Origin of the sequence: Zobellia uliginosa, assembly GCF_018860745.1 — a bacterium.
In the GTDB taxonomy this organism is placed as follows: Bacteria; Bacteroidota; Bacteroidia; order Flavobacteriales; family Flavobacteriaceae; genus Zobellia; species Zobellia uliginosa_B.
Genome location: NZ_JAHKPY010000012.1, coordinates 1 through 230,686 on the forward strand (window position 1 = coordinate 1; position 230,686 = coordinate 230,686).

190 protein-coding genes and 1 other RNA gene are annotated in these 230,686 nt (G+C 37.3%); 109 read left to right on the forward strand and 82 right to left on the reverse strand.

Annotated features, from left to right (window positions below; all coding sequences use genetic code 11):
- Positions 1–89 precede the first annotated feature (89 nt).
- The 4 genes from KO521_RS11390 to KO521_RS11405 all read left to right on the forward strand — a co-directional run bounded on the left by KO521_RS11390 (position 90) and on the right by KO521_RS11405 (position 7,536).
- Positions 90–677, forward strand: a complete 588-nt coding sequence (locus KO521_RS11390; protein ID WP_215940046.1) for a PKD domain-containing protein — start codon at positions 90–92, stop codon at positions 675–677.
- 1,659 nt (positions 678–2,336) lie between these two features.
- A complete protein-coding gene (locus KO521_RS11395; RefSeq protein ID WP_215940047.1) occupies positions 2,337–5,591 on the forward strand; it encodes an Ig-like domain-containing protein in 3,255 nt (1,084 codons plus the stop codon).
- Positions 5,592–5,655: 64 nt separating this feature from the next.
- Positions 5,656–6,897 carry an ATP-binding cassette domain-containing protein gene (locus tag KO521_RS11400; protein WP_215940048.1) on the forward strand — a complete coding sequence of 414 codons (1,242 nt, stop codon included), beginning with the start codon at positions 5,656–5,658 and terminating at the stop codon, positions 6,895–6,897.
- 42 nt (positions 6,898–6,939) lie between these two features.
- The gene (locus tag KO521_RS11405; RefSeq protein WP_215940049.1) at positions 6,940–7,536 is read left to right on the forward strand and encodes a GNAT family N-acetyltransferase; all 597 of its coding nucleotides are present in this window, start codon (positions 6,940–6,942) and stop codon (positions 7,534–7,536) included.
- A gap of 101 nt (positions 7,537–7,637) precedes the next feature.
- Here KO521_RS11405 and secDF read toward each other — a convergent pair whose 3' ends face one another.
- Both secDF and KO521_RS11415 read right to left on the reverse strand, forming a co-directional pair.
- Positions 7,638–10,631, reverse strand: coding sequence for a protein translocase subunit SecDF (gene secDF / locus KO521_RS11410; RefSeq protein ID WP_215940050.1), 2,994 nt, complete (start codon positions 10,629–10,631; stop codon positions 7,638–7,640).
- Between the two features lie 157 nt (positions 10,632–10,788).
- On the reverse strand, positions 10,789–11,715 hold the full coding sequence (locus tag KO521_RS11415; RefSeq protein WP_215940051.1) for a malate dehydrogenase: 927 nt from the start codon (positions 11,713–11,715) through the stop codon (positions 10,789–10,791).
- Between the two features lie 293 nt (positions 11,716–12,008).
- On the opposite strand from KO521_RS11415, the gene KO521_RS11420 reads away from it, so the two are divergent.
- Positions 12,009–12,383 carry a hypothetical protein gene (locus KO521_RS11420; protein WP_215940052.1) on the forward strand — a complete coding sequence of 125 codons (375 nt, stop codon included), beginning with the start codon at positions 12,009–12,011 and terminating at the stop codon, positions 12,381–12,383.
- Positions 12,384–12,503: 120 nt separating this feature from the next.
- Here the strand turns inward: KO521_RS11420 and KO521_RS11425 are convergent, their stop codons facing one another.
- The 6 genes from KO521_RS11425 to asnB all read right to left on the reverse strand — a co-directional run bounded on the left by KO521_RS11425 (position 12,504) and on the right by asnB (position 20,452).
- Positions 12,504–13,346: a universal stress protein gene (locus tag KO521_RS11425; RefSeq protein ID WP_215940053.1), complete on the reverse strand. Its 843-nt coding sequence runs from the start codon at positions 13,344–13,346 to the stop codon at positions 12,504–12,506.
- Between the two features lie 10 nt (positions 13,347–13,356).
- On the reverse strand, positions 13,357–14,496 hold the full coding sequence (locus KO521_RS11430) for a hypothetical protein (protein ID WP_215940054.1): 1,140 nt from the start codon (positions 14,494–14,496) through the stop codon (positions 13,357–13,359).
- An 11-nt stretch (positions 14,497–14,507) separates the two neighbouring features.
- Complete coding sequence (locus tag KO521_RS11435) at positions 14,508–15,470, reverse strand: hypothetical protein (RefSeq protein WP_252730052.1); 963 nt, start codon at positions 15,468–15,470, stop codon at positions 14,508–14,510.
- Positions 15,471–15,636: 166 nt separating this feature from the next.
- Entirely contained in the window at positions 15,637–16,389 is a 753-nt protein-coding gene (locus tag KO521_RS11440) for a hypothetical protein (protein ID WP_215940055.1), read from the reverse strand.
- Between the two features lie 86 nt (positions 16,390–16,475).
- A complete protein-coding gene (gene gyrB, locus KO521_RS11445; protein ID WP_215940056.1) occupies positions 16,476–18,428 on the reverse strand; it encodes a DNA topoisomerase (ATP-hydrolyzing) subunit B in 1,953 nt (650 codons plus the stop codon).
- A gap of 359 nt (positions 18,429–18,787) precedes the next feature.
- On the reverse strand, positions 18,788–20,452 hold the full coding sequence (gene asnB, locus KO521_RS11450; protein WP_215940057.1) for an asparagine synthase B: 1,665 nt from the start codon (positions 20,450–20,452) through the stop codon (positions 18,788–18,790).
- 239 nt (positions 20,453–20,691) lie between these two features.
- Here asnB and KO521_RS11455 point away from each other — a divergent pair, with 239 nt between their 5' ends.
- Positions 20,692–21,240, forward strand: coding sequence for a DUF2911 domain-containing protein (locus KO521_RS11455; RefSeq protein ID WP_215940058.1), 549 nt, complete (start codon positions 20,692–20,694; stop codon positions 21,238–21,240).
- 74 nt (positions 21,241–21,314) lie between these two features.
- Here the strand turns inward: KO521_RS11455 and KO521_RS11460 are convergent, their stop codons facing one another.
- From KO521_RS11460 to KO521_RS11470, 3 genes are all read right to left on the reverse strand, one after another.
- Entirely contained in the window at positions 21,315–22,931 is a 1,617-nt protein-coding gene (locus tag KO521_RS11460) for an amidohydrolase (protein ID WP_215940059.1), read from the reverse strand.
- A 98-nt stretch (positions 22,932–23,029) separates the two neighbouring features.
- The gene (locus KO521_RS11465) at positions 23,030–23,458 is read right to left on the reverse strand and encodes a hypothetical protein (protein WP_215940060.1); all 429 of its coding nucleotides are present in this window, start codon (positions 23,456–23,458) and stop codon (positions 23,030–23,032) included.
- 86 nt (positions 23,459–23,544) lie between these two features.
- Positions 23,545–24,309, reverse strand: a complete 765-nt coding sequence (locus KO521_RS11470) for an NYN domain-containing protein (RefSeq protein ID WP_215940061.1) — start codon at positions 24,307–24,309, stop codon at positions 23,545–23,547.
- Positions 24,310–24,472: 163 nt separating this feature from the next.
- Here KO521_RS11470 and KO521_RS11475 point away from each other — a divergent pair, with 163 nt between their 5' ends.
- A complete protein-coding gene (locus KO521_RS11475) occupies positions 24,473–25,261 on the forward strand; it encodes an NIPSNAP family protein (protein WP_215940062.1) in 789 nt (262 codons plus the stop codon).
- A 10-nt stretch (positions 25,262–25,271) separates the two neighbouring features.
- Here the strand turns inward: KO521_RS11475 and KO521_RS11480 are convergent, their stop codons facing one another.
- The 4 genes from KO521_RS11480 to KO521_RS11495 form a co-directional block, all read right to left on the reverse strand.
- Positions 25,272–26,393, reverse strand: coding sequence for an OmpA family protein (locus KO521_RS11480; RefSeq protein ID WP_252730053.1), 1,122 nt, complete (start codon positions 26,391–26,393; stop codon positions 25,272–25,274).
- 105 nt (positions 26,394–26,498) lie between these two features.
- Positions 26,499–27,971, reverse strand: coding sequence for a hypothetical protein (locus tag KO521_RS11485; RefSeq protein ID WP_215940063.1), 1,473 nt, complete (start codon positions 27,969–27,971; stop codon positions 26,499–26,501).
- A gap of 120 nt (positions 27,972–28,091) precedes the next feature.
- On the reverse strand, positions 28,092–29,849 hold the full coding sequence (locus KO521_RS11490) for a TonB-dependent receptor (protein WP_215940064.1): 1,758 nt from the start codon (positions 29,847–29,849) through the stop codon (positions 28,092–28,094).
- A 93-nt stretch (positions 29,850–29,942) separates the two neighbouring features.
- A complete protein-coding gene (locus tag KO521_RS11495) occupies positions 29,943–32,960 on the reverse strand; it encodes a tetratricopeptide repeat protein (protein WP_215940065.1) in 3,018 nt (1,005 codons plus the stop codon).
- A 289-nt stretch (positions 32,961–33,249) separates the two neighbouring features.
- Here KO521_RS11495 and KO521_RS11500 point away from each other — a divergent pair, with 289 nt between their 5' ends.
- From KO521_RS11500 to ppgK, 3 genes are all read left to right on the forward strand, one after another.
- Positions 33,250–33,933 carry a cell division ATP-binding protein FtsE gene (locus KO521_RS11500; RefSeq protein ID WP_215940066.1) on the forward strand — a complete coding sequence of 228 codons (684 nt, stop codon included), beginning with the start codon at positions 33,250–33,252 and terminating at the stop codon, positions 33,931–33,933.
- A gap of 136 nt (positions 33,934–34,069) precedes the next feature.
- Positions 34,070–35,155, forward strand: a complete 1,086-nt coding sequence (locus tag KO521_RS11505; RefSeq protein ID WP_215940067.1) for a hypothetical protein — start codon at positions 34,070–34,072, stop codon at positions 35,153–35,155.
- Between the two features lie 316 nt (positions 35,156–35,471).
- On the forward strand, positions 35,472–36,221 hold the full coding sequence (ppgK, locus tag KO521_RS11510) for a polyphosphate--glucose phosphotransferase (protein ID WP_215940068.1): 750 nt from the start codon (positions 35,472–35,474) through the stop codon (positions 36,219–36,221).
- Between the two features lie 56 nt (positions 36,222–36,277).
- On the opposite strand, the gene KO521_RS11515 is transcribed toward ppgK, so the two are convergent.
- The 4 genes from KO521_RS11515 to KO521_RS11530 all read right to left on the reverse strand — a co-directional run bounded on the left by KO521_RS11515 (position 36,278) and on the right by KO521_RS11530 (position 40,413).
- A complete protein-coding gene (locus KO521_RS11515) occupies positions 36,278–37,177 on the reverse strand; it encodes an outer membrane lipoprotein-sorting protein (RefSeq protein ID WP_215940069.1) in 900 nt (299 codons plus the stop codon).
- A 101-nt stretch (positions 37,178–37,278) separates the two neighbouring features.
- Entirely contained in the window at positions 37,279–39,084 is a 1,806-nt protein-coding gene (gene typA / locus KO521_RS11520) for a translational GTPase TypA (RefSeq protein ID WP_215940070.1), read from the reverse strand.
- Between the two features lie 193 nt (positions 39,085–39,277).
- Positions 39,278–39,817 (reverse strand): hypothetical protein, encoded by a 540-nt coding sequence (locus KO521_RS11525; RefSeq protein WP_215940071.1) that lies wholly within the window; start codon positions 39,815–39,817, stop codon positions 39,278–39,280.
- A gap of 122 nt (positions 39,818–39,939) precedes the next feature.
- The gene (locus KO521_RS11530; RefSeq protein ID WP_215940072.1) at positions 39,940–40,413 is read right to left on the reverse strand and encodes a hypothetical protein; all 474 of its coding nucleotides are present in this window, start codon (positions 40,411–40,413) and stop codon (positions 39,940–39,942) included.
- A 175-nt stretch (positions 40,414–40,588) separates the two neighbouring features.
- Here KO521_RS11530 and kdsA point away from each other — a divergent pair, with 175 nt between their 5' ends.
- Together kdsA and KO521_RS11540 are read left to right on the forward strand one after the other, a co-directional pair.
- On the forward strand, positions 40,589–41,410 hold the full coding sequence (gene kdsA, locus KO521_RS11535; RefSeq protein ID WP_215940073.1) for a 3-deoxy-8-phosphooctulonate synthase: 822 nt from the start codon (positions 40,589–40,591) through the stop codon (positions 41,408–41,410).
- A 99-nt stretch (positions 41,411–41,509) separates the two neighbouring features.
- The gene (locus KO521_RS11540) at positions 41,510–43,477 is read left to right on the forward strand and encodes a DUF3857 domain-containing protein (RefSeq protein ID WP_215940074.1); all 1,968 of its coding nucleotides are present in this window, start codon (positions 41,510–41,512) and stop codon (positions 43,475–43,477) included.
- A gap of 15 nt (positions 43,478–43,492) precedes the next feature.
- Here KO521_RS11540 and KO521_RS11545 read toward each other — a convergent pair whose 3' ends face one another.
- Positions 43,493–43,852 (reverse strand): DUF1801 domain-containing protein, encoded by a 360-nt coding sequence (locus tag KO521_RS11545; protein WP_215940075.1) that lies wholly within the window; start codon positions 43,850–43,852, stop codon positions 43,493–43,495.
- A 125-nt stretch (positions 43,853–43,977) separates the two neighbouring features.
- Between KO521_RS11545 and KO521_RS11550 the strand changes: the two genes are divergently transcribed.
- On the forward strand, positions 43,978–44,601 hold the full coding sequence (locus tag KO521_RS11550; RefSeq protein WP_215940076.1) for a DUF1361 domain-containing protein: 624 nt from the start codon (positions 43,978–43,980) through the stop codon (positions 44,599–44,601).
- Between the two features lie 106 nt (positions 44,602–44,707).
- On the opposite strand, the gene KO521_RS11555 is transcribed toward KO521_RS11550, so the two are convergent.
- Positions 44,708–44,977, reverse strand: a complete 270-nt coding sequence (locus tag KO521_RS11555) for a hypothetical protein (protein ID WP_215940077.1) — start codon at positions 44,975–44,977, stop codon at positions 44,708–44,710.
- A gap of 81 nt (positions 44,978–45,058) precedes the next feature.
- Positions 45,059–46,258 (reverse strand): NAD(P)-dependent oxidoreductase, encoded by a 1,200-nt coding sequence (locus KO521_RS11560; RefSeq protein ID WP_215940078.1) that lies wholly within the window; start codon positions 46,256–46,258, stop codon positions 45,059–45,061.
- A gap of 142 nt (positions 46,259–46,400) precedes the next feature.
- Here KO521_RS11560 and ssrA point away from each other — a divergent pair.
- The 18 genes from ssrA (at position 46,401) to KO521_RS11650 (ending at position 66,622) form a co-directional block, all read left to right on the forward strand.
- Positions 46,401–46,800, forward strand: a transfer-messenger RNA (tmRNA) gene (gene ssrA, locus KO521_RS11565).
- 143 nt (positions 46,801–46,943) lie between these two features.
- Complete coding sequence (locus KO521_RS11570; protein ID WP_215940079.1) at positions 46,944–47,816, forward strand: hypothetical protein; 873 nt, start codon at positions 46,944–46,946, stop codon at positions 47,814–47,816.
- Positions 47,817–47,889: 73 nt separating this feature from the next.
- Positions 47,890–48,180 carry a hypothetical protein gene (locus KO521_RS11575; protein WP_013994057.1) on the forward strand — a complete coding sequence of 97 codons (291 nt, stop codon included), beginning with the start codon at positions 47,890–47,892 and terminating at the stop codon, positions 48,178–48,180.
- Positions 48,181–48,262: 82 nt separating this feature from the next.
- The gene (locus KO521_RS11580) at positions 48,263–49,354 is read left to right on the forward strand and encodes a replication initiation protein (protein WP_215940080.1); all 1,092 of its coding nucleotides are present in this window, start codon (positions 48,263–48,265) and stop codon (positions 49,352–49,354) included.
- A 398-nt stretch (positions 49,355–49,752) separates the two neighbouring features.
- On the forward strand, positions 49,753–50,586 hold the full coding sequence (locus tag KO521_RS11585) for a toprim domain-containing protein (protein WP_215940081.1): 834 nt from the start codon (positions 49,753–49,755) through the stop codon (positions 50,584–50,586).
- Between the two features lie 91 nt (positions 50,587–50,677).
- A complete protein-coding gene (mbpA, locus tag KO521_RS11590; RefSeq protein WP_215940082.1) occupies positions 50,678–50,983 on the forward strand; it encodes a mobilization protein MbpA in 306 nt (101 codons plus the stop codon).
- A complete protein-coding gene (locus KO521_RS11595; protein WP_215940083.1) occupies positions 50,980–51,831 on the forward strand; it encodes a relaxase/mobilization nuclease domain-containing protein in 852 nt (283 codons plus the stop codon). Before mbpA ends, KO521_RS11595 begins: the two co-directional genes overlap by 4 nt.
- 2 nt (positions 51,832–51,833) lie before the next feature.
- Positions 51,834–52,283: a DUF6730 family protein gene (locus KO521_RS11600; RefSeq protein WP_215940084.1), complete on the forward strand. Its 450-nt coding sequence runs from the start codon at positions 51,834–51,836 to the stop codon at positions 52,281–52,283.
- Positions 52,262–52,870 carry a ParA family protein gene (locus tag KO521_RS11605; protein WP_252730054.1) on the forward strand — a complete coding sequence of 203 codons (609 nt, stop codon included), beginning with the start codon at positions 52,262–52,264 and terminating at the stop codon, positions 52,868–52,870. The genes KO521_RS11600 and KO521_RS11605 overlap by 22 nt, the downstream gene beginning before the upstream one ends.
- 49 nt (positions 52,871–52,919) lie before the next feature.
- Positions 52,920–53,153 carry a hypothetical protein gene (locus KO521_RS11610; protein WP_215940085.1) on the forward strand — a complete coding sequence of 78 codons (234 nt, stop codon included), beginning with the start codon at positions 52,920–52,922 and terminating at the stop codon, positions 53,151–53,153.
- A gap of 238 nt (positions 53,154–53,391) precedes the next feature.
- A complete protein-coding gene (locus tag KO521_RS11615) occupies positions 53,392–54,273 on the forward strand; it encodes a hypothetical protein (RefSeq protein ID WP_215940086.1) in 882 nt (293 codons plus the stop codon).
- A gap of 349 nt (positions 54,274–54,622) precedes the next feature.
- A complete protein-coding gene (locus KO521_RS11620; protein WP_215940087.1) occupies positions 54,623–54,853 on the forward strand; it encodes a hypothetical protein in 231 nt (76 codons plus the stop codon).
- A 531-nt stretch (positions 54,854–55,384) separates the two neighbouring features.
- Entirely contained in the window at positions 55,385–55,948 is a 564-nt protein-coding gene (locus tag KO521_RS11625) for an RNA polymerase sigma-70 factor (RefSeq protein ID WP_215940088.1), read from the forward strand.
- Between the two features lie 319 nt (positions 55,949–56,267).
- The gene (locus KO521_RS11630; RefSeq protein WP_215940089.1) at positions 56,268–57,524 is read left to right on the forward strand and encodes a hypothetical protein; all 1,257 of its coding nucleotides are present in this window, start codon (positions 56,268–56,270) and stop codon (positions 57,522–57,524) included.
- Between the two features lie 186 nt (positions 57,525–57,710).
- Positions 57,711–58,859 carry a FecR family protein gene (locus tag KO521_RS11635; RefSeq protein WP_215940090.1) on the forward strand — a complete coding sequence of 383 codons (1,149 nt, stop codon included), beginning with the start codon at positions 57,711–57,713 and terminating at the stop codon, positions 58,857–58,859.
- A 210-nt stretch (positions 58,860–59,069) separates the two neighbouring features.
- Positions 59,070–62,387 (forward strand): TonB-dependent receptor, encoded by a 3,318-nt coding sequence (locus tag KO521_RS11640; RefSeq protein ID WP_215940091.1) that lies wholly within the window; start codon positions 59,070–59,072, stop codon positions 62,385–62,387.
- A 28-nt stretch (positions 62,388–62,415) separates the two neighbouring features.
- Positions 62,416–64,059 carry a RagB/SusD family nutrient uptake outer membrane protein gene (locus KO521_RS11645; RefSeq protein WP_215940092.1) on the forward strand — a complete coding sequence of 548 codons (1,644 nt, stop codon included), beginning with the start codon at positions 62,416–62,418 and terminating at the stop codon, positions 64,057–64,059.
- A gap of 352 nt (positions 64,060–64,411) precedes the next feature.
- Entirely contained in the window at positions 64,412–66,622 is a 2,211-nt protein-coding gene (locus KO521_RS11650; RefSeq protein ID WP_215940093.1) for a sulfatase-like hydrolase/transferase, read from the forward strand.
- A 264-nt stretch (positions 66,623–66,886) separates the two neighbouring features.
- On the opposite strand, the gene KO521_RS11655 is transcribed toward KO521_RS11650, so the two are convergent.
- On the reverse strand, positions 66,887–67,477 hold the full coding sequence (locus KO521_RS11655; protein ID WP_215940094.1) for a hypothetical protein: 591 nt from the start codon (positions 67,475–67,477) through the stop codon (positions 66,887–66,889).
- A gap of 58 nt (positions 67,478–67,535) precedes the next feature.
- Between KO521_RS11655 and KO521_RS11660 the strand changes: the two genes are divergently transcribed.
- Positions 67,536–68,258: an SOS response-associated peptidase gene (locus KO521_RS11660; protein ID WP_215940095.1), complete on the forward strand. Its 723-nt coding sequence runs from the start codon at positions 67,536–67,538 to the stop codon at positions 68,256–68,258.
- 35 nt (positions 68,259–68,293) lie between these two features.
- Here KO521_RS11660 and KO521_RS11665 read toward each other — a convergent pair whose 3' ends face one another.
- Genes KO521_RS11665 through KO521_RS11675 form a run of 3 tightly spaced genes read right to left on the reverse strand, consistent with a single transcriptional unit; the run spans position 68,294 to position 72,796 of the window.
- On the reverse strand, positions 68,294–71,350 hold the full coding sequence (locus KO521_RS11665) for a DNA polymerase III subunit alpha (RefSeq protein ID WP_215940096.1): 3,057 nt from the start codon (positions 71,348–71,350) through the stop codon (positions 68,294–68,296).
- On the reverse strand, positions 71,347–72,504 hold the full coding sequence (locus KO521_RS11670) for a DNA polymerase Y family protein (RefSeq protein ID WP_215940097.1): 1,158 nt from the start codon (positions 72,502–72,504) through the stop codon (positions 71,347–71,349). Before KO521_RS11670 ends, KO521_RS11665 begins: the two co-directional genes overlap by 4 nt.
- Before the next feature lie 4 nt (positions 72,505–72,508).
- Positions 72,509–72,796, reverse strand: a complete 288-nt coding sequence (locus tag KO521_RS11675; RefSeq protein ID WP_215940098.1) for a hypothetical protein — start codon at positions 72,794–72,796, stop codon at positions 72,509–72,511.
- A 90-nt stretch (positions 72,797–72,886) separates the two neighbouring features.
- On the opposite strand from KO521_RS11675, the gene KO521_RS11680 reads away from it, so the two are divergent.
- The 3 genes from KO521_RS11680 to KO521_RS11690 all read left to right on the forward strand — a co-directional run bounded on the left by KO521_RS11680 (position 72,887) and on the right by KO521_RS11690 (position 78,664).
- A complete protein-coding gene (locus KO521_RS11680; protein WP_215940099.1) occupies positions 72,887–73,249 on the forward strand; it encodes a 3'-5' exonuclease in 363 nt (120 codons plus the stop codon).
- Positions 73,250–73,741: 492 nt separating this feature from the next.
- Positions 73,742–74,752, forward strand: coding sequence for an RICIN domain-containing protein (locus KO521_RS11685; protein ID WP_215940100.1), 1,011 nt, complete (start codon positions 73,742–73,744; stop codon positions 74,750–74,752).
- Between the two features lie 597 nt (positions 74,753–75,349).
- Positions 75,350–78,664: a LamG-like jellyroll fold domain-containing protein gene (locus KO521_RS11690; RefSeq protein ID WP_215940101.1), complete on the forward strand. Its 3,315-nt coding sequence runs from the start codon at positions 75,350–75,352 to the stop codon at positions 78,662–78,664.
- A 1,102-nt stretch (positions 78,665–79,766) separates the two neighbouring features.
- On the opposite strand, the gene KO521_RS11695 is transcribed toward KO521_RS11690, so the two are convergent.
- Both KO521_RS11695 and KO521_RS11700 read right to left on the reverse strand, forming a co-directional pair.
- On the reverse strand, positions 79,767–80,000 hold the full coding sequence (locus tag KO521_RS11695; protein WP_215940102.1) for a ribbon-helix-helix domain-containing protein: 234 nt from the start codon (positions 79,998–80,000) through the stop codon (positions 79,767–79,769).
- Positions 80,001–80,298: 298 nt separating this feature from the next.
- Positions 80,299–81,183, reverse strand: coding sequence for a hypothetical protein (locus tag KO521_RS11700; RefSeq protein WP_215940103.1), 885 nt, complete (start codon positions 81,181–81,183; stop codon positions 80,299–80,301).
- Between the two features lie 291 nt (positions 81,184–81,474).
- On the opposite strand from KO521_RS11700, the gene KO521_RS11705 reads away from it, so the two are divergent.
- The 3 genes from KO521_RS11705 (at position 81,475) to KO521_RS11715 (ending at position 87,461) form a co-directional block, all read left to right on the forward strand.
- Entirely contained in the window at positions 81,475–84,777 is a 3,303-nt protein-coding gene (locus KO521_RS11705) for an Eco57I restriction-modification methylase domain-containing protein (RefSeq protein ID WP_215940104.1), read from the forward strand.
- 37 nt (positions 84,778–84,814) lie between these two features.
- Complete coding sequence (locus KO521_RS11710; RefSeq protein WP_215940105.1) at positions 84,815–85,531, forward strand: hypothetical protein; 717 nt, start codon at positions 84,815–84,817, stop codon at positions 85,529–85,531.
- Positions 85,532–85,946: 415 nt separating this feature from the next.
- Positions 85,947–87,461 (forward strand): reverse transcriptase domain-containing protein, encoded by a 1,515-nt coding sequence (locus KO521_RS11715; protein WP_215940106.1) that lies wholly within the window; start codon positions 85,947–85,949, stop codon positions 87,459–87,461.
- A gap of 41 nt (positions 87,462–87,502) precedes the next feature.
- Here the strand turns inward: KO521_RS11715 and KO521_RS11720 are convergent, their stop codons facing one another.
- Complete coding sequence (locus KO521_RS11720; RefSeq protein ID WP_215940107.1) at positions 87,503–87,691, reverse strand: transposase; 189 nt, start codon at positions 87,689–87,691, stop codon at positions 87,503–87,505.
- A gap of 112 nt (positions 87,692–87,803) precedes the next feature.
- Entirely contained in the window at positions 87,804–89,036 is a 1,233-nt protein-coding gene (locus tag KO521_RS11725; RefSeq protein WP_215940108.1) for a tyrosine-type recombinase/integrase, read from the reverse strand.
- Positions 89,037–89,440: 404 nt separating this feature from the next.
- On the opposite strand from KO521_RS11725, the gene ggt reads away from it, so the two are divergent.
- Positions 89,441–91,180, forward strand: a complete 1,740-nt coding sequence (ggt, locus tag KO521_RS11730) for a gamma-glutamyltransferase (RefSeq protein ID WP_252730055.1) — start codon at positions 89,441–89,443, stop codon at positions 91,178–91,180.
- A 12-nt stretch (positions 91,181–91,192) separates the two neighbouring features.
- On the opposite strand, the gene KO521_RS11735 is transcribed toward ggt, so the two are convergent.
- Positions 91,193–91,933, reverse strand: a complete 741-nt coding sequence (locus KO521_RS11735; RefSeq protein ID WP_215940109.1) for an arylesterase — start codon at positions 91,931–91,933, stop codon at positions 91,193–91,195.
- A gap of 22 nt (positions 91,934–91,955) precedes the next feature.
- Here KO521_RS11735 and KO521_RS11740 point away from each other — a divergent pair, with 22 nt between their 5' ends.
- Positions 91,956–92,645 (forward strand): ABC transporter ATP-binding protein, encoded by a 690-nt coding sequence (locus KO521_RS11740; protein WP_215940110.1) that lies wholly within the window; start codon positions 91,956–91,958, stop codon positions 92,643–92,645.
- A 47-nt stretch (positions 92,646–92,692) separates the two neighbouring features.
- Complete coding sequence (locus KO521_RS11745; protein WP_215940696.1) at positions 92,693–95,188, forward strand: ABC transporter permease; 2,496 nt, start codon at positions 92,693–92,695, stop codon at positions 95,186–95,188.
- A 159-nt stretch (positions 95,189–95,347) separates the two neighbouring features.
- Here KO521_RS11745 and KO521_RS11750 read toward each other — a convergent pair whose 3' ends face one another.
- From KO521_RS11750 to KO521_RS11775, 6 genes are all read right to left on the reverse strand, one after another.
- Entirely contained in the window at positions 95,348–96,280 is a 933-nt protein-coding gene (locus tag KO521_RS11750; RefSeq protein WP_215940111.1) for a HipA domain-containing protein, read from the reverse strand.
- Complete coding sequence (locus tag KO521_RS11755; protein ID WP_215940112.1) at positions 96,270–96,602, reverse strand: HipA N-terminal domain-containing protein; 333 nt, start codon at positions 96,600–96,602, stop codon at positions 96,270–96,272. The genes KO521_RS11750 and KO521_RS11755 overlap by 11 nt, the downstream gene beginning before the upstream one ends.
- A 1-nt stretch (position 96,603) precedes the next feature.
- Positions 96,604–96,810: a type II toxin-antitoxin system Y4mF family antitoxin gene (locus KO521_RS11760; protein WP_215940113.1), complete on the reverse strand. Its 207-nt coding sequence runs from the start codon at positions 96,808–96,810 to the stop codon at positions 96,604–96,606.
- A 176-nt stretch (positions 96,811–96,986) separates the two neighbouring features.
- The gene (locus KO521_RS11765) at positions 96,987–97,832 is read right to left on the reverse strand and encodes an MORN repeat-containing protein (protein ID WP_215940114.1); all 846 of its coding nucleotides are present in this window, start codon (positions 97,830–97,832) and stop codon (positions 96,987–96,989) included.
- Between the two features lie 30 nt (positions 97,833–97,862).
- Positions 97,863–98,693: a DUF2490 domain-containing protein gene (locus KO521_RS11770; protein ID WP_215940115.1), complete on the reverse strand. Its 831-nt coding sequence runs from the start codon at positions 98,691–98,693 to the stop codon at positions 97,863–97,865.
- Positions 98,694–98,695: 2 nt separating this feature from the next.
- The gene (locus tag KO521_RS11775) at positions 98,696–100,630 is read right to left on the reverse strand and encodes a hypothetical protein (protein WP_215940116.1); all 1,935 of its coding nucleotides are present in this window, start codon (positions 100,628–100,630) and stop codon (positions 98,696–98,698) included.
- A gap of 657 nt (positions 100,631–101,287) precedes the next feature.
- Between KO521_RS11775 and KO521_RS11780 the strand changes: the two genes are divergently transcribed.
- The 9 genes from KO521_RS11780 to KO521_RS11820 all read left to right on the forward strand — a co-directional run bounded on the left by KO521_RS11780 (position 101,288) and on the right by KO521_RS11820 (position 113,168).
- A complete protein-coding gene (locus KO521_RS11780) occupies positions 101,288–101,650 on the forward strand; it encodes a hypothetical protein (RefSeq protein ID WP_215940117.1) in 363 nt (120 codons plus the stop codon).
- Between the two features lie 4 nt (positions 101,651–101,654).
- A complete protein-coding gene (locus tag KO521_RS11785) occupies positions 101,655–103,292 on the forward strand; it encodes an FAD-binding protein (protein ID WP_215940118.1) in 1,638 nt (545 codons plus the stop codon).
- A 410-nt stretch (positions 103,293–103,702) separates the two neighbouring features.
- Entirely contained in the window at positions 103,703–103,945 is a 243-nt protein-coding gene (locus tag KO521_RS11790; protein ID WP_215940119.1) for a hypothetical protein, read from the forward strand.
- A gap of 119 nt (positions 103,946–104,064) precedes the next feature.
- A complete protein-coding gene (locus KO521_RS11795; RefSeq protein ID WP_215940120.1) occupies positions 104,065–105,816 on the forward strand; it encodes a S8 family peptidase in 1,752 nt (583 codons plus the stop codon).
- A 60-nt stretch (positions 105,817–105,876) separates the two neighbouring features.
- A complete protein-coding gene (locus tag KO521_RS11800) occupies positions 105,877–106,137 on the forward strand; it encodes a hypothetical protein (RefSeq protein ID WP_194532368.1) in 261 nt (86 codons plus the stop codon).
- A gap of 32 nt (positions 106,138–106,169) precedes the next feature.
- Complete coding sequence (locus tag KO521_RS11805; protein WP_215940121.1) at positions 106,170–106,481, forward strand: hypothetical protein; 312 nt, start codon at positions 106,170–106,172, stop codon at positions 106,479–106,481.
- A 354-nt stretch (positions 106,482–106,835) separates the two neighbouring features.
- Positions 106,836–111,014, forward strand: coding sequence for a hypothetical protein (locus KO521_RS11810; protein WP_215940122.1), 4,179 nt, complete (start codon positions 106,836–106,838; stop codon positions 111,012–111,014).
- A gap of 18 nt (positions 111,015–111,032) precedes the next feature.
- Positions 111,033–111,809, forward strand: a complete 777-nt coding sequence (locus KO521_RS11815) for a matrixin family metalloprotease (protein ID WP_215940123.1) — start codon at positions 111,033–111,035, stop codon at positions 111,807–111,809.
- Between the two features lie 30 nt (positions 111,810–111,839).
- Complete coding sequence (locus KO521_RS11820) at positions 111,840–113,168, forward strand: hypothetical protein (RefSeq protein ID WP_215940124.1); 1,329 nt, start codon at positions 111,840–111,842, stop codon at positions 113,166–113,168.
- Positions 113,169–113,171: 3 nt separating this feature from the next.
- Here KO521_RS11820 and KO521_RS11825 read toward each other — a convergent pair whose 3' ends face one another.
- The 5 genes from KO521_RS11825 to KO521_RS11845 are packed head-to-tail and all read right to left on the reverse strand — an operon-like array spanning position 113,172 to position 120,058.
- Positions 113,172–113,660, reverse strand: a complete 489-nt coding sequence (locus KO521_RS11825) for a hypothetical protein (protein ID WP_215940125.1) — start codon at positions 113,658–113,660, stop codon at positions 113,172–113,174.
- 12 nt (positions 113,661–113,672) lie between these two features.
- Positions 113,673–115,460, reverse strand: coding sequence for a hypothetical protein (locus KO521_RS11830; protein ID WP_215940126.1), 1,788 nt, complete (start codon positions 115,458–115,460; stop codon positions 113,673–113,675).
- A gap of 11 nt (positions 115,461–115,471) precedes the next feature.
- Positions 115,472–118,216: a S8 family serine peptidase gene (locus tag KO521_RS11835; protein ID WP_215940127.1), complete on the reverse strand. Its 2,745-nt coding sequence runs from the start codon at positions 118,214–118,216 to the stop codon at positions 115,472–115,474.
- A 28-nt stretch (positions 118,217–118,244) separates the two neighbouring features.
- The gene (locus tag KO521_RS11840; protein ID WP_215940128.1) at positions 118,245–119,261 is read right to left on the reverse strand and encodes a peptidoglycan-binding domain-containing protein; all 1,017 of its coding nucleotides are present in this window, start codon (positions 119,259–119,261) and stop codon (positions 118,245–118,247) included.
- 41 nt (positions 119,262–119,302) lie between these two features.
- Complete coding sequence (locus tag KO521_RS11845) at positions 119,303–120,058, reverse strand: trypsin-like serine peptidase (RefSeq protein ID WP_215940129.1); 756 nt, start codon at positions 120,056–120,058, stop codon at positions 119,303–119,305.
- 479 nt (positions 120,059–120,537) lie between these two features.
- Between KO521_RS11845 and KO521_RS11850 the strand changes: the two genes are divergently transcribed.
- The 3 genes from KO521_RS11850 to KO521_RS11860 all read left to right on the forward strand — a co-directional run bounded on the left by KO521_RS11850 (position 120,538) and on the right by KO521_RS11860 (position 122,209).
- The gene (locus KO521_RS11850) at positions 120,538–120,723 is read left to right on the forward strand and encodes a hypothetical protein (protein ID WP_194532377.1); all 186 of its coding nucleotides are present in this window, start codon (positions 120,538–120,540) and stop codon (positions 120,721–120,723) included.
- A gap of 24 nt (positions 120,724–120,747) precedes the next feature.
- Positions 120,748–121,560 (forward strand): helix-turn-helix domain-containing protein, encoded by an 813-nt coding sequence (locus tag KO521_RS11855; protein WP_215940130.1) that lies wholly within the window; start codon positions 120,748–120,750, stop codon positions 121,558–121,560.
- 73 nt (positions 121,561–121,633) lie between these two features.
- Complete coding sequence (locus KO521_RS11860) at positions 121,634–122,209, forward strand: NAD(P)H-dependent oxidoreductase (protein WP_215940131.1); 576 nt, start codon at positions 121,634–121,636, stop codon at positions 122,207–122,209.
- A gap of 266 nt (positions 122,210–122,475) precedes the next feature.
- Here KO521_RS11860 and KO521_RS11865 read toward each other — a convergent pair whose 3' ends face one another.
- Genes KO521_RS11865 through KO521_RS11880 form a run of 4 tightly spaced genes read right to left on the reverse strand, consistent with a single transcriptional unit; the run spans position 122,476 to position 127,584 of the window.
- Positions 122,476–123,882 (reverse strand): TolC family protein, encoded by a 1,407-nt coding sequence (locus tag KO521_RS11865; RefSeq protein ID WP_354668203.1) that lies wholly within the window; start codon positions 123,880–123,882, stop codon positions 122,476–122,478.
- On the reverse strand, positions 123,879–125,234 hold the full coding sequence (locus tag KO521_RS11870; RefSeq protein WP_215940132.1) for an HlyD family secretion protein: 1,356 nt from the start codon (positions 125,232–125,234) through the stop codon (positions 123,879–123,881). Before KO521_RS11870 ends, KO521_RS11865 begins: the two co-directional genes overlap by 4 nt.
- A gap of 6 nt (positions 125,235–125,240) precedes the next feature.
- Positions 125,241–126,905 (reverse strand): peptidase domain-containing ABC transporter, encoded by a 1,665-nt coding sequence (locus tag KO521_RS11875; RefSeq protein WP_215940133.1) that lies wholly within the window; start codon positions 126,903–126,905, stop codon positions 125,241–125,243.
- Positions 126,898–127,584, reverse strand: coding sequence for a TetR/AcrR family transcriptional regulator (locus tag KO521_RS11880; protein WP_194532384.1), 687 nt, complete (start codon positions 127,582–127,584; stop codon positions 126,898–126,900). The genes KO521_RS11875 and KO521_RS11880 overlap by 8 nt, the downstream gene beginning before the upstream one ends.
- Positions 127,585–128,043: 459 nt before the next feature.
- Between KO521_RS11880 and KO521_RS11885 the strand changes: the two genes are divergently transcribed.
- The 18 genes from KO521_RS11885 (at position 128,044) to KO521_RS11970 (ending at position 140,711) form a co-directional block, all read left to right on the forward strand.
- Positions 128,044–128,616: a hypothetical protein gene (locus KO521_RS11885; protein WP_215940134.1), complete on the forward strand. Its 573-nt coding sequence runs from the start codon at positions 128,044–128,046 to the stop codon at positions 128,614–128,616.
- Positions 128,617–128,620: 4 nt separating this feature from the next.
- Positions 128,621–129,439: a hypothetical protein gene (locus KO521_RS11890; RefSeq protein ID WP_215940135.1), complete on the forward strand. Its 819-nt coding sequence runs from the start codon at positions 128,621–128,623 to the stop codon at positions 129,437–129,439.
- 155 nt (positions 129,440–129,594) lie between these two features.
- Positions 129,595–130,086 carry a hypothetical protein gene (locus KO521_RS11895; protein ID WP_215940136.1) on the forward strand — a complete coding sequence of 164 codons (492 nt, stop codon included), beginning with the start codon at positions 129,595–129,597 and terminating at the stop codon, positions 130,084–130,086.
- A gap of 58 nt (positions 130,087–130,144) precedes the next feature.
- Complete coding sequence (locus KO521_RS11900) at positions 130,145–131,077, forward strand: HTH domain-containing protein (protein WP_215940137.1); 933 nt, start codon at positions 130,145–130,147, stop codon at positions 131,075–131,077.
- A 79-nt stretch (positions 131,078–131,156) separates the two neighbouring features.
- On the forward strand, positions 131,157–131,774 hold the full coding sequence (locus KO521_RS11905; RefSeq protein ID WP_215940138.1) for a hypothetical protein: 618 nt from the start codon (positions 131,157–131,159) through the stop codon (positions 131,772–131,774).
- An 88-nt stretch (positions 131,775–131,862) separates the two neighbouring features.
- Complete coding sequence (locus KO521_RS11910; RefSeq protein WP_215940139.1) at positions 131,863–132,342, forward strand: hypothetical protein; 480 nt, start codon at positions 131,863–131,865, stop codon at positions 132,340–132,342.
- A 55-nt stretch (positions 132,343–132,397) separates the two neighbouring features.
- Positions 132,398–132,862 carry a hypothetical protein gene (locus tag KO521_RS11915; RefSeq protein WP_215940140.1) on the forward strand — a complete coding sequence of 155 codons (465 nt, stop codon included), beginning with the start codon at positions 132,398–132,400 and terminating at the stop codon, positions 132,860–132,862.
- A 263-nt stretch (positions 132,863–133,125) separates the two neighbouring features.
- The gene (locus KO521_RS11920; protein WP_194552378.1) at positions 133,126–133,380 is read left to right on the forward strand and encodes an autorepressor SdpR family transcription factor; all 255 of its coding nucleotides are present in this window, start codon (positions 133,126–133,128) and stop codon (positions 133,378–133,380) included.
- Positions 133,381–133,383: 3 nt separating this feature from the next.
- A complete protein-coding gene (locus tag KO521_RS11925; protein WP_215940141.1) occupies positions 133,384–134,037 on the forward strand; it encodes an SdpI family protein in 654 nt (217 codons plus the stop codon).
- Between the two features lie 183 nt (positions 134,038–134,220).
- Entirely contained in the window at positions 134,221–135,189 is a 969-nt protein-coding gene (locus tag KO521_RS11930; protein ID WP_215940142.1) for a YHYH protein, read from the forward strand.
- Positions 135,190–135,756 carry a DUF6702 family protein gene (locus tag KO521_RS11935; RefSeq protein ID WP_215940143.1) on the forward strand — a complete coding sequence of 189 codons (567 nt, stop codon included), beginning with the start codon at positions 135,190–135,192 and terminating at the stop codon, positions 135,754–135,756. It begins immediately after the preceding gene.
- 207 nt (positions 135,757–135,963) lie between these two features.
- The gene (locus tag KO521_RS11940) at positions 135,964–136,635 is read left to right on the forward strand and encodes a hypothetical protein (protein ID WP_215940144.1); all 672 of its coding nucleotides are present in this window, start codon (positions 135,964–135,966) and stop codon (positions 136,633–136,635) included.
- Between the two features lie 52 nt (positions 136,636–136,687).
- The gene (locus tag KO521_RS11945) at positions 136,688–137,053 is read left to right on the forward strand and encodes a hypothetical protein (RefSeq protein ID WP_215940145.1); all 366 of its coding nucleotides are present in this window, start codon (positions 136,688–136,690) and stop codon (positions 137,051–137,053) included.
- Positions 137,054–137,287: 234 nt separating this feature from the next.
- A complete protein-coding gene (locus tag KO521_RS11950; RefSeq protein WP_215940146.1) occupies positions 137,288–137,926 on the forward strand; it encodes an energy transducer TonB in 639 nt (212 codons plus the stop codon).
- A gap of 214 nt (positions 137,927–138,140) precedes the next feature.
- Positions 138,141–138,644 (forward strand): GbsR/MarR family transcriptional regulator, encoded by a 504-nt coding sequence (locus tag KO521_RS11955; RefSeq protein ID WP_215940147.1) that lies wholly within the window; start codon positions 138,141–138,143, stop codon positions 138,642–138,644.
- Between the two features lie 52 nt (positions 138,645–138,696).
- Positions 138,697–139,041, forward strand: coding sequence for a hypothetical protein (locus KO521_RS11960; RefSeq protein WP_215940148.1), 345 nt, complete (start codon positions 138,697–138,699; stop codon positions 139,039–139,041).
- Between the two features lie 17 nt (positions 139,042–139,058).
- Positions 139,059–139,442, forward strand: coding sequence for a hypothetical protein (locus KO521_RS11965; RefSeq protein WP_215940149.1), 384 nt, complete (start codon positions 139,059–139,061; stop codon positions 139,440–139,442).
- A gap of 189 nt (positions 139,443–139,631) precedes the next feature.
- On the forward strand, positions 139,632–140,711 hold the full coding sequence (locus KO521_RS11970) for a polysaccharide lyase family 7 protein (protein ID WP_215940150.1): 1,080 nt from the start codon (positions 139,632–139,634) through the stop codon (positions 140,709–140,711).
- Positions 140,712–141,059: 348 nt separating this feature from the next.
- Here KO521_RS11970 and KO521_RS20545 read toward each other — a convergent pair whose 3' ends face one another.
- The 5 genes from KO521_RS20545 to KO521_RS11990 form a co-directional block, all read right to left on the reverse strand.
- Positions 141,060–141,191, reverse strand: a complete 132-nt coding sequence (locus KO521_RS20545; protein ID WP_289846420.1) for a hypothetical protein — start codon at positions 141,189–141,191, stop codon at positions 141,060–141,062.
- Positions 141,192–141,376: 185 nt separating this feature from the next.
- The gene (locus KO521_RS11975) at positions 141,377–142,300 is read right to left on the reverse strand and encodes a PorP/SprF family type IX secretion system membrane protein (RefSeq protein ID WP_215940151.1); all 924 of its coding nucleotides are present in this window, start codon (positions 142,298–142,300) and stop codon (positions 141,377–141,379) included.
- A gap of 9 nt (positions 142,301–142,309) precedes the next feature.
- Positions 142,310–151,456: a gliding motility-associated C-terminal domain-containing protein gene (locus tag KO521_RS11980; protein ID WP_215940152.1), complete on the reverse strand. Its 9,147-nt coding sequence runs from the start codon at positions 151,454–151,456 to the stop codon at positions 142,310–142,312.
- 317 nt (positions 151,457–151,773) lie between these two features.
- On the reverse strand, positions 151,774–152,487 hold the full coding sequence (locus KO521_RS11985; RefSeq protein WP_215940153.1) for a ribonuclease activity regulator RraA: 714 nt from the start codon (positions 152,485–152,487) through the stop codon (positions 151,774–151,776).
- Between the two features lie 22 nt (positions 152,488–152,509).
- Positions 152,510–153,478 (reverse strand): sugar phosphate isomerase/epimerase family protein, encoded by a 969-nt coding sequence (locus tag KO521_RS11990; RefSeq protein WP_215940154.1) that lies wholly within the window; start codon positions 153,476–153,478, stop codon positions 152,510–152,512.
- A 100-nt stretch (positions 153,479–153,578) separates the two neighbouring features.
- On the opposite strand from KO521_RS11990, the gene KO521_RS11995 reads away from it, so the two are divergent.
- Complete coding sequence (locus KO521_RS11995) at positions 153,579–154,073, forward strand: shikimate kinase (protein ID WP_215940155.1); 495 nt, start codon at positions 153,579–153,581, stop codon at positions 154,071–154,073.
- Positions 154,074–154,467: 394 nt separating this feature from the next.
- On the forward strand, positions 154,468–156,723 hold the full coding sequence (locus KO521_RS12000; protein ID WP_215940156.1) for an alginate lyase family protein: 2,256 nt from the start codon (positions 154,468–154,470) through the stop codon (positions 156,721–156,723).
- A gap of 323 nt (positions 156,724–157,046) precedes the next feature.
- Here KO521_RS12000 and KO521_RS12005 read toward each other — a convergent pair whose 3' ends face one another.
- A complete protein-coding gene (locus KO521_RS12005) occupies positions 157,047–157,421 on the reverse strand; it encodes a cupin domain-containing protein (RefSeq protein ID WP_215940157.1) in 375 nt (124 codons plus the stop codon).
- A gap of 1,227 nt (positions 157,422–158,648) precedes the next feature.
- On the opposite strand from KO521_RS12005, the gene KO521_RS12010 reads away from it, so the two are divergent.
- The 8 genes from KO521_RS12010 to KO521_RS12045 all read left to right on the forward strand — a co-directional run bounded on the left by KO521_RS12010 (position 158,649) and on the right by KO521_RS12045 (position 171,959).
- Positions 158,649–161,852: a SusC/RagA family TonB-linked outer membrane protein gene (locus KO521_RS12010; RefSeq protein WP_215940158.1), complete on the forward strand. Its 3,204-nt coding sequence runs from the start codon at positions 158,649–158,651 to the stop codon at positions 161,850–161,852.
- A 49-nt stretch (positions 161,853–161,901) separates the two neighbouring features.
- Entirely contained in the window at positions 161,902–163,212 is a 1,311-nt protein-coding gene (locus tag KO521_RS12015; protein ID WP_252730056.1) for a RagB/SusD family nutrient uptake outer membrane protein, read from the forward strand.
- A gap of 554 nt (positions 163,213–163,766) precedes the next feature.
- Entirely contained in the window at positions 163,767–164,495 is a 729-nt protein-coding gene (locus KO521_RS12020; RefSeq protein WP_194524548.1) for a FadR/GntR family transcriptional regulator, read from the forward strand.
- Positions 164,496–164,591: 96 nt separating this feature from the next.
- Positions 164,592–166,910 (forward strand): chondroitinase-B domain-containing protein, encoded by a 2,319-nt coding sequence (locus KO521_RS12025; RefSeq protein WP_215940160.1) that lies wholly within the window; start codon positions 164,592–164,594, stop codon positions 166,908–166,910.
- 79 nt (positions 166,911–166,989) lie between these two features.
- The gene (locus tag KO521_RS12030) at positions 166,990–168,264 is read left to right on the forward strand and encodes an Nramp family divalent metal transporter (protein WP_215940161.1); all 1,275 of its coding nucleotides are present in this window, start codon (positions 166,990–166,992) and stop codon (positions 168,262–168,264) included.
- Between the two features lie 638 nt (positions 168,265–168,902).
- Positions 168,903–169,631, forward strand: coding sequence for a FadR/GntR family transcriptional regulator (locus tag KO521_RS12035; protein ID WP_215940162.1), 729 nt, complete (start codon positions 168,903–168,905; stop codon positions 169,629–169,631).
- Positions 169,632–169,859: 228 nt separating this feature from the next.
- Positions 169,860–171,161: an MFS transporter gene (locus KO521_RS12040; RefSeq protein WP_215940163.1), complete on the forward strand. Its 1,302-nt coding sequence runs from the start codon at positions 169,860–169,862 to the stop codon at positions 171,159–171,161.
- Positions 171,162–171,203: 42 nt separating this feature from the next.
- Positions 171,204–171,959 (forward strand): SDR family NAD(P)-dependent oxidoreductase, encoded by a 756-nt coding sequence (locus KO521_RS12045; RefSeq protein WP_215940164.1) that lies wholly within the window; start codon positions 171,204–171,206, stop codon positions 171,957–171,959.
- A 31-nt stretch (positions 171,960–171,990) separates the two neighbouring features.
- Here KO521_RS12045 and KO521_RS12050 read toward each other — a convergent pair whose 3' ends face one another.
- Positions 171,991–173,025 carry a LacI family DNA-binding transcriptional regulator gene (locus KO521_RS12050; protein ID WP_215940698.1) on the reverse strand — a complete coding sequence of 345 codons (1,035 nt, stop codon included), beginning with the start codon at positions 173,023–173,025 and terminating at the stop codon, positions 171,991–171,993.
- A gap of 149 nt (positions 173,026–173,174) precedes the next feature.
- Between KO521_RS12050 and KO521_RS12055 the strand changes: the two genes are divergently transcribed.
- From KO521_RS12055 to KO521_RS12075, 5 genes are all read left to right on the forward strand, one after another.
- Positions 173,175–174,215 carry a sugar kinase gene (locus KO521_RS12055; protein WP_215940165.1) on the forward strand — a complete coding sequence of 347 codons (1,041 nt, stop codon included), beginning with the start codon at positions 173,175–173,177 and terminating at the stop codon, positions 174,213–174,215.
- Positions 174,216–174,232: 17 nt separating this feature from the next.
- The gene (locus KO521_RS12060) at positions 174,233–175,456 is read left to right on the forward strand and encodes a 6-phosphofructokinase (RefSeq protein WP_215940166.1); all 1,224 of its coding nucleotides are present in this window, start codon (positions 174,233–174,235) and stop codon (positions 175,454–175,456) included.
- Between the two features lie 7 nt (positions 175,457–175,463).
- On the forward strand, positions 175,464–176,132 hold the full coding sequence (locus KO521_RS12065) for a bifunctional 4-hydroxy-2-oxoglutarate aldolase/2-dehydro-3-deoxy-phosphogluconate aldolase (RefSeq protein ID WP_215940699.1): 669 nt from the start codon (positions 175,464–175,466) through the stop codon (positions 176,130–176,132).
- A gap of 329 nt (positions 176,133–176,461) precedes the next feature.
- A complete protein-coding gene (locus KO521_RS12070; protein WP_215940167.1) occupies positions 176,462–176,623 on the forward strand; it encodes a DUF1328 family protein in 162 nt (53 codons plus the stop codon).
- Between the two features lie 81 nt (positions 176,624–176,704).
- Positions 176,705–177,025 (forward strand): hypothetical protein, encoded by a 321-nt coding sequence (locus tag KO521_RS12075; RefSeq protein WP_215940168.1) that lies wholly within the window; start codon positions 176,705–176,707, stop codon positions 177,023–177,025.
- Between the two features lie 62 nt (positions 177,026–177,087).
- Here KO521_RS12075 and KO521_RS12080 read toward each other — a convergent pair whose 3' ends face one another.
- The 3 genes from KO521_RS12080 to KO521_RS12090 all read right to left on the reverse strand — a co-directional run bounded on the left by KO521_RS12080 (position 177,088) and on the right by KO521_RS12090 (position 179,445).
- Entirely contained in the window at positions 177,088–177,273 is a 186-nt protein-coding gene (locus tag KO521_RS12080) for a CsbD family protein (RefSeq protein WP_155594599.1), read from the reverse strand.
- A 103-nt stretch (positions 177,274–177,376) separates the two neighbouring features.
- A complete protein-coding gene (locus KO521_RS12085) occupies positions 177,377–177,787 on the reverse strand; it encodes an arsenate reductase family protein (protein WP_215940169.1) in 411 nt (136 codons plus the stop codon).
- 74 nt (positions 177,788–177,861) lie between these two features.
- Positions 177,862–179,445, reverse strand: a complete 1,584-nt coding sequence (locus KO521_RS12090; RefSeq protein ID WP_215940170.1) for a hypothetical protein — start codon at positions 179,443–179,445, stop codon at positions 177,862–177,864.
- Positions 179,446–179,662: 217 nt separating this feature from the next.
- Here KO521_RS12090 and KO521_RS12095 point away from each other — a divergent pair, with 217 nt between their 5' ends.
- Positions 179,663–180,241 carry a hypothetical protein gene (locus KO521_RS12095; protein WP_215940171.1) on the forward strand — a complete coding sequence of 193 codons (579 nt, stop codon included), beginning with the start codon at positions 179,663–179,665 and terminating at the stop codon, positions 180,239–180,241.
- A gap of 6 nt (positions 180,242–180,247) precedes the next feature.
- Here KO521_RS12095 and KO521_RS12100 read toward each other — a convergent pair whose 3' ends face one another.
- Positions 180,248–181,765: a GH3 family domain-containing protein gene (locus KO521_RS12100; protein WP_215940172.1), complete on the reverse strand. Its 1,518-nt coding sequence runs from the start codon at positions 181,763–181,765 to the stop codon at positions 180,248–180,250.
- 193 nt (positions 181,766–181,958) lie between these two features.
- Between KO521_RS12100 and KO521_RS12105 the strand changes: the two genes are divergently transcribed.
- The 3 genes from KO521_RS12105 (at position 181,959) to KO521_RS12115 (ending at position 185,408) form a co-directional block, all read left to right on the forward strand.
- The gene (locus KO521_RS12105; protein WP_215940173.1) at positions 181,959–183,335 is read left to right on the forward strand and encodes an exonuclease domain-containing protein; all 1,377 of its coding nucleotides are present in this window, start codon (positions 181,959–181,961) and stop codon (positions 183,333–183,335) included.
- A gap of 1,032 nt (positions 183,336–184,367) precedes the next feature.
- On the forward strand, positions 184,368–184,844 hold the full coding sequence (locus tag KO521_RS12110; RefSeq protein WP_252730058.1) for a hypothetical protein: 477 nt from the start codon (positions 184,368–184,370) through the stop codon (positions 184,842–184,844).
- An 18-nt stretch (positions 184,845–184,862) separates the two neighbouring features.
- Complete coding sequence (locus KO521_RS12115) at positions 184,863–185,408, forward strand: ASCH domain-containing protein (RefSeq protein ID WP_215940174.1); 546 nt, start codon at positions 184,863–184,865, stop codon at positions 185,406–185,408.
- Between the two features lie 68 nt (positions 185,409–185,476).
- Here the strand turns inward: KO521_RS12115 and KO521_RS12120 are convergent, their stop codons facing one another.
- From KO521_RS12120 to KO521_RS12160, 9 genes are all read right to left on the reverse strand, one after another.
- The gene (locus tag KO521_RS12120; protein ID WP_215940175.1) at positions 185,477–186,886 is read right to left on the reverse strand and encodes an MBL fold metallo-hydrolase; all 1,410 of its coding nucleotides are present in this window, start codon (positions 186,884–186,886) and stop codon (positions 185,477–185,479) included.
- A gap of 121 nt (positions 186,887–187,007) precedes the next feature.
- Entirely contained in the window at positions 187,008–188,738 is a 1,731-nt protein-coding gene (locus KO521_RS12125) for a SulP family inorganic anion transporter (protein ID WP_215940176.1), read from the reverse strand.
- 84 nt (positions 188,739–188,822) lie between these two features.
- Positions 188,823–190,004, reverse strand: a complete 1,182-nt coding sequence (locus tag KO521_RS12130; protein ID WP_215940177.1) for a cytochrome-c peroxidase — start codon at positions 190,002–190,004, stop codon at positions 188,823–188,825.
- Positions 190,005–190,110: 106 nt separating this feature from the next.
- Positions 190,111–190,971: an SDR family oxidoreductase gene (locus KO521_RS12135; protein ID WP_215940178.1), complete on the reverse strand. Its 861-nt coding sequence runs from the start codon at positions 190,969–190,971 to the stop codon at positions 190,111–190,113.
- A gap of 65 nt (positions 190,972–191,036) precedes the next feature.
- Complete coding sequence (locus tag KO521_RS12140; RefSeq protein ID WP_215940179.1) at positions 191,037–191,588, reverse strand: TetR/AcrR family transcriptional regulator; 552 nt, start codon at positions 191,586–191,588, stop codon at positions 191,037–191,039.
- A 95-nt stretch (positions 191,589–191,683) separates the two neighbouring features.
- Entirely contained in the window at positions 191,684–192,316 is a 633-nt protein-coding gene (locus KO521_RS12145) for a Crp/Fnr family transcriptional regulator (RefSeq protein ID WP_215940180.1), read from the reverse strand.
- 9 nt (positions 192,317–192,325) lie between these two features.
- Complete coding sequence (locus tag KO521_RS12150; RefSeq protein WP_215940181.1) at positions 192,326–193,105, reverse strand: aldose 1-epimerase; 780 nt, start codon at positions 193,103–193,105, stop codon at positions 192,326–192,328.
- Between the two features lie 55 nt (positions 193,106–193,160).
- The gene (locus KO521_RS12155) at positions 193,161–194,141 is read right to left on the reverse strand and encodes a PLP-dependent cysteine synthase family protein (RefSeq protein ID WP_215940182.1); all 981 of its coding nucleotides are present in this window, start codon (positions 194,139–194,141) and stop codon (positions 193,161–193,163) included.
- A 78-nt stretch (positions 194,142–194,219) separates the two neighbouring features.
- The gene (locus KO521_RS12160) at positions 194,220–195,461 is read right to left on the reverse strand and encodes an ABC transporter permease (protein ID WP_215940183.1); all 1,242 of its coding nucleotides are present in this window, start codon (positions 195,459–195,461) and stop codon (positions 194,220–194,222) included.
- A gap of 3 nt (positions 195,462–195,464) precedes the next feature.
- Between KO521_RS12160 and KO521_RS12165 the strand changes: the two genes are divergently transcribed.
- Positions 195,465–196,727, forward strand: coding sequence for an exo-beta-N-acetylmuramidase NamZ family protein (locus tag KO521_RS12165; protein ID WP_215940184.1), 1,263 nt, complete (start codon positions 195,465–195,467; stop codon positions 196,725–196,727).
- Between the two features lie 17 nt (positions 196,728–196,744).
- On the opposite strand, the gene KO521_RS12170 is transcribed toward KO521_RS12165, so the two are convergent.
- From KO521_RS12170 to KO521_RS12180, 3 genes are read right to left on the reverse strand one after another with little or no spacing between them, the layout of a single operon-like run.
- Positions 196,745–197,593 (reverse strand): sterol desaturase family protein, encoded by an 849-nt coding sequence (locus tag KO521_RS12170; RefSeq protein WP_215940185.1) that lies wholly within the window; start codon positions 197,591–197,593, stop codon positions 196,745–196,747.
- A gap of 54 nt (positions 197,594–197,647) precedes the next feature.
- A complete protein-coding gene (locus KO521_RS12175; protein WP_215940186.1) occupies positions 197,648–198,127 on the reverse strand; it encodes a GyrI-like domain-containing protein in 480 nt (159 codons plus the stop codon).
- 30 nt (positions 198,128–198,157) lie between these two features.
- Positions 198,158–198,652 carry a YkgJ family cysteine cluster protein gene (locus KO521_RS12180; protein ID WP_215940187.1) on the reverse strand — a complete coding sequence of 165 codons (495 nt, stop codon included), beginning with the start codon at positions 198,650–198,652 and terminating at the stop codon, positions 198,158–198,160.
- Between the two features lie 75 nt (positions 198,653–198,727).
- Here KO521_RS12180 and KO521_RS12185 point away from each other — a divergent pair, with 75 nt between their 5' ends.
- Both KO521_RS12185 and KO521_RS12190 read left to right on the forward strand, forming a co-directional pair.
- On the forward strand, positions 198,728–199,435 hold the full coding sequence (locus KO521_RS12185; RefSeq protein WP_215940188.1) for a class I SAM-dependent methyltransferase: 708 nt from the start codon (positions 198,728–198,730) through the stop codon (positions 199,433–199,435).
- Between the two features lie 44 nt (positions 199,436–199,479).
- Complete coding sequence (locus KO521_RS12190; RefSeq protein ID WP_215940189.1) at positions 199,480–200,412, forward strand: hypothetical protein; 933 nt, start codon at positions 199,480–199,482, stop codon at positions 200,410–200,412.
- A gap of 12 nt (positions 200,413–200,424) precedes the next feature.
- Here KO521_RS12190 and KO521_RS12195 read toward each other — a convergent pair whose 3' ends face one another.
- Positions 200,425–201,057 carry a 7-carboxy-7-deazaguanine synthase QueE gene (locus KO521_RS12195; protein ID WP_215940190.1) on the reverse strand — a complete coding sequence of 211 codons (633 nt, stop codon included), beginning with the start codon at positions 201,055–201,057 and terminating at the stop codon, positions 200,425–200,427.
- 202 nt (positions 201,058–201,259) lie between these two features.
- Here KO521_RS12195 and KO521_RS12200 point away from each other — a divergent pair, with 202 nt between their 5' ends.
- From KO521_RS12200 to KO521_RS12225, 6 genes are read left to right on the forward strand one after another with little or no spacing between them, the layout of a single operon-like run.
- Positions 201,260–202,765: a helicase HerA-like domain-containing protein gene (locus tag KO521_RS12200; protein ID WP_215940191.1), complete on the forward strand. Its 1,506-nt coding sequence runs from the start codon at positions 201,260–201,262 to the stop codon at positions 202,763–202,765.
- 47 nt (positions 202,766–202,812) lie between these two features.
- Positions 202,813–203,361 (forward strand): hypothetical protein, encoded by a 549-nt coding sequence (locus KO521_RS12205; RefSeq protein ID WP_215940192.1) that lies wholly within the window; start codon positions 202,813–202,815, stop codon positions 203,359–203,361.
- A gap of 42 nt (positions 203,362–203,403) precedes the next feature.
- Positions 203,404–203,787: a YitT family protein gene (locus KO521_RS12210; protein WP_215940193.1), complete on the forward strand. Its 384-nt coding sequence runs from the start codon at positions 203,404–203,406 to the stop codon at positions 203,785–203,787.
- A gap of 59 nt (positions 203,788–203,846) precedes the next feature.
- A complete protein-coding gene (locus KO521_RS20620; protein WP_354668212.1) occupies positions 203,847–203,978 on the forward strand; it encodes a DUF2179 domain-containing protein in 132 nt (43 codons plus the stop codon).
- An 11-nt stretch (positions 203,979–203,989) separates the two neighbouring features.
- Positions 203,990–204,829 carry an alpha/beta fold hydrolase gene (locus KO521_RS12220; RefSeq protein WP_215940195.1) on the forward strand — a complete coding sequence of 280 codons (840 nt, stop codon included), beginning with the start codon at positions 203,990–203,992 and terminating at the stop codon, positions 204,827–204,829.
- 10 nt (positions 204,830–204,839) lie between these two features.
- Complete coding sequence (locus KO521_RS12225) at positions 204,840–205,265, forward strand: VOC family protein (RefSeq protein WP_215940196.1); 426 nt, start codon at positions 204,840–204,842, stop codon at positions 205,263–205,265.
- A 52-nt stretch (positions 205,266–205,317) separates the two neighbouring features.
- Here the strand turns inward: KO521_RS12225 and KO521_RS12230 are convergent, their stop codons facing one another.
- The 8 genes from KO521_RS12230 to KO521_RS12265 form a co-directional block, all read right to left on the reverse strand.
- Positions 205,318–206,289: an aldo/keto reductase gene (locus KO521_RS12230; RefSeq protein ID WP_215940197.1), complete on the reverse strand. Its 972-nt coding sequence runs from the start codon at positions 206,287–206,289 to the stop codon at positions 205,318–205,320.
- A gap of 49 nt (positions 206,290–206,338) precedes the next feature.
- Complete coding sequence (locus KO521_RS12235; RefSeq protein ID WP_215940198.1) at positions 206,339–207,670, reverse strand: Gfo/Idh/MocA family protein; 1,332 nt, start codon at positions 207,668–207,670, stop codon at positions 206,339–206,341.
- Positions 207,671–207,706: 36 nt separating this feature from the next.
- Positions 207,707–208,468 (reverse strand): 3-keto-disaccharide hydrolase, encoded by a 762-nt coding sequence (locus KO521_RS12240; protein ID WP_215940199.1) that lies wholly within the window; start codon positions 208,466–208,468, stop codon positions 207,707–207,709.
- Between the two features lie 207 nt (positions 208,469–208,675).
- On the reverse strand, positions 208,676–209,983 hold the full coding sequence (locus tag KO521_RS12245; RefSeq protein ID WP_215940200.1) for an MFS transporter: 1,308 nt from the start codon (positions 209,981–209,983) through the stop codon (positions 208,676–208,678).
- Positions 209,984–210,283: 300 nt separating this feature from the next.
- Positions 210,284–211,378: a PAS domain-containing sensor histidine kinase gene (locus KO521_RS12250; RefSeq protein ID WP_215940201.1), complete on the reverse strand. Its 1,095-nt coding sequence runs from the start codon at positions 211,376–211,378 to the stop codon at positions 210,284–210,286.
- A gap of 289 nt (positions 211,379–211,667) precedes the next feature.
- A complete protein-coding gene (gene folD / locus KO521_RS12255; protein WP_215940202.1) occupies positions 211,668–212,552 on the reverse strand; it encodes a bifunctional methylenetetrahydrofolate dehydrogenase/methenyltetrahydrofolate cyclohydrolase FolD in 885 nt (294 codons plus the stop codon).
- Between the two features lie 54 nt (positions 212,553–212,606).
- Positions 212,607–213,944 (reverse strand): signal recognition particle protein, encoded by a 1,338-nt coding sequence (gene ffh / locus KO521_RS12260; RefSeq protein WP_215940203.1) that lies wholly within the window; start codon positions 213,942–213,944, stop codon positions 212,607–212,609.
- A gap of 173 nt (positions 213,945–214,117) precedes the next feature.
- Positions 214,118–215,488, reverse strand: coding sequence for a hypothetical protein (locus tag KO521_RS12265; protein WP_215940204.1), 1,371 nt, complete (start codon positions 215,486–215,488; stop codon positions 214,118–214,120).
- Positions 215,489–215,596: 108 nt separating this feature from the next.
- Between KO521_RS12265 and KO521_RS12270 the strand changes: the two genes are divergently transcribed.
- The 4 genes from KO521_RS12270 to KO521_RS12285 all read left to right on the forward strand — a co-directional run bounded on the left by KO521_RS12270 (position 215,597) and on the right by KO521_RS12285 (position 220,705).
- Positions 215,597–216,109 carry an RNA polymerase sigma factor gene (locus KO521_RS12270; RefSeq protein WP_215940205.1) on the forward strand — a complete coding sequence of 171 codons (513 nt, stop codon included), beginning with the start codon at positions 215,597–215,599 and terminating at the stop codon, positions 216,107–216,109.
- Between the two features lie 108 nt (positions 216,110–216,217).
- On the forward strand, positions 216,218–217,129 hold the full coding sequence (locus tag KO521_RS12275; RefSeq protein ID WP_215940206.1) for a FecR family protein: 912 nt from the start codon (positions 216,218–216,220) through the stop codon (positions 217,127–217,129).
- On the forward strand, positions 217,110–219,629 hold the full coding sequence (locus KO521_RS12280) for a TonB-dependent receptor (protein WP_215940207.1): 2,520 nt from the start codon (positions 217,110–217,112) through the stop codon (positions 219,627–219,629). Before KO521_RS12275 ends, KO521_RS12280 begins: the two co-directional genes overlap by 20 nt.
- Before the next feature lie 86 nt (positions 219,630–219,715).
- Complete coding sequence (locus tag KO521_RS12285; protein WP_252730059.1) at positions 219,716–220,705, forward strand: serine/threonine dehydratase; 990 nt, start codon at positions 219,716–219,718, stop codon at positions 220,703–220,705.
- Positions 220,706–220,731: 26 nt separating this feature from the next.
- Here the strand turns inward: KO521_RS12285 and KO521_RS12290 are convergent, their stop codons facing one another.
- Together KO521_RS12290 and argS are read right to left on the reverse strand one after the other, a co-directional pair.
- Positions 220,732–221,418: a zinc-dependent peptidase gene (locus tag KO521_RS12290; protein WP_215940208.1), complete on the reverse strand. Its 687-nt coding sequence runs from the start codon at positions 221,416–221,418 to the stop codon at positions 220,732–220,734.
- 169 nt (positions 221,419–221,587) lie between these two features.
- Positions 221,588–223,372: an arginine--tRNA ligase gene (argS, locus tag KO521_RS12295; protein WP_215940209.1), complete on the reverse strand. Its 1,785-nt coding sequence runs from the start codon at positions 223,370–223,372 to the stop codon at positions 221,588–221,590.
- A 140-nt stretch (positions 223,373–223,512) separates the two neighbouring features.
- On the opposite strand from argS, the gene KO521_RS12300 reads away from it, so the two are divergent.
- The 5 genes from KO521_RS12300 (at position 223,513) to KO521_RS12320 (ending at position 228,236) form a co-directional block, all read left to right on the forward strand.
- Positions 223,513–223,938, forward strand: a complete 426-nt coding sequence (locus KO521_RS12300; RefSeq protein WP_215940210.1) for a hypothetical protein — start codon at positions 223,513–223,515, stop codon at positions 223,936–223,938.
- 13 nt (positions 223,939–223,951) lie between these two features.
- Entirely contained in the window at positions 223,952–225,379 is a 1,428-nt protein-coding gene (locus tag KO521_RS12305) for an SDR family oxidoreductase (RefSeq protein WP_215940211.1), read from the forward strand.
- 59 nt (positions 225,380–225,438) lie between these two features.
- Positions 225,439–226,293 (forward strand): hypothetical protein, encoded by an 855-nt coding sequence (locus KO521_RS12310; protein WP_215940212.1) that lies wholly within the window; start codon positions 225,439–225,441, stop codon positions 226,291–226,293.
- Between the two features lie 54 nt (positions 226,294–226,347).
- A complete protein-coding gene (locus KO521_RS12315) occupies positions 226,348–227,844 on the forward strand; it encodes a BCCT family transporter (protein ID WP_215940213.1) in 1,497 nt (498 codons plus the stop codon).
- Between the two features lie 242 nt (positions 227,845–228,086).
- Positions 228,087–228,236, forward strand: coding sequence for a hypothetical protein (locus KO521_RS12320; protein ID WP_215940214.1), 150 nt, complete (start codon positions 228,087–228,089; stop codon positions 228,234–228,236).
- A gap of 124 nt (positions 228,237–228,360) precedes the next feature.
- Here the strand turns inward: KO521_RS12320 and KO521_RS12325 are convergent, their stop codons facing one another.
- The gene (locus KO521_RS12325) at positions 228,361–229,056 is read right to left on the reverse strand and encodes a LytR/AlgR family response regulator transcription factor (RefSeq protein ID WP_215940215.1); all 696 of its coding nucleotides are present in this window, start codon (positions 229,054–229,056) and stop codon (positions 228,361–228,363) included.
- Positions 229,043–230,083: a sensor histidine kinase gene (locus tag KO521_RS12330; RefSeq protein ID WP_215940216.1), complete on the reverse strand. Its 1,041-nt coding sequence runs from the start codon at positions 230,081–230,083 to the stop codon at positions 229,043–229,045. The genes KO521_RS12325 and KO521_RS12330 overlap by 14 nt, the downstream gene beginning before the upstream one ends.
- A 193-nt stretch (positions 230,084–230,276) precedes the next feature.
- On the opposite strand from KO521_RS12330, the gene KO521_RS12335 reads away from it, so the two are divergent.
- Entirely contained in the window at positions 230,277–230,552 is a 276-nt protein-coding gene (locus KO521_RS12335; protein ID WP_215940217.1) for an EF-hand domain-containing protein, read from the forward strand.
- Positions 230,553–230,686: the final 134 nt, after the last annotated feature.

A 230,686-nucleotide genomic window follows, 5' to 3' on the forward strand; every position in this document is an offset into this window, starting at 1 on the left:
ATACCTTTAGGCTTACCGTGATCGACGATGGCGCACAGGCACTTAGCCATACGGATGATATCATTATCACGGTGAGCGCTTTGCCGAACGTGGCCCCCGTAGCAAGAGCGGGTCTCGACCAAGTTATCACCTTGCCTACCAGTACCGTTACACTGGACGGCTCCGGAAGTAGCGATACGGCCCCCGGTACTATCGACACCTACGCCTGGACACAAGTCAATGGACCAGCCACGGCGAACATCGTTTCCCCGAGCAATGAAAATACAAGTGTTAATGGCTTAATTCAAGGGATTTATACATTTGAACTTACCGTGACCGATAATGGAAGTCCCGCACTTAGTGATACAGCTACGATAACCGTGAATGTCAACAACCCAGTACCAACGGCAGTGTTTAGTGGACCTCGTAATGTTAGTAGCCCTTCACAACTTTCAGTCAATGGGACAGTTACAATTTCAAATGGCCCAATGACTTTTACCTTTGGGATGAGTGCTTTTATGAGGTCAGGATCTATAACATTCACCATAGATGGTACCCCTTACTCTTTAACCGTACCTGCAAGTGAAAGTGATAATAAATTAGTGCCACGCATTTTTACCCCAGGCACATATAACTACACATTAACATTAAGTGGGTCAGGAACTTATAACGGAGGTGTTAGTGCTCAACAACTGTAATACCTTATCATATAAACTGTGATTCTGAAAACCTTATGAACTAGAGCAGACTTAGTATTAGGTACTATTTTAATTGAATTCAAACCACGCAGTTGAAAAAATAGATGACAACTATTTTCTTAAAAATTGATATTTACAAGGTTCATTGAAAGTTTAGTCCAAAAAAATACAATGGTATGTATAGTTCGCTCTGACTGGTCATCTTGTTGGACTTTATTTCAGAACTTTCATAAATTTGTATTGTCTTCCAATGCAATATGTCGGTCATATAAATGAACTTAAAACTGGATATTCAATACTTTCCAAATATTACCTCCAAGGTCATAGATGCTGAATAAAAATTGCCATCAAGAACACTTACTTATCGGTTAAATAATTTCTATATTTCACATCAACAAATTACCTTCTCAAAAAATAGTCAATTAACAATGGTATGCATTTAGAGAAAACTACAACATATCACAATAATTCCGTATCTATTTCATAAAATGCAATTCTGAAACAGAAACACTGGTCTACATTTGTAGCTAATACATCTCACAAATAATCATTTGATATAAAATATGAACATTCTATTTTCTTATAAAGCCTTAAAAACTCGATGCAAGAATGTTTTCTTTTAAAAATAGAATTTATAGTTATTTTATTTAAAGTGACTCCAAACCGTATGGACTAAAATTGTACAGCTTCAATAAATCCAATATTCCCTTTCATCCATCTTACCTCATAATTATACGTTTCATCGATAGTTCGGTTCAAATTGTGTGTAAAGGTCTATATAATTTAAACGTATTGCATATCTTGTAGGACTTTCTTGATAAGGAAGGTTTTACCGAGTACGTATTTTAAAAGGAATATTTAGTCCCCTGTTGCGAAATGAAAAAGTATCCCAAGATTCTTATTTCCTGTTGTTGTCTATTTTTGATAGTATTGGCCTGTACCAAAGAGGTGGGACTTATTACCGAGGTAGAGTTCGATCTCTTGGAGCAGCACACGGCTGAAGGTTTCGTAAACCAGGGACTTCCCACCACTTTTACGATCTTACCTGAAGAGATTTTAGAGAACTACGAGTATAATCTCACGTACGAGATATTGGAAGGCGAGGGCCATTTTGAGGATATGGACGGTAACCCCTTGAAAGCAGGGGAAGGTCAGTCCGTGCCTACGGACCTGACCAGTTCCCTGATGTACAAAGGCTCCGAAACGGGAGCGCACAGGGTGAAGATAACGGGAGCCGATAACTTCGGCCTGTCGCAGGAGATCGAGGTCACATACGACCTCAGCGATGTCCCGGTGGTCTGGGAAGCCTCGAGCGAGCTCTCCGAACTGGAACTGGCAAAGCCGGTGGACCTGTCCCTTTTGTTCGGTACCATAGACGGTGCAGAGGATATCGGCTATGAGGCCCTATACGGTTTAGGTACGGGATCGGGAAGCCTTGAGGCGTCCGAGGAGAACGGCTACGCGCCGACCGGTGAGTACGATTCCATCGTCCCAGGTACATATCCCCTTGTTTTCACACCTTCGGAAGTAGGCCCGCAACAGCTGGTCTTCACCCTTCGTGACAGTAACGGTCAGGAAATAGAGGCAGGACTGGACTTCAACGTAGTCGAGTTCATCGATGTGATTTCCATTACCCTTGTAAGCCAGGATACGATCAAGATGAAACTGGGGGACGAGATACCCCCGGCCTTCACTTTCGACCCGCCCAATGCCACCGATCAGGGAGTAACGGTGGTCTCCAGTGACCCTGATATCGTGTTCATTGACGAGAACAATGTCTGTATCGCCGTAGGATTGGGCACGGCGGAAGTAACCGTTACCTCCGTCTCCAACCCCGAAGCGAGCGATACGGTCACGGTAGTGGTCATAGAGGCCGATAGGATACCTGTAACGGGCATCACCGTTTCACAGGAGGACCCCGGGGCCACGGGCACGGAGCGCCAATTGTTGGCCACCGTCCTTCCCGAGGAGGCGACGGACCCCAGTGTGACCTGGTCCTCCAGTGACGATACGATAGCCTCCATAGACGATAACGGTCTTCTGACCGGTCTTTCGGCGGGAACGGCCACGATAACGGCCACCTCGGTCTCAGACCCGGAGATCAGTGGCAGTATACAAATAGAGATTACGGGCGTTTCGCTGTTGTCAGCGAACAATATAGAGACCTTCGCCCTGAAGGACCAGATCGAGACCGCAACGATAGATCCGGTTACACATACCGTTTCGATTACCGTTCTGGAGGGTACGCCCCTGAACGTGGCACCTATCATGTTGACGGTATCGGAAGGGGCAACTATTGCGCCAGGACTTTTACAGGCACGTGATTTCAGTTCCCCGGTTGAATATACGGTGACTTCGGGCAATGGTACCGAGCAGGTATGGACGGTAAACGCCAAGGTACTGACCATTCCGGTGGCAGGGGAAACCAATATTACGGGCTTCGAGCTTGCAGGTCAAAATAGCTCCACGATAAATACTACGGACCGAACGGTAACTGTGAACGTTCCCGACGGAACGGACTTAAACGTAGCACCACAGGTGCTGGAGGTCTCCCCCGACGCAACTGTGGCTCCGGCGATAGGTCAGGTCCAAGATTTTTCCGAGGCCGTTACCTATACGGTGACCCCCGAGACCGGGACGCCGCAGGTATGGACGGTGAACGTGACCGTATCACAACCGGCGGGAAGTGGGGACAACGCAATAACGGGCTTTGAACTGCCCAACCAGACCGAAGTGGATATAGATGAAGCCTCTTTCCTGGTTACGGTCACGGTTCCCGATGGTACCGCCCTGAATAGTGCTCCTTCGGTATTGAACGTCTCCGCCAATGCCACGGTGAACCCTGCAAGAAGCGTCGTACAGGATTTTTCCGGTGCCGTTACCTATACGGTCACCGCGGAAAACGGGACACCTCAAGAGTGGACGGTCAATGTTACGGTATTACCACCTACAGGGAGCGGGGCCAATGCTATAACAGCTTTTTCGCTTCCTGAACAGAATAGTTCGGTCATAGATACGGACAATCATACGGTAACGGTAAACGTGGCCGATGGAACATACTTGTTTGGACAGCCAGCCGAATTAGAAATTTCCCAAGGTGCGACAATTGATCCTTTGCCTACTGCCGAAAGGGATTTTACTGACCCTACACCATATATGGTGACCTCGGAAAATGGAACGGAACAAGAATGGATTGTTAATGTAAACGTTTTACCGCCTACGGGGAGCGGGGACAATGCCATAACGGGCTTTGCACTCCCTGTTCAGAACAGTGCGGATATCGATGCCGGTAACAATACGATAACTGTCAATGTTGCGGACGGTACCGACCTGAACGTTGCACCACAAAACCTTACATTGTCACCGAATGCGACTATTCTACCGGCAATCGATGCGGTACAGGATTTCAATACGGAGGTAATTTACACGGTAACCGCAGAAAACGGTACAGCACGCGAATGGACCGTAAACGTGACGGTCTCGGCTCCTACGGGAAGCGATGAGAATACAATAACACGCTTCGAACTGGATGGTCAGACCGATGTTATTGTTGACGATACGACCAGCACAATAACGGTTACGGTTCCCAATGGCACCGACTTGAATACGGCCCCATCGGTATTGGATCTTTCTGACAATGCCACGGTAAATCCTGCAATAGGGGATATACAGGACTTTTCAAGCCCCGTTACTTATAACGTTACCGCTGAAAATGGCGATACCCAGGAGTGGATGGTCAATGTTACCGTTACTGAAAACCAAGCCCCTGTCGTCAATGACGATACAACCGCAGTAGAATTGGGAGAAACCGTACGTATCAATGTCATCGATAACGATTCAGATGTTGATAATCCGAATTCCGAGCTTGTTATATCCGGTGTTCTTGGGGTACAACCTGAAAATGCAGGTTCGTTTACGATTGAAGGCCAGGAAATCGTATTCACCAGTTCCGGTGATTATACCGGGGATGCCACGTTCGGTTATACCATTAACGACGGTAATGTGGGCAATGACGCTTCCGCAACCGTTACGGTAACGATCTTTGAAACGGAAGTTAAGGTTACGGGAGTAAGTGTCACTCCAAATACCGCCACGATAACCGTAGGGAACAATACAGCCCTAACGGCCAATGTATTGCCGACCAATGCATCCAACAAGAACGTCACCTGGTCGTCATCAAATACGGCTTTTGCAACGGTTAGTGCTACGGGAGCGGTAACTGCGGTTTCCCCGGGTACCGCAACCATTACGGTAACCACAGAAGATGGCAGTTTTACGGCAACAAGTGCTATAACGGTCGAGGCCCCTACCGTACCTGTTACGGGAGTAAGTGTCACTCCAAATACCGCCACGATAACCGTAGGGAACAATACAGCCCTAACGGCCAATGTATTGCCGGCAAACGCATCCAACAAGAACGTCACCTGGTCCTCATCAAATACGGCTTTTGCAACGGTCAGCGCAACGGGACAGGTAACGGGGGTTTCACCGGGTACCGCAATTATTACGGTAACCACGCAGGACGGTAATTTTACGGCAACAAGCACCATAACGGTGAACGGGATTATTACTTTTGCTCGTTCTACAGGTCGTTATACAGCTCCAGCAGGTTCTGCAGTTGAAGTTGGGATGTTAACATATATTGATGGTAAAGGGGTTGCAAGTTTAAGGGTTAATACAGAAAGTGGAAATCAAGGGGTCAGTCTATTAAATTTAGGATATTCATTTAACTTGTCTAGTGTTAACCCTATTGATAATGGTTTTTTCACAATGCCTGCAAATGGAGAGGTTTATTTTTCAGGATTACACAGTGATATTGATCAAGATAGATTCTCTACAACAGAAATTACCATCTTTAATAATCAAGGGAGAACAGAAGTTATAAATATGGATGCTTCAACTCCCATCCAATAATTTTTATTATTCTTTTAGACACCACATTATACAACAATTTCATACACATTTTCAGAGTCCTATTATGACAAAAAAACACTGGGCTATATTTATTGCCAATACATCTCACACTGGTGATTTTATAAATAATCTACTAGAAGGTCATCTACCTGAAGGCTTTGACGAGTTAAAGGATAAAAAAGGCCAACTGTTATCCAAATTAGCGGTTGCGCGTTTTATTGATATAGAAGACCGCCATGGGGCTGAAATTATTACTTCGGATTCCGATCAAAATTTAAAATCCATGTCTAGCGGTGAACAGAAAAAAGCGCTGTTGAAACATATTTTGAGTTCAGAACCTGATTTCATCATATTAGACAATCCTTTTGACAACTTGGATACAACTTCTCAAGAGGAGCTTAAAATAACGCTTCAGAAAGTTTCTGAACATACTCCTATGGTGCAATTATTAAGTCGTAAAACGGATCTCTTGCCTTTTGCCAATACGTTTGCCAGACTAGAAGGCAACAATTTAGTTTTTGCGGATTCTGTGGATGCTTTTTCTAATCAACAAAAAAAAGAACTTTTAAAAAATGATGTTCCAGAACCCATCAGTTTATATGAAATTGAGGGCGACACTTTAATTGAGCTAAAAGGCGTTGGAGTTAAATATAGTGAAAAACCTATTTTAAAAGATATTAATTGGCATATTAAGAAAGGTGAATTCTGGGAGTTAAAGGGAAGGAACGGTAGCGGAAAGACAACCATTCTATCCATGATTACTGGTGAAAACCCCAAGGGTTACGGTCAAGAACTTTACATATTTGGATGTAAGAAAGGTACAGGAGAAAGCGTTTGGGAGATTAAAAAGAAAATAGGCTATTTCACGCCCTCTATGACCGACAAATTTACTGGCTATCATTCTGTAAGCCATATGATAATTTCAGGTTTTTATGATTCTGTTGGTCTATATATAAACCCTACCGAAGTTCAACTAAGACTGGCTAAAGAGTGGCTAACACTTATTGGGTTATGGGATATGAAAGATGCGCTCTTTCATGACCTCTCTATGGGTCAAAAAAGATTGATTATGTGCGCAAGGGCCATGATTAAACATCCACCACTACTTATTCTTGATGAACCCACAGCGGGACTGGATGATGACAGCGCTGCCCTATTCGTGACACTGGTCAACAAATTTGCTACGCAAAGTAACACGACAGTCATTTTTGTATCTCACAGAAAAGAACCAGGGCTTAAAGCCCAATTTACTTATCAATTAGAAAAATCCGATACTGGTTCTACTGGAAAAATACTAGCTACATAAATCAAAGAGTAATAAAATCTTTTTATTTAGCAATCCATAGGAATGAATCATAAAATTCTTAATAGCAATATTAAACTAGAAAACGCTAGGGTACTCTTATTACCTTTTGGCAATGAGAGATACCATGAGCTGAAACAAATCATTTTCAATGATAGAATCTGGAAATATATGGGTATGTCCATGCATACCGAAATGGATTTTGAACTCTATGTAAAAAACACAATAACCGATCAAAAGAAGGAAATTTGTTATCCTTTTCTAATCGTTGACAAACAGAGTAACAGAATTGCCGGAAGCACTAGATTTGGAAATCTGAATACAACTAGCGAGAAATGCGAAATTGGCTGGACGTGGTATGGACTTGATTTTCAAGGCACCGGTCTAAATAAAGCCTGTAAATACGAATTATTAAAATTTGGATTTGAAACAATCGGTTTCAGGCGTATTCAATTTAGTGCAGATCAAGAAAACTTACGCTCTCAACGTGCCATTGAAAAACTAGGTGCCCAACAAGAAGGCATTTTTAGAAACAATTATATCGCCCCTAGCGGGGAAAGTAGAAATGATGTTTACTATAGCATCATTAAAGAAGATTGGGCAACGATTAAACAAACCCATTTTTCAGAATATATCAGCTAACAAGGTAGCACTGAAACAAACAAAAAAGCCGTTTGCATATGCAAACGGCTTTTGTAATTAATTGAGTTAGTTAGTTCTTAACTCATCAAATATAGAGAAAATTATTTTATAGTCTCTGTTTCCTGCTCAACCGTATTTTTCTTGAGCCCTCCTGCTGTCGCAGACTTGCTTAACGTATCGAACATTACGGGCGTTGCAATGAACAAAGATGAATACGTACCTACAATAACACCAATTATCATAGCGAACATAAATCCTCTTAATGATTCTCCACCGAAAATAAATATGGCCAATAATACTACAAGTGTAGTTAAAGAGGTATTTAACGTACGGCTTAATGTACTGTTCAACGCTAAGTTGATATTGTCGCCACCGCGCCATCCTCTCTCGCCAATAATTTCACGAATACGGTCAAACACAACCACGGTATCATTTAGCGAATAACCAATAACCGTCAATATCGCAGCAATGAAAGCTTGGTCTATTTCCATGTTAAAAGGCATTATTGTCGCAAATAAAGAGAAAATACCTAACACAATCATAACATCATGGAAAACGGCTGCTACAGCTCCCAAAGAGAATTGCCACTTACGGAAACGAAATAATATATATAAGAACACTACCGCAAGCGATCCCAAGATAGCCAAGAAAGCATTGTTCTTAATATCATCTGCAATTGTAGGTCCTACTTTTACAGATTGTAATATTCCTATTGATTTATCTCCAGAGCCAACTTTAAAGTTTTGCTCACTAATACCATCCGGAAGATATTTCTGTAATGAAGTATACAGTTTATTTTGAATTTCATTATCAACCTCAATACCCTCTACATCTACCTTATAAGGTGTTGTAATTTTAATCTGATTTCCTTCACCAAACCTTTTTACATTGGTACCACTACCAAATACCTCGTTTAATTCAGAAGCAATTTCTGACGGATTAACAGGTTGCTCAAAACGTACTTGATACGAACGTCCTCCAATAAAATCAACACCTTGTTGCAACCCATTAGTTGCTAAAGAGAACACACTAACACCTACTAAAATAGCAGAGAAAATATAAGCGATCTTTCTTTTTGAAAGAAAATTTATATCGATATTCTTGAACAATCCTTTTGTAACAGCAGTTGAAAAATCCAATGAACGGCCTTTTCCATCAATATACCAATCTACTAATAGACGTGTAATAAATATTGCCGTGAACAATGATGTTACAATACCAATAAGCAAGGTAGTGGCAAAACCTTTAATTGGGCCTGACCCAAATATAAATAGGATAATTGCCGTAAGACCTGTTGTGATGTTCGCATCAAGGATAGAAGAAAGTGCATTACTAAAACCATCTGCTACAGCCAATGATTTTCCTTTTCCTTTAGCCAGTTCTTCTTTAATCCGTTCAAAAATAAGTACGTTTGCATCCACGGACATACCAATGGTAAGAACGATACCCGCAATTCCGGGTAAGGTCAATACCGCACTTAAGCTAGTAAGAACCCCAAATATCAATAAGATGTTCAACAGTAAGGCGATATCCGCAAAACCACCCGCTTTACCGTAGTAAAAAACCATCCAAACCAATACAATTGCCATAGCAATCATAAAGGACATAAAACCACTGTCAATAGCCTCTTGACCTAAGGATGGCCCTACAACTTCCGATTGAATGATTTCTGCAGATGCCGGTAATTTACCTGCACGCAATACATTAGAAATATCTTTTGTTTCGTTTACCGTAAATGTTCCTGTAATTTCAGAACGACCACCAGAAATAGGTCCTGATGAAACTCCCGGAGCAGTATATACCTTGTTATCCAACACAATTGCAATACCTGTTCTATTGGTATATGCATCTCCTGTTAGCTTTTCCCATTCTTTAGCTCCTTTGGTATTCATGCTCATAGTAACGGCAGGTTTACCATTAACAAACTCATCACGAGCATCACTAACTACATCACCACTAATTCTTGGGGTATTATCACGGTTAGATTTCAATGCATATAGCTCAGCTATTTCCGAACCTTCAGACGGTCTCTCCCATAAGAATTTTACGAACTGTAAGTTTGCAGGAAGCAACCTTCTCACTTCTTTCATTCTAAGGTATGCACCAATTTCAGCAGTATCCTGAATGGCTGCAACACCAACAGCATAGCTAGGTGATCCTAATTGAAATTTATCAAATAATGGATTTACCTGACCTGCAATATCCAATGAATCTTGAGAAACATCAGAAAGAAGAGAATCTAATTCTGACTCTTTCTTTATTGGTTCCTTTACTTCATCAATATCAACTATTGACTTTAATTTTTCATTTGCCTGAAAAAAGAAGCCTTGTAGTTCTGTATTGTTAGGTTCATATGTTTCCCAGAACTCTAACTGAGCTGTACTTGATAACAGGCCTTGAGCACGAGCAATATCCCTTGCTCCAGGAAGCTCCACTAAAATACGGCCTGAGTTACCTTCACGCTGAATATTTGGTTGTGTTACACCAAACCCATCAATACGCTCACGAAGTACCTCAAAAGCAGAAATAATAGATTCATCGATTTTTCTTCTGATGATAGGCTTAACCTCATCATCCGACATTTGAAAATTGACTTCACCACTAAGCCCTTTGTTCGCAAAAATATCTGGAGAAGCTAATTTGGTATCCCCTCTAATTTTATCGAAAGCAGCAAAGAAAAGCTCTATATACGTGTCATCACTATCCTTTGAAGCAGCATCTGCATCTGCCAAAGCTTTGTTGAAAATAGGATTTTTGGTGTTGTTCGCCAATCCTTTCAGGATATCCTTTACGGAAATCTGTAGGGTAACGTTGATACCACCTTTAAGGTCAAGACCTTTGTTCAACTCTTTCTTTTTGGCTTCATTATAATTAGTGAAACCAAGAATGGAATTATCTCCAATCGAGTCTAAATACCTAGTTTCTAGCTCTTCGCGCTTAGAAACATAATTCTCTTCAGTATCTGAAATACGGCTTTCCGCATATGATTTTGCTTCGTTTTCTACCTTACCACCTATAAAAGTGTATGATAATTGGTAGATACTTACTAGCCCGAAGAGTAGGGCAAAAAGCTTAATAAGTCCTTTATTCTGCATTGGTTATGTGAATTAATTGCGTGCTTTTTATAACAGCGTGCAAATATATGATTTTCCCATAGGAATTGACAATATATTTGGAGTTATTGTAAAACAGAAACATCTGCCCCAAAAATATTTCCAGGACAGATGTTCAAATTTAATATTGTCTTAACGACTATAATTCTAGTAGACCGTTGGTCTTTTTAACACCGGCTGCACTTTCTTGCATTTTTGCTTTTTCAGCATCGCTAAGTGGAATGTTTACTATTTTTTCGATACCGTTTTTACCCAAAATTACGGGTACACCAATACAGATATCGTTAAGATCATATTCCCCTTCCAATAAGGTAGAACATGGAAATATTTTTTTCTGGTCACAAGCAATAGCCTGAACCAAACCTGAAACAGCAGCACCTGGTGCGTACCAAGCACTTGTTCCTAATAATTTTGTCAATGTTGCACCTCCTACTTTGGTGTTTGCAGCAACCTGCTCTAAACGGTCTTCAGATAAGAATTCAGAGACACGAATACTGTTTCTCGTAGCATGTGATGTTAATGGTACCATTCCGGTATCGCTATGACCACCTATAACCATGCCATCTACATCAGAAATTGGAGCCTCTAGTGCTTCTGCCAAACGGTACTTAAAACGCGCACTGTCCAAAGCACCGCCCATACCTATAATTTTGTGCTTAGGCAAACTTGTTGTCTTATGCACTAAATAGGTCATTGTGTCCATTGGGTTACTCACTATAATCAATGTTACGTTAGGCGAATGTTCAACAAGGTTAGCCGATACCGTTTTTACAATACCTGCGTTAATACCTATTAACTCCTCGCGAGTCATACCTGGTTTTCTTGGAATACCAGAAGTAATTACTGCTATATCACTATTAGCCGTTTTAGAGTAATCATTAGTTACCCCTGTTATTTTGGTGTCGAAACCATTTAAAGATGCTGTTTGCATCAAATCCATAGCTTTACCTTCGGCATAACCTTCTTTTATATCAAGAAGCACTACCTCAGATGCAAAATTCTTTATGGCAATATACTCGGCACAGCTTGCTCCTACTGCTCCTGCCCCTACTACGGTAACTTTCATTTGTTATTATTTATATGTTATTAATGATTTTCCCTTCAAACACACCTTTTTTTTCAAAAAATTAAAAGGTTATCAAAAATAAACAATCTAAAAGGAAAAATACCGTCAAAATCGGGTTTAATGCTAGAAACATTGCCGATGAAATGCTCGGTGAAATACACTCCTGTTAAAAAAAAATGCGCTTTAACGAAGATAAAAGGGATTTGTTGCCATACATCGAATTATAGCAATAGTACTTTAAGATTGGCCGTTCTTAATGTAACAAAACCCCCAAATAATTAAAACCTACAACAATGAAAAAAGTCTTTTCATTTTTAGCAATATTAGGAATCATACTTGTCAGTAACTGTACGCAAATACCGGAGAATGACAACCCGGTTATAGGTATATGGTCAGACGTGGAAGTGGCACCCGCCAGCAAAACGTCCAAAGCAGAAACCATACGTAAAGAATGGATATTCAACGATGCCTATTTGGGGAGATATCACAAAAAGAGTAATGGAAGCATCACTTTTAAGACAGACTTTAAATGGAGTTATGAAGATGACACCTATACCATATCATATCCTGGAACGGACATGCCGGACCAAGTGGTCTCCATGAGAACTTCTACGGATGGAAGCACATTAGCAGACTCAGAAGGACATACAATGGCCTTAAGAGAATAAAAATATTACTAGGTTTCAAATACGCTAAAACCCATATTCTTTATTGAATATGGGTTTTTAAATTAAATAGATTTCTATCTACTTAGTGTCCTCTACAGACTTATCTTAAATTTCTTTTTGTTAATCTCTATATATAGCCATTACAGGCGTATTGACATTTCTTATTAAATCTTCAGTAAGGCTGTATGTAAACAAACGCTGATAGAAATTTCTTTTATGATTGATAAGACAAACCATATCTATCTCATTTTCCATACAATACTCCAATAAAGATTTTTTGATATCTATAGAATCTATGGTCTTAAAAGTCACATTATTAACATCATGATTCTTTAAAGATTTTTTAAACCTATCCATCATTGGAACGATAGAATCTCCATGAGCCAAATCAAAATGTACTACGTGTAATCTGGCTTTAAAACTTTTGGATTCACTAATTAAATCTTCTAAAGGCTCTTTTTCATCTTCTTGATAATCTACCAAAAATAGAATATTATCTAAATCCCCATCAAAACGGGCATGTCCCGGCACCACTACAACAGGCTTATGTATTTCATCTAAAATCTTCAGGGTACTTGTTTCTGTAAAAAGCTGAAAAAGACCACTTTTACTAATCTGGGTACCCATTACAACAACATCAATCTTATCCTCCCTCTTTCCTATATATTGCGTAAAAGTTTCTATAAAATCGCCTTCACGAACTACATATTTAACCTTAAGGCTATCTACTTTTGATTTTTTAAGTATTTTCTCAAAAGGCGGAAATGTCTCTTTTTTATTCCTGAAATTTTGAATATCAAGCTTTTCATACAGTTTTTGTTCCACTTCAGAAGTTTCCGTTTCCAAATTGTAGGCGTGAAAGACGATAATTTTTTTCTCGGTTTTTTTTGCATACTCTACAGCATATAAAAAAGCGTTCATTGAAACCTCCGAAAAGTCTGTTGGAAAAAGTATACTGTCCATAGTTATTGTTTTAGAATGATATTTCTAGGTTAAGCTCGTAAGTATCTTCTGTATTATCGTCTACTGTGGTATGTTCGGTATTTAAAATAAGACGTATCATCTTGTTTGCTCGGTAGGTAAGCCCTCCAATAACCCTTTGTGTTCGTTCTTCTATTTCCTCAACCTTAAATTCATCAAAACGTCCCCATAAAGAAAATGGACTATTCCCAAACTTGTATTCCCCAAAAAAGCTATACCCATGATTATCCAAAGCTCTTGACGGATCAACAGGATCAACATATCTAGCCCTAAAATCTCCTACACCATCATGCAATTGAGCAGTAATTTTAAATTGTTTTTCCGTATAAGCCAAAAATCCCAAAACCTGATTGAAATCTGGAGAAAACTCACTATTGCCCTTACCTCTATTAAAATAACCACTTATTTGCAATTGCGGTAAAGTATTTGCAAATGGACGTAAAGTTAACCGACCAGCAATTACCTTGTTATTATTGTTTTCAATTCCCGAATAACCACCTCCGTTATAGATCCCCAAAGAATAACTGGCATATTTTCCTTTCATTACACCATTTACGCTCTTTAAAAACTCTTCATCCATTTTAGGACCTATGTTCCCAGTTACCGTAAGCCCAAAATCTGCCGAATTGAATATTCTATTTCGTTCGATGAACATATTATCCTGAACTCTGTAGGTATTCATTTTTTGCTCATAGTCTAACCACGGCCTGTGCACCATACCTACTTCAATAGCTGTACCGGTAAGCACTTTACTATTCAATTTTGGCTTAGTCATTAAGTATAGATATTTTAACCGAGTTTCTACATTACCGGCATCATCGCCTTCCGTATCTATAGTTAGATCCATTGTATACCTAACCGAAAAAATAGCATTCAAGTCCTTTTTTAAAGTAAAATAACTTCGCTTTAATACAAAACTACTGGTATGCTCATTTATAACAGGTACGTTCTCATCTGCCTGAATCTGTTTTATACCATCACGATACGCTATAAACCAATCTCCGGACATTTCAACCAAATCTGCAATATTTATACCTTTCTTTTCATCGTCATAGCTATTAGAATTAGCTACTTGCGCCATGCCAATACCACTTTGCAAGAAAACGAATACGGACAGCAGTCTGAGTTTCATTCTATTTACGATTAAATGGACATTGCCAAATATTTTACAGCGAATACCAGCATAATGCTTACCACAAGACCAATAACCACTTTTACGAGATCCATGCCCAACGATTTAAACATTTGATATCTTGGTTCATTTTTCCTAAGCACATAGTTCAGGGCAATTTCCCTACCCGCCAAGATGCCTATAAAAACCCATGTTGTGCTCATTGGCACGTTGTTCATTTCCTTGAAATAAAAGAGAACTACGCCATAAACAAAATCTATAATGGTTGCCGACCGGATGTCTATGGTATTTGTTTTTGATTTTATTATATTTTGAATGGCACCTCCTTTTGATGCTATAATATAAGCTAGTAACCCTAGAATAACCACCAAAGAAAATATCATTGAATAGATATCCAATTGCCGTGGCAAGTAGACATAGATATTGGCAAAATCCTGAATCAACCACTGAGACCATAAAAATCCGGTAGAACACCATTGTAGAATAGTCCAAAGTTTTTCCTCTTTATCAGTTGTCGGTTTTTCAATGAACTTCTTTTCAACAGCTCGTGAGATTGCCAAATAAAGCACAATCGCAGTAACAAATGCAACTCCATATCCTGAGAGTGATTTAGTCACCATGCTACTCAAATTTTTCTCATTGAAAAAAGTAAGAATTAGAAAAGAGGTACTTACCGGAATACCAGTGCGCGTTAAAAGCATTAAAATAACAGGCGGTAATAAGTAATACCATGAAAAAGGTTCCGGTATTGGATATTTTGCCAATCTACCATAAGAAACGTCTCCATCATGAGTCATGTAACCGTAAAGTAAAGTTGCAGCAAGTATGCCTCCGGCAAACAACCATAATACCCACCATTTTTTCCTTTCGTTGGAACTTAAGAAAGTACCCAAGGTTTGTATGGTATCATTCCCTACAACGGAATAGGCAGCCAAAATGAAGCCCAAATACATGACTATTACTGAAAAATCCAATACGTTCAGGTTTTAAATTACGAAGCAAATAAAAACCATTACTCAAAAGCGTATCCACCTTTTAGATTATCAAATATTTAAATAATTGATAACATAAAAAGAAAAGGCCGCGATCATAATTGATCGCGGCCTTTTAAACTATATTACCAGTTATATATTCTATTGACTATTTACTGTCTTCCAGAAGAAACTCCGTATAGTCTAATATATACACACCCAACAAGCTCCATTTAAATTTTTCACCACCATATTTGGCTTTGAATTTATCGTTATCCATAAACAAAGATTCAAAATGCTCATCAAAATCTTTCTTGGTCAACCACAATACCTTTTCATCACCTTTTTTAATGTAATATGATTTAGCAATACCTCCAGCTAATTTCATTCCTCCAATACCAATACTAGCTGTCTGCTTAGCCCATGGGTCTGAATATACTTGAATAAACTGACTGTACTTAGGGTTAACAACCTGCATTAAATATTCGGCTTCTTTCTTTTTATTTTTCAAGGAAACCATTTGGTTCGTATACATCGTATAACCCTTGTTCATATACTTAGAAGCATCTGATTTACCCCATTTTGTAGCATCGTTCATGAAGTTAGTTTGGTTATTCAATTTCTCCAATCCAGAAGGAGCCATATACAGATCTACTATTTCATCTGCCTTAACACGAACCTTTTTACCATCTGGCTTAATAAACTTAATTTCATTGATCTGACCTTTTTTACGATCCACATCTTTGATGTCCGCTTCTAATTTAGTGCCATCTTTAAGAGTAACATAAGCTGGTTTTTTTCGAGAATAAGATGAATACGCCGGGTCAAATGCCGCTTGCTTTTCACGTTCTTTTAATTCCTCTTGTCCAAAACAAACAATGCTGGACATAAATAATACCATTGATACTAATTGTAATTTCATAATAGGGGTTTAAGGTTATTGTACTGCCCCTAAAATAGTTCGTCCGCCAGGTGGCGGACGAATAATTGTTGTGAAAGTGCTAATTATTATGCGTCAATGTTCGCATAAACGGCATTTTTCTCTATAAATTCCCTTCTTGGAGGTACCTCATCGCCCATAAGCATAGAAAATACACGATCCGTTTCGGTAGCATTATCTATTTGAATTAGACGCAATGTTCTAAATTCCGGGTTCATGGTCGTATCCCACAGTTGCTCTGCGTTCATTTCACCAAGACCTTTATAACGCTGAATACTAACACCACCACTATAACTGTTTGCGATATCATCTCGTTCCTGATCAGACCACGCATAACGTTTTTTAGCGCCTTTCTTCACCAAATATAAAGGTGGAGTTGCAATATAAACGTGACCGCTTTCAATAAGCTCGCGCATGTATCTAAAGAAGAATGTTAGAATTAGTGTTTCAATGTGACTACCATCAACATCGGCATCACACATGATGACTACTTTGTGGTAACGCAACTTTTCCAAATTCAATGCCTTGCTATCTTCTTCGGTACCAATGGTAACTCCCAAAGCGGTATAAATATTCTTGATTTCCTCGTTTTCAAAAACCTTATGTTGCATGGCTTTTTCCACATTTAAAATCTTACCACGTAAAGGAAGAATTGCCTGAAACTTACGGTCACGACCCATCTTGGCCGTACCACCTGCAGAATCACCCTCTACAAGGAACACTTCACATTGTGCCGGGTCTTGCTCGGAACAATCCGATAGTTTTCCAGGAAGACCACCAATACTCATAACCGTTTTACGCTGTACCATTTCACGAGCTTTGGTAGCTGCATGACGTGCTTGAGCGGCAAGGATAACTTTCTGTACGATTATCTTGGCATCATCCGGGTGTTCTTCCAAATAGTTGGTTAACATTTCTGAAACCGCCTGCGAAACCGCAGATGAAACTTCTCTGTTACCTAATTTAGTCTTAGTTTGACCCTCAAATTGCGGTTCCGCAACTTTTACCGAAACAATAGCCGTAAGACCTTCTCTAAAGTCATCTCCCTGAACCTCGAATTTTAACTTTTCGAGCATACCAGATGCATCTGCATATTTTTTAAGAGTACTTGTAAGACCTCTTCTAAAACCTGAAAGGTGTGTACCACCTTCGTGTGTATTAATATTGTTTACATACGAATGCAGATTTTCCGTGTAGCTCGTATTATAAATCATGGCAACCTCAACTGGAATATTATTTTTCTCGCCTTCCATGGAGATTACACTCTTGATCAACTGCTCACGGTTACCATCAAGAAACTTAACAAATTCCTTAAGTCCTTCATTAGAGAAAAAAGTTTCGGAAACAAACTCTCCGTCATCACCTTTCTGTCTTCTATCCGTAATACTGATAGTTACCCCTTTGTTCAGGAACGAAAGCTCACGCATTCTGTTCGCTAAAGTTTCATAACTATATTCTATGGTCTGCTGAAAAATCTGGTCATCTGGGTGAAAAGTAACCATGGTACCCCTCTCTTCCGTCTCACCAATACTCTTCACAGGATACATTGCCTTACCCCGCTCGTATTCTTGCTCCCAAATTTTACCGTCTCTATAAACGGTTGCCTTAAGATTATCCGAAAGTGCATTCACTACCGAAACACCCACACCGTGAAGTCCCCCAGAAACCTTATAGGAATCTTTATCAAACTTACCACCGGCACCAATTTTGGTCATTACCACCTCCAAAGCGGAAATACCTTCTTTTTTGTGTAAATCTACAGGTATACCCCTACCGTTATCACGAGTGGTGATGGAGTTGTCTTCATTTATGACAACACTGATGGTATCACAGTGGCCACCCATAGCTTCATCAATAGAGTTATCAACCACCTCATAAACCAAGTGGTGAAGACCTCTAACGCCAACATCCCCAATGTACATGGATGGACGCATACGCACATGTTCCATACCTTCTAGGGCCTGAATACTGTCTGCTGAATACTGTTTCTTGTTTTCTTCTTTATTTGCTTCTTCGCTCATAAAATTAACTAGTTATTAAACTTAATTTTTGGCAATCTCACAAATATACGCAAAACCCCATAAAATATAGGGTTTTCAGAATAGTCACACCTCTAAGTTATCAACAAAAATTGTGGAAAATTACAAACTCAAAGTAAGGTCCCTAAGCTTTGATATTTTCAACCTAAGTTTCTCTAATTCAAGGATTAAAGAAGCACCTCATAAAAACCTCCCTCATAAAAAATATAACGACGATACAGATCTCACTACCGGAACCAACCCATACAAACGGCTCTGATGACAAATGAAAAGACCTGCTGACGTTTAACGCGCAACAGGTCAATTCCTAGCTAATTCTACAAAAAACCGCCCAAATGGTACTAATAAGCATCATCGTGCACGTTCGCCACTGCTCTACCGGACGGATCGTTCATGTTTTTGAATGCTTCATCCCATTCCAAGGCTATTTGCGTGCTACACGCTACAGAAGCTTCTTGTGGTACACATAACGCCGCTGCATCTGAAGGAAAATGAGATTCAAATATGGAACGATAGTAAAATTCTTCTTTGGATGTTGGTGTTTGTAATGGGAACCTAAACTTGGCATTTGCCAGTTGTTCATCAGACACCTCTGTATTTACAACTTCTTTTAATGTATCGATCCAGCTATATCCTACACCATCAGAAAACTGTTCTTTCTGTCTCCATGCCACACTTTCCGGCAACATATCTTCAAAAGCTTTACGAACCACCCATTTCTCCATGCGCTCCCCATTGATCATTTTATCCTGTGGGTTGATACGCATAGCTACATCCATAAATTCTTTATCCAAGAACGGTACACGACCTTCAATTCCCCATGATGCCAATGATTTGTTTGCACGTAAGCAATCGTACATGTGTAGTTTACTTAATTTACGTACCGTCTCTTCATGAAATTCTTGAGCATTCGGTGCTTTGTGAAAGTAAAGGTAGCCGCCAAAAAGCTCATCCGCTCCTTCTCCTGAAAGGACCATTTTTATACCCATAGATTTGATTACCCGCGCCATAAGATACATAGGAGTAGAAGCTCTAATGGTAGTTATATCATAGGTCTCCAAGTTATAAACCACATCTTTAATAGCATCTAGACCTTCTTGTATTGTAAATTTAATTTCATGGTGAACCGTACCGATATGGTCAGCTACTTTCTGAGCGGCAGCTAAATCCGGAGAACCTTCAAGACCCACTGAGAAAGAGTGCAACTGAGGCCACCAAGCATCTGTAGTATCCCCGGACTCTACACGTTTTTGAGCATATTTCTTTGCTATCGCGGATGTAACGGAAGAATCAAGACCACCTGAAAGTAGAACACCATAAGGTACATCTGACATTAATTGACGGTGTACGGCAGCTTCTAAAGCTTCCTTGATTTCTTGAATGCTCGTTTCGTTTTCCTTAACGGCATCATACTCCATCCAATCCCTAGTATACCATTTTTTGAATTCACCATCTTCACTGCTCAAATAATGTCCCGGAGGAAAAAGTTGGATTTTAGAACATGTTCCTTCTAAGGCCTTCAATTCTGAAGCCACATAAAAAGTACCGTTTTGGTCCCATCCAATATAAAGTGGAATTATACCCATATGGTCACGTGCCACAAAATAAGAGTCGTTTTCCGTATCATAAATAGCGAAGCCGAAAATACCGTTCATCTCATCTAAGAAATCGGCACCTTTTTCTTGATAAAGGGCTAAAATCACCTCGCAATCAGATTCGGTTTGGAAATTATACTTCCCATTAAATTGCTTACGCAATTCTCTATGATTATAGATTTCGCCATTTGCGGCCAAAACCAATTTTTTATCTTCACTATATAACGGCTGTGTACCGGAAGCTGGATCAACAATAGCCAAACGCTCATGCGCTAAAATGGCTTTTTCATCAGCATAAATACCACTCCAATCCGGACCACGGTGACGTATTTTCTTAGACATCTCCAATAACTGGGGTCTTAAAACATCTGAACTTTCTTTTAAATCAAATGCACATACAATTCCACACATAACTCTTTGTTTATTTCTAATTTGAAATCAAAAATGCAACTAAACTTTCAATTACAAAACATAAATATACATAATGATTATATATTGAAACATAAAAACAAAATATAACATCAATGCATCACTTTTTATATTTTTTTGCATTAAAAATCAAACGTTCTGTAAGTAGCGTAAAAATTAACGACTTTTTAATAGAATTAAAATTCAATACTAACTAGTTTTAGCGCAAAACAAACACAATTATGAAAAAAGTACTTATTATTGCTTTGATGGCATTTGCCATGACCTTCTCAACCGATGCATTAGCTCAAAAATTTAGCGGATTGGATAAAAGCCCTATGGATATGGCCGCTTACCCAACCGATTACAAAGTATCTGCCAAAACCGCACGTGTTATCTACAGTCGCCCACAATTAAAAGGACGTTCGCTTTCTGAACTTGCTCCTGCTGGAAAAGTATGGCGTACCGGTGCCAATGAGGCTGCAGAAGTTACTTTCTATTCGGATGTTAATTTTGGCGGAAAAGAGATTAAAGCGGGAACCTATTCTATATTTACTATTCCTGGACAAGGAGAATGGACCGTTGTTCTTAACAACAACCTTAACCAATGGGGCGCCTACTCTTACGATGAAGGTGCAGATGTTGCTCGTGTAAGCGTACCGAGTGCAGAAGATTCCAACTCTTTAGAAGAGTTTTCTATTGCCTTTAAAGAAGCTGGAGATAGTTTTGAAATGGTAATGGGATGGGACAAAACAAGAATTTCAGTTCCTATTACAGCTTCTAAAATGTAAAATTTCCTGAAACCTATAATTAAAAAAACCGAAGCTTTTAGCTTCGGTTTTTTTATGTGCTATCCTTTGACAAATTATCTTGTTTTTCCGTTTACAAAGGTTTGTTCTGCCATAATTCCAGGAATCTCGGCAACGGGAACCGTCATCATATCTTTATCGTATATTACAAAATCCGCAAACTTTCCAGATTCTATACTTCCTTTTTCCTCTTCCTCAAAATTAGAATAGGCCGCCCAAATGGTCATCCCACGCAATGCTTCTTCTCGCGTTAGCACATCTTGCATTTGGAATCCTCCTTCTGGATAACCCTCTACATCTTTTCTAGTCACTGCAGCATAAAAAGTTAGAAACGGACTCACCTGCTCTACCGGGAAATCTGTACCTAAAGCTAGAATTCCTGCTTTATCTAAAAGTTTCTTGTAAGCATAAGCTCCTTTCATACGCTCTTCGCCCAAACGGTCTTCTGCCCAATACATATCACTTGTAGCATGTGTAGGCTGTACGGAAGGTATCACTCCATTTCCAAAATAATCAAAATCCAATGAGTCAATAATCTGTGCGTGCTCTACTCTCCAACGGCGATTTGGTTTGTCTTTCAAAACTTCTTGATATGTTCTAAGCACCACTGCATTTGCAGAATCGCCAATGGCATGTGTATTCATTTGATATTCCGAAATTGCCAAACGCCGCGCCAAATCCTCTATTTCATCTACGGGTGTAACCATGGCACCATAATGACCCCACTTATCCGAATATGGTTTTTTCAATACTGCACCGCGGGAACCGAGAGCCCCATCTCCATATACTTTTATGGAACGCACATTTAGCCTATCTGTTTTTACGGGTCCTTTATAAATAAAATAATCTACGTCTTCAGGAATATTACTAACCATAGCATACACCCTAATTGAAAGCTCGCCTGTTTGCTGTAAACTATCTATAAGCTCTATAGTTGAGCGGTCTAGACCTGCGTCATCAACCGTAGTTAGACCATTATTCAAACAAATACTTTCCGCATCTTTCAATGCTTTTACTCTAGCATCCAAGTCTGGCATCGGGATTTTAGAATATACCAAATCCATTGGGTTGTCTACCAGTACTCCGGTAATACCCATTGCACCTTTTACGATTTCTCCTCCCTCTACTTTTGTTCGCCAATCAATACCTGCTAAATCCAATGCAGCCTTATTGACCAACAAAGCATGACCGTCTATACGACTTAAAGCCACAGGGGTATCAGGAAAAATTTTATCCAATTCTTTCCGGGTTGGATATTCTTTAACTTCCCAATCATTTTGATCCCAACCTTCCCCGAGCACAAAATCTTTGGGATTTTCATTTTGAAAAGCCTGAACACGTTCCAGAACCTCTTCAAAACTTTTGGTTCCGACAAGATCAACCACTTGCTGTTTTAGACCTAAACCAAAAAAATGGCAATGGGCATCTATAAGACCTGGCGTAATGGTACGGCCATCTGCGTCCACTAATTGGTCTGAAGTATATTTGTCTCTGATTTCCTCGGTAGTGCCTACCGCTATAAATTTCCCATCTTGAACAGCAAAGGCTTCTGCTTTGGAAAACTCATCATCAACGGTATACACATTGGCGTTTACAATTACCAAGTCTACTTTCTCTTTCAGGTATTCACAACCCGTAAGAATCAACAATAATAAGGGAAGTATTTTTTTCATAGTAAGAAATTTTGGAGGTTTCCAAAAGTACATAAATAATGTACTATTTTCTTACTACTTAGTACTGTAGAAATAAAGTCTTTTCCACATTCTTATAACTACATGATTTTTACTCTTGCGCCTTTTATTTTAAAAGTACCGTTCACAGAAGTATAAGTGCCCGATAAAACTTCTCCTTTTGCGGTTAATTTTACTTGGAACAGTGTGCCTTCCAACTTTACTTCAAAACTAATTGTATTACCAACCAGACTAACTTTTTTACCAAATATTTCTTTTTCATCCAGTTGAACGAATACGTTGTTTTCTCCGTTCTCATAAAAAATGGAAATCGCTCCTAACTTGTATTGTTCGGGTGCATTATCTGCTGAGTACTCCCAACTTCCAAATAGTTCGCTTTCCCAAGGCTCTGCTTCTTTGCAATCTTTAAAATCAACGTTACAAACGTTTGCACTTACAGCACTACCGAACGTTAAACAAATCATTAAAGCAGACCATACAGCGATTGTATTCTTCTTGAAAGTTTTCATTTCTTAAACTTATTAATTCGTACTATTTTCAGGCACATTCTCAATTAAAATGTAACCGTTTATATAAAACGATCATAAGCCACTAATTATTTTGTTGAACGGGATTTAGGTTTGTCGGCCATTTTAACGTAAATAAGTTTTTTACGTCCTTTTGAATCTTCACGACGGTCTACTTCTATTGACTTTATGGAACTTATAAGCGGAGTCAATTTTTGAAAGCCATAGTTTCTAGAGTCAAAATTAGGTTGTTTTTTTTGTAAAAGACTTCCTACATCCCCCAAAAATGCCCAGCCATCATCATCTGCCACATCATCTATAGTAGAAGCAATCAATCGGATTACCTTTGATGTTATCCTATCTACACTATTTTTGGTTTTTTTGGTGGTTTTTGGACTTACCGAATTATCTTCCTCCTCATCTTCCTTTTTCAGAATTTCTATGTATATGAACTTATCACATGCCACTATGAAAGGATTAGGGGTCTTTTTTTCACCAATCCCAAATACCTGCATACCTGCTTCACGCAAACGTGTGGCCAAACGGGTAAAATCACTATCGCTACTTACCAAACAGAAACCATTTACCTTACCGGAATACAGAATATCCATGGCATCTATAATCATAGCCGAATCCGTTGCGTTCTTCCCTTGGGTATACCCGTATTGTTGTATTGGGGTAATGGCATTTTCCAAAAGAACATTTTTCCACTTACCAAGACGTGGGTTGGTCCAATCTCCATAAATTCGTTTAATGGTAGGATTACCATATTTGGCAATTTCTTCCATCATTTCCTTTACGTAAGCCGAAGGAATGTTATCACCATCTATAAGCACCGCTAGATTTAAGTCCATCTGTAAAATATTTTCTTTCTTGCAAGTTACGTTGATTCTTCCAAAAATAAGATGTGATTTTAATACAAATAATTACCAAAACGTTCATTCTTTACCTAACCGTATTTTATTAGGTTTGTAGAGGGTTCTTTGTTAAGTTTGGTTTTACAAACTATATACTTCTATGAAAACTCCTGTCCGTAACTACCTAACAACAATCATTTTATTTTTTGCACTTATTTTCTCTGCGAACGCTCAAAACCAAGACTTGGAGTTCTACCAACTAAAGACCTACTTTCTTAAAAACGATAATCAAGAAAAAACGGTAGATAGTTATTTAAAGGATGCATATTTACCTGCCTTAAAGCGAGCTGGAATAGAAAATGTGGGTGTATTTAAAACGATATCAAACGATAATAGTGACAGTCTTAAAATTTATATATTGATTCCGTTTAAATCACTTGAGCAATTTTTGACCTTAGATAGTATGATTGCTCAAGATAAAAGTTATGTCTCCGCTGGTGCCAATTACATTAATGCCAAGCATGACAAAGCGCCCTATGAGCGCATTAGTTCTACATTAATGAAGGCCTTTACCGAAATGCCGGTAATGCAAACATCAAAAGTAAAAGGCCCAAGGAAGAATAGGGTTTACGAACTTAGAAGTTATGAGTCTGCTACCGAAGCTATTTACCAAAATAAGGTAGACATGTTCAATGCAGGAGGTGAAGTTGAACTTTTTGAATCTTTAGGGTTTAATGCTGTTTTTTATGCCGAAGTAATATCTGGTGACCGTATGCCCAACCTTATGTACATGACCACTTTTGAGAATATGGAGTCAAGAGATACACATTGGGATGCTTTTAGAACCGCCCCAAAATGGCTGAAATTAAAAGTGGAACCCAAATACCAAAACAATGTAAGTAAAGCAGATATTATATTACTATACCCAACTGAATATTCTGATTATTGAAAAGTAAGTATTATGGGGTTGGTTTACTTATTACAAATTCAACCCTTCTATTTTGTTTTCTACCCTCTGATGTAGCATTGTCCGCTATGGGATTGTGACCTCCATGACCTTGCCAAGTGACCCGATTTTTATCTAAACCCAATTCAATAAGGTATTCGGCAACGGCTTTTGCTCGTTTCTTGGACAATGAACTATTATATTTTTCACCGCCAATAGCATCCGTATACCCGTTTATTGAAATTTGTAGCGTTTTATTTTTTAATAGATAAGTGTAGATTTCTACAATTTCTTTCTTAGCCGTTTTTAGTAACAAAGATTTATCAAAAGCAAAATGAACATCTTCAAATACATTGTTTTTATCTAGTTCAAAAGTGCGCTGCTTTTCTCCGGCAGCATACTTCTCTGGTTTGGAGCTATTTTCTCCTGCCTTGGAAACCTCAACCATATCCACATAGTAATAAGCTCCTTGTTTTGCATTGCGCTTGGTCTTAAAAAGACGGGTCCTGGCGTTACTTTTAAAATTACCTAACATTAAATAACGCTCTGAGCCTTTGGCTACAAATTCAGTATGCACCAATATCCAATCCTGTGTATCCGAATAGAAGTTAGAATACCCGATTTCCATATAATTATAAACGTTACTTTTCTGCTGATAAAGGTGTTTTCTAGACAACTCCTTTTTTATTGGAATGTGCAACTTATCCTTAGAAAACAGGACTCCAAATTCCTTAATGGCAAAGTCCGAACGTTCTGCTAGACTTACATAAAAAGAAACTTTATATTTAACTCCCTCCTTTAAAGGGCGAAGTAATTTGGTTTGAAAATACTCTCTATAATCATCGGGAGCGAACAAATACAGACCTGCATAGCCTTTACCAAAATCTGCTGGTTGAGAACCATTAAAATTTTTAGGTGTACCCATTTCGGTACTACATCCATTAAAATAATCTGTAGACCCTTCAGTTGGTGTTGTCCAACCTTTAACATCCGTACTAAAATTACCCAAATGTTCAGGGCAATTCAAATACGCTTCAAAACTGGGGTTATTGACCAAGTTTTGCGATTGAACAGGATATAAAAAGCACATTCCTATGAATAGAAATGTAATCTTCCCCGTAGAAAATTTAGTCATTATTGAGCGTTTTGGTCGGCTCTAAAATAGAAAAATAAAGGGAATGGTAAATTTTAACCCTTGCCAACAGTACATTTTTACTAAGGATTTACAACTTATAATCGATTAATTTAAAGAATCTATGTAAGCTTGAATCAAGTCTACTCCTTCCGTGTGGAGTTCTGTAATGCCAATAAGCGGCATGGAAGGTCCATAAGCCGGGTCTGTCTCAACCCTTGCTCTAATATCTGCTTTAAACTCCTCTACATTGCTATTAGCATACAAGGTTTCATATCTAAAATCTGGACGAACACCTTCGTTGGAATTATGTAGAGCACCAGGTTGGTGACAATGCGCACAATTCACATCCATATAAGCTTTAGCGCGTTCCGCAAGGGTAAACGAATTATCTAACCAATCTGGAAGCACTTCAATTTCAGCAACGGACGGCGCACCTGAAAGCAACCCTAAATCTATAAAATTCTGAAGTTGATTTTTACCGTTATACACAAAGTTTAAGTTTCGTGCTTTAGGACCAATAGGAATCGTTGTATTGTTCACATTATGACACTGCGTACAATTTACGGTAAATGGGACTTTATAGCCTACAGTATTACTACTGCCTAAGCTATCTATCCAAGTTACCTGAACCGTTGGTGCGTCATTACTCAAATTAGCTTCGGTTTGGGCTTCGTTCCAAAGGTAATTGCCCATACTCCACGCACCATTGGTTTTAATCATCACTCGGGTTTCTATTAATTTTGTGCCAAGGGATGGATTTCTTTCGTCATTATAATAAAAGAACGTTTTTGTGATTACCGTGTTATCGGGAAACTCAAGAAGACCCTCTCCGTTATAGGTCATCTGTGTACCTTCAGGAAGCGAAATCGTTCTGAATTTCTGAGCATAATCACTATACAAAGGTGTAGTTAAACTATACTCATAAGAAGTAGTATTGGGAACCAAGTCTCCAGGATTTCCCCTGAATATTTTTAAGTCGGATAATTTTGGCAGAAACTCGGCCACTGCATAAACTGTATCATCTTTAAACGGATTGCTGCCTGCCGCAACCTCATCGCCATTGCTGACGCCATCTGCATCACAATCGGCATTTTTCCAAACATTGTTTTCAGCATTATACCCTGTATAATTTTCATCTTGCACAGGATCACACGGATTGTCTATATCGGTTCCATCTGCCTCTTCTTGAAAATCAGGAATACCATCCCCATCAGAATCTTTAGTTTCGTTTACGTACGGGTCCGTTGCATTGGCAAGTTCTTCTGAATTGGTAACACCATCCGTATCACAATCTGCACCTAGCCAAACTGCATTTTCCGCATCGTATCCCGTATAACCCGAATTTGGTTTAGGGTCACAAGGGTTAGTTTTACTTGTACCGTCTAAAACCTCTTTGGAATCAAAAATACCATCACCATCCGTATCTATCTCTACAACCATAGGTGTTTCCGAATCATCCGAACCACATGCAGCAAATAGAACCATTGATGCCAAAAAGAGGGTACCTACGATTTTTTTTCCTGAAGAGAGCATAAAACTTATATGACTTACCCTAGGTTTTTTATTCTTTTGAAGCATGATATATTTTCTTTATAGCAATAGAAACAAAAATAAGTATTCTACCACAAACCCTACCACTGTATAGACAAGACCATATAAAAATCGGACGAATACACACTACATAAATTCACAAAGAATCTATAGATCGAATTTATAGGTTAAACCACCCATAACTTGCAGACCCTGAACAGGGTAGTTAGACCAGCGCTGATAATTATTATTTGCAATATTAGCCACTTTCACAAAGAAAGAAAGTTGATCGTTCCAACGGTATCCTACATGAAAATTGGCATCAAAATAACCATCTAGGGTTATGCGAGTCACAAAAAAATCGGCGGGATTTCCGCTGGTATCAGCAATAGTCGCTATATCATCTCTTTCACCTACATAAAACAGGTTTGCACCTGTATACCATTTTTCCCCTATTTGATAATCCATAAATAAAGAACTTGTTAGATTTGGCAAGTTCCATGCAGAGTTATCAGTTTCTGTATTATAGTTGAAATATTCAACATTTACCCCAAGGCTAAAGTTACGGTTCACATCTACATTCAATTCACCAAAAGCGCCAATTGTTTTTAAATCGTCATAGAACACTTCAAAAGAATTCCCATAATAATATCCCTTCTCATCCGTCCTTGCATCATTTCTAGGATTGAGTTTATAAAGGGCTTTTCTATTTTCCGTAGTATAACTCACTTTTGCGTTATAGCTTAAGTTGGGCAAGATCTGTCCCTTTAAACCAATATAGGCATCATATTGCTTATCCGTTGGAACAATAGTTAAGGTTGGCGACACATAAGGGTTCTCATTTACAAAACCATAGTAAGAGTTCTGGACTAAATCCCCCTCTACTCCAGCATAAACTATAGCCATATCATCTAGTAACCTATAAGATGCGGTAACATCAGGATAGATATAGAAATTACTATCACTATTTTCCGAATCAAGTCCATACACTAAATTTACTCCCAAATTAAGGGACAAATTATCTCTGTTCAGTGCAAGGCTAGGATTAATTCCTACTTGTAAATTACTGTAATTAATCTCTGGTGTATTTGTTGGATTATTAAGGCTAGAGTTTTTAAAACTACCGTTTACATAATCTACGTTTGCTTTTACGTTCAAATTTTCGTCGGCTATAGGGAACGAAAAACCTGTTTTAAAAACAGCTCTGTTTTCACCTGACTTAACTGCATCCCAGAATCTTCTATACTCCAATTTCGCATTTTCAAAATACGAACCTTTCATATTTATATGACCTGAAGCCTCTGCCATGTAATAATTCTGGCGCTCATCAATACCATCTACCTCTTCCTCCGTAAAAGTAGCATCGGGAATACCGTACCAATTGTACAGTTGGTGCTGCGCACCCACATCTACTCCCCAATCAAAATCACTATCTCGTTTTGTATAGCTGGCATCAAATTTTGAGTTGGAATAAATATTGTCCAGAGCAACCCCATCTATATCACCACGAGAGGAGTTGTGCTCCAACCCCAAGGTATACCCAGATTCGCGATCAATAGTTCTACTGGTATAGAACTTACCCATTAAGTTAGCAGGGTTACCTATTCCCGCCGAAGCATATGAGTTGTAGAGAACTGGTGGTGGCGTTTTCTTTACGCTAGAAGCCTTACCCTTTGCAGGTGTAAAGGTTGATGCTACAGGCACAGAAAAAATACTGTAGTTTATCTTTTTCTTTTGCAAAACAATAGAATCGTTGAGATTTGGCATTGTTTTGATTTTAAAAGCATCGTTGATAGTTGGTGTATACGCTTTGGTAACCGTTACGGTTTCCGTACCTATATCATCTTTTTCTTCGTCTTCTTGCGCTACAGCTAACTGAAATATTCCAGTAAGAAAAATAAGTGTAAGCTTTATATGTTTGTGCATTCTGTGTTCTTTTTTGAATTTACACTTAAAGCGAAGTCAGTTCTGAAAGACCTCGATTAAATTCAATTTTTCAATCTTGTTAAACTATATTTTTTAGTCGGTTCTTACAGATGAATTACTCTGCGCTTCTTTGGCCTTTATAATTGACAATTCTCCTTTGGCCTCAGACACAATATCATCATACTGACTAAAATTACTTATCACACTATCTAAAATATAAGTAGCTTGATACGCATCTCCCAAAGCATAGAAGTTCTTGGCCATTATAATCAGACCCTTTCCTCCCCATTCTTTATATCCTGAATAGTCTTTTGCCAATTTCTGCACGGCAATATTAGAATTCTCGTAGTCTTGAGATTTACTTTTAAAGTAGGCATCATAATACAATGCTTCGGCAGCTGTTGCTCCAGATGCTATTTTTAAAACATCTGCATAGGCGCTTTCTGCTTTTGCCTCATCACCGGTTGCAATGGCGGAACGTGCTATCATTATCTGCGCATCACTTTTAATACGGTTATCTATTATTGGGGTAGCCAATACTTTTTCGGCGTAAGCCAAAGTCTGCCCGTAATCCTTTTGCTCATAATAGCCTTTCATTAAATTAGACTGAGCAAAAGTTCTGTTCTGCTGAATATCCGCTTGATTTTCTAAACGTTTTAAATAAGGTAAAGCCGATGTGTAATCTTGCTTACCAATGTATATCTCACAAACTCTAGTTAACGCCTGTTCTGCATATTCGCTTCCCATTTTATCAGCAACGAACTTATAATTAGGCAAAGCCTGTTGCTTTTTACCTTTGGCAAAATAAAGTTGTGCTAAGTTAAAGTTGGCCTTAACCGCGTTTAATCCGCTTGGGAATTGTTTGATGTAATTTTCATACCCTTTAATAGCAGCATCTTTATTGCCTTCCATATTCTGCTTATCGGCAGATTCAAAAGTGGCATTATCCAGCTCACTATCGGTAACCTCAACAAAATCTAGTTTCTGAACCCACTCTGCATACTCGTCAACTCTACCTAAATCAACATAAATCAATTTTGCCGTAGACACCGCTTGGATTGCCTCTTGCGTATTCGGAAAATTATGAACAACCGCTTTAAACTCCGTCAAAGCTTGCTCGTTTCTATTGGCATTGTAATGCACCAAGCCTTGGCGCATCATTGCCTGTGGCACTAACGAACTAGCCCCGTATTCCGTGATCATACGTTGGTACGTCTGTAGTCCTTGTTGTTCTTGGCCAGCAGCGATTAAAGTGTTTGCCAATTCAAAAAGAGCATCGTCCTTTAAAGTAGACTTCGGATAAGCGGAAACAAAGGTTGTTAACTCTTCGATTTTTGTATCTCGTCTATCTACAAAACCATAACTAATTGCTTTTTGATATGCCGCATAATCTTTTTCTGTTCCAGTAAGAGAAAGTGCTTTGTTGTACGTCTCTATAGCCGGCCAGTATTTACTGGTCACAAAATAACTATCGCCCAAACGAAGGTAACCGTCATACAATTTCTGTGTATCGGTAGAACCTGCAGTCGTAAAATTGTTAAAATACGAAATAGCATTACTATAGTCTTTCAACTTAAAATACGTGTAAGCCAAATTGTAATCCAACTCTTTATATTCTTCAGTAGATTTTGCTGATGGATTTTGCTGAAACTGAATATAATCAACCAAGGCATCTCCAAAATTGTTAAGCGCATACTCCGCTTCTGCCTTCCAATAATTGGCTTTGGCCTTGAATGTACCGTCTTCTGCACTTCCTAGAGATTTGCCTAAATTTTCTGCGGCAGCTGCATATTCACCATTCATGAATAATTCAATACCGCGGTAATATGCCACTTTTTGATACGTTGCCTTGCTTGCGTAGTTTTTATTCTTCTCAAGCAACTCCATAGCTCCTGCAAAATTCTTAGAGGTAATGTATGAATCTACCAACAACTCTTGCATCTCCTCTTTGTTGGCGCTATCAGGATATTTCGCTAAATAATCAGTTATCACCTGAGGAACGGGCTCGTAAGCGTTACCTACTTCATAACTTAAACGCGCATAATTCAAATACGCATCTTTTTGAATTTCCCGAGAAAAATCCATTTGAGAAGCATTACGGAAAGCATTAAGTGCTTCCTGCTTTTTATCAAGCTTCAAATAACACTCTGCCAAATGGTAATATGCATTTTGCGAAACGCTGTTGGTTCCTCCAATTATCTTATTAAACTGCTGTACGGCATTGGCATAATCGCCTTGCTTGTAATACGAATAACCTAAGAGATAATAATCCGTATTGCTCCATTTCCCTTTCTTACCCTGATAATCTTCTAGGTAAGGAATAGCATTGGAATACTCTTTTAAGTTGAAATAGCTCTCACCAATTATTTTACTGAGTTCGGATTTTTCTTTGCGGTCACCTTTAGCCATTTGTTTCTTGGCCAAAGCTATTGCTTGATCGAATTTGCCAAGTTTAAAATTCATATCGGCCTGATAGTAATCCATCTTCTCCTGAAGAATTTCTGGATCTTTTATCTGATCAAACCGTTGGTTGGCCGTATCATAATCATCTTGTTGATAGGCTATATATCCCATGTAATATTTAGCCTGCGAACCGTAAACATCTGAATTCTCTACTTTCTGAAGGTAGGTTTCGGCTTCTTTTTGATTCCCTGACGAATACAAAGAGTATCCATAATTAAAATTAAACTTATCCATCTCTTTCCTAGATAGTGCACTTTGATCAACTTTATTGTACCATTTTAAGGCATATGGATATTTTCCCGTTTCAAAATAATATTCGGCCACATCTACATAAGCAGAATTCCTTTTTGTAGAAGTTGGGTACTTGGCTACAAAATCCTCCATTAATCTATCAGCGCCAAGTTGATTCAAACGTACCGCCGCATTAGCTTCATAGTATGCACTATTAGCTTTGGTCTCTAGATTATCCGTATTATCCTTGACCTTTGCGAAAATGGACTGTGCCGCTTGGTACTGCTCATTGTTATAGAGCGCCAGGGCATCTTGATATTGCTTTTGATTATGGGTATATATTTTGGTTTCTTGAGCGATTCCCATTGAAACCATCCCTAGAAAAACAGGGATAAGCGCGGTGATTTTTTTTAGCATAGTGTTCTAACTAGAAATATGTATTACCGTTAATTAATTTTAATAACGTTGAATATTGCATCTAAGTATATGGTCATAGATGTTTTCATTGTTATAATTCCATACCACAGACAATACTAAAAAAAGCGAAAAGATTTTGCCAATGCCTGCTGTACGTTAGTTTTTAACTTATTACTTTTATATTCAAATTACGATTCAAAGTTCGAGATTTGGGAATCAGTATATAGAACTACACCCTACCTTTAACGATTGATTAACAATTTAAACGTATAACCCTGTACCCTTAAAGATGTCAGAAACGATTTTAGAGTTAAAGGATGCGGCTATTTTTCAGAAAGATAGTCTTGTTTTGAACGAGGTAACACTAGATGTGCGAAAAGGCGAATTCGTTTATTTGATAGGAAAAACAGGAAGCGGAAAAAGTAGTTTCATGAAAACGCTATACGGAGATCTTCCTTTAAAACAAGGTACGGGCAGCATCGTAGATTTTGATCTTACCAAATTGCGAGAAAAAGATATTCCTTTTCTACGTCGTAAAATCGGAATTGTTTTTCAAGATTTTAAGTTGTTGCCGGATCGCACGATTAATAAAAACCTCTATTTTGTCCTTAAAGCTACAGGCTGGAAAGACAGTCACAAAATGAATCAAAAAATAGAGGATGTTCTTGATAAAGTGGGCATGAAAACCAAAGGGTTCAAATTTCCGCATCAGCTTTCCGGTGGCGAACAACAGCGCGTTGCCATTGCAAGGGCATTGCTTAACGATCCTGAACTTATCTTAGCCGATGAGCCCACCGGAAACCTAGATCCGCAAACCAGCGTAGAGGTTATGAAAGTTTTACAGGAAATACATAAATCAGGTCGTTCTATTTTAATGGCGACACATGATTATGCTTTGATTTTGAAATACCCTTCAAAAACACTCAAATGCGACGGTAACAAAATCTTTGAAGTCGTACAGCGAGCTGTGTAGCCATTTGTACCAAATACACATAAAACAACCTTATCCCTACATAAGGTTAATATTTAAGCAGGTTCTTTTTCATAACTTTAGGGCATACCGCAACAAAGATTGTGGTGACTTCATAAATTCTTAAATTCGAGACATTATGCCCCATATCAATTTTGCCTGGTGGAATCTTCAAAACTTTTTTGATACTGACGATGACCCTATCTCCAATGATTTTAGTTTTACACCAGAAGCAGGTTGGACGGATGAAGTCTTCAATATAAAAAAGGCCAATCTAGCGCAAGGTCTAAACCTCATTTGGCCCAACGAACAAATTGATTTGTTGACTGTTTGCGAAATTGAAAAAGACACGCTTTTACAAGATTTATTGAACGAAGCAGGAATGAACCACCTAAACGTGGTTTTTGATGCTTCCGGCACGAGCGATCTTCGAGGAATTGATGTAGCCATGGCCTATAACCCGGCCAAACTTACCGTGGTTTCGCGAACTTCACACCTTGTTCATTTAAGATATAGGACCCGAGATATTTTTGAAGTCGTTTTTAAGATTAATGCTACAGGCGAAGAATTTGTAGTCATTGCATCACACTGGCCATCTAGAAGCAGAGGGCAATATCATTCGGAACCCTTGCGAATTGCCGTTGCTGAACATATTGCTTTTTTAGTGGAAGCCCACACCAAAGTAGACTCCACCACATATGAGACTCTTCAAGCAAGTAATGACCTTGCTACTATTCAAAAAAAATGGGAAAGCAAAGTTTTAGTTGTCGGCGATTTTAATGATGAGCCTTTTGACCGTAGTATTATTCAACATTTAAAAGCTTCGCGAGATTTAGACAAGGTAAAAGGTGGCACCAATGATTTTGACAAATTCGTGCACACCTATAAATATAGGGCAAGAGAGACTTTTCTTTATAACTTGAGCACCTCTATCATGAATAAATCTGCTTCCGGTAATACAGGTACCTATTTTTTAAGCGGATTATTTGATGGCACCGTTTTTACCAATCGATACCAAATGTTAGATCAATTAGTAGTATCCCGTGGATTCTTGTCCGGCAACGGCATAACTGCGGAAATAGACACTTTTGATATCATTGATGACAACATATTGGCAACTTCTAGCGGAAGACCCAGATCATTCAAATACAAATCTTCTAAACCAAATTTTGTAGCCAATGGCTATTCCGACCACTTACCCTTAAAGTTGAAGTTAAATTATTGATATACGGCCTAAAAAATGATGCCCATACTATAGAACCGTTGTTTTAAACTGCAATTAATATTTACCGCCTTAGCAGCTCAAAACCGATATCGTAATCTTTAAAACATACATATAGACTAGAATGAGTACTACCATAAGGGTATTATCAAAAAAAGGTAAAATATCGCACAAGAGAACCCAAGAATTTATACCGCTATTAAATAAGGGCTATACCCATCTTTTCACAGTTACCGAATAAAATGTGTACATGCCCGTATCCTTCGATTACTCTAAAAAGTTTTTGTTACTTTGCTGTCATAAATTTTAAAATCAAATAATGGAAGTTTTAGGTATAGATGTAGGTGGTTCTGGTATTAAAGGTGCGCTTGTAAATATCGAAACCGGAGAATTGGTAACCGAGCGATATCGCATACCTACACCAACATCTCGCAAGCCAAAAGAAATGGCTAATGTAATTGCGCAAATCGTAAAACATTTTGATTATAAAGGAAAGGTAGGTGTTGGATTTCCTACTGTTATAAAAAGAGGAGTTTGTAAATCTCCTGGTAATCTTCATAAAAGTTGGCTGAACACCAATGTAGAGGAACTTTTTAGCAAAAAGACCGGGCTTGATGTAACTGTAGTGAATGATGCCGATATTGCAGGCTATGCTTCCATGAACTACGGCACAGGCAAAGATATGGAGGGTCTTGTTGTAATGCTTACCATAGGTACCGGACTTGGTAGTGGCGCTTTTCTAGATGGAAAATTGATTCCTAATTTTGAACTCGGTCAAATTCCATACAAAAAATACAAAAAAATAGAACTTTATGCAGCAGGTTCTGCTAAAGATCGTGAAGGGCTATCCTATAAAAAATGGGGCAAGCGCTTTAATAAATTCTTGAAATTAGTAGAGTTGATCGTTTCTCCGGATACTATTTTAATAGGCGGTGGAGCATCTAAGGATTTTGATGAGTTTAAAGATTGTATTACTATTGAAACTCCGGTAATTCCTGCGGGATTAAAAAACCACGCCGGTATCGTAGGGGCAGCTGCTGCAGCCTTCCACAACATATCATACCACTAAAGAACAATAAGATATTAAATGAAAAAAGAGCCTTAATCAAGGCTCTTTTTTTGGTCTTATTTTATAGTTGCATTTTCTGGAGGCGAAAAGAAATCATCATCTATATCCTTTACAAAGTGAATATCCGAGATATCTATCTGAGTAATGTATTCACCCTGCTTCCCTTCTTTAGTAGTCCAATGGGTTTTTAATTCTTTTGGCAGCAATACTCCGCTCACGTCTATCAACTCACCCACCTCCATGAACTTCTCAGGATTGTGACCTCCTTCTTTAAAGTATTCAGGATAGGAAACTATGTATCTCGTAGCGGTCAACAGATGTGACTCTTTATCAAACTGAAGAATATAATAATCATCCGGAGCATCACCGGTACCTGCAGCGAAAGTAACTTTTACCACATCATTGGCTTTATCTTTATAGGTTGCTTCTGTCAACAATTCCAGCTCTACTCCTTCACCGTCCAATATAAACGGATGGCCCATTAGATACAGTGGCGTTAAAGCCCAAAATTTGGTATCATATGCAAAAGCGGAGGAATCCTTAGCCTTTACCCAAGCCGTTTCTCCATCCCAACCAAATGTAGCCGTACTATCCGTAACACTGGTGTGAACGGCCTTATTACGCCATGCATCTACCACTTCATAACTATCGCGTACTGTACTCCCATCTAAAGGCACGTATTTGAAACGAAAAGACAACGCCCCGTTACCGTACCAGTTTTTTAGTCCACCATGAGCTTCCATTGCCTCCCAAACAATTTTACCGGCATCATTTGCCTGTAGTCTGCTTTTGGCCTTCGCTACGCGATTATTTACCCAAGATTCAGGAATCACATAACTATCGGTTGCTTCTTGTGAGGTAGTATCCACCACTTCCTTCTTCGCTTTAGGTTGTTCGCTACAAGAGGACATCAAAATAACAGAAGACATTAATAGACCAGATATAAATAATTTCATAGGTTTCAATTTAGGTTTTAAAAACAAGGTAGTCGGGCCGTACACTTTAACCTTTCAATAGATATCAAAAAAAAACCTGAACAATGTTCAGGTTTTTCAATTTATGCAATTTTATTTCTCTTTCTGTCTACTTCTGTTAAGTAGATTTTCCTAAGCCGTAGATGGTTTGGAGTAACTTCTACATATTCATCTTTCTGAATATATTCCAACGCTTCCTCTAACGAAAATTTAATAGCTGGAACAATCTTAGCTTTATCATCCGCACCTGAAGAACGAACGTTAGAAAGTTTTTTAGTTTTAGTAATGTTAACCGTCATGTCATCTCCACGAGAGTTTTCACCAATTACCTGACCTTCGTAAATATCTTCACCTGGATCAACAAAAAACTTACCTCTATCCTGTAATTTATCAATTGAATAAGGAATTGCCTTTCCTGTTTCCATAGAAACCAAAGAACCATTTTGTCTTTGTGGAATATCACCTTTCATTGGTTGGTATTCCAAGAAACGGTGTGCCATAATAGCCTCACCTGCTGTAGCAGTCAACAATTGGTTACGAAGACCAATGATACCTCTTGATGGAATCAAGAACTCGCAGATCATACGTTCACCTTTTGCCTCCATACTGGTCATCTCACCTTTTCTAATGGAAACCATTTCTACGGCTTTTCCAGAAACCGATTCCGGTAAATCGATAGTTAATGATTCTACCGGCTCACATTTTACACCGTCTATTTCTTTTATGATTACCTGTGGCTGACCAATTTGAAGCTCGTAACCTTCGCGACGCATTGTTTCGATCAATACAGAAAGGTGTAATACTCCACGACCAAAAACCAAAAACTTATCCGCACTATCCGTTTCGCTTACACGCAACGCCAGGTTTTTTTCAAGTTCTTTTTGAAGTCTTTCGTTAATATGTCTAGACGTAACGAATTTACCATCTTTACCAAAAAACGGGCTATCATTAATAGTGAACAACATACTCATAGTAGGCTCATCTATAGCAATAGTCTTTAAACCTTCCGGGTTTTCAATATCAGCAACCGTATCACCAATTTCAAAACCTTCAATACCTGTAATAGCACAAATATCTCCTGTAGCAACTTCTTGCACTTTAAGTCTTCCCAGACCCTCAAACGTAAAAAGCTCTTTAATTTTAGATTTTACGATAGACCCATCTCTTTTTACCAAAGAAATCTGTTGTCCTTCTTTCAAACTACCTCTTTGCAGTCTACCAATTGCGATACGACCTGTAAAAGAAGAGAAATCCAAAGATGTAATCAACATTTGAGTATTACCTTCTTTTGGTTCAAAAGTGGGTATATGCTCAATCACCATATCTAATAACGGCTCTATATTTTCAGTTTCGTCTTTCCAATCTTCACTCATCCAGTTGTTCTTTGCAGAACCGTACACTGTTGGAAAGTCTAGTTGCCATTCTTCAGCACCTAACTCGAACATTAAATCAAAAACCTTCTCATGAACTTCCTCAGGAGTACAGTTTTCTTTATCAACTTTATTGATAACCACACATGGTTTTAAACCTAAATCTATCGCTTTTTGGAGTACAAAACGCGTTTGTGGCATTGGGCCTTCAAAAGCATCTACCAACAACAAAACGCCATCGGCCATGTTCAATACACGCTCTACTTCACCACCAAAATCGGCGTGACCAGGAGTATCAATAATATTGATCTTGGTATCCTTATAAACAACAGAAACGTTTTTAGAGGTAATGGTTATACCACGTTCACGTTCCAAATCGTTATTATCTAAAATTAAATCTCCTGTATTTTGATTCTCACGAAACAATTGACAGTGATACATAATTTTATCTACCAAGGTGGTTTTACCGTGGTCTACGTGCGCGATGATCGCGATGTTCTTTGTTGTTGTTGTTGACATATGTAATTATTTAAATAGCAATCAGCCGCTATTTTAAGCGTGCAAAGATACTGCTATTTTTGGCTCAGTAACACAATCTTATGTTATTTTTATGTTGTTGATTTATAGCAAGTTCGCCATAATTGCTGTCATCTACTTTTAGTTGCGTCCTATTTAGCACACAAACCATTGGTAAAATGGTAATTATATTTGATTAACGGCGCTTCCCCAACACCCAGCCAACTCGTGCACCTAAGAACAAACCTAAGTTATCTTCGGATTTGGTTTGAAAGTATCCCAATCCACCCTCTAAACGATAGAAAAAACCACGTTTATAGACACGCTGCAATCCGTAGACCGGACCAACTCCAAAAACACTATTGGCCAATTCCAAATCTCCAAAAATTGGATTTTCATCTTGATAAACCATTAGCATGGCTATATAGTTGCCTGAATTGCCCGAGATGTTTTTCCCTTTATCCAATCTTCTTTCCATATTATAATAATAGCGGAATTGTCCCCTTAAAGTTGGAAATATACCGAAATCCGTTTCGCAACCACTACAGCCTCTTAAACCAAAACCAGCAACAAGCTCTATCGTAGCCGTTGTATTCTGACCCAGTCCTTTTTCATATAAAATAGCAGGTACCGGCAAGCCTAATTGCACTTGATGTTCTTCTACATTTTTTTTGGTCTGTGCGTTTACAATAAAAGTGAAGGCGAAAAAAGCAAGGAGAATAGTAAAGTTTTTCATAAGTAAGATAGTTCTGGTATCTGTTAGACTTCACTAATTATCAAATATTAAGCCAAGAACATATTTTCTTAATTATTTTGTAAGAAAAAAAACTTAATGTAGTCTCGAGAAGAAAAGAAAAATCACTTACCAACGCACCATCGTTTTTCGCTAATAATCCATCCGATACTTAAATTGAATACGGGATAGACCCCACCTTCAAACTGTCCTGCGTAGTAAGCCCCACCAACATCAACAGAAAAATTGAAACCTGAATCATAACTGCGCTGTAAGCCAGTTACCAATCCCCCATAACCAAAAGCACCTTTAACCTCTTTGCCTACAATTGTTCTAGTCCCAGGAAAAAATACAGCAACCGCAGGTGCTACATAATTTGCCGAGTTACCATAAATTTGTCTTCTATTTTGTTGACGTTTTTCAAAGTTATAGTAGTACCGATACTGACCTGCGACGGCAGGAAAAAAACCTAATTCTTCGTAAACATCAGACCGTAACGGGTCTAAACCCACTTGCATTCCTGCCTTAACATCAAAGGTAGTATTAGTGCCAAGTGCCATTTCATACTCAAAACCAGGATTCAAGAGGTTGATTTTCATTTGGCGTAATTCACAATTTTTACCGAACTGAGCATTGACATGGCTCACAAGCAGTATCAGCAAAAACAAGGGTAAGCTTTGTTTAAAATACATTTAGATTTGGGTTTTCTACAATCTTATTCAAATACAACCGTAAGCTGCTTAAAATAGTATCTTTGTTCAAAATATTCGACGAATGGACTTATCCTTAATACCTCAAATAAAACATACAGATAGCAACAACTTTTTTCTACTTTCAGGTCCTTGCGCTATCGAAGGCGAAGATATGGCGATGCGTATTGCAGAGCATATTGTTACGATTACCAGCGATTTAAAAATACCTTACGTATTTAAGGGTAGTTTTAAAAAAGCAAATAGAAGCAGACTGGATTCTTTTACTGGTATTGGGGACGAAAAGGCATTAAAAATATTACGGAAAGTTTCTGAGACCTTTAAGGTACCCACTGTAACCGATATTCATACGGAACAAGATGCTGTTATGGCTGCAGAATATGTAGATGTATTACAAATCCCAGCTTTTTTGGCGCGTCAAACAGATTTAGTGGTTGCAGCTGCAGAAACAGGAAAAACCGTAAATATCAAAAAAGGACAGTTCATGAGTCCAGAAAGCATGAAACATGCGGTTAATAAAGTTACGGAAACAGGTAACCAACAAGCTATGATTACGGATCGTGGTACCATGTTCGGCTACCAAGATATGGTAGTTGACTTTAGAGGTGTGCCTACCATGAAACAATTTGCCCCTGTTGTTTTAGATGTAACCCACTCCCTACAACAGCCCAATCAATCTTCGGGTGTTACAGGCGGTAGGCCTTCATTAATTGGAACAATGGCACGAGCAGGAATGGCTTCCGGTGTTGACGGTCTTTTTATAGAAACTCATTTTGATTGTGCCAATGCAAAAAGTGATGGCGCCAATATGCTTGACTTAGGGTTGATGAAAAAATTATTGACCGATTTAACAGCTATTAGAAAAACAATGAACGAGCTTCAATAACCATAGGCCGCGTTTCTTAGCAAGAACTTTTCTTCATATGTCAAAAATTGGCAATATTCAAAGCGTAAAAAGGTTATAGATTATAGCTAAATCATCTTTATGCCTATTCAATCCATTTTTCTTCTACTTTTTTTATTTTCTGTTTCCAATATTCAATCCCAGCAACCGGATACTTTTGGCAAAGTCACTCCCGAAGAAATAGCAATGACCGTTTATTCCAAGGATTCAACAGCAAACGCTGTGGTTCTATACGAGCGGGGAGACAACTATTTTGAAGTCATAAACCGATATATAAGGGTGGTCAAAGAATACCATGTAAAAATTAAAATCTTAAATGAGAAGGGATATGACCATGCTAGTATTTCCATTCCACTGCGCAGGAGTGAAAAATCATCGGAAAAACTAAAAGAACTTAAAGCTGTCACCCACAATGGTAAAAACAAGACTGTAGTTCTTTCTAGTCAGATGTACACGAAAGATATCCACAAGTTTCAAACCGAACGCACCTTTACATTTCCAAATCTCAAAAAGGGAAGTATTTTAGAATATAAGTACAAAATAATATCTCCTTACTTCTATCATTTTAAAGGTTGGAGTTTTCAATCGGACATTCCTAAGATATATAGCGAATTCAACGCGAAAATTCCTGGAAATTATATTTATAATCGTGCAATGACTGGAAGTTTAGTTTTAGATATAAACGATGCGACGGTCAAAAAAAACTGTTTCCACGTTGACGGATACCCCCAAAGTGCAGACTGTGAAATCTTAAAATATGCAATGAGAGATATTCCAGCATTTAAAGTGGCTGAAGAATATATGCTGGCACCATCAAACTATATATCTAGAGTTGATTTTGAACTTTCAAAATATAGAAGATTCGATGGTGTAACTGACAAATACACAAATAGCTGGGAAGACGTTGACAAAGAATTTAGAGCAGACAAAAACATTGGAAAGCAACTTATAAAAAAAGGATTTTTTGAGAATCATGTACCAGAATCTTTATTTGCGGAAAAAGATGAGCTCATACGTGCAAAGAGCATTTACGCATTTGTTCAAAGCCATTACACTTGGACAGAAAAATATGGTATTTACGGAAAAGCACGAGTAAAGGAAGCATTTGACCAAGGTAAAGGAAACGTTTCCGAAATAAACATGTCCTTGATCAATCTTTTAAATGCCGCTGGATTAAAAGCTAATTTGATGTTATTATCTACTCGTAAAATGGGGCTTCCAAAAAAAACGCATCCCGTTATGAGCGATTTTAACTATTCTATTGCTAAACTTGACATTAATGGTCAGACGTATTTATTAGATGCCACGGACAAATATATTGCTTTTGGTACGCTGCCTTTCAGAGCTCTTAACTATTATGGGCGTGTTATGGACTTTAAGAACGATAGTTATTGGTACGATATTAAGGCTGATGATTCTTCTTTGCATCAAATACGTATGCAACTTTCTTTTGATGTAGAAGAAAACAAAGCCTTTGGGAAATTAGATATCATAAATCAGGGTTATAATGCCTTTTATATAAATGAAAAAATAGACAATCAAAATAAAGATACTTATCTAGAAAGCTTTGAAGAAGATATAGAAAGTGACTTCTCTATATTATCCTATGAAAGAAAACCAGAGCTACAAGATGATAAAAACACATCTGAACGATTTGAGTTTGAGATAGAAAATACCCTAAATGGAGATATGGTTTACTTTAATCCATTTCTTATTCGATTTTTTGAAGAAAATCCATTTACCCTTGAAAAACGCACTTACCCTGTAGATTTTGGTTATCCTAGAAAATACAAATACCAAATGGCAATTGAAGTTCCTGAAGGTTATATTGTCAAGGAAATACCTAAATCTATAAATGTAAAAACGGGTGAAGAAAGTATCGTGATGAAATTTCAGGGTCAAGCTTCACAGAAAAATGTTATTATAACCTTTATTTTAGATTTAAACACTCCGCACATTCCTGCTGATGATTATGACAACCTTAAGGAAGTCTTTAGACATGTTACGGATATACAGAACAATTCTCTAATTATATTTGAAAAAATATAACACTCCATTTAATTTTCACTTATAAAACTTTTTATCCCTAACCGCATATGCTTCTTTGAGAACACCAATAAGAATAGAATCATCTATACTCTCCAAGGAGTTATACCGAAGAGATTTAATCGCCTTACGGCCTTCTGTAACCAAGTGTTCTTGATGCGCTTTTAAGTGTGCCCCTTTCCAAAATCCAAGATCTATATAATCCTTACTTTGGTTCAAATAACAAAAGGGTGTTCCATTGATATAATAGAAGGGAATTCTATATTTGAACTTTAAATCAACTTGTGGCACGGTTCGTTCGATCACTGATTGCAAATGCAGCAAAATACTTTTTAAAGGCTCGGGCTTATCTAGTATGTAAATTTCTGCAGGGTTCACGGGCTAAAATAAATTTTAATAACAACAAATATAACCATCACCCGTTGTACTTTGTATACTAAATTTCAATTTTTGCAATGATTATCAGCGCTTTAAAAAACAACTTATTTCATAAAAGGTTACTATTGCTCACTGCATTAGGCACAGTTCTTTTAGCATTACGGGTATATGTAACCCAATCTATAGATTTTACTTTTTTACTATGGAATTTGTTTTTAGCGCTTATTCCGCTTTTTCTATCCAAACAGTTCTTGTTTAATGTGCAAGTGGGAAAATCACGGTCATTACGCATTGTCATTCTTTTGTTATGGGTTCTATTTCTTCCCAACAGTCCATATATTATAACAGATTTTGTACATCTAGATGGCAATCGTCCTACTTTTTGGTTAGACCTTTTACTATTTTTTGTTTTTTCGCTAAACGGACTCATCTTAGGTGTACTTTCTATGATGGATGTCTTTAGCTATCTTAGAAAACGAAACCATCCCGTCTTGGCCAATGGCATATTACTGTTCGTAAGTTTGTTAAGTGGTTATGGCGTTTTTCTAGGCAGATTCTTACGCTTTAATTCTTGGGACATTATCACCAAACCTCTAGTACTAGCTGAAAGCCTCTTGAATTCATTATTTTTAGTAGACGCCTGGATGTGGATTTTTGGTTTTGGCAGTTTTATCTGGGTATCGTTCTGGGCCTTAAAACCTTTCTTACGTGGTCACGGCACCATGTCTTTAAATGACAGAAAGGCTTAAATTCTTATACACTTTAGAGCTTAATCCTTTATAGATTAATTTAAGCAATATGTATTAATTTCTATACCTCAAAACAGAATTGAAATTAACTGAGATATAGTTATGTCTAATAATTTGCAAAAGCCATTTCCATCTTACGATCAAAAATTGGTTTAATCTTTTTCAGGTATTGCAATGGTGTATCATCTGAAAGAGTTACTCTTTTAGATGTAAGATCAACATCAAAATGAAAGCACGAAAAATCAGAACAGCATTCCATATCAAAATTAGCAATCAAGAACTTAATGATTTTTGGACGGAACTCATATTCAAGTTCAATACACAGGCGATGTAGTCTTTCATCTATTTCACGCCCGGCAATCCAATTAAATGTCATAGTTCTCATTTTAAAAAGCTTGACAATATAATAAATATTAACATTTACTTAATAGAAAAGGAACCTTTTTTTAACCTTATCTCAAAGCTGCACATAATCAGTTAAATACCTATATCTATGAGTTAGTTTTCCATTCAAAGTCATTCGTGCTCTCTCAAGAACACCATCTTTATCTCCGTTAAAAAATGCAGGAATAACATTTTTAACAAAAGCTTGCCCAAAACCCTCACTAGCATCTTGCGGTATTTCGCAAGGTAAATTATCTACGGCCATTACAGCTATGGCATTTTCATTTTTAAAATCGGTTTCTGATTCTGATTTAGCATCGTATCCATAAATAGGGTCCGCAATTGTTGAGGAACGTATAGTTGTAGCCACCGGACCGTCTATATCACAACTTACATCAGCTACAACCTTTATTTTAAAATCATCTTGTTTGGCATCCTCACGTGTAAATAAATAGGGAGCTCCCTGACCATAAAAATGTCCAGCTATAAATAAGTCAGAAACTTGTGTGAAGCGATAAAAGTTACTCCTATATTCTTCTGAGTTAGCAAAAAAGTCAGCCTTATTACCCCTTACCCCATCTTTTCTTTTGTTGTAATCAGAAGCATCAATTTGGCAGTATACCGGCTCATCAAAAGAATCTTCCAAATATTGGGTAACGTTAACTTTTCTAATATTCATTGCATCTAACATCTCTCTTGCTCCATTGCCTACTCTTCCTCTACCCGTCAGAATTATTTTGATGTTAGGTAACTTTACCTTATTCAACTCTATAATCAACTCTTGCTGATTGGCCAAATCTTCGGCCTTTGGTAAATGGTATAGTTCATATTTCAGTCCGTACGCCCGTAATCCGTTATAGGCCCCCACAATACCGGCATACCGGCCAAAAGCAACCAAACGCTGTTCTTTTTGATTGGTAATCACTTCGTGGTCATACAATTCAATGTTTTTTTCCAATACTGCGCGCAGCAGATCCCGATTATAGGGTTGTTCTTTTATAGTATGGGAAAAGAAAAAGTATTTTTTATTCGGAATCAAACTTTTAATCGGTACTTCCTTAACACCTAAAAGCACATCACATTCTTCCATTTTAGAAGCCACTTGTATTCCTTTATCTGAATATTCAGCATCGGAAAAAACCCGAATAGGCGATGGTTCTACAATAATTTCCGCTTTTGGCTGATGAATTAAGACTTTTTGACAGGCCTCTGGTGACAATACAACCCTACGGTCTGGTGGGTTTTTGCTTTCCCTAATGATTCCGAACTTCATGATAATGGACTTTTACAACTTATGAGTAGACTATGGTTTCAAATGTAACTTAATGATTGCAGCCTATCAAAACTTTTTTTGGAATACTTTTTGGGGTATCTTTGCCGACCGCAGTAGTTTTTACTATTGTGGATTTTTTTACGGGGCCGACTGGTTTTGACAGCGAGACCAATGGTATTGTAAGCATGTTGAGCGCTGGGGTACAGCTCATTAATATCATACTTCACACTTTTAATTGGCGAAAACAATTACGCTCTTGCCGCTTAATCTGAATTATAGTAAGATTTAGCCTCGTCCTTACAAGGTAGGGAAGCGAGATGTTCCTGAATAGCCTCTGTCGACGGCGATTCAATCCGGAGCACCATAAATGTCGATATAAGGGTAGTATTCGCTTTGGTACTGCCACCAAAACTTGAAGAAGCTAAGTGTATATTAGGCAGTTTCCGGTCAGGTATGCATCGAAAAATAATCGGGAACTAAACATGTAGAAAGCTCTATTATTGCTTGTTTGGACGAGGGTTCGACTCCCTCCGGCTCCACAATTAAACCCTGTAAACCCTTTGTTTACGGGGTTTTTTATTTTGCGTTGACAGAATCGTTGACAATGCCATTCAATTTCAATAAGTTGTTTCTATTTTCGAAATTAGTATTTTTAGGGTAATTACTACTAAATAATGCTAAGATTATGAATTACCTCATTGTACAAATCGCGTTACTTTTCACTTTATCTCTTTGTCATGCATATATATTTTCTAAACGAATAAGCTTTAGATTAGTTCCACTTTTTGCTTTTTACAATAACAACACTCAGTATACTCAAAATGCTCCTGTCCTCCATAAGCCGACTGATAACTTGCGCATTTTATTAACAGTAGTTTTTTTTCTATGCCCGTTAATTCTTTACAAATGCTTAATTAATAGTTCGATTGAAAATGTAGTCTTTGCTTATTGCTCAACCACAGTAATAGTTATAATATCTACAATTGGCTTAATTATCAGTATTCGTAAACTCAGCACTAAGAGCTTTTTCCACAAATCAGAATGTATTCCAAATAAAACTAACGAGATAAAAATACAGAACGGGAAACCACATAAAAATTACCTGACATTACCTGAAGAAAATTTAAAACAAAATTTAAACAAAACAGATATTTCGAATAAGCGATTATCTAATAAGGCAAGAAAACCCAACCTTGAACTTTTTGAGAGCTTACTAATGAAATTGCCAAATTTTGAAAACTATATTCCAGAACACAGACAGTTCAAATATTCTTCTCTTAAAACATCAAAAAACACTATTCCATCCGAAAAACAAACGTGGTTTATTTTTATCGTATGTTTCTTTGAGGAAATAATTAAAACATCAAAATATTCTGCCAGGTTGAATGGATATTATTATGAATCGATTAATCGTCAATTCTTTCTAGATTCAGAACCAATTGTGCGCCAAAACTGGAATGATTTTAAAAAAGAATATATTTTGGACTACGGTATTGATGATTTAAAATCAACTGACTTTTACATTGAATTAAAGCAGTTTATGAAAAAAAACATTTAATTGTAAGCCATGTCAGGCATGTAAATATTACTTATTTGCAGTTTTGGGATATCGAATTCTAAAACATGTAAATATGAGCACCTACACAGACCCTTTCTTAAGTATTCATAACAAACTCGCTAAACTTACCGAGCTAGTATTGGAGATTAAAAATGCTCCTAAAGAAGATTATTCTACAAAGTACTACACCAGACAAGAAGCAGCGGATATATGTCGAAGCTCTGTTCAATCCATTGACAACTATATAAAGTATGGATGGATTGAAGCTGAAGATTTCGGACCTGCAAAAAAGTTGATTCATCACTTCCAGATTTTCAACGAGGACAATTCCATCAAACAATTCAAATATAAAAGAAGAGCATAGAACAGTTGTTTTATGCTCAATGAAATAACTACCAAAGCATAAAAACTGATTCTTAGCCATTAAAATATTTCATTTTAAGAGCATGGAGTTACGAAATAAACAGCTGAATCAAGCAAACTTTTTTACTAGAAGTCTTTTCAAGTTAGATAAAGAAATACATAAAGACATTGTTTATCTAATTCAAAGTAAAATAGATTTTTTTGGTAAACCCAAAAGTGTTATTAAAATTTCACTCAACGATTATATTGATGCAAAAAACACTTCAAAAAACAACACATATTCATTTTCAGAATTTTACAAATTTACTAATGAAGTTAAAAATGTGGGAGGAGCTTTTTACAATAAAATTGATAGGTCTTTTATCGCATTTAATATCGTCGACAATGTTCAAGTAGATCCTGACAGTCCTGATACGTTAAAGATAGAATTAGCTCGTTTTGGAAAAATCTTCTTCTACAAAGAAAGACTTATTCAGTACATCAATGAAATAACACCTTCTGGAAAAATTCAAAAACAAAAAGGGTTTACTCAAATTGAAAACTCTGTATTCAAAATTCGGGGAGCCAGACGAAAAAAATTTTACGAAATACTATCGCAATTTAAGAATACTGGATATTGCATAATAGCCGTAATAGAGCTTAAAATGATTTTAGGATATATAGAAATCATAGACAAAGAATTGAAAACAACTCTAACCCCTGAAGACCAGCTCAAACTTATTTTTATCCCTGAAAAAAACTATGAGTTTAAAGACAAACAACCCAAGTTTAGCTATTTCGAAAGAGACTTTTTAAAGCCAGCAATTCAATGGATAAACTCAGAAAAATGTAAGGATATTAAAGAATTAAGAATAAATAGAAAATTTAAAAAAGGTAGAAGAATATCTCATATTGAATTTCAATTTAAACCTTTAAAGCATGAGCTCAACAAAGAAGAGCTAAGCTGCTTAGAGTTTTTCAAAGGACTTGGACTAGATGAAACTCAAGTCATTTATTTAATTAATAGAATTGGTTCAGGGGAGATGAAAAAAAGATGGATGGAAAACATCCAGAGAAGTACATTCGGCCAAAATCAAACCGCGAAATATTACGATAAAGTTAAACAGAGCGAAATAAAAAACATATCAGGTTTTTTATATAAGAATCTATTTAAGGAGCTAAATAAAATATCATGATAACAACTTTGGCGAAAACTGAAATACTTACTCATCACTCACTTCTTAAGGATACAGCCTCACCTATTAAGGATGTACCCTCACCTATTAAGGATATGCACTCACTTATTAAGGATGTACCCTCACCTATTAAGGACGCAGCCTCACTTTTGATAAAAATCAGCAAAATTTTACCTCACTCATTAAGGATGTACCCTCACCTATTAAGGATACACCCTCCCCCTTCATTAAGGATGCACCCTCACTTTTCATTAAGGATACACCCTCATACATTTATCTGTGAGCCCTTTGAAATAAAGGCTTCAGAGCATACTAAAATACTACTGTAAAAAAATGAAAATGGAAAAAAAACAGAAGTTAAAACAGCAATAAATATTTGCTGGTCAAAAATAAAAGAAATGAATTGCCAAAAAGCTAAAAAAATAGACATGGTTTCATATTTAAAAAAACTTGGCTTTGAACCTCAAAAGACAAGGGGATATGACAAATGGTACATATCGCCATTTCGAGGAGAAAAAATTGCTTCGTTTAAAATTAATACTAATAAAAACTGCTGGTACGATTATGGTACAGGATCCCGTGGCACAATTATTGATTTTTTGCAAAAATTTTACAGGTGTTCTATTTCCGAAGTTTTGCAAAAACTTTCAAGCGACACCTTCTCTTTTCACCAGCAACCAAGTTTTAAACACATATACGATACCAAAATACATATTACTTCTGTATTTGATATTCAGCATTTAGGACTTATAGATTATTTAAATCAAAGGAGAATACCTTTAAAAATTGCGAGAAAAATATGTAAAGAAGTACACTATTCAAATCATTCAAAAGAATATTTTTCAATTGGTATTGAGAACATTTCCGGAGGATATGATCTGAGAAATAAATACTTCAAATCAGGTTCTTCACCTAAGGATATCTCCATAATTCAAAATGGACATAATTCTCTGGTGGTCACTGAGGGTATGTTTGATATGCTCTCTTTAATGTCGCTAGATAGTTCAATATTACAAAAGGCGGACTTATTAATCCTAAATTCTTGTTCTTTCGCCAGCAAATTAAATGCCTATACAGACAAGTACAACATCATAAATCTCTATTTAGACCAAGATGAAACAGGCCGTACAATCACTGAAAAATTCGTAACCAAAGAACTCAATTATCATGACTGTTCAAGTTTTTACCAAGGCTATAATGACTTGAACGAATGGTGGGTTGAGCAAAAATAAAAAAATGATTTTGAGTAAGAGTTCAAGATGTGTGTGCTGGGCCCACAATCTTGATTTTTCTCCCGATGGTCGCAAAATAAAAAAAGAACCAATGAAGAAAAAAGAAAGAGTTGTCACCAAGTTCAGAAGTACGATTTACGAGAAAAAGCTTTTGAAAATAAAAGCTAAAAAATCGGGACTCTCCCTCAGTGAATTTTGTTTTAGGGCAGCATTTAATAAAGAAATTACTGCACGCCTTACAGATGAAGAAATAGAGGTATATAAAATGCTTTCAACCTATAGTCGCAATTTCACTCTGATAGGCAATATGTACCGTAAACAGAATCCAAAACTAACTACAGAAGTTTATGCCTTGGCCAAAGAAATAAAAGAACACTTAAACAATTTCAAAAAATGATTGGTAAAGGAAAATCTATCTCACATACTAGTGCCTCCATGGCTTATGGATGGAACCAAGAAAAAAGCGCTATTGTAGTTTTGAAAGAATATTTAGCCGGCAATACCCCTGAAGAGCTAACTAGGGAATTTCAAATCATTCAGGACATGAATGAAAATTGCAAAAAGAATACTCTCAGCTTTGTTTTAAGTCCAACCATAGAAGATGGCAAAAAGTTGAAAAAAAAGGAACTCGGTGACATAGCAACAAAGTTTCTAGCTCGGATGAATTTGAACAACCGTCAAGCTATAGCTTTCGTTCACAAAGACAAAGCACACACCCATATTCATTTGTACGTAAATAGAATTGATTTTAAAGGTAAAGCCTACCTTGACGGATTTATAGGAAAACGAAGTATCGAAGCAGCTAGACAGGTTGCATTAGAAATGAACTTAAAAACCGCTCAAGAAATTCAAGTGAAAAAGCTTAATTCTCTTAAACAAATAAGGAGAGAAATACACAATTTAAACGAACAGGTATTAAGGAAAAACTCGCCTAAAACCCTTAACGATTATATTAAGAAGATGAAACTGAAAGGTATTGATGTAATCCCCAGTATAAACAAAGCTAATAAACTTCAAGGATTCAGATTTAAATATAAAAACATCAGCTTAAAGGGCAGTGAAATACATCGGTCTATGTCCGGTGGAAAAATCACAAATACTATAGCAGAAAATGGTCATATACTACAGAATGGAAGCAAGACGATTATAATTTCAAACAAAGTGGTTGAAATAGGTGCAAAGTTCGCTACAAATATTAAACAGCAATCCAATCAACAATCAGCTAATAAAGGACTAAATATATAACCATGGCAAAAATTGACGACATAGCGGAATTACTAGTAGAGGAATTAAGCGATTTCAAGCTGCAACTGGAAAAAATGAAGCAACTCTCTAATGAACTCAAAATGACTCAGCTATCACCAGATATGACCGAAATGAGTTCGATTTTGAATTCGTTTGTAAAATGCCAAGACATTGTTCTTAGAGAACAACATACTAAAGTATCGCAATTAACTAAAAATCTGTCCAAGTCAAATCATTATCCAAGATGGTTACTAGTACTAATAAGTTCCGTATTACTATTCACCTTTTGTTTGTTAAGCTATTCAATTTACGAGATAAAAACAAGTTCTGACGCTAACCTTAATAACTATGTTAAAGGTCAAAAAGAAGCAATGCATCACTTTAATAAGTTTTTTGAAGAGAATCCAGAGGCCAAGGATAAATACTTAAAATGGAACACGAACAGAAACTAGGTATGGCAAAAATTATACTAATTACCCATCAAAAAGGTGGCGTAGGTAAAAGCACCTTGACTTTTAATTTGGCACAAAATCTAAGTGAACATTCCAAAGTAGCTATTTTAGACATGGATATTCAAGGAAGTTTGGCTCAAATTTCTAATATGGTAGAGTCTTTTGAAATAACTACGAACCAAAATATATTAACGGAAAACCAGGAATTGGATTTTGTTTTTGTTGATACCCCTCCGTACCTATCAAAACAACTAAAATCATTGCTACAAGCAGCAGATTTAATTTTGATTCCAACTAAAGCCGGCATCCTAGACCTTTTAGCTATTGATAGCACTATCAGCCTAATAGCAGAGCAAGGAAAAGAAACTAATAGTATGATTGTCTTGAACATGACCAAGCCAAATACCACTCTTACCGACGATATTCTTAAAAGCCTATCAACATATAATATAAAAATAGCTCAAACTAAAATAAGCGACTTGGTAGCGTTCACAAGATCTACCTTGTTACATGGAGTTTTAGACAACAATAAGGCACAAAAACAAATGGATAGCTTAACAAAAGAAGTTTTGACTTCACTTTTATAAATCTATAATTATATAAATATAGAACTGTATAATCATATATAACGATATTATGGCAAAATCAGAGTTTGACAGTTTGATAGCCCAAGCAAGGGCTTCCCAACCTAAGAAAACGATTCAAAAAATTGTTCCTGAAAAAATACAATCGAATAACGAAAAGCAATTTTCCTTTTATATTGACAAAAACATTTTAAAGCAATTAAAATCTAGAGCCATCGAAGAGGATAGAAGCCTTAAAGCCATCATCAACGAGAGCATTCTTAATTACCTAAAGAAACCAAGGTAGAATTTGGATTCCTTTATTTAAATTTGAACTATTAATAATAAACATTTTTATAAGGAACATATAAAATCATAAAATACAAAAGCGTTTAGCTTTTGATTTGGTTAGGAAAATCGCCAGTTTTTTTAATTCGCCACAATCAAGACTAAGACGCCCACGTTCTGCGTGGGCTGTTCTTGTTTGGCGAATGGGTGTCTGGCGATACCTCCTATACCTACATTTTCAGTTCCACGCTTTTTTTATGGAAAAAAATCACCAGATAGAATTAGTGCTTAATGATAATTTAAGCCTACAAGAACTTGAAATAACGAATCGATACTGGTTTATAGAAGATGGAGTATTTAAAGAAACACCGTCTAATATAGGGAGGGAATTCGGTTTGAGGTCTTTTGAAATTTCAACTATAGCAAGAAACGGTTCCTATTTAAATATTACTCAATATTGTTCTGGTTGCAAATTAAAACAGGAATTAAAAGCTAATTCCATAACCCTAGCAAAGACTTATTTAAAACCTTCATGGACATGTACTACGTGTTTAAAACAAATTGAACAAGTTGAATTCGACAGACTAAAAGAAGAAAAGATGCTTGCCCAAAAAAGAAGGTCTAATAAGTTCGTTCAAGCGACAGAAGAGAAAGCTTGGTATAAATTCACTAGAACCGAATTAAAGTTGCTAATCCAAATGCTACAAGCCCCATCTACCAAACATTTAATTGAAAAATTAATAGAATTAAAGGAGAAAAAATATTGGAGTATTTTGCATAGAGCCAATGAATATGGCCTTGTTGACCTAGTAAAAAATAGTAAAAATTACATAATTCAACATTACCCATTGTATAACCTTGAAGAACATGTAAAACCCTATTTGGAAGTATCACAAAAAACTCCGAGTTCAACTAAAGAGGAACATTCAAGGATAAGTTTTAGAATGCTAAAAAACAAGAATCGTAACTCAGCAGATGACCCTTTAAATAAAGGAGTTATTGTATTAGAAAATGATGTAGTATTTAAAGCGGGAGAACCTCTTTCATACGCTCTTTACGCTAGAGAAAATGGAGATGTTCACCTGTCGATAACCCCTTCAGACAAGATTGTGAAATATAAGAATTTGACACGCACATAAGTTCCGAAACATATAGAAGATATCATTAGTAAGTGAATGTCTTAAATTTTATAGATATCAAGCTAAGGCAATTAATCAAATCACATAATATATATTTTAAACAAAACGCTAGAACCTTATCTTTCTTAACCGCACATCTAGTGCGATATTAAAATACTCAGGTCTACAACATGATTTAAAATAATAGAATATTACTGTTATTTTGTATTAATAATACTTTTACATAAACCTTGAATGATATAAAATAATATTATAGCAAAGTAATATTAATAAATATGTGATTGTTGATTTATAGTTATATTTAAACATGTGTTATTCGACCACATTAAGGAAAAAGGAAATTGAGAGGATGACTAGAAAAAGTTTTCAAGTTCCTTTTGAATACAAACCATATTATCGCGCCAACGGCTTCACACATCCAAATTTATATATTATCAAAATGGATGAGCCAGAAAACATCTATTCTGCTTTGTGGGGCTTGATTCCTGAATTTGCGATGGCGGATATACCAGGGGTTCAAAAAAAGTACAACACGCTCAATGCTAAATCTGAAGCCATTTTAACATCAAACACATATTAGCATTCCACAACGGACAAGAGATGTTTAATACTTGTTGATGGTTTCCATGAGCCACATGATATAAATGGGCTTCATATTCTTACTTCTGCCACTACATGGATGATTCTTTATTTTACTTTGCCGGACTATATACCGAAATCGACAATGAGTTTTTAAGCTGTACCATCCTGACCATGCCGGAGAATGAACCATGCAAGAATATCTACAAATAAAAGACAACCTTTAGTTCTAGGTACTAAAATTGAAACGACTGGTTACGGGTTGACCTTAATCCCAACGGTCTAAAGGAATTGACCGAAGTAGGTTTTAAAATGAACTCATTTGGTAAAGAATACACTTAACAAACCCATAAAGTTTTATTAATATCCAACTCTAAGCCAAATATTTTCAATGGAGTAATTTTGAATTTTTATGTAACCTACTAAAATTTAATTAATTCTATATCAATGCTCCGCTTTTGATATTCGATTGGTGAGCTTCTTATTTATTGGTATGCAATTTTATAGCCAAATGAAATTTGATTAAACATATATGGAATCAAAAGCATTTTCTGAACTATTGGGAAAAGGTGATATGATTGCCTTCGAAACTTTGTTCCGGTTGTACTATGATAAACTAATACATATCTCCCAGGGTTATTTAGGATCTATAGAAGATGCAGAAGAAATTGTCCAAAGTGTATTCCTCAAAGTTTGGGAAAAAAAAGAAAACTTAAATAAAATTGAAAATATTAACAATTATCTTTTTAGCATGACCAAAAATGCTTGCTTGGATAATTTAAAACATATAAAGGTCAAAAACAGATTTTCTAAGAATTATTATGAGCAAAAGAACAGTCTTCAATATCTTTTTGTAAAAGATGAAGCTGTGACATCCCTGTTACAAGAAGATTTAGAAAAACGAATTAATCTGGCCATCGAGGCATTACCTGAAAAATGCCGAAAAGTATTTATACAAAGTAGAGTGGAAGGTTTAAAACATTCTGAAATTGCGCAAGTTCTAAATATTTCCAAAAGAACTGTGGATAACCATATCTCCAATGCCCTGTGCCATATGAAAATCCATCTGAAGGAATTTTTAACCTTCTTGCTATAATTAATTCTTTTTTTTAGGTATACCTCCTTATTTAATCGTCTATTACATAGTCATTGCAATTACGCATGTATGTCTTAGTATCCAAACGATAAAAAGATATCCACAAATGGATTTTTTAACCAGCCTATGCAATATATGGTTAAGAACAATCTTAGGGTAGTTAACTAAAAATTATCTGGAACAGATTAATTTAAAAAGCTTGCAAAATTTTAAAAGCAGGTCAATACCACAGTGTGTATACAAATGATGAAGAAATATATACATAACCAATAATGAACCAAAGACTGCAATTTTAAGGAATACGCAGAAAACCCTAATTATGAATCTAAAACAAATGAAAAATCTAAAAACAATAATAAGTTGTCTTTTAACTTCGATTGGATTGGCAGTTTACCCACAATCCGAAGACCTACCTTTTAAAGAATTAAAGCTTTTAGCTGGCAACACCCACTCCCATAGTATTATGACTTATTCGCATGGGGAGCATTTACAAAAAAAGGAAGGGTTCGTAAAAGGCGATAAAATTTTATATATAGATTCTCTTTATGTCAGTAGACCCTTAAATACTTTCCTAAAAGACAATTGGCAATTATTCCAAGGACTTCCAGATAAACATTACAGTGAAGCCAAAAAAGCCGGGTTGGATTTTTATTGTGTTACAGATCACTCACAAGAAGAGGCATTTAGTCCGTCCTATATAAACAATACGGCTTGGACGATAGCTCAAAAACATGCCGAAACTGCATCCGGCAATGCATTTACAGCATTTAGCGGAGTAGAACATTCAGAGAATAATAGCGATAATGGAAGGGGGCATTTCAATGTGATAGGTTCCTCTTCCTACATCAATGCACTTAAACCCGGCATTGATATTCCTTATTTTTATAGTTGGCTCAAAAAAAATTCAGAAAATGAAAAAACTGGTAATCCTATAGTGGTAACCTTTAACCATCCCGAAAAGAATCAGTTTAACAATTGGGCCTATCGTGACAAAGATATTACCGATATTATTACCCTTCTAGAAATAATCAACGGTCATAAATCACACTATTCCGGATTTTTAGGCGCTTTGGAAAAGGGTTGGAAAGTGTCTCCAGTTGCGGGCTTCGACAATCACAACTATAATTCCATCAAGGATTTCGAAACCAGAACCTTCGTATTAGCCAAAAGTAATATACAAAAAGATATTTTGGAAGCCATGCGAAAAAGAAGAACCTATGCGTCCTTTGACCGAAATTTAGAATGTAGATATTCCGTTAATGACTCTCTTATGGGCTCTGTAATTCCTCAGTCTCATAGTTATGAATTTAAAATTTACATAAACGATCCGGATACCACTAAACCATCCAATAAAATTATTAAAATAGATATTGTAGGTGACGGTAACAAAATCCTAAAATCCTTGCAGCCAAAGAACCCTCAACACCGTCTGATATGGAATGTCACCCTTAATCAGACAGATGTAAAAAACTATCTTTTTATAAGGGTCTGGAATGATATGGAGAGAACAGAGGGAAGTATCGAACCGGTTGCCTGGCTCGCTCCCGTTTGGATTGAAGGTTCGAGCACCAATTAGCTCTTGCTTATAGTTTTTAGTGGCGTTACGATATAATAGACCACCCTTAAAAAAAACTATTTGTTAGACATGGATAAATACATGGAGACCACTGATAATCCGGCAGTTTGTCAGCTTCTTGATTTTTTTTTATTTCAATTTAGGTATATACCTCCTCTCAATCGTCTATATAATACAATCATAAGTATGGATATTAATAAAATATCAAAGTATCTAAATAATACCGCTTCCACTAAAGAGGTCATGGATGTAGAGCGTTGGATTGACAATTCATCGGAGAACTTGGAAAAATTCCTGAAATTTAAAGCACAGCATATTATTTCTTCCCATGATGAGACGGCCAAAATAGCTGACTTTTCAAAAGGTTTTAAGCAGTTTAAAATTAATATAGGAGTAAACTTCCCAAGTAAACGAAAGGAAATATGGAATACATCTTTAAAATATGCAGCCATGCTGGTTCTTGGTTTGGGATTTGCCTATGCATACTATCAAGGAATATTTTATAAAGAGGAAAACATCGACCTCCAAAAAAATGCAATTACCTTAAAACTGGAAAATGGAAAAGTTAAGGTCATAAATGAAGATGGAACCACCTCTATTACCGACTCCAAAGGTAATAGCATAGGAACACAACGAGGTACAAGCCTGATATACGAAGATGTTGCGGTTTCGGAAAAATTGAATTACAACACCCTTACAGTTCCTTATGGAAAACGATTTGACATCCTCCTTTCGGACAGTACCCACGTATTTTTAAATGCTGGGTCGTCCCTCAAATACCCAGTAAATTTCATCAATGAAAAGAACCGGGTTGTGCATCTGACCGGGGAAGCCTTTTTTGTCGTTGCGAAAGATGCAGAACATCCCTTCATAGTAAATGTCGATAAATTAAACATAAGGGTATTGGGTACTAAATTCAATGTTTCTGCATATCCGGAAGACAATACTTGTAATACAATGTTGGCCGAAGGATCAGTAGGGGTTTACAAAGGGAATTCCTATAATTTGGCAAAAACTACATTTTTGACACCTGGACATATGGCCACACTTAACAAGACCAACGATAGTATTTCTGTGCAACCAGCAGAAACAAGCTTACATACTGCTTGGATGACCGGCAATATTATTTTTAGGCATAGCCCTTTTAAAAATATCATAACCAAACTTGAAAGGCAGTACAATGTGAAAATTATAAATCAAAATAAACTACTGGAAGAAGAATTGTTTACTGCAAACTTTAAAAATCCCAGCTTGAATCAAATTCTTGAAACATTTAAGGAAAACTATGACATAGACTATAAGATAGACCAAGACAAAATAATTATCAAACCATAACAAAAATTGAAATGAAATAGAGCATTCAGACATATATAATACAACCAAATAATTATTGAGCCAAGCGCAAAAAAAATCGGAAAATGCTGGAACACTTCCCGATTTAAAGCGTGATTAAATTGATTAACCACATAAAGGACTTTAAAAGTAATGAAAAAACAAGTTATTAAGAGGAAATATTTTCCTTTTCAGTTATGCTATGCATTAAAAATGAAATTTACCACCCTAATTTTAATCATATCTATATTTCAGATTCAGGCAAATCACTTCTATGGTCAACCAACTACGATTACCTTGAATCTACAAAACGTGAGTTTAGAAAAAGTTTTAAATCGTATTGAGTCATTAACCGACTATAATTTCATCTATATGGACAAGGAGGTGGACTATAACGAAGCGGTTACTATTCAAGTAGCTAAAATGCCGCTTGAAAAGGTATTGGACAAACTTTTTTCCAACACAAAAATAAACTACACAATTAAAGGCACACAAATTGTTTTAAGACCCCAAACGCCGCCAAAGTCTTCTGAAAATGATTCATCATTCAACATGAAAAATCTTCAATTTCAAATTAGCGGAACGGTATTGGACCAAGACAAATCTCCTTTACCTGGCGCCAGTATTGTAGAAAAAGGAACTACCAATGGCGTAACGACAGACTTTGATGGTAATTTTTCCATGAAACTTTCCAGTGGGCAGGCTACTTTGGAAGTTTCTTATTTAGGATATACCACTAAAGAAATTTCAGTTGAAGGTAATCAAAATATGCAAATAATATTAAACGAAAGTTCTTCCAAATTGGACGAGGTAGTTGTTGTGGCCTACGGAACCAAGAAGAAAAGTTCGGTAACTTCGGCTATATCAACATTAAAAGGTAATAATATAGCTCATAATCCAGTAGCAAACATAAATAACAGTATTGCAGGGAGAATATCAGGAGTTCTGGCCTTTCAGTCCAGCGGAGAACCAGGGGCAGATGCCGCAGATTTGCAGATAAGAGGACTTGGGACTATTGGGTCTAATTCAGGTGCCTTGACAATTGTAGATGGAGTTCCTAGAAGCTACTCTCAAATTAACCCAAATGAAATAGAGAGCTTTACAGTTCTTAAAGATGCCGCGGCCATTGCGCCCTATGGCCTTGCCGGAGCCAACGGAGTTATTTTAATCACCACCAAAAGAGGAACAGCGGACAAAGTAAGTTTAAATTATAATACCTGGTATGGTGTTCAGCGTCCAACTCGATATCCAGAATATTTGGATTCATACGGATATGCCTCCGCATTAAATATTGCAAATAATAATGCCGGGCTGGAGCCTGCCTATACTGATGAGGAACTTCAAAAATATAAAAATGGAGATGATCCAGATCATTATCCAAACCATGATTGGGTAAAAGAGGTGATTGATTTCAATGCACCAATGATCAGTCATAATCTAGATTTCTCTGGTGGATCCGATAAAATTCGCTTTTTTAGTTCATTGGGCTATCTATATCAACAAGGCTCTGTAAAAACGATTAATTATTCAAGATATAACCTAGCCTCAAATATTGATTTTAATGCTTCTAAATCCACCCTGGTCTCTTTAGACCTAAGAGGTAGCTTAGAAGTCACTAAAAATCCGGGGTCAACAAATGGCACCACATTATACACACAGGTAACTAAACGACCACCTTTGTTCAATGATCAATTGTCCTTCAGCAATGGTCTGCCTGGAAATGCCTTACTACCATCAATTTATAATAGTGGTTATGACAATGACAAAAAGAACACACTGTATTCCCAATTATCGATAGTCCAAAAAATCCCTGCGCTTTCCGGATTGACTATTAAGGGAGTCGTATCCTACGACAAAGATTATACCTTAAATAAACAGTGGCAAATACCATATGTTTTTTATCGATTGGATAGCAGTGATGAATTTGTTGAAGTTAATGGAGGGGTTACCGACCCAAGATTAAGTCAATCTTTTAGCGAACGGATAAACACCACTTTACAAGGATATATAACTTACAAAAACTCTTTTGGCAAGCATGGCTTAGATGCTCTTTTTGTTGCCGAACAACGCAACGGAGATGGTATTGATTTTTCGGCTTCCAGAATTAATTATCAAGTAGCGATGGATGAACTTTCATTAGGCAGTTCTTCTAAAACCGACTTGGACAACAGCGGTTCCTCACAAAGTAGTAAACAAATAGGCCTTGTATATCGTCTAGCTTACGACTATTCGGACAAGTACCTGGTGGAACTTGCCGGAAGGTATGACGGCCATTATTACTTTGCTCCAGATAATCGTTTTGCCTTCTTTCCTTCAATTTCCTTAGGTTGGAGGCTATCCGAGGAAGCCTTTATTAAAGATAACATCACTTGGCTCGACAATCTCAAACTACGGGGGTCTTATGGTAAATCCGGAAACTTAGCAGGTGGGGCTTTTCAATACTTAAGTTCTTATAAGCTTATTAATAGTTATGTTTTTGGAGGTTCCCAAGTACAAGGCGCTGCCGAGAGAAATGAACCAAATGTAGATATTACGTGGGAAAATGCTCTAAAAGCCGATCTGGGAATAGAAGGTTCATTTTTATTAGGAAGAATCGGTTTTGAACTTGATTTTTTTAAAGAAAAACGATCAAATATGCTAGTATCCCCAGATGCTGTTGTCCCAATTGAATATGGAATTGGAATCTCCCAAGTAAATGCTGGTAAAATGGAAAATCAGGGTTTTGACTTTTCACTTACTTCTAAGAATAATTTTTCAAATGGCTTAATAATCAATGGAGGCTTTAATTTTTCTTATGCCAAGAATAAATTGATTCAGACATTTGAGAATGAATCGACCCTTAACGATCTCAATCGAAGTAGAACTGGCAGAAGTCTTGATACCCATTTTGGATTAAGGGCCTTGGGCCTCTTCCAGTCCCAAGAGGAAATTGATGGGGCCGCAACCCAATTCGGGACTCTACAACCTGGAGATATTAGATATGAAGATATCAACGAGGATGGAAAAATAGACAACGAGGACGAAGTTGTGATTGGAAACCCGTCCTATCCCCAGATTATTTATGGTCTTACAACCAATGTAATATGGAAAGGTTTTGACATGAGTATGTTATGGCAGGGAGCCGCAAAAAGCAATTTTTTATTGACCAATGAAGCGGCTAACCCATTTTTTAACGGGGCTAAAATCTTTGAAGAACAATTGGATTACTGGACGCCGGAAAATAGAGATGCGAAATATCCTATAATAATGCCATCCCCCACGGCTAATAATTCACAAGTCTCATCATGGTGGATTAGGGATGGAAAGTATGTGCGGCTTAAAAATTTAGAACTAGGCTTTAGTTTTCCTTCTGCTGTAATGGAAAAGCTTAACATGAAATCGATTAGGGTTTTCGCCTCGGGACAAAATCTATTGACTTTTTCATCGGAGAAATATCTAGACCCAGAAATCGGACTGAATGGTGGCAGCAGAAGAGCAAGATACTATTTTCAACAAAAAGTTTATTCATTTGGTTTGAACATCTCTTTTTAATCAATATCACATTTTTCAATCGAAAATCATGAAAGTAACATATACATTATTCTCAATATCACTAATTTTCATACTGTTTTCTTGTAGTGATGACAGTCTGGATATCCAACCAACAGACCAATTAAGTGACTCTACACTATGGAGCACCGCTGAAAACGCAGGCTTATTGTTAAACGACATTTATAATAGCTTAAATCCAGGGCCGGTTTCTTCCATATGGACCAATCTTCCATCGGAAATTAGCAATGATCCCCTTGACAACTTTTCAGACAACAGTGTTAGCGGAAATATTGCAGGAATCCCTTCCTATGAGAATTTTGCACTAGGATCATATGGTCCTTCTATTCCAATATTTAACAATCATTGGAAAAACATGTATGAAAACATTCGTAAATGCAATTTACTGATTACAAATATTACAGATGCAGACTGGGATGAAGGGTCAAAAGAATCATTAATTGCGCAAGCCAGATTTTTAAGGGCTTATTTTTACAAATCGCTCGTTGATCTTTATGGCGGCGTACCATTAATTCTTAAACCTTTAAATCGCAACAGTGATGGCGATGAAATATTTCAACCTCGAAATTCTTATGAAGAATGTGTTGTTTTCATTCAAAATGAATGTGAAGCCGCAGCAGCCGACCTCCCTTTAAGTGTTACCGATGAAAATATAGGCCGGGCTACAAAGGGGGCCGCTTGGGCACTAAAAGGTCAAATGGAACTATATGCCGGAAAATGGCAGGATGCGGCAGAGACTAATTTAAAAATTATGGACTCCGAAGCCGGATATGATTTGTTTCCTGATTATGGCAAACTCTTTTATATTGAGAACGAAAGTAATGAAGAAGTCATTTTCGGAGTTCAATACGAAGCTGAGATTAAAGGAACGATCAAAGAAAGGTATTGGAACCCTATACAAGTCTCAGATGGCTTTGGATGGGGAGCTGTAAATCCAACACAAGATCTAGTTGATTGTTATGAATTTTTGGATGGTAAAACAGAGGCTGAAGGTTCCAATCTCTTTAACCCCTCAAATCCCTATGAGAATAGAAGCAATCGCTTCTATGCTTCAATAATATGGGATGGCTCGATGTGGAAGGATGGTATAATTTATACTCGTGAAGGAATTCCTAATAACCGGAACGAAATAAATGCTTCTGGTTCCGGTGGAAGTACAAGAACTGGTTATTTTTTAAGAAAACTAATAGATCCTTCCATTGTTCCTGGAAATAGCAGTGGCTCCAATGCTATTATATGGCGTTATGCGGAAATATTATTAAATTATGCCGAGGCAAAAAATGAATTTTCAGGCCCGGACCAAAGTATTTACGATGCTGTAAACAAAGTAAGAGAAAGGGCTGGATTACCAGACCTTCCTTCCGGTCTTTCCCAAATAGAATTGAGGGATCGTATTCGAAGGGAGAGAAGGGTAGAACTCGCTTTTGAAGGGAAAAGATTATTCGATCTATGGAGGTGGAAGATCGCCGATGAAGTTTTTAGCCAACCTCTTAAAGCGATGAAAATTTCGGAAACAAATGGTAATTTAGAATTCGATAGAATTAATGTAGGGGGAGGAAAAATTATTTTTGATGCTACTAAAAATTATCTAATGCCCATCCCAGAAAATGTAATATCATCAAATCCAAAAATCACGCAAAATCCTGGTTACTAAAACGCTTTTCCCGATTTTAAATTTATTGTAAAAGGCGAACTAATACTACCAAAAAACATATTATAGACTTCCCAAAAAGGAATAAGACGATTTATTCCTTTTTGGTCAAAGTCTTTTAATTTTAGGGTGGTTGGTTATTATCAACCCCGTGAAATATAGCTAAATTAAAAAGTTATGGTATCACCCACTTCCCAATTATTACCCACTACTCAAAATTTAAATGGATAATGAAGTTATGGATGAATTTAGTTTTGACTTGGATTTAGTAATAAGATTGGATTACTTTAAATTTAAAACTAAAATTGTCCTGTCATAAAAACATTCTTTCCAAATATTTAACACACTTATAGCAATGAAAAAACTAATGCTAGTTTCCATCATATTTTTTCTTCAGCAAACCCAAAATTCCATATTTGCTAAATCAAATCAGCAAAAACCAAATATAATTTTGATTATGGTAGACGATCTTGGTTACGGAGATCTTGGGTGTTATGGTCAAAAACTTATTAAGACCCCAAATATTGATGAAATAGCATCCCAAGGGATTCGATTTACCAATTATTATTCTGGATCTACCGTTTGTGCCCCATCAAGAGAATCTCTTTTGACCGGAAAAAACACGGGCCACACTTTTATTAGGGGCAACTTTTTAACCAACGAAAAGGAAGATCCGGCTTTACCAAATGAAAATGAAACAATTGCCGAAATTCTAAAACAAGAAGGATATAGAACTGGTCTTATTGGGAAATGGGGACTAGGTGGAGAAGGAAAAGGACCAGAAACTCAAGGTTTTGATTATTCTTATGGATATTTAGACCAGATTAAAGCCCATAATTATTACCCGCCTTTTTTATTCGAAAATGGCAAAAAAGTGATTATTGAAGCAAATATAGATGACAAAAAGGGTAGCTATAGTCATAATCTTTTTACAGAAAAAACTGAAGATTTTATCAATAAGCAAAATCCGGAACAGCCATTTTTTCTTTATTTACCTTATACAATTCCCCATGGTAAGCATGTAATTCCAGATAATTCGGTTTATGAAAATGAAGACTGGCCCGAGAAGTTTAAGAACTATGCTGCCATGATTACGCGTTTAGATAGGGACATTAAAGATTTAAAAAATCAATTAGTACAAAGACATTTGGACAAAAATACAATCATTTTCTTTACAAGCGATAATGGAGCAAATCCAGAATTTGGAAAATTTTTCAATAGTAATGGACAATTTAGAGGTGCAAAACGGAACCTCTATGAGGGGGGTATTAGAGTACCGATGATAGCATATTGGCCTGGAAAAATTAAAGAGGGGCAAGTTGCAGATAATATTACTGCCGCATGGGATTTTCTACCTACTATTTCTGAAATCGTAAATAGTGAAAGTGAAGGTTCAATTGATGGAATTTCATTTTATAATACTTTAATAGGCAAGGGAAAACAGGAAGTTCATCCTTATTTATATTGGGAAAATTATACTTACAATTATAATTGGAATAAACCCGACAACACTATGCCTAGGAACTGGCTAAGCAGTAAAGCTATTAGAATGGGCCAATGGAAGCTTATTATAGAGTACCTACCATCAAATAAAAATGAGAAAATTGAACTATATAATATCGAAACCGATAAAGAGGAAAAACACAACGTCGCTAACACTCACCCATTAGTGGTAAATGAAATAAAAGCTATTTTAGAACTTGCATCAACTAGTAATAGTCCTTATTTCCCCTATGGACTACATTTAATAAATGCTGAATCAACAAAGGGAATAAAGGATTTCTTTGAATTTAATTCGGAAAAACAACCCATGGTCAGCGCCCATAGGGGTGGGCCTCGTGCAGGCTTTCCTGAAAATTGTATATCTACCTTTGAAAATACATTGTTATATACGCAGGCCTTACTAGAAATTGACCCTCGATTCACAAAAGATGGACAAATTATCCTAATGCATGATGCTACTCTAGACAGAACTACAAATGGTTCTGGCAAAGTTTCCGATTATACGTTATCAGAACTAAAAAAGTTAAGGTTAAAGGATCCCGAGGGGAACCTTACGAATTTTATTATACCTACTTTGGATGAAGCTTTGCAATGGGCAAAAGGAAAGACAATTTTGGTAATTGATGAAAAAGATGTGCCTATGGAAATTAGAATGAAAAAAATAATTGAAAATAACGCAGAATCAAATGCAATTGTCATTGCCTATTCTTTAGAAGACATAAAAAAAGCATTTCAACATAGCGACAAAATTGTAATGGAAGTTATGATGAGTAAACTAGAAGACGTCAATGAATTTAACAAAACCCAAATACCGTGGGACAATGTTGTCGCATTTATTGGACATGATTTACCGCCCAATAAAAAAATAATAGAAATATTACATAAAAAAGGTGTCATGTGTATACAAGGAAGTTCAAGGAATTATGATATGCAGTTTATTAAAAAAAACATTAATACCACTGAACTCAACAAGGGTTATACAGAAATCTTTAATAGTGGGGTTGATATTATTGAAGCCGATTTAGGTGTGGAGGTTGGGGAAGTTCTCAAAAAAAATAACTGATTGAAAGATGACCTGAAGTATCCAAAATTTTGAGTACTGTTCTGAAATCTTATCTTTCTCAGCCGCACAAAATTCTCGTCAAGTCATTTTATTCCTTATCTCAAATCTTCGTTTGCTTCCATGCGACAAGCTTACCTCACACTTCATGGTATTAGTTTTGGTAAGATTTGATTTTAGATTCTGACCTATATAGAATCTTTCCAAAAATTATAAGAATTCATACAACACTTTTCACATCAATTACGATAATGTACTTTTTCGGGTTCAACTAAGAAATCTACTTACTGATGATGTTTTATCCGTTTGAAACATAATAATTTCCATGACTCGGCTCGGTTGTATATCGTAATCAAAATGCTTTGCGATTTTCTCATGGATTTTATTATATCCGTCCTGCGAAGAGATGTATTTAATTTTTTCTAGATATACGATATAGGTTTTGATATCGCCTATGCCATAGCTGCTAGATTTACCGGTAATATACCGATGTATCCTACTATCCCAAATTGCATATACCTTTGGATTTAGAAAGTGAAGTAATTTTGATGTTCCTACCAATGAATTATTGATATATTCTTTGACTATTTTAATTTCATCAAAGTTTAACTCCCCACCTTCTTGTACTTTAGATAAAACAGTCAGTAATTTATCCTTATTATCTAAATTGATGTTGACCATTGTAGGCATAGAGCCATAGATTATTTGCGCGAATAAAATAAGATGTGATTCTTCAATAACCTTTACTTGTTGGAAAAAGAATAGTAGTTCATTGTAAGTTCTTTTGTACACATACGAGCTAAAGACATCAAATTCGCGCACATCTTTTTCCAGTCTCTCCAGTGTTAATTCATCCATGTTATTAAACTTAGTCATAAAGATCAAATAATGAAATCAAATTTAATATTTTAGCGAAATGTGTTATTCCACAAGCCTAACAAAATCTGAAGATGCAATTGAAGAACATTTCAATAAAGAATTTGAAGTGCCCCTTCTATATGAGCCATATTATTATCTATCCGGCTTTGAGCATCCAAATCTTTTCATAATTCCACAGGATAACCCTAATTTCATATGGCCATCAATTTGGGGGTTGATTCCTGAATTCGCAATAAAGAACCCTGAAGAATTTAGGTCGAAAGCTAACACTTTGAATGCCAAGGGAGAGACCATATTTAATACTCGCTCCTTCAAAGGCTCTATAGAAAGCCAGCGTTGCCTAATCATAGCCGATGGATTTTACGAACCCCATCATTACAATGGAACATCTTATCCCCACTACTGTAAATTAGAAAATCATTCCTTATTTACCTTTGCTGGTATCTACACCAAATTGGATGAAGAACTATATACCTGTTCTATTTTGACAGTAGAAGCAAACAAGTTCTTTTCTGAAGTACACAACAACAAAAAACGAATGCCTTTGGTCTTGGATAGTGAATTCGAAGATGAGTGGTTACGAAATGATTTAAATGAAAAGCACATCAAAGAGCTGATCACTTCAGGATTTACTTCTGAAGACTTTGAGGCCTACCCGGTTACTAGAAGTCTTTATTCAAAAAGCTTTGATAAAAACACGGCCCAAGCAATCCAGAAAGTTGACTATCCTGAATTGGGGCAGCAACAGAGACTATTTTAATCAGTTTACATCAAGACTTTGATTGTAATAGTAATCTATTTCATTCTAGTCCTCGGTAACCCAATTTCATGCTCTTGGGGATATGGTGCGCGATGCGTAGTACTCCTGTCTTCTTTTAATCTCTCGTGTACTTTGTAATCCGTACCCGTACCTGGTTGATATCTAGGATCGGGTACAAAGGGCATCTTTTCCATTTTTGATATTACGACCGTTGGGAAATGAAAATCTACCTCTACCCTACCTAACAAAAGATAGCAGCCTCCACCCTTAAATGGATATTTCTTTAGTGTGTTAGCGAAATGGGCCGTATCAAAGTAATCTCCGTTGTTATCTATCCAAGTTCCAAAATACATATTACCTTGTTTTGTAGGCACTTGTTTGGTAGAAACCAAATAGGCCAACATACGTACTGTTTTTTTATAATTATCAAGTAACTGCACGTTCATGATATCGCCTCGGTATTTTGTTTTTAAAAGCTCGAAAGGAGAAAGTGACACCGAGAAACCTAAGATTTCGATTTCATCGAATGCATCCTCTACTATATTTCGGTCCATTACCGGAAATTGATACACCTGCAATGGCTCCTCTAGAAGTAATGTAGGCGACTTTTCCACTTCTCTGGATTCCAATAATTTGGCAATAATCACTAAGTCGCTCTTAGTTTTGCCGGTAAATCGGAAAGCTCCAATGAATATTAAGGTCAGTAGGGTCTCTCCCCCTATACCGGTCCTTGATAAAAAATCTTCTAAGGAGTTAAAATCACCATTGGTCATTCTTTCTTCAACCAGAAGAACAGACAGTTTTTCATCCATGGATTTTATAAGATTGTAACCAAGATATATATCGGTACCCTTCAAAACAGTCTGTAACTCGCTATTGTTAACACAGGGCGGGTGAACAGTTCCGCCCGAGCGCTTGGCTTCATGAATATATATTTCGGGCCTATAAAACCCCCCACCGTTGTTTATGGCGCATACCATGAACTCTATTCCATAATAGGTCTTCAGATAAAGACTCTGATAACTTTCGACGGCATAGGAGGCTGAGTGTGCCTTGCAAAAAGAATAACCGGCAAAACTTTCAATTTGCCGAAAAACTTCTAGGCTTAATTGTTCATTATGACCGAGCTTTTTACAGGATTCAAAGAACTTGTACTTTAAACTTTCAATTTCCCTTTTAGATCGTGATTTACCACTTATTGCCCTGCGTAGAATATCCCCATAAGTTGGCTCGAGCCCCCCATAATGAAGTGCAATTTTAATTACATCTTCTTGATATACCATAATACCGTACGTATCTCCCAAGAATTCTTCGAACACTTCATGAAAATACTCAAAATTGTTCGGGTTATTGTGCCGGTAAATATATTCCTTCATCATACCACTTTTCGCGACTCCAGGACGGATGATGCTAGAGGCCGCTACCAAGGTCTGATAGTCATTGCATTTCAATCTTCTTAGAAGTCCACGCATGGCAGGGCTTTCAATATAAAAGCAGCCCAAGGTATTTCCAATCTGTAGATTGGCATTACATTGGGGGTCTTTTTTAAAAATATCTATGGTACCGATATCGATACTTATACCTCTGCTGCGTTTGACCAATTCAACGGTACTGGCTATGGTTCCCAAACCCCTTTGGCTCAGGATATCGAATTTCTCGAAACCAATGTCTTCGGCAATATGCATATCGAACTGAACTATGGGGAAGCCCTTTGGTTTTATTTCCAAGGCGGAAAAGTTCGTAATCGGTTCTTCGGATATTATTACACCACAGGCGTGCATGCTCCTTTGATTCGGAAACCCAACAAGCATGGAACCCAATTCTGCAACACGCGCGATGACCGAATCAGTTCCTGCAGATTGTGGGCCATTTCTTGATAAAGCATCCAACTCCGCTTTCTGAAGACCATAGACCTTTCCGAGTTCCCTCATTATAGACCTATGCTTGAATTCTACTATTGTACCGCAAAAAGCCACGTGTCCAGGTGAAAACCTTTTAAATATATAATCCAAAATTTCATCTCGTTCCTGCCAAGACCAATCAATATCAAAATCTGGCGGACTTTTTCTATTTTCATTCAAGAACCGTTCAAAGTAAAGGTCAAGTTCCAAGGGACAGATATCCGTAATCCCAAGAGCATAACTTACGATACTATTGGCCCCGCTTCCACGGCCAACATGCATAAACCCACGGCTTTGACTATATCTTACAATATCCCATGTGATTAAAAAATATCCCGTGAAATTAAGTTCACCGATGACCTTCAGCTCCTTTTCCATGCGAATCTTGGCTTCCCTATTTTTAGCACCATATCGCCTTATAATTCCATCTTTGGCCAATTGACCCAACAACAGCATATCGCCGGATTTACTACCTGTATAGAGCTTCTTATTACGTGGCACAGTAAAATCAAAATCGAAACTACATTGTGCGGCCAGTTTTTCCGAATTACGGATTATGCCTGAATACCTTGAAAACTGTTTTTCCAAGGATATCGTGGTATCCATTATCTCAGAACTGTTACAATGGGAATGCCTCGGTAACTGGGACAATAGAATATTATGGTCGATACATCTTAGAGCTTTGTGAAGCTCATATTCATCTTCGTTACGAATCGTAACGGACTGAAAAGCAATGGTCTTTCTTAAAAGTTTTTGATATATAGGCTTAATCAATTGGGTCGTTTCATACCCATTAACTCCAAGATATTCGTTCTTTTCTAAACTTACGGGTGTATTGGAAATGGGGTATATGATAAATGCATTCTTAAATCTTGGTGCAATGGTCGGTAACTCTATATTGTTAAGATTATGGTCAGTGAGGAATTTGCACAATTCGCCTATACCCTTGGTATTCTTGGCAAGTCCGGTATATAATTTTTCGTCTCCCCTGCGGAATTCTATACCTACAATGGGTTTGATTTTCCTTTCTCCGCACATTCTAACAAAATCGTATATACCCGTTACCGTATTAATATCGGTAAGTCCAAGAGTGGTTACACCCTTACTTAAGGCCAAATCCACAAGTTCATTTAGTGGAATCGTCCCATATCGTAAGCTATGGTAGGAATGGCAGTTTAGAAATGTTTTCATTTGGTGCGGTAATTTTGAAATGCGGAAGAAGACCCAATAGCATTTACTCCATATTTTTTGCGTATCGTATCCATTGCATCGTATAAGGATAGTATTTCACCCGTATCCTCAAAAAGGTTGATTTGATGTGCGCCTGATACAATATCGGTAAAGCGAACACCCACTTTAACCAGACGCATTCTCCTGTGGTATAATTTGGAAAAGAGTAACCGTACCTCTTTTTTTAGAATGTGGTCCAGTGATGTATAAGAGATTCGGGAATGCTTTGTTTCAGTATCAAGATTATTGTATTTAACCTTCACAATAACCTTTGCCGTTACCAAGTTGTCCTGTCTAAGCATGAATGCCAGTTGTTCTACCATAGCCATTAGCTGGGCACTAATATTATGTACATCTATACAGTCCATCTCGAAATCATGCTCCATATAGACCGCCTGTTTTTCCTTGTAGGCCTTTACAGGCTCTTTATCTATCCCATTTGCATGCTGCCAAATGACATTACCACGCTTACCCAACATTTTTTGCAGAACCAATGAGGGCATCTGTGCGACTTTTGCTATTTGACGAATACCTATTCTCGATAATAATTGAAAAGTAGTGTCGCCTATATTCGGTAATCGTTGGATGGGTAAGGGATTTAAAAAATCCTGTACGTGTTGCTGCTCCAAAAGTCTGGGCATATTTGGCGAGGAATCAACAGCTCCTATTTTTGAAACCGTCTTGTTTACGGAAAGGGCCCAAGATGGGTCTAGGCCGGAATTTTTCGAAATTTGAGTCGACAGCTCCTTTGTCCAATCATAACATCCGAAGAAACGGTCCATCCCGGTTATATCCAAATAAAAAGAATGAATCGATGACTTTTCAACTACAGGCGCGTGCTCCTTTATTATCTCCGTAAGCTCTTTTGATTTGTTCGAATAAGAACCATAATCCCCCTTAAGAATAGTAGCGTTCGGGCATAGTTTTAAAGCATAGGCGGTGGGCATTGAAACCCTTACACCAAACTTTACAGCTTCTTGTGAACAGGCCGCGACCGTACCCCTATTTGAACCACCCCCTATGATAAGTGGCACTTTTTTCAAAGATGAATTGGCCAAACGCTCGCATTCAATGTAATAATCATGCATATCCATATGTACTATCGCTCTTTTCATATAGTCAAGAAGCCTTAACAATTTTTTGTAATATTCGTATTTCCATCTGACTCAATAATATTTTTTCAGCCTCATAATAGAACCCCTCTTTAAGTTCAGCTTCATATTTAGCCAATCGCTCGGCTATTTCGGTTTTTGAACCAAATAATTCTATGCGGCACATTATGGAACCGTTCATAGCATAGTAGGTTTCGACAATTATCTCCTCACATGGATATATTACTAGTCTATACTTGATCAGTGTTTTAATTTCCTGCTCTAGATTCATCAGATTTGGGTAGTCTAACATCATTTATATTTTGCATTTTGGATTTAATCCAAAATTATGGATTATTTCCAATTGTTATAGTATTTTTACCGAACGAAATAAAACTTTAACGAAATGGACTATGTAGTCGTTGATATCGAAACAGCTGGAAAAGGCATTAAAAACAACCGTATCACGGAGATTTGTATCGTACGGATGAATGAGGATAAAATATTGGATAAATTTGTTTCTTTGGTAAATCCACAAGTACGCATTCCTAACTTTATAACCGGACTTACCGGTATCGATGACGATATGGTCAGGACAGCCCCTGTTTTTGAAGAAATTGCAGAGAAAATCGTTAAAATTACGGAGGATGCTGTGTTTGTAGCACATAACGTAACATTTGATTATTCGGTGTTACGTTCGGAGTTTCAACACCTTGGCTATAATTTCAATCGTAAAAAACTTTGCACGGTTCGTCTTGCCTGGAAATAGAAAAATTATCAATACTGACAAATGAAACAAATTCACTTCCGAGATCATTAGCCATTTTCTACTATGGTGAAGATTCTACCGCAATAGAAAGACAATCGTTATTATATCTATTGAATAATTATGACGAATATTTAAATATCAAATTATCATCCCCAATTTATGTGCAAAGGTATCAACCTGTATCGACCATTGGAGATATGATTTGCTAGTCTTTTACAAGAAAGGACCAACTTATAATAAACCAAAATTAGTTTACTTAACATATAAAATAATCTCAAGGTTTGTCAACACCCCCTTGATAAAGCACATAAGAACTTGTGCATTAATACATTAAATAAGACAAAATATATAGTATTTGAGACCAATTATACAAATTTAAAATAAGCTCTTATTTCAAGGATTATCTTGCAGACCGAATTGGAAAGGGCTGATCCTATATTAGAATTGGCACATATTTAATTGAAAAAAAATATTATGGAATTATTTAATGATATGAAAAGAGCAAATACACTTAAATATTTCTGTACTTCATTAATAGTATTCTTATTTATAGGTACGGGAGCATATTCACAGGAACTAAATCAAGAATATTTTATAGAATCTGCTTTTGGAACATTTTTAGACGTTAAAGAAGCAAATGATAAACCCAGAGCAACAGTTTGGACTTGGTATAATAATAAGAGTTCTGGTCAAACATGGGAATTTGAAAACGCAGAAGGTGAATATTTTTATATCAAATCCAAACTTGGTCATTATTTGGACATAAAAGAAGCCAACCCGGACACTCGTGCTAAAGTCTGGATGTGGAGTAAAAATAGAAGTTCAGGTCAATTATGGAAATTTGAAGACGCGGGGGATGGATATTTTTATATAAAATCTAAATTGGGTAAATATTTGGACATTAAGGAAGGTAATCCAGATACACGGGCCGAACTATGGATGTGGACTAAAAATGAAGGATCCGGACAAAAGTGGAAGTTAATCCCAATTGAAATTCCGCAAATATATAATTACGAGATTGTATTGTATATAAAAACTGGTCAAGATGACCTACGGTATCCTGGACGGATAGATGTCATAGCGCAATGGTTAAATGGTGGGGAAAATTATAGACAGGAAAGATTTAAAAATATAAATAATAGTAAAGGATTAGAAGCCTGGTCAACCAAAAAGATCAGTTTTTATTCATCAACTCGCGTTGACAGGAGACCAGACGTAATATACATAGCAGCTGATTTAGATGGAGCAGACAGAATTCTGTTTAAGAACTTGGACAGTTGGGATTTTCAAGAATTACGGATTGAGATCTTTAGCTTAAACCCTAAAAAGAAACAAGTTTTTTCTAACGTTTATAAGGGTGGAAAAGATGGGATTGCGACTATTGATGGTCGTATAAACACAGACGAAGGTATCAAGTTTAGTGATCCAATACTGTTTAGACTTAATGAACTTTCATTCGGGAAAGTTCATCAGACAAGGAATTGGTTCGATACGAATTACTAAATCGCCTAGTAACCTCATAGCCGCATAATAGGATAAATTCGTTCGGAAACATTATAAAATTTAGTTCGAGAGTCCGCATATTTCTTCAAATCGATTAACGCTTCCAATTTTGATCAGGTGTCTATTTCCTTACTTATCCGTCATCCGTCCACCATAATTTGTTGCGGTAAAGCTTACATAAAGAAACTATTTCTAAGAACATATATGGGACAAGAAACGCAAATACTTAAAGGGTATTTGAAAAATACCATAAAATGTTCCTTAATTAATCCAAATCTATTCTGGTAAAACAAACTAGTTATCATCTTCTTTATCTTCAAAAGGAAAATATGTCTGGCCCAAGCTAAATAGGTTAATACTATTAGACAATCATCATAATAGTACAGAAAAATTATTTAAAGAGAAATATTAAGTAACCAATTATTCAAAGCCTTTCGTACTTAATTAAACATATATTCCCATATTTTACAGGGTTTTTATATGATATAATTACCGATTATACATATTTCTTGTCGATTCACACATAGACCTTCTTAAATACTATTGCTTAATAATAAATTGCTATTAACATCATTATGAATAGTTAAAATTAAAATTATGAGCACTCCAATCATTCACTATTTGCTGGACAAATTAGCTGTCGCAAATAAAGATGGTAGCAAAGCGGCCACCGTAAAAAATTGTAATTTAATTGATGTTCCCCGAAATACTGTTAGTCCTTTAAAAAAGGCATTGGTTTTTAATGGAAATTCTTCATTAACCACAACAGTAAATAAAACTGAATACGACACCAAAAAATTTTACTCTAAGATTTTAATTAAAACTCCAGCTGAAATAAGTAATCGGCAGAACATATTAGAAACTACAGCTCTTCCTGTAGCAGTATTCTTATCACCCGGCAAAAAAACAAGTGATGTGCAATTACATGTAAGTTTAAATAACAAAAAATCAGGATGGGGAGGAGCAACCTTACTTTTTAATAAAGAATTAAAAGTAAATACTTGGTACAAAATTGAATTTGCATACGATTTAGATACGCTAGCTGTATTTGTAAATGGCAGATTAACCAAAATCAATGCTTATCATGATGGACTTCTCAAGTTTGGAACGGGCAACAAATTTTTTATTGGATCATGGATAGATGGGCGCAAGTTTCCATTTAAAGGTGCTATTGCTGAAGTTCAATTTAATAAGGGAATACCTGCAGCAATTGAACAAAAACTTGATTTAGAAAGAAGTAGTAAAGACTGGCATATTTCAAGAAAGTGTGACGAAATTAAGCCTGAACTAAATTTTGGAAATCCTACAAGAACAATAATAAATAGCTCAGAATTTTCAATTCAACATTATCAGTTCGGTGCTATTATTTATTCAAATTTGGGAACATTTGAGATGCATGGCGGCATTTATGGCAAATACAAGAGTTTAAGTAATACTGTCCGCTTAAGATTGGGAGCACTTCAATCAGATGAAATAAACGGAAACCAGTCTGGAGCTAGAAAAAACTTATTTAGGGGAGGAGGAATATATTGGTCAGGAAGCACAGGTGCTATCGTAGTATTGGGACAAATTTATGTGGATTATGAAAATATTGGCGGTAGCGGTCACCATATTGGATTACCAACTAAAGATGAAAGTAGGATAACATCTGGAAAGATGCAGCTATTTCAACGTGGTCGAATGTATTTTAAAAATAAATCCTCTTCTGCTAAAGAAGTTCATGGGTCTATTTTAGCGAAATACTTAAAGCTTGGAGGGCATACAAAAATGGGTTACCCGATTAGTGATGAGCTAAATATTAAAACAGGTTCTCGGAATATTGGTAAACTAAGTGACTTTGAGAAATGTTCCATTTACTGGAGTCCAGGCGTTGGCGCGTTCGAAATATATGGCACGATAAGGGAAACATATAAAGAAGTTGGTGGCCCAACCGGATCGCTCGGATTCCCAACTTCTGGGCAAGAGAAAATACCTAGAGCAAATGGGGCCAAATACAACACCTTCCAAAAAGGTACGATTACATGGTTCGGCAGCAAAGACGAAACATACATCTGTTATCCTTTTGAGATTTTTCTCGATAGAATAAAGGTGAGGGATGCCGATGGAGATATTTTAATGTTCAAAGATGATAGCGACGTTTTCGCCAGAATAGACGTATTCGAAAATAACCGCTTAGTTAATTCCAAAAGATTGCCGAATACTGGAACCTATTCAAACACAACAGAGGCTAATCTAAAATATACAGTTCCAAGAGTTCTTACACCTAATAATGTAAACGACAAGTTTAAACTTAAACTAGAAGCCTGGGACGATGACAGTTCGTTTCGGGGCCATAATGATTATCTGGGTAAATATGAAAAAGAACTGAACATTTTAAATGCTTGGGGTTTAAAAGACAATACAGGCATTTATAATAGGGCCTCAGGTTCTCACAGTATGCAGTTAGATTGGAGTGTACGTCCAAAAATAAAACAGGGCCAAAAAAGTGACCGTGATTACTATTTTTGGGGTGTGAAGAATTGGGGCAATACAAATTCAATCGATTGGAACGTCTATGCCGATGCATTTAGGGATGTGACAAGAGGGTCTAATTTTTCCGACCATATAAGTCTCCGCTCTCTGTATTACGAACTGGTAGCGAAGAATGCACCTAAAGGCGGCAATTGTTTCGGTATGAGCCTAGAGGGAATCTATGCCTTAAAATGTATGAGTCGTTTTGGAAAACCTCTTGATAGATTTTCAAAAATACAAATTCAAAGAGAAATAAACATTAAACATCTATACCAACTAGGCGCAGCACCGATTTGGTGGTTTGTTGGGCAATTCATTAGTGGTAACACACATAATCCCAAAGATGTTTTCAACGAATCTCAGGCATGTGCAAGACGGGGAGATAGGCCAGTAATTTGTATCTCTCAAGATTACTATTTCACAAAAAAACCACATTGTATTTTCCCGTGGAAATGGAACCAAAGCAAAATTCCTTGGGAGATTACCTGCTTCGACCCAAATGTAATTAATAAAGAAACCATTGTAAAAGTTGATCCGAACAGAAACACATATCAATACACGGGATCTTCAAGCTATTCAGGTGGAGAATGGTCTGGTGGGCGATTTCACTATATGCCTTGGAGAGTACTCAATACAGCACCTCGAACTCCGAACTGGGAAATATTTGCGCTTCTATTATTAGGTTCAATAATTATATTTGGCGAAGAGGTAGAGACGGAAGCAATAGTAGACGCAAATGGAAACAATATTGATGGAAATAAAGTTAAACAAAGTGACAGCTTAGCGCAGCGAAGTAAAATGTTCGTACCCTATCCTGGTTTAGATTCTATAAAACCTTTTAATATGTACTTTCAAAAAGGGCAAGCATTAAACAATAATTTTAAGCATAAGTTGAAAGGGCGCAAAACCGCAGAATTCAAATATGGAATTTCAAACCTTAATCAAGAAATTATAATTAATAGCCAAATAAAGGCTGCCGAGAGAGAAGAATACGACATCAAGAGGTTAGGGAGAATTGACAATAACATCTCTGTATTGAGTCAAAAAAGTAAACTTTACAAAATCATATACTCACAAAAATTAGGGGCTACGGGTGAAACTTTGAGATTGCGTGTAGAAAATGTTCCTACTGACATACGTAAGCAACTTCAATTCAATATAAAGCCTCAATTCGAAGGGTTGGACATTATTTCAAGTGGTGGAAGGGCAAACGGTCGGGTAATTACTGAAATTCTGGATAAGAACGATAAAATAAAGAGTAGAAGTGAATTTAATATTAATATTGAAAATGGAATACGTTTAAGAGCAACAAACCTTTTGCAAAATAATCAATTATTGATAGGAAAAATTGATCGCTTAAATGGTACAATAAGAAATCCAATACGAATTAATAGCAATTAATATACAAATCAATCAGAATTGTACAAAACTTTTTTAATTAAGCTTAATAACAAGCTGGAATTACATCTTGCGATGAACTATAAAACTGATTAGCTATTTAATATTTAAGATGCTAAACAATATAAATTTTACTTTAATCTAACCAAATTTTGTACAATTCTGAGTCATATGAACCATTTTGACAATTTAACGGAGAAACTCCGTAAACTGATTCAGATAGTCCCTTAGGTGATTTGTATCTGCTATTTTGGGATTTATATTGGGTTACATTTTAACGCATAAATCATCAACATTTATTTTATTTCAAATTCGATGACATTTTTTACCCATCTGGGTATGACTTGAAGAAGCTTCTCCTAATTTGTCTTTAGCTGAATTACTAATAAGCACCTTTTGCAAATCCTCTACGATCTACAAAGTTCCCTGAGTCATTACAACATATTTCAAGTCAGCGGAATATGCAACCGAAAGACGATAAATCTTTCTTGGATCGCCATCCTCGCAACAATACAATTTTTATAACCCTGGACCATTGCTACCAGATTATGACGTAAGAGCTATTTATAATTTTTTATGGCTTCTTATACAAATTCAAACATTTTTTGGACCTTATAGTAGCATAAATGTTTAATAATTCAAATCAGTAATTGTAGACAAAATAGAATAGCCCAAACAACTACCAAAACTGTTAACAAAGTTGTCCTACGTAAAAGTCTGTCAAACTTCCCATTCATTGATTTTTCAAAGCAATCTAACCTGTCAAGTACTTTTTGCATGCTATTTTGGCTTTTTAGAATTTTACAATCTAAGTTAGGATGATTCTTTATTAATTCAAATAAAACTTTTGCAAGCATTTATTTATAAAACAAGTAGTCCGCTGAGCATACCCCGAAAATAGGGCAGTAAGTTAAGTTCTCAAAAAGAAACTTATCTTTCTCAGCCGCACAAAATTCTCGTTAAGTCATTTTATTCCTTATCTCAAATCTTTGTTTGCCTCCATGCGATAAGCTTCCCTCGCACTTCATAGTATTAGTTTTGGTAAGATTTGGGTTTTGATTCTAACCCATATTGAATGTTTATAATAACTATTGACTTTTGTACATCAAATACCTTCTACATTTCTCTTTGCGGAGATAATATCGTTAATTGATTTCTTACTATCTGGGCCATTCCATCCACTATTGATTTTTTCCAATAGCCCCTTTTTTAAACCTTCTCTGTGAAGCGCATGTAGTTGGAGCGCATCTTGAACTATTTCAACCTTATCTTTAAAAGCTCCCGATTGTATTAATTTTTCGATATACTCCTCGTCCTCCCCTCTCAATTCAATATCCATTATTAAATTTTAAATTACGATTATCGATTTACCTGCAGATGATTACTTAAATATACAAACTCTATTACGACTACAGATATCTGTAATTATAGAATTATATAAATGTATAACTTGTGAGAAAAAAGTTTCTTTTTATTCTCATTCTTCCATTACTTTTGGAAACCAAGTGTAGCCTTCCCTAAAAATGGGCGTGGCTACTTTTCAGTTAAGGTTACATATGCTATTTAAAAAGTATTAGAGATACCTTCCTCATGCAACATTTCAATGTATCTATAATTCCGCTAAATGGGTCCAAACTTTATTTTACTTTTTCTACATTCTGCTCAGTTGCTTTTGGCGAAGAATTTGTTGTGAGTTTATTAAAACTTACATTAATCCCCATACCAACCCACAGGTCGCCTTCATATCTCCAATTGACATCACTATCCGCTCTACCCAAATTGTCCATCCCGATAAATATACCAACATTCACAAATTGGGCTGCTTTAATTACGCCACCAAAGGAAAAGGTAAAGGCCGATGCAGTTCTAGGTGCCGCAACATCACTATTTTTTTCAGTAAGGTTAATCTCTGTTAACCCCAGACCAAAAGAGGCATCAAACCAAGATTCTTTATTATATTTTGAACCGAACCCCACTATAAAATTGGCCTGAAGAGAGAGACTCGATTCAAAGTCGAAATTATCATCTCCACCAATCCCTCTTAATCTAAAAGGAACTGTGTAAGCCCCTGCTGAAAACCCCTTAAAACGTTTATAAATTTGCCTTGTAATATTCTCATATTCATTTACGTCCATCGAGAATATATATTCTTTTGTAGGGTCAGATGCATCAGGAGAATTATATGTATTAAAGGCCGATGATGTAGCTTCTCTAAATCTCCAATATTTAAAATATGCTTTACCTTTTTTTTCATAGAGGTAGGTTGTTTTATAGCCTTTTATAACAGGAACCCTATCAGTATCTCCATTTACTCTGACTTGTGAAGTAAAGGATTTAGAGAGCATGGTCGTAAACTCATGACTACTATTTTTAATCAAAGCAATAGTGTCACTTTCTTTGACAAATAGAAGCTTTGTGTTTTTGGTCCCGCTTAGAGAATTACTGCTGGATTTGGGAGTGGTTTGAGCGAATATCATTTGAACGCATAACGAAAACGTACAAAAGAGAAATACATCTTTCATATCACTTGATTTTAGTTGAAAAACTGATGGGGGGGAACTGATGGGGGGAAGTACTTTATCCTAAAAATAATAATTTTTCTATAATTGATCAATATACACTTAAGATATTTACAAAAAATCATAAGCTTTTACCTACAAAACTTCCTTATAATCTGGATTAAATAAAAGTTTTTTTATGTTACAGATTTCTGTAATTATAGAATTATATAAATGTATAACTTGTGAGAAAAAAGTTTCTTTTTATTCTCATTCTTCCGTTACTTTCGAAAACCAAGCTCAATTTTATAATTCATGGCCTTATTTCAGTCTTCAGTTCTTAAATCACACCTTGCACTACTTGACTCCTCAGAAGTTGAAAAAGCATATAAAAAGTATCAAAAATATTTCTGGAACACCACGATTCAAGAAAACATAAAAAGCGCTAAAGAAGAGCAGTACCAAGCAACTTTCTTAAATGAGCTCTTTGTGAATATTTTGGGGTATACTTTGTTTCCTAGCCCCAACCCTAACCTTACCACAGAGTTCAAAAATCAGAAAAACGCTCGTAAGGCAGATGGTGCTATTCTTAAAGACGGGTTAGCAATTGGGGTCATTGAGTTAAAAGGCACCAAAACAAAGGACCTTGAAAGTATACGTAGACAAGCCTTTGACTATAAAGCAAATCAAAAAGGATGCGTGTATGTGGTAACCTCCAACTTTGAAAAATTACGGTTTTACATTAATGATGCTACGGAATTTGAAGAGTTTGATTTATTTGCACTTTCTCAAGAGCGGTTCCAACTACTTTATTTATGTCTTCACATAGACAAAGTGCTTAAAAACGTTCCCTTAAAAATTAAGGAAGCTTCAATTGTAGAAGAAGAACAGATTACAAAGGACTTTTACAAAGATTACTCTTTATTCAAAAGAGAACTTTATCGTGACCTGGTTAAAAGAAATGCTAGGACAGTAAAGGCAAAGTTAAGTGGGGCAACACTTCCTGAAAACCAAGAAGATATTTTACGGCTTGAGAAAAACGTAAAATTAACCTTGTTCAAGAAATCTCAAAAACTGATTGATAGATTTCTTTTTATCTTTTTTGCCGAAGATAGAATGCTATTACCCTCTAACTCTACGCTACAAATACTGAACAAATGGAAGGACGATTGGGATTTTGGTGATGAACGCCACTTATACGACCTTTTTAAGCAGTATTTTAATTATTTAGACCTAGGGCGAAAGGGAACAGAGAAACGTTCTGAAATCTACGCATACAATGGCGGACTCTTTAAACCTGATGCTATTTTAGATGCTGTAGAAATAGATAGTGAAATGTTGCATAAATATGCGCTAAAACTATCTAACTATGATTTTGAGAGCCAGGTAGATGTGAACATTCTAGGTCACATCTTTGAAAACTCGTTAAATGAAATTGAGAGTATCAATGCCGAAATTGAAGGTGGCAATTTTGACAAACAAACTAGTAAGCGTAAAAAAGATGGTGTTTTCTATACCCCAAAATACATAACCAAATATATTGTAGAAAATACCGTAGGTAAATTATGTAATGAAAAGAAAACAACACTAGGTTTTGCCGAAGAAGAATATTTTAAAGGACGTAAAAACCGAAACAAATCTACCATTGAAAAACTTATAACCATCCTTGATACCTACCGTGATTGGTTACTAGAAATAACTATTTGTGACCCTGCTTGTGGTTCAGGCGCATTTCTGAATCAAGCCCTTGATTATCTCATAAAGGAGCATCAATATATAGATGAGCTTAAAACCAAGGTTCTGGGTGGTGGATTCCAATTTCCGGATATTGAGAATACCATATTAGAGAATAATATCTATGGTGTAGACCTTAATGAAGAATCAGTGGAGATTGCTAAACTATCCCTTTGGTTACGTACCGCACAACCACGACGCAAGCTCAATGATTTAAGCAGTAACATAAAATGTGGCAATAGCCTAATAGATAGTAAAAGTGTTGCCGGAGATAAGGCATTTCATTGGGAAACCGCTTTTTCTAAAGTGTTTAAAAAAGGTGGTTTTGATGTTGTTATTGGGAATCCACCATATGTCAGACACGAACTTTTTACTGAAATTAAGCCATTCTTGGACTCTAACTATGAGGTTTATCATGGCCAGGCTGATTTGTATGTCTATTTCTTTGAAAAGGGAATTGATATTTTAAAAAACAATGGCCTCTTCAGTATCATAGTAGCAAACAAGTGGTTAAAAGTTTCATATGCAGAAGAATTAAGAAATTGGATGCTTAAAGTTCAGGTTAATGAAATAATTGATTTTGGCGATTTACCTGTTTTTTCAGATGCATCTGCTTATCCTTGTATAATAACATTAGAGAACTCTGAAGTTAAAAAAGACATTGAAGTTACGACAGTTGAAAATTTAAACTTTTTTAGTCTAAATGACTATGTATTATCAAAGAAGTATTATGTAGATCAAATTGACTTAACTAAAGATTCTTGGAGTCTAGTTAATAAGAATCAAGCAAATCTGTTGAAAAAATTAAACAGTACCAAATCTACATTACATTCATATACAAAAGGTATTATTCGAAGAGGTATCGTAACAGGAATGAATGAGGCGTTTGTTATAAATGAATCCACCAAAAAAAGGCTAATACAAGAACATCAGTCTAGTAGTGAAATTATCAAACCTTTTCTTGCTGGAAGGAACATCAATAAATATTCAATTCAATTTAACAATACCTATGTAATCTTCACTAGACGTGGAATTGATATTGATAATTATCCCGCCGTCAAATCTTATCTAGAGACATTTAGGAAACGCCTAGAGCCAAAACCAAAAGATTGGAAAGGAAATTGGCAAGGCCGGAAAATGGGCACATATGAATGGTACGAAATTCAGGATAGCATTGATTATTATAAAGAGTTTGAAAGAGGAAAAATAATTTACCCTAATATTTGTAATGAACCTAGTTTTTGCCTTGACAATGAGAACTTTTATACGAACCAAAAATGTTTCATTATTCCAATTGAAGACCAAGCATTACTTGGGGTGATGAACAGTAGTGTTTTTAGTTTTCTATTTGAAATGAACCTACCAAAATTACGTGGTGGTTATTATGAACCTAGTTATGTCCACATCAAACATTTTCCACTCCCACTTTTTAATGATCGGATAACAGAGGAACTGGAAGAATCGGTCGTTAATATTTCAGGATTAAATAAAAATTTAAGTAACCTAATTAAGAAATTTGTGTCTTATATATCTTTTAAATTTTCATTACTAAAATTTTCTCGAAAACTTGAAAACTGGCACGATTTAGATTTCAACAACTTCATTAAAGAGCTAAACAAAGCCATAAAAGCCACTAATAATCAACGTGCTAAAGATGCCGTTATTAATTTAGGAGAAGCTGGTAAAGAAACAACACCTTACGAGGTTATTCTACCACTTTCTAAAAAAGATGAGTTTGAATGGATCGAGCTCTTTGAGGAAAACAAAAAGAAAGCCGAAGAGTTGCAAGCTCAAATAAACCAAACTGAGAAAGAGATTGATGCAATGGTTTATGAGTTGTATGGGTTGACTGAGGAGGAAATTAAAATTGTGGAGAATAGTTAATAAAATATACAATGTAATTAATAAAATTTACCAGACCATGAACGAAGATACTTATAAGATAGGAGATGTAGTTACGTTAAAGTCTCACCCGTTGGCATTTCAACCTAATGGAGAGATAGACGCATACGTAAATCAAATCCCTCCTTTTATGTGTATTAAAGAGATTCACATTGAGAAAAAGAAAATATTATTTAGTAAAGAGAAAGAAGATGCAAAAATTGCGGATTATGTCAAGTATCTATGTACCTATTTCAATCAACATAGAATGATATTTGAAGAAAAATATGTTTATCATGATTTTTTAATACCACTTAAAGATATAGTTTTCCATAACAATGATGAAAAACTTCAAGATAATCACGTAATACTGTCAGAAGAAACTTCTAAATATTCCATAGCTAAATACAAATTTGGTGAAAGAGTTTTTTTTAAAACCTATAAGTTAGAAAAAAGAAAAAAATTTAAGACAGCCGGTCACGATCGTAATTCAACAACTAAAACAACGATGACCCATACCTCTCCTGCATTTGTATTGAGTGGTTTTAAACCAAACGATCAAAAAAATATTTACAATCAAAAAGACGGTAAAATACAACGTGAATGTTCGAAAGAATTATATAAAATTACATGGTATAATGCATATCAAGAAAAGTTTTCGGAAGAATATTTACCCGCTGAATTTCTAACGGACGACTTGCGAATTTACCAATCCATAAAAAATGGAATTGTACCATTATCGAAAGATAAAAGTTAAATTCATTAAATTTGAAAGCAAATAGGAAGCTCTTTACATTTAAAAGTAACATCTACTGTACCGTGGTGAGGTAAAACTCCAATCAATCAGACCTTTAGTAATTTAAGGGGATAATAAATACGTAGATTGATTTTAGCGTACCATTTCCAAGTAAATGTCAACTCCATCGATGGATTCAACATTTACTACTATTGGTATAGACAGCAGAATTAAGGCATACAGCGATTTCTGGTAGTGTTTCTTCATATTTAGGAACCTTAAGGTAAGCGATGACATTATGACTTCTATTAACTGTTGCATCAAGAACCGTAACAACAAAAAGTGAACCGAGAATTCGGTTAGTGGTACAACTAATTTTATTTAGTGTTATGTACTTTTAGTTAACTAGCTTTGAGAGCTTCCTTATTTTTAGTCTATGCACAACATACCTTCAACTAAAAAGGACTGGTTTAAAGACCGCGGTTATCTTCATTTAACTAATAGAATTAGTAAACGAGATAAAGAAAAAGTCTTTAATTATATCTCCAATCCTGATAAAGTTAAAAAGCATAAATTTTCACCTTTCATTTTAAAACAAACAGACACAAGACGATATAAATATTCTCAAGATTTAAATCGGAAATCGCATAAAGCCGTAGATGACAAAGGGCAAATTACATCTAATTCTAAAGTGCGCCCCATAATGTATGCTACGCACATTGATTCTCATATTTATTCTTATTACTCCCACAAAATCATTCAATTAAAATACGAGAAATACCTAGAAATCGATAGCGAATTAAATTCAAGCGTCACTGCTTACAGACAAATTATCAGTGATGATAAAGTGCGCTTTAAATACAATGTAGACTTCGCAAAAGAAGTCTTTGATGAAATTAAGGATAGAAAAGATTGCTCTGTTTTAGCCTTTGACATAGAAAATTTCTTCCCCTCATTAAATCATAGTCAATTAAAAAATATATGGTGTCACATATTAGGTACAAAAAGCCTGCCCCGAGATCATTACACCGTATTTAAATCAATAACAAATTTCAGCTATTTTTTTTATGATGATTTGCGTGAGAGACGCAAAGGAAATTTAAACGAAAAAAACATTAGTAACCTTAAAAATATAGGGAAATTTCAATTTTTCGGAAATTATCAAGATTTTAAGGAGACTGGAATTCAGGTATATAAAAATCAAAAGAAAAGAGAAGGGATGATCTCCGGGATTCCTCAAGGACTACCTATTAGCGCAATGCTAGCAAATTTGTATATGCTTCCTTTCGATAAAAACATCGTTAACAAACTAGTCAGGTTACGAAATTGCTACTACAGGAGGTACTCGGACGATTTAGTTTTAATATGCCATAACGACGATTTAGATTTGGCGGAAAAAATAGTTAGGGATGAAATATCTAAAATTAAACTAACGATTTCCAAAGCTAAGACCGAAAAGTTTAATTTTAAAACTGTTAATAATCGGTTGGAGTGTTTCAAAATCAAAAACGAACAAATCATTCCAAATTCGTACTTACAATATCTCGGCTTTGATTTTTATGGACACAAAACTTTAATTAAATCTGCTAATGTTAGCAGATTTTATCGTGAAATGAAAGAAAGCATTGCTATGAAAGCTAAGCGAGTTAAAGCTGTTCAAGAAAAACAACTTACTGAAGACGCTATTATTTTTAAAAGAAAAATATATAGACTCTATAGTTTTAAAGGTATTAAATCGAGAAAAACCCCTGCTATAAAAATCACTTTTGAGGAAGGTAAACTTATCAAAAAAAACTACTCACGGAAGTACAGAGGTAATTTTGTTAAATACGCATATCGAGCATCTGATATTATGGAGGCTCCGGAAATAAAAAGGCAGCTAAGACGTCATATGCTCATACTAAAGAAGTACAGTACAAATTTTAATTTTGACAATTCCCCGAAAATATAAGGTTTAGGAGTACTATTGAAGTATTAATCTAACTTATAAACTTAACCAAACTGTAAAGACTTGAGTTCCTTTAACTGTTGGGTATCCATACCGCCGTACTTGCGCTTCCAGCTATAAAAGGTACCTGTGGTTATACCCTTGTCACGACAGATGTCGGTGACCTTCATTCCTGAATCGTACTGTTGGAGCATAGATACTATCTGTGCTTCGGTAAATCTGCTTTTCTTCATAATCTAAAAATAGTTGATTTTTAAACTGTTTGAAAAACAGGGAAGCCTTCAAAAACAGGGAAGCCTTCATAATTATATATATTATTAAGTTTCTATATGTTAAAACATATAATTAAATATTGAAAACTGAATTAATTGCGGTAATTCGAGCTGTATTATCCACCTGATGATATTGATTAAATGACTTTATATCTGTGTGGCCACTAATACTCATAATAGTTTTGTCTGCAATACCTTTGTTACGCATTATGGTAATGAAACTCCTTCTGGCAGTATGTGTCGAAATGCGCTCATAAAAAGGTTTTACAAACCTTTCTTGGACCACACCTTTAGTTCTTGAATATTCTACATCATGATCAAATCCCATCTTTTGGATAACCACCTTTATAGCATCATTCTGCTTTTGATTGGAAATTAAAGGGAGTCGATAATCATACTTTTTTAATATGTCAATCGCAATTTGCGACATAGGAATAAGACGAGTAGCTTTGGTAGTATTCTTCTCTTCTTTCAACATAATACAATTTGATGCAGTAACAACCCTCTTGTTTATTAGTTTTAACTCTCCATATCTCATACCTGTCAGGCATTGAAAAACAAAGGCATCTCTAACCTTCTCTAGATGAAAAGTACCTACTGGAGTTTTATATAATTCAATAATTTGATCTAGAGTTAAAACTTCCTCTCTTGTCAATACCCTTTGCGGTTTTTTGAAAGTATTGAAAGTGTTATTATACGAATAATTATTTCTGTACGACCATAGCATAAAAGTCTTAAAAAGCCCCACATTTCTACTGAAAGTGTTCGTATAATGATTTTTATACTCGTAACAAAAGTCCGTGAAGTCCGTGAAAAAGGTTTTATTTATTTTACTGAATGTAAGTTTATAGTTATAAACTTGCTCAAATTCTTGAAGTAGATTTTTAATGTTAGTATAGCGTTTGATGGTAGACTTTTTCCACTCTTTCAGCTTTGTTTTCTCTTCTGTAAACTTATCATATACTTCAAAAAAAGAGCTAGCCGTATCTACTCTTTGAAAAATCTTATCAAAATGTTCCTTTAACAGGATACTATCAAAGGCTTCTTCACTTCTTTCCCATTGAGAAGTGATTGTATCAAACTCGTCTTCAAAGTCTCTTAACCGCTTCAAAATTTTACCTAAACTTCTAGAAACATTCCTACCTGTTCTATAGGGCCATTTATTATCAAAATCCCAATGCTCCGGTAAAATTGATTTTTGCGTAGAGTACACAAACTTCTTTTTTTCCTGATTGAAGTAACAGGAAAACATAATCAAGGTTTCGGTTTTGGACTTGGGTTTTCTGAGGTAAAAAGAATATTTCATAATTTTTAAAAAATTCAATTAATTAATGCGTTGACAAAATCGTTGACAAAAATGTTATATCTGTATACTAAAAAAAGTTATAAACAGACATAAAAAACAGAACTAATCAACTGTTTTTTAGAAACATACACATTAAAATTGAATATCTAAAACTATAAGAAAGAATAGCCTCCGGCTCCACATTTAAACCCCGTGAACCCTTTGTTTACGGGGTTTTTTATTTTCAAATAAAAACGATACTGCCGTAAAAAACTCAACTAGTTTAATGTCACATTTTGAAAAATTCAGGCGATTAGAACAGCTTAAAAATACCATACCAATTATTTAGTAGAAAGTATTATTTTTAGAAACATGATGCCCTATAAAAATATGGCGGTGGTATACTAATCAAAAACAATCGGATTTTGAGAGATTTTTTTAAAACAGCAACCTATAAAAAGGGTATCGGTACAGGAAGCATGAATATGCTATTAGGCATAGTTCTAATAGGTTTATGGTCCGGTAATATTGCCTACGCACAAGATAGAATTACAGGGGAAAATTTTGCTGGCCGTTCAGAGGTTATCGCTACCAACGGAATGGTTGCCTCCAGTCACCCACTGGCTACACAAATAGGATTGGATATTCTCAAAAAAGGAGGTACGGCCATAGATGCGGCCATTGCTGTTGATGCCGCACTCGGACTCATGGAACCCACAGGAAGTGGAATTGGAGGAGATTTATTTGCCATCATTTGGGATGAAAAAAACCAAAAACTACACGGTCTAAACGCTAGCGGACGCTCGCCAAAAAGCCTAAAACTGGAGTACTTCAAGAAAAATGATTTAGAAAAAATACCTTCCACAGGACCGTTGCCTGTGTCCGTGCCCGGTTGTGTGGATGGTTGGTTTGAACTTCATAAGAAATTCGGAAAATTAAAAATGACCGAAATTCTAAATCCCGCGATTCAGTATGCTGAAAACGGATTTCCTGAGACCGAACTTATTGCCTATTACCTAAAGTCGGTCACGTACTACAGTAAAAAGTATCCAAATGTTACCGAAACATATACGAATAATGGAACTGTCCCTAAAAAGGGAGATATTTTTAAAAATCCTTATTTGGCAAATACCTACAGAACAATTGCGAAGCAAGGCCGAGATGCTTTCTACAAAGGAGACATTGCTAAAGTAATTTCCACTTTTATTAAAGAACAAGGCGGTTTTCTTTCTTATGATGACCTTAGTGAGCACCATTCCGAATGGGTAGAACCCATCTCTACCAACTATAGGGGGTATGATGTTTGGGAACTACCACCCAATGGTCAAGGTCTTGCAGCACTCCAAATGCTGAACATTATAGAAGGGTATGATTTTAGCGCTATTGATTACGGTAGCGCCCAACACTTACACATTGTAAACGAAGCCAAAAAATTGGTTTTCGAAGACAGGGCAAAGTATTATGCCGATCCCAGTTTTTCTTCCATACCTGTGCAACAGCTACTATCTAAAGACTATGCGACCGAACGTAGAGATTTAATAAATCCTAAAAAATCAGGTGCCTACGAAAGTGGCAAAGTAGACCATACAGGTACCGTTTATTTGACGGTAGCCGACAAAGACGGGAATATGGTTTCGCTTATACAAAGTAATTATAGAGGTATGGGTTCGGGCATGGTACCACCTAAATTAGGATTTATGCTTCAAGACCGTGGCGAGGCTTTTACGTTAACACCTGGCAAACCCAATTCCTACGAACCGGGCAAACGTCCTTTTCATACCATCATACCCGGTTTTGTAACCAAAGAGGGAAAGCCTTTTCTGAGTTTTGGGGTTATGGGTGGTGATTTTCAGCCTCAAGGTCATGTGCAGATTCTTATGAATATTATCGATTTTGGAATGAATGTACAGGAGGCAGGTGATGCACCCAGGTTTGAACATATTGGTTCTTCTTCAGTCGTTGGTGAGCCTTCAAAAGGAAAAGGCGAAATTTTGCTTGAAAGCGGATTTGAATTTGATGAAATCAGAAAATTAATGTCTATGGGACACAAAGTAGGTTTTGGCGGTTACTACGGCGGTTATCAGGCCATCCTTTACGATGCAGAAAGAGGCGTTTATTTTGGCGCTTCAGAATCCAGAAAAGATGGTCAGGCAGCGGGATATTAATTAAACCAAGTTTTACAATAACGGTTGTAAAACTTCCCATACCGTATTTGCCACAATCTTGTGCCCCTCAATAGTAGGGTGAATACCATCAGCTTGATTCAACGAGGCAATACCACCAACATCTTTCAAGATAAAAGGGATGAAAGCGATGTCATTCTTTTTGGCGATGTCTTCAAAGAGTTGTTTGAATTCGGTGGTGTATTCTTGGCCCATATTGGGAGGCAACTGCATACCGGCAAGAACGATTTTTATAGCCGGACTTTTAGCTCGAACCACATCTATTATGGCTTGTAGATTTGAGCGGGTTTCAGCTAAATCTACACCACGAAGGCCGTCATTGGCACCGAGTTCCAATACGAAAATATCAAGGTCTTGTTTCACTACCCAAGCTATTCGGCTTCTACCTCCAGCAGTGGTTTCGCCACTCACCCCTGAATTAATTACCGTATAATCCAAACCTAAAGAATCTATCTTTTCCTGCACAACGGCCGGGTAAGCTTCATCGGTATCATCAAGACCATAGCCGGCGGTAATACTGTCTCCAAAAAACAGAATACGTTTCGTTTCAGTATGGGGCGTTACCGCCGTTTCAGTTTGTTCTGAAGAATTTTGGACCTCGTTCGTTTTTTCTTTTTTAGTCTCGCCACAGGAAAGTAGAAACAGGGCTATAAAAAAATAACTAAACTTTATGAGTTTCCGCTCCAATGACACTGGTAATTTAGAACGGAAATCTTTATTATGCGGCTTGAACATAAATGGTATTTAAATTAAAATCATGTCAAAGATATTAAAGATTACCGGTTTGGAGCGAACCTACACAAGCGGTAACAAGCAATTAACAGTTTTGCACGACATTACTTTTGATGTTGAGAAAGGACAGACTTTTTCAATCGTAGGACCCTCGGGAAGTGGCAAAACAACCTTACTGGGTTTATGTGCGGGGTTAGATGCGCCAAATGCAGGTTCTGTAGAGTTATGCGGACAAGATTTAAATACCTTAGATGAAGACGAGCGCGCCCAGTTACGTAATAAGGAAGTGGGTTTTATATTTCAGAATTTTCAACTGTTGCCCACGCTTACGGCCCTTGAAAACGTAAGCGTGCCTTTGGAGTTGCAAGGTGCTGCAAATGCGATACGGAAAAGCACTGATTTATTGGAAAAAGTAGGTTTAAAAGACCGTTTACATCACTATCCCTCACAGTTATCAGGTGGCGAACAGCAACGTGTGGCGTTGGCCAGGGCCTTTGCAAATTCTCCTTCCATCCTGTTTGCTGATGAACCTACGGGAAATCTGGATACCGAAACCGGTGAAAAGGTGATTCAGCTGCTACTGGATTTAAATAAAGAAAACGGAACAACATTGGTCATCATCACGCACGATATGGAATTAGCCAACCGCACCCAGCAAATATTGAAGCTTAAAGGCGGAAAAATAGTAACCAATCAACCTACTACCGCATTTTGAAGAACGCTACATCTAACGAAAACATACAGGCTCCTTGGCTTTTTAAAATGGCGTGGCGCGATGCCAAAGCCAGCAAAGTACGATTGCTCCTGTTCATGGCCTCCATTATTCTGGGCATTGCAGCGGTCGTTTCCATTCAGTTGTTCAGCACAAATTTAAAGGACAATATTCAGCGTCAGTCAAAAGCTTTGATGGGGGCCGATTTTAAAATTGATTCCAAACAAATACCAACGGAACGAGCACAAGCGATTATCGATTCATTACAGCCCGATGCACAGGAAGTCAACTTTGTTTCTATGGCCGTTTTCCCTAAGAACGGCGGCACTAAATTGGTAAAAGTACGCGGACTAGAAGGCGATTTTCCTTTTTATGGGGAAATAGAGACTGAGCCTTCTGACGTATCCACTACCTATCAAGAAACAGGTGGTGCATTGGTAGATGCTACGCTGATGCTACAATTTAATATGAAGCAAGGCGATTCTATAAAAATAGGAGAACTAACGATTCCTATTGCGGGTGCGCTAAAAGCCATTCCGGGCAGCACTGCAATTTCAACTTCGGTGGCGCCTCCGGTCATCATTCCTTATCGCTATATAGCGGCAACGAAATTACTACAATTTGGAAGTCGAAAAGAATATCAATACTTCTATAAGGTTCAAGATACGGTCAATCTAAAAAGACTGCAAGACAATCTGGAGCCCGAACTGGAATTGGAAAATGCCGATTTGGACACCCACACGAGCACTACGAACCGTTTGGGTAGGCGTTATGACAATGTGGGCAAGTTTCTGAACTTAGCTGCCTTTATCGCTTTACTCTTAGGGTGTATCGGTATTGCCAGTTCAGTACATATTTACATCAAGGAAAAACTGAAAGCCATTGCGATTCTAAAATGTATGGGTGCTTCCCGACTTCAGAGTTTTCTGATTTTCTTGATTCAGATTGCCGGAATAGGAGCTATTGGTGGTCTCGTTGGATCATTAATCGGTATTGGTATACAAGAATTGTTTCCGTATTTGCTTAAAGAATTTTTACCTTTCGACCTTGAAATTACGATTAGCGTTCAACCCTTGATTATTGGTGTGCTGCTTGGGCTTTTTATGTCCGTTTTATTTGCACTGCTTCCCTTGCTAAGAACTTGGTACGTATCGCCTTTAGATGTGCTACGGGTTGATGAAAATTCGTCTCAAGAGCCACAATCCATACGAGCAATGGTATTTGGGGCTATTCTAATATTCTTGTTTCTATTTTCCTTTTGGTTGATTAGAGATGCGATGTATGCTTTGGCCTTTGTTGGTGGCACTCTAATTACATTTGCAGTTTTAGCCCTTGTAGCTACACTTTTTATAAAGATGGTGAAACGTTTTTTTCCAAAGCATTGGAGTTTTACGGCACGGCAAAGTTTACTCAACCTATTCAGACCCAATAACCAAACGGTGGTCTTGGTCGTTGCCATTGGTTTGGGAACGTTCTTGATAAGCACCTTATATTTTACCAAAGACATACTGTTGGCTAAAACAGAACTTGGAGACACTTCAGAAGCTGCCAACATAATTATCTTGGATATTCAGCCGGAACAACGTGATTCGGTTGCACAAACTATAAACGGCAAAGGTTTTCCAGTACTCAACAATATACCTTTGGTGACCATGCGAATGCAAAATATCAATGGAAAATCCGTAAGCGAACTCCGAAAAGATACCACACACCAATTGCGCAGATGGATTCTCAATCATGAATTTAGAACCACCTACCGCGATTCCCTTACTCCTTCTGAAAATTTGCTGGAAGGCACATGGGCTCCAGAAATAAAGGAAGGCGAGCCTGTAATTATTTCTATTTCAGATAATTTGGCCAGAGATGCAAAACTGAGTATTGGCGACCCTGTGGTATTCAACGTGCAGGGGGTTTTGATGGAAACTACGGTGGGTAGTATACGCGAAGTGAATTGGGCGCAAATGCAGCTTAATTTCTCCGTGGTATTCCCTAAGGGTGTTTTGGAACAAGCGCCTCAGTTCAATGTTTTTACCAGTACTATTCCGGACGAAAAAGGCTCGGCACTTTTGCAGCGGGATTTGGTCGCTAAATTTCCAAATGTGACCATTATAGATTTACGGCAGGTTTCTACCTTACTAGAAGACATACTGGACCAAGTATCCTGGGTCATCAATTTTATGGCGTTTTTTAGCATTTTTACGGGCATTATCGTACTTATTGGCTCCGTTAGAACAAGTAAATACCAGCGCATCAAAGAAAGCGTACTACTCCGTACGTTGGGCGCGAAAAACAAACAGATTTTAAAGATATCCGCTTTGGAATATGTGTTTTTAGGTCTACTGGGGAGTTTAGTCGGGATTATTCTCGCCTTGATAAGCAGCCTGTGTTTGGCCATATTTATTTTTAAGGAACCTTTTGCGCCGTCATTTATTCCGTTTGTGGTGTTCCTACCAGGGATTACCTTACTGGTATTGGCCATCGGTCTCAGTAATATTCAAACGGTATTAAGAAGTTCGCCTTTGGCGGTGTTACGAAAAGAAGGATAATTAAGTAGCTTTTTGGGGATGAGCCATTTCTCTTATTCCGAAGATGCTAACAAACGAAAGCATAGCACAAAACAAACCTCATAAACTAGAAGCTTATGGGGTTTGTTTACTTTGTTAAAGAAATTTATATCGAAACACATCGCCTAAAATTTCTGTTAACTATTCAATTTCACTTAATCTATTTAGAAAAACGTCAACATATAAATTCTGCATTTCAGTACTTAAAAAAGAAGTTGATATTAAATGGATTACAGCATCTTTAGAATTATGAAAACGCGCAAAAACATTAGCTATCTGTTTTTTATTTAAACCAAGTCCGAAAGCAAAATCTACAAAATGCTGCTTTTTGAATTTTCTCCTTTTTCCGGCAATACTCAATGCCATATCCTCAGTATCTTCAGGGTTTAAAATAGCAACGTTTAACAAATCATATGCGGAAGATAAGGCCCAACCAGACGACGTATTAATCATAGAGAAATTTTTTAAATGCATATCGTTATTTCCTGTTAAGAAGCTAAAGATGGTCAACTCAAAAAATCGTAACATATCTAGTAGTGTGTTCTCAGCATATAAATTGATAGCTTTACCAACCTTCTCCATTGATCCTTTATACTTATCAAAAGCCTCCGTAATCTGAAACATATCTAACATATGAATCTTATTTCCATCTTTAGTCCTGTCAATTCGCTTTGTAATGTACGAGAGTTCTCCTGAGGCCAACCGTATCAATGAATGCGGTACAACATTAATAGTATACAGATTTGCCAATTTCATCGTTAAATGTTCATTTTCTGGCATTTCAGGATATTTTTTTGATGGTGGTTTAAAGATATAATTACCTCCTAATGCTCCTACTACGGTTAGCCGACTATCCTTACCCTTTTCATCCATTACAGACATAGAGAGCTTAGGTTGTACCCCAGGGACGGACACACTACGTTGAACTACTTGTTGAGCCAACTCGTTCATTTGGTTTAAGCTGTACTCTATTCTAGGTGGTTTTTCCGTTCCAAAAAATTCAAGACTACAAGATTCATGAAAATCTTCTCCATCTTCAATTTCTCCATAACAATACAAACACTTACTCATCATTAATATTTACAGGTTCTACGCTTACAGCCCCAATACAATTTTGGCAACAAGCCAATAAAAGTCCCATTCTGTCATTTCTGTTTATCTTCCAACTTTTAGTAGCGATATCGAGTAGCCATCCTTCAGGTATCAAGCCCTCAAAAAACGGAAATAATCGCTTATCTGTGTAACTTTCTTTTCTAACAGGAAGGTTAAATGTGATAAACTGATTGGGGTATTGTTCTGTATATTCATGATCGTAACCAAAGGTATAATCGCCACCATCTGTTTCCGTAAGCAAACCGCAGAAAATAGTATTATAGAATATTTTAGCCTGTCTCATTTTAACCTATCTCTTTTAAAGGAACAGCAACAAGTTTATGCCCAAACATTTTTAATACTTGGTTAACCTTCTCAAGATTCAAATTGGTCTTTCCTTGCTCTATTTTCCTTACTACGGTCAATGCAACCCCAGCTCTTTCCGAAAACTCCTCTTGAGTAAGGTTTACCTCCTTTCTACGTTCTTTTACAAAATCGGATAACTCTTTCATTATATGCAATTAAATATAATATAACCCAAAATTACAAAATTATATGCTAAAACATATAATTTTTAATAAAATTCACATTTTATATGTAAATACATATAAAATATAAACACTTAACTATAAAAAAACCCCGTAAGCTAATCGTTTACGGGGTTTTGTTTTTTATTAAAAGAGTAACCTTACTTATCATTAATCCGTTCCACCAGTTTATCATCGCTCCATTCACCACCGGCTACCAAATCGCCATCGGAATCAAAGAATTTACCGTTTCCACTTCGTTTGTCATCTTTCCATTCGCCTGCATATTTCTCTCCATTTGGCCAGTAGTAGGTACCGAATCCACTTCGCTTATCTTCCTTGTAAGCACCAATGTAATATTCCCCATCAGGCCAATAAAAAGTACCCTCGCCATTACGCTGATTACCTGACCATTCCCCCTCGTAACGGCTACCACTGTCTAAAAGAGCAATCCCGTAGCCATTAGCTTTTCCGTTTTTCACCTTACCTACATAATGCATTAAATTGCCTTTCGCACTTTTAAATTTCAGGTATTGCCCAGAAGATTTATCTTTCATCTGTTTCTTTAAACGGGCCAACTGTACTTTGGTTTTCTCCAATGTAAAGTTTAAAGAATCGTATTTACGAACCTCCCTTGCAGAAGCAATTTCGGGTTTTGGCAAACTATCCAATTCCGCTTTTACAGAATCTGCTTTGGGCTGTGTTCCAGATTTTGCTTCCGCCAACTTCTGGGCCAAAGCAATGCGCAACGGAATACCCATTTTATTCTCTTCCCTCACTTTTAAAGAAGCGGTGTACGATTTAATTGCGGAATCATACTGCCCCTCTAGCAACATAGAATCTATTATGGCCAACTTCTCATATTCGCTTAATTCATCGGAAATCTGCCCTTGCTGTACTTGGGCTTCCTCCAACTGTTTTTTAAGTGAATTCGATTTTATAAAATAAAACAAAGAACAGCCAATGGTAGCGGCTAGAATCACATAAGTTGCAATATTCTTTTTCATGGTTTCTTGGTTTTACGTTTTAAATACGGGTCAATCGTCTAAATGGATTTCTGGTAATTTCTTTTTCACCCTTCTGAAATCGGGGGAATAATACATATGGAAACGCATCGTCCACGTTTGTTTAAAATAGCCCGCATTGACCAAATCCTGTCCTTGGGAGTACATTAATCCGGCAGCAAAAGTCAGTCTTGGGGTAGCGATATAACCAAAAGTGGTCGTCAGTCGTAAATCTTCCATGGCACTGCCCACTACCTCTTTTCCGCTTTGCATAATCAGTTCCGCTTCCGGGGAAACGTAAAAAGTCTTTGGTTTTAGTTTGTGGCTGTTCAAAGGCACTTTTGCCCGGAACATATAACGCCATCTATTTCTGTAGATGTAATCACTGTTCTCCACAAAACTTTGTGTCCACCTATGTTCTATTCGGATACGATGGTAGATCATTGCGGTATATAACGGCTGTGCAAATTGGTACTGGTGCCATATACGCCATTCGGGAACCACGTTTCTATCTTCGGAATCCTCATCTGTATTAAAATTAATACGCACTACCCCACCCAAACTAAAATTCACCTTTTTAGAATAAATATACCCGATGGCGTGGCGGTTATAGATTTGTCCAACTTGACCAATAAACGGGGTTTCTTCCGTTTCTTGAAAACGAAAATGGGTCTGTGCATCCCAAAACAAGCGTTTCCCTATTCTTATTTTACCGTAGGTATTCACCCAAACCTTGGTGGTCGGGTCTTTGTATTGTGATGATTCCGGTAAATATACTTTTTCCTCTTCTTGCGCTGTGACGCTTCCGGTTACGACCAAGAGCGACATTACGAGCCAAATAAAATTATTTTTTCTGCTTTCCATGTCTAGTTCTCTTTGGCGGTTGATTGCTCATGAAGCAGTTTCATAATCTCATTGGGGTTCTTCTCCCTACGCAATTTGCGTTCTAGTTTTTTGGTATCCTCTTCCCTAAGTTTCAGCATACGATCGTTGGTATGCGTAATCTGCTCGGTAAGCTTTTTTGCATTCTCACAATCCACTTCGGTTGCTTGTTTTAGAAAACTCGGAATTAGTATTTCGCTGTAGGCGGAAGTAACTTTCTTTTTCACCCCTTCTTGCATCACCGTTGCCATAAAAGGATTCCAAATGGCATCTTCGTACAGTATTTTTATTTCCTCGGATGTAGCGGGAAGGGCACCAAGAACACCCGTTAATTCTTGTAATTCATCCAAGCACACTTTCAGCTTGTTACCAAAAGCCAATTTCTCCTCGGGGTTGTTCAGGGAAGCATATTCCCCTAGTGACTTGTCCGCCAGTTTTTTTAAGTTGTTCAGCGGCGTATTGTATAGCACCGGAAGCGCTGGCAGCAAAGAATCTATTTGCGTTACCAAAGTATCGTTCTCGGCAATCAAGTCTTTTTCTAGTCCGTTTAGGGCCTGTAATCGTGCCTCGTTCGTCAATCGGTCGGATAAGGACTCCATGAGCTCTTGCAAACTTAGCTTGGCGTATTCCGCTATTGCGGCGACGGTTTTTGTGGAGTTGCCATTAAAATTGAACTCACCGGTATTGGCCAATACAAATGTTTTAGTGGCCTGCGTACTATCGGTTACTACTTCAATATTCGTACTGGGTTTTCCTGAGGGCCACAGTTGTTGCATTAGCTTAGGAAGCTCCATATACTCCAAAATATCTTCCTCCTTGTATTTTGCGAAAGTACTGAGCGGTTGCAGGAAATCGGCATCTATTTTTTTGACCACTTCATATCTATACTGCGCATCTGCATCGGAGCGTCGTACTATATTCAAATGACTGTTATGTAAAAGGGTATCGCTTATGGATTTTGCCGTTTTATAATCTTGGGCAATTTGGTCAATATCTGATTTCTGCTGGGCATCTAGTTCGTAAAACGGGACTTTAACCTTAAAATTCGGAGTCAGTTCAGTTGGCCCCATTTCGTTTAGAATGCCGTTTAATTTTGCATAGTAACCGTCGTTCTCGGCTAGCAGCTGGGCAACATCACTTTTAAAATCAACGGAGTTTTCAGAAGTTATGGTTGCTTTTAAAAGGTCTATATATCCTTGGTTTAGAGCTATGGTTTTATAAGAATTATGCGAAGCAAAAACACTGATTTTTTTGGATATACCATCCGTAGTCCAATTGATTTCTTGTAGCAGCCCCTCGTCAAAAATCCAGTTTTCGGTATCTTCTAGGTCGTTAGATGCGTAAGATGTCCATTCGTCATGTGCTAGTCCGTTTCTTAGAAAGCGGCCCACGAGTACCGTACTATCGTTTTCCATCTGAAAACTTTGTTGGGGCACGCCATTTTTAAAATTGATGACACTACTAAAAAGTGTAGTTTCTACTTCTGAGGATTTAATGCGGTTTACTTCATACGACCATTTCCCATCGGGTTTGCCTTTTGAAAGGGCACCTCTACCCTCCTCTTGTTGACCACTGACCAATACGCGGTATTCATAACCTACAAGCTTACTTTCACTTTCTGTTTGAAACTCGCCAAACTGAAAATGCCAAGGTCCCGTTGGGGTGCCTTTATAAAACCTGCCTTCCATTAAAAAAGAAGTATCCGCTTCTTCCAATAAGGCATTGAGGTTGCTACTTTGTAATTGAAAAGCACCATCGTAGAGGGTATCTTGTTCCGTTACCACATAGGTGTAGGCAGCTTTCCCCTTGTAGGCGCCAACTTCTAGCGGGCCATTGTATTGTTGTTTCTCTTGACCATACGAATGGTAAAGGAACACCAGGGAAATTAAAAGAACAAGCCGTTTTTTAAAATAGATCATTCGGCAATTTTGGTATATAATTGGTTCGTCTTGGTAGTAAAATACGGAGCTTAGCCCTATATGGACGTTTGGCGGAAGCCTTTTTAACATATACGGAAACCTGTACGTCTATTTTTATGGATTTATCAGGCATTCAACAAGTTCCAGTAAAATAATACCTTAATAAATAGGGAATCAAGTAAATTTTAAAAAAAGAAAATAATTAATACAAATTACGTTCGTCAGTAAACTATTTCAGCTTTAAGAAAGAAAAAGAATTAAATCTTGTTTTTGAATAAACAGCTAGATGCGTTTTTAGATTACAAAGTATACATACATCAACGCCTTAAAAACATATGTAAATAGTATGAGCTTCCATAGAGGCATGTGCCTATTTGCAATAGAGGTCAAAATTTTTGATATGGTTATTATACTGAAATAAAAAAGCTGTAGATACTAATGTAACCATTGCAAAAACAACTATCACACCAAATAACGGATTCTGCCAAACCTTGCAAACCCACCAAAAAATACCACTTACACAAAATATCGGTTAGTCTATACAAAATTACAGAAGTCACCTGTGTGTTCTGCGTAAATTGAAAACACTATTCCCTCTACCGTACATCATCATGTAACGTATTGCACACTTTTGTCGCAATCTAACTACTCCAAAAAATGAATGTTCAACTACGTAGGGTCTATATCTCCACCGCAATTGCACTAATTGCCGCACTATTGTTACAATCTTGTTACACCACCCGTTTGGTAAGCACACACGGCGTGCCCATGCCTCCTGAAACTATGGAAGGCCAAGATTGGTACCGCGATAAAATGTACGGAGAATATACGGCCGTAGTAAAAACCTCCGTGCTTACAGATGGTATGATTATCAAAGTTCCCAAAGATAAATGTGAATCCGGAAAACTGTTTTCGGTTGAATTCACAGACACTTTTGGAGGCAACCTTTTGTACTTAGTGACTTTTGGAAGCCGTAGAAAAGTGAAGATAAAATATGTATGTATGCTACCTGATCTTTAATATTATGGCCAAGACAAGTGAATTATTAGTTGGAAAATGGGATACGCTGCACGAGAACGGGGCTTTTGACCTGAAGCGTCAATATATTACCCGTCACGAACACAAAGCCACTATGCCCAGCAGGGTGTTGCGCTATAACGATGCAGCGGAAGAAATGCAGCGATTGATTAAAAAATGTGAAACGGAAAACGAAGGTTTCCGCGCGTTCGGTTCGCGTTGGTCCATGTCCAAAATTGCGCATCAGAAAGATAATATGCATCAAAACAATTTGATGTATCTAGACCTTGAAATAGAGGAAGGCGATATGCACCCCGATTCTGAATACGCGCATAACAATATTTTCTTTTTTGAATGCGGAAGTACCATAAAACGCATTTCGCAAAAATTGAACGAATACGGTAAATCTTTAAAAACCACAGGTGCTAGTAATGGGCAGACCATTGCGGGTTGTATTTCCACCGGTGTACATGGGTCCGCTTTTGATACGGGTGCGGTACAGGATTACATTGTAGGACTGAACATCATTACAGGACCAAATGCTGAAGATAATGTGTATCTGGAACGGCATTCCCAACCCAGTTTAAACGATGCTTTTGCGCAAAGTATAAACGCTAGGGTCATTAGAAATGACGACCTTTTCAATGCCGCTTTGGTGGGTTTGGGGAGTTTTGGGTTTATTCACGGCGTTGCCCTAGAAGCAGACGACCTTTTCCTGTTGGATAGATACGTGCGACGAATTGATAAAAACCTGGCCCTTTCCTTATCCAAAACTTTGGACTTTGAGAATTCCGAGTTTAAAATTGACAATGAAGTAGATGAAAACGGAAAACCTAACCGACCGTACCATTATAAAATTTTCATTAACCCGTATGTGGACGAAGACCAATATGTGGTGGAGGCCATATACAAGAAAAAGTACACCCTGGCCTACCCGGACCCGTTCACTAAAATTGAAAAATCGCTTTATAAAGACCTTATTTATTTGCTGATTAAATTCAGTGAGAAATTCCCGAAAAGTATTCCGTGGTTTATAAAGAGCCTGCAAAAAAGTATTTTGCCAGAAATTACCAAAGACGAAGAAAAAATTAGGGCTACACTGTACGAAACCTTTTGGGATGCCGGCTACAAAGGCCCTGCTTTTGCCTGTTCTATGGGCGTTGCCATTGAAGATTCCGAAAGGGCATTGAACGCACTGGTAAAAATGACCAAAGACCATCCTATTCCCGGAATTTTTGCCATGCGCTACGTGAACCAAACCGAGGCCACTTTGGGTTTTACCAAATTCCATAAAACCTGCGTTATTGAGATTGACGGCATCCAATGGAATAAATCCGATAAAATTCCAAGTTTGGAGGAATATGGTCGGTTTATGATCGAAGCAATGCAAGCTGAAAATATTTCGTTTACCGTGCATTGGGGCAAAAGCATGGACTATGCATTTCCCGATCTAGCCCACCACATGTACGGCAACAACGTAGACCAATGGATGAAATGCAGAAGTTGGCTACTTTCCGAGAAAATGGCGAATGTATTTTCCAACGAATTTATTTCCACATTAGGTTTGGAAACGTATCATAATGTACCCAACGATTTTATTGAATCTTTGGATAAAAGCGGACAGCCCGCACATTTAATTACATAGCTATAATTCGTAAACCATACTTTTAGTTCATACCGATCAAGCCTCATCATTTGGTTCCTATCCTTTTGATGAGGCTTCTTTTTTTCTTTCCTTTTCAGTTTTAAACCTTGGTAAATGCGGTGATAATTCGTTGATAAAAATCAGGTATAAAATCTTGTGCTATCTTAAATAAAAATTCACTTAATGTCAATTTAACATATTGACAGTCAATAATTTGAGATTATAATAAAAAATACTGCAGATTATAAAGAATTTCCATCAAACTATACATAACTGGTTTTTTTTTGCCTCCTAGTACGGTACGTTTGTCATGTAATTAGAATACACAGATTCCTCCAAAAACTAGACTTGATTATAGTTTCAATATAACCATTGAAAACTTTGATCAATACTTAAAAAACGTAGTTGAAATGGAATTGGTTATTCAAACCGGGAGAGAAAACAACGACCTATGGAAAATCCCACGGGTAAAAACTTTACTCCAGCCGTACCATCCTGTTATTTCCGCAGATGTACTTTGTTTGGATGACAAATGCTTTCATTACCTAACGCTAAATGACCATGCCCCTGTACAGAAACTTATAGGTCTACTCATGGAAATAAAAGGCATTAAAGCTGCCTATCAAAAACCACTTGACTTCCCCCCAATGTAACAGTTTCTATTTGTAGAAGAAAGCTGTTCAAAAGTTAAAAAACACCCCCGCTCTTATTGGAAAATCAGTATTAACCTTGGTCGATACTAATAAAAAAGTCGACCTATAAATTCAATTTTATGGCAACAAAAAAAAGTAAAGTAGTCATTGATTCGCCATCGGGTTCACCACCAGAACTCATTGTCGTCTCAAAAAGCATTGAGGCACCTCATGCCGAGGAAGCCGAAAGTGCAGCAAAATCGAAATCCAAACCATCGGCAAATACCTTAGCAGGTTTTGTGGTGGGTAAAAAGCTACAGCTTGTTCCGTTATTCGCGGACACAGATGCAGAAGTGGCGGAACTGGTTTCAAAGGCAAGCCAAGAAGAAGGCGCCGAAGACCTTTCAAAAATGCGGCAATTTTATAAACTAGCAGCACCGGAAGGAGAAGACCTGGAAAGTATTGCAGCCTCATTGAACGAACTGGACGAAGTGGATGGTGCGTATGTTAAACCCGGTTGTCTACCTCCCGTTTATTTTGGTGATGACGGTATGGAAGCAGCACCTAGTGATGATGCACCACCCATTACCCAAAACCTAACAAACAACCAAGGGTATCTAAATGCTGCACCACAAGGGGTAGACGCGCGTTACGCTTGGACGCTACCTGGTGGACGTGGTAACGGTGTCCGTATTATTGATATTGAGGGTGGTTGGAATTTTAACCATGAGGACTTACGGGTAAACGTAGGTGGCTTACTTGGAGGAAACAACAACACAAGCGACCTACGTTGGCACAATCACGGTACGGCAGTATTTGGTGAAATGACGGGAGACAGAAACAGTTTTGGCGTAACCGGAATATGCCCGAGCGCCAATGTCAGGGCTTACTCTATTTTTGGTGTGGGGAGTGCCAATGCTATCAGAAGAGCAGCTGATAATCTCCGCGCCGGCGACCTTATGTTAATTGAATTGCATAGAGGAGGACCTAACTATCCCGGTGGAAATACGCAAATGGGCTTCATTGCCATTGAATGGTGGCCAGATGACCTTGCGGCCTTGCAATATGCCACCAATAAAGGTATCATAGTCATAGAAGCGGCTGGAAACGGGTCTCAAAACCTTGATGCCGCAATCTATAATACAAGACCTAATGGGTTCCCATCCAGTTGGCGAAATCCGTTTCGTAGAACTGCAGGTCATGATAGCGGCTGTGTTATTGTGGGTGCAGGTGCGCCGCCTCCTGGCACTAATGGAGGAAATTGGGGCGCTGACCGTAGCCGCTTAGGCTTTAGTAATTATGGTTCTTGTGTTGATACCCAAGGTTGGGGCCGAGGTGTTACTACAGCTGGTTATGGAAATGTTACGGGCAACAACCCAAATAATAAGAATGAATGGTACACAAATTCCTTTAGTGGTACCAGTAGTGCTTCACCTATCGTTACGGGTGCTGTAGCCTGTTTGCAAGGTATTCAAAAAGCAGCAGGAAGGGCTATGCTTACGCCTCGTAGAGCTCGCCAATTGTTGAGAAGCACAGGTTCCGCACAACAAGCAGGAGCTAATCCGGTATCTCAACGCATTGGTAGACGTCCAGACCTAAGGGCATTGGTTAGAGCTACGGCTTCCCGTAGACCTTGGTGTGGAGTTCAGTTCAATGGTAGTGTACCACGTAATGCTACCCGCAGATGGTTTACCCATAGCTGGCCTGATCATTACCATGTAATCTGGACGGTAGTTCCAACAGCACCGGCCATTGACGGTTCTGCTCAGATAGAATTTGAAGTGAAAACTACAAGACAGGCTTTTGGGCTGATCAAGTATTACATAGAGATCAAAAATCTTAAGAATTATACGGTAAACGTACAAGCACGTTACTGTGTAGTTGCATCATAAAAACAAATAATATTAATCCGGAAAGGTCAAAAATTTAGCCTTTCCCTAAAATCTAAAATTATGAGAGTAGGTGTTCAATTTACTGGCAGTGTACCTAGAAATAGTACACGTAAATGGTTTACCCATAGCTGGCCGGAAGCTTGGCATGTGGTATGGAATTGTGTTCCGCAAAGTCCGATTAGGGATGGAGGCGCACAACTGGAATGGAAGATTCAAGTCTGTAGACAGAGTAGTACTAAAATCAAGTACTTCATTGAGGCCAAAAACCTTACGGGCTCAACCCTTCAGTTTGAGGCGCGATACGCTATAATGAACCGATAAAAATATTTGGTAACACTAAAAATATATGAATTATGAACATAAATATTAATATCAACGATACGTCTGATGCTACCAGCAATACTGCTGAAGACCCTACGGAAACTACAAGTGCCGTAGCCGATGCAGGGCTTCCACCCTCTGATGTAGCAGGCACATCTGCAGACGACCAGAATTCAGGTGATACGGACGCCATTGCTTCAATGGAAGATGGGCATGTAGATATTGGTGGTCCACCAGAATGGCTCCTTCAAGCAATGTCCGAGTCAACTTCAGAAGAAGACGATGCAACCGCCGCTACCGATGAAGATATGGACGATGGCGGAAGTGGTCCCGAACTGGACTAATTTCCAATTTAGAATTCTTGACCCGTATGGTGAAAACTGTACGGGTTTTTGTTTTTCACAAAAGCTGAATGTATTGAAAAAGCTCTGATAACCAAACAATTAAAACCTCAAAAACACCATTTATACAAAATCAACTACAATCCACACAACGCCGAACTAGCTAGGCATCAAAATCACTAATTTAAGATTTTACTTACTGAACGGTAAGCACATATTTACAGTAAAAGGTTCCCCTAAAAAATAGAAACTGACTATACACGACCATTGAAACTATGTTTCAATTGGCACATAGTTAAAAACACACGATGGTCTCCATTGTGAACACCTCATTTTCTAATTCTTATTGCAGAACCCATGCCCACCACGTCTTCTTTAGGAAATTCTCTACGTAAACCCTTTACAGCAAATAAGCGGCTCTTTACGTTACTTACCGTGGCTTTTATAATTATTGGGCTGTTCTTTGCTATTTACTACTCCCACATTAAAAATAACGAGCACCATTATCGCGAGTCTAAACTTCACAGTTTAGATGCCAATTTTGACATTATTACCAAGCAACTCAATAATGATTTCCAGAAGTATTATTCTACGGAGTATGATTCCATTTACTCCAGTAAAGAAGTAACAGCCGAGCTTAGATCAATTTTTTATAACAAACTAAACAACTCGCAATGGAATGCCCTCTTAAATAAGGTCAGTAAAATTACTCCGTCGAAAAGTATCATAAAAAAACTCACTAAAAATGAAGAAAAAGATGGAGCTTATTCGCTATTAAATCAAAGAGATTCAATTACCAAGAACAAGATAAGACCCAAAGTCTGGAGAGCTCTTAAACAAAAAATAAGTGAGAGTACACCTTTTGACCAAGAGTTTGATGAATACATTGTCGTTTTTAAAAAATCCGCAGAACTAGATCAAAAGAACCAAACAGATTCAATTATAGAATTAAGCTCGCTAAAGGGGCGGATTATCTTACCTGACAGCCTTAATAAACTCAATCCGTTTAACATAGGCATGTCTATTGGCATTCCAAAGAACGATGAGGTTTATCAGCTTTTTGGACGTGAATATACCTATGAAACGGACCTAGATACCCGCGTACATTATGATATTCAAATTTTTGGACTTGTGGAGACAGAGCGTTACAATGAAGCCGTCAGAAAATTAGATCCCTGGATAATTGCTTTGCTCACCACGTTCTTACTTCTTGGTCTTTTTGGAATGCCCTATTTTAAAATGCTCTTTATTGCTGAAGATGAACGCCTATCCAGTAATGACGTTATTTTGTCTGGCATATCTGTAATTATTGGTGCGCCCGTTTTAATAATCGTGTTCTTCTCTCTCATGAACCATTATTACGACTACTACTACAAATTTCCGGACAGACTTGATGATTTAAGTGAAAAAATAAAAACCCGTTTTGAAGCTGAAAACGCAGCCAATGTTACTACACTTTATGAGATGTCGCTCGCCAGTGAAGAGCGAGCTAGAGATAACAGCGACAGTCTGTCTATTCGTATTTCAAAGGCCAATGATGCCTTTCGTGAAAACCACAAGTTTATCTCTAAAATAGATACTGCCACCGGCGCTGTAAAGTATCACATAAGATTAATTGATAAAAACAACATAGAGAACACAAAAAACCTTGGTAGCCGCCCCTACTACACGGATTATGTTAACGCTAAAAACCTCTGGTTCCTAGATACACTCGCCCATAAAATCAAATATGTCATGAGGCCCGTGGTTTCCATTGAAGACCAAAGCGAGGAAGCCGTTTACCTATTGAAAAATGAACGAGACTCCATCTCTGGTTATAGAGTGGGCGCCGCTCAACTAAAATCTTTGCATGAAGCCATTTTACCCTTTGGCTTTCAGTTTGCCGTGGTAGATGAAACTGGCGAAGTCTGGTTTCACTCCAAAAAAGGAAGAGCTACCCTAGAAAATTTTCTCTATGTAAGTAGAAACAAAGAAGAAATAGAGGCCGCCATGCTGGGGCGAATAAAAACAGCAGGCATGGTCAATTATAGAGATAAAGGGCAATTATATAGTATTAGACCCATAGCCAACACTAATCTTAGTGTAATTGCCCTGTATGATATAGGACTTCTTCGCACCAAAGTATCTGAAGTTTTAACCCTTTCCTGTATTGGTATTGTATTGGCTCTGATTTTAATACTGATTATCACTATCCTTTCGCTCATCATTAGAAATCCGAAACTAGGACTCTATAAATACGACCGATTCTTATTTGAGTTTTTAACTCCAAAAAAAGAGTTGAGAGACTCTTACATTATTCTGTCCTTCCTTCTTACGGGACTAATTACCATTGCATTTGGCATTAGTTTTCTTATACCACCAACTACGGCCTATATTCTATGTCTTCTTCTTGGTATCTATTCCTATTTAATCATATTCTACACGTTGCACCCTCATAGAGGAAACAACGATTTTAAGTTTAAGGTTCGCGATATTCTACTGTTATTAGCCATAATTTTCCTCAATATTCTCACTTGTAAAGTCAATGAAAATGAGATTAAGTACGTGCTTCCTTCCTTAATTCTTCAGTTCATTTGTTTAGCTGTGATTTACTTTAATAAGTCATCAAAAAAAACAAAGTTCATTACCAAAGTTCACCATAAAGTACATTCCATAATTAAAAATGTGAGTGACTTTAGCCGACGTAAAAACAGGAACATACGAATTGGCTACAGCTATTGGTATGCCCTATTTCTATTCTGTTGGTTGCTTCTGTCTACCATTTTTCCAGCGTATTTAATTTTTAAGAATGCTAAGTTTTTAAATGACCAAATATGGACAAAGACGGATAAGATTGATATGGCCAGACGCTTCATGGATAAAGAAAAAGAACTGGAAACAAGTTTCCCTGCCTTTACCGGTCAAGAAGATGAATATGCTAAGCTTCAAGAAAAACACTTAAGTGAAGGTCAATATCACGAGACGTTTACCCTAAAGGAAACAACAAGTACCAAAACCTCTAAAAACACCCCAAAAAACACAGGCCTAGAAAATTTCCTATGGCACATACGCCCTACTTATGACGCTCGCATAGCTGAATTCCAAGGAATGGTTTATAAATATGCGCATGATTTATCATGGGTTAATGAAGAAAACCCCAACACCTTTTATCTAAATTATTTAGACAGTAATAAAGCGATTTGCATAGCGGACACCAGTCTAAAAAACTCATCGGACTCTCTACCGCCTAAATTCATTCTTTTAGTGGTCATAGGTCTTATTATTATTTTGGCTATTCTATTTTCTTTGATTTTATTTTTCTCGGATCGTTTCTTCGCTTTTCGGTTCAGGCATTTAAAACCTAACGATTTTGACACCAATCAGGAAGAAGACTACATTGAAAAATTTGGTCAAATTCTTCACGATGAAAAATCAAATTCCGGTTTACTCCTTATTGGACCTCCTTTTTGTGGAAAGCAAACCTTTGCCAAGGAAATTCTAACAGATGCCGGTTACCTGAGAATAGCCACACTTTCTATGTTACAGCTCGAAAATATGCCAATAAACTCTGACATTGGGGAGAATCTGGGCATCCTTTCCAGCAGCTATCAAAAAGGACAAAATGATTTTCATCATGAGGATTATGAAGCCTATGTAATAGAACATTTAGAGCATAACATAAAATCGTTTGACGCCAACCATACCAAACTCCGGATTATCCTATTTCTTATTTCACAGCGAAAACGCATTATTCTTGTCTCTGAAGTATATCCAAGCCAAATTTTTTCTATGTATGAGTCCGCTCAAGAAGAAGCTGAACGTTCTTTGGGAAGTCTTCAAGACGACTTTAATTCATGGCGTAATATTTTAAGTGCGTTTCCGCAAATCTTAATTGGCATTACAAAAAACACTAAAAAAGTATCCAAACAACTCAATTTTGGCCTCCAAAGTGCTCAAAGACCATCTTCAAATGATATTGATATTCTAACTGATGAATTGGGGTATAGCAAATTCCTGCCCACTTTGGCGCCTGTTATATTGGTCAAATCGCTTTATGATACGCCATATGCTGTAAATCAACCGCATCGCTTAGACCGGCAACGCATGGTAATGCATACCCAAAACTTAGCGCATGGCTACTATAATGACATCTGGAACACCTTACCTACACGTGAACGCTATTTATTATATGATCTAGCCAAAGATGGTTTTATGAACATCAAAAATAGGAACTCGCTTTTCTCACTAATGAAAAAAGGTTTGGTGGTATGGCATGATCGGCCTAAGATTTTCAATTACAGTTTTAAGAATTTTATCATGACTTCAGTGTCATTAAATGAAGCCTTACGACTAGAAAACAAGAACCGCGGAAAAGGGACTTGGGCCAACACACGCATTCTATTTTATCTGCTGATTATAACTGTCATCGTGTTCATTGGTCTAGGGAAACCAGAGCTACTAAAAGATTTTGAAACGCTGGTTGGCACACTGGGCGGACTAGGCGTATTAATACCTCTAATAAGTAAACTATTGGCCTCTGGAGGTCAAAAATTATAATAACTAAATACACACATCATGGGAAAGAAAACAAATTCCAAAAAAGAGCTATTCGCTCAAAAAAGCAAAGAAGAAATTATGAAGAACGGGCAATCTGGCATACACAAGTACGGGGATAACTTTATTTGTGCCACGGACCGCTCGGGACATTCCACACCGGGTGACCGATCTCCGCTTGAAATTTTGGTGGATGCCAGTGAAGGGTTCATTCCCCTTTGGGCGCAATACCAAGTGCTACGTTGGACTTTTGACGAAACTGCCTTGTATTATTATCAGAATGCAGAAGGTATAAAAACCTACGTTAGAGAGCTATTGGGTGAGGCCTTACTGGGTTGGGGAGAGGCAGTACCCGTTCGTTTTAACGAGAATGCGGACAATTCAGATTTTCAGATACACGTTTCCCCATCCGATAATTGCAATGCCCATGGATGCGTTTTGGCAAGTGCCTTTTTTCCCGATAGCGGAAGACACCAATTGGTGATATATCCAAAAATGTTCGAGCAAAGCAAACAGGAACAACTAGAAACTATGATGCACGAATTGGGGCATATTTTTGGGCTTCGGCATTTTTTCGCCAAGATAAGTGAGCAGGCTTGGCCTTCCGAAATTTTTGGCGAACACAAACCTTTTTCCATCATGAATTACGGTGCAAAAAGTGTGATGACCGAAGAAGATATCAGGGATTTGAAAAGACTCTATGAAATGGCTTGGAATAAATGCCTTGTTGATATTAATGGTACGCCTATACATTTAGTAATGCCTTTTCATACCATCAACACTGCTATTGTGGTATAACAATTCAAACTTCATACTAAAAGAACCATTATGAGAAAAGCAATTCCATTCGTATGGTTTCTGTGCTTCTATTATTTTTCAATGGAGGCACAGGAAACCATTACGTTCAAAGCCGATTTAGCAAAAAAAGAATTAGAACATGTAGCTACGGACGACCTGAAAGCGAACCAATTTTATGATTTGAAAATACTAGGTGTCAACACTGCTTTTGTTGCGGTTGTGGTTACAACTACAGATTACAGTTTAACCTCTAGCACACCGGGTCTTCTAAAATCGCTTTTACTTAAAATTCCAGATTCGGGTATTTTAGGTTTTATATCTCAAGAGAGCGATGCCCCAAAATATGGGCTCATCTATGCCCAATCTATGGAGCATATTAAAAAACTGGATTCTCTTACGAAACGTTCCAATGCCCTTTATGAAGTCTCCAATGACAATGCCGAATTTAGAACATTGGACATGGTGAAAGGCATTCAAAAGAAGGCCCAACTTCATTTACGGAAACTCAACCAAGTTTTCAATACAACTGCAGATATACTGCAGCCAAAAAAGGTAGATTATGATGTACTGAGAAGCAATGTGTCCCAATCGTATCATTACATTCAAAGTGCTAAACACTATTATAAAACCCTTCTCGAGAATTCTGACCTGAGTATAGATTCTAGTGTAGCCAATGAATTGATTTTATATTCTTCAAATTTGGAGGTGCTGAGCGAATCTATTGATTTGGAAACCAGTTTAAGGTATTTTGATTTTCTTGTGGGTTCTACGGAGATGAAGAACTACGAGCAATTTCCAGAACTGCTAAAGGCATCTAAAGACGTTATGGAAGCAAAAATAACGCTCATCAATACGTTTACGAACGATACTATTTTTACTAAAAAAATCGACTTTTTTACAAAGAAAGGTGGTTTTAAGTTCGATTTCTCAACGGGATTCTTCTATAACAACCTCAACGAAAAGTCGTACTATTTGGAAAGTCAAGATGATGGACGAAACCGAATACTAGAAGAAAAAGGAAGTAATTTTGATGTAGCAATTGGAGCATTGGCACATTTCAGTTATCAATTTAAAGCTGGACTACGAGGTGGAATAAATGCCGGAGCAGCGGTATCACCTCTAGACGGCATTACTCGATATCTATTTGGGGCTGGAGTATTAATAGGTAGAGAGCAGCTCATAGGTTTAAATGCTGGGGCTTCGTTAGCGCGACTAGATGTGCTCTCAAATAGCGTGGAAAGTGAAAATGGAAATTTGTACGTTCCCGCAGAAATCACCTCAGCCCCCACCTATAAAAAATCGAAATGGGGCATCTATGTTGGGCTTACCTACAACCTCACCAGAGAGCGAAAAAAATAAAAGCTAAGTATCCAGCTCAGGATATAATTTTCTTGCTTTTGCAGCTATACCCTGCAATTCGCCTGAAGACATTTCCATTTCCAGACCTCGATTTTCCATTGACTTTTTTTGACCGCCTTCCGCTTGCATGATCATTGCACCAAGAACGAGGCCCTTATTGTGCTCCGCTACTTTCTCGTCTTTGATTTTTTCCTTTTGTTCCTCTACTTCTTTCTTTTCCGTTTCTGCCTTTTCAGCTCGCTTTCTATTTACTTCTTTTCCGAATAGAAACCCCACCGCAGCAAAAACAATGGCCTCTACTCCTGAAAACAAATAAATCAACCGGCTCCAACTAGGGTCGCCGCTATCAACTTTTCCAATTAAAAAATAGATAAAAATGCCGTAGGCTATAAGAACGGCAAGTGCAATCATATTTTCAAAAGTGAACCAACCTTTAGGATTGGTAGCTGGTTCGGGAAAGCTACCTGTAGTTACTTTAGTTTTATCTGGCATAATGAATCTATTTTAAACCAATTCGGCTTCCGTGCTTGTCTCCCCTTTTTTGGGCTCAGATAAGCCCTCTAAAAAACCACGTCTATCTAAAAATTCACGCCCGTTTTCATAGAGTATGCCTACTACCACCTCATTTAACTCTTTCTTTTTCTTAGTAAAATCGAACAAATCTTTGGCTCCCCCATTCACCTTCTGATATTTCTTGGCAGCAACCGGCAACCATTTCATCAAGCATGCTTTTAAATTTTTGAATTGGCGGCTATCACTACATATATTGGACGGCTCAATAAAAGCATCAAAATCACTACCTATACAGATAAATTTTTCCGGTGCATCCTGAAATTTGGATTTTAAACCAATCACAGCCATAATATGAATGATATTAAAACAAAAGTTTAACGGATGTACTTCTTTCTTGGAAGGCTCTAACCATGACTCTTCCGCTTGTATTTCCTCTACACTGGCATAATTTATTGATTTAATACTGGTGTATGGAAAGTAATGGATAAAATCTGGTGTGGTTATAAATTCGCACACATCTTCTTGAAGTTTAGATTTTGTGCTGTATCCCAATATATCCACATCCAGCCCCACTCCAATAAGTCCGTTGCTATTGGCAATTTCAATAATATCTTCATCCATTAAATTAATGGTTCCGGGATGAAAACTGAATTCCGTGTTGGCATCAGCACCCCAATATCCTGCTACTTTGGGTTTTGTGTATAGCTTAACGGTCTTTATTCCTTGATCTACGTGATTCGCACATTTTTCAATTTCAAGATTGTGCTTCCAATCACTTATGGAATACCCTGTTACACCAACGTGAGAAGCAATCAAGGGAATTTTACCAAAACCTTCTTTCTCTCGTAAGGCGTATAAATCTTCCCTGGACTTCAGGCTTAAATGCTTGATGTCTATCAATACGCCTGCATCATCCTTTTTTTTGGTAGGCGCTTCTAATTTATAAGCTGTTCTAACAACTTCTTCCCCTAATTCACTTAATCCATTCCCAAAAGGATAAAAAGACGGATGCCTGAGGTTTTTCGTTCCATAAGCATGTGTCGCCAAATGTTGCTCCGGTATATGCGTTAAGTGGGTAAGGGTTAGGTACAGTATATCCAATCCATATTCGCGGAATGTTTTATACAACTTTTTAAGTACCTCCTGTGGTTTTCTATTGTCTTCGGAAATGGCAAAATTAGGATCAAAAAACGGGTCTTTTTCCAATCCCTCAAAACTATCATAATCAAGGGCATTCCCTATTTTTTTCATACAAAGATTATGTCCGCCTTCAATTGCGAACACCAAATTTGGCAACGCTTTTGATACGGCTTCTCTAGTATTTTTAGAAGGCCTGGCAATAAGATTTAAACTTCCTTTTGTGTGTGGCTCCCTATTTTCTAAATTTCTGTTTTTTAGATATAATGCCACCTCTTTCAGAAACAAATTTAGATATGAAACCTCCCCTTCTTTAATCGCATCAAAATAGGCATCATCCAGCGGTTTTTTGAGGTAGCTTTTTAATACATCGGCTAGAAACCCTTTACTGGAAGCCATCCCAAATTCTATAGCGGCAATAGCGGCTATGCCGTACCGTACAGGAGCCTCATTCAGGTAATCAATGCAACATTGACTTTCAAGCCTGCGAAGTACATTCTCATCTGTATAATCTTTAAAAGCTTTGGTCATACTTATGGGCATGGTGGCTGCATTCGCTTTTTTTGAATGCGACTCTTTTGGCTTTGGTGCCAAGTGGTTTTTTGCCATGGGATGAAAATGAAGGTCAAAATAATTATCCATGATTTTTGCTTTTAATTGAAACTTTCAAAATATACTTTTAGTAATCTTTCCGTTTGGTCTTCATCAAACTGACCATAACTTTCAAACACCTTGTTTACCGGTCTTCCCGTCATTGCGGCCACACTTATCCGTGCTCGTTCTGTTAAGGCTTCTCCAACTTGTTCGCTTTCAAAACCGGGCGTTAGTTTTCTACGTGCGGTGTTCCATAAAAAATGCACGGTTTCACGAACGCCTAAGTCCCATTCTTTGCGACTCTCCTTACCTGCATAAGCATTCTTCAGCCCTTTAATTTCTTCTGCGGTTACTTCTTTTGCCAATAAAGCCGTTACATCTAAAATCCCCGCCCCAAAACGCTTTTGGTCCCATTCTCTATTATCCACCACATCCTGGGCAGATTCTTTTAAATGCTTCCGAAACAACTCAACAATTTGCCACGGTTTCTCTATGAATTTGTTCAGGTTTTTAAAGTTTTTAGCTTTCCATAAAGCCGCAGCAGAAGCCACATGTGGCGTTGCATAGCTCGTACCCGAACCAAATACCATTATGTCTTCTTGCTTTTTGTTCTTGAACGGCACATACACATCTTCGCCGGGTGCCGTTATATCTACCGCTGGGCCGTACGATGTATACCGCCAAGGTTCGTTATTTGGGTTAGATGCAGCAACGGCAATAGTACCCGGATACACTGCCGGAGCAATTACGGATTCTACCATATTACCTGCCGCACATACCCAAATAACCCCTCGTTCATAGGCCGTTTTGGCAATACTATAAATCATAGGCCTCGGATAACTGCCCATGCACATAAAAACAACATCTGCATTGGCGTTGATTGCCTGAGAAACGGCATTGAACAAATTGCGCCCTCTACCGATTAAAATCACGGATTTTGAAATCCGATACGGAATTACCTTTACCAATGATTCTTCTTCCGCAACGGCAACCCCTTGATTCCCGTCATTTTCAATTCTGCCGTTAGCCCTGTTCCCCATAATTATACTTGCGGTACGGGTGCCGTGACCGGGTTGTTTTAAAATGCCCATGCTCATTTCATCCCTAGCATCTTCCCCATCTATAAAATCTTCATCCTGCAGTAAGTTGTAGCCTCCCAAAACCTTGGAATGGTCCGTATAGCCCGTATCTAATTGTATCAGTCGTATTTTATCGGCATTTGCTTTTAAACTGTCATATGCTTTAACGTCCTTCAGATTGTTCGCGTTTGTCGCATTTAGATTCCACTTTCTATATTCGCCACTCTGCCCTTTTGGGATAAAATCCTTTACCAAACTGGCATTCGCCCATCGGATTTTAAAATCACCTTCACTCTTGTCCCAATCTGCCGTGCCGTCATCTAGAGATTCTAAACTTTCATTACCTGACCAGCGCCCATAATGCCCGGGTTTGATATCCGTAGACATTTCCAGATCGGGCGTACAGGTATCTATTTGTGGCAACCCTTCCAGTTCTGCCGCCACTTCCCATGGGGTTTTATCGGATTGCACATGTATGTAATAAAAAAGCCTGTGGGCCTGTTCTGTAGACATCGGGTACAAAGGCTCGCTAAGCACCAGACCGGGAACCAAACTGGCTGCGTTTTGCTTCCAGTCGTTTTGCATTTCTTTGACTCCGGATAGTTGTATCTCAAAATATAGGGTCTGATCGGTTGTACTTTCGGAATGGTTCATAGCATACTGTGTTGATGGTGTAGTTCTATTTTCGGTATGAACAGGAGTTGAACTCACATTTGTATCTAAAACACTGACCAAAGACGACTTGTATTTTTCCATTGCTTTGCTAACAGGCATTTTTGCTATCATATTCAGGATACTACTCACACGAATACCTTCGTTCCCCATCCAGTCTATCATATTATCCGGGTCTCCGGGTTGTACTACGGACCCGTCTTTTCTCAGCCATTGTCCGTGTCTGTTTTTTCTGGGTACGGCACTGTGGTGTAGCGCTACTACTTCACCCGTACCCAAACCGAGAACCATACTTCCCGATGAACCGGGAAGCGTATCCGATTCATAGATTAGAAAGTCATCTTTAAGCACCAACATGCGAATGTCTTTCATTACAATTTTCTTGTAATCCCCTTTTGGGTGTTGCACAATGGCACAGTTCTCCCCATCTATAATTTTACCCAGTTTTTTATCTAATCGGGCGACAGGAAAATTACTGATCGGTGTTCCTTCATTGGAAACTTTCTCCACCGCGACAATGGTAAAATCCAGACCGCTATACGGGTCACCAGTATCTTTTTTGTAATGCGAAGTCATAAAGAATTCCTCTGGTAGCAAATTGAAACTTTCCGATTTATTGGGGTTTCCTTGCTGGTCCAATTCGTAGTTAAATTGAATGGTAGAATTGCTTGCCGTTTCCGCCGTGCCCAACACATGATTGTTGGTAAGGATAAGGTTCGGGGCTATCAAAAAACCGGTGCCGTGCCCTGTGTTACCCAATCTGGAATTGGTAGTAATTCTACCCACGGCCCTAGACAATTCTACGATACGCTGAATGATACGGATATCCTGAAAATTGGCCTCTCCATTAATGCGCTCCAATGCTTGAAGTTCCGCTGTTCCCTCACGGGAAATTCGGTTGTACAAGCGCTCGGTATCGGTTTGTATTTCAGATAGTTCCACCTTTCCTTGGCGAACATGGGTTATATCTGTTTTTATTCTATCAATGTCATTTAAGACACTGGAATAATTAGCATAGGACTCTTCGGCCAACTCCCTTAATTTATCATCCATGATGTACAGCGTTACAAATGGTTATTTTTTAATTTTCAATCAACTCTAAATCCACAGCATAATGGTCCAAATCTGCTTTGTTCAATTCATTGGGTGCCCCCATTGTTATAGCTTCCAGTTCTGCATAATCCAATACAAAATCTTGGTATTTGGTAAAAAGTCCGTTTAACATCTCTATGAACTCCGGTTGCGGAAAACAGTCCGTTTTATCCGTTCTTACATGGCAATGCGTCCACACACCAGGTGCGCCCGTTTGTGCTTCTTCACTTATAGCAAACCAAGAACTGCTATATTTAAAATCTCTAATGGGTACATCAAAAACCTTAGCTAGCGTGAGTAGCAACCGCTCACATTCTGCGATTTGCTTTTCGGTATATTTCTGAAAATATTGATGTCCTCTCCACGGCGTGTTCAATTGACAAACCTCAGATTCCGGCACAACTATTTTCTTGGAATTACTCTGAAAGTAAAACTGACCGTCATTGCTTTTTTGAAGCGGACCTAAAGAACAAATCTCAATCCCTATTGATTTTTTGTTGAGCAGTTTATTGTTGTTCAATCTCGTTCCCAAGTGGTGTGCCCAGAACATTTCATTAAAAGCCCTGTAGGTCACCCCATCAAACATATCATCACCATCCAAGGACCTTCTTCCAATAACAAAAGAGGTGCCTACCCTGTTTAAAGTCCCCGGTTTATTATCGTTTTCCCACCAGCCAATAGTATAATCAGGTCTGTGCAGTCCTGCAGTATGATGCAAGTAGATGGTATCTTTCTCTGTGTATTGGTGCATCCACTCATCATCTTCAAGAATATAATCTGTGGTACCCCAGCCAAAATTATAGCCGGTAAGCATTAATTTCTCCCATGTGTTTTTGCCTACAATACCATCTACACCTAGAAAATTGGCACGTTGAAACTGTACCACTTTATCATGTGTAAGTGCATCAAAATCGGAAGAAATTTCCAGTGGATATCCAGACCGCCCCAATAGTTTTTTTAAGAATGAAACGGAGGAATTAAAACTGCCTTTACGCAATGTTTTCATTTTTTGAATTTTAGAGTTAGAAGCGTATTTCCTGAATGACCCTACCAATTGGCAACCCCATCTATAAATTCTTGATACAGGTCCGAAGACTTATTGGGGCAACCACCGTAATTGTGAATGCCCACACCAATACATCTATTTCTCAACAGCGGGCTTCCACTTTGCCCGCCAAACGTATCTGCCTGATAAAAGAACCTACCATTTTCCTTTACCAGATTATCGGACATTTTATATTGAAACAATCCATTATCACGGTCCGCAGGATACCCGCAAATTTCAGCTATGTTCGGGTCTTCCATGGCAGGTGTAATAAAACTACAATGACTCACCTCTTTACTGAGTTTAATAGCACCCATATCATATCTTGTAGAGGCATTATCTATCCAACCTCTAGTGGCCATAAGTTCCACAGCCTCATACCTACCATACGGTTCTGCGAGTCCACTTTTACCGGGAATGGCAATGATGGAAGTTTTCCAACCTCCAGAAGATTTGTTGTAGACGCAATGTCCGGCCGTATATAAAATGTTTCCGGCCACCAGCCATCCAGAACCCACATAATTCAAGCCATTACTGGCTTTCATGTACAGCTTACAAATAGCCATATACGGCATTTGCTGAGTTGCTAATACTTTTTGGCGCTGATCAATTCCACAAACCGTTTCGTTGGTTAAATCTTCATTCCGCTCAATCCATGATTCGCTGGTTATCTCTTTCTCGTTTATTCCCTGGTTTTCTTCAACCAGTTTATGAAAAACAAGCTCTTTTTCTATTTCTGTTGTGATTACATCTCCCATGTTTATAAATTGTATTGGTAAAAGTTCAGTATGTTATGCTCACAGATTGGAGCATCAAAAACATTCTATATTGATAACAGGGGGGAATTCTCGGAAAATCCGAATTAGCAATTCGGAATAAATGGATACATCTTATTAAAACAGCTATGTGATAATGATTTTGATTTTAAATAATGAGATACAAATGACTACCTCACTTCTATCAAGCCACATTACTTATATAAATCTAACAATCAACTGTTTATATGGAGTTTGAAAATGTATACATGGTATGAATTTACGTACAAATGACAAATTCCACTTAAACTATTCAAGGTTTTCTGCGCATAAAGACGACCCCTAGCTAAATTTGTACCCCCAAAATCTACATTCTAAATCAGGTTGCAAATCTCCTTTTACTAGAGTAAAAGAAAAAACAGTACTTTAGAAATACAATTACGCTTACTTGTATAGGTGAAACTCACTTTTAAAAATTGAATATGAAACAAGCAATTCATTCCAAAATACTGCTTCTTGTTTTCTTACTATTGACTATTGGTTCCTTTGCACAGCAGCAAAAAGACACCCGGGCAAGTAATGTGCCTCAAAGTGCGAATGAAGTTTCGTTTACCTCTGTTCTCAATGCTCACTTAAACGCTGTTAGCACTAAAAACTTAGAGGCTTAAAAGCATCCCTATTATCCAAAAGACATGGGAACTGAACCAAATAAACACACAAGTAAAAGAATAGAAGTCCCTGAAAATTTTCAGGATATTTTTACGCATTTCTATAGAGCTGAAAACCGTTCAGAAAAACCCATTACCAAAACGCTTGTTCCCAGCTTTCAAATTATTATGGTTTTTAGTTTTGGTGCGCCTATTTCATTTGTGACGGAACATGAATCTGAAATTACTATTGAAAAATGCCTTGTTCTTGGCCCCATAAAACAGGCTTTTGATTATACCTTACCTGCTGGTTCGGATATGTTGGTCGCCAATTTTAAAGACGATGCCTTTTATAGGTTTTTTGGGAAGGTGATTTTATCCGATTACCTACCCACAAATCCAGATTCGCTTTTAACCGAAAATTGCTTTACTAACCTCTGGCAACTCATTAAAAACGTAACCCCAGAAGAGCGTGTAAACCTCATTCTAGATTTTTGCAAACCCTACTTGAAAGAGAGCGAAACAGCTTTTCAAAAATTAGCTGATTACACCAACGACTATACAGTCTTTAACCCTATTAAAATTATAGCTCAGGAAACCCAACAGAGCGAAAGAACCGTTCAGTTAAATCACAAAAAATACTTTGGGTATACCGCCAAGGAAAAGAGCCGGTACGAGAAATTCATAAAAGCAATAGAACTGTTACAAAAACAGTCCTCAAAAGTAAATTGGTTCGCTATTATTGAGGCTTGCGGTTATTACGATCAGAGCCAACTAATACACGACTTCAAACACTTTACAGGCCACACCCCTAACCAATACCTCAAATTTCAACAGGATATTTGTCAAACGGAATAGCATTTCGTTTTCTTACAATTACAGCCCAAAGGACAGGGCTACATTTGCTTCATCAATCTAAAATATTTATAAAATGAAGCATCTTATTATCTACGCCCATCCTAATGCAGGCAGTCTAAACTTCCATTTAAAACAAACCGTCGCACAAACCCTAGAACAGCAAAATCACGAAGTTGTCATCAGGGATTTGTATAACCTCAACTTCAACCCTATTCTGTCTTTAAAGGATATGTCTGGGCAGCGCAAAGGAAAGGTTTCAAAAGACGTCAAAAAAGAACAAGAATACATTTCCTGGGCGGAGCACATCACTTTTATCTACCCGATTTGGTGGACCGGAATGCCTGCCATAATGAAAGGATATATAGACCGTGTTTTTAGTTATGGTTTTGCTTACCGCTATGATGCCGGGGTTCAAAAAGGACTTCTAAAAGGAAAGCGAGCAACCATCATCAATACCCATGGCAAATCACAGGCCGAATATGAAAGCATTGGCATGGACAAAGCCCTTTCCCTAACATCGGACAATGGTATTTTTGCGTATTGCGGATTTGACATAGCAAAACATTTCTTTTTTGACCAAGCGGATAGGCCATCGCCCCAGCGCGTTCAAGAATGGACGGAGATACTCATAACTTCATATAAAATATAGCCTTAATAAAGGGGTTCAACTTTATTATAGCTATACTTCGGTTTAACTTTTACAAGCTAACACGGGAGACCAAAATCCATAATATATCAACATGAGACTACTATTTACATGAGTACTACTTACCCCAATACTTTTTCCGGTGCCACCGTATCAAAATTGGAGAAGTGAAGTAAATAAGGTGTAAACTCTGGTATGCCAATCATTAGACATGGCATAAGTTTCCTCCCTATTCAACGCTTTTATTACAGTATAGCCTTTAAATTCCGCTACAGCCCCGGGGGATTCACCCCAATAGAATTGAACAACTTCGCTTTTGCGGAGAAAAACTTGTTCTGTACGGCGTTCCTTTTGAGCTCGGCATCTATGAGTTTGCTTTCTCTGGAGTTCACTAAAAACAAAGAACTCTCCCCAAAACCGAACTTCCGTTCTTCGGCGGCTACCATGGTGTTGTAATTAAAAACCACATCGTCTATTAAGACATTTTGTTTTTCAAAGGATTCCAGTTCCCGGTACAGGCCTACGATTTTGTTTTTGATGCGAATCTCTGCATTGTCCAGCTCAAACTCGGCGTTCTGTAATTTCAGTTTTGCCAGTTTTAAATCGCCTCGTTCTTTACGGAGAAAAAGAGGTACGCTAAAGGCCACGCCACCTTTGTAGGCCTCGGTGGTAAGACTGGAAATGTACTTTGGTTTCTCGGTCAAGAAATTATATTGCAATTCTATTTTCGGCAAAAGTTTATTGGCTTTTAAACGCTTTTCTACGATAAGCTCATCGATCTTATACCCTAAGGATTTTAACTTTGGGTGGTTCTCTATGGAAAAACTATCCAAAGGCATGCCCATAATTTCTAAAGTGGTATCTATTTCACCGGCAAGATTTAGTTCCGGAACAACATTTTCCTGTAGCTCCACGGGCATATTATCGCCCATCCAAAGAAAATTGGAAAGCTCCAACGCACTTTTTAGAAAACGGACTTTTGCCTGCTCCAAATTCAGCTCACGATCTTGCATGGCTATTTTAGCCTCTACCGTATCAATGGCAGCGACTTCTCCTACTTGAGCGCTCTTTTTCACCCCTTCAAAACGGACTTCGGCATTGGTCAAAAAATCAGCATACACTTGGGTATCCCGGTAGGCATGCAACCAATCAAAATAGGCCAAAGAAGCCTCAAAAAGAACCTCGTTTACCTGTAGATCACGCTCCACCAATGAACGCTCCTTAAAAATCTTGGCTTGCTTTAAAGTAGCCATACGCTCATTTATCCACAGCCCCTGCCCTACCGAAACAGATACGCCTGCACTGTACAATCCGTCTGTGGGTACGGTCTGATCCGGATTTAGAAAATCACCTTCGTTTTGCTCAAAATTACCCTTTAGTTCAACGCCGTACCAAGTGGGTATTTTAAAAGTGGCGTTCAGGCGGTCATAATACTCCGTTCCCTTAAATTCCTTTCGGTCATAATCTACCTCAATTTTAGGATCAAAACCACCGCGTGAACTCATAAGAGTGGCCTGCCCCATACCAATATTCAGCTCGGCCTGTTTGGCTATGGGATGGTACTTTTTTACATACCCCAGATATTCGTTAAAACTCAAAACCACCTCTTCGGGCTGTTGGGCTTGCGCACCAAAACAGCATACAACAAAGAGATAAAACAGTAATTTCTTCATCATTTTTCCTTTTTAGCGGTCGTTTCTTTTGGCTGGTAATAGTTAGGTGGGAATCCGTTTATCTGTCGCCATAGCTCAAACCAAATCGGTACATCGTCTAAAAGGGATATGGTATTGGCACCGGAACCAACGCGAATATCCTCTGGCCAGGGTTCTGCTTCCGGGTCATCGTCCGGAGCGACCAATACACGGTATTTTCCGCTGACATCTATAAAGGTTTCCACCGCTACGATTTTCCCTGCAAACGTTCCGTAGGAAGCATTGGGCCAACCGCTAAAAACAATAGCGGGCCAACCATCAAACTGTATCCGTACTTTTTCGCCTACGTGTACCAATGGCAGGTCTATTGGGGCCACAAAAGTTTCCACGGCCTTTTCAAACTCGGACGGCATAATACCTACCAAGCGATCACCTTCTTTAAAGTTCTGACCTATGCCACCTTGCACCGCTTTATTGATAAAACCGCTCTGGGGCGCCTTTATATAGTACATACCGGTACGCACCTCATAATTGGCGTATTGGTTCTCTAATTTGCTTACCTGTGCTTCCGAATCAAACTGATTGGATTGTGCGGTGTACATATCGCTCTGCGCCTTGGAAATCTTATCCGTGTATGCTACGGCCACGCGGTTAATTTCCATGGTGGCATTGAGCACATCGTTTTTAGCGGCCAACAGTTTATTTTCCTGAGAAATAAGTTTGGCCTGTGTTTCCTGTAGCTTCAATCTTTTTGCCTCCACATCGGTCATGGCCTTTAGGCCTTCTTGCTGCAATTGCGCTATACGATCGTATTGCCGCTGGGCAATCTCAAGATTGGTACGTGCGGCCTCCAAGTCTATGCTATCGCTCTTTACCTTTAATTTGGATTGCATCAGTTTGTTTCTGGATTGCTCCAACTTTAGACTTCGCTCATTGCCCAAAGCGGAAATCTGATTGTTAAGTGCGGCTACCTTGCCTTGGTACGACTCAACGGACATATTCTTTGCCGCTATCTGCTGCCCTGTCCGTTCCACCAAACGTGGGTCAAAATACTCGTTCTTTACTTCGGAAATGTGTAAAATGGTATCGCCTTCTTTTACGAAATCCCCTTCTTGTACGTACCATTTTTCTATGCGTCCCGGAATGGGCGACTGTATGCTCTGTGGCCTGTGCTCCGGACTTAGCGTCGTTAGGCTACCCGTACCCCGCACACTCTGCGTCCACGGTAGGAACAAAAGAATAAAGCCAAAAAGCGCGGACCCCAACAAGAACCGGTTAAAGTGCTTGTAGTGCCTTTGGTGAAACACCTTTTCGGTAGATTTATAACCTGTAAGATGTACCGTTTTGTTGATCGGATTGTTAGATATATTCAGCATGGTTTCTTAGGTTATGGAAACAAGTTGCCCCTGGTTCAACGTAATTATTTTTTGGCATGCCTTTACCCATCTTAGGTCTTGGCTTACGACTACCAGCGCCCACGGGTTTGACTTATTGGTCAAAAACTTCATGATGCGTTCCGCTTCCACCTCATCAAACTGGTCCAAGGGATCGTCCAATAAGAGTAGTTTTGGCATGTGCACGATACTACGCGCCAAGACTATTTTTCGTGCAATGGTATAGGGTATATACTGCCCTTCCGGATAAATCATAGAATTGAGGCCGTTGGGCTGTTCCTTTATGAACTGTAGCAACCCAATATTCTCCAGTACCCAATGCAGGTCTACATGCGGGACGCGTTTATCCCCTAAAGTAATGTTCTCCAAAATAGTACCTTCAAACGGACTTTCCTCTGGAATGCACTGCCCTAAAAACGACCTGTAGTGGTTGGGTTTAATTCCCTTCAGCGAAAAATCATTCGCATAAATATTACCCTCGGTGGGTTCAAAAATACCCGCGATCAATCGTAACAAAGTAGATTTACCGGAACCGTTCTCCCCTATGACCAGTTGTCTGCTTCCCGGTTCTATTTTAAAAGAAATATCATGTAGAATGTTTTTCTTCGTAGCCGTACCAAAAGAAATTTTATCCAGCTCTACCGTTAACTCGTCATCATCCTTCAGTGGTTGCTCACCTCCTTGGTTCTCCAGTTTAAGGTCTACGACCTGTCCTATTTTTTCAAGAGAGGTCAACAGGTCATAAAAGGTTTCAAAACCACGTATCAATTTTTCTACGGAGGTAATCACCAAAAGAATAATAATCTCTGCAGCTACAAACTGCCCAATGTTCATTTCTTGGTTCAGCACCAACAAGCCCCCAATGGCAAGCAAACCGGCCGTTACCAAAACCTTAAACCCGATCATCTGAATAAATTGCATCAGCAATACCCTAAAGTGGCTTTCGCGAGATTTTAGGTATTCGGAAACTAGGTTATCGTTTTTATCTACGGCAAGACTGGTACGTCCGGATAGTTTAAAACTTACCTGCGAACGTGCCACTTCCTGAATCCAGTGCGCTACTTTGTACTTTAATTTGGATTCCTCCAAACTGGTATCCATACCTTTCTGCACCGTAAAACGGAACACCAAGTAGACCAATAACAGCAGCAGAATACCATAAATGATAAAAAACGGATGGTAGAACGAAAGCAGTAATAAGCCAAAAAGAATCTGCAATAGGGCTGCCGGTACGTCTAGCAAAAGCTTGGAAAGTCCCTTTTGAACCGTAATGGTATCAAAAAAACGGTTGGCCAGCTCCGGCGGATAGTAGTTGCGCAGCTCGCTCATTTTAATTTTTGGAAACCGATAGGTAAACTCAAAAGAGGCGCGCGTAAATATTTTCTGCTGCATGTTCTCTACAATACGGATCTGCATGATTTGCAAAATACCCCCAAAAGCAACACCACCGGTCACTAAGACCACAAGAAGTATCCATGAAGAGCTAATTTCCGCACCTTGTATAAGGTTGATAATAGTCTGAATACCCAACGGAAGCGAAAGATTCACCAAACCCGCAAAAATGGCGTAATAAAAAGTTTGCAGTACATCTCGTTTATCCAGTTTTAGCAAGCCCATAAGGCGCTGCCAAGAGGTCAGTATTTTTTTAGCCATTCGGGTTTTTATTTAAAGAATTAAATACCAGTTGTGTAAAGTAGTCGGTTGGGTCGCCATTTTCATGGCAATCGGTCAAGGACTCAAAATGGTCCTTTAAAAAATGTTGGTGCAAGGAGCCTTCCAGCACCGTGCTGGCCAAACTGTTGGGGTACGTATAGTTGCCGTCTACGTTTTTGATCATCTCGCTCAAACGGGTTACCAGTCTTTTATAGATTACAAAATAACCCTCTTTGTTTTCTGTATCTACTTCTTTGGTAAGGTAGGATTTAGAATACTCGTTAATAACGATCTTGCTTAAAAGTACCTCATTAATATGAGAGAAATCAGAATCGTATTTTGTAGCACTGGTTACGAGCGCCAATGCTTTTTTTAGCTTTTCCTCCGGGTCTTGTATGTTGTGGGTGGCGAATACCAATTTGTACTCTACCCAACCCCAGTACCAAGATGTTAAGTACAGTAGTAATTTGTGCTTGTTCTCAAAATAGCGGTATACAGAACTTTCATTACTCTTTATCTTAGCCCCCAATTTTTTAAAATTGAAACTTTCAAAACCCATAGCATTGATCATGAGAATACTTTCTTCTACAATGCGCCTTCCCAAAGTAGTAGACTCGGGGTCTTTGATATATATTTTTTCGTTGATGCCGATTTTAACCGACTGTAATAATTTATCCATAGTGCTGAGCTTATTAAGTTGAGATACTACTTCATTATGCTTTGTTGAGCAAACACACTTGCAAATATAATAGTAATACTATCATATATTAATAGTTTAACTTTTATTTTTAACTCAATTACTATTATTTATGGTTGTAGCACTGTTATTTAAGAGGATGATAAAAAAGAGGTTGTTTTTTTATGGATTCATCAACAGCGTCATACGTCTATAAATTCGTACGTTTTGTCGAATAACTGACAGAAAGAAGCAATTGTAAAACGGACACTTGCCGTATCTCAACTTAAATATTGATATTTAAAGTTCTGTACGAAAAATGCTCTGGATTTTGAAAGTGAAATTGAGCTATAGTATAGAAGTCTACCCCTCATTTGATTACAGAGATAGATAATCAAAGAGAGAGTTTTAATAAAACTAGAATTCTCATATTCTGGATTGGGACCGAAAAATAAATATAACATGAGTAAAGTAAACAACGAGGTTAAAGACAATTATGAGCTTCTACAAAAGTTGACATATGGTCCGAAAAATCTCGCTACTGATCTAATTATTTTACAACCTAAAAAAAACAACCTAGATTGGTTAAAACAGTCAGCTAAAATTGACCATTTAATAATTGATGAAAATATCACTTTGATAGTTGAAAAAAAACTATCGTTATATAAATATGGAATTAAATTACATTGTCCAAATTTCACGGAAAAACCATATTTTCGATTTGATTCTGATGGACCTGCACATAGAAACAAAACAGAATTACCACTATCGGAACAAAAAATTACAACACCTCATTTTAATACTTACGATGATAAAGGACAAGAATTTGCTTATAAAAGTGATGCTTTAAAAAGCGAAGAAGATGCTAAAGCCATTGTAGAAAATTTGGATTTTGGAATTAGTCATTTTTTCCATGAAACGAATATTGAAACAAATGGAAAAGCAGAATACCCAGAAATAAAAGTTGATGAGCCAGAGTTATTTGAAATTGAACCTGAGACTGACCCATTAAATGGAATTGATTTTTTAGATTAGCGGAATGGATAAATTGTTAGACATATTTAAAACAATTAAAGATGATTTCTGCTCTCTCACAACTTACAAGTTGAGAGGAGAGAGCTTAGAAATAATCACGCCATTTTCTACTTTGAATAATAAGTTTGTATCTGTTTTTATAAAAGAAATTAAAGGTAAATATGTGATTTCTGATGCTGGATGGACTGACTTAAACTATTATGATGTTATCATTAGCAATGAATCTGATGATATATTTGAACGGATTTTTACTTTTTATCAACAGAGTTTTGGAATTTCTACAATTTCTGACAAAGCAGGTACATTACATTATTTCAAATCTTGTTCAAATCCAAGAGATATTCCTGCAAATGTTTATGATTTAGCAAACTTTGTTGTTGGAGCTGTAAATTCTTTAGGTATTAGATATAAAGACGAGAAGGAAGAAAAAGAGAAAGAAACATTTCGAAAAGACGCTAATACTTTTTTGAAAGTCAATTATAATGACAATGTAAAACTTCAAAAACCTCTAGACGATTTACAAAACATAAGATTTAATGCAATAATCACTAAAAACTCTGATATATATTTAGTGACTTATGTAACTGGAAGTAGCGCATATTACTTCGCAAATGATCTAAGAAAAACTATTGTGAATTTTGAGATTTCAGAAAAATCAAAATACAGAAGTTTTATTCGAGAAAAAGTATCTATCATAAATGACCAAGCAGAAGGTTATCATCCTGAGAAGTTAAGAAGTATGATGGATTTACTGAATGAAAAGGTTACACAGGAACCAATAAAATGGTCTGAAAAAGAAAAGATTTTAGAAATAATAAAATAAAGTATATAGGCCAAAAATGGTAATAACAACAAACAGAGTTAGGTCTCTTTACAATGAATTGACATACACAATTTAAAAAACTTTTCTTATATCTTCTTAGCTCAGTAAATCTAATTTTGAAACTAGCTAAAAGTGTATTGCGCTACATATCAAAAATGAAAATTAAAAGCACGATTACCTATTTAAAACCTGTTTCGCTTTTAACTAGGCTTTTTGGAGGAATTGTATTTTTATTCGCCTTTGTAGTCATTATATTTTTCAATTATTTGTTTGGTTTTTTCATGCTTTCTTTTAGCATTTATTTAGCAGCTTCAGAAGGGTCACAGATAAATTTTGACACGAACAAGTTCAGAAATATATGGTCTATTTTTGGTATTCATTTTGGTAAATGGGTAGCCAACCCTAAGTATGAATATATTTCTGTTTTTAAAGGAAAACAAAAGCAGCGTGTAAACTCTCTAGGTGCGTCTACCTCTTTTTCCGACGAGGTATATTTAGTCAACTTATTTCACGATAGAAACCAGCACAAAACGTTTTATAGAACCTTTGACAGAGAAGATGCTTTTATAGTGGCGCAACATTTTAAACTAGCCATGGACCTTAATATCCTTGACGCCACAGAACCAAAACAGAAGTGGTTGGATTGAAACTAAATTCTCTTTTGTACACTATGCTTACATTAATACTTTTAAAATAATAATTCTAATGACGTACCACGGATTAGCCGAGAATATTTTAGAACAAAATGACAAACCATTAACTGCCAATGAAATTTGGAAACTTGCTGTTAACCAAGGTCTAGACGATCAATTAAATAGTTCCGGAAAAACTCCATGGGCTACACTAGGGTCCAGATTATATGTAATTGCGCGAGATAATCCCGACTCTCCATTTAAAACTGTTGGGAAGCGACCTAAAAGATTCTATTTAAAAAACAAAAAATATAATATAGATTTCAAAGAATACGAAGAAGGAAAAACCGAAGAAGAAACGGACATTTCCTTACCCAATCCCGTAATTAGTTATTTAGAAAAAGACTTGCACCACTTCTTAACTCACTTCGGATTCTACAATTTAAATTGTTATTGTAAAACAATAAATCACTCAAAATCTGAAAAGAAAAGCTTCGGAGAATGGGTCCACCCTGATATGGTTGGCTGCGTCTTTCCAATTGATGAGTGGCACAACGAAGTCTTAGAATTAAGTTCTGCTGTTGGCAATACCTCTGTCAAATTTATTTCTTTTGAGTTGAAAAAAGAGTTAAACCTTTCTACATTAAGAGAGAAATTCTTTCAGACCGTATCAAATTCGTCTTGGGCTAATGAAAGTTATATTGTGGCTGCTGAAATATCTCAAAACGAAGATTTCCTATCGGAACTAAGCCGTCTATCTAGTTCTTTTGGTGTTGGTGTAATCAAAATAGATGTTGAGGATCCCAATTCTAGTAAAATACTATACTCAGCTACTAACCGTGAAAACTTAGATTGGGAAACAATGAACAAACTAACCGTAATGAATAAAGATTTCATGCAGTTTGTAAAACGAGTTAGAATTGATTTGAAAAGTAACGAAATACGTAAAGAAAAATACGATAAGATTTTAGACGAAGAACAACTAGATAAACTAATAAAAAATTAATTACCGATATATAGTTTATACTAACTCAAAATTTTAGTACATATTTTTGAATTTCAGGATAGAAAAAATAAGGAATTACATGATAAACAGGTTTTTAAATGCAAAACATTGGCAACTATTCATTCTTATGTTTGGAGTTCCAATTTTGCTTCAAATAATTACTATGATATCAGTGTTTGCGAACATTGACTCCAACGGCACTCCTGGCCAAGCAGGAATGTTGAATATGATACTGATATTTCCAATTATAATGTTCCTGTATGCTGGGCTTTTTTTTGGTTGGTTTTGGTCTATTGGAATTGGATTGCAAAAATATATTCCAACTGACATTCATATGAAAATCAAAAAGTTCAAAATATTATTCTTCATTCCTCTAGCATATATTCTTTTCCTATTAATGGTTATAGTAGCTGTTTTTTACGGAGTATCATCTGGAAATAATGACGTCAGCGGTATACTTGGAAAATTGCTGTTTGTTATTTTTCCATTGCATCTATTTTCAATGTTCTCTATATTCTATCTGCTATATTTTACAGCGAAAACAATCAAAACGATTGAATTGAAACGAACGGTTACTTTTAGTGATTTTATAGGAGAATTTTTTACGATTTGGTTCTTTCCAATCGGGATTTGGTTCATACAACCGAGAATAAATGAAATAGTATCTAAAAAAAATACTAACAACAATATCACCTAAAACAATTGCTGTTTTTTTTACTTAAACGGAGGAAGGTATCACTCAACTCTCTTTGCACAAACCCGTTGAATTTTATTATAAACTGTACATGAACCTACTAGATTTCCTTTTCGGCAAAAAGAAAACCATAAACGACCCTGTTTTAGGTATTATAAAAAGTGAACGAATTAAAGGTGAGAACCATACCAAATCATATACATGGTATGCCGGCTATTTGATACCCAATGCTCTTGAAAAATCTTCGGTAGTCATGCAAGGAAACAACAGAGAACCCAACCCTGCGCAACTCACTGAGATAAAATACATCTTGCACAACTTAGACTCGCTCTATCTAAAAGTTGATGAGAAATTGGCCCATGAAGCCAAAAACCAAACTCCATCAGAACGGGAAGCATTTAAAAATTGGAGAAACTTTTTATTTCTTGGGGCTATTCATCCCGCCAACTTAGATACAAGTCTAAATTTTGAATTAGGCTTTGACCCCATTGATGTTAAATCTAACGGGTACATGAGTTTTACGTATTCTAATAGAGAAATAATTGAAATGGATGGGGAGGCTCCTAAATAAACATGTTATAAATGAAGCACTTGATAACGGCGTAGTTTTTGAGAGTCTCATTATCATGAAAAAAGCCCTACTTCTTTCTTTACTTTTTCTTTTTGCTTGTTGGTTCGCCAATGCGCAAGATGCTCCTATCTCAGAATTTGATTTGTACGGCACTTGGCTATTTGAATGGAATGACCGCGAAGACCCGCCAGAACGTTTGTATTACTCCAAAAGAATTGATTCTGAACCCATTTTGAGTGAAAATTGGATGAGCATATCACTTTTGGCCCATAATGCATGTAAAACTGGAGAAAGCTATAGTGGTAATGGATGGTGCGCAACCGGTACAAGTACTTCCTCAGCAACCCTACTGTATTGGCTCTACACTCCCGAAAATGAAACTGTACTCATTTTTTCTAACAATGAACCTGAAAAGAAAATGAGCAAAACGGAGCTTGAGAAAAATACCGTTTCCAACCCAGAGCTATGGACGGAATACCAAATTGTAAGAGTACCCAACAACCAATTAGGTTTGAAGTAAGTTATGCGGAGGACAGCAAAAAATCAGGAGTCTAGAAACAATATTTCTTGAAAAAATTCTCTTTGTTCACTTAAAAATATACTTTCTTTTTATACATTCTATTCTAATCACAGTCGGCTTTTGGGAATCTAAAAACAACTCCCTATTCTTTAAACAAAATAAGTCTGCTTTATTCTTAACTGACTAAATTTTAAGATTATACAACTAAACCCATTGCCAATTAAAATAATATTTAGATATTTGTCTAAATATATAAATAACTGATGAACGAAATATTTAAAGCGCTCAATGATGAAACCAGAAGGCGCATTATAGAACTGTTGAAAGACAAGGATATGAATGCCGGGGCAATCGCGGAAGAATTCAATATTTCCAAACCCAGCATTTCGCATCATCTAGATATTCTTAAAAGAGCGGATTTAATTACGAGCGAGAAGAAAGGACAGTTTGTAGAATATACCTTGAACACCACCATTCTGGAAGAGGTATTGACCTGGATATTAACCTTAAAAAAATAAAAGATGAAACTATCATTAAAAAAAGAACTTCCGAATATTATTATGCTGTTATTACCGGCCATCTATATGGCCTACATTTGGAACGGCCTGCCACAAGAAGTACCCGTTCATTGGAATTTACATGGTGAGGTAAACAGATTTGGCAGTAAATTGGAGTTGGCCATAACCACCTTGTCCATGCCAATTATAACGTATGTCATTTTTCTTATCCTACCCTTTATAGACCCCAAAGGGCAGATAAAGCAAATAGGTGCCAAATACGGCAACTTGAAACTTTTCATAGTAGCATTACTTTCTATGCTCGCTATTTTTATACTGTACAATGCTAAAAATAGTCCGGAGCTAAGTCCGGAATTCATCATTCCTCTACTTGGAATCCTGTTTATGGTTTTTGGAAATTATTCCCAGACCATTAAACCCAATTATTTTATTGGCATCCGAACCCCATGGACACTGGAAAGTCCGGAAGTTTGGAAAAAAACACATCGTTTAGGAGGGCAAATCTGGTTTGTAGGCGGCCTGGTAATTGCAGTTTGTAGTATGCTAATCCCCAGTGTTTATAGTATGAAAATCGTAATAGCTTCATTTCTGATCCTAGCACTTATTCCGGTTATTTATTCTTACTTGTATTTTAGGGATATCAAAAAAGTCGTGTAATCGCTTACGCTATCATTTTACCATCCTCTAAAACATCAATAAAATTTAAATTCCTGCCAGACGTTCTATTATAGTAAAGGCATTTAAGAATCCTTATAGTTTCAAGAAATTTCGCGTTGGTGCACCTATATTTTAAACCATTGCCCCACCCTTTTGTCTTACTTAACATAAAATCTACAAGAAATGAACTTTATAAGACCTACCGCATTCCTTTCGCTATTGCTAGCATTACACAGTTGTAGTGACGACAACAACACTGCTGACGAGACCGCGGTTATAGACCCTACGGAAGAAGCCTGTACTACAGACCAAGTTCTGAATAGCAGTAGAGGTCCCTGTGATGTAACCTTGCCCTACGCTTCTGAATTTGAGGAATCTACTTCAGAAACTACCCGCACCATAGCTTCCAATTCCATACCGGAGCATCTGGTGGGACTTTTTGGTGGGGGTTCCGGTTCTTTGAACCCCAATGCTATTTCCGAACAATCCGAAACTTACGAGTTACCATTAAACCCCAGTGAAGCGAATGATTTTACATCGCTTTTAAATCAAAATACAGGACCGCAATATTCTTTTGGTGTGCTATTAAACGGCGTGGAGTTAGATCCTGTTGCTGCAGAGCCCTTTCCGCATGAAGGTGCTTTGAGCGCTAATGTAAATTGGGAATGGAACTTAGAGGCATTGAACGTAAACCTTGGGTTGGATTGTAATAATGCACATGTACAACCTACGGGAAAATACCATTATCACGGTTCGCCTATTCTTTTTCTGGAAAACTTAAGTATTCCCGATACTGACATGACCATGATCGGCTATGCCGGAGACGGTTTTCCCATTTATTATAAATATGCCTATGAGGATCCTACCGATGCTTCGTCTGCCGTTATTGCCATGACACCTAGCTACGAATTAAAAACCGGAGACAGACCCGGAGATGGTGTTACGGCTCCTTGCGATGTCTATAATGGTATTTATTCCAACGATTATGAATATGTTGAAACCGCGGGCATTTTAGATAGGGCCAATGGAAGAAATGGGGTTACGCCAGAATATCCTAATGGCACGTACTATTATGTTATTACGGATGCCTTCCCCAGTATACCTAGGTATTTTAGAGGCACGCCTTCGGACGATTTTAAAATAGGACGTTAAATGAAATATAGTATTCTCCTGCTGCTATGGAGTTTGTCTTTTTCTGCTTCTTTGGCACATGATCCCAATGAGGCTTTTTTTAAATTCACCCAAACGGAAAATACCATTGAAGTAGCGGCCGAATTCCCATGGACGTTGAGAAATGCGCTTCTTGCTTACAAACCTTCCTTAAAAGAGGCGGTGGATAACCGTGATTTTGAAACTACCTTTTTAGAATACTTAAGGGAAAATCTTATCCTAAAAGATGAAAATGGCGTGGTACTGCAATTGCTAGGTTTTGAAGAACTGGATAATAACCAACACGCCCATCAAAATACCTATAACATCACTTTTAAGGGAACAAGTCTTTCTGAAGTAACGAATACTACTTTATGTAACCTTAACGGCAATCAGGTAAACTACAACACTCTTGCTCTAGGTAAGAACAATGAAACATTCCAAACCGGAAACGAGAAGGGTACTTTTCAATTAAAAAAGGAAAACAATACTCCGTATCTATTACTTTTATTGATTCCCGTGTTTTATTTTTTTTATAAAAAATTCGGCAAAAAATCGGTTTCCAACTAAAATTACCGATTGTTTTGGTTGTGTAATGCTGGGGTGCTTTTTGGGGTAAACGGGTTTGCTTCTACCCGCTTCTACTATCCGTAGAACCTAAGAATCTAGGGACCTGGTTTCTTGAAAAAACTCTCTTTATCCCCTTAAAAAATATGTGCTCTTTTTCTTCGTTCTATTCTAATCAAAATCAGCTTTTACTAATTTATAAACTATTGTATGGGATTAGATATGAGACCTATGGGCAAGCCCCAAAAAGGATTTGAAAAAAGGTTTAAGGAAATTTTTGAAATGGTAAGTTCCGATTCCATTCCTAAACCTACTTTATGGGAAAAAATGAGAGGCGTTAAACAAGCCACCAAAGAGGAATTAATACAAGAATGGTTTGATAACCAAATATCGACCTACGAAACCATAAAAGCGCCCATGGTTGGAAAAGACCAAGAAGCTGAAGTTTGGATAAAACAACGGTATGAAGAAATGGAGCAAAAACCACCTTTGGAAGATTTTCTAAAAGAGCACCACGGGTATTATGTTATTCCGCTTGCCAAAGAGCAAGATGGCGTTCCTTGTTATAGAGCTATAGGCCAGGACGAGAATGTCTTTAGAGGGCAGTTTTTAAAAGATTGCGTTGACCTGATCGGAGAAGATTTGGTAAGTGAGGCTTGGAGTACAAAACAAGCAGAAGAAACATTAGATTATGGAAATCGGTTAATGAGCGCTGCCAATACCATTGCAAAAGAGAATAACCTAGAGCACTTAAAAGACCAACGTACCGCTCCCGACACGGATGAAAACCAAATAGAATCTAAACTTCATATTGTATATTCCGCTGCCAAATGGCTCACTTTCTACGGGAAGAACGGACATGGGTATGAGGCGGATTTTTAGGATAGACTTATTCTTTAATTATTCAACCAATTATATACCCATTTTCTTAATTATGGAAAATTATAACCGAGCATCAACCATCAAAAAATATTTCAATGAAATAACTTCTGGAAAACTAGAATTTTCAGAGTTAAGACAAAAACTTGAAAACCTAGGCATAGAACAAGAAGAAATTACTGTAGTCATAAGGCAGGTTGACAAAAAAGTGCAAAGAAATATAGAAATGAAAGCGATAAATGCAACTGGCAAAAATTTATTTTATGGAGGTTTGATTGTAGCCCTTTTAGGATTGGTTTTAACTATTGGAACTCTAACAGGCTTAGTAAACTTAAAAGGAATTGGAATTATAGCATATGGCCCTATTGCAGGAGGACTTATAACAGCCATGACCGGAAAATCTCAAATGAACCGCAGTTGAATAAAATCCCATCCTCGGTTAACCCAACCCCTAAGTACTATTTGGATACATCTAATTGACCTTGCTATTCTTGAAGCCTAGAAACCAGAACAAAAATGGTTGGATTGAAAATGAAAATATAGATGGGATTTGAAAAATTCTCTATATCTCTTAAAAATAAATAGCTTAGTTTCATCTGCAGAAAATAATATATTTCAATAATTAAAATACATAACTCATATTTAAAACCTTAGCATGACAAGAATTCTTATATGCCTTCTATTATTTTCAAGCTTAGTTTATGGCCAAGCAGATTCTGAAATAACTTATTACAAAGATAAATATGGTAGAACAGAAGTTGAAAAAGGACCATATATGCTGGAAATAAAAAAAATTAATGATAGCGTTACAGATCATATTTTCTCAAAAACTAAAAAAGGTCAGAAAATTTGGTTTAAATCCTACTTGGGGAACCAACCCTATGGGCTATGGACACAGTATGATAAAAAAGGGAATATTGAATCGACTAGAGACTACAATTTCACTTTAAAATATGGTGAATTTATTCCTGAAAACGCAATTAGATATTATGAATTGGGAACAACCACTCTATTTGACCCCAATAACGAAAAAATTCAGCAACATATAGCAGAACATTTCAGATATCCTGAGATAGCTGTAGAAAACGGAACTGAAGGAAGGGTTACTGTTCAATTCACGATAGACGAGAATGGAAAAGTCGATAATCTAAGCATTACAGAAAGGGCCGACATTGCATTAGATACGGAATGTTTTGCAATTATGAATTCTTTAAAACAATTAGAACCTTATAAAATAGACGGACAAAATGTAATAGTCTATAAAACAATTCCTATTACATTTAGACTGCAATAAAAATTAGCATTTAGTCATTCTAAAACAAAATCCACTTTTAAATTTTACCCCTCACCCAACCCAATACAAAATCTAAGAAAAGTAACATTTCGCTCAAACGAAATGTTGCTTTTTGCATTTATAAAATAAACATAAGATTTTAGTGAGTGGGTGAAATTAAAAAAATAAACTTTCAATTATTTCTGAAAGTTTAAAAATATTTATATATTTGACCATGGAATTTGAAGAAGCTAGAAGAAAATATATTCAAACATGGGGTGCATTAGGTTCGCAATGGGGCATTAATAAAACCATGGCTCAGATTCATGCGCTATTGATGATTTCTACAGAAGTATTATCTATTGAAGAAATAATGGAGGAGCTTCAAATTTCGCGTGGAAACGCCTCAATGAATATTAGAGCGCTTATAGACTGGGGTATTGTTTTTAAAGAATCAAAAGCAGGAGAACGAAAGGAATTTTTCTCAGCTGAAAAAGACTTGGACAAACTGGCGGTTACTATTGCCAGAGAACGCAGCAAAAGAGAAATAAAACCGGCACTCCGCATTTTAAAAGAAGTTTCTTCTATTAAAACCAATTCATCCAAAGCTGAAAAACAATTTACGGAACAAACTAAAAACCTATATGACTTTGTATTAAAAGCCGACAATGTATTGGATAAGGTTACACAATACAATGAAAACTGGCTCAGTAAATTAGTGGTACGACTCATTAAATAAAAAAATTTAATATATAGTTTCAATTATTTCTGAAACTTCAAAAATTACAACGATGAATTTAAACATAATAGGGTATCTAATTTACTTTATCCTTTCCTCCATTATCATCTATCATGTTGGAAATGTATGTTATACCAATGGCAATGTGTTCATTAGAAATTTACTGAAGAAGGAAGTTGCATTTTCTATTCAAATAAATAGAATGCTGCTTATTGGCTATTACTTATTAAATATTGGGTACTGCGCCATTACCATTATCCATTGGGATACGATTGATTCTATCCCCATGCTCATTGCTATTATTACCAGAAAAATGTCAGTTATCATTCTAATTATAGCTGTAATGCATTACTCAAACATATATCTCATTAAAAAATTCATCCACAAATTTTTATAAACTTAAAATTGAAAATTATGATCACGACAAAAATTTTAATCGGTTATGCCATCTATTTACCAGTAGTACTATTTCTAACCCTTTTTGTTTCTAAGACCTTGTTCAAAAACGGAAAAATATATATGCTGGATATCTTTAACGGTAGAGAGGAAATTGCCCTTGCTACGAACAAACTATTTGAAACCGGATTTTATTTATTGAATATTGGGTACGCTCTTCTAATTTTGGAATTACATATAACAGAAGATAGCTACCAAGTACTCATAGAAAAACTAAGTTCTAAAATTGGAGGCTTTGCAATCTATCTAGGGATTACATTATTTATAAATCTGTTTTTATTTCTTAAAGGCAAAAAGAAATCTGCCCAGAACAGAAGACAAGCTATACTTAATAATCAATAACCTTATGCAGTGAATATCATTTCACCTCAAAACCAACTTGTTTTGTTAAACCTCATTTCTAAATATAAAAGATGAATCCTATTTTTTGCCAATTCAAAATTTTAGTGTCTATTTACAGCAATTACCCATGACTGTAAAAACAAGTAAAATCTGTTTTATGGGTAAAAAACTCAACAAAAATTCTGAAAAATGCGCACACAAACACAAAAAACAGTACTAAGATCGCTCTTTGCGGTAACCCTTTCCCTAACGCTTCATAGTTGTTTTGACACCTCTAAAAAGAAGGAACAGACGGAAGAAACCAAAGAAGTAACTACGAAAGCCACAACGTACCCAAGCGATGTTATCCCCTTTATGGACGAATGGAAAATTCTTTTGGGCGATGGTACCAAATCCGATGACTTGGTCGGTTTTGAGAAAAAAGATTTCTTTTATGTAGAAAATGATGGTACTACCAATTGGGTGGTATACAAAACCCCTAACTCTGGGGTTACTTCTAGAACTTCTAGCAACACCAGAACGGAACTAGGTCAAAAGGAGCATTGGATACCTGAAACGGGCGGTAAACTAACAGGTACTCTAAAAGTGCAACATGTCTCCACTTCGGGCGATGCAAGGGTTGCAGCTTCATACTCGGTAGTTGTAGGGCAAATTCACAGTGATGAAGGCCATGAGAACGAGCCTATTAAAATCTTTTACAAAAAGTTTCCCGGGCACACCAAAGGGTCCGTTTTCTGGAACTATGAAATCAATACGGCTGGTGACAATTCCAAACGTTGGGATTTTTCTACCGCGGTTTGGGGCCATGATATGTCCGTTGTTGGGCCAAGTGCCACCGAATATCCTGAAGAGCCAAAAGACGGTATTGCATTGGGCGAAGAGTTCAGCTATGAAATAAACGTGTATAAGGGCATCATGTACGTTACTTTTGAAAGTGATGGCCATGAGACGGTAAAGTTCACCAAAAATCTTTTAAAATCGGATTTTGTAAAGTCTTCGGACATTCCTGAACAAATACGAACTTTATACGCTTCCATAGGTCGTGATGGTACGGAACGTGCCGAAGCCTATGCAGGTGAAATCAATTATTTTAAACAAGGGGCCTACAACCAGACCAACGGAAAAAATCCGGACGACAATATTGTTTGGTATACGGGTTCTGAAACCTACGATGGCGATATTGCCAAACAATACGCCAACGGATGCTACGCAGAAGTATGGTTTAGAAAGGCTACGGTAGGTGCAGGAACGGCTCCTGAGGAGGAATAATCCAAACTTACCCGGGAACACCAAAGAAAGACTTTTGGCTATGCTTGCTTATGGCAAGTTTACTCATAACAGAGATTTTACTTTGGTATGAACACAAGTAAAAACAGACACCTGTCCTTCAACAAGGCCCTATTGATTTTGTACTGAAATTGCTTTAAATGGAATACGCCATAGACAACGCATAAAAATGATGTTGTTCTTAAATTGATTCTAAAACCATTCTAAGACTAATTGGATGCAAAGAACAAATGCGGTTTGTATTGATGTACATTAAAGACATTTGCAACCCATATTTGGAGGATAGGTGTTAATTAATTTACTTGGGAGAATACTATCATTAAAAACAGCCTAAAGTGGTATCTCCCGATTTAAAACATGGGTAACGAAGAAAATGGTCAAAGAGATGACCAAACAAACGATACCTGCTAAAACATCTATATTATCTACCTGACGTAAAAGTTTAGTGTACAGCGCTTTCATTTTTCATAATTTTCCACAAAGTTCTTTCTATTAGACTGTGAACCAGAAGAAAATCGATAAACGGATACTATCTCAAGTTGAGAACTTCTTCTTATTAATATGGTCTATAATTATGTGCCTTCCGTCGATTTTTTTATCGAAGTTCAGCAACTGTTAAGCAAAACGGGCTTATTTAAGCTTAGCTTTTAAAAGAAACGGGGAGATTTTAATCGGTTCAAACGAGAAATCCATTGGTAACGTAAAAAGATTTCATGGGTACCCGTATTGTAGTTGCCCAAATCACTGGTGGTATAATCATAGGCATAACCCATATTGAGCTGCGGAGAAATCTGAAAACCAAAAATACCTGCCACAGAGTCTTCCCATCTGTAATTGACTCCTAAAGTAAAGGTCTCGTTGAACATAAAATTTGCCGATACATCTACGGAAATAGGCGCTCCAATTACTTGTTTTACATAAAAAGAAGGTTTGAATTTTATACGATCGTTTACATCCATTACATAACCACCTATAATATTAAAATGGATATTTTCATCTGATTTTCGCTCAATTTCCTGATCATAATGTTCTGACGGAAATAAGTTGGGTACGGCAACCCCAAAGTAAGCATGGTCACTATAATAAAATGCACCTACACCAACAGAAGGCAAAAGCTTTCCTTTAATATTTTCATTAAACTGGGTATCATCTTGGTCTCTGCGGATCCCTCGTGAAAAGTCTAGGCTAAAAACACGTACACCTGCTTTTAGTCCCAGTCCTAAGCGGTCTCCCTTTTGGTTCAAAATCAATTGATGGGCATAATTGGCATCAAAATAAGTTTCCGTAGCCGGTCCTAATTCATCTTGAATAATGGAAAGTCCTACCCCATCAACCTTCCCTATTGGCGTATCCACCCCAAAAGTTATCGTTTTAGGAGCACCCTCAATACCCGCCCATTGACTTCGGTACAAGGTGAGCAAGGTTAAATGTCCTCTAGAGCCTGCATAGCCGGCATTTACACTTAGTGGGTTGTACTGGTATTGCGTGTACTGTGGATCTTGCTGTCCCCAAACGCAACCCGTTACGAACCACAGGCAAATGCATATTTTAAATAAATGCGTTAGTTTCATTTCTTCTTTTTATCTACTGATATATAACCAACCCGATTTTGGTGATGTTGTGCCATCTCCCAATTCCAACGTGTAATAATAAGTTCCCACAGGAAGCTTATCCGAAGAACCTAATTTTGCTCTATCCAATGATTTTCCATCCCATGAATTATCATAACCTGTAGATGAGAAAACCATAGCCCCCCATCTGTTATAAATACTCAAAACACTATTTGGATACTGCTCTATACACTCAATGAAGAATATATCATTAGCACCATCACCATTTGGAGAAAACTCATTGTACACTGTTAAACAACTAGACTGGGTTACTTCTGGCGTAACCTCTGCCCTATCGTTATCTATATTTAAGTCTATTTGATCTACGTAAATTAATTCAGCTACATTGGTGTAATCATCTACATCTGTTACGGTCACTGTCATTTCTAATGATGCTTCCGTATTAATAGGCAAAGAAGGAATTTCCCAAGTTGATGTGGTTTCGTTATACGCTCCATAATCCGCCGTATGGCTCACCAAAATATAACCGGAAGGCAAGACATCTTCAATACCGATATTTGTAGCCTCATATGCATCATTATTGCCTACGATCACCCTAAATACAATAGTATCTTCGTGGAACGTCTGAGACTTATCTACCATTTTGGTAATCTCTAAATCAACACTTGGCGCATTTATAATATGTAGAACCTCATCATCTTCACTTTGATCACCATCATCATTATTTGGCGTAGAATCCGGATCAAATTGGTCCATTGCCGTAATCTGAGCGGTATTATCATACTCACCCATAGCATTAGTTGGTGCATTTAACGTCACCTCATAACTTAAAATTTGACTTCCGACAGGCAATGAAGCTATTGTCCAGTTTATGATATTTCCTGTAACCACACCACCATCATTTATCGTACCCAAGGTATAGCCAAGGGGCAATATATCCTCTACCGAAACATTGGTTGCAAGACCTGGACCTTCATTAGTTACCGTTACTTCAAAAGTTACGGTATCACCAGCATTCGGTGTTGGGTTAGAAGCTGCGCTTAAATTCTTTGAAAGACTTAAATCTGCAGGAATAAGTACAATTTCCGCATTATCTTCATCATCTTCGCTCTGATCTCCATCGTCATTATTCGGAGTAGAATTTGGGTCCAATTGATCTACGGCCACTACTTGAACCGTATTGAAATATTCACCCGTTGTGTTTGTTGGTACATTGATAGTTGCCTCAAAAGTCACCGTTTGACTCGTTCCATTTGGAACCGCAAGACCCAGCCAACTTAAAGTGCTTCCTGATTGGGTTCCGCCGTCATTAATGGCAGTCACCGTAAAACCGGAAGGCACATAATTTTCAAGATTTATGCCTGTAGCATCGTCAGTTCCATTATTGATTACCTCAACAGAGAACGTTAACGTATCGCCGGGATTACCAGAGTCCGGGGTCACCGTATTCACGATTTCCAAATCCGAAGATTGTAATCTTAACGAAATCGCATCCTCATCATCTTCACTCTGATCACCATCATCGTTGTTAGGTGCTGAGTCATTATCAAACTGGTCTACAGATGTTACCTGAACGGTATTCATATATTCATCTGTTACGTTCGTAGGGTTATTTACTGTTGCTTCATACGTTAATACAGTCGTACCGGCATCAGGTATGCTTAAACCTGACCACGTAATCGTATTTCCGCTTTGCGTACCCCCATCGTTTATAGTAGTCACCGTAAAGCCTACAGGAACTATATTTTCCAAGGATAAGTTTGTGGCAGCATCCGGACCATTGTTTTGAATGGTAACCGTCAATACCACCGTATCACCGGGATTTCCGCTAGGTTGAGATATCGTATTCGTTACTTCTAAATCCGCCACTTGTGGAATAACCTCAACCGAAGCTTCATCATCTTCACTTTGGTCGCCATCATCATTGTTCGGAGTAGAATCAGAATCAAAGTTCGTTGCGGAAGTAACTTGGGCTATATTCAGATACTCATTGGCAGCTGCTGTTGGAGCATTTACCGTTGCTGTAATATCTATAGCTACCGAATTCCCATTCGTCAATGCAGGCAAAGTCCAATCTCCTGAAACTGCATCATAAGTACCATTGGAAGCACTGCCCGTATCACCTGTATACGTGTATCCCGAAGGAAGTATGTCATTAATTACACTTCCACCAGTATCATCGCTAGGTCCATCATTATGTGCGGTTAAAGTAAAAGTCACCGTATCGCCCACATTTGGAGCAGCTTCATCCACTATTTTTTCAATTCTGATATCAGAAGTTGCATTAACGGTAATCGTTACGCTATCCGTATTATCACACGAATTGCCGTCCGTACCTATTACTGTATATGTAGTAGTCACTAACGGATATACTGTGTCTCCGTCAGTTACCCCATTATCCCAAACGTAAGAAGAAGCTCCCGAACCCGTCAAAGTAACCGGTTCTCCTGCATTTATCGTCGTGGTGGTTGCATTGGCAACTACATTTGGTAAAGCTTGAATCGTTAAAGTCACCGCTGTTCTAGTAAAACTAGTACAAGCCGAAGCGTCATCGCTACTTTCCGCATAATAGGTGGTGTTACCCACTGCATCAAGAATAGGATTGGTAACAATGTTTCCACCTGTTGCGGCATCATACCAGACCACACTTGCACCTGTTGGAGCTGTAGCCGTGGCAGTCAATGTTTGGGTTGGATTGGCATCACATTCTGTTTGGTCACCACCACTTACCGGTGCTGTTGGAGTTGCTTCTATGGTCAAAGAAACAGCCGTTCTTGTACTACTGGTACAATTGGTAACATTCTCAACACTTTCTGCATAATAAGTACTTGTACCAACCGTATTTCTTGTTGGGCTCGCCACTACACTTCCTCCTGTTGGAGCATCGTACCAAACTACAGTAGCATTAGCCGGGGGCGTAGCCGTTGCCGTTAGTATTTGAATAGGATTCGCTTCACACTCCGTTTGGTCCCCTCCACTTACGGGAGCATCTACCACTGGGCAACTACAATCCGGAGCTGTTACGGCTAAGGTTTGCGTACAGGCATTTGGTGCCGTAACGGTTAGCGTTATATTATTTCCTGCAGTAATTCCTGAAATCGTCCAGTTATTTCCACCGTTGTCGGTAACAGTTCCTTCCGTAGAAGTTATTCCTCCTTCACTTACATCAACAGAAACCGAGTACGTTAACAAATCCGGTGCACAAGCTGCCGCTGTTGCTACAGAAATGTCTGGTGTATCTTGAATGGTGAGTGTTACCGGTGTTCTGGTGAAACTTGCACATGAAGTTGAATTATTGCTACTTTCTGCATAATACGTTACAGCACCTACAGTGTTTCTTGTTGGGCTAGCAACTATATTTCCTCCCGTGGCCGCATCATACCAAACAATACTTGCACCTGCGGGAGCTGTTGCGGTTGCGGTTAGAGTTTGAATAGGGCTTGCCTCACATTCCGTCTGGTCTCCACCACTTGTTGGCACACCTGGTGCAGCCTCTATGGTTAAGGATACCGCCGTTCTATTAAAACTAGTACATGAAGTCGTACTATTTTCACTTTCCGCATAATAGATTGAAGTTCCTACCGTATTGCGTATTGGACTTGCAACGATGTTTCCTCCCGTAGCAGCGTCATACCAAACTACCGTTGAACCTGCAGGAGCCGTTGCCGTAGCTGTAAGTGTTTGAATTGGATTTTCTTCACACTCCGTTTGGTCGCCTCCACTGACAGGAGCAGTTGGAGCAGCCTCAATAGTTAAGGTTACTGCGGTTCTTGTATCACTTGTACAACTGGTTACGTTCTGCACACTTTCTGCGTAAAAAGTGCTAGTTCCCACTGAATTTCTAGTGGGACTCGCAACTACGCTTCCACCTGTTGCGGCATCATACCAAACCACTGTTGCATCTGCCGGTGGCGTAGCTGTAGCCGTTAAGGTTTGAACAGGATTTTCTTCACATTCGGTCTGGTCTCCTCCACTTACTGGAGCAGTTACGGTAGGACACGCACAATTTGGCGCCGTAATATTCAAAGTCTGCACACAGCCATTAGCTGGTGTACTGGTTACGATAATATCATTTCCTGAAGTAACGCCTGAAATCGTCCAGTTATTTCCTCCATTATCGGTTACGGTTCCTTCTGATGAAGTTACAGTTCCACCGCTAACATCAACCGATACGTTATATGTTGTAAGGTCTGCAGAACAAACAGCGCTACTAGGGGTCTGTGCAATAGTAGGCGTATCTTGAATGGTAAGTTGTACAGGAGTTCTGGTAAAACTTGGACAAGAGGACGAACCGTTCTGACTCTCTGCAAAGTAGGTAACCGTACCAACTGTATTCAATGTTGGACTCGCCACTATACTTCCACCTGTAGCGGCAGTGTACCATACCACAGTAGAACCTGCAGGTGCAGTTGCCGTAGCCGTTAAAGTCTGTATAGGTGTTTGCTCGCATTCTATCTGGTCACCACCGCTCACAGGAGCATTTGGTGTTGTATTTATAGTCAAAACGACGGCAGTACGAGTAGCACTCACACAATTGGTAACATTTTGAACACTTTCCGCATAGAATGTACTTGTTCCTACCGTATTTCTAGTTGGACTGGCCACTACATTGCCACCAGTTGCGGCATCATACCAAACAATAGTTGCATCTGCCGGTGGTGTAGCTGTAGCCGTTAAGGTTTGAATTGGATTTTCTTCGCACTCCGTTTGGTCTCCTCCACTAATAGGAGCATCTACCACAGGACAACTACAGTTAGGTGCTGTTACGGTTAAAGTCTGCGTACAAGCATTTGGTGCCGTAACCGTCAATGTAATATCGTTACCGGAAGTAATTCCTGAAATCGTCCAGTTATTTCCGCCATTGTCCGTAACTGTGCCTTCTGAAGATGTTACACCTCCTTCACTCACATCAACAGAAACCGAATACGTTAACAAATCCGGTGCACAAGCTGCTGCCGTAGCAATAGAAATATCAGGTGTATCTTGGATGGTAAGTACCACAGGAGTCCTAGTACTACTTACACATGAAGTTGTTGTATTTTCACTCTCTGCAAAATAAGTAACCGTACCCACGGCATTTAAAGTTGGACTTGCAACTACAGTTCCTCCCGTAGCAGCAGTATACCAAACCACACTAGACCCAGCTGTTGTTGTTGCCGTGGCAGTTAAAGTTTGCATAGGGTTGGTCTCACATTCTGTTTGATTACCTCCGCTTACGGGAGCCGCAGGATTTGGTTCTATGGTTAATACTACCGCTGTTCTTGTATGACTGACGCAGCTTGTTCCATCGTCTTGACTTTCAGCATAAAAAGTACTAGTCCCTATTGCATTTCTTGTAGGACTTGCCACTACGTTTCCGCCAGTTGCTGCATCGTACCAAATAATAGAAGTTCCCGGGGCGCTAGTAGCCGTGGCCGTTAACGTTTGAATAGGATTCGCTTCGCATTCCGTTTGATTACCTCCACTTACGGGAGCCGCAGGGGCCTGTTGAATCGTAAGATTTACAGCCGTTCTTGTGGTACTTGTACAACCATTTAAATCATCTACACTTTCTGCATAGAACGTACTTGTACCAACTGTATTTCTTGTGGGACTTGCAACTATATTCCCGCCGGAAGCGGCATCGTACCAGACAATACTTGCTCCCGATGGAGGGGTTGCTGTGGCCGTTAAAGTTTGAATAGGGTTGGTCTCACATTCCGTTTGGTCTCCCCCACTTGTTGGAGCATTTACTGTAGGACAAGAACAATTTGGTGCATTTATGTTAATGGTTTCCGCACATGTATTTGCATCCGAAACCGTTACGGTTATATTATTTCCAGAAGGAACCCCGGATATCGTCCAGTTGTTACCTCCATTATCCGTTACTGTTCCTTCAGTTGAAGTTACCATACCCCTGTTTACATCTACAGAAACCGAGTACGTAGTAAGGTCTACGGAACACATCTGTGAACTAGGTGTAATTGCAATAGTAGGGGTTGAATTCATGGTAAGCACTACTGCTGTTCTTGTTTCACTTACACACCCGCTGCTAGTAGTTCTGCTCTCTGCGTAATACGTTACCGTTCCAACCGCATTCAAGGTTGGGCTTCCTACCATACTTCCACCCGTTGCGGCTGTATACCACACCACAGTTGCTCCTGCTGGTGCAGTTGCAGTTGCGGTCATAGTTTGAGTCGGGTTCGCTTCACATTCCGTTTGGTCACCTCCACTTGTTGGTGCAACAGGAATTGCGTCTATGGTCAATGTTACAGCTGTTCTGGAAAGTGAAATACAATTTGTAGTACTATTTTCACTTTCAGCGTAATATGTAATTGACCCTACCGAACTCCAATCTGGACTAGCTACAATATTACCACCCGTAGCAGCATCATACCAAGTTAAAGTGAAACCTGAAGGTACGGTTGCTGTTGCAGTTAAGGTTTGAATAGGATTCGTTTCACATTCCGTTTGATCACCACCACTTGTTGGAGGTGCAGGTGCCGGTTGAATCGTTAGTGAAACAGCTGTTCTCGTTAAACTTGGACAGCCCGTAACATCATCTTGACTTTCGGCATAAAAGATTTCAGTTCCTACAGTACTCCATTCAGGACTAGCAACTACATTACCTCCTGTAGCAGCATCATACCAAACCAGTACTGTACCTGCTGGAGCCGTTGCCGTAGCCGTTAAGGTCTGAATAGGATTTTCTTCACATTCGGTTTGGTCGCCTCCACTTACCGGCGCATTTGGTGCAGGTTGAATAGTTAAGGTTACCGCAGTTCTACCCACACTTGGGCATCCGTTTACGGTATCATTACTTTCTGCATAATAGGTTATGGTCCCAACTGTATCCAATGTTGGACTTGCCACCACATTTCCGCCAGTTAGAGCATCGTACCAGATGATACTTGCTCCAGATGGTGGTGTTGCCGTAGCCGTTAGTGTCTGTATTGGATTTTCTTCACATTCGGTTTGATCGCCTCCACTCGTTGGAACCGGTGGGGCTGTATTCACCGTTAAAATCGCCTCATTGGAAGTGGCATCCGCACAACTCGCGGCAGGACTCGTAGCTACAGCACGATACCTGTTACCGCTCATAGCAAGCGTAACATCCGTAACTGTAAGTGTACTTGCAGTTACCCCACTATGCGGAGCCGTATTAGTTAAATCATTCCAAGCAGAACCATTAAAAAGCTGCCATTGAATAGTACTAGACCCGGAAGCTGCCACATCAAAAGTTACAGTACCTCCTTCGCAAACCGCCTCGTTCGTAGGTTGCGTAGTTATTGTAGGTGCACTATATACATTTACATTTAATCTTCTTCTTGGTCCTTCACAATTTGCACTGCCATTGCTACTTGATTGTGTTACCCAAAAAGATTGTTGGCCTGCCGTTGATGTATCCGGAGTAGTCGTACCCGGTATTTCGTTGCCACCACTTGCCGCATCGTACCATTTTAGGTTTGTACCCGTGGCATGCGAATCCAATTGTGAAGCTGAATCACCAATACAATAATTCACAGGAGTAGTAACCGTTGGGGCCGTAGGTAAGGAATATACAGTAACATCCACTTGAGTTCTGTCACTCACACAACCTGTAGTTGAATCAACCTGTTCTACGTAGTATGAGGTAGTACCAGGAGCAGTGGTATCAGGTGTGGGTGCAGACGGATAAACCGTTCCTCCAGTTGCCGCATCGTACCACAATATGAGGTTACCAGAATCGCCAGTTGCCGTCAACTCCGTAGCGGTGTCATTCACACAGTATTCGATTAAAGAATTTGCCGAAGGTGCGTTTGGTTTAGGGTTCTCAGTTAAACGTATTCTCCTTCTAGTGGAACTAACACAACCTGTAGCAATATTTCTTGTTTCTACATAGTAATCACCAGGTCCTGAAGGTGTATAGGTCAAACTATCTTCTAGTAGTAATCCACCCCCTACCTCAGCATTGTACCAATCAGCAGTTTCACCCGTACCTACGGTTACCGATAACTCCGGTACTGGAGACCCCGCACAATATTCAACATCATCACCGGCCGGAGGAACGATGTTATTGTTTACCGTTACCGTGAATGAATTAATAGCGAAATTTCCATTAGCATCTTGCGTGAAATAGCTTAATGTAGTGGTTCCTACTGGAAATTCACTACCACTTACAAACGGAAACCCAGCAACTTGGGCGACAGAATGAGAAGCTTCACCACAACTAACCACATTGGTATCCGATACTATAAAACCAGGTATATATAAATCATCTAAATGTACTTTATCTAAAGTACTCTGATTCGTTTCCCATTCAAATTTTACTCTATAATTACCACTTTGGGTAATAGGAATAAATTCAGTCTGTACATTTTCATCTAAATACAACTCAGTGTAAATAATAGTTTCAACACCAGCTGCGGTTACTAATTTAACTGTTAAACGAGCACCATTGCCAATATTACCACTAGAACTTCCTGCAGTTATAAGATGATCAAAAAAGATTTCTCCCGTACCATTAAATTGAGTGAGAGGACTGGTCAAGGACCTAACACCCGAGTCAATAAGCTCTACCGTTTTCAATTCACCTGGAGAGCCGTTTACTTTTCCTTGATTACTGATGAAAGTACCGTTGAAGTTATAACATTCCAAGCTTAGATCAGCACCACTATCAAAATTTTCATCAATTGGAGCCCCCTCTCCAGCAGGGCAGTTATCCGTTGCCGTAGGGAATGGAAAGGTTACAATAGCACCACAACTAGCGGCATCTGCAGTAACAGTAATATTTGCTGGAACGGTAATTACCGGTTGCTGATTATCAACCACTTGTACTGTAAACTCACAAAAAGAAGTACCGTTAATATCTGTTGCTCGATAGATAACCCGATGTGTTCCTGAATAAAATGAATCACCTGGGTTATAATTACTTGAAATTGTTACCGGACCAGTTCCCGTGGCCGTAGGAGGAGTCCAACTAACAACAGCTGTACAATCACCAGAATTTGGCATGACATTGGTAATGTCTGACGGACAGTTGGAAAAAGTAGGAGCATAATCAAAAGACGGCTCATTTTTGATTATTGTTTCGGTTTTGGTAATAGTAGGTTTTTCTACAAATTCAGTATTTGAAGTAAAACTTAACAAACTTGACAATAACAAGTACGTAAAAATAAATTTGGCTAGGTTTCGCATAGTTGATGTAAAACTTCGATACATTGCCTTTTAGACAGTAACATCTAAAGACTATGTAGTAATACATAACGCAAATTCCGCAACCTCATACTTGTATATACTAAAATTGTTGTGAATATTTAACAATTTGTTGTGTGTATGACTTTTCGCAAGGTGATGCCTCTTCAAAAAAGCAGTAAAAAACCTAAAGTCAACGATTTAAAATGTAAGCAATTAGCTACGGATGCACACGTTGCCATACACCGATGAGGCTTAATCAGTTGTACGATTACCAACTATCAATACATTAATTTTGACCTAAAAATAATCCCGAAATTCTATTGTTTTTTTAACCATTCCTGGTACTTATTGCTATGCATTTTATCCGTTAACGGATAAAGACCAATTATAGGGGTGCCGTTTCGCACCTCGTTGATAACATATTCTTCAAAAAGTGTCATTTTAAGGCATTCATCTGCCACTTCTTCCGCAATATGAGCAGGTATGACCATAACCCCATCATCATCACCTACGATAAAATCGCCTGGAAACACGGCAACATCCCCACAACCAATAGGTTCATTGATTGCAATAGCTTGATGTAAAGTTAAGTTGGTAGGTGCCGTAGGCCTATTGTGATAAGATGCAAAATTGAGGTCTGCAATCTCCGTAGAATCACGAAAACCACCGTCTGTTACTATACCTTCCACGCCGCGCACCATTAAACGTGTCGCTAAAATAGAGCCTGCAGACGCTGCTCTTGCATCCTTTCTACTATCAATTACCAGAATATAACCTTTTGGGCATTCTTCAACCGCAACACGCTGTAAATGTTTAGGGTCTCTAAAAACTTCAATAGGATTCAAATCTTCCCTTGCAGGAATATAACGCAATGTATAGGCCTGGCCTACCATTGTTGGCTTGCCTGCTTTTAATGGCTTAACGTCCTGTATAAATTGGTTTTTCAGTCCCTTTTTAAATAGACATGTAGCTATAGTTGCCGTACTGACCTTTCTTAATTTTTCTGTCGTGATTTTATCTTGTGCTGTCATATTTTAAGTGTGTTAGTTGGTATTATTCCGCATTGTTCCATGTCTCTCTTAGGAAGATTAAATCTTTTTTCATTTTAGCATAGACTTCTTCTTTATCTATGGTAATTTCAGTAGCGCCATGCTCGGCACCACCAAGATCATATTCTAAATGAAGGGAAACAGGAACGTTTATTCTGTATTTTTTAAGTAACGAAAAATACCGGTCAAAATTTACCATTCCCTCCCCTAGGGGCGTATTAATGGGTTTCCATTTCCCTTTTTTCATTCCCCATTTAAAATCCTTAATAACAATACTTCGGATATAAGGAGCGATAAATCTAAAATTTAGCTCCCAACTCATTCCGCCTTCTACCACCGCATGGCGTATGTCATATTGAGCGCCTAAACTTTCACTTTCCTTTGATGGTAAGATAGGTGGTAAATCCCAAATAGGTGCCCCTACATGATTCCCAGCGTGATTTTGATAACAACCGATTAAATTCAATTCTTTATTGACAATTTCTAAGTTCCTAAAAAGCTCTCGATAGATTTCCTGACTCTCTTCGATAGTTTGGCCCTCTGGATATATAAGCCATCCTGTTCTGTAATGTGTCATTCCTAAACTACTAGCCGTTTCCAATACATGCATATCAGCATCATTTTTTACATCCAATACGTTGGTGGTCAGCATTTTTTGCTGTAGACCATACTTTTTTATAGCCTTCACGGCTTTTGGCAAATCGCGTTCTACATTTTCGGGTAATACATGTCCTTTTGGTCTCACGGTTAAGTCCAATCCATCAAAACCGATTTCTGATGCAACCTTTGCCATTTCTTCATAGTCCAAAAACTGTAGATGTTTTGAAAACAGATAAACTTCCAGCCCAGTACTCATTACACCACTTGCCACTTCAAAAGGATTTACCAATGGTAATAAAGGGACAACTAAGGCTGCAGAACTAGATTTTCTTAAAAAGTTTCTACGACTTGTTTGAGCTTTGTATGGGGCCATAATTGAGAAATTTAAAAACGGATTTAACACTTTACGTTTTGATAATAGTCAAATATAGTTATATTTGGTAAACCAATTTGGTAAACCAATTATTTAACAAATGAGTAAAAAAGATAAATTTACAGTGGTTTTGGTAGGCGTTTGTGGCACAGGAAAAAGTGTTACGGGCCAAAAAGTAGCCAAGAAATTAGGTCTACCCTTCTATGATGCGGATGCAAAATTTAGTGAACAATCGGCAGCAGATAAAGAAAATGCCCAATCTGACCAGTGGTTACCTGCTATCACCAACTTAATAAGTAAAGAATATACGAAAGACGGTTGTGTAGTTTCTTGTTCTATTTTAAAGAAAGAGCAACGCTTACTTCTCGCTAGAAATTTAGACTTAAATATTGATTGGGTTTTTATGAGCGGTACGTATGATGATGTAAACCAACGATTGGACAAAGGACTTTCTAAAAATCAAACAGGTGCCTCACTTGAATCTGATTTTCAATCATTGGAAATTCCGAAAAGAGCACTTACTGTAGATATTAGAAACACCGAAGAAGAAACAGTTGATACCATTTTAAAATATTTGGCCAGAAAATATGGTTGAACCCATCTTTGTGAACTTGTTTAGCACCCTTTTGTTTGTTCTATACAAAATTATCCCTAATTTTGGTAAACCAAATTGGTAAACCAATTTATGTAATTACGCTCCGGGCAATCCATAGATTCCCTTAAAAGTATTGTAAAAGATAGATATTGAGATAGCATCTTTAAAAATAGCAGAGCCATTAACGTGCAGTTGGTCGTCGGTAAGCTATTGTAAAAGTCAGGAATATAGCGTTCAGCATTTCAGAAAACTTATAAATAATCGGCGACCAATAATTATAGTATTGAAGACCACCGAGGAACTTTTTCTCAATTCAAAACTAAATGTGCAATTCCACTAGTAATGGAATAAGCTAATGAATAATATGACTTTAAGGCCTGATATATAACTACAGATGAAAATGTTCAAAAATACAGTGGTAATTCCGTTTTTTATTTGCGTCTTGTTTATGTCTTTTAATAGCCACGCACAAGAACATCCTAAATTAATTTTGACTACAGAAGGGGTTCAAAAAATAAGAGCTGAATTAGGCAATGTACCTCTTTTTGATGCGACATTGGCCATGGTAAAAGCCGAAGTAGATGCTGAAATAGTATTGGGAATAGACACCCCAATTCCCAAAGATTTTTCAGGTGGTTATACACACTCTCGTCACAAACTAAATTTTCAGACACTTCAAAAAGCAGGTGTTTTGTATCAAATTTTGGAGGATGAGAAATATGCTGTCTATATTAAAGATATGCTCTTCCAATATGAGGCCATGTACAAAGATTTACCTGTACACCCGCAAACGCGTTCTTACGCCAGAGGCAAATTATTCTGGCAATGCCTAAACGATTCTAATTGGCTGGTTTATGTAAGTCAGGCGTATGATTGTGTTTATGATTATTTATCTAAAAAGGAACGCAAACAACTTGAAAAGAATCTTTTTAGACCTTTTGCTGATTTTATATCCATTGATAATCCTCAGTTTTATAACCGTGTTCACAATCACAGTACCTGGGGCAACGCTGCTGTGGGTATGATTGGATTGGTTATGGATGATGACGATTTAATTCAGAGAGCGTTATACGGAATAGAGGACGATGGTTTACCCGTTGGAGCTAAAGATAATGATGGTGGTTTTATTAAAACAGAGGGTCAAGAAGTTGGATTTTTAGCTAATGTAGATGAGCCGTTTTCACCTGATGGTTATTATACGGAAGGCCCATATTACCAGCGTTATGCCATGTATCCCTTCCTGATTTTTGCAGAAGCCCTGCACAACGTAAGGCCTGAGTATAAAATATTTGCACATAAGGATAGTGTTTTGCTTAAATCTGTAAACGTGCTCGTAAACCTGTCTGATGCCGATGGTGATTTTTTTCCTCTTAACGATGGTCAAAAAGGCATGTCATATAAATCGCCAGACGTAGTCACTGCTCTTGATATTGCCTATCACTATGGTGGCCACAATCCACAATTATTAAGCATAGCCAAAGAGCAAGGTAGAGTATTATTGGATGATTCAGGTCTAGCCGTTGCAATTGGCATTAGAGATGGCAAAGCTGAAAGTTTCCAGAAAAAATCAATAAACCTTTCAGATGGCACCAATGGCGACCAAGGTGGCGTGGGTATACTTAGGTATGGAGATGAAGAAATGACATTAGTATATAAATATGCGGCTCAAGGCTTAAGTCATGGTCATTATGACAAACTTTCTTTTTCGCTATACGAAAAAGGAACGGAGATATTACAAGATTACGGATTGGCCCGTTTTGTAAATATTGAGCAAAAGGGCGGGGGTAATTATTTAAAGGAAAATAAGACATGGGCCAAGCAAACTATAGCGCATAATACTTTAGTTCAAAATGAAACCTCCCATTTTGGAGGAAAGTATGAAGTGGGCAGCAAACACCATTCGGAACTTTACTTTTTTGATACGTCCAATCCAGAGGTACAAGTAGTAAGTGCCAAAGAAATTAATGCGTATCCCGGCACCGAAATGCACAGAACTTTGGCTCTAATCAAAGCCGATAATTTTGAAAAACCATATTTATTGGACATCTTAAAAGTTGAATCTAATACTGAAAATCAATATGATCTGCCCTTCTATTTTAAGGGTCAGATTATGAAAACAAATTTTGATGTTACAGCTCCTACTACTTTAACGACCTTTGGTTCCGATAATGGCTACCAACATCTTTGGTTGGAAGCAATAGGAGCACCTAAGGAAGAAAACACTAAACTTAGCTGGTTAGAAAACGGACACTTTTACACATTATCTACTGCCACTACCAATAAAGATGAATTAAACTTTGTGCGTATTGGCGCGAATGACCCAGACTTTAATTTAAGAAGAGATGCCGGCCTTGTGGTAAGAAGAAAAAAAAGCAAGAATACTACATTCGTTTCTATCCTAGAATCCCATGGACATTACAGTCCGGTTTCTGAGTTTTCAGTGAATTCCAATAGTATAATTTCCAAGTTAGAAATTATGATCGACACCAAAGCATATACAGCTGCATTGATTCAAACGAAGTCTACTGGAGATAAGCTGATGCTAATATTGGCAAATGAAGATAGTGCTTCAGATATAGAGCATGTTTTGAAAATAAACGAGAAAGACTATAGCTGGAAAGGACCTTACGCATTTATCAAAATCAAGTAGTATAAGAGATAATTCATAAGTCTTCTGGTAGTAAGAAAAGAAGCATCTATGGAAATTCTTACTGACTTTGAAATTTGCTGAAACTTTTAATTTTCAATTCTACTTTCGGGCTTAACCATACCCCAATTAAATTTCAAAAATGCACTGCAAATATTTCTTTTTATTTCAGTTCTTTTGACGGCTATATTTAACCTTTTCAATTAACTTTATAATTTGATTTTCAATGCCCTTAACAGTAAGATTATGAAAACCAAATTATAAAGTTTAATTAGTTTCTTCGCTAAGAGATTTTGCGGAAATTACAATTAAGGATAGTATTTATTCTACTTTTTATCTCCAAAATAAGATACTCCATCACCACTTAAAAAATCTTCTCTTACCGGACTAAAGGTGTCAATAAGCTCTCCTTCTTCTAAGCAAACCGCACTATGTAATAAATTAGGTTCAATATATACGCCATCTCCAGCTTCTACGATTTTCTTTTCTCCATTAATTTCAAATTCAAATTTACCTGAAACACAAAAGGTAGCTTGCGTGTGAAAGTGTTGATGCGGTGCACCTAATGCCCCTTTATCAAATTTCACTCTTACCATCATGATTTGGTTATCGTAACCCAAGAATTTTCTGGATACTCCTCCTCCAAGTTCTTCCCAATCCATTTCTTTTGTGATGATGTACTTTTCACTAAATCGTTTCATTTTTTCTTAAGATTTATCAAATAATAATTACCTAAGCAAGATAATTTATTTCAAACTATTAAAGAAGCAAGAACGCAGAATTATACTATTTTAATGCATCTGTTTTGTTATTTTTTTCTACTGAAAGTCAACACTTTATCTATTTACCCCTAATTAGTTCAAAATAGATCTTTGGATACTTTCAATAAGACAATTTGCACGCTCTTTTTTATGCAATCACATTATCAATAATGGAGTTTTTTTTCGGTATGAAATAAAGAAAAAACAATCATACGTATTCTATTCTTTTTTATGCTTAAGCTAACTCTAGAAAAATCAATAAATTCAAGAATGTTGATTAAATCACGAGTCGTTTTCATAAAATTATTAAAAAATAATAAAATTTAACAAAGATAAAACTGACCCAAGACAGGTGCATGATTAATATGAGGCCACCACTAAAGCTACCCAAATATTAGAATTGCAACTCGCAGAACAAGGAACAAATAAAGCACACCATTATTTTTGAAACCCTTTACATCACGAACAAAATTACCTGGAATAAATGAGCATATTATATAATTTTTTGGAGTAAATCCACAAATTATTTATAAGTCTTTAATATTTAGAACCCCTTGTTTTATTGGCTTTACAGCAATTTTATACATCTTTAAAAATCTAACAAGTCCGTTTCGGATATCTGTCAATCGTACCATATTATAAATCCTCTACAAATAATTTAGGTGTCACAAATACACCTTGACTAAATAAAAAACATTCTTAATTAAGAAAAATAATTCAACTCTTTTATCAATTTACTAAATGAACGAACTCCAAAATATTAGATACTTAAAATAGCAACTCAATTTTCTCAATAATATTTTTTTTTAACAAACTATTAAGTTATATTTGGTAAACCAAATTGGTAAACCAGTATGGAAAACCAATTAAAATTAGAACAATTGGCTAGTATTAATTAAAGAAACACCTCATGAAAATATAGAGTACACAAACGAAAAAAGGACGGGCGCACACCCATCCTTTTTAACTCAAATTACTTCATTCTGAAGGGAAGTAATACTACGAACTTGCACAATATACTATACACGCTCACTACAAAAATACAATTATTCAGGACTTTATTGAGCCGGTTGTTATAGTAAGTTGTTGATTAAATGAAATTCTCACAATTTCATTAAGGCATCGGGCCTTAAACCGATACATATTACTAACTTAACATTAACACAAATGAATTTAAAAAACAAACTAGCACTAATACTTGCGGTGTTTATAAATGCCGCGATATTTGCTCAAGACGCGTCTACCATATCGGGAACGATTGTAGACGACGCTAACGTACCTATTCCTGGAGTGAATGTAGTTATTTCAGGCACAACAACAGGTACTGCAACGGATTTTGATGGACTTTACACTATAAATGCCAATAGTGGAGACGTACTTCAATTTTCGTATATCGGTTATGTAACTCAAAACATAACTGTAGGAGACCAAGAAACTATTAATGTTGTAATGACCGAAGATGCTGCATTACTTGATGAAGTAGTAGTAGTCGGATACGGTACTGTCAAAAAATCACATCTTACCGGATCAGTATCAAAGGTAGGCGGTGCCGAAGTTGCTGCCGTACAAGTGGCTCGTGTAGATGATGCACTTGCAGGTAAGTTACCCGGTGTAAGAATACAAAATCAAAGTGGTGAACCTGGTGCAGCCCCAAAAATCCAAATTAGAGCAGCTTCATCTGTTTCCGGTGATTCAGATCCTTTAATTGTTGTAGATGGATATCCTATTTCAGGTAATTTGGCTACCGTTAATCCAAATGACATTGAAAGTTTAGAGGTTTTAAAAGATGCTGCTTCAGCTGCTATTTATGGTTCTTTGGGTGCAAATGGAGTTATATTGGTAACTACTAAAAAAGGTAAATCGGGTAAAGTTAATGTTAGCTACAATACCTATACAAGTACCTCAAGTAAATATGTTAAAGACATTGACATGCTTAAAACAGCCGGAGAATGGGCTAATGATTTACAATCGGGTGATTATGATCTTTCTCAAACAGACCCAGCTTTATTACAATATAGACTAGATGCATATGCAAATGCACCTGATGTAGTTAGTATGGAAGATTGGCTTTTCAAAAACGGTAGTTCTACAAGCCACGACGTAAGCGTAAGCGGAGGGTCTGAAAACTTAAGAGCCTTTGCTTCTTTAGGTTACCTTAATACCGATGGTATTGTTAGAGGTCAAGGTTATGAAAGATATAACGGACGTATGAACGTAGATGCTAACTTGGGTAAAAAGTTAAAGGCCGGTTTAAGCATGAACGGATTTATGGGTACTCAAGATATAGTGCCATGGGAGATGAGAGATCTTTTAAGAGCTTATAGTATTAGTCCTGTTTATCATACACAAGAATCTATTGATTTTGTTCAGCAGTTGGATCAAACTAGACAATCAGTGTACGATGCAAGTGTAGAGCGTGGTAATCCAATAAATCAACTAAGCGGTTCGTTTGACAGTAACTATAGAGGTGATAAAAGTCTTAATCTAGATGCTCAGAGTATTTATGACTTACAACCTGGTGATGCAGTTAACGATTGGCATTATGGTAGAAATCAAAACGGTATTGGAGGTACAGGTGATGCAGGCGTAGGATCAAAATTTAATGAATCAAGACGATATGTAAAAACTTATTTTGCAAATGCCAGTTCTTATTTAGACTATAAAATCATAGACGGGTTAAATTTAAAAACTGTTTTTGGAGCGGATATTCAAGACACTGAAACTTACACCTACAATGGTATACTAACAGATGGTCAACAACGTTCCAATCGAACTGCATTGGACATATCTAATATTAAAAAATCTACTGTATTAAGTACAACTACTTTAAACTATGCGAAAGTGATTGCTGACAAGCATGATTTAAATGCATTGGTTGGTATGGAATTTGTAAATACTTACTTCAGAGGAATGTCATCAAGTGCTACGAACGTGCCATCTGGCTCACCTCTTAATTATTCGTTTTTTGCACCGGAAGATGTAATTACAAACTTCGTAGATGCTAATCAGTCAAGAAGAGGTATTTTTGGAAGAGTTGCATATGCCTATGATAATCGTTATCTACTTTCGGCATCAGTTAGAAGAGATGGCGATTCACGTTTTGGAGCTAATGAAAAATACGCCGTATTCCCTGCACTTTCTTTAGGATGGAATGTAAGTAACGAATCTTTTTTAGCAGGCAACGAAAAATTAAGTCTTTTAAAACTAAGATTTAGTACTGGGTCATTAGGTACTGCCGGTTTCTTAGACTCTTACCAATCATTGAGTATTTTAGGTAATACGCCAACTGCTTTCGGAAATGGGTTTCTAGTTCCTGAAGATGTTGCAAACGCTGATTTAACTTGGCAAACCAATACAGAAACCAACTATGGTATTGATTTAGGTTTTATAAATAACCGCATCAGGTTTAGTGCAGATTATTATACGTCTGACGTTCAAGACATGTTAATTAACCAAAGTGTTTCTGAAGTTTTAGGTATACCTTCTATTGCAGTTAACCGTGGTGATGTAACTAGTTCAGGTTTAGAGCTGGAATTAGATGTAAAAGCAATATCTAATGAAAATTTTTCATGGAGTGTTAGTGCCAACTTATCAACGGTTGAATCAGAAATTACAAGCCTAGGTAACCTAGATGAACTACCAAGACAAGTTTATGGTGGACCAAGTGGTAGAGGGGCTGAATTTAGAAATTATGTTGGTGGAGAAATTGGTGAAATGTGGGGGTTTGAAACTGCAGGCCAGGTTGAATCCATATACATGGAGGATCCATCAAGAAATGTAGGTTATCAAAGTGGTTTGTATTACGTAGTTGACCAAGATGGAGATGGCGAAATTACCTATGAAGGTGATTATGTGAAGTTAGGATCGGCTACACCAGATTTCTTTTGGGGGCTTTCAAGTAATATGAACTATAAAGATTTTGATTTTTCATTCCAATTCCAGGGATCTCAAGGAGCAGAAGTTTACAATCTTGACCCTATTTATTGGCAATCTCAATTTCGTAATGCTACAGGTCCTAGTTTTGATGCAAATAATGATGGTCTTGCTGACAATAATGGTCTACATTATGAACAAACCAGAGATGCGCATGGTTCAATGATTCAAGATGCTTCATATGTAGCATTGAGAAACCTAACTTTAGGTTATACGTTAAATTCAGATTTGACGGACAGAATAGGTCTTAGCTCCATAAGAATGTATGTTGCAGCTACTAATTTATTATACTTCATGGCTGATAACTACACTTCATTTAACCCTGAAGGTGTTGAAATTGAAAATACTGGTTATGCAGGTCCAACAACCTACGGATACCAAGAAGGTGCTAGCCCAATTGTAAGGAGTTTCACACTTGGCCTTAATGTTAATTTTTAATTAAGAAATAATGATAAAAATGAAAACCATATATATAGCAGCAATTTCCATGATGTTAATGACATCATGTGATAATGAGTTGGATCAAGTGCCACTTGTTGACCTTGAATCAAATAATTTGGAGAGCTTTGCCGGTGTTTTAAATGCCGCGTACTATTACCATACCGGTGCTGTAACACCACAAGCGGTAATGGGCGAATTTAGAGCTGATAATTTAACGTTTGAATTTGATGATGAGCCACCATATCCTGATTTTCACACGTATAATTCAGATTTAGGAGGTTTAGCTATTTCAGAAATATATTTTCGCCCGTTTTATAGAGATTTATACAAGTCTATCTTAAGTGCGAATACAGTCATTGATAAGTCAGAAAGTGCTACTGAAGTAGCTGAAGCTAAATTTTTAAGGGCTTTGTCTTACTTCAAATTAGTGATGGTTTTTGGTGATGTTCCTGTAATTTTAACTCCGCAGCCAGATGTATCAGTTATTCCTGATGTAGATCTTACAAGACAACCAGCTACCGAAGTGTATAACAATGTTATCATTCCTGATTTTCAAGCAGCAATTGCAGGTTTAGATAATTCTGGATTAGGAACTGGGCGCGCATCCAAAATTGCAGCCCAAGGTTTACTCGGAAAAGCATATATGTTTAGAGGTGATTTCGCTCAAGCGGCAATAGAGCTTGGAACTGTTATTAACGAAGCCGAAGCTGCAGAGGTTACTTTAGAAGCCGATTTTGCTAACGTGATAACCGATGAAAGTTCAGAAATTCTTTTTGCCACTAAAATGTCAAGTTCTATTCCAAACTCAAGCACAGGTACAGCGTTTGCAGGATGGTTTCAAGGCAAAGACACAAAGGCTGACCAAGACAATGTAACATCGAGCTTAATTGCTGCTTTTGATGCTAGTAGTGCTGCTGGTGGAAGTGAAGATTTGAGAAAAGCATTAACTATTGATTCAGAACTTAAGAGAGGTGTCAAATACACAGCTGATCAATATGACCAGGACTTTATTGAACTAAGATTAACTGATGTTATCCTAATGTATGCGGAAGCATTGAATGAAACAAGTTCTCCTGCTTCTACAGTACTACCTTTATTAGATCCTATTAGAACAAGAGCAGGTTTAACTAGCTTAACAGGCACAGTAAGCTCACAAGCTGATGTTAAACAAGCTATCCTAGATGAAAGAAGAGTGGAGTTGGCCTTTGAGGGACATAGATGGTTTGATTTAGTGCGAACAGGTACCGTAGATGCCGAAATGGAACAAACAATAAGTAGTAATTATTATGTGTTTCCAATTCCAAGCTCTGAAATACTTGCAAGCGATGGAGAGATTACCCAAAATGAAGGTTACTAAAATCTTGATTAAAGCCCAAGTAGGCGAAAACATTTTAAATAAGTCTCGTCTTTTAGAATCAATTATTTGAATTTAGCTTTTTATCTACCGTAAACCGCCAAGACAAAAATGACTTGGCGGTTCAGGTAGAAGATTCCTATAAGTACTTTAGTGTAACATCAAGAGATGTTAATTCATGTACCTAAAGTCTCATATATATTATAGAAGTACTTATTTTAAAAAATAATCCCTAACCACAAATAATTATTTTGAATACACAGCCTCTGATACTATCAGTATAAACTAATAGGCTCTTTTCAAAAACACAGTTTTAAAATCTAGAATCTACAAATTAGATTATAAAGCTAAGATGATACGATGCAGGTTATTGGATATTAATATTGAGTTGTTTTGAGTTAGATTGAGAGTAATTTTTCCGGCCCGCTCACCACGGGTCGGTAAAATCTCAAAAATCACCATACTCCTACTCTATCATGAAAAAGGATTTTTGATAGTTTTTTTACTGTTATAGTAAACCAATCTGATTAACCATTTTTTTGAACTGCACACCCGTTATGAAATTAGAAATACTGACAAAAGACGAAAATAGAGAAATCCAAAACGGGATTATTTTACAGATTCGTGACCTCATCAACTATAAAAACCTCGAACCTGGTGACAAGTTACCTGCCGAAAGAGTATTATCCGAGAAATTTGATGTCAGTAGAACCAGTGTACGCGAAGCCATTCAAAAACTTGAGTTTTATGGTATACTAAATTCAAAACCACAGAGTGGAACTTTCATTGCAGAAATTGGTCAAATTGCTATGAACGGTATGATTGACGACATTACCAGTTTAAAAAAACAAGATTTTATCTCATTGGTTGAAACTCGCATTTTACTGGAACTGAAAATGGTGAAATTAGCAGCTATAAGAAGAACTGATGAAGATTTAGAACGCATTAAACATGCCTTGGATGCATACAAAAACAAGATGATTTCCGGTAAAGATTGTCTAGAAGAAGACTTACTTTTTCATTTGGCCGTAGCTTCTGCAAGTAAGAACAGTACTATGAATACACTCATGTTACTAATAACCCCAGAGATTATAGTAGCGTATGACATAGACCGTGTTTGCGAGGGTGATGTGGCCTTATCAGAAGTTAAAAAGCATGAAGATATCTATATGGCCATTCGGGACCAAAACCCAAAATTAGCCAAAGAAAAGATGAAATTACACTTTAGTAAATTATACGATTACATCTACGGAGAAGATAGAAAAATTAAGATTCCCAAAGAATAAGAGTATAGAGAACATCGAGTATTGGAAAATAATTTTAGAATTTGAAGGTCGAAACTATTTTGTTGGTCAGTTATATCCCAATTGAAAAACCACATAATGAAAGCTAATCTATTACTCATTGTCGCCATTTTTCTTCTACTTTCCTGTGGTAAAAATTCAAATGGAAAAACACTACATGTAAACGATATTCCAGAATTAAACAAAGCAATTGAAGAAGCAGTACCTGGAGATGAAATTGTAATGGCAAATGGGACTTGGAAAGACACCCAAATCATCTTTTTTGGAACAGGTACTAAAGAAAACCCCATTAGCTTACGTGCAGAAACGCCTGGAAAGGTCTTTATGGAGGGACAATCTTATCTTCATCTTGGAGGCGAACACCTAATAGTTGACGGCCTATATTTTAGAAATGGCTATTCTACTAGAAGTTCCATTATTCGATATATGATTAGCGAGGATAGTATTGCCTACAACTGCAGGGTCACAAATACCGTTATTGAAGATTTTACCAAACCAAATAGATTGGTCAATGACCGTTGGATTGAATTTTACGGTAAACACAATCAACTGGACCACTGTTATATTTCAGGAAAATCAAATGATGGAGAAACTTTAAGAATCTTTTTTACTGGTAATGAACATATTAACAACTACCATCAGATTGTACATAATTATTTTGGTCCGCGCCCTAGAAAAGGTGGTCCAAGAGCTGAAACGATACGGGTTGGAGACAGTAAAACCCGAGTTTCTCCCAGTTTTGCAAATATTTCCGACAATTATTTTGAAGCGTGTAACGGTGAAGTGGAAATTATATCGGACAAAACAAACTTCAACACCTTTAAAAACAACATATTTTACAAATGTGAAGGTTCCCTAGTTTTGAGACATGGAAGCTATGCCACCGTAGATAGCAACATTTTTATTGGCGGTGATGATTCTGACTTTTATGGAGGTATCCGAGTTGTAAATACAGGACATTGGATTACCAACAATTATTTCTATAAGATAAAAGGTGCACAATTCAGAAGTCCGCTCGCCATTATGAATGGAATTCCGATGACGCCTTTGAATCGATACCTACAGGTAAGCGATGTTGTGGTTGCCTTTAATACTTGGGTAGATTGCAAATCTCCATGGCAAATAGGTGTTGGCCAAAATCTTGAAAGTGCAGATGTACTTCCGGCTAGTGAAATTCGTTCGGCGCCACCTATACGAACTATTGTAGCCAATAACATTATATATAATACACAGGTAGATGAAACTCCTTTTATAAATCTTAGTTCTACTGATGGAATTCTATTTAAGAATAACATCATAAATAACGCTAGTGAAGATTATTCTGATTATGATGTTTTGCAGAGTGGTACTATAAAAATGAAAAAGATTAACGATTGGTTATATGCACCAGCTATTTCTAAAAACCAAATTTTGGATACTGTTTATACTGGCTACGATTTTGCTAAAATTAACCACGATATATTTGGTGAATCAAGAACGGAAAAGAATAGCATTGGCGCAATTAACCAAACCGCAACAGCTGAAAAATTTACCATTGACAAGAAGAAATACGGCCCAAAGTGGTTTTCTACTAAAAAAAATGATGTTGAGCCAAAAATATTGACCGCTTCATCTGCAGTAGGCCAACTTACCAAAAAAATTAGCGAAGCGTCTTCGGGAGATATCATTGAGCTAAGCGATGTATTATATACACTTCCCTTTTCGCTTAAAATAGATAAAGAAATTACGCTTCGTTCTAAAGATCCTAAAAAAAGAGCAGAGCTCGTATTCACAGGAGAGCAAGATTCTATGGCTTTTCAAATGAAGCCAAAAGCGTCCCTCAGGTTAGAAAGTATCTTATTAAAAGGAGAAAGAGGCAAGTATGCCTTTGCCCCTTTAAAGGAAAATATGGCTTCGGCTTATAACTTGTATATTGAGAATTGTGTGATTGAGAATTTTAACTATGTTCTAAAGGCTTACAAAGGGTCTTTTGCAGACGCCATCAACTTCAAAAAAACAACGATTAAAAACTGTAAAAACGGTATTGAATTAGCTGCAGAAGATAAAGGTGATTATAATGCCGAAATGGTCTCTTTTGACCATTGCTCTTTTGAAAATATACAAAATAATGTCATTAATTTTTATAGAGTTGGTTATGACGAATCAACTATAGGAGGGTCTTTATCCGTAACAAATAGCTCCTTCACCAATAGTGGGCAGGGCGAAAACAGCAATATTTTGATTAAAACTAGCGGAATTATCAATGTGACTATCCATGACAACTCCTTTGAAAATAATTCTGTAGAACTTGTTGCTTTATTGTGGGGAGAAAAGAACAATCATCACCAAAACAACACCCTCATAAATTCCGGGAAAATTAAAGTTGAAGAACAGAAAAAACTTAAGATACTATACTAATACATTGCTAGCAAACAAAAATGTCACCAGGTGAAATTGCCAAATCGTAAGTCAATTACATTATCAAAAAAAATAAACAATGGAAAACCCAGCAACCAAATCATCGTTCATAAAAAAAATTCTAGCCATTGTACTTGCTTTCGGCCCGGGTATTTTTGCAATTGGCTATACTATTGGCACAGGCAGCGTAACATCCATGATTGTTGCGGGTAGTACCTATGGAATGCAATTGCTATGGGTTTTAGTTCTAAGCTGTATTTTTTCCGGTATGCTTATGTACGCCTATGGCAATTATGGTTTGGTAACCGGAGAAACGGCCTTGTATGCCTTTAAAAAACACATTAAATGGGGAAAACCCATTGCTATTTTAATAATATTAGGTGTATCCTTTGGCCAATGGAATTCACTCATGGGAATACTTGGTATTTCAGCAAATATTATATTCGAAATATTTTTGATTTACTTTCCCTCATTAGCTGAATATCAATATGAATTGGTCCTTACAATTGCTATAGCCGTCATTGCTATTATGTATCGTTTTTTATTGATAGGTAAATATGTTTTCTTTGAAAAAATACTAGTCATTTTCGTAACCATTATGGGACTTTCTTTCTTTATTTCTCTATTTATGGTATTCCCCCTACCTATAGAAATAGCAAAAGGTCTCATACCCTCTGTTCCAGAGGTTGAAGGTGGAAATATGATGGTTGCCGCTTTTGTGGGAACGACTATGGCTTCAGCAACTTTTCTTTCCCGTCCACTTTTTGTAAAAGGAAAAGGATGGACTATAAATAACTTAAAACAACAGAAGAAAGATGCCATCATAGCCGCCTCCCTTGTTTTTGTAATTAGTGCTTCGGTCATGGCGGTAGCCTGTGGAGCTTTGTTTCACGAAGGTCAGCCCGTAACCAAAGTTTTGGATATGGTTAATACACTAGAGCCGGTTGCCGGCAAATTTGCACTTACACTTTTCTTTTTTGGAACTTTAAGCGCAGGACTATCCTCTATATTCCCATGTTTACTCATAGCCCCTATTCTATTGGCAGATTATCAATCTGGAGAGTTGGATACTACCTCAAAACAGTTTAAGGTTATAACAGCATTAGCCTGTTTATTTGCTTTGATAGTTCCCATTTTTGGAGCGAACCCCATAGAAATGCAAATTCTATCTCAGGTTTTCAATGTTTTTGTTCTGCCGTTAGTTATCCTAGGTATTATTTTACTAATCAATAACGCTAAACTAATGAAAGCCCATAAAGCAAAACTCCCTTTAAATATTGGTTTATTTGCGGCATTGTTTTTCTCCTGTGTTATCTCATACAACGGTATAATAGCGCTAATTGAATATTTTTAAAGTATGATAATTAATATTTTGAAGTTTTTTATTTTCTCGATAACATCATAAGAGTCTTCTTTATACATTAGTTTTTGACCTCTATATCTAACTCATTTCGCTTAAACCGAACAATAATGAGTTTCGTTAACCTCAGAAGGAATTATAAGAGAATAAATAGCTCATAACTATATTTTTCAGACACCATTTGATGTTTGCAATTAGATAGATATTCAGATTCGCTTTCCTAAAACCGTTGAATTTTAAGAAAAGTCAAACTAATGATTTAACATGTGAGCACTCATTTGGGTAGTCTGGATGATTTGCAACATCAAATTTCTCTTTATTAATTTTTATTTAACAATCTATTAAGTTATATTTGGTAAACCAATTTGGTTAACCAGTATGGAAAACCAATTAAACATGTGATTTTTTAATAAACTGTTTCAAAGAAATATTAGAATACGAAGAATGTTGTTTTGAGTTAGATTGAGAGTAATTTTGCCGACTCGCTCACCACGGGTCGGTAAAATTTTGAAACCGCCAAATCCCTGTGAATACAGGAGGTTATTAAAATAATAAAATACTTTTTTAGTACATTTATTTTATCTAATTTTAACAAACCAAACTGGTTAACCAATTTCAACATACTGTCCCCTATGAAACTAGAAATTTTAACAAAGCAAGATAACCGCGAACTACAAAATGAAATTATTTCAAAAATCCGTGACCTCATTACCTATAAGAATCTTGAACCAGGTGATAAGCTACCTGCCGAAAGAGTATTATCAGAGAAATTCGAAGTCAGTAGAAGTAGTGTTCGTGAAGCCATCCAGAAGCTCGAGTTTTATGGAATATTAATTTCTAGACCTCAGAGCGGAACTTTTATTGCCAACATTGGCCAAATTGCCATGACGGGAATGATAGATGATATTCTTAGTTTAGATGAACAAGATTTTAAATCATTAGTAGAAACGCGTATTCTATTAGAACTAAAAACAGTAAGATTAGCAGCACTTAGAAGAACTGATGAAGATTTAGAGCGCATAAAGTCTGCTCTTGATGCTTACAAAGTTAAGATGATTGCCGGTGAAGATTGTCTAGAGGAAGATTTGCTTTTTCATTTAGCAATAGCAGCTGCGAGTAAGAACAGTACAATGAATACGCTTATGTTGCTGATAACACCAGAAATTATCGTTGCGTATGACGAAGACCCGATTTGTGATGGAGATGTAGCTTTATCTGAAGTAAAAAAACATGAAGATATATATAGGGCTATTCTAAATCAAGATCCAAAATTGGCAAAGGAAACCATGAAAATACATTTTTCGAAATTGTACGATTACATTTATGGTGAAGACCGAAATTTAAAAGTGAAAAAAGGATAAAACGCACATTTTATTCTAACTAAATATAATTCTGAAGGGAAACTAATACTTAAAAACTACTTGTCTAATGAAGATAAACGGCTAAGTCCGTTAGAATTCTATCCTGATTATTTACAAAGTATTTAAGTACTTTAAATACAGATATTTAGAATAGCTTGCCTCCTATTTTTAAGAATATGGCCAGCCATTTCTATGTCTGAATATTATGAAAATTTTAAAAGAACGAAGATGAAATTGAAAGGACTAAGATGGTGGGTTATAGGATTAATTGCCTTGGCTACCGTTATCAATTATATTGATCGCCAAGCATTACCCGTTCTATGGCCAGACATTGCCGAGGATTTATATCCAGATAAAACGGCAGATGAAAGAAAAGAGATTTATGCATTTATTTCTACCCTGTTTATATTTTCGTACGCATTCGGTCAAGCCATATTCGGAAAAATATTTGATAAATACGGTACTCGAATAGGGTTTACCTTATCTATTGGTTTTTGGTCTATTGCCACTGCATTACATGCCTTTGCAAGAGGTATTTTTACATTAAGTATTTTCCGTTCTCTATTAGGTGTTTCTGAGGCAGGTAACTGGCCCGGAGCTGCAAAAGCCAACGCTGAATGGTTCCCCACAAAGGAAAGAGCCTTTGCGCAAGGACTTTTTAATTCAGGCGCCGCAATCGGAGGAATCATTGCCTTCCCTACCATAGGATTATTATCTGTGTATTTCAGCTGGAACTGGATTTTTATCTTGGTTGGTGTAACTGGATTATTATGGCTTATTCCTTGGTGGATTTTAGTTAAATCCCCACCAAAAAATCACCCTTGGATATCAGAAGAAGAACGTACATACATCTTAACGGGACAAAAGAATCAGGATGAGGATGAAGATGGAGAGCCGGATGATGGCTACAACCCGGAAACCGGAAAGATGCTTAAACATAAAGAAAGTTGGGGTGTTATTCTAGCCTCTGCTGCACTTGATCCAATTTGGTGGTTATTCATTTTTTGGATTCCTATTTACTTGCATGAAGTTTATGGTATGGATGTAAAATCAATAGGATTTTATGCTTGGGTTCCCTATGTTGGAGCCATGGTTGGAGCTTGGTTTGGTGGTTTATTAGCGCAAAACCGTATTAAGGCTGGGTGGACAGTAAATAAAACACGAAAATTTATAATTACGCTGGGATGTGTAATCATGTTGCCTTTCCTATTGTTGATGGCAAATCCAGGAGGACCGGAAACCGCTGTAATATACATGGCAGTTATTTTATTCGGTTTTCAAACAGCCATTGGAAATGTTCAGACACTACCTAGTGATTTATATGGAGGTAAAACCGTAGGTACGCTATCGGGATTTGCAGGAATGGCTGCCAAACTAGGAGCATTTGGTTTAACCGCTTTGGTACCATGGCTTACCTCAGGTGGTAATTATACACCAGCATTTGTAATTGGTGCTGCGTTGGCTATTATTACCATGTCCAGTGTTTGGTTTTTGATTCCAAACATTGCACCACTAAAAAGTAAAAATTAAAACAATATAACTAACACTAATTAATAGTAATTTACACGTAAGATGGAAGGAAAAGTAGCAGTAATAACAGGAGCAACAGGCGGAATTGGATTTGCAGTTGCAAAAAGATTGGGACAAGACGGATATACAGTTATTTTAAACGGTATAGACGATGAGGCAGGAGCTGAAAGAGTAAAAGAACTTTCTGCAGAAGGCATCAAAGCTGAGTATTATGGATTTGATGTTACAGATGAAGAAGCTGTAACTAAAAACATTAAAGCTATTGGTGAAAAATACGGAAAAATCGATACCCTTGTAAACAATGCAGGTGGTTTGGGTGGTAGATCAAGATTTGAAGAAATGACCACAGAATTTTATAGATCTGTAATGGCATTGAACCTTGACTCTACATTTTTTGCATCTAGAGCGGCTATTCCTTTCCTAAAAAAAGGACAAGATGCTTCAATAATCAACTACACTTCCAATGCAGCATGGACCGCAGGTGGACCAGGAGCAGGAATCTACGGAACCTCTAAAGCCGGTGTTCACACCATTACTAAAGCTTTAGCTAAAGATTTAGCGGAATATGGTATTAGAGTGAATGCAGTGTCTCCAGGTACGATAGATACTCCTTTCCACGCGCAGATCAAAGCAACTAAACCAGAGGTTTTTGCTTCATGGGCAAACAGCATAATGTTAGGTAGATTAGGCCAACCAGAAGATGTAGCTGGTGTTGTTTCTTTCTTGGCTAGCGGAGATGCTAAATTCATCACAGCTGAAACTATTCAAATCGGCGGTGGTCAAGCTTTAGGAATCTAAACGATCAGATAATTTTAAAAAAGCCTTTCTTTTAATTAAGAAAGGCTTTTTTATTTGAAGAATCCCTGACAATCAATTCTGCATCTAGAATTTTCTTGTTCAAAGTCTGTTTTACTTCGGGTCCTTTCATATGTTCTAAAAACGTTTGCGCGGCAAGTTTACCTATTTGCGTACTATGTTGTTCAACACTAGAAATTGGCGGAGAGACCATTGCCGTAAAAGGTTCGTTGCCAAAACCCACCAAGGCAATTTCTTTTGGAATATCTATATCGTTTTCCTTCAAAACCTGTAATGCTCCAAGGGCTGCATAATCTCCAGCAATATAAACAGCATCTGGCCTTTTATTCAAACTAAGTAATTGTTCCATTTTTAAACGACCGTCCTCTTGCGTAAGGCTACTTTCCAGTAAAAGTTCATCATCGGATGGTAAACCATGTTCCTTAATAGCATCTTTATATCCCCGGATTCTATTGTTAAATATTCTGGTACGCTGGTATCCTCCAATATGTGCTATTCGCTCACAGCCTTGTTCAACAAGATGCTCAACAATCATGTGGCTACTAGCGTAATCATCTATACCTATATAATCTACGTTAAGATCGTTCTCTCCCCTATCGAACAATATTAGCGGAATTCCTCTTGACTTGATTTTTTGGTAATAGTCCAACTCAATCGTTTCGTTTGCCATAGAAGCAATAATACCATCTACCTGTGTAAATAATAAAGCATCAATACTATCACATTCTTTTTTATAGGATTCATTGGATTGAGTAATTATAATGTTATACCCATCTTTATTCAAGACCTCTTCCATGCTCTGAACTACCGAAGAAAAAAAATTGCTATTTGTTCTAGGAACTATCACCCCTACTAAATTACTCTTTCCTTTACGTAATGCACTTGCCAAATGATTTGGCTGGTAGTTTAACTCTTTGGCTACTTTCTTGACTGCCTCCTTCGTTTTTGCACTAATTCTAGAGTCATCCTGTAAAGCCTTAGACACCGCTGCCGTTGATATCTCCAAGATATTCGCAATATCTTTTAAGGTGGTCTTTTTTTTATTCACCAAATTATTCTATATTTGTTTAATCGATTAAGCAAATATAGATTTTTAATATCGTCAATCAAAACTGAACACGTTTTGATTTATTTTTAAAAATTAGGTTAATCGATTAAGCAAATAAACAAGTTCAATTTAAAATAACACCATTTCAAATGAAAAAAGTAGTAACCTTTGGAGAGATCATGTTGCGTTTAGCACCTGCCGGATTTTTAAGATTTTCACAAGCTAATAGCTTTGATGTTATTTATGGGGGTGGCGAGTCTAACGTAGCTGTATCATTAGCTAATTATGGCGTTCCTGTAGATTTTGTAACACGTTTACCTAAGAATGATATAGGTGAGTGTGCTTTAATGGAAATGCGCAAAAGAGGCGTAGGAACAGATAAAATAGTTTATGGCGGTGACCGTCTAGGAATTTACTTCCTAGAGACTGGTGCTGTTTCTCGTGGATCTAAAGTTGTTTATGATCGTGCTCATTCCGCTATATCGGAAATAGAATCTGGTATGATCGATTGGGATGCTGTTTTCGAAGGTGTTGAATGGTTTCATTGGACAGGTATTACACCTGCTATCTCACAAGGAGCTGCAGATGTTTGTTTAGAGGCTGTTAAAGCCGCTAGTGACAAAGGTATTACTATTTCTACGGATTTAAATTATAGAGCTAAGCTTTGGAACTACGGTGGTGACAGAGAAGCTATCATGACTGAATTAACTTCATATTGTGATATTATTCTTGGTAACGAAGAAGACGCTGAAAAGCACTTTGGTATTCACCCAGAAGGGCTGGATGTTCATAAAGATGGTGCTGATGTTAAAGCAGAAGCTTTCTTATCCGTTTGTAAGCAGATGATGAAGAAATTCCCTAAAGCTAAAAAAGTAATTACAACATTAAGAGGTTCTATTTCTGCATCGCACAACACATGGGCAGGTGTATTATGGGATGGTTCTAAAATGTACGAAACACGTCAATACCAAATTACGGATATCGTGGATCGTGTTGGTGGTGGAGATTCTTTTATGGGTGGCTTGATCTACGGATTATTGAAATACCCGGAAGATGATCAAAACGCATTGGATTTTGCTGTTGCGGCATCTTGTTTAAAACACACAATTAAAGGTGACGCCAACTTAGCAACAGTTAGCGAAGTAGAAAAACTAATGGGTGGTGACGCTTCAGGTAGAGTAGCTCGCTAATTTCCAAAACTAAAAAAATGGCTCCTAAAAAATCGATATTAATTTTTTGTGGTGGTGGTCCCGCGCCGGGTATTAACGCTGTTATTAGCACGGTGGCAAAAATCTTTTTAAAAGATGGGTATCGCGTACTTGGCCTTCACGAAGGTTTCAAAGGTATTTTCTCAGATGAACCACAGATAAAGGAATTCGATTTTGCACATGCCGATCGTATTTTCAGTCGTGGGGGATCAACTCTAATTATGAGTAGGTTCAAACCAAGTGACGAAAAAATAAATACGAAACTTTTTTCCGACAATAACGTAAAACTATTAGTCAGTATAGGCGGTGATGACACCGCCTCTACGGCTAACAGAATTACAGGATATTTATCAAAAGAGAATATTTCAATTTCAAATATTCACGTTCCAAAAACAATAGATAACGATTTACCCCTACCCGATCGAAACCCAACTTTTGGATTTCACTCGGCAAAGGATGAAGGCGTACGTATTGGTAATACTACCTACGAAGATGCCCGTACCAGCCAAAATTGGTTCGTCATGTCTACTATGGGGCGTTCCGCAGGTCATTTAGCATTTGGTATTGCTAGTAGCTGTCATTTTCCAATGGTGGTCATTCCAGAAATGTTCAATAACACTTCTATCACTTTTGATAAGGTAGTGCGGTTGATCATTTCATCTATCATAAAAAGAAAACTGGAAAACATCAATTACGGTGTAGCTTTAGTAAGCGAAGGTGTTTTTCATATTATGCCAGATAGCGAAATTGATCAATGTGGAATTAATTTTACTTATGATGACCATGGTCACCCAGAATTAGGCAATGTGAGCAAATCCCATATTTTTAATATGTTGGTGCAGACCAAACTAAAGGAATTGGGTATTAACATAAAAAGTAGACCCGTAGAATTAGGGTATGAACTCAGATGCTGCAGGCCTATTGGTTTTGACCTAACCCTTTGTACCCTTTTGGGACTTGGCGTTAAAAAATTATTTGACCAAGGTATTAGCGGGTGTATCGTTACGGCAAATTCCCGTGGTGAAGTAACCCCTTTATTTTTAGAGGATATACAAGGAGAGGATGGCAAGATAGCCCCTCGCCTAGTGAATGTAGATTCTGAATTCGCTAAACTTTTCTTTCAGAATATGCACTATATTCAGGAAAGTGATTACGAAGCAGCAAAAGCATATCTTCCAGACCCGGAACGATATGATTTCAATAAAATTTTATCAGAACAATAATAGTATTATGGCACAATATTCAAGAATAGAAGTAGCAAACGTAATGAAGGAAAACGGAATGGTTCCTTTATTTTATCACCCAGATGTAGAATTGGGTAAAAAAATATTACAAGCCTGTTATGATGGCGGTTCCAGATTAATGGAATTTACAGCTCGTGGCGATTTCGCTTTTGAGGTGTTTTCGGAATTGAACAAATACGCAATCAAAAACCTTCCTGGAATGATTATGGGTGTAGGCTCTATTACCGATGCTGCGGCGGCTTCCTCCTACATGCAAATGGGTGCCAACTTTATCGTTACACCTTCTTTAAGAGAAGATATTGCAGTGGTTTGTAACCGTAGAAAAGTACTTTGGTCACCTGGATGTGGGTCACTTACCGAAATTAACAATGCAGAAGAATTAGGCTGTGAAATCGTAAAATTATTCCCTGGAGACCTTTATGGCCCTGGATTTGTAAAAGGTATAAAAGGACCTCAACCATGGACAAGTATCATGCCTACAGGTGGAGTGAGTACAGATGAGGCTAACTTAAAAGGTTGGTTTGAATCTGGAGTAACTTGTGTGGGAATGGGTTCTAAACTTATTAGTAAAGAAATTTTAGCAAATAAGGATTATGCTGGATTGGAGACTAAAGTTCGTGAAACTTTAGCTTTAATCAAGAAATTGAGAAGCTAAAACATTTTATCACCTAGCGGTGGTAAATGAATATAGATAATAAGCCGCTTATTTGGGTAAAACCAATTAAGCGGCTTACTGTTTTATAAGTTAACTTTTGCACTATTATTACAGGTTCTCTACAGCTCTTTAAAAATGAATACAACACCTACTCTTTCCCGTCATTAATTATCATTTCTCTTTTTAAATAGCTACCTCCCTTGTTATTACGGCATTTTAAAACGTAATGCAGCTAATTACATTCAGCACATTTCCAGACCTTTGTATTATAATTGAAATGAGAATTTAAAAGTCTCGGTCAATTTAGTATTAACCTTAAAACAATTATTATGTTACGCTGGACAGTTATATTTATCATATTAGCAATCGTTGCAGGAGTCTTCGGATTTGGAGGCATCGCTGCTGGAGCTGCTAGTATTGCAAAAATTTTATTCTTTATTTTTATAGTACTTTTTATAATCAGTTTGGTTATGGGCCGCAAGAAAATTTAAAGGCTATTACCACATAAAATTTTAGTTATAAGGGATAGCATATAGCTGTCCTTTTTTTGTTTCACCCTAACCCATAAAATTATGAACGGAGCATACGCAAGGCACGAAAAAGATGCCATGGACGAATTTGAAAAAAAAGGTTTCACAAGCCGATACCAATATAAAAATGGCGAATTGGTTGATTTAGAAACACACAAAAGCTATAAACCTGCACATATCACGATAGTTAAGGAAATAAGATATGAAGGAATGAGTGACCCAGAAGACCTATCCATCCTTTACATTATTGAAACCAATGATGCATCAAAAGGAACTTTTCTTATGGCATATGGGCCTTCTGCAGATATTGATACTGCAACTTTTTTTAAAGATATTCCAGATGAAAACTATCAAAGAGAATAGCAATGAAAAATCCCGAGCATTTCTGCTCGGGATTTCTTTTTTGGATTGGTGGTATAACTATTTTACCAGCTTGCGATTTCTTCTTGCAATTCCTCTTTTCCCTTTCCAACTTTCTCCTGTACCCTACCCATCATTTCATCAAACTTTCCTTCAGTATAGGTTACATCGTCATCTGTTAAATTTCCATATTTCTGCTTTAGTTTTCCCTTTACTTGGTTCCACTTACCTTCTAATTGTTCTTGATTCATATTCTTTATTTTTAAGATTAAACTTCTTTTCTGTTAATACCTGAATTTAAGCATTAATTATTGCAGCCTTTAGTTATAAAAAATGCTTTTTTGACTTTAAAAATTACTTGTAGGGCTTTTCTATTCCAGCACTATCAACATCCATAAATTTTACAAAATCAGAAGGATTTTGTATCGGTATGAAGCGGTCTCCCTTAATTACTACGGGAAAAGCCAATGTTGATGGCGATTTCTCTAAAATCCGCAACCAATCGTGTTCATCTAAATTTACTTTCTCTTCTCCGTACTTTTCTTTAAAATCCGGATGATCCTGATTTACCAAACTTCCTACGGGTTCCTTCATACTATGTGCTATCTCGGCCCACTGTGTGCCCGTCACTTTAGTTTTTGATATGTCTATTGCCAGAATGGACTCATCTGCTGCTTCAACATAAGCATATGTTTGTTGACCTATAGAATTCTCTGAATTATAGTATAACGTTATCTTCTTTTTATCTTTTGATATAACTCCCATTTTGCTGTCTTTTAGTTCATGTAATACAAAACTGAAATTACTGGTTATTCTTAGAGGCTATTACCTCTAAAAAATTATTTTTTTCTCCTTTCGTTCTTTCCATTACCAATAATAGTAGCTGTCAAACCGTCACCTACATTAAGCCATATGTAATTAAAAAATGATTTGGTAGGGTCTCTTTGCACTTGTATGCCTCCATACCGATATCCGTTAGCATCCGTATTGGAACCATCATTAACAAATATTCTACCAATGGCTGTCAATAGTTTGTTAATCTGTAAACGGTCCTTTTTTAAGACTGAAAATTCAAAATTCTCGTATTTCATTTTCATATCTCCTGCCGAGGAAACCGAGTTTCCACTAACGGTAAAATAAAGCTCCTGAATTTCGCCTTTGGCACGTACGCGCAAATTAGATTCCAAAAAAGAATTTATATTTCTAGACTGAAAATTCTTTACCGTTCCAGAGGCCATAAAGGCGTCTGATTCATTTTTGGCATCAAAAGACCAATTTAATGTAATTGGTGCTTCTCCCATTAACAATGCTTTGGCCGCTACTCTGGTCTCCTTTTTTTTATCAGGTACATTTTGAATATTCAGTATTTCTGCCTGAACTTTGTCAAAAATTATCTTGCCCGGAGGTGTTTCCCTGTTCACCCTTTCACTGTAGGCAATGTAGCCTTTGGTAAGTTCAATTTTAGGAATATCAATCTCTATAGGCAATGTACGAATAGCTTCACCAAACAACTTCTTTCTTTCCGTATCATCCGGTAAAAGCTTATCGCGGTACATTTCCAATTTTGGAGCTATTAAACTACCTGCTCCTGTATGCACCCATAATTTATTATTGGTATAGCCAAAAACAATGTCGTCAAAACGTATTTCAGGTATTTTTAGATCGATATAATCGCGCTCCTTATTTGTGTGCCAGCTTAATTTGGTCTTATTGTATTTTGACTTCAATTTTAATTCGGTGATGGTAAGATTTCCTTCATCCACATTTATCTTACCCACCTTTAGGGCCTCATAAGGACCCAAGTCCGCGTATAAGGAACTAGCACTGAAATCCAACGCGGAATAAGTAACCGGAATTTTAGAATTAATCAACTCTGCATTGGTTAAAACATCCTCTACATCAATATGTACAGAATCTAACTTCATGGCAAGACTATCATTTTCACTCTTCCTTAGAGTTACATCACCATCAATCACATTGATTCTTTTTACTTGAATCGTTTTTAAAAGTGCTATGTGATTGTCTTTAGCTTCCACCGTGTCTACTTTATCTTTCTTAAGATAATACAACAAAACGGGGCGTTCGATCTTCAAACTTTTTAGGCTGATTTTCTCATTCAAAAGAAATTGCCAGTAACTTAAGCCCACCAATTCTATGGCATCAATTTTTGCTGTAACCCCCTTTTGAAGTGAATCTTTAGGTGTAATAGAAAAATTTATAGTTTTTAGCTTTGCCATGCCTTTTAGGACACTTACATCAATATCACCATATTCCAATTGCATATGTGATGGTAATTTATCCTCAAGAAAATGGGTCACGGATTTTTTAGCCATTAATTGGGCTATGAACAACAAAACTGCCCCCAACACCACGACCATAAGCACACCCTGAATAATATATCTACCTATTCGGCTCAAATGCATATTTTGTTTTTAACTTTAATGAACGTTTTTCTCAGAACCCATCCAATTTTTAAAATTGGCTCTTTAAAACCTAAAATACGCGTGTTTTCGGATTTATAATTGACCGGTTTGGAAAAACGGTTTTTTGAAAACAAAGTGTTTTATATATTATCCTTGTTACACTATGTCAATACTCCATACAGCAATTGTAAAGTTTCTTAATATATTCCTATTTTTTATGGCACTAATACAGATAAACGCTCAACAAACAGTTCCGGAAACTATTCGGGAAGAAGCAGAGATAGCCCTCTCACATTATCCTGAATTAAAGGATACCCCGATAGTTTTTAAAATAATAAAGAACATAAAAAAATCTACCATGCGGGCACAGCCCAAAGTAAATACACTTTTTAAGTCGAAGAAAAAAAGGGCTTATGTTATTCTTATAAGTGAAAAAATAAAGATTTCAGAGAAAGTGTTTTATACCAAAGATGTTCCCAAAGACATTATGATCGGTTGGCTGGGACACGAATTAGGGCACGTCATAGATTATAGCAAAAGGAGTTCTTTAAACCTAGTTTGGTTTGGACTAAAATACTATTTCTCCGGCTCATACATTAAAGAAGCAGAACGTGCCGCGGACACCTATGCGGTTACCCACGGCATGCACGACTATATTTTGCAGACCAAACGTTTTATTCTTGAAAATGCAGATATTGATGAGAAGTACAAAGAACGAATTAGACGATATTATCTTTCTCCGGATGAAATCATGGAAATCGTAAAAGAGTATGAAGCTTCAAAACAAACTGAATAAAGTCCTCTACTGATTCGCAAAATCTTCCCATTCCTTAAACTTCTCTTCGCCCATAACCCGCTCCATCTTTACCTGACCACCTTTCTTTTTATTCCTACCGTTCCAGTCATGAAAAACAGATGGTGGTACGGTGACGACTTTTACACCCTTTAGGGCTTTTGAGCGTGCCACTTTATAGTTTTTATTAGCAGTCTTGAGGGATTCATCCAGTGCATTAGCCAACTCCCCATCATTAGCTTCATCTTCCGTACCCAAATACCAACAGTGATAAAACTCACCATCAATTCTCTTTGCACACAAAGTATATTCAGGAATACGGATACCAAATTTCTCTTCTAATTCCTGTACGCCATCATCTAACTTATTCACTGATAGCTGTGAACCAACCGTGTTTAAAAAGAACTTAGTTCTACCCGTAATTTTTATCTCGGCACGTTTCACATCCGTAAACTCAATAGTATCACCAATTAAGTATCGCCAAGCACCGGAAACCGTACTAATAATTAGCACATAATCTTGACCCTTCTCTACTTCCGATAATTTTAAAGCTGGTGCATCATCACTTATAGAACCATCCGGTTGTATATACTCTGGCTCAAAAGGAACAAATTCAAAATAAATACCAGAATCCGTAGACAACTGCATAGCATGTGTTTCTGGCCTTGATTGGAATGCCATAAACCCTTCCGAAGCCAAATAGGTATCTATAACCGTGATAGGTTTCCCTAGAAGCGCATTAAAACTCTTCTCATAAGGACCAAAAGCAACACCTCCAGAGGTGTAAACTTGTAGATTAGGCCAAATCTCATGAATATTTTTAAGGCCGTGAAACTCTATTACTTTTTGCAACATTAGCTCCATCCAAGAAGGAATTCCGCTTAAAGCGCCAATATCCCAATTAGGAGCCTCTTCGGCTATTTTTTGTACACGTTCGTCCCAGTCATCAATTTCGGCAATCTCTTCCCCAGGTTTATAATACCCTCTAAACCAATTAGGGATATTACTAGCGCTAATTCCGCTTATCTCACCTTCCTGATGACCTTCCACTTTGTTTAAATCCGTAGAACTACCTAACATTAAAATTCCCAACTCAAAGAATTCTGGTGGTAAATCAAAATTGCTCAGCGCAAATACTTGTTCCACCCCTGTTTTTTTGATAGCGGCAATCATATCATCCGTTACGGGAATACGTTTACTGGTCTTACCTGTTGTACCAGAGCTCAACGCAAAATAATCCGGTGTTCCCGGCCACGTTACATTTTCTTCCCCATCGTGTAATTTTTGCCACCACGCATCATTAATACGGTTATAATCAAAATAAGGAACCGACTTTGCAAAAGTACTGGCAGGATTTTCCGATTCTAGAATGGTCGAAAAGTTATAATGTTGGCCAAAAGCAGTATTCTCAGCTTTCTCCAATAGTTCTTGAAGCACCGCTTCTTGTTCTGCTATGGGGTCCTTGGTTCCCGCCAGCTTCTCCCTGACATCCAAAAATCCCTTTATAATATGTCCTATAATCGGCATGTGTATCTTTTTAGTAAATGTAAGTATAAAGCTATGTTCAGTTGCTCTTTATGCAAAGTTTGATTAACCCAAACCAACTAATGTTTTCGAATTTTAGATTCGGTTTTAAGCCGTTTCTTAATTCCAACGTTAAACTTTTTAATGCACAAGGAAGTTTGCGTAATTTTGTATCTCAATCCCACCACATTCGCACTTGTATAGCATCGTAGACATAGAGACTACCGGCAACGGTATTAAAGGTAATAGAATTACCGAAATTTCCATATTTATTTATGACGGTTATGAGATAGTTGACGAGTTCACCTCTCTTGTAAATCCTGAATGTGAAATTCCATATTTCATAACCGGATTAACGGGTATAGATAATGATATGGTGCGTGATGCTCCCAAGCTAGAAGAGATTGTAGAGGATATTCTGAACATTACGGAAAATACCATCTTCGTTGCCCACAGCGTAAACTTTGATTACAATGTAATAAAAAATGAACTGAAACTCTTGGGCTATGAATTTATCCGTAAAAAACTGTGTACCGTTCGCTTATCGCGAAAATTATTACCTGGGTACCATTCTTATAGCTTAGGTAAATTATGTTCAGCATTGGGTATTCCGTTAACCGATAGGCACCGTGCTCGTGGAGATGCACATGCCACCACCCTACTTTTTAAGAAACTGTTACGACAAGATGGTGCCACAGAAGTTTTCAAATCTTTTTTAAATGCCCGTTCGCAGGAAGGAACTCTACCGGCCGCATTACCAAAAGAAGCTTTTGAAAAGTTACCCACTGCTCCTGGCATTTACTACTTTAAAGACGGAAAAGGCAAAATCATCTATGTAGGCAAGGCCATTAATATAAAGAAGCGGGTACTGAGTCATTTTTATGATAAGAAAACCAAAGAAATTCAGCTTTGTGCAGCCACGGCCGATTTGGATTTTGAACTCTCCGGAAGTGAGCTTTTAGCGCTATTGATGGAATCGCAAGCCATAAAGCACCACTATCCGGAATTTAATAGAGCACAGAAAAGAAAAATCCAGCCCTATGGTATATTTAGCTATGAAGACCGCAACGGCATTATGCATTTAGCTTTCAATAAGCTAAAAATGGCTCCAAATTCTGTTCTTACTTTGTACAGTCCCACAGATTGCCGGTTATTCGTGGAAGAAATCTGCAAGAGTTTCCGACTTTGTCCAAAATACTGCCATTTGCAGGAAAATGTTAAGAGCTGCTCTCATTACCGCATAGAAACCTGTGATGGCATCTGTAGAGAAAAAGAAAACCTTGACCTGTACAATGAAAAAGTAAAGAATGCTTTATCTCATATTAGGGCTCAAAAACAAAACTTTGTTATTAAAGAAAAAGGGAGGAGTTTAGGAGAGCAAGCCTTTGTTTTGGTACGGGATAGTGTTTATGTGGGATACGGTTTTATAGATTATCATGACATGATCCAGGCGGACCACGAACTGGAAACCTTTCTGGTTCCACAAAACAATACCTTAGAAACCGAAAGTATTATTAAATCATACATTAGCAAAAATCCCAGCAAAGTATCTGCCTTAGAAAGCCAAACATAATGTAAACTAAATATTGACCTATTTATCCAACTTTTTGTACATAAGGATTACGAACAACAACCATATACTAAATATAGCAATTACAATAGTGGTATATATCCATATAGCATCCATAAGTTTGGTTTCAGGTGGAACAAGATTTGGTGTCTTTTGCGGATAAACAAGCTTAGCAATACATAAATTTTGCCAATTTGTAATCCTATTCTTATTAAAGATAACCAAAAACTTGTAAAATCACCCCAATTAATTAAGATTGTTTTAACATTTACAAAAATGTTAATAAAACAGCCTATACCATGACTTATTCGCAAAAAAAATTGACTTAAACGCAGAAAATCAAGCACATACCATTACTTTTTCTTTCCACTATTCATAAAAAGAACAACAGTTACTACAAGTGCAACGCATACAGCCGCGAAAACACCGATCATAATAATGCCATTGCCGTAGTTAACGAGAGGTAGATTTTGTGAAATCATAGGATGGTAATTTATTTTAAGCAAATTTAAGCTACAACCGGAATTTAAAATATGATAATTATCAGTAATACAGAATTTTATAAAACTGATACCGATTAAAACTTAGCACAGATTTCTATCCTGAATCAAAAATAAAACAATATGATTCTAATGATTATGATCATGTTGTCCAAAGAGAACTGAGCTTATTACAAAGCCAACAAAAACAAGACCCAATAGAAGAGTTATTACACTTCCATTAGTTAAATCAAACGAGGTAAAAGCTAGAGAAATCATAACACCGATTTTTAAATTGATACTTAAAGTTATGCTGAAATAACTAGGGAAAATATGATAAATATCAGATATAAAATTTTTATTACATCATATAAATCTTACATCTCTTGAAGGTTAATTGAAAAACTAGTACTTTTCGTTTCTTTTGGTTATTTAATCCCACTATCATCTGACGAATTAAGACTAAGAAACTACTCATTTATAGATACTATGAAAAAAAAATATAATATCCTTTTTCAAAGAAATAATACCCATAATAGCTGGTATTCTAATAGCTATGTATATTACAAATTGGAACGAGGATAGAAAAGACAAAAAATATATCAACCAAATATTTACTTCCATTAATAAAGAGCTATCCGAAACTAAAGAAGATATCATTACCCAGATAGCACTGCACAACATATTGATTGATTCCCTCGATTTTTATGAAAGAAATAATACAATTACATTAATGGATATAGCCATTAAAGTTAATGGTATCCAAATGCCCACAATAAAACTAAGTTCTTGGAAAGCTATCTCTAATTCAAAAATTGAATTACTTAAATACGAGAATATCTCTACTTTAGCGAACATAGAAAATTTAAGAGAGGTTTTAATAATGAAAAATGCAAATCTATCGAATTTTATTTACCCGAATATTAATGAAACAACCAGAAACAAAAAGCAAATATTAAAAGTTATGATGATGGACATAATGAGTACAGAGACAGCAATACAAAAAGAGATTGAAAAGGTTTTAAAAAATTAAACAAATTCTTAAAACACAATGAAACACCTCATCCTAATAGCAATTTTAGTTCTCACAGGCTGTACGACTGAAACAAAAGCTCAGATGGAAACTAAAATAGATACATCTGTTCAAAAAATGTGGAATGACTTCACGCAAGCAAATCCTCAATTCAAAACAACAAAACAACCAAAATCTTGGTTTTTTCATAATAATGAGAAAGATGCCAATCGTCTAGCCAAATTGGTGATAAAAGGAAAAAAGCAAGCCGGTTCTGGCTTATATGCGTGGTATGAAGAAGCTAGTGCTCCTTTACCCGTTATAGGTACAAAACATATTATTACAGATTTTGATGGTACCGCAAGGGCTATCATTCAAATTAAAAAAGTAGAAACTATTCCCTTTAATGAAGTATCAGCAGCATACGCCACTCTAGATATGGGAACAACGGATGAACCCCTCAAAAATTGGAAAAAAGCCCATTGGGATTTCTTTGCAAGTACAATGAAAGAAAGCGGAGAAGAACCAACCGAAGACATGCTCATTGTCTGTGAGTGGTTTGAAACCTTGTGGCCAAAAAACTAAATTACTCTAAAATATAAAACCCCCATTACTTTAAAAAAGTAATGGGGGTTTTAAGCTTCTATATCCACTTATAAAGTAGTAGGACAAACATAGTCCGTTGAAGGAACTTCGGCCGTTTTAAGGGCTCCAAAACCACCTCCTATATCTATAAAATTATGTATACCACGGCTCTTTAAAATAGATTCCGCTATTACTGAACGATATCCTCCGGCACAGTGTACCAAGAAGGTTTTGTCCTTTGGAAATTCGCTTAGATAATCATTAAGACCATCTAACGGCGTATTCACGGCATCAATTACATGTTCAGAAAGAAATTCGCTCTCTTTACGAACATCAAAAACCTCAGCTTCTTTATTTTCGATTTTCATTTTTGCTTCTTCCGCAGAAATAGAAGTGATGGTATCATAATCCTTACCCGCTTTCTTCCAGGCATTGAATCCGCCTTTCAAAATTCCGATGGTGGCATCAAAACCAACTCGAGACAAACGGGTAACCGCTTCTTCCTCCATACCTTCTGGCGTCACCAATAACAGTGGCTGTTTCGTATCTGCAATAAGCGCACCTACCCATGGGGCAAAATCGCCATTAAGACCAATAAATATAGAACGCGGAATATGACCTGTTATAAAATCTTTCTGATTTCTAACATCCAATACAACCGCACCCGTTTCGTTTGCCATGGCTTCAAAAGCCTCTGGTTCCAATTCTGTTGTACCACGATTCAAAACATCGGCTATATCTTCATACCCCTCTTTGTTCATCTTAACATTTAAAGGGAAGTATTTTGGTGGTGGAAGCAAACCATCCGTAACTTCTTTAATAAACTCATCTTTGGTCATATCCGCTCGTAGCGCATAGTTCATTTTTTTCTGGTTGCCCAAAGTATCTACGGTTTCCTTCATCATATTCTTACCGCATGCTGATCCTGCACCATGTGCCGGATAGACAATAATATCATCTGCCAAGGGCATAATTTTATTCCTCAAACTGTCGAACAGAATACCCGCCAAATCTTCTTGGGTCATACTTGCCGCTTTTTGAGCTAAATCAGGTCTACCCACATCTCCCAAAAATAAAGTATCACCAGAGAAAATAGCATGGTCCTTCCCGTTTTCGTCCTTTAAAAGGTAGGTGGTACTTTCCATGGTATGGCCAGGGGTATGCAGTGCTTTTATAGTAATATCGCCCACTTTAAATTCTTGCCCGTCCGTAGCAATTATAGCATCAAAGGAAGGGTTTGCATTAGGACCATATACAATAGGTGCACCGGTTTCTTTTGAAAGGGTTACATGGCCACTCACAAAATCCGCATGAAAATGGGTCTCAAAAATATATTTGATTTTAGCCCCTGCCCTTTCCGCTCTTTCCATATAAGGATGTACTTCACGAAGTGGATCAATGATAGCCACTTCTCCTTTACTTTCAATGTAATATGCGCCTTGTGCCAGGCAGCCGGTATATATTTGTTCTATCTTCATTTTATCTTTTCTTTTTATTTCCGCGGAGGAAAATTAAACGCTCTTTATAACCTTCCGTGTGGGAAGTATAAAATCATCACTCTAACAAAAATACTTTTATCTAGTCAAACCCAGCGTAACATTAGTTACGGTTTCGGTGGCTTTGGTAGGCTACCTTTTCACTTAGTACGGATAACGGTGTCATATTATCAAAATATTCTACGGCTTCTTTGGTCTGTACGAATAAATACTGCTTATGAAGAGCTTCTATAATCCCACTACTAAAAATCGTATCCCTAGTGGGACCCGTGGCTCCTGAAATATAAAACTGAAGTCCTCGTTCATGAAGTTCATCTATAACACGAATAAGCATTTGTGCCGCACTAGAATCAATATAGCTTATTGCTTCTGCATTTAGAATAACTCCTTTTAACTTATCTCCTTTACTATTCACATTCTTTAGAAGCTGTTTTTTGAAAAAATTCTTATTACCAAAATACAACTGAGAATCGAACCTTACGATAAGCAGATCATCACGCACCAAAACATTTTGTCCAAACCTATCTACATTTTTATAATAATCTGAACCATCTATCCTACCCAATACAGCAAAATGAGGTTTTGAACTCTTATAGACCATTAGCAACAGCGAAAGCAAAACACCTGCCAAGATACCTTCTGAAATACCAGCAAAAAGAGTAATCAAAAATGTGGTAAGCAAAACAAAAAGTTCATCCTTACGGTATTCCCAAAGACTCTTAGGATAGGCAACGTCTATTAATCCGTACACCGATACCATGATAATACTTGCTAAAACCGCATTAGGAAGATAATAAAAAAGAGGCGTTAAAAACAATAACGTAATAGCTACCACAAGAGCACTGAAAATTAGAGACATGGGTGTCTTTGCACCGGACTGACTACTAATAGCAGACCTTGAAAAACTACCGGTTACTACATACGATTGAAACAAAGACCCCAGCATATTTGTACTTCCCAAAGCTATAAGCTCTTTATTGGCGTCTATAGTTTCTTCTCCTGTTTGCTCCTCCATGGATTTTCCTATGGAAATTGCTTCTAAATAACCAATAAGCGCCAATGTAACCGCTATAGGAGCTAACTCCAAAATGGTATCTATTTTAAATTCATGTAATCTAAAAGAAGGTAATCCTGTTGGAATCTCTCCTACTATATTGACTCCATAAGTGGCCAATTGTAAAAAGTAAACCGCTAAAATTCCAAGTATGACCACGAAAAGGATTCCAGGTATTCTTTTATCTACTTTTTTTAATACTACTATCATTATAATTCCTACCAACCCAATAGCAAAGTCGTATACATTGGTTTCCGGTATCTTTTCAAAAGCATTCATTATCAATACATCAAACTGATTGCTACGGGTTATATTTACCCCTAACAGATGCTTAAGCTGGCTGAACATTATAATCAACGCTGCCGCGGAAGTAAATCCGCTTATAACAGGTTTAGATAAAAAATTTACCAAAAAACCCATTCTAAGGACCCCTAGAATTAATTGAACGGCCCCAACGCAAAAGGCCAGAAGTACGGCCATGGCTATATAATCTTCTGTTGAAGTAATGGCCAGCGTACCCAAACCAGCGGCCAGTAAAAGGGAATCCATTGCTACAGGCCCTACCGCAAGCTGTCTAGACGTACCAAAAAACGTATAAACAATCATGGGCACTAACGAAGCATATAGCCCATATACAGGAGGTAGACCGGCAATCATTGCATAAGCCATACCTTGAGGAATCAATATGATACCCACCGTTAAACCGGCTATTAAATCTTTGGAAAACCAACTCTTGTTATAGTCCGTAATCCACTCCAAAAAAGGGAGAACTCTTCGCATAGGACAAATGTACCATTTAATCTAAAACACCTATGTTACCTGTGTTACATGAACACAAATAAACCATAACCTAAACTCTTACAATTATTGAATATTGCCACCCACTGCAAGTCCACTTGGTACACTTTCCGGTATGGTCCTATCAAAATTGGTATCGTTAAGGGTATTCAAAAATGAAATAATCTGAGACATTTCCTTAACGGATAAATTCAGTTGGCGCACAAAAGGATCGTATTTCCGAACAGGTACGTATTCATTACGTTTCTTTCCATCGGCTATATCTTCATAGAATTCCAATACTTTTTTGAGGCTTGACAAACTACCATTATGCATATAGGGCGCCGTAAAACGTAAATTACGAAGTGTAGGAGTACGAAAAGCAAAAGTATCTTCAACACCAAAATCCGCTTGCTCCAATTTTTCGGTTTTAGGGGTTCCTAAAACGTGCATTTTATAATCCGAAAACATGGGGCCATTATGGCAATTAACGCATCCAACGGATTTAAAAAGCTCAAAACCCTCTTTTTCGGAAGTTAATATGGCATCTTGGTCTCCCCTCATATATTTATCAAATCTTGAATTATTCGTTACCAAGGAGCGTTCAAAAGTAGCAATAGCTTTAGCCAAATTAGTGACCGATACGGCTTCTGGCTCATTAAATGCCGAAGCGAATAACTTTTGATATTCGGGTATATGCTTTACTCGATTTACTACGATCTGCAAAATACTGTCTGCGTCAAAACCATGTCCGCGCATTTCCTCAAAAGCCTTGATAGGTTCCAAAGCCTGAACTTCGAGACTCTTTACACGATCATCCCAAAACATAGTAGCTTCTGATGGCTCATAATTCCCGAAAGCATCCATACCATTATATGCCGAGTTGATAATCGTGGGTGCATTTCTTTTTACAAAAGGAATATCATTGGGCGTATTGAATTTACGCCGTGAACCAAGCCCCGTGGCATTGGGACCAATGCTAATATCCAAAAACTCTGCATAGCCATTATCCGGGTGGTGACAAGTGGCGCAAGACACATCTTTATTTCCTGAAAGAATAGGATCATAAAAAAGCAATTTGCCCAATGTCTCCTTTTCAGGTGTAGACGGATTATCCAAAGGAGATTTTACCGTCTTGGGCAATGCCGAAAATGTAGTAACCACCTTAGTGACAGTTGAGACCTTTTTCCGCTTTTTTCCATCACCACCACACCCAATGAGATATATCATCAGTAGTACTGACAAAAGAAATTTTTCTATTCTAGACATAAGTTACCTACACGATAGAACAGTAAAAATAAACATTATAAGACAATTACAGTATGACTATTATTAGCCTCAACTTTGCCCACTAATTTGCTTAAAATATACTTTGCTACAAAAACTTATTCTTAACATGGTTCACCAATTTAGTGCCATCTGGATCTGCTTTTGTTTTAAGTTCACATAATTCCTCTGCCCATTTAGAAGTACGGATGCGCATTGGTGGATTTTCATTCTCTGCAACTCCAAGAATAACCTCAGCTACTTCCGTGCCTGTTTGAAAAACCATTTCCGTGCTTTTACCAGACCTTTCTGCACTTTTATCCATGTACTGTTGAAAAATAGGTGCGTATTCACCTGAAGCCATTTGTCCGTCTACCACTGTTTTTCCCACTGCAGAGGTCATAAATTCCGTAGAGATCCCTCCTGGTTCAACACAAGTAAAATTAATATTGAAAGGATCACTTACATAGCTCGCTAGCCCCTCCATAAAGCCCTCTACCGCAAATTTAGAACCACAGTATAATTCATTAAATGGTTGTCCGACCAGACCGCCCACAGAAGTAACACAAATAATCTGTCCTGATTTTTGCTTGCGCATATAAGGTAATACCTCTTTCGTACAGAAAACAACACCATGATAATTTACATCTGTCACCCATCTTATTTCCTCCTCACTAGATTGCTCCGTAGTTTTTGCAAAACCAGCTCCGGCGTTATTTACGAGAACATCAATCTTACCGTCATTTTTGATAACCCTTTCTACGGCCATCTTAATAGAATCTATTTTGGTAACATCTAGTTCCAATATTTCAATATCCAAATCAGATTCAGCAATCTTGTTCTTTAAGGAATCTGCTTTCTTTAAATTTCTCATGGTGGCATAGACCTTGTATCCTTGTGCTGCAAAAAGCAATGAAGCCTCTAACCCTACCCCTGATGATGTCCCGGTAATTAATACGTTTCTTTTCATTTCTATTGATATATAATTAAACTAATATGGAATGAATGTTCACTCCAATTTATATTTAAATTTTTTTATTCCTTGATTCCGTCCCAAACCATACCTACTTGGTTTTGTAACGCTTTTGAATTAGTTTCTCCATCAGCATGATACCACCTTAAATAGGAAACCACACTACCTCCTATGAACTGTATTAATTCATTTGTATCTATATTTTTAATGATGCGCTCTTCTTTTCCTTTATTAAGTAAATCATATACGGGAAGTACAACTTCCAACCCTTTATTCCTACTTTCTTCCGTAATAATAGGCGAAGCTCTTATCTGCTCCATAAATTGAAAATATGTGGCGTTCTCAACAAAAAACAGTACTATAGCCTTATAATAACTCTCAAACTGAGTTTTTATAGGTCGGTTTATATCAAAATCCGGGAAGGCTGAATTTTCCTGTTCCTTAATACTCACATACAAAGCGTTAATAAGAATATCCTTATTGGAAAAATAGTTGTAAATGGTTCCCATACCGGTACCTGCATTCTTGGCTATAGCGGACATTGGTGTGTTGTGCACACCCTTAGCCACCAACAATTCTAATGCAGAGCGCAATATATTCTCTTTCTTATTCACAACGCAAATGTATCTAATTTGGAATGATTATTCCAAATTATTAACTAAATTTTAATTTTTGGAATACAATAGATTTGTCTAAAAGTGTAGAATACTTATAAATCAATAACTTTAATTTTATTACGGTGCATCTCAATTTTGCCTTCTTTTTCCAATTTTTTTAATAAGCGGGAAATTACTACACGAGAAGTATTTAGATCATAAGCAATGTCTTGATGTGTGGTCTGTACATACTCATCATGATTGACCATGGCCTTATCTTGAAGGTGCTTCAACAACCTTTCATCCATTCGCAGAAAAGCTATGGTATCTACAGTTTCCAGTAATTCCGTCATACGAGTATGATAACTGTCTAATATAAATTGGCGCCATGTACCATATTTAGACATCCAAGTTTCCATATTCTGAACAGGAATCATCACTAGTTCCGTGTTGCTTTCCGCAATAGCACGTATTTCACTTTTATGAGTACCAACACAACACGAAAATGTCATGGCACAGGTATCTCCTCTTTCTAAGAAATATAACAAAAGTTCATCTCCACTCTCATCTTCCCGCAAAATCTTTATGGCTCCACTTAACAATAGAGGCATATGTGATATGGTCTCACCAATATCCATAATTATCGTTCCTTGATCGAATCTTTTCACCACACCAACCTCTTGCATTTCTGCCATAAGTGCATCTTCAAAAAGGTATCCGTAATTCTGTAAAAGACTTTCTTCCATAGTTGCTTTTTAGTTGCCTGTGCTTATAAATATTCTATAATTTACATCTTCGTCCTTTAGGTAATCAAACCCTTCATGAAGTTTGGTCTGAGCTACGGCATACGGATAAAAAGTGATGGGCTCTATACATACCATATTTGGCACTTCTGTCCACAACATAAAATTATTAAAACCTTCCGTACGAATATGCAGTTCCTTTTGATCTTTTAAAACTATTTGAGTGCAATCAGGAACTTGCAAAGCCCTACTACCCACATCCATAATATCTTTTAGTGTAATTTCCTTATCGCCAGCAACCACCACAGGACTTTCCGAGTATAATTTAAATGCGGGATGGTAACCCAACATATAAGGCATATCACGTTCTCCTGAGATAGTAAAGTTAACCTCTAGTCCGTCTTTAGTTAAACGAAAAGTCTTTTTAAAACTGAAATCATATGTCCAGAACAACCATTCTTTATTAGATTTCTCAGGGAATTTTGAATTTTTGATAAGTTTACGAGCTTCATATTTTTTCTCCAACACGGCTTCGGTATCCGTTTTTGATACTACCTCATATTCCATTTCCCTAAGAAGACCATGCTGATCTTGAATGGCTATATCCCTTGGCGTTTGCACTTGAAACTTGGCATCGGCCGTTGGCCCAATAATTGGAAACATTTCAGTATCCGAACTACGCCAACCAGGACTGCCTTTTTGATGAATATACTCGTAACCATCTACAGTATAACTTACTAATTCTCCGCCTTCTATCTGTACTATTTGATTCTGAAATTTTAGTTCTATCATTTCCTTGCTTTATCGCTATTAAGAAGAAGTTATTTTAAAAAATTCTCTTACAAATCTAATCTAAAAACCCTTTTTCACGCATCCAATCATCATTAAACATCTTACCTACATATCTACTGCCATGATCATGAAACAACACTACTACTATGTCGTCTTTCTTAAAATGTTCTTTCAATTGTAACACTCCTCTTATTGCTGCACCGGCAGAATTCCCTAAAAACATAGCTTCTTCCTTTGCCAGACGCTGAGTGTATACCGCGGCATCCTTATCGGTTACTTTTGTGAATCCATCTATAATATCAAAATCCACATTCTTTGGTAGAATATCTTCGCCTATACCTTCTGTGATATACGGGTAAATTTCCTTGTCATCAAAAACACCGGTCTCATGGTATTTTTTAAAAACGGAACCATACGTATCTACTCCCCATATTTTAATATTGGGGTTCTTTTCTTTTAAATATTTCCCTACTCCAGATATTGTTCCCCCTGTACCCACACCTACAACAAAGTGAGTAATCTTACCATCTGTCTGTTCCCAAATTTCGGGTCCCGTACTTAGATAATGTGCTTTTGCATTACTAGGATTATCATATTGGTTTACATACCATGCATTGGGTATTTCTGATGCCAAGCGCTTGGCGGTAGAATAATAACTTCTTGGATCACTAGGCTCAACATCCGTAGGACAAACATACACCTCACTACCCATACCTCTTAATATATCTACTTTCTCTTTGGACTGCTTATCACTAATTACACAGATCAACTTGTACCCTTTTATTGTAGCTGCCAATGCCAGACCCATACCTGTATTACCAGAAGTACCCTCTACGATAGTTCCTCCCGGTTTTAAAACTCCAGAAGCTTCTGCATCTTCTATCATCTGTAAAGCCATACGATCCTTTACCGAGTTGCCCGGGTTAAAAGTTTCATACTTGGCCAAAACTAAGCAAGGTAAATCAGCAGTAAGCCTGTTTACCTTTACTAATGGTGTGTTACCAATAGTACCAAGTATATTTTCTACATATTTCATGAATGGATTGTTGTTCGTTTATAGAGAGGTAAAATACAAAGAACGCTTCACATATAAAAAGAAGCATTTCTCTTTACTTTATTCAAACTTAATTGCCTTTACAGGAGTAATTTTAGTGATGATATAAGAGGGTACCAACAACATAATAATACATAGGACCAGCACTCCGATATTTAGCATAAGTACCGTAAAAAAATCTATATGAACCGGTACATAGTCTATATAATATTCCTTTGGATTAGGGAATTTCAGCAGCTGAAACTTGTCCTGTAGAAAAATGGCTCCCAAGCCTATTACATTGCCCCAAAAAAGGCCAATGCCAATAAGATAACTAGCGTTATAAAGAAATACTTTACGAATGCTCCAATTAGCGGATCCTAGCGCTTTTAGTATACCTATCATCTGGGTACGCTCAAGAATAAGAACCAGCAGTGCTGTTATCATATTGAACCCGGCTACGATAATTACGATACCTATGATAAGTATGATATTAAAATCAAAAAGACTGATCCACTCAAAAATTTTATAGTACTTATTAACTATGGTCTGTGTATCTAGAGTAGATAAGGTTTTACCATAAATCTCCTTACTTTTTTCGTCTATATCATCAAATTCGTTCAGGAAAACCTCAAAATTACCAACTTGATCGTCCTCCCATTTGTTCATTCGTTGAATGTGACGTATATCCGTAAAGAGATACAGCCCATCAAACTCCTCAAAACCGCTATCGTAAAGTCCGGTTATTTTGAACTTCCGTTGGTTGGGCAACTTAGAAATATCTCCATCTTTTAGAAAAAAAGCATAAAAGTTATCTCCTGTTTTTAAATTTAAACGATTGGCCATAAGCTCGGACATGAGTACCTCTTCATTTAAATCATTGGCGTAATCGGGTAGCCTGCCCTCTACCAAATATTCCTCAAAAGCAGACCAGTTGTAATCACTACCTACCCCTTTTGCAATGATTCCTTCAAAAGTGGTCTCTGTTCTGATAATTCCCGCTTTGCTTGCTACTGCCTGCACATGATCAACACCATCTACATATTTAAACTCAGGATAAAAATCTTGATGTATGGAGACGGGCATAACCGAAACATCGGATGCATTATTATCGTAACTGGATATCTGAATGTGACCATTAAACGCGGCAACTTTTTCCCGAATCTTGTATTTGAGACCTATTCCTGTAGAAATGGTAACGAGCATCATAACGACTCCCAATGCAATAGCTGCAATTGCTATTTTTATTATTGGAGCGGAAATGCTAATTTTATGCGCCTCGCCTTTGATGAGCCGCTTGGCCAAAAAATATTCAAAATTCAATATATGGCGTTTTTAAACTGTCTCAAAAGTACATTTTTCATTTGGTTTTTGCTTGTTGTGGCATGTGGAAACCCGACCAAAACAGAGAAAATCATCTCCGAGCCCACTCTTATTCCTATTGATACTATTGTTACAAAGCCAATTATCGTTGGCGCAAATAGAACCAACATCTACTTGCCCCTGTTAAAAGACAAAAAAGTGGGCGTTGTTGGCAATCAGACTTCCATTATTTTTAAGGCGTCCGCTAATGACTCGATTACAGCTGCCCCGCACATTCACTTAATTGATTCCTTACTTGCCCTACAGATTGATATTAAAAAAGTTTTTGCTCCTGAACATGGGTTTAGAGGCAGTGTAGATGCAGGAGAAAAGGTAAAGGATGGTGTAGACAGCAAGACCGGACTTCCTCTTATTTCTTTATATGGAAAAAACAGAAAGCCTAGTGCTGCACAATTGAAGGATATAGATATTGTACTTTTTGATATCCAGGATGTAGGTGTTCGTTTCTATACCTATATTGCTACTCTGCAATTGGTCATGGAAGCTTGTGCCGCTCAAAACAAACCTATAATCGTATTAGATCGCCCTAACCCAAATGCGCATTATATTGACGGACCAACAATGGAAAAAGCACATACCGGCTTCTTGGGAATGACAGAAATACCTTTGGTCTATGGCATGACAATTGGCGAGTATGCAACCATGATAAATGAAGAAAATTGGTTGGTAGAAGGAAAGAAAGCAGACCTTACCGTTGTACCATTGGATAACTGGACGCATGAAACCGAATACAGTTTACCGGTTCGCCCTTCGCCAAACTTGCCAAACGATATTGCCATAAACCTTTATCCCAGTTTAGGTCTTTTTGAAGGGACAAATGTCAATGCCGGTAGAGGAACGGAATTACAATTTCAATGTTACGGGGCTTCTTTTTTAGACAGCACCCAATATAGTTTCAGATACACACCGGCGCCTAATTTTGGTTCAAAAAGCCCGAAGGAAAACGGAAAGATTTGCTTTGGCAAGGATTTATCAGAAATCCCAAAAATGAATGAAGTATCGCTACAATGGCTTATGGACTCCTATGTAAACACAGAAGAAAAAACCAAGGTTTTCAATACAAGTGGATTTACCAAACATGCAGGCACCAAAAAATTACAAGAACAAATAGAAAGCGGTCTATCGGAAGAAACCATTAAGGAAACATGGCAAGCCGACTTAACCAAATTCAAGAAAATCAGGAAAAAGTACCTGATGTACAAATAGGTACAGCTCAAACAAATTTAAACAACTTCACTTGTTTCGCCAAGTGTTGTTGGTTTTCTAGATTTATGAAAAGGTTGCTTTAACAAACCTTTTATACTCGCATTTTCCACCTCATCCGGAAATGTATCTACACCATAGACTATACTATCTCTATCAAACTTCAAGAAGGTTCCGAAAAGACGGTCCCAAATTGAAAATATGTTGCCATAGTTGCTATCTGTGTACGGTAGTTTATAATGATGATGTACTTTGTGCATATCCGGAGAAACTATCACCCAACTTAAAATCTCATCCAACCTTTTAGGCATTTTTATATTTGCGTGATTGAATTGTGTAGCTATTAACGAAAGTGACTGGTACAGCATTACAATTCCAATAGGAGTACCCACAATCAATACACCAAAAAGGGTAAAGACAAAACGAATCATGCTCTCTAACGGATGATGACGATTAGCCGTAGTAGTATCTACATTATGATCCGTGTGATGCACTAAATGCACCCGCCATAAGAGTTTTACTTTGTGCTCTACCAAATGTGCTAAATAAGCCCCTACTAAATCCAAAAGTAACAAACCTATTATTACATAAAGCCACAGTGGCATTTCTGGTAACCAGTTGATAATCCCAAAATTTTCAACTACGGTAAAATCGGCTGTTTTTAATAGTAGAAAAGCCAATACCAAGTTTACGATTATCGTAGTAAAAGTAAAGAATAGATTAGGCAAAGCATGCTTCCATTTTTTATAGGTAAAACCAAAAAGAGGAACAATACCCTCTAATATCCAAAAGAAAGTAATACCACCTACAAGAATCAGTGAACGATGTAAAGACGGTATAGTTTCAAAGTAATTAATTATGAATTCCATATTTTAAAGATATAAAAATTAATTAATCTTCAAATATATTGGTATTTTTTCTGATTATTTTAAGCTAATCGGAATCCAAACCTCCTCCTCAGAATCTGGATCATCATTTTTGTATTTGGCTCCTAGTACCTCAAACTGAGGCCTATGATCCAGTTTGTATTCGGAAGCTGGAATCCATTTTCCAAAAATAAAATCCATGGTTCGTTTAAAATCACTAGAACGGCCTCTATGAATAAATACCGCATACAGGCCTGCCTTCAAATCTATAGTTTGAAAATCCAGAGCATATTCAGCATACGAACTTACTTCTATAGTAGCCCATTTCTCAAACTCGGTGTGCGGCCCAAATCCTGAATCGGGCATATTTCTATAGACTTGTACGGAATATAAATCTGTTCCTACCGCATTTGGAATGTGCCTTTTTAAGGGCATAAAACCACCCCATAGTTCTGAAGTACGGTTATTGGCCAAAGACATTTTTAATGAATGACCTACTAATTTTTTTCCTGCAAGCTGTACTATTCTTGGTTCCATAAGAAAGGATTGTATAGGTTATTGTAAAAATTAGTTCCCGATAGCTTTTTTCATTTTTTCAACAATATTAAATGCTGCGGGACATATGGCTACGTTCTTTAATGTTAAGTTTGAAATTTGTTGAAATTTTTTCCGGTCAGTATGTGGAAATTCTCGGCATGCCTTAGGGCGTACATCATAAATGGAACAATAATTGTCAGCTCCCAAAAAAGTACAGGGTACTTGTTGCAGCACGTAATCATTCTCTTCGTCTATTCGTAAATATTGCTCAATGAACTTCTGGGGTTTCTGCCTAAAATGTTTGGATATACGCTCCACATCTGCATTGGTAAACAATGGGCCTGTAGTTTTACAACAATTGGCACATTCCAGGCAATCCGTTCTTTCAAATTCTTCATCATGTAATTCTTGCATTACATAATCCAAATTTCTGGGCGGTCGTTTTTTTAGCTTGGCAAAAAACTTGCGGTTTTCATTGTGTTTTTCCTGTGCTTTCTTAGGAAGTTCTTTTAAAATCTGCTCCATCCTTCTAAAAATCTGCCCAAAACTAAACAACAAATACTTAAAATGCCCAATTTTGCCTAACAAACCAGTTATTCTATGAAAGACGTTTTTGGAAAGGCCGTATTAGATTTTCAGAAAGAAAACTATACTGAGGATATAATTACATTTTCCTCATTGGACGAAGAAGATGTAATTCCTGTTCCCTACCTATTTAGAAGTTTCAAAGAAATGCCTATGCTAGAGCAGGAAGCCTTAAAACTTTGCAAAGGCTCTGTTTTGGACATAGGCTGCGGAGCTGGGAGCCACAGTTTATATTTACAAGAAAACGGCTTCTCCGTAACTGCTTTGGACTACTCAAAAGGAGCCATAGAAACGTGCTCTTTAAGAGGAATTAAAGATGTAGTTTATACGGATATCTATAGTTTTAAGCATAAAAAGTTTGACACCCTCTTATTATTGATGAATGGCATTGGTATTGTTGGCGAATTGAATAATACCACAAAATTCTTTGACCACATAAAAACCTTAATGAATCCTGGCGCACAGGTTTTATTGGATTCTAGTGACATCATTTATATGTTTGAAGAAGATGAAGACGGTGGTGTTTGGGTGCCGGATACCGGCTCTTATTATGGTGAAATAGAGTTTGAAATGCAATACAAAGATGAAAAAAGCGATTCATTTTTCTGGTTATATCTTGATTATAAAACTTTAGAAATGGCTGCAGAAGCAAGCGGATTTAACTGCCAACTTGTAAGAAACGGCGAACATTACGACTATTTGGCTAAATTATGGCTTAAATAAGGCCAATTTTCGCCATTTTTGTATTCTAGCCGTAAACTATCCTCATGAGAAACATACGTATACTTTTATTGGTTTTGCTTTTTGGTCTTTTTATAGGATGTTCCAAAGATTCGGATGACAGCATAGAAAAAGAAGAAAAAGTTGTGGATAAAAGTGCTAATCTTCAAGGTACCGGAGACTCTGCAAATGACATTCTATCCAACGATAAATTCACTAAACTTCTTATAGAGATTGCTTACGTTGATGGTTTTGAACCAACAGAGGAAGCTATGGAAAGTTTTGTTCTTTTTTTAAAAGAAAGAACCTTTAAGCAAGATATTGAACTTAAATACACAAAACTTGAATCTCCCGATGAAGAGAATCTGACGCTGGAAGAAATTGCTGAGCTAGAAACGGATAATAGAACGGTTTATAATGATGGTGAGACTTTAGCAGTTTATATCTATTTTTCGGATGCGCCGGCCGAGGGTGACGACGAAGAGGTAGGTCTAGTTACTTTAGGCGCTGTTTACCGCAATACCTCTATGATAATTCATGAAGTTACAGTTAGAAAACTTGCTGCCCAAAGACTCTTTGTTACGGATGCCGATGTAGAAAACTCTACCTTAAATCATGAATTTGGACATTTATTTGGCCTGGTAGATTTAGGAACTACGCCTGTTAACGATCACGAAGATGTTGTACGAGATGAAAACGGAGAACCTATTTTGGACGAAAAAGGAAATACAAGTGGCAATAGCCACTGCAATGTAGATGGTTGTCTTATGCTTGCAGAATTACAATTTAATGGCGGATTCACTAATAAAAGCAGCTCACTTACATCAAAAGGAACTAACGCTATCACATCTGCTTGTTCCTTAAGCGGTAATAGTCTTCTGAAACTATTGGATAGCAAAACTGCCAAAAATGGACTGCCAGAACCTCCCAACTTAGACAGTGAATGTCTTTTAGACCTTAAAAACAACGGAGGGCGCTAAGTATTATATTTTCTAAGGAATATTCAGATATTTGTGTGTCTGTAAAGAAACTTTCCATTTAGGGTTTTTCATTACATAGTCCACGATCATTGGCACTACTTTGTCCCTCACGCTCCATTCTGGCTGTAAATAAAGAATACAATCCGTATTGGTCTTTGCCGCTTCCTGTTCTGCAAAAATTAAATCGTGCTTGTTGTAGACAATCACTTTTAATTCGTGTGCCTCATCATAAATCCTACCTTCCGGCAATTTATTCTTTTTGGGAGATAGACAAATCCAATCCCATGTTCCGGTTAAAGGATATGCTCCGGAAGTTTCAATATGAGTTTTAAGATTCTTGACTTTTAAAGCATCTGTTAAAGGCTGCATATTCCATGTAAGGGGCTCTCCTCCCGTAATTACAATGGTATCTGAATACTTAGCTGCATTTTCCGTTATTTGCCCAATTGCCGTTGGCGGATGAGTTTCTGCATTCCAGCTCTCTTTTACATCGCACCAATGACATCCAACATCACATCCTCCGACTCTAATAAAATACGCCGCTGTTCCTTTATGGAAACCTTCGCCTTGTATGGTATAGAATTCTTCCATTAGGGGCAACATATTACCCTTATCAACTTCTTGTAAAATTTCATCTTTAACCATCGCGCAAAGATACGTCTTGCAAATTCCAAAACCCAAATTCTAATTCCTAAAATAAAAGCATAGCTTCTAATCGGTCAGGCCTGTACTTTTAAACGCCTTTGTTCGTTCTACCTTACGAGATTGCCTTTGGACAAACCCAAACTTCTCTAAAAGTGACTGCTAAACATCAAAAATTCCCTTATTTTTACTCAAAATACAACCAATGGCTACTAAAGAAGAATTCTTCGAACATATTGAAAGCGGTTACGCAACCAAAGGCGATTTTATTGTAATGGGAGCAGCAATGCTAGATGGAGAAGCCATTACCGATGCACATGTAAAAGTTCCTTTAAAAACCTTAAACCGTCACGGACTTATAGCAGGAGCTACGGGAACAGGTAAAACCAAAACATTACAGGTGCTAGCCGAGAATCTATCCGATAAGGGTATTCCCGTATTATTGATGGATTTAAAAGGCGATTTAAGTGGCATTGCACAGCCAAGCCCTGGTCACCCAAAAATAGACGAACGCCATGCTAAAATCGGTCTACCATTTGAGGCCAAAGCTTTCCCTGTAGAAATTCTCTCGCTTTCCGAGCAGGATGGCGTTAAGCTTAGAGCCACAGTATCTGAATTTGGACCCGTACTTTTATCCCGTATTCTTGATCTTACGGAAACACAAGAAGGAATTGTAGCGGTTGTTTTTAAATATTGCGATGATAACAAACTTCCGCTATTGGATTTAAAAGATTTCAAAAAAGTATTGCAATATGCTACTGGTACGGGTAAAGCAGAATTCACAAAACACTATGGTAGAATTTCTACCAGTTCAACAGGATCTATTCTTAGAAAAATTATAGAGCTCGAACAACAAGGCGCCGATTTGTTCTTTGGTGAAAAATCGTTTGATGTAGACGATTTAACCCGAGTTGATGAAAATGGTAAAGGATATATCAATATCTTAAGATTGACGGATATTCAAGACCGCCCAAAATTGTTCTCTACATTTATGCTGAGCCTTTTAGCGGAGATTTATAGTACTTTTCCCGAACAAGGCGATAGTGATAGACCGGAATTAATACTTTTTATAGATGAAGCACATCTTATCTTCAACGAAGCTTCCAAAGCGTTATTAGATCAAATTGAAAGTATTGTAAAGTTAATACGCTCCAAAGGAATTGGCCTATATTTTGTTACTCAAAACCCTGCAGATGTTCCTAATGCCGTACTTTCTCAATTAGGTCTCAAGGTTCAACATGCCTTGCGTGCGTTTACGGCTAGAGATCGTAAAGCTATAAAGCTTACTGCAGAGAACTACCCTATTTCAGAATATTATGATACCAAAGAAGTATTAACCTCATTAGGTATTGGTGAAGCCCTTGTTTCCGCGTTGGATGAAAAAGGTAGACCTACCCCATTAGCTGCCACATTACTGCGTGCTCCTATGAGCCGTATGGATGTATTGACGGACAGCGAGCTTAAATCAATAATTAAAAGGTCTGATTTAGTAAAGAAATATGGTGAAGTAATAGACCGAGAGAGTGCCTACGAAATTCTAAACGAAAAGATAGAAAAGGCAGAAGTTGAAGCCGAAAAAGAAAAAGCAAAACCTAAAACCACTTCCAGAAGAAGGAGTACCAGCACAAGACAAAACCCGGTTATAAAGGTATTGACCAGTGCTACTTTTATTCGTGGTGTATTGGGTGTTCTGAAAAAAGTAATGCGATAAACTAAAACGTAATTTTTCAGATTTAAACAAACAATTTAAAAAAGTACATGAAAAGTATAGTAATTAGCATTTGCCTAATCGTTTGCCTTGCAAGTTGTAATGAAAAAAAAGACACTTCTTTTTCTATTATTAAAGACCGTGTTGGCAAATTAGACCGCATAAGTTTAGTTCGTGATTTAAAGATTATTTACGAGAATGACTCTATTGTAAAAGATAGCACAAGTATTAACAGTGCCAACAACAGTAAAAAAGTAAAGGTTTTTGAAAAAGGTGGAAAAGCGTTATTGACCCTCACCCCAAATTCGGATAGTATTCCTTCCATTGAGAATATTCGTATTGAAGACCCTCGTTTCACCACGGACAAAGGTGTTGGTTTAGGGAGTACTTTTAAAGATATAAAAGATAATTACACTATTAGAAAAGTCATTACTTCAATGAACAATGTGGTGATTCTTTTAAAAGATAGTGACGTTTATTTCACCATAAGCAAAGAAGAATTACCTTCTAGTCTACGCTATGCTTCAAGTGTAAATATTGAAGCGGTACAGATTCCAGATGATGCTAAAATTAAGTATATGATGGTTGCTTGGGATTAGCTTTTAGGCCAATCTCGCTTAGTCAAAATTTAAATCGGCGCCATGAATTCTATTCTGCAATACATCTTGGCACATAGGGCCAAAACGAAATTTAAGGTAGATATGGGAATTGCCCCGAGAGGCCAAAGTGTTATTGACAGCACCAACGTACTTGCTATTTACCTCAACAGAAATTGGCATTTGACTATTGGCGATGTACTCCTTCTCATACATTTAGCGATCTTTTCCGGTGGCGCTCATTTATTAGGCATTGAGACAGCGCTGTATACCATTTTAACCTATCTCGCAGCCGATAAAACCGTAAACTATGTGGTAAATAATGGGTTGGAAGAGCATATTGGAATGACGATTATTTCGCCCCAAGATAAAGAAATACGAATTATGCTTTCCCAACAAATAGCAAGAGTCTGTGCCATTTATAAGTGAAAAGAAGAATATGTTAAAAGCTGGTACCGCCCACTTTACTGCGGAGATAGATTATATATATCGTAATGATCCGTTTGGAATTGACACGGCTAAGCGACGAAATTGACAAAATAGATAAAAATGCCTTTATTATTATGGGCGTCGTAAAAGATACAAAAGGAGGAATGATGAGAAAGAAACCTCTTAAATAGTGCAAAGATCTATGAAAAAAACGCTAAATAAAATGCTTCCCAAGGTATATGGCAGGTATTTTAATTTACTTGCCAGAGCTTCTAAAAAAAGAGCGGCAGAAAAAGCTTTTTATGTTTTCTGTACGGTTAGGAAAGGAAGGGTTCTGCCCAATCAGAAAGAATATCTAGACGAAGTGAAAAGTGATACTTTAGAGGTTAAGAGCCATACTCTACAGACCTATCATTGGCCAGGCAGTAAGGAAACCGTTCTCTTGGTTCATGGATGGGAGAGCAATACTTTTAGATGGCGTAATCTTGTTGCTAAACTTCGTGAAGCTGATTTTAATATTGTGGCTTTCGATGCTCCCGCACATGGGTATTCTTCCGGGCAACACTTAGATCTTCCTCTATATTCAGATGGCGTACAAGCAATGATAAAAAAACATGACCCCAAATACCTTATTGGTCATTCTATGGGCGGAATGACCCTTATGTACAACGAATTTAAACATCAAAATACCGGCGTTGAAAAAATGGTTACCATAGGCGCACCGTCTGAATTTTATGAAATAATGAATCACTACCAACGTCTACTCAACTTTAACAACAAGGTTCGCAAGGCACTTGAGGAATTTGTTCTAGACCGATTTGGGTTTACTGTAAAAGAGTTTTCTTCCTCCCGTTTTGCAAAAGAAAATACTAAAAAAGGTCTTTTGCTGCATGATGAACTAGATAAATTAGCCCCTTTTCATTCTTCAGAAGCGGTTCATTCTTATTGGATGGACAGTACTTTTATACGAACCAAGGGCTTAGGACATTCTATGCATCAAGAACATGTTAATGAACAGATTGTAGATTTTTTGAAAAACTAAAAAAGTACCCATGCAAAACGTAACCCCATTCCACATTGCTATACCTGTCCACAATTTAGCCGAATGCCATAAGTTTTATGGAGAGATTCTAAACTGCAAAGAAGGGCGTAGCAGTGACCATTGGGTAGATTTTAACCTCTTTGGGCACCAATTGGTAATTCACTACAAACCTAAAACTGAAACTAAAGAACTGCATAGTAACCCCGTAGATGGCAAGAATGTACCCGTTCCTCATTACGGTGTTGTGTTACCCTGGAATGTTTTTGAATCTTTTTCAGAAGAACTACAGAATAAGGGCGTAAAATTCGTAATTGAACCTTATGTAAGATTTAAAGGCGAAACCGGAGAGCAAGCCACTATGTTCTTTTTGGACCCTGCCGGAAATGCACTGGAGTTCAAGGCATTTAAGGATATGGAACAATTATTTGCTAAGTAATGAAACGCCTACCACTCTCAGGCTGTACCCAGAGTGGTAGACGTTCTATCTCCTATTGAGACCATTCGGTGGGCTTTCTTACCCAGCGGTGTTTTTTCAATTCTTCAACTAATTCCTTTGGCAATCTTTTTCCATCGCTTGTAGCGGTATTGGCCAAAACGTTACGTTCTTTACGCATACCCGGTATAGTTGTACCAATAGTCTTGTTTTCCAAAATAAACCGTAAAGCCATCTCTGCCATAGTCATGCCTTCTGGAATTAGAGGTCGTAATGCATCTGCATGATCCACGCTTGAATTCAGATTTTCGGGCACGAAATAGGTACCACGCCAGTCGCCTTCCGGAAAAGTTGTTGCCTTGGTTAAATTACCGGTCAACGTACCTTCATCAAAAGGTACACGGGCAATTACGGCAATATCCATATCCTCACACAAAGGAAAAAGCACGTCTTCCGGGTTCTGGTCAAAAACATTATATATTACCTGCACAGCGTCTATCAAACCTGTTTTTATAGCCTCAATACCATTTTCGGGCTCCCAGCGGTTCACGCTAATTCCCATAGCTCCTATTTTTCCCGCTTTCTTTAAATCCTCAATAGCACGTTGCCATTCATCCCTTTGAGACCAACCATCGTCCCATGTATGAAACTGCATCAAATCAACACGCTCCATTCCCAGATTAGTCAGGGTTTTCTCTGTATATTCTATGATATGGTTTGTGGGATACGAATCTTCAAATTTATATTCAGGCTTTGCTGGCCAATTAAAATTCTTTGGCGGAATCTTACTAGCGGAATACAGTTTTATCTTTGGGTGTCTACGTATAAGCTCTCCTAATAGCTCTTCACTATGGCCTTCTCCGTAACCCCAGGCCGTATCAAAAAAATTAACACCGTTCTCAACCGCAAGGTCCAAGGATTTTGCAGATTGCTTGTCATCAGACTCTGTCCAACCTGCCATTCCCCACATTCCGTAACCTACCTCGCTTACCTGCCAACCTGTTCTTCCAAATCTTCTATAAATCATTTAAGTATATGCGTATTATTCTTTTTTATTTTAAAATTGATATGCTTCCCTAAAATTCACGATAAGGAGCGTCTAAAAATTGGTTTGCTTCTTCTTCTGCAAATCTTGCCGATTCCGCATTCCAATGGAGTGTTTTATTTGGAAACCGACCAGCAATAACACCCAACAATATGGTTTCTGTTAGTCGTGATGCATATGAAAATGGAGCACTGGTTTCTGCAGTGCCTAAACACGCATCTACAAATTGATGATAGTGTTTCTTTCCTTCACTATCATAATCGCGTACGGGCTCCCCCAAATTAAACTTTTCAACATCTACCTCTTTATATTCTCCGTCTACGATTACCTTGGGAAGCATTTGAAAATGTGGTAGGTACAATCTACCTTTTTCACCAATGAACATGGCCCCCTGGTCATGCAACTCTTCACCGCCGGGCAACATTAGGTCTTCGCGTTGTTTATCCGCATCTTTCCCATCGTACCAAACCCATTTTAAGGTATCCGCAGTGTATTCTGTTCCAGGAAACTCATAGGTGACCATATTCTGTTCCGGATAACCAAAACCATTTGGTTTTCTACAGTTTGTGGTAATTGTTCTAGGTACATCTAATGCTAAGGCATTGTAAGGTGTGTCAAAAATATGAACCCCCATATCTCCTAAAGTTCCACAACCATAATCTACCAATTTACGCCATTGTCCTGGATGATAAACACCTTCTTTATAGGGTCTTTCAGATGAAGTTCCAAGCCAAAGGTTCCAATCCAAACTTTCTGGAACCGGATCCTGACCTTCTGGAAGCGGCCCATCATAACCCCAATTTTTTGGAGACCACGCCCTAACGGTATGTACCTTTCCAATGATTCCCGACTGAATCATTAATGTAGCCAGTTTATAATCATAAAAGGAATGCACTTGAATACCCATTTGAGTTACCAGGTTTTTCTCTTTCGCTATTTTTTTCATTGCCCTCGCTTCCGTAACGTGATGTGTTAATGGCTTTTGGCAATATACTGGCTTATCCATTTCCATAGCCATCATAGAGGCAGGTGCATGTGTATGGTCTGGTGTAGAAACAACCACGGCATCTATCTTTTTACCCATCTCTTGTAACATCACCCTGTAATCCGAATATGTTTTAGCATCTGGATGAAGTGCCTTTGCCGCTGCCAACATGTTAGCGTCAACATCACAAAGTGCGACCACATCTACCATTGCATGCGAAGAAATAGCACTTAAATCTTCACCGCCCATATTACCAACACCAATATGCGCCGTACGAAGACGTTTCTTTTTGGATGTAGAAAAAGCCATGGCAGCGGAAGGCAATAATGTTATTGATGACAATGTAACTGCGTTCTTTAAAAATTCCCTTTTATTCATTTTCAATTCGTTTGATTATTGAGGTTGTTCTCTATTCTATAATTCTTTGATTTTTACATTCTTTAACCAAAGCGGACTATCATGGTCCTGAAAACCGATATATCCTTTTTTAAAAGAGCCATATTTAGGTGAGTCTTTCCACTTGCCCTTTCCTTTTCGCTCCTCCCAGTCTTCTGACCATGGCACAAAAGACAATAGTTTTTTACCGTTGAGCCAATGTTCTACTTTTACTGGGGTAAAAATGATACGAGAAGTATTCCACTCCCCTGCCGGCTTTACTATTTTTTGACTCACGTCTGGTAAGTGCATGGCGTAATCTGCACCTGTTTTTTGCCATTCCTCTAACTTGGCATTATTAATTTCCTCCCATTTAAGGTCATCTAACATTTGATATTCCGGTGATACTTCAGGAATTCCCCAATCGCCTTCTTGAATGTGATATAGTAATCCACTATTACCTCCTTCGGGTATTTTCCATTCCCATGCCAATTCAAAATTGTCAAACTCCTGTGCCGCGTAGATGATATCCTTTCCGCCTTTTCGGCTCTCTTCCGTTCTTTTCTCAGTGTCAAAAGTTAGAACACCATCTTTGATTATCCATTGGGGAGGTAAGTCATCTCCATTATAGGCTCGCCAACCTTCTGTAGTTGTTCCATCAAAAAGGTAAAACCATTCATTAATTGGTTCAATAGTTTCGGAAGATTCAGCTGTTACCTGATTTTCGCCATTTTGTTTGGTTTCGTGTTTACAGGAAATTAAAGCTATCCATAGGGATAGCATTAAGGTAAGTTTTTTCATTAAATAGGCTTGTTTACATCTTAGTTTCAATACTTCATATAGTAACCGTATCTAAATCCAGTAACATTTAGTCAAGCAATAAAGCATACCTTTCTAGGGCACTCTGTCACAAGAAAATTTCCGGTGTCAATTCCAACGTAGAAATAATATTAGGCCGTTACGAACGAAACGAGAAGTTAGCTAATTTAAGTGAACCGACCAAGCGAATTATTGAGGGTTATTGGCTCGTATAGAAGCAATAGACAGGAAGAGAAGAAATATAAGGCCTAGATACCCAAGTAATCTGTATGAACCAAAAGTACTGAAACAAAAACTAAAAACAGGCGGAGCAAGTGCACTGGCCAGAATTAAGAACGACATAACCTTTCCCGTAATAGCACCTAAATGTGTACGTCCATAAAAACGTGGCCAAACAATGGCATTAAGTACCGCAAAGAAGCCTCCTAGAACACCAAAGCCGCCAATCAGCAAAGGAACACCAAACGAGGAGGAAAGGAATAAAAAGCCTACAGAGGCCATAATACCACCTAATATCATTAAATACAAATACAGTTTTAAATGTAAATAATCACTTAAAAAATTAAAAATCAACGAAATAGTTACAGCAACTACAGAAGCTGGCAAAAAGATGGAAATAGCATCTGATTTTGAAAAACCTTCACTTGCAAAAACCGAAACTACATGAAACGTAAGTCCCGTAATAAAAAAGCTGTTAAAGGACAGTATTAATCCATACATCCAAAAAGCTCTGGTCTGTAAGGCTTCTTGGGATGTATACTGCTTGGCAGCAGGTGTTTTTACCAATTCACCATCATCTTCACCCAGAACTTCTCCATCTGGCAATAGACCATGTTCCTCAGGTTTATTCTTATAGAACTGTAAGATGAGAAAAGAAAAAAACAGTAATGCAGCAGCTAATATTTGCCAGGTAATCTGCCAACTGTACCCCTCTATTAGAGCGTTTACCCAAAGTGGTGAAGACGAAAAACCAAAGGAGATGGCAACGCTACTCATAGCATTTACTTTTCCTCTATTTTTATCGAACCAGATCATAATTACATTTCTAGATGCCATGGTCAACACACCTTGTCCAGAAAATCTGAGCACAAAAAATAGACTCGCCATTATCACAAATGGAACAACCCACGTATCAACATTCAACATTGTTTTTACAAACTCGCTCATTTGCACGGACCAAGAACATAACATGAGGGCCACGGCCAAAGTAATGGCAGCAAAAAAAGCCACATAACGTGCCCCGTATTTATCAAACCAAACACCGGCACGACCTATTACCAATGAGCTACATATAGTTCCTATCATATATGCATTGCTAAACTGGTTTCGGCTTAATCCTAATGCATCTTTAACCGGGTCCGTAAAAACGGATACCCCAATGGTTTGCCCAGGAATACTGCAATAGATACCAATAGTACCAATTACGAGAATTACATACCCGTAAAAAACTGGGCTTTTGGCCGGATCTACGAAAGAAAATTGATTTTTGCTGGACATCTGTAGAGAGAAAGCGGCAAAAGTAGTGGTTTCATTAGAGCCTCTATATTTTTATAAGTAAAGATTATGCAAAATCTATACGGAAGGTGAGTTTTAAACGTTATAAATAGACTTAACCCATTAGCAATTTTAGCCATGAGAAAATTTGCGGCCGTACTGTTTGTTCTAACAGTGATCATAATTTTGAGTAGCTGTAGTATTGACGATAGCAATGATATTGAAGTTATAAAACCGGGAGACACCGTTATTACCGGTAATCATAATCACAAAAAATTTCTAAACTAGTAATTTAAGAAACTACTAGGATTCTTGAATCTGATCTGCGAACATAATCGTGAAGGAACTGCCCTGGCCCTCTTTACTATCTACTGTAATAGTTCCTCCTAAACTAGTTATATATTTTTTTACAAAGTAAAGCCCCAGACTTTTATTACCTCTGGAATTGGGAAGGGTATTGTTCAAATCAAAAATTCGAGCACCATCTTTATCCATATCAAAACCTAACCCATTGTCTTTATAGCTGAGTATCTTATGCCCATCCTTTAATTGAGTTTTAATTGAAATTACGGGAATAACACCTGGTTTGGCATATTGAATAGAGTTGGATATGAGATTTAAAAAAATATTTTTCATAAAACTCCTTTCAAAAAGTACCCACTGTGCTTCAGTAAAGTCTACCGAAAATTGAACTTTAGCATGACTAGCCAAAGTCTCAAGTGATTCTTTAACGTGTTGAAAAACTTCATCAAAACACACAAGTTCTAATTCTTTTTCTAAAACCCCATCTTCAGCAACCGCATCAACATAGACATTTAATGAAGTCTTTAAACCATCTGCCGAACGTTTTATATGTTCCAGTACCTTTAAGGACGATTCATCCTTGATTTTACTAGTATCTAGCATATCAACAAGAAAAACCAAATTATTTACAGGCAATTTTAAATCGTGAGATGTTTTATGATTAAGTTGCATTAACCTATCATTCATTCTGGTCAAATCTGTTAAATGCGAAATTCTCTCGTTTTCTATATCCTTCTTGTAAGTTATCTCCTTCCCTATAGCATAGACAAATTTCTTATCTTCTGACCTAGTAGCCGTCCAATGCATCCACACCAATTTTCCACTTTTACAAATATATCGGTTCTCAAAATTGAGCAAGGGCATACCATGGACTAAATTCTCACCGTATTTTACGGTTTCATCTATATCTTCTTTATAAATAAAATCAAAAATAGGCTTTGAATACAGCTCTTCTTCCGTATATCCCAAGAGCTTTGCAAATGCGTGATTAACTTTTTTGAAGTACCCATCAAAATCTGCAATACACAAATTATCTATTGACAAATTGAAAAATGGTTCTAGTTCAAAATCTAGAGATTTCGTTAGCTGTTTCATGAGTTTGGTATAGTCTAGTAAACCTAAAACGCTCGCCATAAGATAATTGTTGCCTAATGTTCCATTATTTTTATCCAAAAGACAATTTAATTATCAAAATAACGTTCGTTCATGTTTTTCCCTTTAAACATAAACGACTTTGCTATAAAAATATAGCCAACAACTTTAAAATTGAAAATGCATAGAAATAACAGAATTAGACATTTGTCCGGACAAATATATAATTATGCTTTTGTTGATTTATAGAATCAAAACTATCATAAAATATAGCCCTTTTAAACAGAGACAACTACTTTACACTTCTGTGTCTCTCGCGAGCTAACAAAGTATTTTTGAGCAGCATAGCAATGGTCATCGGACCAACACCACCCGGAACCGGTGTAATAAAGGAGGCTTTTTTACTTACAGGCTCAAAATCAACATCGCCGGTAATATAATATCCTTTTTCTTTGGAGTCATCTGCCACTCTGGTAATTCCTACGTCAATAATAACAGCACCGTCCTTAACCATATCCTCTTTTAAGAAATGAGGCACTCCCAATGCAGAAACAATAATATCTGCCTGAAGCGTAAGTTCTTTAATATCTTTTGTTCTACTGTGCGCCAAAGTAACCGTACAATTTGCAGCTTCACCTTTCTGACTCAACAAAATACTTATTGGTCTACCTACAATATGACTACGGCCTATTACTACAGCATGCTTTCCCTGGGTATCTACCTTGTATCGCTTTAAAAGCTCCATAATACCAAAAGGCGTGGCGGAGATAAAGGTCTCCATATCCAAAGCCATTTTACCAAAGTTAGCAGGATGGAAACCATCTACATCTTTGTCCGGATCAACAGCCATTAAAACTTTTTCCTCATCAATATGTTTTGGCAAAGGAAGTTGAACAATATAACCGTCTATATCAGCATCGGCATTCAGTTCCTGGACTTTAGCCAACAAATCCTCTTCTGTAGTTTCGCTAGGCAAGTGAATTAAGGTGGATTCAAAACCTATTTTCTTGCACGAGCGTACTTTACTACCTACATATGTTAAACTAGCCCCATCATTACCAACAAGAACAGCTGCCAAGTGAGGTACTTTCTCACCTCGTTCTTTCATGTTTGCCACCTCAATGGTGATTTCATCCTTTATTTCGTTGGAAACTTTTTTTCCGTCTAGTAGTGTCATAATGTTGGGTTACTGTCTAATCTGGTCTTGTAATTCTTTCCTTGGATTCTGGCCTTATTTCATACCTTTCATATTCCCCATCATCTGCATCATCTTCTTACCGCCGCCGCCTTGCATCATCTTCATCATCTTGCTCATTTGATCAAACTGCTTTAAAAGCTGATTTACTTCTTGTACTTCTCTACCGCTTCCTTTAGCTATTCGCTTTTTACGGCTCACGTTCAATTTAGAAGGATTAGAACGTTCATCCGGTGTCATGCTGTGAATAATAGCTTCGATATGCTTAAAGGCATCATCATCAATATCCAAACCTTTAAGCGCTTTTCCGGCACCTGGTATCATCCCCATTAAATCTTTGATGTTACCCATCTTTTTGATTTGCTGAATCTGGGAAAGGAAATCGTCAAAACCGAATTTGTTCTTGGCAATTTTCTTTTGAATCTTGCGAGCTTCTTCTTCATCAAACTGCTCTTGAGCCCGTTCTACCAAAGAAATAACATCGCCCATACCCAAAATACGTTCGGCCATACGTGAAGGGTGGAAAACATCTATAGCTTCCATCTTCTCACCTGTACCTATGAATTTAATAGGCTTATCTACTACGGATTTAATTGAAATGGCAGCTCCACCACGGGTATCACCATCTAATTTGGTAAGTACAACCCCGTCAAAATTTAAAATATCATTAAAGGCTTTTGCGGTATTAACGGCATCCTGACCTGTCATTGAATCCACTACAAAAAGTGTTTCCTGAGGTTGGATAGCTTTATGAATTTCAGAGATTTCATTCATCATCTGTTCGTCTACCGCCAAACGACCCGCCGTATCTATAATTACCACGTTATATCCTTCTGATTTTGCTTTGGCAATACCAGCCTGAGCTATCTTTACAGGATTCTTCTCATCGCGATCAGAGTACACCTCAACACCAATCTGATCCCCTACAACATGTAACTGATCAATAGCCGCCGGACGGTATACATCACAAGCTACCAATAAAGGTTTTTTTGTTTTTTTGGTCTTAAGGAAGTTAGCGAGTTTACCGGAAAACGTAGTTTTACCCGAACCTTGAAGACCTGACATTAAAATTATGGAAGGCGTACCGGAAAGATTAATCCCTTCGGTTTCCCCTCCCATAAGCTCCGTAAGCTCATCCTTAACAATCTTCACCATCAACTGGCCCGGTTGCAATGTGGTCAATACATCTTGACCCAAAGCTTTTTCCTTAACCCTGTTGGTAAATTCTTTTGCTATTTTGAAGTTAACATCTGCATCCAACAAAGCCCTACGGACTTCTTTGGTAGTCTCTGCAACATTAATTTCCGTTATCTGCCCTTGGCCCCTAAGGGTGTGTAGGGCTTTATCTAGCTTTTCACTTAAATTGTCAAACATCGTCTTACTTGCTTTTGAAGAAAAGCAAATTTAATAATAACTACGTTAAAGAAAGGGGCGTAAAGAAAAAAATATGATATCACAAAAAAAGCACCCATCTCTCGGTGGGTGCTCTCAAATGAATTGTGGGGCAAAATAGGTATCAGGTTACTCTAAACTCTAATTATCAAAAGCTAGTTGCAAACCTTCGTTAGAACAACAATTTCATCTTTTCTCTTTATTATCATGTACTCCTCGCCACATTCAAGCACTTGCCAATCGCCGGCATAATTATCCAACACCTGAGCAAATCCGCTAAATGTCAATACATTTTCTTCAACCATCCATGAACCTTCATCCACTACTTTTCCATTGGTATCATAAACAAGCATTCGTTGCTCAGCAAAATCAATGGTCAAATCTTCAAAGAACTCTCCCTTTTCATCTGCCATTTTCCAAGTACAAACGCTTAATCTACTTTGAATAATTTCTGCAGTGCATACATCCGGTTGGAAATCACAATTCTTTCCCAACACTATAAAATCGTCCTCAACGAACATTTTTATCTTACCTTCTTTTATTTCATAGACCTTCCATGTGTTATTAAAGACTGTATTTTCTTCAAAATCCAGCTTTACAACAACTCTATAATCTACAACCGAGGTACTCCACTCCCCTTCTATATTATAACCGTTTTTACCATAGGAAATGACTTTTCCATCATCTTCAAAAGCAAAAGCGTAAGTATCATACTGTTCAGATTCATCTTCGCTATTTCTCTGTACTTGAACAAAATTCCAAGGACATTCTACCAAAACACTATCTAATTGTTCCTTTGTAAAGTCGTCATCATTATAGTCATTATCATCATCCTCATCACATGCCTCCTTTGCCTGTTTAAGCACGGTTGCAAGTTCAGGATTGGTATTTGCAACCACCTCTGTACTATCTGTATATTTTAAAGTAAGGGGGAAATCAAAACTAATAAGATCAGCATCTTCCAGACCGGCAAAGAACCTTCTTGTTTCTTCATCGTGCGCTACAGTTACAGATGCCGTTTGTTGAAAATTAGGATTATACGTAAAAATTGTTACTGGATACACTAAATCAATACATTCTATATCTACATCCAAACCGCCTTCAACACACTGCGAAGCTATTTTCTGTAAATCGTCTTTACTGTTCACAGCTACCTCCGTGTAATCTGCCATGGTAATCGTAATAGGAAACACAATGTTCATTACGCTAGTAGAACCTTCAAGAGAATCCAGAACCTCTTCTAAAACCTGAAGACCTGCCATAGTTTCTACGGTAAGATTCACATCATTTACGACCACCGAGTACGGAAACTGAATATCAAAACAGCTAGCTCCGTCAACTATATTATCATAAGAACCATCATTGGAAACAGTTTCTTTCAGCAATTGTAGTGCCGTAGAATCAAAAGATAGTGTTTGCTCCTCATCTATTGTTTCCACAAAGGGTTCTTCATCTTGACAAGACGTTAAAGCCATTATCAGGGCCAGTAGGAAAGCCACTAATGAAAATTTAAAACACTTCTTCATATTGATCGGGAATTTAGGGGAACTTTAATTCTGAAACAACCCATAATTAAAATACCCTACTTGCACAGTTCGGATTTTTTCAAATACCTTTGGAAAAAATCACCCTAATTGGAAACCAAAAATACAGGCAATGTTTGCGAAGAGCAAGTCTTTGATACAATTTTCAAAGCTAATTCCAAAACGGTTTTCAACTATATTTATTATAAATTTGGCAATGAGGAGAAAGCACATGACGCTGTTCAAGAGGCTTTTGTAAAACTTTGGGAGAATTGTGCCAAGGTTTCTCCAGAGAAAGCCAAGTCATTTGTTTACACCGTAGCCAATAACCTATACCTAAATGTGATAAAAGCGGAAAAGGTACGTTTGAAGTATGCGGACAAAACGCTTAAGGTCACCCATGAGTCACCAGAGTTTCTACTGGAAGAAGAGGAGTTCAAGCAAAAATTGAACCGTGCTCTGGACAGTTTACCAGAAAACCAACGTACTACTTTTCTACTAAACCGTATAGATGGAAAGAAATATGCCGAAATAGCGGAAATGGAAGGTGTAAGTGTAAAGGCCATTGAAAAAAGGATGCATTTAGCATTAAAGTCGCTTAGGGAAAAGATTGAAGGGATATAAATTTCTTAGTAGTTATGAAATAGTTTTTGCAGGACAGCTATCATAACTTAAAATAAAAAGTAGGGTATTTACGTAACGAATTGTTACTAAGGTATAAAGCTAGAATTGATGCAAGAAAATCACTTAGCCAAATGGTTGAACAATGACCTCACGGAGGCAGAGCTCGCAGCGTTTAAAAAATCTGATGAGTATGCTTCCTATGAACGCATTGCAGCCGCTTCCGGTCAGTTAAAAGCACCTGACTTTAATGCGGACGAAGCCCTGATGGCCATAAAGAACCAGCGTACCTTACAGGATACGAAGGTTGTACAATTGCACCCTTTCAAGAAATTCTTGCGTATTGCAGCGGTAGCTGCGGTTATTATATTCGGTTCTTATTTTTATCTGAATACTTTAAATGAAAATATTGTTACTCAATATGCCGAAACTAAAGAAGTTATTCTTCCGGACAAGTCAAAAGTACAGTTGAATGCTGATTCTGAACTTTCATTCAGCGAGAGAAAATGGAACAAAGAGCGTAATGTTGAACTTAAGGGCGAGGCATTTTTTAAGGTAGCCAAAGGCAAACGTTTTACGGTTGCGACAGAGGCTGGTACAGTTGCCGTTTTAGGAACTCAGTTTAATGTAGAAAATAGAGAAGGATTTTTTGAAGTTACCTGTTTTGAAGGTTTGGTAATTGTTTCATTTGAAGGAAAAGAGACCAAACTACCTGCAGGCACTTCTTTTATGGTTATAGACGGTACTATTATAGAGTCTCCAAAATCAAAATTATTGCAACCCTCATGGTTGAACAATGAAAGCACCTTCAAGAGTGTGCCTTTAAAATATGTTCTTGACGAATTTCAAAGACAGCATAACATTACCGTGGAAACACAAGGCGTTGACTTGGAGCAATTGTTTACCGGAACTTTTAGTAATACGGATAGGGAAATTGCTTTAAAGAGCATAAGTGCACCCTCACAAATAAAGTTTAAATTTGAGGGCAGCAAAGTGCTCTTCTATGTCGATAAGAATCCGTAAACTTCTTCTTTTTATTGTAGGTATTACGTGTTTCCTAATCTCACACGTCACCATAGCTCAAAGTGGTGAAAAGATTGGTCTGTCCACTTTTATACAACAGTTAGAGCAGGAATTCAATATTAAATTCTCCTATGCCGATAGTGAAATTTACGACCTTGAAATCCATATTCCCAAAGAGAATTTATTAGCGGATATACTTGATGATATTGAAAATCAAACACAAGTTGAGATAGAAAAACTTAACGAACGTTATTACACGCTTACCAAAAGCAACTTCGTATCTATCTGCGCTACAGTTCTGGATAACTTTAAGATGAACACACTTTACGGTGCTACGGTAAAGGTATTAGGAACCAATATATCTACAATACTTGATGACAGCGGTACGTTTACATTGTACAATATTCCCAGGAACGCATCACTTCAAATTAAACACCTTGGTTACAAAACCTTATTTGTAAACGCTGATGACTTAATAAAACGAGAGCCATGCAGCACACTCCTTTTGGCTCAATTTTATCAGCAACTAGAAGAGGTGGTAGTTTATGAATTCCTTACCAAAGGCCTTGTAAAACAACTAGACGGCAGTCTTCAAATGAACAGTGAAGAATTTGGTATTCTACCGGGATTAATAGAACCGGATGTTCTCCAGACCGTTCAGGCATTGCCCGGAATAGAAAGTACGGACGAAACGGTATCCAATATCAATATCCGTGGTGGCAGCAATGATCAGAACCTAGTCTTGTGGGACGGTATTAAAATGTATCAATCCGGTCACTTTTTTGGATTGATTTCTGCCTTCAACCCTTATTTAACCGATAAAGTAACGCTCATAAAAAATGGAACTGCAAGCGAATATGGAGACGGGGTAAGTGGCATTATAGATATGCGCACCAAAGATGCCATTGGAGATACTTTTTTTGGAGGTGGAGGCTTCAACCTAATTGGTGGTGATATCTACGGACACCTTCCGGTAAATGAAAAACTAGCGGTACAGTTTTCCGCCAGGCGCTCTCTTACGGACTTAATAGATACACCAACCTACGATAAATTTTTTACCCGTGTTTTTGACGATAGCCAAGTTGCGCAAGAAGGTAATTTCTATTTCTATGATTTTACAGGGAAGCTACTATACGACATAAACGAAAAACAGAAGCTTCGTTTTAGCTTTATCAACATCAATAATCTATTGGATTATTCCGAGCGCAATATGGATGATGATAATGAAATTAAAAGTGCTTTAAACCAAAAGAACCTTTCCTTTGGCGCAAGTTTAAAGAGTGATTGGACTGAAAAATTCAACACTTTTTTGAACGTGTACCACACCCGCTATAAACTTGACGCCCGTAATATTTCCAGTAATGCAGAGCAGATTTTATTCCAGAACAACGAGGTCCAAGAAACAGCTTTGAAACTTAACACCAATTATATACCCAATGATAATTTTAACTGGTTAAACGGTTATCAGTTTACGGATACGGGTATAGCTAATGAAACATCGGTAACTCAGCCTCCTTTTGACAGTAATGCAAGAAATGTTATTAAAAGTCATGCTCTTTTTTCTGAGCTCACCTATACCTCAACAGACAACAAAGTATTTGCCAGAGGTGGTTTACGCATGAATTACCTTGAAAATCCAGACACCTTTAAAGAGTATATCCTGGAACCAAGATTAAGTTTTAATTATGCCTTTACCAGAAATTTAAATGTTCAGGCATTAGGAGAATTCAAAAGTCAGGCCACCAATCAGATTATTGATCTAGAGCAAAATTTTTTAGGTATAGAAAAGAGAAGATGGATTGTTTCTGACGGAGACAAATTACCAATTACCAAAAGTAAACAAGGATCTGTAGGCATCAACTATGACCATCAAAATTTCTACGTTGGCATAGAGGCTTTTTATAAAGAAGTAGATGGTATCAGTACTTCTACTCAAGGCTTTCAGAACCAAAACCAGTTTGATGGAGAAATAGGAAAATATGATGTAAAAGGTATTGAGTTCCTTATCAATAAAAAAACAGATGACTATAGTGTTTGGGCCAGTTATACCTATAATTTCAACAATTACAATTTCTCAGAGGTAGTTCCTCCAGATTTCCCAAATAATCTAGACATTAGGCATACGGCATCATTTGCAGGCACCTACACCTTTGAAAACTTTAAATTTGGTATTGGGTTTAATTATCGTACTGGCAAACCCTATACAGAACCCGATACGGAAGAACCCATCAATTCTACTTTCTTCCCCAACAGAATTAATTACCAAGAACCTAATAGTAGTAGGCTTCCCGAATATTTACGTGCTGATGTTTCCGCTATTTATAATTTTAATATAACAGAAAAGCTAAAGGCCTCTGCAGGTGTTTCAGTTTTAAACTTTACAGGAAGAAAAAATATACTTAACAGTTATTATCGATTTAATAACGAAAATGATATAGAAAAAGTAGAAACTTTTTCTTTAGGACTCACTCCCAATGTGAATTTTAGGGTTAGATTTTAAAGCGGATATCAGAAGGCATCCCCAAAAAATATAATTAATTTTATCGAATTGATTATTCTTTTTCAAACTTCTAATCCCTCCTAACTATGCTCACAATAGAAGATATTCAAAAAGCTCAAAAACGTATTGATGGCTATGTACTAGAAACTCCTGTTCTTACGTCATCACTTTTAAATAACTGGTTAGGCCATGACATTTATTTTAAGGCAGAATGTCTCCAAAAAATAGGAGCTTTTAAAGCAAGAGGGGCTTGTAATACCATAGCTTGGCTTATTGAAAAAAATCAAAAACCGAAACACATAATTGCTAATAGTTCCGGAAACCATTCACAAGCCGTTGCGTGGGCAGCTAAACAATTCAATATTCCGGCAACTATCTATATGCCCGGGTATTCATCTAAAATAAAAATCCAGGCCACCCGATCATATGGGGCACATGTTGAACTTTGTGAAGACCGCAACATTGCGGACGAACGTGTTGTTGCAGCTTCTAAAAAAGATGGCACGTATTGGATTCCTCCTTTTAATCATCATCAAGTTATAGCCGGGCAAGGAACTGCAATCTGCGAGGCCTTGGAGCAAGTTACCCATGTAGACGCCGTTTTTGCGCCGTGTGGTGGTGGCGGACTTCTATCAGGCACAGTCATTGCTACCAATGCCCTATCACCTAAAACCAAAGTATTTGGCGTTGAACCTTTAAATGCCAACGATGCCGCAGAATCATTACGGAAGAAAAAAATCCAAAGATTGACCGCTACACCAGATACCCTAGCCGATGGAGCCATGACCATGGCTGTTGGCGATATAACTTTTGAATATTTAAAAAGACTAGATGCCATGTACGAGATTGAGGAATCAAAATTAATATATTGGACACAATGGCTTACGCACCTACTAAAATTACATGTTGAGCCTACCAGCGCAATGGCCATGGAAGGTGTGGTACAATTGCTAAAAAATAGTACCACCAAAAAGCGGGTTATAGTGATGTTATCAGGAGGAAATATCGACCATACGAATCAATTAAAAATATGGAACACAAATTATCTAGATTCAAGACCTAGCTTAAAACTCTAGACTTAAGTTACTATTGCTAGATTTTCCTAATGATCTTTGGGTAACACTTGAAAATCGAAACCTAACATTTTTTGAATTATTTCGTATAGCTCGGGGAAATCTGATTTGAAGATATGAGGTGTTTCCGCATAATTTTCTACGGCTACCGAAAAAAACTCTTGTAGGTTGGTCATTCCATATTCCCTAAAATATTTAGAATCAGCCAGCTTTTGAGCGTATCCCTCTCTAAGAAAAAGCTCTTTTATTTTTTTGAGTCCCACTTTAAACTTACGTGCTTCCCATGAACTTTTGCGAATCATTTCAAAACTAAGGGCATGTGCAAATTCGTGTAGTGCCAGATTTACATTATCATCGGAAATTCTGAATCCTTCCCAAATGGTATCCGCAGAAAAAATAACCATTTTAAAATGCGGATTGTACTCTCCTAAGTGATGCCTCCGGTTAAGACGTGAATAATATTTAGATGGATAGACAACGATTCGCAATAACGAACGTGTCATTTTATATTTTCTGAGGCCCAAAGTCATTAGTATACAGGAAGCGCTTAAAAGTAATCTTAGCTCTTCTTTCTTTTCTACCTTACCATAGAATAGAAATTTCTTTCTGCTTCTAAACCAAACTATGCGCTTATCACATTTTGCTTTTAACAGTGGGGTTAGTTGGGCATAAACAGGAAAATTATCTACAAGTAATTTTTCATCTTGCTTGGACAACTCCCTTAATCTTACAAAGGGATTTAAAGAGTACAGACTCAGCGTATAATACAAAAGATAACATACTTGTACACCAAGAAATACCAGCGCCAAAATTTTGATGTTATACTCTGTAAACATACTGTTTACAACTCAATAAATGGATTTAAATTGTACGAAGATTACCTCCTCACATACGCTCAGGAACGTCTATTCCCAAAAGTTTAAATGCAGATGCTACTACCTCACTCACTTTCTGCGAAAGTTGGACACGCAGTAGTCTTTTTTGCTCATCGGTTTCACCCAAAATAGATACTTGCTGGTAAAATGAGTTAAACTCCTTTACCAAATCATATGTATAATTGGCAATCAAAGCCGGACTATAGTTTTCCGCAGCCAACTGAATTACTTCAGGATATAATTGTAGCTGTTTGATGAGCTCTTTTTCTTTGGCATGTAAACCATCAACAGCTTCAATTGTAACATCGGCGTTTGTATCAAAATCCGCCTTTCTTAAAATAGACTGGATACGTGCATAGGTGTATTGAATAAACGGACCTGTATTCCCCTGAAAGTCTACGGATTCCTCAGGATCAAAAAGAATCCTCTTTTTAGGATCTACCTTTAAGATGTAATATTTTAAAGCACCAAGGCCAATCAACTTATAAAGGGAATTTTTATCATCAGCAGAGTACCCTTCCAATTTGCCCAGTTCTTCGGATATTTGAGCAGCAGTGCTCGTCATATCGTTCATTAAATCATCAGCGTCAACAACGGTACCTTCCCTACTCTTCATCTTACCGCTTGGTAAATCTACCATACCGTAGCTCAAATGATGTAGGTTTTCAGACCAAGAAAATCCTAATTTTTTCAATATTAAGAACAACACTTTAAAGTGATAATCTTGCTCATTACCAACCGTATATACCATACCACCAACATCTGGATAATCTTTTACCCTTTGTATGGCCGTACCAATATCTTGAGTCATATAGACCGCCGTACCATCTGACCGGAGTACTATTTTTTCATCAAGCCCATCATCGGTAAGGTCTATCCAAACGCTACCATCTTCCTTTTTAAAGAAAATTCCTTTTTCCAGTCCGCCGGCTACTACATCTTTACCTAATAAATAGGTATTACTTTCATAGTACAAGGTATTAAAATCTACTCCTAGGTTTTTATAGGTAACATCAAAGCCCTTGTAGACCCAGCCGTTCATTTCTTTCCAAAGTGAAACGACTTCCTCATCACCAGCCTCCCATTTTTGAAGCATTTCTTGGGCTTCCAATAGAATAGGCGCCTCTTTTTCCGCTACTTTTTTATCGGTTCCCGCAGCAATCATTTCAGCTATTTCGGTCTTATAAGCTTTATCAAAAGCAACATAGTAGTTACCAACTAATTTGTCACCTTTTAAGCCTGTACTTTCTGGAGTCTCTCCGTTACCAAAACGTTGCCATGCTAGCATACTTTTACATATATGAATACCACGGTCGTTTATAATTTGGGTCTTATATACTTTCTTTCCAGAGGCTTTTAAAATTTCGGCAACGGAATACCCTAAGAGGTTATTTCTAATATGTCCTAAATGCAAAGGTTTATTCGTATTTGGCGAAGAATATTCTACCATTATAGCATCGGTTTCCTTTTGAGGAACAAAACCATAGTTATGATTATCTTTTATCCCATTAAAGAAATTAAGATAAAAAGCATCGCCCACCACTAGGTTCAAAAACCCTTTAATTACATTAAAACCAGACACCTCAACTACTTCTTTTTCTAGATAAGCACCAATTTGCTCACCTATTTGAACAGGGTTGCCCTTTACAAAACGAAGCATAGGAAATACCACAATAGTTACATCACCTTCAAAGTCTTTTCGGGTAGGTTGAAATTCCACCGATGGAAGTTCTATTTGAAAAATAGCTGCTACCGCCTCTTTAACCTTGGTTTCTAAAATTGCTTGAATACTCATATAATCTATCGTTTCAGGCTGCAAAACTAATCATTTTTTACGCTTTTACCCTAAGACGGGCGGTAATGGCTTCTCTTTTCTTTAACTTTATGAAAATGTTGCCCTATAGTGGGCCATTTTGATTTTAAAAGAGACTCAACATGCTTTTAAACGTATCATATACAGATAAACAGGTTACTAGAAAAATAGATGAAGCCGTAGGCAAGCCTTTTAAGCTCAAGGAACGTTGGGATATGGGCGGCATTGGTTCTCCAAGACTATTCATAACCGAAACTAGCCTAGAGATCAGAAATTTGTTGATTCTAGATAACAATCGCGATCAATGTAATATAGAGTTACGCCCAAAAGGAATTATTGTTCGATTTAGATCTTTGCTGGAAACTTTTGCTTTAGTAATTCCGTTTTACAAACTGACTCTATATAAAGGTGATATTGGTATTTATTCTATATACAGAGACCATTATTTTATTAAGGTAAAGGCCGATACAAAAGCTATTCAAAAATTTTTTATTAAGATTCAAAATTACAAAGCCGATAATTCTCCCACCTCAATTGAAGATTTATAACATGTAAAAGCCTATGAAAATACTTTTAACAGGTGCCAATGGCTATATAGGCATGCGATTATTACCCCAACTATTAAAAATGGGCCATGAAGTGGTGTGTACCGTTCGTGATGAAGCTCGGTTTTCCATCGAAAAAGAAATGCGTGAGCAGATTGAGGTTCTGGAAATCGATTTTTTAAAGGAGGTAGAGCCTTTTAAAATTCCAAAAGATATTGATGCCGCTTATTTCCTGATTCATTCCATGAGTTCATCTACCCAAGATTTTGATGAACTAGAGGCTACCACAGCTAAAAATTTCAACACCTATGTAAGCGAAACCCAAGTAAAACAAGTTATTTATTTGAGTGGAATCGTAAACGAAGAAAACCTATCTAAACATTTGTGGTCGCGAAAGAATGTAGAACGAATACTTTATGAGGGTTCTTTTGAACTTACCGTTCTACGAGCAGGCATTATTGTAGGTTCTGGCAGTTCATCATTTGAAATCATACGCGACCTCTGCGAAAAACTACCGTTTATGATTACGCCTAAATGGGTATTGACCAAAACCCAACCAATTGCCATACGAGATATTTTGGCTTTTTTAACGGGTGTTTTGGGTAATGAAAAAACATATAACGATTCTTTTGACATTGCAGGCCCCAATGTTCTTACCTATAAGCAAATGCTAGAACAGTATGCGGAAGTCCGTGGTTTTAAAAACTATATCTTAACGGTTCCTGTAATGACTCCCAAATTATCAAGTTACTGGCTTTATTTTGTAACCTCCACCTCATATAAATTAGCATTGAACTTGGTAGACAGTATGAAAATAGAGGTTATCGCCAAAGACCAGAGGTTACAAAAAATACTCAATATAGAACCTCACACCTATAAAGAAGCAATAGATTTAGCTTTTAAAAAGATAGAACAAAACCTGGTCGTTAGCAGCTGGAAAGACAGTATGGTAAGTGGACGGTTTAAAAAGAACTTGGAAAAGTATATACAAGTTCCTAAATACGGAGTTTTAAAGGATGAGAAAAAAGTAAAGGTAGACAACCCTGAACAGGTTTTAAGGAATATTTGGAAAATTGGAGGAGAGACGGGTTGGTACTACGGCAATTGGCTTTGGAAAATTCGCGGAATTATAGACAAATTTTCTGGTGGTGTAGGCCTTAGACGCGGACGTACGCATCCGGATAAAATTTATGCTGGGGATTCACTAGATTTTTGGCGCGTGCTTCTTGCGGATAAAAAAGCAAAACGATTACTGCTTTTTGCTGAGATGAAACTACCGGGAGAAGCTTGGCTAGAATTTAAAATTGACGAGAACAATGTACTTCACCAAACTGCCACGTTTCGCCCTCGCGGATTGAAAGGACGGTTGTATTGGTATAGTATCGTACCTTTTCATTACTTTATCTTTGGCGGCATGATTCGTAATATTGCGAAAGCGAAATGATTAAAAAACAGATATTCCACAGAAAGAGACTTGTGTTGTTTCTATTTTGCTTTTTGGCAATGATAACAGTATATGCCCAGAATGAAAAACTCAGTATACTAAAAATACCTAAAACCCCTCCTTCTGGCTACGAATCAATCTTAACGACAAAGCTTAACAAACCCTTAAGACCCGGAGCTGCTTATGAAATTGGATTTTGGATTTTTGGAAAACAACTTCCAGACCAAAGTTACTCCTATCCAATTACCGTATTCCCCTCTAGCAACGATATAGTAAGCAATGGTATTTCGGACATTGTAGAATCTGTTCAATCCTCTCCTAAATTAGAAGTCAACCCTCCGCCAAGCTTTTCTACTCGCGGTCATTTTACATTTATAATTCGGCCTGACAGAATTTATGACCATCTAACCATAGCATTAGACAACACAGATAACAAGCCATCTTCTATCAATTTTGAAAAAGATATTACGGTAATAGGTGTGTTTGCAAAACCTCTCCCCAATAGAGCAAAAGAAAAAACCTTACCGTCAAAAACAACTAGGGTGATCAAACCCATTATACCAAAAAAGATTGCCGAACGCACGTTGATAAATAGCAACAAGAGCTATTCTGTATCAGAGAGCGACGTTCAGCTAGGACTTTACGACCACCGCAGAATGGACAATGATATAGTTACGGTCTATTTAAATGGTGAAGTTGCCATAGAACATGTGCAATTGAAACGCGAAAAGCAATTTTTTAACCTTGCGCTGCAACCTGGTGAAAACATAATAACACTACATGCCGAAAATCTAGGTGAAGTTGCACCGAACACATCAGCCATTATCATTAAGACAAAAACAAATGAATTTATGGCCATATTAGAATCGGACCTAGGTCAGAGTTCTTATTTTAAACTTATGTGTGAGAACTAATAGATAGGCTAAAAACTACATACGACTTACCGAAAAAAACCGAGCTTCAAATTAATGAAACATTTAAAAAACCCTTTACTAGCTTTCTCTATTGGCATTATCCTAATCTTTACCCTTGTGGTGTTTTTTGCTACGGAAACAAGTTATGAGGCTATTGAAATAGCTTCGGTTTGGGTTCGTAACTACTTTGGGTTCTTTTATCTCTATTTAGGTTTGGGTTGTGTATTATTTTTATTAGTAATAGCATTATCTCCTTTCGGAAAAATAAAATTGGGCAAGAACGAATCAAAACCCGAGCATTCGCTTTGGGCATGGACCGCTATGCTGTATAGTGCGGGTATGGGTTCTGGCATTTTATTACGTGCCGTACAAGAACCCGTATTTATGCAACAAAACCCACCATACACCTCAGGTCTAAAGCCTGAAATATTGGCTTTGGAATTTACTTTTTATCAATGGGGGTTTACTGCTTGGGCTTTTTATGGTCTTTTTGCCATGGTAGTTGGCTACGCTCTTTTTGTTAGAAAAAAGCAAGTACGGGTAAGCGCTACTATTGAAGACACCATTTACAGCCCGTTGGCGAAAAATGGAATAGACATTATGACCATTGTGACTACCGTTTTTGGACTCATTGCTGCAATTGGTTTGGGAACTGCTCAAATAAACGGAGGTCTTAGTCACATATTTGATAACGACTTTGAAGTTACTACCACATTACTTTTGGCTACCTTAATTTCGGCAATAGCCTTTTATTCTGCTTGGCAAGGGGTAAACAAAGGCATAAAAATACTTTCAAAAGTTAATATCTTAATTACTACGCTTCTATTGTTATATATATTTTTACTGAGTGATATAAGCGGAATTTTAATTGCGTTTGGTACAGCTACCGCTAATTATCTAATTGACTTTGTACCTATGAGTTTGGCTTACGGAAGTTATGATCCTGGAATGACCTTTCTAACAGACTGGACATTTTATTATTGGGCATTTTGGCTTGCATGGGCACCCTTTACAGGGATTTTTATTGCTCGAATATCAAAAGGGCGTACTTTAAGACAACTGCTCTTGGGCGTTCTAATCATTCCTTCTTTGGGTACTTTTTTTTGGTTCTCGGTTTTTGGGACTTCAGCTTTTGAACTTATTGAATCATGGGGCTCTTATAATAATGAGTTTGGAAATGTCTTTTCATCCATTTTTGTGTTTTTTGGAAACTACCCCATAGCCACACTATTGAATTTCACGACCATCTTTCTACTTATCGGTTTTTTGGTAACGTCGGTAGATTCTGCCGTATTTGTTCTGAGCATGTTTACGGACCATGGTAAAAAGGAACCGAGTAAAAAACACAGGCTCATCTGGTCCGTATTTATTTTAATGGCAACAATGTCCTTAATACTACTAGGCAATGCGAAACCGGATGTAGATGTTCTCACAGCCGTACAAAAGCTATTAATTGTTACATCTTTACCTTTTGCTCTTTTTATGGTTTATATGGCCGGAGCATTTGTATGGGAATTGATGAATAAAAAAGAAAAACTTTCTAAAAACTAAGTGTACTAGTAAAAAAAACATTTTCTAGTATCTATAAACTTCATTAAACTCCATTTTATCCTTCTTGGAAATACCGTTGAAAATTACCTTCTCGATGAAGTGATTTATATCTCCGATGAGCAAAAACGGTATTCAACAAAAAAAGAAACTTTGGCATCGGAAAAATGTCATTTGGCAACAATCGCCTTTTTTGAATTAATAGTCACCGTAAATTAGCTTCAGAAATCAAAACCCCCAGCGTTATGAACAAGAAATTAAAAAGCCTACTATACCTTGCCAGTTTTATTGCAGCAGTAGTTATATATAACAACTCTAATAATAACCACGAAACAGAGCATGCGGTGGCAGACGTAACTATAGAGCAAGTTTCAACCCAAAATGGTTTTAACTAAAAAATATTATGAAAACTATTTAGGTTTCCCAAAAGCCTAAATGTTTTCACCTCGAACATTCCTACTTAAAATGCGAAAAGGACCTAGAAATATCTAGGTCCTTTTCTAATTTTTATTACAAGTTCTAAAATAGCTCTTGTTTTACAGCATCAAAATACTGCGCACTTACAGGTATTTCTTTATCAGCTATATAAATATCCCGACCTTTAAGGGCTGTCACTTTTTCTCGATTAACAATATATGATCTATGAACACGCATAAACTTGTTCTTAGGCAGTAGCTCCAACAACTTTTTTAAAGATTGCAGGCTCATGAGCTTTTTATTGCCTAAGTAAAAATTAACATATTCACTATCACTTTCTATATATAGAATATCATCATATTTTATCTTGTGGAGGTCATAGCCGGATTTTACGGTAATACTATCATTAATAGCGGTTGCCTTTATAGAACTACTCTCTTCCAAATTAGGTTTTGCTTTGTTCACCGCTGCCAGAAACCGCTCAAAACTAATAGGTTTTAAAAGATAATCTAGAGCATTGAGTTCAAACCCTTCCAAAGCATACTCAGAATATGCCGTAGTGAATATGACTTGTGTATCATTAGGAACCAATTTTGCAAAATCTGTTCCTTTAATTTCGGGCATTTGAATATCTAAAAAGAGAACATCTATTTTTTCTCTTTTCATTACCTGTAAAGCCTCCAAAGGATTGGCAACTTCAGCAATAAGCATTAAGAAATCCAACCTTTTTATATAGCTTTTTATTAAGCCACGTGCCAATTCCTCATCATCTACCACAATACATTTAAGAGGTTCCATTTAAATTAATGCTTAGGTTTACAGTATAACATTTTGGGGTCTGATCAATTTTTAATTCATGATTTTTAGGGTACAAAATCTCCAAGCGTTTCTTGACATTTTCTAATCCAATGCCGCCAACTGCATCTTTTTGCACGGGCATTTCAGACACACTATTAGCCACATAAAAATCTATTTTTTTGTTATCCGAATACACTTTAATATCTAGATAGCCATCCGCAACATGGTCCATACTCCCATGTTTTAAAGCATTTTCCACAAATGGAATAAATATCATTGGCGCAATCATAGCGCTAGTATCCGATACTTGAAAATCAGTTTTTATCGGAAATGGACTACTACTCTTTAATCTGAACAAATCCAAGTAATTACTAATGTACGAAATCTCTTTTTTAAGAGGCACCGTTGGCTGTTCACATTCGTAAAGCACATACCTAAGCATTTCTGAAAGAGTACCAATACTTTGCTGTGTTTTGTTGGAATCAATAACTGAAAGTGCATAAATATTATTTAGGGAATTAAATAAAAAATGTGGATTTATCTGAGATTTCAAGAACTTTAATTCCATCTGAAGATTTTCATTCTTATTCCTAATAGTCTCCTCTTCCTTTTTCTGTGCGAATAAAAATGTTTCTACAAAAGTAGCTAGCACATAAGCGATGGATAATATTAAAAATTGAATCAATATTTCTGGCGGGGCCATAGGCGGCCCACCTCTATGCCTCCCTGCCATGGGTGGAGGCATATCTCCTTTTGGCATATTACTGAGAAAAGGATTTTCCGTAATTAAAAAAGAGCATGAAACAATCAACACGAATGAAACTATACCAAAAAGAAGATATTTTTTCTTGAACAAAAGAGTGGGTGCCGTCCAATAAATCAAAGCTGCAATGACAACAATCTGCATTACAAAAGAGGGTGCGTTTTTATTCAAAAACCTTTCGTTTTCATTAAGTAAGAGCCATGCCATAAGCCAAACGGCCAACCAGAGAAAAACATGAAAAAGAAAGCGATGTGTTTGTTTCATGATACAAATTAAAGTAATTATTTCTCATCGAGACTTAAAAATCGCCACTCTGGACCCTATAAACCAAAGGGTACACCGAATATAAATCGCCATTTACTGAAAACCTCTCATCATACACTGATTGCCTTCATTCTGTATGAAGTGGATACCCATCTTTGTAACTACAAACACGTATTATTTAAAATTTAACATTATGAAAAAAAGTTCATTTTACACCGCCGTTGCAACAGCAACACTTACCCTAATTACCGTAAAGACTAGTATAGCGCAAGATAATCGTAAACAGGAACCGCCATCTGCAAATGAATTAATAGAGCAAATGGATGCCAATGAAGATGGTAAATTATCAAAGGACGAATTAAAGGGGCCCATTAAAAATGATTTTGTAAAAATAGACACGAACGAAGACGGATATCTTTCTCTGGAAGAATTGAAAAATGCGCCAAAGCCTAAAAGAGGAAAAAAATAACAGCAATCCATAAATTCAAGATCTTAAGAAATAAAACAAATGTTCGTACTAGTCCTGTGTGGTATTTCTAATCTTTCTTTTACTAAACAGTTCTAGTGTAGATGATGACTCCAACGCAGATGAAGTCAATACAA

What these genes read in the sequence shown, in the direction of transcription:
- KO521_RS11525 (WP_215940071.1), bottom strand. Translation starts at nt 39,817, where the DNA reads ATGAAAAACTTTACTATTCTCCTTGCTTTTTTCGCCTTCACTTTTATT.
- KO521_RS11495 (WP_215940065.1), bottom strand. Translation starts at nt 32,960, where the DNA reads ATGCTAAAAAAAATCACCGCGCTTATCCCTGTTTTTCTAGGGATGGTT.
- KO521_RS11925 (WP_215940141.1), top strand. Translation starts at nt 133,384, where the DNA reads ATGAAACTATCATTAAAAAAAGAACTTCCGAATATTATTATGCTGTTA.
- KO521_RS11790 (WP_215940119.1), top strand. Translation starts at nt 103,703, where the DNA reads ATGGAATTGGTTATTCAAACCGGGAGAGAAAACAACGACCTATGGAAA.
- KO521_RS11635 (WP_215940090.1), top strand. Translation starts at nt 57,711, where the DNA reads ATGGATATTAATAAAATATCAAAGTATCTAAATAATACCGCTTCCACT.
- KO521_RS11490 (WP_215940064.1), bottom strand. Translation starts at nt 29,849, where the DNA reads ATGCACAAACATATAAAGCTTACACTTATTTTTCTTACTGGAATATTT.
- KO521_RS11630 (WP_215940089.1), top strand. Translation starts at nt 56,268, where the DNA reads ATGAATCTAAAACAAATGAAAAATCTAAAAACAATAATAAGTTGTCTT.
- KO521_RS11995 (WP_215940155.1), top strand. Translation starts at nt 153,579, where the DNA reads ATGAGTAAAAAAGATAAATTTACAGTGGTTTTGGTAGGCGTTTGTGGC.
- KO521_RS11485 (WP_215940063.1), bottom strand. Translation starts at nt 27,971, where the DNA reads ATGCTTCAAAAGAATAAAAAACCTAGGGTAAGTCATATAAGTTTTATG.
- KO521_RS11740 (WP_215940110.1), top strand. Translation starts at nt 91,956, where the DNA reads ATGTCAAAGATATTAAAGATTACCGGTTTGGAGCGAACCTACACAAGC.
- KO521_RS12060 (WP_215940166.1), top strand. Translation starts at nt 174,233, where the DNA reads ATGGCTCCTAAAAAATCGATATTAATTTTTTGTGGTGGTGGTCCCGCG.
- argS (WP_215940209.1), bottom strand. Translation starts at nt 223,372, where the DNA reads ATGAGTATTCAAGCAATTTTAGAAACCAAGGTTAAAGAGGCGGTAGCA.
- KO521_RS12225 (WP_215940196.1), top strand. Translation starts at nt 204,840, where the DNA reads ATGCAAAACGTAACCCCATTCCACATTGCTATACCTGTCCACAATTTA.
- KO521_RS11930 (WP_215940142.1), top strand. Translation starts at nt 134,221, where the DNA reads ATGAACTTTATAAGACCTACCGCATTCCTTTCGCTATTGCTAGCATTA.
- KO521_RS11580 (WP_215940080.1), top strand. Translation starts at nt 48,263, where the DNA reads ATGGAGTTACGAAATAAACAGCTGAATCAAGCAAACTTTTTTACTAGA.
- KO521_RS11620 (WP_215940087.1), top strand. Translation starts at nt 54,623, where the DNA reads ATGACTAGAAAAAGTTTTCAAGTTCCTTTTGAATACAAACCATATTAT.
- KO521_RS12310 (WP_215940212.1), top strand. Translation starts at nt 225,439, where the DNA reads ATGATAACAGTATATGCCCAGAATGAAAAACTCAGTATACTAAAAATA.
- KO521_RS11890 (WP_215940135.1), top strand. Translation starts at nt 128,621, where the DNA reads ATGGATAAATTGTTAGACATATTTAAAACAATTAAAGATGATTTCTGC.
- KO521_RS11640 (WP_215940091.1), top strand. Translation starts at nt 59,070, where the DNA reads ATGAAATTTACCACCCTAATTTTAATCATATCTATATTTCAGATTCAG.
- KO521_RS12085 (WP_215940169.1), bottom strand. Translation starts at nt 177,787, where the DNA reads ATGGGAGTTATATCAAAAGATAAAAAGAAGATAACGTTATACTATAAT.
- KO521_RS11710 (WP_215940105.1), top strand. Translation starts at nt 84,815, where the DNA reads ATGAACGAAGATACTTATAAGATAGGAGATGTAGTTACGTTAAAGTCT.
- KO521_RS12155 (WP_215940182.1), bottom strand. Translation starts at nt 194,141, where the DNA reads ATGAAATATGTAGAAAATATACTTGGTACTATTGGTAACACACCATTA.
- KO521_RS12150 (WP_215940181.1), bottom strand. Translation starts at nt 193,105, where the DNA reads ATGATAGAACTAAAATTTCAGAATCAAATAGTACAGATAGAAGGCGGA.
- KO521_RS11735 (WP_215940109.1), bottom strand. Translation starts at nt 91,933, where the DNA reads ATGTTCAAGCCGCATAATAAAGATTTCCGTTCTAAATTACCAGTGTCA.
- KO521_RS12230 (WP_215940197.1), bottom strand. Translation starts at nt 206,289, where the DNA reads ATGATTTATAGAAGATTTGGAAGAACAGGTTGGCAGGTAAGCGAGGTA.
- KO521_RS11970 (WP_215940150.1), top strand. Translation starts at nt 139,632, where the DNA reads ATGCGCACACAAACACAAAAAACAGTACTAAGATCGCTCTTTGCGGTA.
- KO521_RS12080 (WP_155594599.1), bottom strand. Translation starts at nt 177,273, where the DNA reads ATGAATCAAGAACAATTAGAAGGTAAGTGGAACCAAGTAAAGGGAAAA.
- KO521_RS11655 (WP_215940094.1), bottom strand. Translation starts at nt 67,477, where the DNA reads ATGGATGAATTAACACTGGAGAGACTGGAAAAAGATGTGCGCGAATTT.
- KO521_RS12235 (WP_215940198.1), bottom strand. Translation starts at nt 207,670, where the DNA reads ATGAATAAAAGGGAATTTTTAAAGAACGCAGTTACATTGTCATCAATA.
- KO521_RS11815 (WP_215940123.1), top strand. Translation starts at nt 111,033, where the DNA reads ATGGGAAAGAAAACAAATTCCAAAAAAGAGCTATTCGCTCAAAAAAGC.
- KO521_RS12320 (WP_215940214.1), top strand. Translation starts at nt 228,087, where the DNA reads ATGAACAAGAAATTAAAAAGCCTACTATACCTTGCCAGTTTTATTGCA.
- typA (WP_215940070.1), bottom strand. Translation starts at nt 39,084, where the DNA reads ATGTCAACAACAACAACAAAGAACATCGCGATCATCGCGCACGTAGAC.
- KO521_RS11555 (WP_215940077.1), bottom strand. Translation starts at nt 44,977, where the DNA reads ATGACATTTAATTGGATTGCCGGGCGTGAAATAGATGAAAGACTACAT.
- KO521_RS12045 (WP_215940164.1), top strand. Translation starts at nt 171,204, where the DNA reads ATGGAAGGAAAAGTAGCAGTAATAACAGGAGCAACAGGCGGAATTGGA.
- KO521_RS11960 (WP_215940148.1), top strand. Translation starts at nt 138,697, where the DNA reads ATGAATTTAAACATAATAGGGTATCTAATTTACTTTATCCTTTCCTCC.
- KO521_RS11880 (WP_194532384.1), bottom strand. Translation starts at nt 127,584, where the DNA reads ATGGATAAATTATTACAGTCGGTTAAAATCGGCATCAACGAAAAAATA.
- KO521_RS11430 (WP_215940054.1), bottom strand. Translation starts at nt 14,496, where the DNA reads ATGAAACTCAGACTGCTGTCCGTATTCGTTTTCTTGCAAAGTGGTATT.
- KO521_RS11860 (WP_215940131.1), top strand. Translation starts at nt 121,634, where the DNA reads ATGAAGCATCTTATTATCTACGCCCATCCTAATGCAGGCAGTCTAAAC.
- KO521_RS12245 (WP_215940200.1), bottom strand. Translation starts at nt 209,983, where the DNA reads ATGTCCAGCAAAAATCAATTTTCTTTCGTAGATCCGGCCAAAAGCCCA.
- KO521_RS11905 (WP_215940138.1), top strand. Translation starts at nt 131,157, where the DNA reads ATGATAAACAGGTTTTTAAATGCAAAACATTGGCAACTATTCATTCTT.
- KO521_RS11605 (WP_252730054.1), top strand. Translation starts at nt 52,262, where the DNA reads ATGGAACACGAACAGAAACTAGGTATGGCAAAAATTATACTAATTACC.
- KO521_RS11465 (WP_215940060.1), bottom strand. Translation starts at nt 23,458, where the DNA reads ATGAAAACTTTCAAGAAGAATACAATCGCTGTATGGTCTGCTTTAATG.
- KO521_RS11755 (WP_215940112.1), bottom strand. Translation starts at nt 96,602, where the DNA reads ATGAGACAGGCTAAAATATTCTATAATACTATTTTCTGCGGTTTGCTT.
- KO521_RS11425 (WP_215940053.1), bottom strand. Translation starts at nt 13,346, where the DNA reads ATGGACAGTATACTTTTTCCAACAGACTTTTCGGAGGTTTCAATGAAC.
- KO521_RS11870 (WP_215940132.1), bottom strand. Translation starts at nt 125,234, where the DNA reads ATGCTGAATATATCTAACAATCCGATCAACAAAACGGTACATCTTACA.
- KO521_RS11500 (WP_215940066.1), top strand. Translation starts at nt 33,250, where the DNA reads ATGTCAGAAACGATTTTAGAGTTAAAGGATGCGGCTATTTTTCAGAAA.
- KO521_RS11700 (WP_215940103.1), bottom strand. Translation starts at nt 81,183, where the DNA reads ATGAAAGATGTATTTCTCTTTTGTACGTTTTCGTTATGCGTTCAAATG.
- KO521_RS11515 (WP_215940069.1), bottom strand. Translation starts at nt 37,177, where the DNA reads ATGAAATTATTTATATCTGGTCTATTAATGTCTTCTGTTATTTTGATG.
- KO521_RS11420 (WP_215940052.1), top strand. Translation starts at nt 12,009, where the DNA reads ATGAAAAAAGTCTTTTCATTTTTAGCAATATTAGGAATCATACTTGTC.
- KO521_RS12025 (WP_215940160.1), top strand. Translation starts at nt 164,592, where the DNA reads ATGAAAGCTAATCTATTACTCATTGTCGCCATTTTTCTTCTACTTTCC.
- KO521_RS11830 (WP_215940126.1), bottom strand. Translation starts at nt 115,460, where the DNA reads ATGGATAATTATTTTGACCTTCATTTTCATCCCATGGCAAAAAACCAC.
- KO521_RS11800 (WP_194532368.1), top strand. Translation starts at nt 105,877, where the DNA reads ATGAGAGTAGGTGTTCAATTTACTGGCAGTGTACCTAGAAATAGTACA.
- KO521_RS11715 (WP_215940106.1), top strand. Translation starts at nt 85,947, where the DNA reads ATGCACAACATACCTTCAACTAAAAAGGACTGGTTTAAAGACCGCGGT.
- KO521_RS11560 (WP_215940078.1), bottom strand. Translation starts at nt 46,258, where the DNA reads ATGAAGTTCGGAATCATTAGGGAAAGCAAAAACCCACCAGACCGTAGG.
- KO521_RS12090 (WP_215940170.1), bottom strand. Translation starts at nt 179,445, where the DNA reads ATGCATTTGAGCCGAATAGGTAGATATATTATTCAGGGTGTGCTTATG.
- KO521_RS11615 (WP_215940086.1), top strand. Translation starts at nt 53,392, where the DNA reads ATGGAAAAAAATCACCAGATAGAATTAGTGCTTAATGATAATTTAAGC.
- KO521_RS11895 (WP_215940136.1), top strand. Translation starts at nt 129,595, where the DNA reads ATGAAAATTAAAAGCACGATTACCTATTTAAAACCTGTTTCGCTTTTA.
- KO521_RS11470 (WP_215940061.1), bottom strand. Translation starts at nt 24,309, where the DNA reads ATGGACTTAAATCTAGCGGTGCTTATAGATGGTGATAACATTCCTTCG.
- KO521_RS11950 (WP_215940146.1), top strand. Translation starts at nt 137,288, where the DNA reads ATGACAAGAATTCTTATATGCCTTCTATTATTTTCAAGCTTAGTTTAT.
- KO521_RS11975 (WP_215940151.1), bottom strand. Translation starts at nt 142,300, where the DNA reads ATGAAACTAACGCATTTATTTAAAATATGCATTTGCCTGTGGTTCGTA.
- KO521_RS11835 (WP_215940127.1), bottom strand. Translation starts at nt 118,216, where the DNA reads ATGGATGATAAATTAAGGGAGTTGGCCGAAGAGTCCTATGCTAATTAT.
- KO521_RS12300 (WP_215940210.1), top strand. Translation starts at nt 223,513, where the DNA reads ATGCTTTTAAACGTATCATATACAGATAAACAGGTTACTAGAAAAATA.
- KO521_RS11770 (WP_215940115.1), bottom strand. Translation starts at nt 98,693, where the DNA reads ATGGAAAGCAGAAAAAATAATTTTATTTGGCTCGTAATGTCGCTCTTG.
- KO521_RS11705 (WP_215940104.1), top strand. Translation starts at nt 81,475, where the DNA reads ATGGCCTTATTTCAGTCTTCAGTTCTTAAATCACACCTTGCACTACTT.
- KO521_RS12170 (WP_215940185.1), bottom strand. Translation starts at nt 197,593, where the DNA reads ATGGAATTCATAATTAATTACTTTGAAACTATACCGTCTTTACATCGT.
- KO521_RS11875 (WP_215940133.1), bottom strand. Translation starts at nt 126,905, where the DNA reads ATGGCTAAAAAAATACTGACCTCTTGGCAGCGCCTTATGGGCTTGCTA.
- KO521_RS12285 (WP_252730059.1), top strand. Translation starts at nt 219,716, where the DNA reads ATGCTCACAATAGAAGATATTCAAAAAGCTCAAAAACGTATTGATGGC.
- mbpA (WP_215940082.1), top strand. Translation starts at nt 50,678, where the DNA reads ATGAAGAAAAAAGAAAGAGTTGTCACCAAGTTCAGAAGTACGATTTAC.
- KO521_RS12015 (WP_252730056.1), top strand. Translation starts at nt 161,902, where the DNA reads ATGATGTTAATGACATCATGTGATAATGAGTTGGATCAAGTGCCACTT.
- KO521_RS11845 (WP_215940129.1), bottom strand. Translation starts at nt 120,058, where the DNA reads ATGGGAGATGTAATCACAACAGAAATAGAAAAAGAGCTTGTTTTTCAT.
- KO521_RS11760 (WP_215940113.1), bottom strand. Translation starts at nt 96,810, where the DNA reads ATGAAAGAGTTATCCGATTTTGTAAAAGAACGTAGAAAGGAGGTAAAC.
- KO521_RS12035 (WP_215940162.1), top strand. Translation starts at nt 168,903, where the DNA reads ATGAAACTAGAAATTTTAACAAAGCAAGATAACCGCGAACTACAAAAT.
- KO521_RS12070 (WP_215940167.1), top strand. Translation starts at nt 176,462, where the DNA reads ATGTTACGCTGGACAGTTATATTTATCATATTAGCAATCGTTGCAGGA.
- KO521_RS11820 (WP_215940124.1), top strand. Translation starts at nt 111,840, where the DNA reads ATGAGAAAAGCAATTCCATTCGTATGGTTTCTGTGCTTCTATTATTTT.
- KO521_RS20545 (WP_289846420.1), bottom strand. Translation starts at nt 141,191, where the DNA reads ATGAAAGCGCTGTACACTAAACTTTTACGTCAGGTAGATAATATAGAT.
- KO521_RS11610 (WP_215940085.1), top strand. Translation starts at nt 52,920, where the DNA reads ATGGCAAAATCAGAGTTTGACAGTTTGATAGCCCAAGCAAGGGCTTCC.
- KO521_RS11600 (WP_215940084.1), top strand. Translation starts at nt 51,834, where the DNA reads ATGGCAAAAATTGACGACATAGCGGAATTACTAGTAGAGGAATTAAGC.
- KO521_RS11695 (WP_215940102.1), bottom strand. Translation starts at nt 80,000, where the DNA reads ATGGATATTGAATTGAGAGGGGAGGACGAGGAGTATATCGAAAAATTA.
- KO521_RS12280 (WP_215940207.1), top strand. Translation starts at nt 217,110, where the DNA reads ATGTCGATAAGAATCCGTAAACTTCTTCTTTTTATTGTAGGTATTACG.
- KO521_RS11570 (WP_215940079.1), top strand. Translation starts at nt 46,944, where the DNA reads ATGAATTACCTCATTGTACAAATCGCGTTACTTTTCACTTTATCTCTT.
- KO521_RS11965 (WP_215940149.1), top strand. Translation starts at nt 139,059, where the DNA reads ATGATCACGACAAAAATTTTAATCGGTTATGCCATCTATTTACCAGTA.
- KO521_RS11575 (WP_013994057.1), top strand. Translation starts at nt 47,890, where the DNA reads ATGAGCACCTACACAGACCCTTTCTTAAGTATTCATAACAAACTCGCT.
- KO521_RS12200 (WP_215940191.1), top strand. Translation starts at nt 201,260, where the DNA reads ATGGCTACTAAAGAAGAATTCTTCGAACATATTGAAAGCGGTTACGCA.
- KO521_RS11765 (WP_215940114.1), bottom strand. Translation starts at nt 97,832, where the DNA reads ATGAAAAAGAATATTGCAACTTATGTGATTCTAGCCGCTACCATTGGC.
- KO521_RS11480 (WP_252730053.1), bottom strand. Translation starts at nt 26,393, where the DNA reads ATGACTAAATTTTCTACGGGGAAGATTACATTTCTATTCATAGGAATG.
- KO521_RS12065 (WP_215940699.1), top strand. Translation starts at nt 175,464, where the DNA reads ATGGCACAATATTCAAGAATAGAAGTAGCAAACGTAATGAAGGAAAAC.
- KO521_RS11645 (WP_215940092.1), top strand. Translation starts at nt 62,416, where the DNA reads ATGAAAGTAACATATACATTATTCTCAATATCACTAATTTTCATACTG.
- KO521_RS11665 (WP_215940096.1), bottom strand. Translation starts at nt 71,350, where the DNA reads ATGAAAACATTTCTAAACTGCCATTCCTACCATAGCTTACGATATGGG.
- KO521_RS11910 (WP_215940139.1), top strand. Translation starts at nt 131,863, where the DNA reads ATGAACCTACTAGATTTCCTTTTCGGCAAAAAGAAAACCATAAACGAC.
- KO521_RS11395 (WP_215940047.1), top strand. Translation starts at nt 2,337, where the DNA reads ATGAAACTGGGGGACGAGATACCCCCGGCCTTCACTTTCGACCCGCCC.
- KO521_RS11810 (WP_215940122.1), top strand. Translation starts at nt 106,836, where the DNA reads ATGCCCACCACGTCTTCTTTAGGAAATTCTCTACGTAAACCCTTTACA.
- KO521_RS11980 (WP_215940152.1), bottom strand. Translation starts at nt 151,456, where the DNA reads ATGCGAAACCTAGCCAAATTTATTTTTACGTACTTGTTATTGTCAAGT.
- KO521_RS11505 (WP_215940067.1), top strand. Translation starts at nt 34,070, where the DNA reads ATGCCCCATATCAATTTTGCCTGGTGGAATCTTCAAAACTTTTTTGAT.
- KO521_RS11750 (WP_215940111.1), bottom strand. Translation starts at nt 96,280, where the DNA reads ATGATGAGTAAGTGTTTGTATTGTTATGGAGAAATTGAAGATGGAGAA.
- KO521_RS11745 (WP_215940696.1), top strand. Translation starts at nt 92,693, where the DNA reads ATGGCGTGGCGCGATGCCAAAGCCAGCAAAGTACGATTGCTCCTGTTC.
- KO521_RS12005 (WP_215940157.1), bottom strand. Translation starts at nt 157,421, where the DNA reads ATGAAACGATTTAGTGAAAAGTACATCATCACAAAAGAAATGGATTGG.
- KO521_RS11530 (WP_215940072.1), bottom strand. Translation starts at nt 40,413, where the DNA reads ATGAAAATCAACCTCTTGAATCCTGGTTTTGAGTATGAAATGGCACTT.
- KO521_RS12330 (WP_215940216.1), bottom strand. Translation starts at nt 230,083, where the DNA reads ATGAAACAAACACATCGCTTTCTTTTTCATGTTTTTCTCTGGTTGGCC.
- KO521_RS12030 (WP_215940161.1), top strand. Translation starts at nt 166,990, where the DNA reads ATGGAAAACCCAGCAACCAAATCATCGTTCATAAAAAAAATTCTAGCC.
- KO521_RS11405 (WP_215940049.1), top strand. Translation starts at nt 6,940, where the DNA reads ATGAATCATAAAATTCTTAATAGCAATATTAAACTAGAAAACGCTAGG.
- KO521_RS11945 (WP_215940145.1), top strand. Translation starts at nt 136,688, where the DNA reads ATGGAAAATTATAACCGAGCATCAACCATCAAAAAATATTTCAATGAA.
- KO521_RS12210 (WP_215940193.1), top strand. Translation starts at nt 203,404, where the DNA reads ATGAATTCTATTCTGCAATACATCTTGGCACATAGGGCCAAAACGAAA.
- KO521_RS11990 (WP_215940154.1), bottom strand. Translation starts at nt 153,478, where the DNA reads ATGGCCCCATACAAAGCTCAAACAAGTCGTAGAAACTTTTTAAGAAAA.
- KO521_RS11460 (WP_215940059.1), bottom strand. Translation starts at nt 22,931, where the DNA reads ATGAAAAAAATACTTCCCTTATTATTGTTGATTCTTACGGGTTGTGAA.
- kdsA (WP_215940073.1), top strand. Translation starts at nt 40,589, where the DNA reads ATGGACTTATCCTTAATACCTCAAATAAAACATACAGATAGCAACAAC.
- KO521_RS11540 (WP_215940074.1), top strand. Translation starts at nt 41,510, where the DNA reads ATGCCTATTCAATCCATTTTTCTTCTACTTTTTTTATTTTCTGTTTCC.
- KO521_RS11595 (WP_215940083.1), top strand. Translation starts at nt 50,980, where the DNA reads ATGATTGGTAAAGGAAAATCTATCTCACATACTAGTGCCTCCATGGCT.
- folD (WP_215940202.1), bottom strand. Translation starts at nt 212,552, where the DNA reads ATGACACTACTAGACGGAAAAAAAGTTTCCAACGAAATAAAGGATGAA.
- KO521_RS12205 (WP_215940192.1), top strand. Translation starts at nt 202,813, where the DNA reads ATGAAAAGTATAGTAATTAGCATTTGCCTAATCGTTTGCCTTGCAAGT.
- KO521_RS11440 (WP_215940055.1), bottom strand. Translation starts at nt 16,389, where the DNA reads ATGAAATTACAATTAGTATCAATGGTATTATTTATGTCCAGCATTGTT.
- KO521_RS12175 (WP_215940186.1), bottom strand. Translation starts at nt 198,127, where the DNA reads ATGGAACCAAGAATAGTACAGCTTGCAGGAAAAAAATTAGTAGGTCAT.
- KO521_RS11415 (WP_215940051.1), bottom strand. Translation starts at nt 11,715, where the DNA reads ATGAAAGTTACCGTAGTAGGGGCAGGAGCAGTAGGAGCAAGCTGTGCC.
- secDF (WP_215940050.1), bottom strand. Translation starts at nt 10,631, where the DNA reads ATGCAGAATAAAGGACTTATTAAGCTTTTTGCCCTACTCTTCGGGCTA.
- KO521_RS12240 (WP_215940199.1), bottom strand. Translation starts at nt 208,468, where the DNA reads ATGAAAAAACTTACCTTAATGCTATCCCTATGGATAGCTTTAATTTCC.
- KO521_RS11585 (WP_215940081.1), top strand. Translation starts at nt 49,753, where the DNA reads ATGAATTGCCAAAAAGCTAAAAAAATAGACATGGTTTCATATTTAAAA.
- KO521_RS12315 (WP_215940213.1), top strand. Translation starts at nt 226,348, where the DNA reads ATGAAACATTTAAAAAACCCTTTACTAGCTTTCTCTATTGGCATTATC.
- KO521_RS11920 (WP_194552378.1), top strand. Translation starts at nt 133,126, where the DNA reads ATGAACGAAATATTTAAAGCGCTCAATGATGAAACCAGAAGGCGCATT.
- KO521_RS11685 (WP_215940100.1), top strand. Translation starts at nt 73,742, where the DNA reads ATGAAAAGAGCAAATACACTTAAATATTTCTGTACTTCATTAATAGTA.
- KO521_RS11840 (WP_215940128.1), bottom strand. Translation starts at nt 119,261, where the DNA reads ATGAAAACATTGCGTAAAGGCAGTTTTAATTCCTCCGTTTCATTCTTA.
- KO521_RS11400 (WP_215940048.1), top strand. Translation starts at nt 5,656, where the DNA reads ATGACAAAAAAACACTGGGCTATATTTATTGCCAATACATCTCACACT.
- KO521_RS12075 (WP_215940168.1), top strand. Translation starts at nt 176,705, where the DNA reads ATGAACGGAGCATACGCAAGGCACGAAAAAGATGCCATGGACGAATTT.
- KO521_RS12180 (WP_215940187.1), bottom strand. Translation starts at nt 198,652, where the DNA reads ATGGAGCAGATTTTAAAAGAACTTCCTAAGAAAGCACAGGAAAAACAC.
- KO521_RS11725 (WP_215940108.1), bottom strand. Translation starts at nt 89,036, where the DNA reads ATGAAATATTCTTTTTACCTCAGAAAACCCAAGTCCAAAACCGAAACC.
- KO521_RS12325 (WP_215940215.1), bottom strand. Translation starts at nt 229,056, where the DNA reads ATGGAACCTCTTAAATGTATTGTGGTAGATGATGAGGAATTGGCACGT.
- KO521_RS11955 (WP_215940147.1), top strand. Translation starts at nt 138,141, where the DNA reads ATGGAATTTGAAGAAGCTAGAAGAAAATATATTCAAACATGGGGTGCA.
- KO521_RS11780 (WP_215940117.1), top strand. Translation starts at nt 101,288, where the DNA reads ATGAATGTTCAACTACGTAGGGTCTATATCTCCACCGCAATTGCACTA.
- KO521_RS11935 (WP_215940143.1), top strand. Translation starts at nt 135,190, where the DNA reads ATGAAATATAGTATTCTCCTGCTGCTATGGAGTTTGTCTTTTTCTGCT.
- KO521_RS11915 (WP_215940140.1), top strand. Translation starts at nt 132,398, where the DNA reads ATGAAAAAAGCCCTACTTCTTTCTTTACTTTTTCTTTTTGCTTGTTGG.
- KO521_RS12130 (WP_215940177.1), bottom strand. Translation starts at nt 190,004, where the DNA reads ATGTCTAGAATAGAAAAATTTCTTTTGTCAGTACTACTGATGATATAT.
- KO521_RS12195 (WP_215940190.1), bottom strand. Translation starts at nt 201,057, where the DNA reads ATGGTTAAAGATGAAATTTTACAAGAAGTTGATAAGGGTAATATGTTG.
- ffh (WP_215940203.1), bottom strand. Translation starts at nt 213,944, where the DNA reads ATGTTTGACAATTTAAGTGAAAAGCTAGATAAAGCCCTACACACCCTT.
- KO521_RS12000 (WP_215940156.1), top strand. Translation starts at nt 154,468, where the DNA reads ATGAAAATGTTCAAAAATACAGTGGTAATTCCGTTTTTTATTTGCGTC.
- KO521_RS11680 (WP_215940099.1), top strand. Translation starts at nt 72,887, where the DNA reads ATGGACTATGTAGTCGTTGATATCGAAACAGCTGGAAAAGGCATTAAA.
- KO521_RS12095 (WP_215940171.1), top strand. Translation starts at nt 179,663, where the DNA reads ATGGCACTAATACAGATAAACGCTCAACAAACAGTTCCGGAAACTATT.
- KO521_RS12335 (WP_215940217.1), top strand. Translation starts at nt 230,277, where the DNA reads ATGAAAAAAAGTTCATTTTACACCGCCGTTGCAACAGCAACACTTACC.
- KO521_RS11805 (WP_215940121.1), top strand. Translation starts at nt 106,170, where the DNA reads ATGAACATAAATATTAATATCAACGATACGTCTGATGCTACCAGCAAT.
- KO521_RS11455 (WP_215940058.1), top strand. Translation starts at nt 20,692, where the DNA reads ATGAAAAAAGTACTTATTATTGCTTTGATGGCATTTGCCATGACCTTC.
- ppgK (WP_215940068.1), top strand. Translation starts at nt 35,472, where the DNA reads ATGGAAGTTTTAGGTATAGATGTAGGTGGTTCTGGTATTAAAGGTGCG.
- KO521_RS11900 (WP_215940137.1), top strand. Translation starts at nt 130,145, where the DNA reads ATGACGTACCACGGATTAGCCGAGAATATTTTAGAACAAAATGACAAA.
- KO521_RS11720 (WP_215940107.1), bottom strand. Translation starts at nt 87,691, where the DNA reads ATGAAGAAAAGCAGATTTACCGAAGCACAGATAGTATCTATGCTCCAA.
- KO521_RS12020 (WP_194524548.1), top strand. Translation starts at nt 163,767, where the DNA reads ATGAAATTAGAAATACTGACAAAAGACGAAAATAGAGAAATCCAAAAC.
- KO521_RS12110 (WP_252730058.1), top strand. Translation starts at nt 184,368, where the DNA reads ATGTATATTACAAATTGGAACGAGGATAGAAAAGACAAAAAATATATC.
- KO521_RS11675 (WP_215940098.1), bottom strand. Translation starts at nt 72,796, where the DNA reads ATGATGTTAGACTACCCAAATCTGATGAATCTAGAGCAGGAAATTAAA.
- gyrB (WP_215940056.1), bottom strand. Translation starts at nt 18,428, where the DNA reads ATGAGCGAAGAAGCAAATAAAGAAGAAAACAAGAAACAGTATTCAGCA.
- KO521_RS12120 (WP_215940175.1), bottom strand. Translation starts at nt 186,886, where the DNA reads ATGAAGATAGAACAAATATATACCGGCTGCCTGGCACAAGGCGCATAT.
- KO521_RS11650 (WP_215940093.1), top strand. Translation starts at nt 64,412, where the DNA reads ATGAAAAAACTAATGCTAGTTTCCATCATATTTTTTCTTCAGCAAACC.
- KO521_RS11855 (WP_215940130.1), top strand. Translation starts at nt 120,748, where the DNA reads ATGGGAACTGAACCAAATAAACACACAAGTAAAAGAATAGAAGTCCCT.
- KO521_RS11795 (WP_215940120.1), top strand. Translation starts at nt 104,065, where the DNA reads ATGGCAACAAAAAAAAGTAAAGTAGTCATTGATTCGCCATCGGGTTCA.
- KO521_RS12100 (WP_215940172.1), bottom strand. Translation starts at nt 181,765, where the DNA reads ATGCCGATTATAGGACATATTATAAAGGGATTTTTGGATGTCAGGGAG.
- KO521_RS12190 (WP_215940189.1), top strand. Translation starts at nt 199,480, where the DNA reads ATGAGAAACATACGTATACTTTTATTGGTTTTGCTTTTTGGTCTTTTT.
- KO521_RS11775 (WP_215940116.1), bottom strand. Translation starts at nt 100,630, where the DNA reads ATGATCTATTTTAAAAAACGGCTTGTTCTTTTAATTTCCCTGGTGTTC.
- KO521_RS11690 (WP_215940101.1), top strand. Translation starts at nt 75,350, where the DNA reads ATGAGCACTCCAATCATTCACTATTTGCTGGACAAATTAGCTGTCGCA.
- KO521_RS12275 (WP_215940206.1), top strand. Translation starts at nt 216,218, where the DNA reads ATGCAAGAAAATCACTTAGCCAAATGGTTGAACAATGACCTCACGGAG.
- KO521_RS12125 (WP_215940176.1), bottom strand. Translation starts at nt 188,738, where the DNA reads ATGCGAAGAGTTCTCCCTTTTTTGGAGTGGATTACGGACTATAACAAG.
- KO521_RS12055 (WP_215940165.1), top strand. Translation starts at nt 173,175, where the DNA reads ATGAAAAAAGTAGTAACCTTTGGAGAGATCATGTTGCGTTTAGCACCT.
- KO521_RS12040 (WP_215940163.1), top strand. Translation starts at nt 169,860, where the DNA reads ATGAAATTGAAAGGACTAAGATGGTGGGTTATAGGATTAATTGCCTTG.
- KO521_RS11825 (WP_215940125.1), bottom strand. Translation starts at nt 113,660, where the DNA reads ATGCCAGATAAAACTAAAGTAACTACAGGTAGCTTTCCCGAACCAGCT.
- KO521_RS12145 (WP_215940180.1), bottom strand. Translation starts at nt 192,316, where the DNA reads ATGGAAGAAAGTCTTTTACAGAATTACGGATACCTTTTTGAAGATGCA.
- KO521_RS12165 (WP_215940184.1), top strand. Translation starts at nt 195,465, where the DNA reads ATGGCGTTTTTAAACTGTCTCAAAAGTACATTTTTCATTTGGTTTTTG.
- KO521_RS12265 (WP_215940204.1), bottom strand. Translation starts at nt 215,488, where the DNA reads ATGAAGAAGTGTTTTAAATTTTCATTAGTGGCTTTCCTACTGGCCCTG.
- KO521_RS11785 (WP_215940118.1), top strand. Translation starts at nt 101,655, where the DNA reads ATGGCCAAGACAAGTGAATTATTAGTTGGAAAATGGGATACGCTGCAC.
- KO521_RS11670 (WP_215940097.1), bottom strand. Translation starts at nt 72,504, where the DNA reads ATGAAAAGAGCGATAGTACATATGGATATGCATGATTATTACATTGAA.
- KO521_RS11865 (WP_354668203.1), bottom strand. Translation starts at nt 123,882, where the DNA reads ATGATGAAGAAATTACTGTTTTATCTCTTTGTTGTATGCTGTTTTGGT.
- asnB (WP_215940057.1), bottom strand. Translation starts at nt 20,452, where the DNA reads ATGTGTGGAATTGTATGTGCATTTGATTTAAAAGAAAGTTCAGATGTT.
- KO521_RS11850 (WP_194532377.1), top strand. Translation starts at nt 120,538, where the DNA reads ATGAAACAAGCAATTCATTCCAAAATACTGCTTCTTGTTTTCTTACTA.
- KO521_RS12135 (WP_215940178.1), bottom strand. Translation starts at nt 190,971, where the DNA reads ATGAAAAGAAACGTATTAATTACCGGGACATCATCAGGGGTAGGGTTA.
- KO521_RS12250 (WP_215940201.1), bottom strand. Translation starts at nt 211,378, where the DNA reads ATGAAACAGCTAACGAAATCTCTAGATTTTGAACTAGAACCATTTTTC.
- KO521_RS11885 (WP_215940134.1), top strand. Translation starts at nt 128,044, where the DNA reads ATGAGTAAAGTAAACAACGAGGTTAAAGACAATTATGAGCTTCTACAA.
- KO521_RS11985 (WP_215940153.1), bottom strand. Translation starts at nt 152,487, where the DNA reads ATGACAGCACAAGATAAAATCACGACAGAAAAATTAAGAAAGGTCAGT.
- KO521_RS11475 (WP_215940062.1), top strand. Translation starts at nt 24,473, where the DNA reads ATGAAAACTCCTGTCCGTAACTACCTAACAACAATCATTTTATTTTTT.
- KO521_RS12115 (WP_215940174.1), top strand. Translation starts at nt 184,863, where the DNA reads ATGAAACACCTCATCCTAATAGCAATTTTAGTTCTCACAGGCTGTACG.
- KO521_RS11660 (WP_215940095.1), top strand. Translation starts at nt 67,536, where the DNA reads ATGTGTTATTCCACAAGCCTAACAAAATCTGAAGATGCAATTGAAGAA.
- KO521_RS11625 (WP_215940088.1), top strand. Translation starts at nt 55,385, where the DNA reads ATGGAATCAAAAGCATTTTCTGAACTATTGGGAAAAGGTGATATGATT.
- KO521_RS12010 (WP_215940158.1), top strand. Translation starts at nt 158,649, where the DNA reads ATGAATTTAAAAAACAAACTAGCACTAATACTTGCGGTGTTTATAAAT.
- KO521_RS12185 (WP_215940188.1), top strand. Translation starts at nt 198,728, where the DNA reads ATGAAAGACGTTTTTGGAAAGGCCGTATTAGATTTTCAGAAAGAAAAC.
- KO521_RS11940 (WP_215940144.1), top strand. Translation starts at nt 135,964, where the DNA reads ATGGGATTAGATATGAGACCTATGGGCAAGCCCCAAAAAGGATTTGAA.
- KO521_RS12220 (WP_215940195.1), top strand. Translation starts at nt 203,990, where the DNA reads ATGAAAAAAACGCTAAATAAAATGCTTCCCAAGGTATATGGCAGGTAT.
- KO521_RS12305 (WP_215940211.1), top strand. Translation starts at nt 223,952, where the DNA reads ATGAAAATACTTTTAACAGGTGCCAATGGCTATATAGGCATGCGATTA.